The sequence below is a fragment of the Micromonospora sp. NBC_00617 genome (assembly GCF_045161355.1).
GTDB lineage: Bacteria > Actinomycetota > Actinomycetes > Mycobacteriales > Micromonosporaceae > Micromonospora.
This window is the reverse complement of sequence record NZ_CP107751.1, coordinates 5,438,334-5,667,912: the sequence shown is the minus strand read 5'-3', so window position 1 is coordinate 5,667,912 and position 229,579 is coordinate 5,438,334. Positions and strand designations below refer to the sequence as shown.

General features: G+C 71.6%; 212 protein-coding genes, 4 tRNA genes, 4 pseudogenes and 1 riboswitch (1 of these 221 running past the window's edge). Of the genes and pseudogenes, 126 read left to right on the top strand and 94 right to left on the bottom strand.

The genetic code is table 11. The features are described from left to right. Positions 1-125 precede the first annotated feature (125 nt). A complete protein-coding gene (locus OG505_RS26110; RefSeq protein ID WP_405428459.1) occupies positions 126-866 on the bottom strand; it encodes an SDR family NAD(P)-dependent oxidoreductase in 741 nt (246 codons plus the stop codon). 280 nt (positions 867-1,146) lie between these two features. On the opposite strand from OG505_RS26110, the gene purB reads away from it, so the two are divergent. Next, positions 1,147-2,571 carry an adenylosuccinate lyase gene (purB, locus tag OG505_RS26105; protein WP_405428457.1) on the top strand — a complete coding sequence of 475 codons (1,425 nt, stop codon included), beginning with the start codon at positions 1,147-1,149 and terminating at the stop codon, positions 2,569-2,571. Positions 2,572-2,666: 95 nt separating this feature from the next. Here the strand turns inward: purB and OG505_RS26100 are convergent. Both OG505_RS26100 and OG505_RS26095 read right to left on the bottom strand, forming a co-directional pair. Beyond that, positions 2,667-3,231: pseudogene (locus OG505_RS26100) on the bottom strand (YbjQ family protein). Between the two features lie 23 nt (positions 3,232-3,254). Then, positions 3,255-3,938: a S1 family peptidase gene (locus tag OG505_RS26095; protein ID WP_405428455.1), complete on the bottom strand. Its 684-nt coding sequence runs from the start codon at positions 3,936-3,938 to the stop codon at positions 3,255-3,257. Positions 3,939-4,294: 356 nt separating this feature from the next. Here OG505_RS26095 and purS point away from each other — a divergent pair, with 356 nt between their 5' ends. The 4 genes from purS to OG505_RS26075 all read left to right on the top strand — a co-directional run bounded on the left by purS (position 4,295) and on the right by OG505_RS26075 (position 8,759). Further along, the gene (purS, locus tag OG505_RS26090; protein WP_007454310.1) at positions 4,295-4,558 is read left to right on the top strand and encodes a phosphoribosylformylglycinamidine synthase subunit PurS; all 264 of its coding nucleotides are present in this window, start codon (positions 4,295-4,297) and stop codon (positions 4,556-4,558) included. Continuing rightward, positions 4,555-5,238, top strand: coding sequence for a phosphoribosylformylglycinamidine synthase subunit PurQ (purQ, locus tag OG505_RS26085; RefSeq protein WP_405428453.1), 684 nt, complete (start codon positions 4,555-4,557; stop codon positions 5,236-5,238). Before purS ends, purQ begins: the two co-directional genes overlap by 4 nt. A gap of 106 nt (positions 5,239-5,344) precedes the next feature. Next, positions 5,345-7,999, top strand: coding sequence for a phosphoribosylformylglycinamidine synthase subunit PurL (gene purL / locus OG505_RS26080; protein ID WP_405428451.1), 2,655 nt, complete (start codon positions 5,345-5,347; stop codon positions 7,997-7,999). Positions 8,000-8,003: 4 nt separating this feature from the next. Then, positions 8,004-8,759, top strand: coding sequence for a 2-phosphosulfolactate phosphatase (locus tag OG505_RS26075; RefSeq protein ID WP_405434721.1), 756 nt, complete (start codon positions 8,004-8,006; stop codon positions 8,757-8,759). A 253-nt stretch (positions 8,760-9,012) separates the two neighbouring features. Here OG505_RS26075 and OG505_RS26070 read toward each other — a convergent pair whose 3' ends face one another. Further along, the gene (locus tag OG505_RS26070) at positions 9,013-11,052 is read right to left on the bottom strand and encodes a hypothetical protein (protein ID WP_405428449.1); all 2,040 of its coding nucleotides are present in this window, start codon (positions 11,050-11,052) and stop codon (positions 9,013-9,015) included. 190 nt (positions 11,053-11,242) lie between these two features. On the opposite strand from OG505_RS26070, the gene OG505_RS26065 reads away from it, so the two are divergent. The 5 genes from OG505_RS26065 to amcA all read left to right on the top strand — a co-directional run bounded on the left by OG505_RS26065 (position 11,243) and on the right by amcA (position 15,924). Next, positions 11,243-11,566 carry a sterol carrier family protein gene (locus OG505_RS26065; protein ID WP_354853900.1) on the top strand — a complete coding sequence of 108 codons (324 nt, stop codon included), beginning with the start codon at positions 11,243-11,245 and terminating at the stop codon, positions 11,564-11,566. Between the two features lie 168 nt (positions 11,567-11,734). After that, entirely contained in the window at positions 11,735-13,273 is a 1,539-nt protein-coding gene (purF, locus tag OG505_RS26060) for an amidophosphoribosyltransferase (protein WP_405428447.1), read from the top strand. Between the two features lie 61 nt (positions 13,274-13,334). Next, on the top strand, positions 13,335-14,489 hold the full coding sequence (gene purM, locus OG505_RS26055) for a phosphoribosylformylglycinamidine cyclo-ligase (RefSeq protein ID WP_405428445.1): 1,155 nt from the start codon (positions 13,335-13,337) through the stop codon (positions 14,487-14,489). Positions 14,490-14,615: 126 nt separating this feature from the next. Continuing rightward, positions 14,616-15,719, top strand: coding sequence for a cyclophane-forming radical SAM peptide maturase AmcB (gene amcB, locus OG505_RS26050; protein ID WP_405434719.1), 1,104 nt, complete (start codon positions 14,616-14,618; stop codon positions 15,717-15,719). Continuing rightward, positions 15,688-15,924, top strand: a complete 237-nt coding sequence (gene amcA, locus OG505_RS26045) for a multiple cyclophane-containing RiPP AmcA (RefSeq protein WP_405428443.1) — start codon at positions 15,688-15,690, stop codon at positions 15,922-15,924. The genes amcB and amcA overlap by 32 nt, the downstream gene beginning before the upstream one ends. A gap of 143 nt (positions 15,925-16,067) precedes the next feature. Here the strand turns inward: amcA and OG505_RS26040 are convergent, their stop codons facing one another. Beyond that, positions 16,068-16,283, bottom strand: coding sequence for a DUF3073 domain-containing protein (locus tag OG505_RS26040; protein WP_007454329.1), 216 nt, complete (start codon positions 16,281-16,283; stop codon positions 16,068-16,070). A gap of 307 nt (positions 16,284-16,590) precedes the next feature. Continuing rightward, positions 16,591-17,673: a Glu/Leu/Phe/Val dehydrogenase gene (locus OG505_RS26035; RefSeq protein WP_405428441.1), complete on the bottom strand. Its 1,083-nt coding sequence runs from the start codon at positions 17,671-17,673 to the stop codon at positions 16,591-16,593. Between the two features lie 195 nt (positions 17,674-17,868). On the opposite strand from OG505_RS26035, the gene OG505_RS26030 reads away from it, so the two are divergent. Both OG505_RS26030 and OG505_RS26025 read left to right on the top strand, forming a co-directional pair. Then, a complete protein-coding gene (locus OG505_RS26030; RefSeq protein WP_405428439.1) occupies positions 17,869-18,708 on the top strand; it encodes a hypothetical protein in 840 nt (279 codons plus the stop codon). Positions 18,709-18,958: 250 nt separating this feature from the next. Next, positions 18,959-19,168, top strand: coding sequence for a BldC family transcriptional regulator (locus OG505_RS26025; protein WP_007073996.1), 210 nt, complete (start codon positions 18,959-18,961; stop codon positions 19,166-19,168). Between the two features lie 70 nt (positions 19,169-19,238). On the opposite strand, the gene OG505_RS26020 is transcribed toward OG505_RS26025, so the two are convergent. Continuing rightward, entirely contained in the window at positions 19,239-19,628 is a 390-nt protein-coding gene (locus tag OG505_RS26020; protein WP_405428432.1) for a PPOX class F420-dependent oxidoreductase, read from the bottom strand. A 54-nt stretch (positions 19,629-19,682) separates the two neighbouring features. Between OG505_RS26020 and OG505_RS26015 the strand changes: the two genes are divergently transcribed. Further along, on the top strand, positions 19,683-20,462 hold the full coding sequence (locus OG505_RS26015) for a class I SAM-dependent methyltransferase (RefSeq protein ID WP_405428430.1): 780 nt from the start codon (positions 19,683-19,685) through the stop codon (positions 20,460-20,462). 42 nt (positions 20,463-20,504) lie between these two features. Here OG505_RS26015 and OG505_RS26010 read toward each other — a convergent pair whose 3' ends face one another. Continuing rightward, positions 20,505-20,807, bottom strand: a complete 303-nt coding sequence (locus tag OG505_RS26010) for a hypothetical protein (protein ID WP_405428428.1) — start codon at positions 20,805-20,807, stop codon at positions 20,505-20,507. A gap of 177 nt (positions 20,808-20,984) precedes the next feature. Here OG505_RS26010 and OG505_RS26005 point away from each other — a divergent pair, with 177 nt between their 5' ends. Together OG505_RS26005 and OG505_RS26000 are read left to right on the top strand one after the other, a co-directional pair. Continuing rightward, the gene (locus tag OG505_RS26005) at positions 20,985-21,842 is read left to right on the top strand and encodes a 3-hydroxyacyl-CoA dehydrogenase family protein (RefSeq protein ID WP_405428426.1); all 858 of its coding nucleotides are present in this window, start codon (positions 20,985-20,987) and stop codon (positions 21,840-21,842) included. A gap of 28 nt (positions 21,843-21,870) precedes the next feature. Further along, positions 21,871-22,614, top strand: coding sequence for an enoyl-CoA hydratase/isomerase family protein (locus OG505_RS26000; RefSeq protein WP_234583174.1), 744 nt, complete (start codon positions 21,871-21,873; stop codon positions 22,612-22,614). A gap of 66 nt (positions 22,615-22,680) precedes the next feature. On the opposite strand, the gene OG505_RS25995 is transcribed toward OG505_RS26000, so the two are convergent. Continuing rightward, positions 22,681-24,024: an ABC transporter substrate-binding protein gene (locus OG505_RS25995; RefSeq protein WP_405428424.1), complete on the bottom strand. Its 1,344-nt coding sequence runs from the start codon at positions 24,022-24,024 to the stop codon at positions 22,681-22,683. A 155-nt stretch (positions 24,025-24,179) separates the two neighbouring features. Between OG505_RS25995 and OG505_RS25990 the strand changes: the two genes are divergently transcribed. Beyond that, entirely contained in the window at positions 24,180-24,569 is a 390-nt protein-coding gene (locus tag OG505_RS25990; RefSeq protein ID WP_358097046.1) for a hypothetical protein, read from the top strand. A 51-nt stretch (positions 24,570-24,620) separates the two neighbouring features. Here OG505_RS25990 and OG505_RS25985 read toward each other — a convergent pair whose 3' ends face one another. After that, positions 24,621-25,082, bottom strand: a complete 462-nt coding sequence (locus tag OG505_RS25985; RefSeq protein ID WP_405428422.1) for a hypothetical protein — start codon at positions 25,080-25,082, stop codon at positions 24,621-24,623. A 126-nt stretch (positions 25,083-25,208) separates the two neighbouring features. On the opposite strand from OG505_RS25985, the gene OG505_RS25980 reads away from it, so the two are divergent. Next, the gene (locus OG505_RS25980) at positions 25,209-25,913 is read left to right on the top strand and encodes a DUF2786 domain-containing protein (protein WP_405428420.1); all 705 of its coding nucleotides are present in this window, start codon (positions 25,209-25,211) and stop codon (positions 25,911-25,913) included. Between the two features lie 31 nt (positions 25,914-25,944). Here OG505_RS25980 and OG505_RS25975 read toward each other — a convergent pair whose 3' ends face one another. Beyond that, positions 25,945-26,466 carry an SRPBCC family protein gene (locus OG505_RS25975; protein ID WP_405428418.1) on the bottom strand — a complete coding sequence of 174 codons (522 nt, stop codon included), beginning with the start codon at positions 26,464-26,466 and terminating at the stop codon, positions 25,945-25,947. 163 nt (positions 26,467-26,629) lie between these two features. Between OG505_RS25975 and OG505_RS25970 the strand changes: the two genes are divergently transcribed. Next, a complete protein-coding gene (locus OG505_RS25970) occupies positions 26,630-27,694 on the top strand; it encodes a hypothetical protein (RefSeq protein ID WP_405428416.1) in 1,065 nt (354 codons plus the stop codon). A 247-nt stretch (positions 27,695-27,941) separates the two neighbouring features. Here the strand turns inward: OG505_RS25970 and OG505_RS25965 are convergent. The 8 genes from OG505_RS25965 to OG505_RS25930 all read right to left on the bottom strand — a co-directional run bounded on the left by OG505_RS25965 (position 27,942) and on the right by OG505_RS25930 (position 33,531). Beyond that, positions 27,942-28,015 (bottom strand) — tRNA-Phe (locus OG505_RS25965). Positions 28,016-28,114: 99 nt separating this feature from the next. Beyond that, positions 28,115-28,188 (bottom strand) — tRNA-Asp (locus OG505_RS25960). A gap of 31 nt (positions 28,189-28,219) precedes the next feature. Further along, positions 28,220-28,292, bottom strand: a tRNA-Glu gene (locus OG505_RS25955). Between the two features lie 154 nt (positions 28,293-28,446). After that, positions 28,447-29,253 (bottom strand): polysaccharide deacetylase family protein, encoded by an 807-nt coding sequence (locus OG505_RS25950; protein WP_405428414.1) that lies wholly within the window; start codon positions 29,251-29,253, stop codon positions 28,447-28,449. A gap of 74 nt (positions 29,254-29,327) precedes the next feature. After that, on the bottom strand, positions 29,328-30,272 hold the full coding sequence (locus OG505_RS25945) for a MerR family transcriptional regulator (protein ID WP_405434717.1): 945 nt from the start codon (positions 30,270-30,272) through the stop codon (positions 29,328-29,330). Then, positions 30,262-30,882 carry an isopentenyl-diphosphate Delta-isomerase gene (gene idi / locus OG505_RS25940; RefSeq protein WP_405428412.1) on the bottom strand — a complete coding sequence of 207 codons (621 nt, stop codon included), beginning with the start codon at positions 30,880-30,882 and terminating at the stop codon, positions 30,262-30,264. The genes OG505_RS25945 and idi overlap by 11 nt, the downstream gene beginning before the upstream one ends. Further along, positions 30,879-32,360 (bottom strand): phytoene desaturase family protein, encoded by a 1,482-nt coding sequence (gene crtI / locus OG505_RS25935; RefSeq protein ID WP_405428410.1) that lies wholly within the window; start codon positions 32,358-32,360, stop codon positions 30,879-30,881. The genes idi and crtI overlap by 4 nt, the downstream gene beginning before the upstream one ends. Positions 32,361-32,388: 28 nt before the next feature. Then, positions 32,389-33,531: a polyprenyl synthetase family protein gene (locus OG505_RS25930; RefSeq protein WP_405428408.1), complete on the bottom strand. Its 1,143-nt coding sequence runs from the start codon at positions 33,529-33,531 to the stop codon at positions 32,389-32,391. A 64-nt stretch (positions 33,532-33,595) separates the two neighbouring features. On the opposite strand from OG505_RS25930, the gene OG505_RS25925 reads away from it, so the two are divergent. The 10 genes from OG505_RS25925 to OG505_RS25880 all read left to right on the top strand — a co-directional run bounded on the left by OG505_RS25925 (position 33,596) and on the right by OG505_RS25880 (position 50,501). After that, positions 33,596-34,519, top strand: coding sequence for a phytoene/squalene synthase family protein (locus OG505_RS25925; RefSeq protein ID WP_405428407.1), 924 nt, complete (start codon positions 33,596-33,598; stop codon positions 34,517-34,519). Next, positions 34,516-35,355, top strand: a complete 840-nt coding sequence (locus OG505_RS25920) for an FAD-binding domain-containing protein (protein ID WP_405428405.1) — start codon at positions 34,516-34,518, stop codon at positions 35,353-35,355. Before OG505_RS25925 ends, OG505_RS25920 begins: the two co-directional genes overlap by 4 nt. A 195-nt stretch (positions 35,356-35,550) precedes the next feature. Then, on the top strand, positions 35,551-37,026 hold the full coding sequence (locus OG505_RS25915) for a dihydrolipoyl dehydrogenase family protein (RefSeq protein WP_405428403.1): 1,476 nt from the start codon (positions 35,551-35,553) through the stop codon (positions 37,024-37,026). A 94-nt stretch (positions 37,027-37,120) separates the two neighbouring features. Continuing rightward, entirely contained in the window at positions 37,121-38,125 is a 1,005-nt protein-coding gene (locus OG505_RS25910) for a LacI family DNA-binding transcriptional regulator (RefSeq protein ID WP_405428401.1), read from the top strand. A gap of 344 nt (positions 38,126-38,469) precedes the next feature. After that, a complete protein-coding gene (locus tag OG505_RS25905; RefSeq protein ID WP_405428399.1) occupies positions 38,470-39,849 on the top strand; it encodes an ABC transporter substrate-binding protein in 1,380 nt (459 codons plus the stop codon). An 81-nt stretch (positions 39,850-39,930) separates the two neighbouring features. Next, positions 39,931-40,887, top strand: coding sequence for a carbohydrate ABC transporter permease (locus OG505_RS25900; RefSeq protein ID WP_405428397.1), 957 nt, complete (start codon positions 39,931-39,933; stop codon positions 40,885-40,887). An 11-nt stretch (positions 40,888-40,898) separates the two neighbouring features. Continuing rightward, the gene (locus OG505_RS25895; protein WP_405428395.1) at positions 40,899-41,786 is read left to right on the top strand and encodes a carbohydrate ABC transporter permease; all 888 of its coding nucleotides are present in this window, start codon (positions 40,899-40,901) and stop codon (positions 41,784-41,786) included. Between the two features lie 142 nt (positions 41,787-41,928). Beyond that, entirely contained in the window at positions 41,929-43,551 is a 1,623-nt protein-coding gene (locus OG505_RS25890; RefSeq protein WP_405428393.1) for a glycoside hydrolase family 13 protein, read from the top strand. 146 nt (positions 43,552-43,697) lie between these two features. Continuing rightward, the gene (locus OG505_RS25885; protein ID WP_405428391.1) at positions 43,698-46,604 is read left to right on the top strand and encodes a discoidin domain-containing protein; all 2,907 of its coding nucleotides are present in this window, start codon (positions 43,698-43,700) and stop codon (positions 46,602-46,604) included. Positions 46,605-46,790: 186 nt separating this feature from the next. Next, complete coding sequence (locus tag OG505_RS25880) at positions 46,791-50,501, top strand: discoidin domain-containing protein (protein WP_405428389.1); 3,711 nt, start codon at positions 46,791-46,793, stop codon at positions 50,499-50,501. Here OG505_RS25880 and OG505_RS25875 read toward each other — a convergent pair. Continuing rightward, positions 50,488-51,303 (bottom strand): crotonase/enoyl-CoA hydratase family protein, encoded by an 816-nt coding sequence (locus OG505_RS25875; protein ID WP_405428387.1) that lies wholly within the window; start codon positions 51,301-51,303, stop codon positions 50,488-50,490. The two genes, OG505_RS25880 and OG505_RS25875, sit on opposite strands and share 14 nt — an antisense overlap. A 203-nt stretch (positions 51,304-51,506) precedes the next feature. Between OG505_RS25875 and OG505_RS25870 the strand changes: the two genes are divergently transcribed. Further along, positions 51,507-52,358 (top strand): Rieske 2Fe-2S domain-containing protein, encoded by an 852-nt coding sequence (locus OG505_RS25870; protein WP_405428385.1) that lies wholly within the window; start codon positions 51,507-51,509, stop codon positions 52,356-52,358. Positions 52,359-52,636: 278 nt separating this feature from the next. Here OG505_RS25870 and OG505_RS25865 read toward each other — a convergent pair whose 3' ends face one another. The 12 genes and pseudogenes from OG505_RS25865 to OG505_RS25810 form a co-directional block, all read right to left on the bottom strand. Continuing rightward, a complete protein-coding gene (locus OG505_RS25865; RefSeq protein WP_405428383.1) occupies positions 52,637-53,977 on the bottom strand; it encodes a LysM peptidoglycan-binding domain-containing protein in 1,341 nt (446 codons plus the stop codon). 14 nt (positions 53,978-53,991) lie between these two features. Continuing rightward, positions 53,992-54,423: a pilus assembly protein TadG-related protein gene (locus OG505_RS25860; protein ID WP_405428381.1), complete on the bottom strand. Its 432-nt coding sequence runs from the start codon at positions 54,421-54,423 to the stop codon at positions 53,992-53,994. After that, positions 54,420-54,887: a TadE/TadG family type IV pilus assembly protein gene (locus OG505_RS25855; protein WP_405428378.1), complete on the bottom strand. Its 468-nt coding sequence runs from the start codon at positions 54,885-54,887 to the stop codon at positions 54,420-54,422. The genes OG505_RS25860 and OG505_RS25855 overlap by 4 nt, the downstream gene beginning before the upstream one ends. Then, the gene (locus tag OG505_RS25850; protein ID WP_405428376.1) at positions 54,884-55,327 is read right to left on the bottom strand and encodes a TadE/TadG family type IV pilus assembly protein; all 444 of its coding nucleotides are present in this window, start codon (positions 55,325-55,327) and stop codon (positions 54,884-54,886) included. The genes OG505_RS25855 and OG505_RS25850 overlap by 4 nt, the downstream gene beginning before the upstream one ends. A gap of 5 nt (positions 55,328-55,332) precedes the next feature. Then, positions 55,333-55,536, bottom strand: a complete 204-nt coding sequence (locus OG505_RS25845; RefSeq protein WP_234583202.1) for a hypothetical protein — start codon at positions 55,534-55,536, stop codon at positions 55,333-55,335. Between the two features lie 25 nt (positions 55,537-55,561). After that, entirely contained in the window at positions 55,562-56,431 is an 870-nt protein-coding gene (locus tag OG505_RS25840) for a type II secretion system F family protein (RefSeq protein ID WP_405434715.1), read from the bottom strand. Between the two features lie 37 nt (positions 56,432-56,468). Continuing rightward, positions 56,469-57,415: pseudogene (locus tag OG505_RS25835) on the bottom strand (type II secretion system F family protein). Next, positions 57,376-58,917 (bottom strand): CpaF family protein, encoded by a 1,542-nt coding sequence (locus OG505_RS25830; RefSeq protein ID WP_405428374.1) that lies wholly within the window; start codon positions 58,915-58,917, stop codon positions 57,376-57,378. Before OG505_RS25830 ends, OG505_RS25835 begins: the two are co-directional and overlap by 40 nt. Continuing rightward, positions 58,907-59,707, bottom strand: coding sequence for a ParA family protein (locus OG505_RS25825; RefSeq protein WP_405428372.1), 801 nt, complete (start codon positions 59,705-59,707; stop codon positions 58,907-58,909). Before OG505_RS25825 ends, OG505_RS25830 begins: the two co-directional genes overlap by 11 nt. A gap of 2 nt (positions 59,708-59,709) precedes the next feature. Further along, entirely contained in the window at positions 59,710-60,369 is a 660-nt protein-coding gene (locus OG505_RS25820) for an SAF domain-containing protein (protein WP_405428370.1), read from the bottom strand. Positions 60,370-60,415: 46 nt separating this feature from the next. Then, positions 60,416-61,366 carry a hypothetical protein gene (locus OG505_RS25815; RefSeq protein ID WP_405428368.1) on the bottom strand — a complete coding sequence of 317 codons (951 nt, stop codon included), beginning with the start codon at positions 61,364-61,366 and terminating at the stop codon, positions 60,416-60,418. Further along, a complete protein-coding gene (locus OG505_RS25810) occupies positions 61,360-61,896 on the bottom strand; it encodes a hypothetical protein (RefSeq protein ID WP_405434713.1) in 537 nt (178 codons plus the stop codon). Before OG505_RS25810 ends, OG505_RS25815 begins: the two co-directional genes overlap by 7 nt. A 692-nt stretch (positions 61,897-62,588) precedes the next feature. Between OG505_RS25810 and OG505_RS25805 the strand changes: the two genes are divergently transcribed. Beyond that, on the top strand, positions 62,589-63,296 hold the full coding sequence (locus OG505_RS25805) for a prepilin peptidase (protein WP_405434711.1): 708 nt from the start codon (positions 62,589-62,591) through the stop codon (positions 63,294-63,296). A gap of 120 nt (positions 63,297-63,416) precedes the next feature. Here OG505_RS25805 and OG505_RS25800 read toward each other — a convergent pair whose 3' ends face one another. Continuing rightward, positions 63,417-63,632 (bottom strand): hypothetical protein, encoded by a 216-nt coding sequence (locus OG505_RS25800; RefSeq protein ID WP_354853544.1) that lies wholly within the window; start codon positions 63,630-63,632, stop codon positions 63,417-63,419. A 376-nt stretch (positions 63,633-64,008) separates the two neighbouring features. Between OG505_RS25800 and OG505_RS25795 the strand changes: the two genes are divergently transcribed. Beyond that, positions 64,009-64,278, top strand: coding sequence for a hypothetical protein (locus tag OG505_RS25795; protein ID WP_405428366.1), 270 nt, complete (start codon positions 64,009-64,011; stop codon positions 64,276-64,278). A 7-nt stretch (positions 64,279-64,285) separates the two neighbouring features. Here the strand turns inward: OG505_RS25795 and OG505_RS25790 are convergent, their stop codons facing one another. After that, entirely contained in the window at positions 64,286-64,912 is a 627-nt protein-coding gene (locus OG505_RS25790; protein WP_405428364.1) for a phosphatase PAP2 family protein, read from the bottom strand. A gap of 171 nt (positions 64,913-65,083) precedes the next feature. Here OG505_RS25790 and OG505_RS25785 point away from each other — a divergent pair. The 3 genes and pseudogenes from OG505_RS25785 (at position 65,084) to OG505_RS25775 (ending at position 69,043) form a co-directional block, all read left to right on the top strand. Continuing rightward, positions 65,084-66,916, top strand: a pseudogene (locus OG505_RS25785) (glycosyl hydrolase family 65 protein). Positions 66,917-68,026: 1,110 nt separating this feature from the next. Continuing rightward, positions 68,027-68,578, top strand: a complete 552-nt coding sequence (locus OG505_RS25780; RefSeq protein ID WP_405428362.1) for a hypothetical protein — start codon at positions 68,027-68,029, stop codon at positions 68,576-68,578. A gap of 264 nt (positions 68,579-68,842) precedes the next feature. Next, a complete protein-coding gene (locus OG505_RS25775; protein ID WP_405428360.1) occupies positions 68,843-69,043 on the top strand; it encodes a hypothetical protein in 201 nt (66 codons plus the stop codon). Positions 69,044-69,537: 494 nt separating this feature from the next. Here the strand turns inward: OG505_RS25775 and OG505_RS25770 are convergent, their stop codons facing one another. Then, the gene (locus tag OG505_RS25770) at positions 69,538-70,002 is read right to left on the bottom strand and encodes a hypothetical protein (RefSeq protein ID WP_354853598.1); all 465 of its coding nucleotides are present in this window, start codon (positions 70,000-70,002) and stop codon (positions 69,538-69,540) included. A gap of 140 nt (positions 70,003-70,142) precedes the next feature. On the opposite strand from OG505_RS25770, the gene OG505_RS25765 reads away from it, so the two are divergent. Beyond that, complete coding sequence (locus tag OG505_RS25765; RefSeq protein ID WP_405428358.1) at positions 70,143-70,940, top strand: SAM-dependent methyltransferase; 798 nt, start codon at positions 70,143-70,145, stop codon at positions 70,938-70,940. Positions 70,941-71,033: 93 nt separating this feature from the next. On the opposite strand, the gene OG505_RS25760 is transcribed toward OG505_RS25765, so the two are convergent. The 4 genes from OG505_RS25760 to argS form a co-directional block, all read right to left on the bottom strand. Continuing rightward, positions 71,034-73,028 (bottom strand): ABC transporter permease subunit, encoded by a 1,995-nt coding sequence (locus tag OG505_RS25760; RefSeq protein WP_405428356.1) that lies wholly within the window; start codon positions 73,026-73,028, stop codon positions 71,034-71,036. A gap of 35 nt (positions 73,029-73,063) precedes the next feature. Continuing rightward, a complete protein-coding gene (locus OG505_RS25755) occupies positions 73,064-74,500 on the bottom strand; it encodes an extracellular solute-binding protein (RefSeq protein WP_405428354.1) in 1,437 nt (478 codons plus the stop codon). A 273-nt stretch (positions 74,501-74,773) separates the two neighbouring features. Further along, positions 74,774-75,544, bottom strand: a complete 771-nt coding sequence (locus tag OG505_RS25750; RefSeq protein WP_405428352.1) for an IclR family transcriptional regulator — start codon at positions 75,542-75,544, stop codon at positions 74,774-74,776. A gap of 130 nt (positions 75,545-75,674) precedes the next feature. Further along, positions 75,675-77,393 carry an arginine--tRNA ligase gene (gene argS / locus OG505_RS25745; RefSeq protein WP_405428350.1) on the bottom strand — a complete coding sequence of 573 codons (1,719 nt, stop codon included), beginning with the start codon at positions 77,391-77,393 and terminating at the stop codon, positions 75,675-75,677. Between the two features lie 335 nt (positions 77,394-77,728). Here argS and OG505_RS25740 point away from each other — a divergent pair, with 335 nt between their 5' ends. From OG505_RS25740 to OG505_RS25700, 9 genes are all read left to right on the top strand, one after another. Then, the gene (locus OG505_RS25740; RefSeq protein ID WP_405428349.1) at positions 77,729-78,280 is read left to right on the top strand and encodes an RNA polymerase sigma factor; all 552 of its coding nucleotides are present in this window, start codon (positions 77,729-77,731) and stop codon (positions 78,278-78,280) included. Beyond that, on the top strand, positions 78,277-79,083 hold the full coding sequence (locus OG505_RS25735) for a zf-HC2 domain-containing protein (RefSeq protein WP_405428347.1): 807 nt from the start codon (positions 78,277-78,279) through the stop codon (positions 79,081-79,083). The genes OG505_RS25740 and OG505_RS25735 overlap by 4 nt, the downstream gene beginning before the upstream one ends. A gap of 11 nt (positions 79,084-79,094) precedes the next feature. Next, positions 79,095-79,895 (top strand): ATP-binding cassette domain-containing protein, encoded by an 801-nt coding sequence (locus OG505_RS25730; protein WP_405428345.1) that lies wholly within the window; start codon positions 79,095-79,097, stop codon positions 79,893-79,895. Beyond that, a complete protein-coding gene (locus OG505_RS25725) occupies positions 79,892-81,214 on the top strand; it encodes a hypothetical protein (protein WP_405428343.1) in 1,323 nt (440 codons plus the stop codon). The genes OG505_RS25730 and OG505_RS25725 overlap by 4 nt, the downstream gene beginning before the upstream one ends. Next, positions 81,211-81,783 carry a hypothetical protein gene (locus OG505_RS25720; protein ID WP_405428341.1) on the top strand — a complete coding sequence of 191 codons (573 nt, stop codon included), beginning with the start codon at positions 81,211-81,213 and terminating at the stop codon, positions 81,781-81,783. The genes OG505_RS25725 and OG505_RS25720 overlap by 4 nt, the downstream gene beginning before the upstream one ends. 131 nt (positions 81,784-81,914) lie before the next feature. Then, positions 81,915-82,091 carry a hypothetical protein gene (locus OG505_RS25715; RefSeq protein WP_405428339.1) on the top strand — a complete coding sequence of 59 codons (177 nt, stop codon included), beginning with the start codon at positions 81,915-81,917 and terminating at the stop codon, positions 82,089-82,091. 160 nt (positions 82,092-82,251) lie between these two features. Further along, complete coding sequence (locus OG505_RS25710) at positions 82,252-83,145, top strand: acyltransferase family protein (RefSeq protein ID WP_405434709.1); 894 nt, start codon at positions 82,252-82,254, stop codon at positions 83,143-83,145. A gap of 557 nt (positions 83,146-83,702) precedes the next feature. Beyond that, the gene (locus tag OG505_RS25705; RefSeq protein WP_218105002.1) at positions 83,703-83,981 is read left to right on the top strand and encodes a type II toxin-antitoxin system Phd/YefM family antitoxin; all 279 of its coding nucleotides are present in this window, start codon (positions 83,703-83,705) and stop codon (positions 83,979-83,981) included. Next, the gene (locus OG505_RS25700) at positions 83,978-84,388 is read left to right on the top strand and encodes a type II toxin-antitoxin system VapC family toxin (protein WP_405428337.1); all 411 of its coding nucleotides are present in this window, start codon (positions 83,978-83,980) and stop codon (positions 84,386-84,388) included. Before OG505_RS25705 ends, OG505_RS25700 begins: the two co-directional genes overlap by 4 nt. Positions 84,389-84,503: 115 nt before the next feature. Here the strand turns inward: OG505_RS25700 and OG505_RS25695 are convergent. Continuing rightward, positions 84,504-84,575 (bottom strand) — tRNA-Lys (locus OG505_RS25695). Positions 84,576-84,780: 205 nt separating this feature from the next. Here OG505_RS25695 and OG505_RS25690 point away from each other — a divergent pair. Both OG505_RS25690 and OG505_RS25685 read left to right on the top strand, forming a co-directional pair. Continuing rightward, positions 84,781-85,083, top strand: coding sequence for a hypothetical protein (locus tag OG505_RS25690; protein WP_405428335.1), 303 nt, complete (start codon positions 84,781-84,783; stop codon positions 85,081-85,083). Between the two features lie 129 nt (positions 85,084-85,212). Further along, positions 85,213-86,295: an NAD-dependent epimerase/dehydratase family protein gene (locus tag OG505_RS25685; protein ID WP_405428333.1), complete on the top strand. Its 1,083-nt coding sequence runs from the start codon at positions 85,213-85,215 to the stop codon at positions 86,293-86,295. Positions 86,296-86,421: 126 nt separating this feature from the next. Here OG505_RS25685 and OG505_RS25680 read toward each other — a convergent pair whose 3' ends face one another. The 7 genes from OG505_RS25680 to OG505_RS25650 form a co-directional block, all read right to left on the bottom strand. Then, positions 86,422-87,618, bottom strand: a complete 1,197-nt coding sequence (locus OG505_RS25680) for a hypothetical protein (RefSeq protein ID WP_405434707.1) — start codon at positions 87,616-87,618, stop codon at positions 86,422-86,424. Between the two features lie 122 nt (positions 87,619-87,740). Further along, a complete protein-coding gene (locus OG505_RS25675; RefSeq protein WP_405428331.1) occupies positions 87,741-88,490 on the bottom strand; it encodes a ZIP family metal transporter in 750 nt (249 codons plus the stop codon). Between the two features lie 42 nt (positions 88,491-88,532). Further along, the gene (gene eis / locus OG505_RS25670; RefSeq protein ID WP_405428329.1) at positions 88,533-89,723 is read right to left on the bottom strand and encodes an enhanced intracellular survival protein Eis; all 1,191 of its coding nucleotides are present in this window, start codon (positions 89,721-89,723) and stop codon (positions 88,533-88,535) included. Positions 89,724-89,813: 90 nt separating this feature from the next. Continuing rightward, entirely contained in the window at positions 89,814-90,506 is a 693-nt protein-coding gene (locus OG505_RS25665; RefSeq protein WP_405428327.1) for a hypothetical protein, read from the bottom strand. Beyond that, positions 90,503-91,348, bottom strand: a complete 846-nt coding sequence (locus OG505_RS25660) for an ATP-binding cassette domain-containing protein (protein WP_405428325.1) — start codon at positions 91,346-91,348, stop codon at positions 90,503-90,505. Before OG505_RS25660 ends, OG505_RS25665 begins: the two co-directional genes overlap by 4 nt. Further along, positions 91,345-91,683: a PadR family transcriptional regulator gene (locus OG505_RS25655; RefSeq protein WP_234588553.1), complete on the bottom strand. Its 339-nt coding sequence runs from the start codon at positions 91,681-91,683 to the stop codon at positions 91,345-91,347. Before OG505_RS25655 ends, OG505_RS25660 begins: the two co-directional genes overlap by 4 nt. Positions 91,684-91,784: 101 nt before the next feature. Then, a complete protein-coding gene (locus OG505_RS25650) occupies positions 91,785-92,504 on the bottom strand; it encodes a protein phosphatase 2C domain-containing protein (protein ID WP_354853691.1) in 720 nt (239 codons plus the stop codon). Positions 92,505-92,566: 62 nt separating this feature from the next. On the opposite strand from OG505_RS25650, the gene OG505_RS25645 reads away from it, so the two are divergent. Next, on the top strand, positions 92,567-93,622 hold the full coding sequence (locus OG505_RS25645) for a LuxR C-terminal-related transcriptional regulator (protein ID WP_405428322.1): 1,056 nt from the start codon (positions 92,567-92,569) through the stop codon (positions 93,620-93,622). Between the two features lie 7 nt (positions 93,623-93,629). Here OG505_RS25645 and OG505_RS25640 read toward each other — a convergent pair whose 3' ends face one another. After that, a complete protein-coding gene (locus OG505_RS25640) occupies positions 93,630-94,190 on the bottom strand; it encodes a helix-turn-helix domain-containing protein (protein WP_405428320.1) in 561 nt (186 codons plus the stop codon). Between the two features lie 55 nt (positions 94,191-94,245). Between OG505_RS25640 and OG505_RS25635 the strand changes: the two genes are divergently transcribed. Continuing rightward, complete coding sequence (locus OG505_RS25635) at positions 94,246-95,487, top strand: benzoate/H(+) symporter BenE family transporter (protein WP_405428318.1); 1,242 nt, start codon at positions 94,246-94,248, stop codon at positions 95,485-95,487. Between the two features lie 8 nt (positions 95,488-95,495). Here OG505_RS25635 and OG505_RS25630 read toward each other — a convergent pair whose 3' ends face one another. The 4 genes from OG505_RS25630 to OG505_RS25615 all read right to left on the bottom strand — a co-directional run bounded on the left by OG505_RS25630 (position 95,496) and on the right by OG505_RS25615 (position 97,664). After that, positions 95,496-95,864 (bottom strand): hypothetical protein, encoded by a 369-nt coding sequence (locus OG505_RS25630; RefSeq protein WP_405428316.1) that lies wholly within the window; start codon positions 95,862-95,864, stop codon positions 95,496-95,498. A 309-nt stretch (positions 95,865-96,173) separates the two neighbouring features. After that, the gene (locus OG505_RS25625) at positions 96,174-96,425 is read right to left on the bottom strand and encodes a hypothetical protein (protein ID WP_405428314.1); all 252 of its coding nucleotides are present in this window, start codon (positions 96,423-96,425) and stop codon (positions 96,174-96,176) included. A gap of 81 nt (positions 96,426-96,506) precedes the next feature. Beyond that, positions 96,507-96,968, bottom strand: a complete 462-nt coding sequence (gene mscL, locus OG505_RS25620) for a large conductance mechanosensitive channel protein MscL (RefSeq protein WP_405428312.1) — start codon at positions 96,966-96,968, stop codon at positions 96,507-96,509. Positions 96,969-97,007: 39 nt separating this feature from the next. Next, complete coding sequence (locus OG505_RS25615; protein WP_405428309.1) at positions 97,008-97,664, bottom strand: FadR/GntR family transcriptional regulator; 657 nt, start codon at positions 97,662-97,664, stop codon at positions 97,008-97,010. A gap of 110 nt (positions 97,665-97,774) precedes the next feature. Between OG505_RS25615 and OG505_RS25610 the strand changes: the two genes are divergently transcribed. Continuing rightward, complete coding sequence (locus OG505_RS25610) at positions 97,775-99,052, top strand: MFS transporter (RefSeq protein WP_405428307.1); 1,278 nt, start codon at positions 97,775-97,777, stop codon at positions 99,050-99,052. A 13-nt stretch (positions 99,053-99,065) separates the two neighbouring features. Here OG505_RS25610 and OG505_RS25605 read toward each other — a convergent pair whose 3' ends face one another. Further along, a complete protein-coding gene (locus tag OG505_RS25605) occupies positions 99,066-99,422 on the bottom strand; it encodes an STAS domain-containing protein (RefSeq protein WP_007454464.1) in 357 nt (118 codons plus the stop codon). A 164-nt stretch (positions 99,423-99,586) separates the two neighbouring features. On the opposite strand from OG505_RS25605, the gene OG505_RS25600 reads away from it, so the two are divergent. Genes OG505_RS25600 through OG505_RS25575 form a run of 6 tightly spaced genes read left to right on the top strand, consistent with a single transcriptional unit; the run spans position 99,587 to position 105,176 of the window. Beyond that, complete coding sequence (locus tag OG505_RS25600) at positions 99,587-100,447, top strand: STAS domain-containing protein (protein WP_405428305.1); 861 nt, start codon at positions 99,587-99,589, stop codon at positions 100,445-100,447. Next, entirely contained in the window at positions 100,447-100,857 is a 411-nt protein-coding gene (locus OG505_RS25595) for an STAS domain-containing protein (protein ID WP_405428303.1), read from the top strand. Before OG505_RS25600 ends, OG505_RS25595 begins: the two co-directional genes overlap by 1 nt. Beyond that, entirely contained in the window at positions 100,854-101,273 is a 420-nt protein-coding gene (locus tag OG505_RS25590; protein WP_405428301.1) for an ATP-binding protein, read from the top strand. Before OG505_RS25595 ends, OG505_RS25590 begins: the two co-directional genes overlap by 4 nt. Then, positions 101,270-102,277 (top strand): SpoIIE family protein phosphatase, encoded by a 1,008-nt coding sequence (locus OG505_RS25585; RefSeq protein WP_405434705.1) that lies wholly within the window; start codon positions 101,270-101,272, stop codon positions 102,275-102,277. The genes OG505_RS25590 and OG505_RS25585 overlap by 4 nt, the downstream gene beginning before the upstream one ends. Then, the gene (locus OG505_RS25580) at positions 102,274-103,635 is read left to right on the top strand and encodes an ATP-binding protein (RefSeq protein WP_405428299.1); all 1,362 of its coding nucleotides are present in this window, start codon (positions 102,274-102,276) and stop codon (positions 103,633-103,635) included. The genes OG505_RS25585 and OG505_RS25580 overlap by 4 nt, the downstream gene beginning before the upstream one ends. 2 nt (positions 103,636-103,637) lie before the next feature. After that, entirely contained in the window at positions 103,638-105,176 is a 1,539-nt protein-coding gene (locus OG505_RS25575) for a SpoIIE family protein phosphatase (RefSeq protein ID WP_405434703.1), read from the top strand. A 49-nt stretch (positions 105,177-105,225) separates the two neighbouring features. On the opposite strand, the gene OG505_RS25570 is transcribed toward OG505_RS25575, so the two are convergent. After that, positions 105,226-106,041: a DUF6597 domain-containing transcriptional factor gene (locus tag OG505_RS25570; RefSeq protein ID WP_405428297.1), complete on the bottom strand. Its 816-nt coding sequence runs from the start codon at positions 106,039-106,041 to the stop codon at positions 105,226-105,228. A gap of 31 nt (positions 106,042-106,072) precedes the next feature. On the opposite strand from OG505_RS25570, the gene OG505_RS25565 reads away from it, so the two are divergent. The 4 genes from OG505_RS25565 to OG505_RS25550 all read left to right on the top strand — a co-directional run bounded on the left by OG505_RS25565 (position 106,073) and on the right by OG505_RS25550 (position 109,569). Then, a complete protein-coding gene (locus OG505_RS25565; RefSeq protein WP_405428295.1) occupies positions 106,073-106,651 on the top strand; it encodes a TIGR03086 family metal-binding protein in 579 nt (192 codons plus the stop codon). 163 nt (positions 106,652-106,814) lie between these two features. Beyond that, on the top strand, positions 106,815-107,351 hold the full coding sequence (locus OG505_RS25560) for a PadR family transcriptional regulator (protein ID WP_405428293.1): 537 nt from the start codon (positions 106,815-106,817) through the stop codon (positions 107,349-107,351). Then, positions 107,348-108,049 carry an ABC transporter ATP-binding protein gene (locus tag OG505_RS25555; RefSeq protein WP_405428291.1) on the top strand — a complete coding sequence of 234 codons (702 nt, stop codon included), beginning with the start codon at positions 107,348-107,350 and terminating at the stop codon, positions 108,047-108,049. Before OG505_RS25560 ends, OG505_RS25555 begins: the two co-directional genes overlap by 4 nt. Beyond that, positions 108,046-109,569, top strand: coding sequence for an FtsX-like permease family protein (locus tag OG505_RS25550; protein ID WP_405428289.1), 1,524 nt, complete (start codon positions 108,046-108,048; stop codon positions 109,567-109,569). The genes OG505_RS25555 and OG505_RS25550 overlap by 4 nt, the downstream gene beginning before the upstream one ends. A 25-nt stretch (positions 109,570-109,594) precedes the next feature. Here the strand turns inward: OG505_RS25550 and OG505_RS25545 are convergent, their stop codons facing one another. After that, positions 109,595-109,765, bottom strand: coding sequence for a hypothetical protein (locus tag OG505_RS25545; RefSeq protein ID WP_405428287.1), 171 nt, complete (start codon positions 109,763-109,765; stop codon positions 109,595-109,597). Between the two features lie 104 nt (positions 109,766-109,869). Beyond that, a complete protein-coding gene (locus tag OG505_RS25540; protein ID WP_405428285.1) occupies positions 109,870-111,966 on the bottom strand; it encodes a S9 family peptidase in 2,097 nt (698 codons plus the stop codon). A 96-nt stretch (positions 111,967-112,062) separates the two neighbouring features. Here OG505_RS25540 and OG505_RS25535 point away from each other — a divergent pair, with 96 nt between their 5' ends. Further along, positions 112,063-113,421: an FAD-binding oxidoreductase gene (locus tag OG505_RS25535; protein ID WP_405428283.1), complete on the top strand. Its 1,359-nt coding sequence runs from the start codon at positions 112,063-112,065 to the stop codon at positions 113,419-113,421. Positions 113,422-113,541: 120 nt separating this feature from the next. On the opposite strand, the gene OG505_RS25530 is transcribed toward OG505_RS25535, so the two are convergent. Further along, positions 113,542-115,611, bottom strand: coding sequence for a SpoIIE family protein phosphatase (locus OG505_RS25530; protein WP_405428281.1), 2,070 nt, complete (start codon positions 115,609-115,611; stop codon positions 113,542-113,544). 322 nt (positions 115,612-115,933) lie between these two features. Between OG505_RS25530 and OG505_RS25525 the strand changes: the two genes are divergently transcribed. Both OG505_RS25525 and OG505_RS25520 read left to right on the top strand, forming a co-directional pair. After that, positions 115,934-120,301: a HAMP domain-containing protein gene (locus OG505_RS25525; protein ID WP_405434702.1), complete on the top strand. Its 4,368-nt coding sequence runs from the start codon at positions 115,934-115,936 to the stop codon at positions 120,299-120,301. Further along, positions 120,298-120,852 (top strand): two-component system response regulator, encoded by a 555-nt coding sequence (locus tag OG505_RS25520; RefSeq protein ID WP_405428279.1) that lies wholly within the window; start codon positions 120,298-120,300, stop codon positions 120,850-120,852. The genes OG505_RS25525 and OG505_RS25520 overlap by 4 nt, the downstream gene beginning before the upstream one ends. A gap of 10 nt (positions 120,853-120,862) precedes the next feature. On the opposite strand, the gene OG505_RS25515 is transcribed toward OG505_RS25520, so the two are convergent. After that, positions 120,863-121,360, bottom strand: coding sequence for a GbsR/MarR family transcriptional regulator (locus tag OG505_RS25515; protein WP_405428277.1), 498 nt, complete (start codon positions 121,358-121,360; stop codon positions 120,863-120,865). Positions 121,361-121,452: 92 nt separating this feature from the next. Between OG505_RS25515 and OG505_RS25510 the strand changes: the two genes are divergently transcribed. Next, positions 121,453-122,349: an ATP-binding cassette domain-containing protein gene (locus OG505_RS25510; RefSeq protein ID WP_405428275.1), complete on the top strand. Its 897-nt coding sequence runs from the start codon at positions 121,453-121,455 to the stop codon at positions 122,347-122,349. Further along, the gene (locus OG505_RS25505; RefSeq protein WP_405428273.1) at positions 122,346-123,959 is read left to right on the top strand and encodes an ABC transporter permease; all 1,614 of its coding nucleotides are present in this window, start codon (positions 122,346-122,348) and stop codon (positions 123,957-123,959) included. The genes OG505_RS25510 and OG505_RS25505 overlap by 4 nt, the downstream gene beginning before the upstream one ends. A gap of 114 nt (positions 123,960-124,073) precedes the next feature. Here OG505_RS25505 and OG505_RS25500 read toward each other — a convergent pair whose 3' ends face one another. Beyond that, positions 124,074-124,409: an STAS domain-containing protein gene (locus tag OG505_RS25500; protein ID WP_007454492.1), complete on the bottom strand. Its 336-nt coding sequence runs from the start codon at positions 124,407-124,409 to the stop codon at positions 124,074-124,076. 164 nt (positions 124,410-124,573) lie between these two features. On the opposite strand from OG505_RS25500, the gene hemL reads away from it, so the two are divergent. The 6 genes from hemL to ccsB are packed head-to-tail and all read left to right on the top strand — an operon-like array spanning position 124,574 to position 130,623. Then, positions 124,574-125,914, top strand: coding sequence for a glutamate-1-semialdehyde 2,1-aminomutase (gene hemL, locus OG505_RS25495; protein ID WP_405428271.1), 1,341 nt, complete (start codon positions 124,574-124,576; stop codon positions 125,912-125,914). A 3-nt stretch (positions 125,915-125,917) separates the two neighbouring features. Further along, positions 125,918-126,565: a histidine phosphatase family protein gene (locus OG505_RS25490; protein WP_405428269.1), complete on the top strand. Its 648-nt coding sequence runs from the start codon at positions 125,918-125,920 to the stop codon at positions 126,563-126,565. Continuing rightward, positions 126,565-127,134: a TlpA family protein disulfide reductase gene (locus OG505_RS25485; RefSeq protein WP_405428267.1), complete on the top strand. Its 570-nt coding sequence runs from the start codon at positions 126,565-126,567 to the stop codon at positions 127,132-127,134. The genes OG505_RS25490 and OG505_RS25485 overlap by 1 nt, the downstream gene beginning before the upstream one ends. Further along, complete coding sequence (locus tag OG505_RS25480; RefSeq protein WP_405428265.1) at positions 127,134-127,991, top strand: cytochrome c biogenesis CcdA family protein; 858 nt, start codon at positions 127,134-127,136, stop codon at positions 127,989-127,991. Before OG505_RS25485 ends, OG505_RS25480 begins: the two co-directional genes overlap by 1 nt. Beyond that, complete coding sequence (locus OG505_RS25475; protein ID WP_405428259.1) at positions 127,991-129,646, top strand: cytochrome c biogenesis protein ResB; 1,656 nt, start codon at positions 127,991-127,993, stop codon at positions 129,644-129,646. The genes OG505_RS25480 and OG505_RS25475 overlap by 1 nt, the downstream gene beginning before the upstream one ends. Beyond that, a complete protein-coding gene (gene ccsB, locus OG505_RS25470) occupies positions 129,646-130,623 on the top strand; it encodes a c-type cytochrome biogenesis protein CcsB (protein WP_405428257.1) in 978 nt (325 codons plus the stop codon). Before OG505_RS25475 ends, ccsB begins: the two co-directional genes overlap by 1 nt. Here ccsB and OG505_RS25465 read toward each other — a convergent pair. Both OG505_RS25465 and OG505_RS25460 read right to left on the bottom strand, forming a co-directional pair. Then, complete coding sequence (locus OG505_RS25465) at positions 130,589-130,873, bottom strand: hypothetical protein (RefSeq protein ID WP_405428256.1); 285 nt, start codon at positions 130,871-130,873, stop codon at positions 130,589-130,591. The two genes, ccsB and OG505_RS25465, sit on opposite strands and share 35 nt — an antisense overlap. A gap of 128 nt (positions 130,874-131,001) precedes the next feature. After that, on the bottom strand, positions 131,002-131,478 hold the full coding sequence (locus tag OG505_RS25460; protein WP_405428255.1) for a MarR family winged helix-turn-helix transcriptional regulator: 477 nt from the start codon (positions 131,476-131,478) through the stop codon (positions 131,002-131,004). Positions 131,479-131,552: 74 nt separating this feature from the next. Here OG505_RS25460 and OG505_RS25455 point away from each other — a divergent pair, with 74 nt between their 5' ends. Then, the gene (locus OG505_RS25455) at positions 131,553-132,107 is read left to right on the top strand and encodes a carboxymuconolactone decarboxylase family protein (protein ID WP_405428253.1); all 555 of its coding nucleotides are present in this window, start codon (positions 131,553-131,555) and stop codon (positions 132,105-132,107) included. 47 nt (positions 132,108-132,154) lie between these two features. Here OG505_RS25455 and OG505_RS25450 read toward each other — a convergent pair whose 3' ends face one another. After that, positions 132,155-133,030, bottom strand: coding sequence for an alpha/beta fold hydrolase (locus tag OG505_RS25450; RefSeq protein WP_405428251.1), 876 nt, complete (start codon positions 133,028-133,030; stop codon positions 132,155-132,157). 345 nt (positions 133,031-133,375) lie between these two features. Between OG505_RS25450 and OG505_RS25445 the strand changes: the two genes are divergently transcribed. The 4 genes from OG505_RS25445 to mqnP all read left to right on the top strand — a co-directional run bounded on the left by OG505_RS25445 (position 133,376) and on the right by mqnP (position 136,815). After that, on the top strand, positions 133,376-134,182 hold the full coding sequence (locus OG505_RS25445) for a Scr1 family TA system antitoxin-like transcriptional regulator (RefSeq protein WP_405428249.1): 807 nt from the start codon (positions 133,376-133,378) through the stop codon (positions 134,180-134,182). Further along, positions 134,173-134,361 carry a DUF397 domain-containing protein gene (locus tag OG505_RS25440; RefSeq protein ID WP_405428247.1) on the top strand — a complete coding sequence of 63 codons (189 nt, stop codon included), beginning with the start codon at positions 134,173-134,175 and terminating at the stop codon, positions 134,359-134,361. Before OG505_RS25445 ends, OG505_RS25440 begins: the two co-directional genes overlap by 10 nt. 82 nt (positions 134,362-134,443) lie before the next feature. Continuing rightward, positions 134,444-135,904 (top strand): menaquinone biosynthesis decarboxylase, encoded by a 1,461-nt coding sequence (locus OG505_RS25435; protein WP_405428245.1) that lies wholly within the window; start codon positions 134,444-134,446, stop codon positions 135,902-135,904. Continuing rightward, the gene (gene mqnP, locus OG505_RS25430) at positions 135,904-136,815 is read left to right on the top strand and encodes a menaquinone biosynthesis prenyltransferase MqnP (protein ID WP_405428243.1); all 912 of its coding nucleotides are present in this window, start codon (positions 135,904-135,906) and stop codon (positions 136,813-136,815) included. The genes OG505_RS25435 and mqnP overlap by 1 nt, the downstream gene beginning before the upstream one ends. A 2-nt stretch (positions 136,816-136,817) precedes the next feature. Here the strand turns inward: mqnP and OG505_RS25425 are convergent, their stop codons facing one another. Then, the gene (locus OG505_RS25425) at positions 136,818-137,780 is read right to left on the bottom strand and encodes a terpene synthase family protein (protein ID WP_405428241.1); all 963 of its coding nucleotides are present in this window, start codon (positions 137,778-137,780) and stop codon (positions 136,818-136,820) included. Positions 137,781-137,940: 160 nt separating this feature from the next. Between OG505_RS25425 and OG505_RS25420 the strand changes: the two genes are divergently transcribed. Further along, a complete protein-coding gene (locus tag OG505_RS25420; RefSeq protein WP_357573568.1) occupies positions 137,941-138,570 on the top strand; it encodes a UbiX family flavin prenyltransferase in 630 nt (209 codons plus the stop codon). 100 nt (positions 138,571-138,670) lie between these two features. Here OG505_RS25420 and OG505_RS25415 read toward each other — a convergent pair whose 3' ends face one another. Then, positions 138,671-138,937: a BldC family transcriptional regulator gene (locus OG505_RS25415; RefSeq protein WP_007454516.1), complete on the bottom strand. Its 267-nt coding sequence runs from the start codon at positions 138,935-138,937 to the stop codon at positions 138,671-138,673. 269 nt (positions 138,938-139,206) lie between these two features. Here OG505_RS25415 and OG505_RS25410 point away from each other — a divergent pair, with 269 nt between their 5' ends. Genes OG505_RS25410 through OG505_RS25400 form a run of 3 tightly spaced genes read left to right on the top strand, consistent with a single transcriptional unit; the run spans position 139,207 to position 141,675 of the window. After that, positions 139,207-139,665: an Lrp/AsnC family transcriptional regulator gene (locus tag OG505_RS25410; protein ID WP_405428237.1), complete on the top strand. Its 459-nt coding sequence runs from the start codon at positions 139,207-139,209 to the stop codon at positions 139,663-139,665. A 56-nt stretch (positions 139,666-139,721) separates the two neighbouring features. Continuing rightward, complete coding sequence (locus tag OG505_RS25405; protein ID WP_405428235.1) at positions 139,722-140,552, top strand: SDR family NAD(P)-dependent oxidoreductase; 831 nt, start codon at positions 139,722-139,724, stop codon at positions 140,550-140,552. 31 nt (positions 140,553-140,583) lie between these two features. After that, complete coding sequence (locus OG505_RS25400; RefSeq protein ID WP_405428233.1) at positions 140,584-141,675, top strand: PLP-dependent cysteine synthase family protein; 1,092 nt, start codon at positions 140,584-140,586, stop codon at positions 141,673-141,675. 84 nt (positions 141,676-141,759) lie between these two features. Here the strand turns inward: OG505_RS25400 and OG505_RS25395 are convergent, their stop codons facing one another. The 3 genes from OG505_RS25395 to OG505_RS25385 form a co-directional block, all read right to left on the bottom strand. Further along, the gene (locus tag OG505_RS25395) at positions 141,760-142,380 is read right to left on the bottom strand and encodes a putative glycolipid-binding domain-containing protein (RefSeq protein WP_405434700.1); all 621 of its coding nucleotides are present in this window, start codon (positions 142,378-142,380) and stop codon (positions 141,760-141,762) included. Positions 142,381-142,489: 109 nt separating this feature from the next. After that, on the bottom strand, positions 142,490-144,514 hold the full coding sequence (locus OG505_RS25390; RefSeq protein ID WP_405428231.1) for a DEAD/DEAH box helicase: 2,025 nt from the start codon (positions 144,512-144,514) through the stop codon (positions 142,490-142,492). 259 nt (positions 144,515-144,773) lie between these two features. Further along, positions 144,774-145,256 carry a hypothetical protein gene (locus OG505_RS25385; RefSeq protein ID WP_405428230.1) on the bottom strand — a complete coding sequence of 161 codons (483 nt, stop codon included), beginning with the start codon at positions 145,254-145,256 and terminating at the stop codon, positions 144,774-144,776. 49 nt (positions 145,257-145,305) lie between these two features. Between OG505_RS25385 and OG505_RS25380 the strand changes: the two genes are divergently transcribed. Then, a complete protein-coding gene (locus tag OG505_RS25380) occupies positions 145,306-145,953 on the top strand; it encodes a hypothetical protein (protein ID WP_405428228.1) in 648 nt (215 codons plus the stop codon). A 9-nt stretch (positions 145,954-145,962) separates the two neighbouring features. Next, positions 145,963-146,115: a hypothetical protein gene (locus OG505_RS25375; protein ID WP_405428226.1), complete on the top strand. Its 153-nt coding sequence runs from the start codon at positions 145,963-145,965 to the stop codon at positions 146,113-146,115. A 552-nt stretch (positions 146,116-146,667) separates the two neighbouring features. Here the strand turns inward: OG505_RS25375 and OG505_RS25370 are convergent. Further along, the gene (locus tag OG505_RS25370) at positions 146,668-148,218 is read right to left on the bottom strand and encodes a C40 family peptidase (protein WP_405428224.1); all 1,551 of its coding nucleotides are present in this window, start codon (positions 148,216-148,218) and stop codon (positions 146,668-146,670) included. A gap of 237 nt (positions 148,219-148,455) precedes the next feature. On the opposite strand from OG505_RS25370, the gene mqnE reads away from it, so the two are divergent. From mqnE to OG505_RS25355, 3 genes are all read left to right on the top strand, one after another. Further along, positions 148,456-149,625, top strand: coding sequence for an aminofutalosine synthase MqnE (mqnE, locus tag OG505_RS25365; RefSeq protein ID WP_354853815.1), 1,170 nt, complete (start codon positions 148,456-148,458; stop codon positions 149,623-149,625). A 23-nt stretch (positions 149,626-149,648) separates the two neighbouring features. After that, entirely contained in the window at positions 149,649-150,086 is a 438-nt protein-coding gene (locus OG505_RS25360; protein ID WP_405428222.1) for a hypothetical protein, read from the top strand. A gap of 62 nt (positions 150,087-150,148) precedes the next feature. After that, positions 150,149-150,427: a DUF4229 domain-containing protein gene (locus OG505_RS25355; RefSeq protein ID WP_405428220.1), complete on the top strand. Its 279-nt coding sequence runs from the start codon at positions 150,149-150,151 to the stop codon at positions 150,425-150,427. Positions 150,428-150,536: 109 nt separating this feature from the next. Here the strand turns inward: OG505_RS25355 and OG505_RS25350 are convergent, their stop codons facing one another. Further along, a complete protein-coding gene (locus OG505_RS25350; protein WP_405428218.1) occupies positions 150,537-151,874 on the bottom strand; it encodes a C39 family peptidase in 1,338 nt (445 codons plus the stop codon). Positions 151,875-152,086: 212 nt separating this feature from the next. On the opposite strand from OG505_RS25350, the pseudogene OG505_RS25345 reads away from it, so the two are divergent. From OG505_RS25345 to OG505_RS25330, 4 genes and pseudogenes are all read left to right on the top strand, one after another. Further along, positions 152,087-153,963, top strand: a pseudogene (locus OG505_RS25345) (M14 family zinc carboxypeptidase). A 176-nt stretch (positions 153,964-154,139) separates the two neighbouring features. Continuing rightward, a riboswitch (cobalamin riboswitch) is annotated at positions 154,140-154,204 on the top strand. 110 nt (positions 154,205-154,314) lie between these two features. Beyond that, positions 154,315-155,244: an ABC transporter substrate-binding protein gene (locus OG505_RS25340; protein ID WP_405428216.1), complete on the top strand. Its 930-nt coding sequence runs from the start codon at positions 154,315-154,317 to the stop codon at positions 155,242-155,244. Between the two features lie 256 nt (positions 155,245-155,500). Then, the gene (locus tag OG505_RS25335; RefSeq protein ID WP_405434699.1) at positions 155,501-156,535 is read left to right on the top strand and encodes a FecCD family ABC transporter permease; all 1,035 of its coding nucleotides are present in this window, start codon (positions 155,501-155,503) and stop codon (positions 156,533-156,535) included. Between the two features lie 47 nt (positions 156,536-156,582). Further along, positions 156,583-157,362 (top strand): ABC transporter ATP-binding protein, encoded by a 780-nt coding sequence (locus tag OG505_RS25330; protein WP_405434697.1) that lies wholly within the window; start codon positions 156,583-156,585, stop codon positions 157,360-157,362. Here the strand turns inward: OG505_RS25330 and OG505_RS25325 are convergent. The 5 genes from OG505_RS25325 to OG505_RS25305 all read right to left on the bottom strand — a co-directional run bounded on the left by OG505_RS25325 (position 157,359) and on the right by OG505_RS25305 (position 160,887). Continuing rightward, positions 157,359-158,132 (bottom strand): VOC family protein, encoded by a 774-nt coding sequence (locus tag OG505_RS25325; RefSeq protein WP_405428214.1) that lies wholly within the window; start codon positions 158,130-158,132, stop codon positions 157,359-157,361. The two genes, OG505_RS25330 and OG505_RS25325, sit on opposite strands and share 4 nt — an antisense overlap. A gap of 94 nt (positions 158,133-158,226) precedes the next feature. Further along, positions 158,227-158,964: an ABC transporter permease gene (locus tag OG505_RS25320; RefSeq protein ID WP_405428212.1), complete on the bottom strand. Its 738-nt coding sequence runs from the start codon at positions 158,962-158,964 to the stop codon at positions 158,227-158,229. A gap of 11 nt (positions 158,965-158,975) precedes the next feature. Next, positions 158,976-159,929 (bottom strand): ABC transporter ATP-binding protein, encoded by a 954-nt coding sequence (locus tag OG505_RS25315; RefSeq protein ID WP_405428210.1) that lies wholly within the window; start codon positions 159,927-159,929, stop codon positions 158,976-158,978. After that, a complete protein-coding gene (locus OG505_RS25310; protein ID WP_405428208.1) occupies positions 159,926-160,252 on the bottom strand; it encodes a transcriptional regulator in 327 nt (108 codons plus the stop codon). Before OG505_RS25310 ends, OG505_RS25315 begins: the two co-directional genes overlap by 4 nt. Then, complete coding sequence (locus OG505_RS25305; RefSeq protein ID WP_405428206.1) at positions 160,249-160,887, bottom strand: transporter; 639 nt, start codon at positions 160,885-160,887, stop codon at positions 160,249-160,251. The genes OG505_RS25310 and OG505_RS25305 overlap by 4 nt, the downstream gene beginning before the upstream one ends. Before the next feature lie 192 nt (positions 160,888-161,079). Between OG505_RS25305 and OG505_RS25300 the strand changes: the two genes are divergently transcribed. Further along, positions 161,080-161,691, top strand: coding sequence for a hypothetical protein (locus tag OG505_RS25300; RefSeq protein ID WP_405428204.1), 612 nt, complete (start codon positions 161,080-161,082; stop codon positions 161,689-161,691). A gap of 71 nt (positions 161,692-161,762) precedes the next feature. Here the strand turns inward: OG505_RS25300 and OG505_RS25295 are convergent, their stop codons facing one another. Next, the gene (locus tag OG505_RS25295) at positions 161,763-164,033 is read right to left on the bottom strand and encodes a HelD family protein (RefSeq protein WP_405428202.1); all 2,271 of its coding nucleotides are present in this window, start codon (positions 164,031-164,033) and stop codon (positions 161,763-161,765) included. Between the two features lie 549 nt (positions 164,034-164,582). Next, on the bottom strand, positions 164,583-165,833 hold the full coding sequence (locus tag OG505_RS25290; RefSeq protein WP_405428200.1) for a DUF222 domain-containing protein: 1,251 nt from the start codon (positions 165,831-165,833) through the stop codon (positions 164,583-164,585). A gap of 284 nt (positions 165,834-166,117) precedes the next feature. On the opposite strand from OG505_RS25290, the gene OG505_RS25285 reads away from it, so the two are divergent. Genes OG505_RS25285 through OG505_RS25275 form a run of 3 tightly spaced genes read left to right on the top strand, consistent with a single transcriptional unit; the run spans position 166,118 to position 169,069 of the window. Then, the gene (locus OG505_RS25285; RefSeq protein ID WP_405428198.1) at positions 166,118-166,696 is read left to right on the top strand and encodes a winged helix-turn-helix domain-containing protein; all 579 of its coding nucleotides are present in this window, start codon (positions 166,118-166,120) and stop codon (positions 166,694-166,696) included. A gap of 43 nt (positions 166,697-166,739) precedes the next feature. Continuing rightward, positions 166,740-168,266, top strand: a complete 1,527-nt coding sequence (locus OG505_RS25280) for an MFS transporter (protein ID WP_405428196.1) — start codon at positions 166,740-166,742, stop codon at positions 168,264-168,266. Then, a complete protein-coding gene (locus OG505_RS25275; protein WP_405428194.1) occupies positions 168,218-169,069 on the top strand; it encodes a menaquinone biosynthetic enzyme MqnA/MqnD family protein in 852 nt (283 codons plus the stop codon). The genes OG505_RS25280 and OG505_RS25275 overlap by 49 nt, the downstream gene beginning before the upstream one ends. A 44-nt stretch (positions 169,070-169,113) precedes the next feature. On the opposite strand, the gene OG505_RS25270 is transcribed toward OG505_RS25275, so the two are convergent. After that, positions 169,114-170,076 (bottom strand): hypothetical protein, encoded by a 963-nt coding sequence (locus OG505_RS25270; protein WP_405428192.1) that lies wholly within the window; start codon positions 170,074-170,076, stop codon positions 169,114-169,116. Continuing rightward, positions 170,076-171,065, bottom strand: a complete 990-nt coding sequence (locus OG505_RS25265) for a serine hydrolase (RefSeq protein ID WP_405428190.1) — start codon at positions 171,063-171,065, stop codon at positions 170,076-170,078. The genes OG505_RS25270 and OG505_RS25265 overlap by 1 nt, the downstream gene beginning before the upstream one ends. Before the next feature lie 369 nt (positions 171,066-171,434). Here OG505_RS25265 and paaA point away from each other — a divergent pair, with 369 nt between their 5' ends. From paaA to OG505_RS25140, 25 genes are all read left to right on the top strand, one after another. Beyond that, positions 171,435-172,514: a 1,2-phenylacetyl-CoA epoxidase subunit PaaA gene (gene paaA, locus OG505_RS25260; RefSeq protein WP_405428188.1), complete on the top strand. Its 1,080-nt coding sequence runs from the start codon at positions 171,435-171,437 to the stop codon at positions 172,512-172,514. Next, a complete protein-coding gene (gene paaB, locus OG505_RS25255; RefSeq protein ID WP_405428186.1) occupies positions 172,511-172,798 on the top strand; it encodes a 1,2-phenylacetyl-CoA epoxidase subunit PaaB in 288 nt (95 codons plus the stop codon). Before paaA ends, paaB begins: the two co-directional genes overlap by 4 nt. Next, a complete protein-coding gene (paaC, locus tag OG505_RS25250; protein ID WP_405428184.1) occupies positions 172,795-173,520 on the top strand; it encodes a 1,2-phenylacetyl-CoA epoxidase subunit PaaC in 726 nt (241 codons plus the stop codon). Before paaB ends, paaC begins: the two co-directional genes overlap by 4 nt. Further along, positions 173,514-173,990, top strand: coding sequence for a 1,2-phenylacetyl-CoA epoxidase subunit PaaD (gene paaD / locus OG505_RS25245; protein WP_405428182.1), 477 nt, complete (start codon positions 173,514-173,516; stop codon positions 173,988-173,990). Before paaC ends, paaD begins: the two co-directional genes overlap by 7 nt. Further along, positions 173,987-175,096 carry a 1,2-phenylacetyl-CoA epoxidase subunit PaaE gene (paaE, locus tag OG505_RS25240; RefSeq protein ID WP_405428180.1) on the top strand — a complete coding sequence of 370 codons (1,110 nt, stop codon included), beginning with the start codon at positions 173,987-173,989 and terminating at the stop codon, positions 175,094-175,096. The genes paaD and paaE overlap by 4 nt, the downstream gene beginning before the upstream one ends. A 325-nt stretch (positions 175,097-175,421) precedes the next feature. Then, positions 175,422-176,612, top strand: a complete 1,191-nt coding sequence (gene mqnC / locus OG505_RS25235) for a cyclic dehypoxanthinyl futalosine synthase (RefSeq protein WP_405428178.1) — start codon at positions 175,422-175,424, stop codon at positions 176,610-176,612. A 440-nt stretch (positions 176,613-177,052) separates the two neighbouring features. Continuing rightward, positions 177,053-178,321 carry an LPXTG cell wall anchor domain-containing protein gene (locus OG505_RS25230; RefSeq protein WP_405428176.1) on the top strand — a complete coding sequence of 423 codons (1,269 nt, stop codon included), beginning with the start codon at positions 177,053-177,055 and terminating at the stop codon, positions 178,319-178,321. Between the two features lie 177 nt (positions 178,322-178,498). After that, positions 178,499-179,209 (top strand): demethylmenaquinone methyltransferase, encoded by a 711-nt coding sequence (locus OG505_RS25225; protein WP_405428174.1) that lies wholly within the window; start codon positions 178,499-178,501, stop codon positions 179,207-179,209. 69 nt (positions 179,210-179,278) lie between these two features. Further along, complete coding sequence (locus OG505_RS25220; protein ID WP_357573548.1) at positions 179,279-179,503, top strand: hypothetical protein; 225 nt, start codon at positions 179,279-179,281, stop codon at positions 179,501-179,503. A gap of 139 nt (positions 179,504-179,642) precedes the next feature. Then, positions 179,643-180,920, top strand: coding sequence for a geranylgeranyl reductase family protein (locus tag OG505_RS25215; protein WP_405428172.1), 1,278 nt, complete (start codon positions 179,643-179,645; stop codon positions 180,918-180,920). A gap of 135 nt (positions 180,921-181,055) precedes the next feature. Further along, positions 181,056-181,421, top strand: a complete 366-nt coding sequence (locus tag OG505_RS25210) for an NADH-quinone oxidoreductase subunit A (protein WP_007454588.1) — start codon at positions 181,056-181,058, stop codon at positions 181,419-181,421. 14 nt (positions 181,422-181,435) lie between these two features. After that, the gene (locus OG505_RS25205) at positions 181,436-182,113 is read left to right on the top strand and encodes an NADH-quinone oxidoreductase subunit B family protein (RefSeq protein ID WP_354853890.1); all 678 of its coding nucleotides are present in this window, start codon (positions 181,436-181,438) and stop codon (positions 182,111-182,113) included. Then, entirely contained in the window at positions 182,110-182,847 is a 738-nt protein-coding gene (locus OG505_RS25200) for an NADH-quinone oxidoreductase subunit C (protein WP_405428169.1), read from the top strand. Before OG505_RS25205 ends, OG505_RS25200 begins: the two co-directional genes overlap by 4 nt. A gap of 112 nt (positions 182,848-182,959) precedes the next feature. Beyond that, complete coding sequence (locus OG505_RS25195) at positions 182,960-184,285, top strand: NADH-quinone oxidoreductase subunit D (RefSeq protein WP_405428167.1); 1,326 nt, start codon at positions 182,960-182,962, stop codon at positions 184,283-184,285. A gap of 52 nt (positions 184,286-184,337) precedes the next feature. Beyond that, a complete protein-coding gene (nuoE, locus tag OG505_RS25190) occupies positions 184,338-185,498 on the top strand; it encodes an NADH-quinone oxidoreductase subunit NuoE (RefSeq protein WP_405428165.1) in 1,161 nt (386 codons plus the stop codon). Beyond that, positions 185,495-186,811: an NADH-quinone oxidoreductase subunit NuoF gene (gene nuoF, locus OG505_RS25185; protein WP_405428163.1), complete on the top strand. Its 1,317-nt coding sequence runs from the start codon at positions 185,495-185,497 to the stop codon at positions 186,809-186,811. Before nuoE ends, nuoF begins: the two co-directional genes overlap by 4 nt. Further along, positions 186,811-189,318 carry an NADH-quinone oxidoreductase subunit G gene (locus OG505_RS25180; protein ID WP_405428161.1) on the top strand — a complete coding sequence of 836 codons (2,508 nt, stop codon included), beginning with the start codon at positions 186,811-186,813 and terminating at the stop codon, positions 189,316-189,318. The genes nuoF and OG505_RS25180 overlap by 1 nt, the downstream gene beginning before the upstream one ends. A gap of 61 nt (positions 189,319-189,379) precedes the next feature. After that, on the top strand, positions 189,380-190,732 hold the full coding sequence (nuoH, locus tag OG505_RS25175; protein ID WP_405428159.1) for an NADH-quinone oxidoreductase subunit NuoH: 1,353 nt from the start codon (positions 189,380-189,382) through the stop codon (positions 190,730-190,732). A gap of 1 nt (position 190,733) precedes the next feature. Beyond that, positions 190,734-191,375 (top strand): NADH-quinone oxidoreductase subunit NuoI, encoded by a 642-nt coding sequence (gene nuoI / locus OG505_RS25170; protein ID WP_007454597.1) that lies wholly within the window; start codon positions 190,734-190,736, stop codon positions 191,373-191,375. Continuing rightward, positions 191,372-192,142: an NADH-quinone oxidoreductase subunit J gene (locus OG505_RS25165; protein WP_405428157.1), complete on the top strand. Its 771-nt coding sequence runs from the start codon at positions 191,372-191,374 to the stop codon at positions 192,140-192,142. The genes nuoI and OG505_RS25165 overlap by 4 nt, the downstream gene beginning before the upstream one ends. Continuing rightward, positions 192,139-192,438: an NADH-quinone oxidoreductase subunit NuoK gene (gene nuoK, locus OG505_RS25160; protein WP_030334139.1), complete on the top strand. Its 300-nt coding sequence runs from the start codon at positions 192,139-192,141 to the stop codon at positions 192,436-192,438. The genes OG505_RS25165 and nuoK overlap by 4 nt, the downstream gene beginning before the upstream one ends. 11 nt (positions 192,439-192,449) lie before the next feature. Then, a complete protein-coding gene (gene nuoL / locus OG505_RS25155) occupies positions 192,450-194,375 on the top strand; it encodes an NADH-quinone oxidoreductase subunit L (protein ID WP_405428155.1) in 1,926 nt (641 codons plus the stop codon). 64 nt (positions 194,376-194,439) lie between these two features. Continuing rightward, positions 194,440-195,975: an NADH-quinone oxidoreductase subunit M gene (locus OG505_RS25150; protein WP_405428153.1), complete on the top strand. Its 1,536-nt coding sequence runs from the start codon at positions 194,440-194,442 to the stop codon at positions 195,973-195,975. A 55-nt stretch (positions 195,976-196,030) separates the two neighbouring features. Continuing rightward, complete coding sequence (gene nuoN, locus OG505_RS25145; RefSeq protein ID WP_405428151.1) at positions 196,031-197,584, top strand: NADH-quinone oxidoreductase subunit NuoN; 1,554 nt, start codon at positions 196,031-196,033, stop codon at positions 197,582-197,584. Positions 197,585-197,674: 90 nt separating this feature from the next. Next, on the top strand, positions 197,675-198,760 hold the full coding sequence (locus OG505_RS25140) for a polyprenyl synthetase family protein (RefSeq protein WP_405428149.1): 1,086 nt from the start codon (positions 197,675-197,677) through the stop codon (positions 198,758-198,760). A 100-nt stretch (positions 198,761-198,860) separates the two neighbouring features. Here the strand turns inward: OG505_RS25140 and OG505_RS25135 are convergent, their stop codons facing one another. Next, on the bottom strand, positions 198,861-200,060 hold the full coding sequence (locus tag OG505_RS25135; RefSeq protein ID WP_405428147.1) for an MFS transporter: 1,200 nt from the start codon (positions 200,058-200,060) through the stop codon (positions 198,861-198,863). A 154-nt stretch (positions 200,061-200,214) separates the two neighbouring features. On the opposite strand from OG505_RS25135, the gene OG505_RS25130 reads away from it, so the two are divergent. After that, positions 200,215-200,997 carry an IclR family transcriptional regulator gene (locus OG505_RS25130; protein WP_405428145.1) on the top strand — a complete coding sequence of 261 codons (783 nt, stop codon included), beginning with the start codon at positions 200,215-200,217 and terminating at the stop codon, positions 200,995-200,997. A gap of 124 nt (positions 200,998-201,121) precedes the next feature. Here the strand turns inward: OG505_RS25130 and OG505_RS25125 are convergent, their stop codons facing one another. Then, positions 201,122-203,248 (bottom strand): PhoX family protein, encoded by a 2,127-nt coding sequence (locus tag OG505_RS25125; RefSeq protein ID WP_405428143.1) that lies wholly within the window; start codon positions 203,246-203,248, stop codon positions 201,122-201,124. Positions 203,249-203,463: 215 nt separating this feature from the next. Here OG505_RS25125 and OG505_RS25120 point away from each other — a divergent pair, with 215 nt between their 5' ends. After that, entirely contained in the window at positions 203,464-203,979 is a 516-nt protein-coding gene (locus OG505_RS25120) for a sigma-70 family RNA polymerase sigma factor (protein WP_405434696.1), read from the top strand. Continuing rightward, complete coding sequence (locus OG505_RS25115) at positions 203,976-204,695, top strand: anti-sigma factor family protein (RefSeq protein ID WP_405428141.1); 720 nt, start codon at positions 203,976-203,978, stop codon at positions 204,693-204,695. The genes OG505_RS25120 and OG505_RS25115 overlap by 4 nt, the downstream gene beginning before the upstream one ends. Before the next feature lie 163 nt (positions 204,696-204,858). On the opposite strand, the gene rarD is transcribed toward OG505_RS25115, so the two are convergent. The 4 genes from rarD to eccE all read right to left on the bottom strand — a co-directional run bounded on the left by rarD (position 204,859) and on the right by eccE (position 208,765). Continuing rightward, positions 204,859-205,776, bottom strand: coding sequence for an EamA family transporter RarD (gene rarD / locus OG505_RS25110; RefSeq protein ID WP_405428139.1), 918 nt, complete (start codon positions 205,774-205,776; stop codon positions 204,859-204,861). Next, complete coding sequence (locus tag OG505_RS25105; protein ID WP_405428137.1) at positions 205,773-206,270, bottom strand: GNAT family N-acetyltransferase; 498 nt, start codon at positions 206,268-206,270, stop codon at positions 205,773-205,775. The genes rarD and OG505_RS25105 overlap by 4 nt, the downstream gene beginning before the upstream one ends. 119 nt (positions 206,271-206,389) lie before the next feature. Next, a complete protein-coding gene (locus tag OG505_RS25100; protein ID WP_405428135.1) occupies positions 206,390-206,776 on the bottom strand; it encodes a phage holin family protein in 387 nt (128 codons plus the stop codon). Between the two features lie 111 nt (positions 206,777-206,887). Continuing rightward, on the bottom strand, positions 206,888-208,765 hold the full coding sequence (gene eccE, locus OG505_RS25095; RefSeq protein ID WP_405434694.1) for a type VII secretion protein EccE: 1,878 nt from the start codon (positions 208,763-208,765) through the stop codon (positions 206,888-206,890). Positions 208,766-209,187: 422 nt separating this feature from the next. On the opposite strand from eccE, the gene OG505_RS25090 reads away from it, so the two are divergent. Both OG505_RS25090 and OG505_RS25085 read left to right on the top strand, forming a co-directional pair. Next, a complete protein-coding gene (locus OG505_RS25090) occupies positions 209,188-209,508 on the top strand; it encodes a WXG100 family type VII secretion target (protein ID WP_234584564.1) in 321 nt (106 codons plus the stop codon). A gap of 20 nt (positions 209,509-209,528) precedes the next feature. After that, positions 209,529-209,822, top strand: coding sequence for a WXG100 family type VII secretion target (locus OG505_RS25085; protein ID WP_405428133.1), 294 nt, complete (start codon positions 209,529-209,531; stop codon positions 209,820-209,822). 85 nt (positions 209,823-209,907) lie between these two features. Here OG505_RS25085 and mycP read toward each other — a convergent pair whose 3' ends face one another. Beyond that, entirely contained in the window at positions 209,908-211,131 is a 1,224-nt protein-coding gene (gene mycP / locus OG505_RS25080; protein ID WP_405428131.1) for a type VII secretion-associated serine protease mycosin, read from the bottom strand. Positions 211,132-211,283: 152 nt separating this feature from the next. On the opposite strand from mycP, the gene OG505_RS25075 reads away from it, so the two are divergent. Together OG505_RS25075 and OG505_RS25070 are read left to right on the top strand one after the other, a co-directional pair. Further along, entirely contained in the window at positions 211,284-214,349 is a 3,066-nt protein-coding gene (locus tag OG505_RS25075) for an SseB family protein (protein ID WP_405428129.1), read from the top strand. Next, the gene (locus tag OG505_RS25070; protein WP_405428127.1) at positions 214,346-214,711 is read left to right on the top strand and encodes a hypothetical protein; all 366 of its coding nucleotides are present in this window, start codon (positions 214,346-214,348) and stop codon (positions 214,709-214,711) included. Before OG505_RS25075 ends, OG505_RS25070 begins: the two co-directional genes overlap by 4 nt. 4 nt (positions 214,712-214,715) lie before the next feature. Here OG505_RS25070 and OG505_RS25065 read toward each other — a convergent pair whose 3' ends face one another. The 5 genes from OG505_RS25065 to acs form a co-directional block, all read right to left on the bottom strand. Further along, complete coding sequence (locus OG505_RS25065; RefSeq protein WP_405428125.1) at positions 214,716-215,648, bottom strand: alpha/beta fold hydrolase; 933 nt, start codon at positions 215,646-215,648, stop codon at positions 214,716-214,718. Between the two features lie 65 nt (positions 215,649-215,713). Further along, positions 215,714-216,115 carry a hypothetical protein gene (locus tag OG505_RS25060; RefSeq protein ID WP_405428123.1) on the bottom strand — a complete coding sequence of 134 codons (402 nt, stop codon included), beginning with the start codon at positions 216,113-216,115 and terminating at the stop codon, positions 215,714-215,716. 203 nt (positions 216,116-216,318) lie between these two features. After that, the gene (locus OG505_RS25055; protein ID WP_405434692.1) at positions 216,319-218,745 is read right to left on the bottom strand and encodes an immune inhibitor A domain-containing protein; all 2,427 of its coding nucleotides are present in this window, start codon (positions 218,743-218,745) and stop codon (positions 216,319-216,321) included. 333 nt (positions 218,746-219,078) lie between these two features. Then, on the bottom strand, positions 219,079-221,787 hold the full coding sequence (locus tag OG505_RS25050; RefSeq protein WP_405428121.1) for an immune inhibitor A domain-containing protein: 2,709 nt from the start codon (positions 221,785-221,787) through the stop codon (positions 219,079-219,081). 327 nt (positions 221,788-222,114) lie between these two features. Then, the gene (gene acs / locus OG505_RS25045) at positions 222,115-224,079 is read right to left on the bottom strand and encodes an acetate--CoA ligase (protein ID WP_405428119.1); all 1,965 of its coding nucleotides are present in this window, start codon (positions 224,077-224,079) and stop codon (positions 222,115-222,117) included. Between the two features lie 455 nt (positions 224,080-224,534). Between acs and OG505_RS25040 the strand changes: the two genes are divergently transcribed. Further along, positions 224,535-225,281: an oxidoreductase gene (locus OG505_RS25040; protein ID WP_405428117.1), complete on the top strand. Its 747-nt coding sequence runs from the start codon at positions 224,535-224,537 to the stop codon at positions 225,279-225,281. A 77-nt stretch (positions 225,282-225,358) separates the two neighbouring features. Here the strand turns inward: OG505_RS25040 and OG505_RS25035 are convergent, their stop codons facing one another. The 4 genes from OG505_RS25035 to OG505_RS25020 form a co-directional block, all read right to left on the bottom strand. Beyond that, positions 225,359-226,165 (bottom strand): HAD family hydrolase, encoded by an 807-nt coding sequence (locus OG505_RS25035; RefSeq protein ID WP_405428115.1) that lies wholly within the window; start codon positions 226,163-226,165, stop codon positions 225,359-225,361. Between the two features lie 602 nt (positions 226,166-226,767). Further along, a complete protein-coding gene (locus tag OG505_RS25030) occupies positions 226,768-227,964 on the bottom strand; it encodes a low temperature requirement protein A (RefSeq protein ID WP_405428113.1) in 1,197 nt (398 codons plus the stop codon). Positions 227,965-228,183: 219 nt separating this feature from the next. After that, positions 228,184-228,378 (bottom strand): integrase core domain-containing protein, encoded by a 195-nt coding sequence (locus tag OG505_RS25025; RefSeq protein WP_405434690.1) that lies wholly within the window; start codon positions 228,376-228,378, stop codon positions 228,184-228,186. A 22-nt stretch (positions 228,379-228,400) separates the two neighbouring features. Then, positions 228,401-229,009 carry a DUF4240 domain-containing protein gene (locus OG505_RS25020; protein ID WP_405434689.1) on the bottom strand — a complete coding sequence of 203 codons (609 nt, stop codon included), beginning with the start codon at positions 229,007-229,009 and terminating at the stop codon, positions 228,401-228,403. 121 nt (positions 229,010-229,130) lie between these two features. Between OG505_RS25020 and OG505_RS25015 the strand changes: the two genes are divergently transcribed. Beyond that, on the top strand, positions 229,131-229,579 hold the 5' portion of the coding sequence (locus OG505_RS25015; RefSeq protein ID WP_405428111.1) for an RNA polymerase sigma factor. Its footprint extends 103 nt past the window's final position; 449 of the gene's 552 nt are visible here — the first part of the coding sequence; its start codon is at positions 229,131-229,133; the stop codon falls past the right edge of the window.

Below are 229,579 nucleotides of genomic sequence, written 5' to 3'. Positions count from 1 at the left end.
CGAATGCCGAGGGGTCGTCCACCCAGGGGAAATGCCCAGCCCGAGGCTGTTGGCCGCTGCGCCCGGGGTCCCGGCCGATGTCCACCGCCACGCCGCTCGCCCGGGACCCGCAACCGGTGACCGGGTCAGGCGGTGGCACCGCCGTCGATGGCGATCGCCGCGCCGGTGATGTGCCGGCCGCCCTCGCCCACGAGGTGGCTGACCGTCGCCGCCACGTCGGCGGGCGTTCCGTACCGGCCGAGGGCGATGTGCGACCGCTGCGCGTCGGCGCCGGCGCTCTCCGACGGGTTCATGTCGGTGTCGGTGGAACCGGGAAGGATCACGTTGACGGTGATCCCGCGCGGGCCGAGTTCACGGGCGAGGGCCCGGGTCAGGCCGTTGACCGCGCTCTTGGTCATGGCGTAGACGCTGACCCCCGGGTCCGGGACGCGGCTGGCGAAGCTGCTGCCGATGTTGACGATCCGCCCGCCGTCACCCATGTGGCGTACCGCCGCCTGGGTCGCCAGGAACGCCCCGCGTACGTGCACGGCGATGGCCAGGTCGAGGTAGTCGAGGCTGACCTTGTCGATCGGCCCGGCCGAGAACACGCCGGCATTGTTGACCAGGATGTCCAGCCGCCCCAGTTCGGCGACCGTCCGCTCGACCGCCCCGGCCACCGCCGTACCGTCGGCGCTGTCGGCCCGGATCGCCAGGCCGGTGCGGCCGTACGACTCGATGTCGGCGACCACGGCCTTCGCGCTGTCTTCCGCCTGGCGGTAGGTGAACGCGACGTGGGCTCCGTCTTCGGCCAGCCGGCGTGCGACGGTGGCGCCGATACCGCGGCTTCCGCCGGTGACGAGGGCGACCCTGTTGGTAAGTCGGGACACGCTTCCCCAATCCTGTCTGTCGACTCAGGAGAATGATCACCCTATCCGGCGGTCCGTGCAGCCTGGACCGGTGCCAGGTCAGCCGAGCCCGTGCCGTGCTGACGACCGTCTCTCCTGCTGACGGTCCGCAACGCCCGCGGCAAGCAGACGAAGACCCTCGTGGTGAGTGCGGCCGTGCACGACATCCCGCGGGTGTGACCTGACCGAACCCGTCTCGCCGACCGGCCGGTAGGCCGGGTTGGCTGGGGCTGCGACCGGCGCGTACGCGACAATGAGGTACGTGACGACGATCCCCAACGTGCTCGCCAACCGGTACGCCTCACCCGAGTTGGTCGCCCTCTGGTCGCCCGAGGAGAAGGTCCGGATGGAGCGGCGGCTCTGGCTCGCCGTGCTCCGTGCCCAGCGCGACCTCGGCGTGCCCGTCCCGGACGGCGTGATCGAGGCGTACGAGCGGGTGCTCGACCAGGTCGACCTCGCCTCGATCGCGGAGCGGGAGCGGGTCACCCGGCACGACGTCAAGGCCCGCATCGAGGAGTTCAGCGCGCTCGCCGGGCACGAGCACGTGCACAAGGGGATGACCTCCCGGGATCTCACCGAGAACGTCGAGCAGCTCCAGGTGCGCGCCTCGTTGGAGCTGATCCGGGACCGGGTGGTGGCCACCCTGGCCCGGCTGGCCTGGCTGGCGTACGAGCACTCCGAGCTGGTCATGACCGGCCGCTCGCACAACGTGGCCGCGCAGGCCACCACGCTGGGCAAGCGCTTCGCGTCGGCGGCGGAGGAGCTGCTCATCGCGTACGAGCGGCTGGAGGACCTGATCGCCCGCTACCCGCTGCGCGGGATCAAGGGGCCGGTCGGCACGGCAGCCGACCAGCTCGACCTCTTCGACGGTGACGCCGACAGGGTGGCCGAGCTGGAGCGACGCGTCGCCGAGCACCTGGGCTTCGCGCGGGTGCTGGACAGCGTCGGGCAGGTCTACCCGCGCTCGTTGGACTTCGACGTGCTGTCGGCGCTGGCGCAGACCGCCGCCGCGCCGTCGTCGCTGGCTACCACGATCCGGCTGATGGTCGGTCAGGAGCTGGTCACCGAGGGCTTCAAGCCGGGTCAGGTCGGCTCCAGCGCGATGCCGCACAAGATGAACACCCGTTCGTCGGAGCGGGTGAACGGCTTCGCCGTGATCATCCGGGGTTACCTGTCGATGGTCGGCGAGCTGGCCGGTGACCAGTGGAACGAGGGGGACGTGTCCTGCTCGGTGGTCCGCCGGGTGGCCCTGCCGGACGCGTTCTTCGCCGCCGACGGGCTGTTCCAGACCTTCCTGACCGTGCTCGACGAGTTCGGCGCGTACCCGGCGGTGATCAACCGGGAGTTGGAGCGGTTCCTGCCCTTCCTGGCGACCACCAAGATCCTGGTGGCGGCGGTCCGGCGCGGCGTAGGCCGGGAGGTCGCGCACGAGGTGATCAAGGAGCACGCGGTCGCCGTGGCGCTGGCCATGCGCGAGAAGGGCGCCCCGGAGAACGACCTGTTCGACCGTCTGGCCGCCGACGGTCGCCTGGGCCTGTCCCGAGCCGACATCGACACCCTGGTCGGAGACCGCACCGCCTTCGTAGGAGCGGCAAAAACCCAGGTGGAAGCGGTAACCCGCCGCATCACCAAGGTGGTGGAAACCCACCCGGAAGCCGCAACCTACACCCCACCCCCCATCCTGTAATCGCGCCCCAGCGCCCGTTGATCATGAAGTTATTGCCCTGCGCGCCGGCGTGTCGCGGCAATAACTTCATGATCAACCGGGTGGCGAGGGCCGGGTTATTCGCCGGTGGGGGTTTCTGCGGCTGTTCCTAGGTTGGGGCCGCTCGCCGGTTCGGCGATGCCGCCGAGAGACTCGGCGAAGGCCGGGTCGGTGGCGGTCTCCGCCGCCACCGCCGGCTGGTCGGTCGGCATGACCTGGGGCATCGTGGGTACGGCGATGACGGCCGTGCCGTACGCGCAGATCTCCATCCACAGCTCGCCGCAGTCCCGGCTGTCGAAGCGCATGCCGATCACCGCGTTCGCGCCGATCCGCAGGGCCTCCTCGCCGAGGCGGGTCACCGAGTCGGTACGCCATCGGGTCAGGTTGTCCGGCGCCATCGGGTCGTACGCGCCACCGCGCAGGTTCTTGACACCCTCGCGGTACGGGTTGCGCGTCCTGGCCATCGATGACACCACCTCACCGAGAATCTGGCGGATCTCGTAGCCGGGCAGTTGCTCTGTCGTCACGACCAGCACGGTTCCGATGCTGTCAGGAGTTCGCGCGACCCGATCGGGTGCCGTGTTCACCTGATCGGATGCTGCAAAACGACGCGGCGCGGACGGTCGGCACGCCGCCGACCATCCGCGCCGCGCGGGCGCTAACGGTCAGACACCGGCCACCGAGGTGATCCAGGCCCGGTTGTACGCGACACTGCCGTAGTTCTGGATGGTGGAGCCGTCGGCCGTGGAGGCCACCCCGACCTGCTGGCCGTTGTAGAACTGCGGCCCGCCCGAGTCGCCCCGCCAGGCGTTGCCGTTGATCCGGGTGCTGCGGATCGCCTGCCCGCCGTACGCGTCCGTGACGTTGGTGCTGGTCACCTGGACGGTGGCGGTCTTGAGCTGGCTGGACGCGGAGCAGCCGCTGTAGCAGGTCATGCCCCACCCGTAGATCGAGTTGGTCGAGCCGACGGGCGGGTTGCTGCTGGCCAGGGACACCGCCGAGGTGCTGACGGTGCTGGAGAGCCGCATGAGGGCCAGGTCGTTACGGGTGTAGGTGGCGCTGACGGTACGGGTGACCCCGCCCGAGTCGCGGTAGACGCTGCCGACCCGGACCGACATCGTGCCGCTGATGCAGTGTCGGGCGGTGAGCACCCACTGCGCGGCGATCACGCTGCCCGAGCAGGTGAACGAGCCGTTGCTCAGCACGGCGGCGGCCCAGGGGGCGGACGAAACGGTGCCGCCGCCGATGATGGGTTGGGGGCCGGCCGGGGCGGCGGACGCGCCGGACGCGGCGGCGAGGGCGCCGACCAGCGCGGTGCTGATCAGGGCGAGCAGGGGACGAACGCGCATCGGTGGACTCCTTGGAGGGGCTGGGGCCCGGGGTCGCCGGGTGCCCGGTGGCGACAGCGGGAGGTCCCCGCCGCCGCTTGCATCGAGCTATGTCGATGAACTCTAGGGCCGACGGGCATCGTTTTCAAGAATCTTATCGAGATCAACCAATGTAACGATTCGGCTACCCAGCGCGCCGTATATGCCCTGCTGGGGCCGCCTGTCTCGCCTCGTCGGCCGCCCCCGCCGCCGGTTATGTGGATCACTGCCTGAACTGCGCCCGGCCGGTGCGTCCGCGACGGTATCTGCCAGGTACGCTGGCTGCGCTCGCCCGTTGTGGGTCGGCACCCAACTGCGTACACAGTCAGGAGTGCCTAGTGCCTCGCGTCGTCGTCGACGTCATGCTCAAGCCCGAGATCCTCGATCCGCAGGGCCAGGCCGTCGCAAACGCGCTGCCCCGGCTCGGCGTCAGCGACGTCGCCTCAGTGCGGATCGGCCGGCGCATCGAGATCGACTTCACCGGTGAACCGGATCTGGACCGGGCCCGGGAGATCGCCGACAAGCTGCTCGCCAACCCGGTCATCGAGGACTTCACCGTCCGCCTGGTCGAGACCGACGAGACCGCGGACGCCCGCTCGTGACCGCCCGGGTCGGTGTGGTCACCTTCCCCGGCTCGCTCGACGACGGGGATGCGGCCCGCGCCGTCCGGATCGCCGGCGCCGAGCCGGTCCGGCTCTGGCACGGCGATGAGGATCTGCACGGTGTGGACGCGGTCGTGCTGCCCGGCGGCTTCTCCTACGGTGACTACCTGCGCTGCGGCGCCATCGCCCGGTTCGCCCCGGTGATGGAGACGCTCGTGGACGCCGCCCGGGGTGGCCTGCCGGTGCTCGGCATCTGCAACGGCTTCCAGATCCTCTGCGAGGCGCACCTGCTGCCCGGCGCGCTCACCCGCAACCAGCACCTGCACTTTCGTAACCGGGACCAGGTCCTGCGCATCGAGTCGGCCGGCACGGCGTGGACCAACGCGTTCCAGCCCGGCCAGGAGATCCTCATCCCGGTGAAGAACGGCGAGGGCTGCTACGTCGCCGACACCGCGACGCTGGACCAGCTCGAAGCCGAGGGGCGGGTCGTCGCCCGGTACGTCGGCGGCAACCCCAACGGGTCGCTGCGCGACATCGCGGCCATCACGAACTCCGCCGGCAACGTCGTCGGCATCATGCCGCACCCCGAGCACGCGGTGGAGGCGCTCACCGGCCCCTCGCTGGACGGCCTGGGCTTCTTCACCTCGGTCCTCAAGCACCTGGTGGGGACGCCAGCGTGAGCGCGAGGAGTGAGCCGGTCCTGCGAGCCCCGCAGTCGCGAACGAAGGGCGGGGCCGTGAACGCGAGGAGTCGGTCAGGCGGGCACGAGCGCAGCGAGGAGAGGTCATGACCACCCATCCGGACCCGGTACGGGACACTCCGGAGGCGTACTCCGCCCCGGCGCAGCCGACCGAGCCGCTGGCGCAGCCCGCCGCCCCGTCCCAGCCGGCGACCGCCGACTGGACCGACGGGGTGGACACCGTGCCGCGCGCCGGTGGTACGCCGGGCGAGCTTCAGCCGTACACCGAGCTGGGTCTGCGCGACGACGAGTACGACCGGATCCGGCAGATCCTCGGCCGCCGGCCCACACAGTCCGAGCTGGCCATGTATTCGATCATGTGGAGTGAGCACTGCTCCTACAAGTCGAGCAAGGTGCACCTGCGGCAGTTCGGTGAGAAGGCCCCGCACAGCGACCGGCTGCTCGCCGGTATCGGTGAGAACGCCGGTGTGGTGCAGATCTCCGCCGACCTGGCCGTGACCTTCAAGGTCGAGTCGCACAATCACCCGAGCTTCGTCGAGCCGTACCAGGGCGCGGCGACCGGCGTCGGCGGCATCGTCCGGGACATCCTCGCCATGGGCGCCCGCCCGATCGCCGTGATGGACCCGCTGCGCTTCGGTGCGGCGGACCACCCGGACACCGCCCGGGTGCTCACCGGCGTCGTCGCCGGTGTGGGTGGCTACGGCAACTGCCTCGGCCTGCCCAACATCGGTGGTGAGCTGGTCTTCGACCCCTCCTACCAGGGCAACCCGCTGCTCAACGCGCTCTGCCTGGGCGTGCTGCCGGTCGACCGGCTGCAGAACAAGGCGGCCGCCGGCCCCGGCAACGTGGTCGTGCTGATGGGCGCCAAGACCGGCCGGGACGGCATCGGCGGCGTGTCCGTGTTGGCCAGCGCCGCCTTCGACGAGGGCAGCGAGGCCCGTCGCCCGGCCGTGCAGGTCGGTGACCCGTTCACCGAGAAGCTGCTGATCGAGGCGTGCCTGGAGCTGTACGACGGCCAGCTGGTCGTCGGCATCCAGGACCTCGGTGGCGCCGGCCTGACCTGCGCGCTCACCGAGACCGCCGCCGCTGCCGGTACCGGCATGCGGGTCTGGCTGGAGCGGGTGCCGCTGCGGGAGCCTTCGATGGACCCGCACGAGATCCTGGCCAGCGAGTCGCAGGAGCGGATGCTGCTGGTCGTCGAGCCGGACAAGCTCGACGCGGTGCTCAAGACCTGTGAGAAGTGGGGCGTCCTCGGCACCGCGATCGGCGAGGTCACCGCACCCGAGCCGGACGGCCGCCCCGGTCGACTGTTGATCACGTGGCAGGACCACCTGGTCGTCGACGTACCGCCGGGTTCGCTTGTCGACGACGGCCCGGTGTACGCCCGGCCGATGCGGGAGCCGGCGGACCTGATCCTGCTCCAGGCCGACCGGGCCGAAACGCTGCCCCGACCGGCCGACCCGGATGCGCTGCGGGAGACCGTGCTGCGCATGATCGCGTCGCCCAACCTGGCCGACAAGACCTGGGTCACCGAGCAGTACGACCGCTACGTGCTGGGCAACACCGTGCTCGCCCAGCCGGAGGACGGCGGCGTGATCCGCATCGACGAGCGGACCGGGCTCGGCGTGGCGCTGTCGGTGGACGGCAACGGCCGGTACGCCCGACTGGACCCGTACAACGGGACCAAGCTGGCCCTCGCCGAGGCGTACCGGAACGTGGCGGTGACCGGCGCGAAGCCGATCGCCGTCACCGACTGCCTCAACTTCGGCTCGCCGGAGGACCCGGGCGTGATGTGGCAGTTCGCCGAGGCCGTTCGCGGCCTGGCGGACGGCTGCCTGGAGCTGGGCATCCCGGTCACCGGCGGCAACGTCAGCTTCTACAACCAGACCGGCGCGGCGCCCATCCACCCGACCCCGGTGGTCGGTGTGCTGGGTGTGCTGGACAACGTGGCCGACCGGGTGCCGATGGGCTTCGTCCCGCGTCCGGGCGGCGACCACGACCAGCTCTACCTGCTCGGTGAGACAAATGTCGAGCTGTCCGGCTCGGAGTGGGCCTGGGTGACGCACGAGCACCTCGGCGGCATCCCGCCGCAGGTCGACCTGCTCCGTGAGAAGGCGCTGGCCGACCTGCTGGCCGAGGCGGCCCGGGTGGGTCACCTCAGCTCGGCGCACGACCTCTCCGACGGCGGCCTCGCCCAGAGCCTGGTCGAGTCCTGCCTGCGCCGTGGCGTCGGCGCCCGGATCGCCGTGCCGGAGCAGTTCGCCGACGGTTCGATGCCGTTCGTGTACCTGTTCAGCGAGTCCGCGACGCGGGCGCTGGTGTCGGTGCCGCGGGGACACGACAAGGCGTTCGCCGCGCTCTGCGCCGAGCGGGGGGTGCCGTTCGAGCTGATCGGCGTCACCGACCCGACCGGCGGCGCGTTGGAGGTGCACGGCCAGTTCCGGATCGGTCTGGACGAGCTGCGCGCCGCGCACACCGAGACGCTGCCGCGCCTCTTCGGCGGCGTTGCGGCCGTCGACGTGCCCGCGCCGGCCGCCGGCGTGGCGGGCGCTGTCGAGGCCGTGCCGCTGCCGGGTGCGCCGGCCGAGCCGGTGGACGCGTCGGAGGTGCTCTCCGAGCCGATCGCCTCGGCCGGTCCGTCCCCGCAGACCGGAGCTGTCGACCCGGTCGGGTCGGAGCAGCCGGGCGAATCGTCCGAGTCTGACCCCGGTGCCGCCGAGCCGTCGCCTGACGAGCGCTGAGGCGTTGACGGCGGCCGTCTACGGCCAGCCCGGGTCAGGTGCCCGCTTCGACTGGGGCCTGACCGGGGCGGCCGAACTCGGCCGGGTCTGCGCGGCGCTGGTGGTGGTGGACGTCCTCTCGTTCACCACCGCCGTCGAGGTGGCGGTCGCCCGGGGCATGCGGGTGCACCCGTTTCCGTGGGGCGAGCAGGCCGCCGACTACGCGGTGCGGGTCGGCGCTGTCGCGGCGGTGGGCCGTCGTCGGGTGACAGCCGACCATCCGTGGTCGCTGTCGCCCGCCGCGCTGAGCACCGCGCCCGTCGTGGCGGACCTGGTGCTGCCCTCACCGAACGGCTCCGCGATCAGCGCGGCCGCCAGCGCCACCGGGCAGCCGGTGGTCGCGGCGTGCCTGCGGAACGCCCGCGCCGTCGGGCGTTGGCTGCGCCGCCAGGGGTACGGGACGACGGACGCCCCCATCGGCGTCATCGCCTCGGGTGAGCGGTGGCCGGACGGGTCGCTACGACCGTCGGTCGAGGACCAGCTCGGCGCGGCGAGCGTGTTGGACGCCCTGTCCGGTGTGCCGGGTGGCCTCTCCGTGGAGGCGGCCATGGCGCTCGCCGCGCTGGCCAGCACTCCGGACGTGCCCGCGGCGGTGCGCGGCAGCGTGTCCGGTCGGGAGTTGACCGAGAGCGGCTTCGGCGCCGACGTCGACATCGCGGTCCGGGTGGGCGTGTCGGACGTCGTACCGGTCCTTCGCCAGGGCGTGTTCTCCGCCGCCTGACCGTCGCGGGTCGCCGGCCCGCTCGCGCCGCGCCCACATCCGCGCCCCGCCGCGCCCGCGCCCGTCCGGCCGTCGGGTGCCGGGCATGATCAACTCGGTATCCGGGAAATCGGTGTGTCGAGGTACGGCGGACCGCCCGCTCTCCGGGAAGGCGAGTTGATCAGCCGGAGGACCGGGCGACCAGCGCCCGCACCGGAACGACCGCCCGGAGATCCGGGCGGCCGTTTGCCGTCGTGCGGTGCCGTGGTGCTGGTCAGTCGTCCAGCCAGTCGAGGCGTCGGCCACCCCGCTCGGTGGGCGGCGGCCCGTCCGGCCGGGCCCGGCCGCCCTGCTGCTGGCCGTAACCGGCCTGGTCGTAGCCCCGGTCGTCGTAGCCGCCGCGTTGCTGCGGGGCGTCCTGGCCGTAGCCGCCCTGGTCGTACCCGCCGGCCTGCTGCTGGTCGTAGCCGCCCTGGTCGTAGCCCCGGTCGTCGTAGCCGCCGCGTTGCTGCGGGGCGTCCTGGCCGTAGCCGCCCTGGTCGTACCCGCCGGCCTGCTGCTGGCCGTAGCCGCCCTGGTCGTACGCGCTGGTCTGCTGGCCGTAGCCGCCAGCCGGCTCCGCCGACCGACCGCCGCCGTACGGGGCCGCCGGATCGGGCTGGTCGTAGCCCGGAGCCTGCTCCGGCTGGTAGACGCCGGTGGCGTACGGGTCGGCCGGAGCCGGGTACTGGGTGCTGTCACCGGTGTACCGGCCGGTCGGCTCGTCGAAACGCTCGCCGTAGCCCGCCCCGCCGGCGGGAGCGGGCGGGTAACCCGCGCCACCGGCCGGGGCCGTGTAGTCACGGCTGCCGTAGCCGCCACCGGAGGACGGCGCGCTGCCGTAGCCGCCACCCGGGGCCGCAGCGCCGCCGTAGCCCGCGCCAGAGCCGGGTGCCGCGCCGTAGGCGTCGCCCGCCGGGCCGGCGCCGTAGCCGCCCTCCGGCCTTGCGGCCGTGCCGTAGCCGCCGCCCGAGGAGGGCGCGTTGCCGTAGCCACCACCGGCGCCGTAGCCGCCCGGGGCCGGCTCGTCGCCGTAGCCGGCGCCACCCCAGCCCTGCTGGCCTGCCGCGCCGTAGGGCTGCGCTGGCGCTCCGTACGGGTCCGGCGGGACGTCGTCGACCACCGGGCGGTGCATCATCGTCGGCGCCTCGCTCAGCGCCGCGCCGCCGACCATGGTGGGGTCGGGACCGCCACCGGCGCGGTTGACCACCCGGGTCTGGTCGTCAGCCCCGTGGAAGGCGCCCCGGGCCGCCGGCACGGCGCCAGCCGCCCCGGCCGCACCGGCGGTCGCCGGCTCGTCATCGTCGTCGCCGTTCTCGCGGCGCTTCATCCAGAGCAGCACGATCGTGCCGACGCCGGCCGCGACCAGCAGGCCGCCGAGCAGGATGATCAGGTACGACCCGAAGCCGCCGCCGTCGTCCTCCTTGGCGGCGTTCGCCGGGGCGCCCGGGCTGGCCGCCTCGGACGGCTGCTCCTCGCCATCCTCCTCGGTCGTCTCCTCGGTGGGGAGGGCCTCGGCGGTGGCGGACGGCGTGGCGCTGGGCGTCACCTCGACCTTGATCTCCAGGCTGATCCGCTGGCCGGTGATGGACTGCCCGGCGTTGGCGTTGAAGCTCTTGATCGCGTTGATGTTGTTGGCCGACGCGCCCACGTCGATCCGACCCGGGGTGATGGGGCTCTGGGTGCTGCCGCTGAAGTGGAAGTTGCCGCTGCCGTCGCTGATCGTGTCGTAGCGGTGACCGCCGGTGTCCTGGAGGATCACGATCGCGTTCGGCACCGCGTCGCCGTTCGCCTTCACGACCACCTTGCCGGAGACCGACTTCACCGTCTGGTTCTGCGGTGGCGAGGGCGGGGCGGCCTTGCCTTTGACGGTCAGCGAAACCGTGGCGGTGGCCGGGCCCGAAGCGGCCTCGACCGCCACCGTGATGGTCGCGGTCGCGTCGCCGGCGTTGTCGTTGGCCGCGATCCGGACCAGCACCGAGCCTTTCGGGTTGCCCAGGCCGCCGCCGGAGAGTTTGACATCGCCACAGCCACTGGCGCAGCTGACGCCGGACGGCAGGCCGGAGAGACTGACCTTCGCCGACTCGTCCTCGTTACCCCCGGTGATGCGCACGGTGATCGTGGCGTCGCTGCCGGCGTTCACGGTGACCGAGCCGGGGGAGACCTGGACCTCCGCGGCCATTGCTGGTGTGGCGGGGACGGCGAGCAGAGCGCCGGCAACCAGCGCCACGACCACACCGGCCCGCTGCTTCCAGGCACGTCGGTGTGTTGACACGTCCACCGCCTTCCGGGCTGACTTCCCTTGACCGGCGGGGCGCCGGGCCGGGGATCATCACGGTACGAATACGCCGTCGGCCACTATGCCTTGTCTGACTGGATCGGCGCGACCCAGGGTTAGCGTCGGCTGCTTCACCTGTGCGTCGTATCGTCCCGTCGTGTCCTCTCCGCACAGTAAGTCCGCCGCCGTGGCGGCGGCTTTGTCGGCGCTTGACGAGGGGCGTACGCCCGAACGGCCGGTACTCCGGGAGGCGGTCCGGTCCTTGTTGGCCGTCCTCGCGGAGCGCGCCCCCGGCCGATCGGTGGAGGTGCGCGTCCCACCATACGGCGCGATCCAGTGCGTTCCCGGTCCTCGACACACCAGGGGAAACCCGCCGAACGTGGTCGAGATGTCGCCGCAGACCTGGTTGGGGCTGGCCACCGGCCGGATCGCGTGGGCCGAGGCGGTCACCGATGGTCGCGTTCAGGTGAGTGGCATTCGGGCGGACCTCTCGGCGTATCTGCCCCTCTAGCTGCGCGGATGTCCGGGTGAGCGTGACTATCCGCAGGGAAATCGTGACTATCTGTATTGACGGCGACTCGCGTACACTGTCAGGCGACGACAGTGGTCCCGGCCGAGGAGTGTGGATCCGCACCGTGATCCCCGCCCGGCCGGTCCAGACCAGCATGAGGGAGCGGTAGTGCCCCGAGGCGACGGCCGGCTGAGCCACGACCTTGACCCCCAACGACCGGGCCCCCAGGACGCCTGCGGCGTCTTCGGTGTCTGGGCCCCCGGTGAAGAGGTCGCCAATCTGACCTACTTCGGCCTCTACGCCCTTCAGCATCGGGGCCAGGAGGCCGCGGGCATCGCGGTGAGCGATGGCTCGGGCGTGGTGGTCTACAAGGATCTCGGCCTGGTGGCCCAGGTCTTCGACGAGCCCACCCTGGCCAGCCTGCGCGGCCACCTGGCGATCGGGCACGCCCGATACTCCACGACCGGCGCCTCCAACTGGGAGAACGCCCAGCCGACCATCCGGTCGACCAGTTCCGGCACGACGATCGCGTTGGCCCACAACGGCAACCTGGTCAACACCGCCGAGCTGGAGAAGGAGGTCGCCGAGCGCGGCCTGGTCGCGGACGGCACCACCAACGACACCTCGCTGGTGACCATGCTGCTGGCCAGCCATCCGGACCTGTCGGTCGAGGCGGCCGCGCTCGAGGTGCTGCCGCAGCTGCGCGGGGCGTTCAGCTTCGTCTTCATGGACGAGTCGACGCTGTACGCGGCCCGCGACGCGCACGGCGTGCGCCCGCTGGTGCTCGGCCGGCTGGAGCGTGGCTGGGTGGTGGCGAGCGAGACCGCCGCGCTGGACATCGTCGGCGCCAGCGTGGTGCGCGAGGTCGAGCCCGGTGAGCTGATCGCGATCGACGAGGAGGGGCTGCGCTCCACCCGGTTCGCCTCGCCGGAGCCGAAGGGCTGCCTCTTCGAGTACGTCTACATCGCCCGCCCGGACGCGAGCATCGCCGGGCGCAACGTGCACGCGGCGCGGGTGCAGATCGGTCGGCAGTTGGCCAAGGAGCACCCGGTGGAGGCCGATCTGGTCATCCCGGTGCCCGAGTCCGGCACGCCGGCTGCGATCGGTTACGCGGAGGCGTCCGGCATCACCTACGGCGCGGGCCTGATGAAGAACCCGTACGTGGGCCGCACCTTCATCCAGCCGTCGCAGACCCTGCGCCAGCTGGGCATCCGACTCAAGCTCAACCCGCTGCGGCAGAACGTCCGCGGCAAGCGGCTGGTGGTCGTGGACGACTCGATCGTGCGCGGCAACACGCAGCGGGCCATCGTGCGGATGCTGCGCGAGGCGGGGGCGCTGGAGGTGCACGTTCGGATCTCCTCCCCGCCGGTCAGTTGGCCGTGCTTCTACGGCATCGACTTCGCCACTCGGGCGGAGCTGCTGGCCAACGGGTTGGACAACGATGGCATCCGGCGTTCCATCGGCGCCGACACGCTGGGCTACGTCTCGCTTCCTGGCTTGATCGCCGCGACCGAGCAGCCGAAGACCCGGCTGTGTCGGGCGTGTTTCGATGGGGAGTACCCGATCGAGTTGCCGGCCGGCAACCTGATCGGCAAGCACGTCCTCGAAGGGGTGGGCCGCCGGGTCGCCAACGCGACGCCGGAAGCCCCGGACAGCTTCGGCCCGCTCGTCGCCACTCCGGGCGGCGTGACCGCAAACCGCCCGTAGCACCAACCGGCGCGGCCCGGCCACCGCCGGCGCGGCACCGAGAACCACAAAGGGGAGAACCGTGACGCACGTGTCCGAGCGCAGCGGCGCAGGAAGCAGCCCGACCGGCGCTGGCGGCGACCACCAGCCGTGGACGGGCGGTGCCGGCCGTCAGGCCCGTAAACGCTCGGTCTCGTACGCCGACGCCGGGGTCTCCATCGACGCGGGTGACCGTGCGGTGGAGCTGCTCAAGTCGAAGGTGCGCCAGACCCGTCGCCCCGAGGTGCTGGGTGACCTGGGCGGCTTCGCCGGCCTGTTCCGGCTGGACACGAAGAAGTACAAGAGCCCGATCCTGGCGTCCTCGACCGACGGCGTGGGCACCAAGCTGGTGATCGCCCAGCAGATGGACATCCACGACACGGTCGGCATCGACCTGGTCGCGATGGTCGTCGACGACCTGGTGGCCTGCGGCGCCGAGCCGCTGTTCCTGCTCGACTACATCGCCACCGGCGAGGTCGTTCCGGACAAGGTGGCTGAGATCGGCGCGGGCATCGCCGACGGCTGCCGGTACGCGGGCTGTGCGCTGCTGGGCGGGGAGACCGCTGAGCACCCCGGTGTGCTGCGCCCGGACGAGTACGACATCTCCGCCACCGGCGTGGGCGTGGTCGAGGAAGCCGACATCCTCAGCCCCGAGCGGGTCGAGGTGGGCGACGTGGTGATCGCCATGCGCTCCTCCGGCCTGCACTCCAACGGTTACTCCCTGGTCCGGCACGTGCTGCTGGGCGCGGCCCGGATGCGTCTGGACATCGTGATCGACGACTTCGGTCGGCAGCGGACCCTGGGTGAGGAGCTGCTCACCCCGACCAAGATCTACGCCAAGGACTGCCTCAAGCTGATCGCCGAGGCCGAGGTGCGGACGCTGTCCCACATCACCGGCGGCGGCATCCCCGGCAACCTGGTCCGGGTGCTGCCGGAGCACGTCGACGCGGTGGTCAACCGGTCCACCTGGAAGCCGCAGCCGATCTTCGACCTGATCCAGTCGAAGGGCCGGATCGACGACCACGACATGGAGTCGACCTTCAACATGGGTGTCGGCATGTTCGCGATCGTCTCGGCCGAGGACGCCGACCGTGCGCTGGCCACTCTGACCGGCCGTGGGGTCGAGGCCTGGCAGGCCGGCGAGATCATCGAGGGCACCGGCAACGTGCAGATGGTCGGTCAGCACACTCGCGGGTAACAACGCTCCGATGAACGTACGGGCACCTGATCAGGGCTTCACCCGAGTGGCCAGTGCCGCCTAGCCTGAAGGGCTCAGGCTGGGCGGAGGAGGGTGATGGCTGCTGCGGGACTGTCGTTCAGCGGGATGCGCGGTCTGGCCGCGGTCCCGTCGTACGTCGTCATGCAGCCGACGACCCTCTGCAATCTCGACTGTGTGTACTGCTACCTGCCGTTTCGGGCCGCTGACCGACGGATGTCGGTGCCGGTGGCCGAGGCGGTGGCTGCGGCGGTCAACCCGTGGGCGGCGGCTGGTCGCTTCTCCGTCGTGTGGCACGGCGGCGAGCCGCTGGCCGCCGGTCGGGAGCACCTGGCCGACCTGATCGCGCCCTTCGGGCCCGAGGTCGAGCACCACGTGCAGACGAACGCCACGCTGATCGACGACGAGTGGTGCGCCTTCTTCGCCCGGCACGAGGTGCGGGTGAGTGTGAGCGTGGACGGGCCCGCCGAGCGCAATGGCGACCGGGTCAACCGTGGCGGTCAGCCGGCGTACGACCGGATTTTGCGCGGTGTGGCGGCGCTGCGCCGACACGGGCTGCCCTTCTCGGCGCTGGCCGTGGTGTCCCGGCCGGCGCCGGGGCTCGCCGCCGAGCTGTACGACTACTTCCTCGGGCTGGGCTGCGACGTGCTGGGCATCAACATCGAGGAGACCGAGGGGGTCAACACCCGCGACAACAGCCATGACGCGGCGGCGGTGACGGCGTTCTGGGCCGAGTTGGTGTCGGCCTGGCGCAGGGAGCCCCGGATCCACCTGCGTGAGGTCGAGTGGTCGCTGCGGTACGCGGCGGCGGTGCTCGACGGCGCGGCGGACGGCGTGTTGCCCCGTCGGCTGGACCCGATCCCGACCATCGGGCACGACGGCTCGGTGACCGTGCTCTCCCCGGAGCTGGCCGGCTTCACCGACCCGCACTACGGCGACTTCAGCAGCGGGAACGTGCTGGCCACCCCGCTGGCCCGGATCCTGACGGACGCGGCGTCGACGCCCTGGGTGGGCGAGTTCCTGACGGGCGTGGAGGCGTGCCGGGCGTCGTGCTCGTACTTCGGCTTCTGTGGCGGCGGTCATGCGGCCAACCGCTACTTCGAGCTGGGACGTTTTGACGGTACGGAGACCGAGCACTGCCGCAACAGCAAGATCCGCCTATTGGAGGGAGTGTTGGAGCATGCCCGAGACCACCAGTCACCGGCGGCCTGAGCGCGAAGCGGACGACGCCCCGGACCGAGTAACCGAACGGGTGCGGGAGGCCGCCCCCGGGCTCGTCGCGCTGCTTCAGGAGGCCGAGGACGCGCGGCGGCTGCGGGCGGAGGTGTCGGGCGGGGACGGCGTCAGCGCGGTCTGCGCCTGGAACCACTTCGAGAACATCCCGACCTTCTACAACTGGAACAACCGCCCGCGCTGAGGTCGACCGTGATCAGGGGCCTGTCGGCCGGCCGGAGTGACCTCCGGCCAGGGCAGGCCCCTGATGATCGGCACCGGTTTCGCTCCCGATGGGCACATGCGTGAGCACGCGGGGGTTACCGCGTGCTCAGCTGCGTCGAGAGGTCAGCGGGTCGGTCGGACCCAGGGATCCGGGTCGTCGTCCGCGTGATTCTCATCATCGTCGTCGACGAACTCCTTAGAGTCGTCGTCGAAGTGGTGCTCAGACTTACCAGCACCCGCCAGTTCGCGCTGCAAGGCGGTGAGGTCGGTGTTCGGGGAGTGGTACTTCAACTCCCGCGCCACCTTCGTCTGCTTGGCCTTAGCACGGCCGCGCCCCATGGCTCGACCCCCTCGCACAGAATGCGGGGCAGCCCGAAGGCGGGCCCCGATGACGTCAGGCATCTCTCGTAGCTCTTACGGTACATGGGGATGCCATCGTTCGGCACCTCGGGTTACCGTCGGCCGGCTCTGCGCGTCGCGTTGATCCGGCCGTCACCCAGTGTACCTGGTAAGGAGCGGAACGAGGAGCACCCGTGACACCGGACAAAACACGCCAAACTTGACCCGGGCTCAGCTTACCGAGTCGGACCGGCGCGGGAGGCCCGGAGGCGGATCCTGGTCGATCCGCCTCCGGCTCCGGAAGGGGTCAGCGCAGGTGGATCGTGCGCAGTCGACCGACCTCGACCATCCGCCGCTCGGCCAGCCGGTCCGCGGCGACCGCCGGCGGCACGCCCTCGGCGTCCGCCAGGTGCAGGATCTCGCGGGTGGTGTCGTAGATCCGGGTGGCCCGCAGCTTCGCCCGCTCGAAGTTGAAGCCCTCGATCTCGTCGGCCACCTGGATCACGCCGCCGGCGTTGACCACGTAGTCCGGGGTGTAGAGGATGCCCCGGTCGGCCAGCAGCTTCTCGATGCCCGGGTGCGCGAGCTGGTTGTTCGCCGCCCCGGTCACCACCCTCGCGCGCAGTGCCGGCACCGAGTCGTCGTTCAACGCGCCGCCCAGCGCGCACGGGGCGTACACGTCGATGTCCGCCGCGACCAGCGCGGTGGCGTCGTCCACCAGGCTGACCTGCGGGTGGTTCGCGCGCACCCAGGCCAGGGCCTTCGGGTTGACGTCGGTGGCAACCACCTCCGCACCGTCCTCCAGCAGGTGCCCGGTCAGGTACTTGCCGACCTTGCCGAGGCCCGCCACGCCGACGCGCCGGCCACCCAGGCTCGGCGTGCCCCAGACGTGCTCGGCGGCGGCCCGCATCCCCTGGAAGACACCCCAGGCGGTCAGGATCGAGGAGTCGCCGGCGCCGCCGTGCTCCACGCTGCGGCCGGTAACGTACCGGGTCTCGCGAGCGATGATGTCCATGTCGGCCACGTAGGTGCCGACGTCGCAGGCGGTGTAGTAGCGGCCGGCCAGCGACTCCACGAAGCGGCCGTACGCGCGCAGCAGCGCCTCGCTCTTGATCTGCTCGGGGTCGCCCCAGATGACGGCCTTGCCGCCGCCGAGGTCCAGCCCGGCGAGAGCGTTCTTGTACGCCATTCCGCGGGACAGGTCGAGCACGTCGGCGAGCGCTTCGTCCTCGCTGTCGTAGGGATAGAAGCGGGTGCCGCCGAGCGCGGGCCCCAGCGCGGTGGAGTAGATCCCGATGATCGCCTTGAGGCCGCTCTGCTTGTCCTGGCAGAAGACGACCTGTTCGTGACCGGTCGATATCGGGTCGTCGGTGCTCGCGAATACGCCCATGACTGGCTCCTGAAGGTGGTGTGCGTTCCTTGTGGGACGCGGACCTGGTGGACCCCGGCGGGGGTGCTGCCGGTGCGGTCGAGCCTAGTATCGGCTGCCGTGGGGCCGCCCGACGTGCCGGCGTCATCCCACGTTGCGGCGCGCGTGGTCCGGTCGCTGGGCCCGTACGGGTGCGGTTCGTGGGAGGATCGCGCGGTGCCGTCGCTCTTCGCTTCTTACCTGCGCGTGTACGAGCCGCTGACCGCCTTCGACCGGGACCGGCAGAGCTACTGGCGCCGCTACGTCTCGGAAGGGCGGGCGGTCGCCCCGGTCGAGGGCCCCGGCCGCCAGCGGACGGCGGTGATCGAAGCGCTGGGCGCGGGCTGGACCAGGCTGCCGGACCTGCCCGAGGAGGCGTACGTCCTGGAGACGGACGACGGCCTGCTGGTCTGCCCCTGGAACCTGCGCATCCGGGTCGCCGAGGCGGCGCTCAACGCCCGGGACGGGGTGCCCTCGGTGCTCGCCGACGCGTTCGTGCCGCCGGTGCTCGCCGGGCAGGCCAGGGCGGTCGTCGACGACTGGCGCAGCGGTGCCCGGGTGCTGGAGCACGGTGTGCCCCGGGTGCACGAGCAGATCGCCACCTGGGGTGTGCCGCTGCGGTGGTTCGTGCTCTTCGAGCCGGCGGAACGGGACCTGGTCACCGAACCGGGCCGGCGGGCGCTGCGCTACCGGACGGAGATCTCCAAGGCCCGTCGCCGATCGTCGCGGGCGCTGTCGGTGCTGCGTAAGTCGGTGGGCGAGGCGCCGATCACCGAGGCGGTGGAGGAGGCGGCCCGCTGGCTGGAGGAGTTCCACCCGCGCTCGGTGGTGGAGCTGGACTACGGCGGCCTGGTCGCCCTGCTCTCCGACGAGACCCTCGCCGCGGACGACTCTCCGGAGCTGGTCGCCGGTGGCCTCGCCGGGCTGTCGCGCGGCGAGGCCGAGGAGGCGTCCGCCGCGTACGACAAGTTGGTTGCCCGGTGGCGTGCCGTGCAGCTGCTGGAACGGTGCAACTGAGGCATTTCGCCCTAGGAGCGTCCCCAAGGCGAGGCGCGCTCGTAGTTGACGCATCACGAACCGTGATCATGAGTCCGAATAAGGTAGTTTCTGCCGTGTAAAAGTCGTAAAAATCGGGCATGGTTCATCCGTCCGTCTAGGGACCTTCATCCGTTCGGCCCATGTCGGACATCGGGGACTAGCCGGACCATGGGAGACGCGTCGGCCGGCGGGACCCCGGCCGATGTCTATACATGTGGAGGAGTGACCGATGGCATCGCGAACGCACGAACCAGAGCCGCTACTCACACCGGCCGAGGTGGCGTCGATGTTCCGTGTCGACCCGAAGACGGTGACCCGGTGGGCGAAGGCGGGCAAGCTCAGTGCCATCCGCACCCTGGGTGGCCACCGTCGATACCGCGAGTCGGAGGTCAGGGCGCTGCTACAGGGTCAGATCCCGCAGCAGCGGCAGGGCGACTGAGCCGGCACGAGTTTTTTTTTCCGACAAAGGGCGGTGGATCTCGATCCACCGCCCTTTGTCGTGCCCAGCCTCAGCGTTGCCCCTCGGTCAGCGTGACCCGGATGCCGACGGTGCCGCCCTCGCCGCGGCGCAGCCGGCTGCCGAGCAGGCTGAGGCGGCCGATCAGCCGGTACTTGTGCTTGAGCAGGTCGCGGACCCGGCCCGTGTCGCGGCCACCGTAGAGGGTCGCGTGGGCGGGCACCTCCGCCCCGTGTGGCCGGCCCCGGACGTCGCACGGGGCCACGGTCACCTCGCCGTTGTGCCGGATCCGCTTCACCTTCCCCGAGTCGGCCCGGGTCCAGACGGCCAACGCGTCTCCGTCGCGGACCGCCCAGACCGGGGTCGGCACCGCCCGACCGTCCTTACGGAAGGTCGTGAGCAGGAGGTACTTCTCGGTCGACAGCCGGTCCAGCGTGGTCACGCCGCCAGGATACGGCCGCTGCGGGCCACTGAGTGGCCGGATACCGTGAACCTCATGACGGGGGAGCCTCTAATCGGTGACGTGGTCGGCGAACTGCTGCGGGACGCGCTCGCCGTGGCCACCGGGGTCGGGCCCCGGCCCATGGTCGGCGGGCGGCTGCCCCGGCCGGTCATCGAGATCATCGAACGGGACGACGGCCTGATCAACGGCGCTCCGGCCGCGCACTACCTCGACGGGCCAGCCGACTGGCAGCCGTACGACCACCGGGCCGTCGACCGGGCCCGGGGCGAGACGCTGGACGTCGGCACCGGGGCCGGACGGATCGCGCTGCTGCTCCAGGAGCGCGGCGTACCGGTCACCGGACTGGACACGTCGGCGGGCGCGCTCGCGGTCAGCGGGCGTCGCGGCGTACGGCGGCTGGTGCACGGCACGGTGGACACGCACGTCGCCGACGGCCAGCGGTACGACACGTTCCTGCTGCTCGGCAACAACCTCGGACTGTTCGAGGGGCGGGAGCGGGCGCCAGGGTTCCTGGCCGCGCTCGCCGCGCTGGCCCGACCGGGAGCGCAGATCATCGCGCACGGCACCAACCCGTACGGCACCCGCGACCCGCTGCACACCGGCTATCACGAGCGCAACCGCCGCCGGGGCCGGCTCGCTGGCCAGCTGCGACTACGGCTGCGTTACCGGGAGCTGGGCACCGAGTGGTTCGACTATCTGGTCTGCTCGCCGGACGAGTTCGCCGAGCTGGTGCACGGCAGTGACTGGCGGCTGACCGATGTGGACGACCGCGACGCCCCCTACTACCTGGCGACCCTGCGCCTCGCCGGCTGACCGGCGAAGGGCCCCTCGTCGACGAGGGGCCCTTCGTGCAGATCAGACCTGAACGGTCGGGGGCAGCTGCTCGGGCGGGAGGCCACCATCGCCGTCGACCACCTCGTCGGGGGTGCCGTCCTCGTCGATGTCGACCATGGTGATGTCCACCTTGCCGTCACCGTCGGTGTCGAACTGGAACAGGTCGGCCTTGCCGTCGCCGTCGGTGTCCACCACCCACACGTCGGTCTTGCCGTCGTTGTTGGTGTCGGCGCGCAGCAGGTCGACCCGCTCGTCGCCCCGAGTCTCCACGGTCTCGGAGTTGCTGCTCTCCCCGGTGGTGACGCTCTCCGGTGCCTGGCTCATCTCGATGCGGTCCTTCCCTTGGGTTGACGGGCCGTACGTACCCGATCGCGCGCTCCCCACGCATGGACGCGGTCGGCGTGCTGTTTAGGGTCGCACCATGAGCGAGCGGAGCGGGCCGAGCACCCGGGCCGGCGTGGCGGGGACCCCGCGCGCCACCGGGGCGGACAGGGAGGCGTGATGAACGATCGTTTCGTGGTCGTCGGTGCGGGCACGATGGGGCTCGGCATCGCGTACGTGGCGGCCGGAGCCGGGCACGCCGTCGAGCTGGTCGAGGTGGACGCGGCCCGGGGCGCGACCGCGCTGACCCGGCTCGCCGACCTGTGGGAGCGGGCGGTGCAGCGTGGCAAGCTGACCGCCAACGAGGCCGCCGCGAACCGGGAGAGGGTGACGCTGCGCCCGAGCCTCGCCGAGGTCGCCCCCGCTCCGGGGGTGCTCGTGGAGGCGGTGCCGGAGCGGCTCGACCTCAAGCGGACGGTGCTGCGGGACGCCGCGGCGCTGAGCCCGGCCCTGCTCGCGAGCAACACGTCGAGCATCGCCATCGGCGAGTTGGCCGCCGGCCTGGACGCGCCCGAGCGCTTCCTCGGCCTGCACTTCTTCAACCCGGTCTGGGCGATGGCGCTGCTGGAGATCGTGGTCGGCCCGGCGACCGCCGAGGAGACCACCGCGGCGGCCGTCGCGCTCGCCGGCCGGCTCGGCAAGGACCCCGTCGTCGTACGCGACCTGCCCGGCTTCGCCACCTCCCGGCTCGGGGTCACCCTCGGGCTGGAGGCGATCCGGATGGTCGCCGATCAGGTGGCCAGCCCGGCCGACATCGACAAGGCGATGGTGCTGGGCTACCGGCACCCGATCGGGCCGCTGGAACTCACCGACCTGGTCGGCCTGGACGTGCGGCTGGACATCGCCCGGACCCTCCAGGCGGCGTACGGGGACCGCTTCGCGCCGCCGGAGCTGCTGGTGGAGATGGTGGCCGCCGGCCGGCTGGGCAAGAAGTCCGGGCACGGCTTCTACCACTGGGACGGCGGGGTCAAGCGGTGAGCGCGGTGGCGAACGGAGGGTGGGCATGGTGAGCGGTCTGCGGATCGAGGAGCTGCCGGATCGGCTCGTGGTGACGCTGGCCCGGCCGGAGAAGCGCAACGCCATCGACGCCGATCTGATCGCCGAGCTGCACCAGGTCTGCGCCGAGCTGGAGGCGCACCCCCGACTGCTCCTGTTGACCGGCGGCGCGGAGGGCATCTTCGCCGGTGGCGCCGACATCGGTCAGCTCCGCGAACGAGGCCGTACGGACGCGCTGGCCGCGATCAACTCGGCGGCCTTCGCCCGGATCAGGGCGCTGCCGATGCCGAGCGTGGCCGCCGTCGACGGCCCGGCGTTGGGCGGTGGCGCCGAGCTGGCGTACGCCTGCGATCTGCGGGTGTGCACGGCGCGGGCGGTCTTCGGCCAGCCGGAGGTGCGGTTGGGCATTCTGGCCGGCGCCGGCGCGACCCACCGGCTGCCCGCCCTGATCGGCGAGGGCCGGGCCAAGGAGCTGCTGTTCACGGGCCGGCGGGTGGACGCCGCCGAGGCGCTGCGCATCGGTCTGGTGAACCGGGTGGTGGACGAGCCCGGCGAGCTGCTGACGGTGGCGCACGGGCTACTGGACGAGATGGCGCAGGGCTCCCCGCTGGCGTTGCGGCTCACCAAGCTGGCGGTGGACGCGCCCGCCGCCGCACATCCGCAGCTCGACCTGGTCAGCCAGGCGGTGCTCTTCGAGGACGAGGAGAAGCACCGCCGGATGACCGAGTTCCTGGAGCGCCGCCGGGCCCGCTGAGGCGCGAACGACGGACGGCCGCACCGGCTCGGAAGCCGGTGCGGCCGTCGCGGTCCGCGGTGGTGCTCAGTGCCGGATCTGCACCCCGGTGTCGGCGAGGGCCCGGATCACCTCGGCCGACTCACCGAAACCGATGATGAGCACGGCGTCCGCGCCGAATTCCTTGATCTCCTTCGCGCCGCCGGTGAAGTCCACCGGTGCCGCCGAGGCGTCGGCCGGCGGGTCGTACGTGAGCAGCTTGAGTCGGTCGCCGGCGATGCCGGCCTTCTCCAGCTCGTCACGGACGGTGGCCTGGAGGCCCTCACCGTAGGAGTCCTTGCGGGCGACGATGACGATCTTCTGCGACCCGTCGCGGAGGACCACGTCGGCCAGCGCCCGACCCTGCAGGCTGTCCGGCGGGGCGGTGCGGAAGTAGAGGCCCTTGTCCTCGATGTCGGTCAGGCTGGCGTCGGTGTTGGACGGCGAGAAGAGAATCTTGCCGGCCCGGACGACGTCCGGCAGCACCTCTCGGGAGATTCCCGACGCGCCGGCGCCGATGATGATGCTGACCCCGTCCGCCACATGCTTGGCGACGGTCGCCTTGGCCACCGTCGTGCTGGTGCCGTCGTCGCCGTCCTTCCACGTCACCGGCTTGCCCAGCGCGCCGCCCGCGGCGTTGATCTCCCGGATCGCCAGCGCCGCGCCGGCCGCCATCGGCGGGTAGGCGATCGACAGGTCACCGGTCTTCGGCAGCAGGCCACCCACGATCAGCGGCTGCTGGTCGTCGGCATCACCGGGGCGGGCCTTCTTCGCCTTCGGCGGGGCCTTGGTGCTCGCCGCCGACTCGGCGCCCGCGCCGACGAACTCGGTCTTGCCGTCGTTGATCTGCTGGCCGTCGAAGGTCAGCGTGGCGTAGCTCGCGGTGGCCGGCTCACCCTTGTCGGTGAAGCCGGCGCGGGTCAGCGAGACGCTGCGGTACTCGATGTCCTGCCCGGCCCGGGCCAACGTGAGGCAACTGGCCGGGTCTTCGCAGCGCTGACCGTTGTTGGTCACCCCGACGATCTGCTTGGCGATGGCGGCCGGGTCGGTGCTGCCAGCCAGTTGGGCGGCGAGCACACCGATCACCACAGCGTCGTACGTCTCGGCGGCGTAGAGGTAGTCCGTCAGCGCCGGATTGACGGACCGTAGCCGGCTCTTGAAGTCGTCGGGCAGCGGGGTGAGCGGCGTGGTCCCCTTCATCCCGTCGACGAGATCAGCGCGTTCCTTCAACTCCGCTGGGTAGGAGTTGAGCATGTTGCCGTCCGTGCCGTAGAGGCGCACCTGTTGGGCGCTTCCCTCCTCGGCCTTGTCATCCCCGCAAGCGCTCGTGGCGAGCAGGATCGTCGCGCAGGCGGCCAGTGTGGCCACCCGCGAGCGGCGTGATACGAGCATGGTCGTCCTTCCTCCGGCGAAGGTCCGCTGCGCACATTAGCGTGCCCGGGCCGGCGGCGGGACCGTGGAGGTGGCGAAATGCGCAGGTCGCTCGCGTTGAACACGCAGAGTGACGGAAAAGGCGGGCCTTGACCCTCCGTCCTACTGTGCGCTGGGTGACGGACCTACCACAGCAGACGTTCGACGACGCGACCGCCGTGCTCCGCTCGGCGCTGGCCGGCGATGGGGAAGCGGTGACAGGTGCGTTCGACGCCGTCGTCGACCGGGCCGGCCTGCCCGGCGCGTACGGGGTCGCCTGGTGCCTGGCGGCGACGATGGTCGGTGACGCCGCGCCGAGCACCGGATGCGCACTGGACTTCCCGGGCATCGAGCAGGCGGACTACGACACCCGCTGGGTGGCCCGCTTCGTGAGCGCGTACGCCAACCGGGACGTGCCGACCGGGGAGGCCCTGTTCGGTGCCGCCGCGGCCGACGGGCTGCTCTCCGACTGCCTGCTCACGCTCGCCGGCTCGACGATCGCCACCCTGCGCAGCCGCGCCGGCTGATCGCGCTCCCGGGGCGCGGCTCCCGTCGGATGCCGCGCCCGCACGGGACGCTCAGAAGGCGTGGTACGCGACCAGCGGCTCGTACTCGTAGCGGACGGTTTCGAAGCGGACCCGGAAGTTGACCCCGTCCCGGACGTCGGTCGCCACGGTGACCCAGCCGGAGTTGGCGGGCAGGTAGGTCCAGTAGTTGCAGTTGCCGGTCTTGTCGATGAAGATCACGCAGGCGTCGGTGCCGTACGCGCTGGCGTTGCGTACGTTGATGTCGCGGCACCGGGTTGTGGTGCGGTACGGGCCGGCCTGGCCGCCGTAGCCGCCGGTCTGGAAGAAGGAGCGAACCGCCCCGCCGTAACACGTGGCGAGCGGAGCGAAGAGGTTCGGCCCCGAGGTGAAGTCGGTGGAGTCGGCGGTCTGCGCGGTCGGTGCGGCGGCCGGAGCGGCCTGGGCGGGTGCGCCGGTGGCGAGCAGGGCGGCGGCCGTGGCGACGGCGAGCAGGCGGGCGGTAGGGGATGACATGCGTGCCTCCGGAAACGGTTGATTGACCGTCCGTATAGGACGGTCGAGCTGATCGTGACGATGATACTGATCGATCAATGCGACCGTGGTCCCAGATCGTCCGCCGTGTGTGATAGCTCTGGGTGCATGTCCGAGGCCATGCTCAGCAAGGTGCGCAAGCTGCTCGCCCAGGCCGAGGACCCGGCCTGCACACCCGCCGAGTCGGCGGCCTTCACCGCCAAGGCGACCGAGTTGATCGCCCGCTACGGCGTCGACAGGGCGTTGCTCGCCGTCCGGGACCCGACCACCGACCCGGTCGGCGACCGGGTGCTCGACATCGTCGCCCCGTACGCCCGGGACAAGGTGGGCCTGCTCGCCGCGGTCGCGGAGCCGCTGCGCTGCCGCTGCGTCCGTCGCCGGCAGGGCAACGGGTTCGCGGTGCACCTGTTCGGCTTCGTCAGCGACCTGGAACGGGTGGACCTGCTCTTCACCTCACTGCTCGTGCAGGCCGCACACGGCCTGGCCGCCACGGAGGTGCCCGCGGACGACCATCCGGCCGCCTTCCGGCGGTCCTGGCTCGCCGGCTTCGCGGAGGTGATCGGCGGTCGGCTCTGGGCGGCCGAGACGGCGGCGGCCGGCGAGTCGGGCGGCCCGTCGGTGGCGCTGGTGCTGGCCGACCGCTCCGACCGGGTGCAGCGACGGCTCACCGAGGAGTACCCGCGACTGCGGACCGCGCCGGCACGCCGGCTCGGCGGCACGGGCTTCGGCTCCGGTGCGGAGGCCGGAAACCGCGCACACCTGGGCGGTCGGGGCCTGGACGGCAGCCGGGTCGGTCGACAACTCGACCGGTGACTGCTCAGGCGGTGTGCTGGCCGCTGACTGCTCAGGCCGTGTGCTGGCCGCGTGACACGGTGGCGAGATAGCGGGTGAGCAACTCGTGCCACCCCGCCGTCAACGCCTTGCGGTACCCCTCGGCCGCCTCACCGTGCCGGTCGAAGTGCCGGTGCTCCAGCTCGACCCGCGTTCGTTCGGGCCCGTCGGGAAGAAACAGCACCTCGACCTCGCTCGCCTTCGCCGGGTCTGGCACCGGCACCCGGTCCGGGCCGAGCTGCCAGGCAAAGACCAGCCGCCGGGGCGGATCCCAGGTGAGCACTCGTCCCCAGTCGGCGCGGAAGCCGTACGGGCCGATCTCGTAGAGCATGCCGCCGGCCCGTGGCTCCATGCCCAGCTCGGCGAGGGCCTCCGGACCGGACCACGTGTACTCGGTGACCCACCAGTCGGTCAGCTCATCGGTGAAGACCGCGAACGCCCGCTCGGCGGAACCCGGGACGAGGAGGCTGCACCGTAAGGAGAACCGCTCCAGGTCCTGCCGGATGCCGGCCGGATCAGCCATCCCCTGTCCCATAGGCCCGGACCATACCGGCTCATGCCTCGGTGTGCAGCTTCGCGAGGTGCCCGGTTCCAGACAGTGGGTTGCCGAGCCGTCACGGACGGGATGCCCCGCCGGAAAGCGGGTAACCGCGCCGAACGGCCCGGACGACCGGGTCGGCGTACGGGGGCGGGAGAGCATGAGCGAGAACGCGCAGCAGCGGAATCCGGACCGGGACGTCGACGCCGGGGACCCGGACGTCCTGCTCGACATCCCGAAGGTGTCGGTCGACTCGATCCGACTGGTCGTGGACGGGCTGGACGCCGACATCTCGCTGCGCGCCCGGCTGGCCAACCTGCTCCAGCTCGACGCCGGCGTACGGGTCCACCTGCAGGGCGTCGAGCTGGACATCGACGGGGTGCACGCCGAGGCGCAGTTACGGGTACGGCTGGAGCAGCTGGTGACACTCCTGGGCCGGGCCCTCGACACGATCGACAACAACCCGCAGATCATCGAATCGCTGGCCCGGGCGGGCAGCGGCGCGCTCGACGACGTCAACCGCGGTACGCAGCAGTTGGCCGCCGGCGCCGCCGAGGTCACCGCCTTGGCGCAGCACTCCGGCGTACGCGACGAGCTGGCCCGGCAGGCTGGTGTGCCAGGCGAGCTGGGCGACCAGACGCGAACACGACCCGCCCGCCCGGCCGGGTCTCGCCCGACGGAAGGTCAGCGGCCGGAGTCCCGGCTGGAGGGCCGGTGGCCGGTGGATCGGGCCTCCGCGCAGGCGCACCCGACCTCCGCGGGGCAGGGGTCGGAGGGGCAGCGGCCGCCCGAGGGCCAGGACCGGCAGCAACCAGGGGGAGACCGGTCCGCTGCGACTGCATCGGCGACCGGGAAACCCGCCGATCAGCCGGGTGGCTCGCCGACCCCCGGTCCTGGGGAGTCCCGGGCTTCCCGCGGCGGGAGTCAGGGCGGCCAGGACGGCAGTGGTGGCATGCCCAGCGGCCAGGGCGCCGGCGGGCAAGCCGCTGGCGGTCAGGGTGGCGGCGGTCAGGCCGGCGGCGGTCAGAGTGGTGGCGGTGGTGGCCAGGGTGGTGGTGGCCAGGGTGGTGGTGGTGTTTCGAGTGGGGCGCATGCCGCAGCTCAGAGCGCGGCGCAACTCGCCGAGCAGGCGGGAGAGACCCTGCGGCAGGCCGGGCGCAGCGTGTGGGAGGCGATCCAGGGCGGGATGGCCCAGCACCGTCAACAGGGCCGCCGCGACCAGTGACCACCGCCCAGCGCGGCCGACGCGGTTGATCGACTCGGGTTCGGCGATATCGCGGTATCCCGGGCGCTGCGATACCCCGATTTCGCCGAAAGCGAGTCGACCAAGGGTCAGGCCGGGCGATCAAGGGGCAGGCCGGGCGATCGCGGGACCAGGCGGGGGCGATCAAGGGGTCAGGCCGCGGCGGGAAGGCAGAACGCCGACCGCGTCTCCGCTGATCGGCGCTCCTGTAGCCCGGCGAAAGGCTATGTGGCCAGGGGCGGGGTCGAACCGCCGACCTTCCGATTTTCAGTCGGACGCTCGTACCAACTGAGCTACCTGGCCGTGTTGCTCGGCTCATGCTACCCGCCAACGGGATGAACCGCTGGCAAGGTCACCTGCTCCGACACGCAGAACGCCGCGCGAGGCGCGGCGTCAGCGCTGCGGTCCTGACGGGACTTGAACCCGCGACCTCCGCCTTGACAGGGCGGCGAGCACTCCAACTGCTCCACAGGACCTAGCTTGTGTTGCTCCGGCTTGCGCCGGTCGTGCCCCCAACGGGATTCGAACCCGTGCTACCGCCTTGAAAGGGCGGCGTCCTGGGCCGCTAGACGATGAGGGCGGCCCCGCCATCATTGCACATTCGCAACTTCAAGCGGACTTGCTCCCATCCGGCCCCGCCGGAGGCTTGGAAAGCATACGTGATGCCGGGCTGGTCGACAAAACCGGTATCGCCTGAGCCGTTGTGCACCGCATAACCGCAGGTCAGAGCCAATCTAGCGGAGTCGGGTGATGCCGAAGCGGTGCTTCAGGTCGGCGATCAGGTGCGGGCAGGCGGCGAGCGTCGCGGCCCGGTTTCCGCCCCCGTCGTGCAGCAGCACGATGGAGCCGGGACGTGCCGCGTTGTGGATCCGCTTGGCGATCGTGGCGGCGGTCGGCTTGTCCCAGTCCTGCGGGTCGACTGCCCAGTGCAGTGGGTGCATGCCGAGTTCCTTCGCCACGGCCAGGACTTCCGGCGTCCACCGGCCACCGGGTTGCCGGTAGAAGGGCACCGGTGTGCCCGGGGAGGCCGCCTGGATGGCCTTGTTGGTGCGGAGCAGGTCGGCCCTGATGTCTGCCACCGGTCGGCGGGCAAGGTCGAGGTCGTGCCGCCAACTGTGGTTGCAGAGCTGATGCCCCTCGCGGACGATCCGCCGGATCAGCTCCGGGTGCCGCTGGGCTTCGAGGCCGACGACGCAGAAGGTGGCCGTTACGTGGGCCGATCGCAGTTGATCGAGCACCTTCGGGGTCCAGGCCGGGCTGGGCCCGTCGTCGAAGGTCAACGCCACGGGGCGTACGCCGGTGGTGCGCCGCAGCCCGGCTGGGAGCTTCGGCGGCAGCGGTCGCAGGGGCGGCTTCGGTGGCTTGGCTTGGGTGGGGGTCGGCGACGGTGTGGGCGTCGTCGGTGTGGGCGGGGCGCTCGGGGTGGTCGACTCGACGGGTGGCGACCCGCCAGCGGCGTGGACGGTGCTGTCTGGCTGAGCGCAACCGGACAAGACCAGCACCACCGCGAGCACGGACGCCAGGGCGGCGCGGGCTTGCATCTGTTCGCTCCCGGGGGTCGGGGCAGGCGGACGTCTCGACGGTAGTGGAAGCGGGTGGGGGACCGACAGGCCGGTCACGCTTCCCGCGACCGGTCCAGCGAGTCACGGACCGCCATCGCGAGCGAGACCGCCTCGGCCAGGTCGACCGGCCGGACCACCCCGGCGGGCAGGGTGTCGGCCCGCCAGCCGGGGCCGGCGGCGAGGATCAGCAGCGGGCGGCGGGGCGCGGCGAGCAGCGCGCTGAGCTGGGCCGGGTCGGCCGTGGCCCGGGTGTGTGACCAGAGCACCACGGCGGCCGGACCGGTGCGGTTGACCGCCTCGACGAGGGCGGCCACCGGCACCCGGGCGCCCAGCATCCGGTAGCTCACCCCGGCCTCGGCGAGCGCGGCGGCCAACGCTTCCAGGGGGAGGGTGTGCTGCTCCTCGTCGGCGCAGGAGAGCAGGATCCGGGCGGGGCCGCTGGGCGCGTTGGCCTGGCTGGCTGCCGCGAATGCCTCCGACACGCATCGGGAGACCAGGTGTTCGACCTCGATCAGGCCGGAGGTGGCGGCGTGCCGGTCACCGATGCCGGCGAGCACGGGGCGCAGCAGGGTCTCCCAGGTGGCGACGACGCCGCTGGCGGCGATCGTGTGCGCGATGGTCTCGTTGATCGCCGCGGCGTCCAGGCGCATGGAGGCGCGGGCCAGGCCCCGGGCGGCCGGGCCGGCGCGGCGCACCGGGATGGTGCCGCCACCGTCGCGGCCGGGCGGGCGGATCCGGCTGCGGGTGACGGTGTCCGCGGGCGTCCGGTCCGGTGCCTGCCGCGCCCACCGGGCCGCCTCGGCAGGGCTCACGCCCTCGGCGGTCAACCGCCGCATGGTTTCGAGGCGGGCCAGGTCGGCGGGGGTGTACCGGCGGTGGTGGCCGGGCAGGTGCTCGCTGGGCCCGAGCCCGTAGCGCTGGTGCCAGGTGCGCAGCGTGGTGACCGCGACCCCCAGCCGTCGCGCGACGGCGCCCGCGCTCAGCGCCTCATCGGCCACCCGACCGCTCCGCCGCGTCATCCGCCGACGATCCGGCCGGGGTCGTGGTCGAGCCGGGGGCGCCCGACGGGGCGCCCGAGGGGCGCAGCAGTCGGTTCACCACCCCGCCCAGCCAGGGTGCGTACGACCGGGGGTCGCGGTCGAGTTCGGCCTCCAGGGCGGCCGGGTCGGCCCAGCGCAGCTCGGCCACCTCGTCCGGGTCGGGTCGCAGCGGGGCGGCGGGCAGGAACTCGCCGCGAAGCACGTGGTCGTACTCGAACTCGACGCGACCGGAGGTCGGGTCCTCGGCGTAGTAGACGTAGACGCCCACCTCGGTCAGCTCGACCGGGCCGGTGCCCAACTCCTCCTTCAGCCGCCGGTTGGCCGCCTCGGTCAGCGATTCGCCGGGTCGCGGATGGCCGCAGCAGGAGTTGGCCCAGCGCAGCGGGAAGCGGGTCTTGACGGCGGCCCGTCGTTGCAGCAGCACCTGGCCGTCCGGGTCGATCAGCAGCACCGAGAAGGCCCGGTGCAGTTGCCCCGGTGGCTGGTGGGCGGCGGCGACGGTGGTGTCGCCGCGGGCCTGCCCGGCGTCGTCGACCAGCTCGACGAGGTGGTCCTCGCGGCTCTTCATCGGCCTTCTCCGGTGATCCGGCCGGCGGCCAGTTTGCCGGAGATCAGCACCATCGGTACGCCCACGCCGGGCTGGGTGCCGGAGCCGACGAAGACCACGTTCGACAGGTCGCGGTGCAGGTTCGACGGGCGGAACGGCCCGGTCTGGAAGAGGGTGTGCGCGGCGGCGAACGGGGTGCCGGCGGCCATCCCCTGCTCCGCCCACTCGGCGGGGGTGATCGCCTGCAGCACCTCGACGCCGGCGCCGAAGCCGACGTACCCGCGCTCCTCCAGCGTGCTGATCAGCTGGTCGCCGTAGCGCCTGGTCAGGTCGCCACGCCACTCGAACGGCGCCCGGTCGAGGTTGGGCACCGGCGCGAGCACGTAGTAGGTGTGCCGGTCCGGTGGGGCCACCGACGGGTCGGTCCGGCTGGGGTTGGTCACCAGCAGCGACGGATCGGTCATCAGCTCGCCCCTGCGGATGACCTCATCGAAGGTGCCCTTCCACGCGCGGCCGAAGTGGATGTTGTGGTGGGCGATCTTCGCATATCCCTGTCGCGAACCGACGTGCAGGACGACGCAGGAGGGTGAGTAGGTGAGGCGTCGCGCGGGAGCGGCGGGGAGCAGGTCCCGGTAGGCGACCGGTAGGTCCGGGTTGAGCACCACGACGTCCGCCGGCACGAGCTCGCCGTCGGCGGTGAGCACGCCGGTGGCCCGGCCGTTCGCGGTCTGCACCTGGGTCACCGTCGTGTCGTACCGGACCTGCACGCCGTGCTTCTCGGCCGCGCCGGCCATCGCCCGGGAGACCGCGTGGATGCCCCCGCGGGGGAAGTAGACGCCGGCCACCGAGTCGAGGTACGCGATGACCGCGTAGATGGCCAGCGCGTCGTGCGGGGCGAGCCCGGCGTACATCGCCTGGAAGGAGAAGATCCGCTGGGTACGCGGATCCCGGAAGAACTGGTTGATCTTTGTCTGGAGGCGGCGGAAGGCCCCGCCGGCGAGCAGTTTGAGCAGGTTGCCGGTGATGAGGTCGGTGGGCGCGTCCAGGTTGCGCTCGATGAAGTCGGCCCGCTCCAACCGCCACAGCTCCCGGGCGTAGTCGACGAAGCGCAGGTAACCGTCGGCCTCCCGGGGCCCGCAGACCCGGGAGATCTCGGCTGCCATCCGGGTGGTGTCGGTGAGCACGTCGAGGGTCGAGCCGTCCGGGTAGTACGCCCGGTAGGCCGGGTCGAGCGGGGTCAGGTCGAGCCAGTCGCGCAGCTCCTCGCCGACCGCCCCGAGCGCCTCGGCGATGAGGTCGGGCATGGTGAGCACGGTCGGGCCGGTGTCGAACTCGTATCCGTCCACGGAGAGTCGGCCCGCGCGCCCGCCGGGGACCGGCTCGCGCTCCAGCACCGTCACCTGTCGCCCGCTGCCGGCCAGGTGCAGCGCGCAGGCCAGCCCACCCAGCCCGGCGCCGACGACCACCACCCGGTCCGTCCGTCCCGTCACCGTCCGCACGTGACCACCTCCTCAAGAGAATCGCTCATCAGGCTCGCCGGCTGGTGGCGGCGGCGGCCAACCCGGTCAGCGCGGTACGCGCCGTGCGGTCCACGGGCGCGCTGTCGAGCGCGGCCAGGGCGTCGCCCACCCGCTCGGCGATCATCCGCTCCACCCGGGCCACCGCGCCGGTCTCGGCGACCAGGTCGGCGAGCCGGTCGATCGGCTGCCCGTCGGCCTGCTCCAGGGCTCGGAGCTGGCCGGGCGTGGCCAGTTGCCGCGCCAGCATGAGCAGCGTGGTCGGCTTGCCGGTGCGCAGGTCGTCGCCGGCCGGCTTGCCGGTCGCCGCCGGGTCGCCGTAGACGCCGAGCAGGTCGTCGCGGAGCTGGAAGGCCTCGCCGACGGCCAGGCCGTAGCGGGTGTACGCGGCGACCAGCGCGGTGTCGGTGGTCACCCCGGCCAGGAAGGCGCCGAAGAGCAGCGGTCTCTGCACCGTGTAGCTGGCGGTCTTGTAGCGGGCCACGCGCAGCGCCCGGTCGACCGACCAGTTGGTCGGGTCGTTCTCGCCGAGCACGTCCAGGTACTGCCCGGCGACGGTCTCGACGCGCATCTGGTCGTAGCAGCGGCGGACCTCGAACAGGCGGGCCGGGGTGATGGTGGCGCGAGCGAGCAGCTTGTCGGCCCAGACCATGCAGAGGTCGCCGATGAGCACGGCGGCCGCCTCGCCGAACCGGGCGGGGTCGCCCCGGTGGCCGGCGGCGACGTGCTGCGCGGCGAGCGCGACGTGTGCGGTGGGCCGGCCGCGGCGGGTGGTGGAGGCGTCCATCACGTCGTCGTGCACCAGCGCGAAGGTGTGCAGCAGTTCGAGGGCGGCCAGCGCGGGCAGGACCGGTGGGAGGGGCTCGGTGCCGCCGACCGCCCCGCGCCAGCCCCAGTAGGCGAACGTGGAGCGGATCCGCTTGCCGCCGGCCAGCACGGCCTCGCGCGCGGCGGACGCGAAGCCGCCCATGGCCGCGTCGATCTCGGTGAGTGCGTCGACCTCGGCGGTGAGGAAGGTGGAGAGGGTCTCGTCGACCGCCGTGATCAGGTCCTGGGTGTACGCGGCCAGGACGGCGCGGACCGGATCGTCCCTGTCGCCCGGCCCGGTCGGCGCCATACGGGTCGTGTTGCCCGCTACTGCGTCGTTGGCCATGTCAGCGAGCGTACCCTAGGGTACGAGTTGCGTCGATTGGTGCGTCGATAATTGAGGAGGGCCGGTGGACACGGATCTCACCGCTGCCTATGAGCGCTGTCGTGAGCTGCACAAACGTCACGGGCGTACCTACTATCTCGCCACCCGGTTGCTTCCCGCGTGGAAACGACGACATGTCCACGCCCTCTACGGATTCACGCGGTACGCCGACGAGATCGTCGACCGCACCGAGGACCTGCCACCGGCCGAGCGGGCCGCCCGGCTCGACGACTGGGCCGGTCGGTTCGTGGCCGGTCTGCACGGTGTGCCGGTCGACGACCCCCTGCTGCCGGCCGTGCTGCACACGATCGCCATCTTCGATCTCGACCGGGACGACTTTGCGTCGTTTCTGAAGAGCATGGCGATGGACCTGACCGTCACCTCGTACGCGACGTACGACCACCTGCTCGACTACATGGAGGGCTCGGCGGCGGTCATCGGCACCATGATGCTGCCGATCCTGGGCAGCACCGATCCGGCGGCCGCCCGTGAGCCGGCGCGACAGCTCGGCTTCGCCTTCCAGCTCACCAACTTCATCCGCGACGTCGCCGAGGACCTCGACCGGGGTCGCACCTACCTGCCCGACGAGGATCTGGCGAAGTTCGGCGTCACCCGCGAAGACCTGGCCGAGGCCAGCGCCCGCGGGCGCGGAACGCCCCGGACGCGCGAGCTGATCGAGTACGAGGTGACCCGGGCCCAGGCGCACTACGCCGCCGCCGCGCCCGGCATCACCATGCTCGCGCCGGCGTCGCAGGCGTGCATGCGCACCGCGTACGCGCTCTACGGCGGCATCCTCGACGAAGTGGCCGCGCAGGACTACGACGTCTTCACCCGCCGGGCCCTGGTGCCGCAGCGGCGGCGGATGGCGGTCGCCGCCCGCGCTCTGCTCACCTCGACGGGTACCCCGGTCACGATCCCCGGGCCGACGGTCCAGCCGGTGGCCCGGTGACGGCGGGCACCGCGGTCGTGCTCTTCACCCGCGACCTGCGGGTGCACGACCACCCGGCGCCGCCGGTCGGGGAGTCGCCGGGCGCGGCCACCGGCGGCGAGCGGCTGGCCCGACAGCGGCTCACCGACTGGCTGCCCGAGCTGGGCCGGTACGACGACCAGCACGACGACATGGCCGGCGACGACACCTCCCGACTCAGCCCGTACCTGCGCTTCGGCTGCGTGTCCCCACTGTCGGTGGCCAACCGTGCCGGCGCCCGGTCCGGACCCTTTGTTCGGCAGGTCTGCTGGCGCGACTCCTACTACCAGGTCACCGCCGCGTTTCCGGAGATCGCGACGGCCGCCTACCGGCGGGGCGCCACCGAAGAGTGGCGCTACGACGACGACGCCCTGTCGGCCTGGGCCGAGGGGCGGACCGGAATGCCGATCGTGGACGCCGGGATGCGGCAGATGCGGGCGCAGGGTTGGCAGCACAACCGGGCGCGGCTGATCACCGCCGGCTACCTGACCAAGCACCTGGGGCAGGACTGGCGGGCCGGTCTCGCGGTCTTCTTCCGCTGGCTGCTCGACGGGGACGTGGCCAACAACTCGGGCAACTGGCAGTGGGTCGCCGGCACCGGCAACGACACCAAGCCGTACCGGGGATTCAATCCGGTCCGGCAGGCCGAGCGGTACGACCCGGCCGGCGACTACGTGCGGCGCTGGGTGCCGGAGCTGTCACAGGTGTCGGGCAAGGCCATCCACCAGCCGTGGAAGCTGCCCGACGACCTCCGCCGCACGGTGGACTACCCGCCGCCGCTGTCCGTACCCGGCACCGATCCGGTCTGGCTGCGGTGAGGCGGTGCGTCAGAGCACCGAGTGCAGGGCCTCGGCCCGGCATCTCGGCGCCCTGCGGCGAGCAGGTCGTGGAAGCGGTCCCGGACGGGGTCGAAGCGTGCCGGCATCGGATCACCGTAGGTGGTGGGACGGGGTGACAGTGCCGACTTCCGGACCCCGGTGGTCGGGGTGCGGCCGCTGGGGGATGCTGGTCCGATGGCGGAGCCGGAGCTGGTGGATGTGGTCGTGGTGGGGCTCGGGGTCGGCGGCGAGGAGGTGGCCGGGCGGCTCGCCGAGGCCGGCCTCACCGTTGTCGGCGTCGAACGGGACCTCGTCGGTGGCGAGTGTCCGTACTGGGGCTGCATCCCGAGCAAGATGATGATCCGGGCCGCGAACGCGCTGGCCGAGGCGCGTCGCGTCGACGGGCTCGCGGGCACGGCACAGGTCCGGCCGGACTGGGCGCCGGTGGCGAAGCGGATCCGCGAGGAGGCCACCGACAGCTGGGACGACAAGGTCGCGGTCGAGCGGTTCACCGGCAAGGGCGGCCGGTTCGTCCGGGGCAGTGGCCGGCTCGACGGCCCGGGTCGGGTCCGGGTCGGTGACCAGGTGTTCCAGGCCCGGCACGGCGTCGTCCTGGGCACCGGCACTCGGCCCTCGGTGCCGCCGATCGACGGGCTGGCCGATACGCCGTACTGGACCAACCACCAGGCGATCGAGGTCGAGCGCCTGCCTGAGTCGCTGCTGGTGCTCGGCGGGGGCGCGATCGGGCTGGAGCTGGCCCAGGTCTTCGCGCGCTTCGGCGTCCGCGTCACGGTGGTGGAGGCGCTGGACCGGGTGCTGGCCGTCGAGGAGCCGGAGGCGTCCGAGGTGGCCGCCGCCGCGCTGCGCGCCGACGGCGTCGAGATCCACACCGGCGTACGGGCCGAACGGGTCGAGCACGATGGTGACCGTTTCACGCTGCGCAGCGGCGGTGGAGCGGAGTTCACCGCGGAGCGGCTGCTCGTGGTGACCGGCCGTCGGGCGTACCTGGAGGAGTTGGGGCTCGACACGGTCGGTGTGGACGCCACCCAGCGTTACCTGCCGGTGGATGACCGGCTGCACGTCACCGACGGCATCTGGGCGGTGGGCGACCTGACCGGCGAGGGGGCGTTCACCCACATCGCCATGTACCAGGCGGGGATCGTCGTGGCCGATCTGCTGGCCCACGCCCGGGAGGCGACGGCGGGGGCCGACGCCAGCGGAACCGCCAGCGTCGTCGGCGGCGCGATGGGCGCTTCCAGTTCGTTGGCCGCCAGCGGGTCGAGCGGGTCGGCCGGCACCGTGCCGCGCGCCGACTACCGCGCGCTGCCCCGGGTGACCTTCACCGATCCCGAGGTCGGGGCCGTCGGGCTGACCGAGCAGCAGGCCCGCGAGCGCGGCATCAACGTGCAGGTCGGGTTCACCAAGCTGGGCAGCTCGACCCGTGGCTGGATTCACCAGGTCGGTGACGAGGGTTTCATCAAGCTCATCGCGGACGCCGACCAGGGCGTGCTGATCGGCGCGACGTCGGTCGGCCCGGCCGGTGGTGAGGTGCTGTCCGCGCTGGTGGTGGCGGTGCACGCGGCCGTGCCGGTGAGCCAACTGCGGCACATGATCTACGCGTACCCGACCTTCCACCGCGCCATCGAGGACGCGCTGCGCAACCTGTCCTGACGGCGCTGGAGGGGACAAGCCACAACAACGTGACAGCAAAATTCGGCCATTCTGCTGTTCAATTCTTTCATCCTGGTGACGTACGATTGCGACCGTGACCAAGCGGTTGACTGAAGTTGCCAAGAAGGCGGGCGTCAGCGAGGCCACCGTCAGCCGGGTGCTCAACGGCCGGGACGGGGTCTCCGAGACGACCCGGACGGCGGTGCTGACCGCGCTGGACGTGCTCGGCTACGAGCGGCCGACCAAGCTGCGGGGCGAGCGGGCCCGGCTGGTCGGCCTGGTGCTGCCCGAGCTGCAGAACCCGATCTTCCCGGCGCTCGCCGAGGTGGTCACCGGGACCCTCGCCCAGCGGGGCTACACCCCGGCGCTCTGCGCCCGCACCATCGGCGGCGTGTCCGAAATGGACTACGTGGAGATGCTCCTCGACCACCAGGTCTCTGGCGTGATCTTCGCGGGTGGCTCGTACGCGCTCGCCGACGCCCGGCACGACCACTACCGGCGGCTGACCGACCGGGGCCTTCCCGTGGTCCTGGTCAACGCCGGTGTGGACGAGTTGGGCTTTCCCCGGGTCTCCACCGACGACGCGGTGGCGGTGGAGCAGGCGTACGGGCACCTGCGTTCGCTCGGCCACGAGCGGATCGGGATGGTGCTCGGCCCCGAGGGGCACGTGCCGTCGCGCCGCAAGCTGGACGCCATGGTCCGGGCCGCGGGTTGGGGCGACGTCGAGCGGGAGTGCGTCGAGCGGTCCAGCTTTTCGATGGAGGGCGCGCGGGTCGCCGCGACGAAACTGGTCGAGCGCGGCGTCACCGGCATCATCTGCGCGAGCGACGTGCTGGCCCTGGGCACCATCCGGGCGGCCCGGCGCCTGGGTCGCGCGGTGCCGACGGACATCTCGGTGGTGGGCTTCGACGACTCCGCGTTCATGACCTGCACCGACCCGCCGCTGACCACCGTGCGGCAGCCGATCGAGACGATGGGGCAGGCCGCGGTGGACCTGCTGGTCACCCAGATCGAGGGTGTCGGCGTCCTGCAGGACGAGCTGCTGTTCGAGCCGGAGCTGGTGGTGCGCGGCTCCACGGCGCCCGCGCCCGGCCGCTGAGCGTGCCCCTGCCGTACTAGACCGACCGCCTGCCGGCCGTCGACCGCTTCGCGCGGTCGGCGGCCGGTTTTTCGTGGTCGCCCGCGGCGGGCGGCCACTGCCGGATCGCCGTCGGGCCAGACCGACCGGAAAGCCGTCAAACCCGACGCAAAACACGCCATTGTCGGTGTCTGCCGTAAGTATGTCGCTTCTTTTCACAACCCCGTCGATGCCTTGCTGAAATGAGTCGCCCTCGTTACAGTGACTCCACTCACACCTGGCTCCGACGCAGCTACAGGGCGTCAGGTCGCATCACCGCAGATCAGCGAAGCCTTGGAGACACCCGTTCCCGAAGGGATGGACAGATGTCCGTACCGCGATACCGAAGGGCTGCGGCGCTGGCGCTCGTGGCCGGCCTGGGGTTCAGCCTCACGGCATGCTCCACGAAGAGCGATGACGAGGGCACGACCGCCGGCGGCAAGGTCACCATCACCGTCGACTGCCAGCCGGTCGGCGCACAGAAAGAGCTGTTGAAGAACTGGAACGACGACGTCGTCGAGTTCCAGAAGCAGAACCCGGACATCGTCGTCAAGAGCGTGAGCGTCGGCGAGCAGTGCAACAACCCGCCGGACTTCACCGCCCGCCTCGCCGGCGGCACGGTGACCGACGTGTTCTACGGGTACATGACCGATCTCCAGCAGGTGCTCGACTCCGGTCAGGCGATGGACATCACCGGTGTCGTCAACAAGGACACCATCCCCACCTGGGACGGCGTCGACCCGGCGCTCAAGGAGGCCTTCACCGACGGCGGCAAGCTGTACGCCGTCCCGGTGAAGAACTACTCGATGGGTCTGGTCTACAACAAGGTCCTGTTCCAGAAGGCCGGGCTCGACGTCAACAACCCGCCCAAGACCTGGGCCGACGTCCGGGCCGCCGCCAAGAAGATCTCCGCCCTCGGCAACGGCATCGCCGGCTACTCCGAGTACAGCGCCGGCAACACCGGCGGCTGGCACTTCACCTCGCTGCTCTACTCGCAGGGCGGCCAGGTGCTGACCCCGGACGGCAAGAAGGCCGACTTCAACAACGCGATGGGCAAGCAGGTCCTGCAGAACATCAAGGACATGCGGTACGGCGACAACAGCATGGGCTCCCGCCAGCTGCTCCAGTGGGGTGACCTGCTGACCAACGCCGGCGCGGGCAAGGTCGGCATGTTCATCGGCGCGCCGGACGCCACCCAGGCGATCGTCAGCCAGTTCCAGGGCAAGTTCCAGGACTGGGCGATGGCCCCGCTGCCCGGCCAGGACGGTCCGGCGAAGGGCACGCTCGGCGGCGGCGAGGGCTACTTCTTCAAGAAGGACCTCTCCCCGGAGCAGGTCAAGGCCGGTCTGAAGTGGATCGCCTACCAGAAGCTCACGCCGGGCAAGGGTCAGTTCGACTACGTCCGGGCCAAGCCGCAGAACTACCCGGTGGGTCTGCCCCAGCCGCTGCTGTTCGCCAACGGCAGCGAGGCGCAGAAGCAGGAACTCGAACTGCGCAAGGCCAACGCGAACGTCGACACCGCGAACTTCGCGATCTTCGAGGCGACCCCGGTGCCGATCAAGGGTGAGCCGCGCAACGCGCAGGCGATCTACGCGGTCCTCGACGCCGCGATGTCCGGGGTGCTAACGAACCCGAACGCGAACATCGACGCGCTGCTCAAGACGGCCGAAGAGAAGGTCAACCAGCTCCTGGCCGCCGAGAGCTGACCGGCAGGTGTGGGGGCCGGCCCGTCGGCCCCCACACCCGGCGCCGCACCGTCCGCGTCACTGACTTCCGCAGGAGTTGCCTTGGCGATCACCGCCGTCCCCCAGGCCCCCAGGAAACCGGGTCGCCCGATGTCGCCGTACGCGACAGGGCCGCAGCGTACGAGCCTCGGCCGCAAGGTACGGGACAACCTCACCGGGCACGCGTTCCTGATCGGCGCCGTGCTCTGCTTCGTGGTCTTCTCCTGGTACCCGATGGTCCGCGGCATCGTCATGAGCTTCCAGCGGACCAGGCGCGGCGAAACGACCTGGGTGGGCTGGGACAACTACTCCCGCCTCATCGCCGACCCCAGCTTCTGGCCCGCCTGGAAGAACACGCTGTACTTCACGGTGCTCGCGCTGGTGCTCGGGTACGCGGTGCCGTTCTTCGTGGCGATCCTGCTCAACGAGTTCCGCCACGCCAAGGGATACCTGCGGGTCCTGGTCTACCTGCCGGTCATGCTGCCGCCGGCCTCGGCGCTGTTCCTCTTCAAGTTCTACGCGTACGACCCCAGTGAGGCGGGGCTGTTCAACGCGGTCCTCACGGCGCTGCACCTGCCCACGTCGCAGTGGATGCAGTCGCCGGAGATGACGATGCCGGCAATGGTGATCGCGTCCACCTGGATGAACATGGGCGGCGCGGTCCTGATCTACCTGGCGTCGTTGCAGAACATTCCCGGTGAGCTGTACGAGGCGGCGGAGCTCGACGGCGCCGGGATCTGGCGGCGGATCCGCCACGTGACGATCCCGCAGACCCGGCTGATCCTCGGGCTCCTGGCGATGCTGCAGATCGTCGCCACGATGCAGCTCTTCATCGAGCCACTGATCCTCGCCAACGGCGCGGGCGCGCAGGATTCCGCGACCTCGGTGGCGTACCTCATCTACCAGCACGGGTTCTTCCAGAACGACCTCAACGGCGCCGCCGCGCTGGGCGTGATCATGCTCGTGGTGCTGGCCGGCTTCTCCGCCGTTTACGTGCGACTGACTGCGAAACAGGACTAGGACGGCGCCCAATGGCACAGGATTCCGGTACCCGGACCCTCATCTCCCACTCCCAGCTGAGCCGGGGGCGCGGCAAGGTCATCTACTGGACGCTGCTCGTGGTCGTCGTCGCGGGCTTCACGCTCGTCTTTCTCGGGCCCCTCTACTGGATGGTCACCGGCGCGCTCAAGTCCGGCCAGGAGATCGCGCAGACCCCGCCGTCGCTGTTTCCGAAGGACCCGCAGCCGCAGAACTACATCGACGCGTGGAACAACCTGGCCCTCGCCAAGCTGCTGTTCAACACGTTCTACTACGCCATCGGGGCGGTGCTGTTCCAACTCGTCCTCGACAGCGCCGCCGCGTACTCCCTGTCGAAGCTCCGGCCGATCTTCGGCAACGCGATCCTCGCCCTGATGCTGGGCACCCTGATGATCCCGGCGATGGTCCTCATCGTTCCGCAGTACGTGACGGTGCTCGACCTGCCGATCCTGCACATCAATCTGCTCGACTCGCCGTTCGCGATCTGGCTGCCGATGGTCGCGAACGCCTTCAACATCTTCCTGTTGAAGCGGTTCTTCGACTCGATCCCCGAGGAGCTGATGGCCGCCGCCCTGATGGACGGGGCGTCGTCGCTGCGCACGCTCTGGTCGATCATCCTGCCGCTGGCGCGTCCCATCCTCGGCGTCGTCTCGATCTTCGCCGTGACCGCGGTCTGGAAGGACTTCCTCTGGCCGAAGCTGGTCATGCCGTCGCCCGAGACCCGGACGGTCAGTGTCGGCATCTACACCTTCGCGGGTGGTACGCCGATGAACGTGGTGATCGCCGCGTCGGTCATCGCCGCCATCCCGACTGTCATCATCTTCCTGATCTTCCAACGGAACATCATGTCCGGTCTGACCACGGGCGGCATCAAGGGATAGCGCCCGACCGCATCCACCCGCGCGGCGAACACCGACAGTTCGTCCCGACACATATCTCCCTCCGGCGAACCCGCCGACGTACTGACGCAGAAAGCAGGTGCTCGTGTCCACAGCTGACAGAAGTCCGTGGTGGCGTGGAGCCGTGATCTACCAGGTGTATCCCCGGAGCTTCGCCGACGGCAACGGCGACGGCATCGGTGACATCGCCGGCATCCGGTCCCGGCTGAACCACCTGTCCGCGCTCGGCGTCGACGCGATCTGGTTCAGCCCCTGGTATCCGTCGCCGATGGCCGACGCCGGGTACGACGTGTCCGACTACCGCGACATCGATCCGGTCTTCGGCACGCTCGCCGAGGTGGAGGCGCTGATTGCGGAGGCGCACGACCTCGGCATCCGGACGATCGTCGACGTGGTGCCCAACCACTGCTCCGACGCGCACCCGTGGTTCCAGGCCGCGCTGGCCGGCGGCCCGGGAGCGCCCGAGCGGGACCTGTTCTGGTTCCGTCCCGGCCGGGGCCCGAACGGTGACCAGCGGCCCACCGACTGGGTCGGCGAGTTCGGCGGCGAGACCTGGACCCGCACCACCAACCCGGACGGCACGCCCGGTGACTGGTACCTGCACCTGTTCGCGCCGCAGCAGCCGGACTTCAACTGGGAGCACCCCCGGGTGCGGGCCGAATTCGAGGACATCCTGCGGTTCTGGTTCGACCGGGGCGTCGACGGCATCCGGATCGACTCCGCCGGTCTGCTGGTGAAGGACGGGACGCTGCCCGAGGTCGAGTCGGACCGGCCGCACCCGTTCCACGACCTCGACGGTGTGCACGACATCTACCGGGGCTGGCGTCGGGTCGCCGACGAGTACGTCGATCGCGCGCTGATCGGTGAGGTGTGGCTGCCGGACCGGCAGCGGTTCGCCAACTACCTGCGCCCCGACGAGCTGCACGCGGCGTTCAACTTCGACTTTCTCGGCTGCGCGTGGGACGCCTCGGCGCTGCGCGAGAGCATCGACGGGACGCTCAGCGCGCACGCGCCGGTCAACGCGCCGGCCACCTGGGTGCTCTCCAACCACGACGTGACCCGGCACGTCACCCGCTACGGTCGGGCGGACACCACGTTCAGCTTCGCGGCCAAGCGCGAGGGGATCCCCACCGACCTGGAGCTGGGCACCCGCCGGGCGCGGGCCGCCGCGCTGCTGTCGCTGTCGCTGCCCGGCGCCGCCTACGTCTATCAGGGCGAGGAGCTGGGGCTCTGGGAGGTCGAGGACATCCCGTACGCGCTGCGGCAGGACCCGATGTGGGAGCGCTCCGGTCGGATCGACCCCGGTCGCGACGGCTGCCGCGTGCCGCTGCCCTGGGCCGGTGACGAGCCGCCGTTCGGGTTCAGCCCCGACGGCGCGGCGGCGCCCTGGCTGCCCCAGCCGGCCGACTGGAAGGACCGCACGGCGCTGGCGCAGACCGGCGACGCGGCCTCGATGCTGGAGCTGTACCGGGCGGCGATCCACCTCCGGCGGGCCGAGGCGGCGCTCGGCGACGGTGAGCTGACGTGGCTGCCCGCCCCGGACGGGGTGCTGGCGTTCAGCCGTGGCGGTGGCTTCCGCTGCCTGGTCAACCTCACCGACGGGGCGGTGCCGCTGCCCGCCGACGGGGAGTTGCTGCTGGCCAGTGGCCCTCTCGACGACGGTCTGCTGCCGTCGGACACGGCCGTCTGGCTGCGTACCCCCGAAGAGGTGGACGGACCGCGCGCGGACGCCGCCGCCCTGACCTGATCCGACCGACGTGGTGCCGGTGGTCCCGTCCCGACCGCCGGCGCCGCACCACCCGCGCACCGCGCCCGAGAAAGGAGTACGGGGGACCGCTACGCCGCACCGACACGGGGGACCTGGCCTGCCTGACGAAAGGGAGAGCGCAGCTCATGGCCAACCACACCACCGCCACCCCGCACCATCTCCGACACCCGGCGCGCGTCGGGCTGGCCGCGATCGCCGCCACCCTGCTCGCCGCCACCTCGCTGACCGCCCTCGCGGTCACCGGCAGTGCCACCCCGGCCTCGGCGGCGGGGTTGTCCCCCTTCGACATCTCCGGCCGTGGGGCCACCGTCCCGTTTCTCGAACAGGAGGCCGAGAAGGCCGCCCACAACGGCACGAAGATCGGCCCGGACCGGCGCTACGGCACGCTGCCGTCGGAGGCGTCCGGCCGCGAGGCGGTCACCCTCGACGCCGTCGGCGAGTACGTCGAGTTCACGCTCACCGCCCCGGCCAACGCGGTCACCTTCCGGCACAGCCTGCCGGACAGCCCTTCCGGCACCGGCCGGGACGCCGCCCTCGACCTGCGGGCCAACGGCACGCTGCTGAAGTCGGTGCCGGTGACGTCGAGGTACGGCTGGTACTACGGCGGTTACCCGTTCAACAACAACCCGGGCGACACGAACCCGCACCACTTCTACGACGAGACCCGGACGATGTTCGGCACCACCTACCCGGCCGGTACGAAGATCCGGTTGCAGGTCTCCTCGACCGCCCAGTCGCCATCCTTCACGATCGACCTGGCGGACTTCGAGCTGGTCGCCCCGGCGATCACCAAACCCTCCGGTGTCATCGACGTGGTCACCGACTTCGGCGCCGACCCGAGCGGCGCGACCGATTCGACCGCGAAGTTCCAGGCGGCGGTCGACGCCGGTAAGGCCCAGGGCCGCGCCGTCTGGATCCCGACCGGCACGTTCACCCTCTGGGACCACGTGGTGGTCGACGGGGTGACCCTGCGCGGCGCGGGCCCGTGGTATTCGGTGCTCGGCGGCCGGCACCCCACCGACCGCAAGCGGGCCGCCGGCATCTACGGCAAGTACGTCCCCGGCGGCGGCTACACGGGGGAGATCCGGGCGCACGAGGCCGGCGGGCCGAGCCGCAACGTCACGCTGCGGGACTTCGCCATCATCGGCGACATCCGCGAACGGGTGGACGAGGACCAGGTCAACGCCCTGGGCGGGGCGATGACCAACTCGGTGGTGGACAACCTGTGGCTGGAGAACACCAAGGTCGGCGCCTGGATGGACGGCCCGATGGACAACTTCACCATCCGCAACAGCCGCATCCTGGACCAGACCGCGGACGGGGTGAACTTCCACACCGGCGTCACCAACTCGACGGTGACGAACACGTTCGTGCGCAACACCGGCGACGACGCCCTGGCGATGTGGGCGCAGAGCGTCCCGAACGTCAACAACTCGTTCACCCACAACACCATCGGCGTGACGCTGCTGGCGAACCACCTGGTCAGCTACGGCGGTCGGGACATCAAGATCACCGACAACGTGACTGCCGACTCGCTGACCAACGGCGGTGGCATCCACGTCGCCAACCGCTACCCGGGCGTGCAGGGTGACACCGCGGTCCGAGGCACCTGGACGATCGCCCGGAACACGCTGATCCGCAACGGCAACTCGGACTACAACTGGAACTTCGGCGTCGGGGCGATCTGGTTCTCCGCCCTCAACGAGGCGTTCCAGCAGGCCACCATCAACATCACCGACACCGACATCCTGGACAGCTCATACGCCGCGCTGCACTGGATCGAGGGCCAGACCAGCGGGATCAACCTCACCAACGTACGGATCGACGGGGCCGGCACGTACGCGCTCCAGGTGCAGGCACCCAGCCAGGTGTCGTTCACCAACGTGCGGGCCACCAACATCGCGCAGAGCAACCCGATGCACAACTGCGTGGGCGGCGGCTTCCAGATCACCCAGAGCGCCGGCAACTCGGGCTGGTACACGTCGACCCCGTACTGCGGCCCGTGGCCGGAGCCGCAGTGGGGTGGCGGCCCCAGCACCCCGCCGACCACCGGCCCCACCACCCCGCCACCCACCACCGCGCCCCCGACCACGCCGCCCCCGACCACGCCGCCGCCCACCGGCGGGAACCTGGCGCTGAACCGGTCGACGACCGCGACCAGCACCAACCAGAGCTACACGGCGGGCAACGCCGTCGACGGCAATGCGGCCACCTACTGGGAGAGCGCCAACAACGCCTTCCCGCAGTCGCTGACGGTGGATCTGGGCTCGGCCCGCCCGGTCGACCGGGTGGTGCTCAAGCTGCCCGCCGGCTGGGAACAGCGGACCGAGACGCTGTCGGTGCTCGGCTCCACCGACGGCTCGTCGTACGCCACCCTGGCGTCGTCCGCCGGTCGGGTCTTCGCCCCGGGCACGGGCAACACCGTGTCGATCGGGCTGCCCTCCGGTGACCGCCGCTACATCCGGGTCACCGTCACCGGCAACACGGGCTGGCCGGCCGCCCAGCTCAGCGAGGTCGAGGTGTACGGCGGCACCGCCACCACGCCGCCGCCGACCACCGCAGCACCGACGACGGCCCCACCGACCACCGCCCCGCCGACCACGCCCCCGCCCAGTGGCAACCTCGCCGCCGGACGGTCGATCACCGAGACCAGCCACTCCGACGTGTACGCCGCGCCCAACGCGGTGGACGGCAACGCCAACACCTACTGGGAGAGCGCCAACAACGCCTTCCCGCAGTCGCTGACGGTGGACCTGGGCGCCACCCGTTCGGTGTCCCGGGTCGTGCTGAAGCTGCCGCCGTCGTCCGCGTGGCAGACCCGTACGCAGACGCTGTCGGTGCTCGGCTCCACCACCGGCTCGTCGTTCACCACCCTGAAGGCGTCCGCCGGCTACACCTTCAACCCGGTCAGCGGCAACACGGTCACCGTGACCTTCCCGGCGACCAGCCAGCGGTATCTGCGGCTGACCGTCACCGGCAACACCGGCTGGCCCGCCGGCCAGCTCAGCGAGTTCGAGGTCTACTCCAGCTAGGCCGACGGCCCCCGCCCGAGCGGGGCGGGGGCCACCGGTCGGGAGCCCGGCGCAGCGCGGCGCCGGCCCACCCGCACCCGTCCCGCACCGCACCGTCCCCCACCTGTCGCGGCACGACGGGCGTACCCCTGCACCCGTCACCGGGCAACGCACCCCACACCACCCCCGAAAGAGGTGTAGCCACCGATGTCCAGAAACGGCACCACCCGAGGCACCCCGCGAACCGGCTCGCCCGGTTCCGCCCACCGAACCGGCCGATCGCCGGCCGGTCGGCGGCTGCTCGCCGGCGCGCTCGCCGGACTGCTCCTCGCCGCCGTTCCCGCCGTCACCCCCGCGACCGCGGCACCGGCAGCGACGCCCGCTCCCGCCCCGGCGGGCTCAGCCCGTGCGGCCCTGCTCGCCGGGCTCTCGGCCACCATGAGCGCCAGCAGCTACAACCAGAACTACGTGGCGGGCAACGCCAACGACGGCAACGCCTCGACCTACTGGGAGAGCGCCAACAACGCGTTTCCGCAGTGGATCCAGGCCGACCTGGGCGCCACCGTCAACGTGGACCGGGTGGTGCTCAAACTGCCGCCCTCGTCGGACTGGCAAACCCGCACCCAGACCCTGTCGGTGCTCGGCTCCACCAACGGCTCGACCTTCAGCACCCTGAAGTCGTCCGCCGACTACACCTTCAACCCGAGCAGCGGCAACACCGCGACCGTCAGCTTCACCGCCACCAGCACCCGTTACGTACGGGTGCAGGTCACCGGCAACACCGGCTGGCCGGCCGCGCAGTTCTCCGAGGTGGAGGTGTACGACGCCAGCGGCAGCACCGACACCCAGGCACCGAGCGCGCCCGGCAACCTGGCGTACACCCAGCCCGCCAGCGGGCAGATTCGGCTCACCTGGTCGGCGTCGAGCGACAACGTCGGGGTGACCGGGTACGACGTCTACGCCAACGGCGCGCTGCGCGGCAGCGTCAGCGGCTCGACGCTGACGTACACCGACAGCCAGGCGGACAGCGCCACGGTCTCGTACTACGTGCGGGCCAAGGACGCGGCCGGCAACCAGTCGTCGAACAGCAACACGGTGACCCGCACGGGAACCGGCAACCCGCCCACCGGGACCAACCTGGCGGTCGGCAAGCCGATCACCGCGTCCGGGTACGTGCACACGTTCGTGGCGACCAACGCCAACGACAACAACGTGGCCACCTACTGGGAGGGCAACGGCAACCCGAGCACGCTGACCGTGCAGCTCGGTGCGAACGCCAGCCTCAGCCAGGTCGTGCTGAAGCTCAACCCGGACTCCGCCTGGGGGACGCGTACCCAGAACATCACCGTCCTCGGTCGCGACCAGGGCTCGTCGAGCTTCACCACCCTGGTCGGCGCGACGAACTACACCTTCAACCCGGGCAGCGGCAACACGGTGACCATCCCGGTCTCCGCGACCGCCGCCGACGTACGGCTCTCGATCGCCTCGAACACCGGCGCCCCGGCCGGCCAGGTGGCCGAGTTCCAGGTCTTCGGCACTGCCGCACCGAACCCGGACCTCACCGTGACCGGCATGTCGTTCAGCCCGTCAGCGCCCGTGGAGACCAGCACCATCACGCTCTCCGCGACCGTGCGGAACGCCGGCTCGGCGGCCTCCGCCGCGACCAACGTCAACTTCTACCTGGGCTCCACCCGGGTCGGCACCGCGTCGGTCGGTGGCCTCGCGGCCGGCGCGTCGACCACCGTCAGCGCCAGCATCGGCACCCGTGACGCGGGCAGCTACCCGCTCAGCGCGAAGGTCGACGAGTCGAACACCGTCGTCGAGACCGACGACACCAACAACAGCTACACCAACCCCAGCCCGCTGGTGGTCAGCGCGGTCGCCAGCTCCGACCTGGTCGCCTCCGCGGTCGACTGGTCGCCGGGCAACCCGCCGCCGGGCAGCACGGTCACCTTCTCCGTGTCGCTCCGCAACGCCGGCAACCAGGCGTCCGCGTCCGGCGCGCACGGCATCACGCTGACCGTGCTCAACGAGTCCGGCACTGCCGTGCGTACCCTGACCGGCTCGTACTCCGGTGTGATCAACCCCGGTGCGACGGTCGGCCCGATCAACCTCGGCACCTGGACCGCCGCCAACGGCAGGTACACCGTCCGGGTGGTGCTCGCCGCCGACGGCAACGAGCTGCCGGTGAAGCAGACCAACAACACCAGCGACCGGCCGCTCTTCGTGGGTCGCGGCGCCAACCTCGGCTACGACATGTACGAGGCCGAGGACGGCACCACCGGCGGCGGCGCCGGGCAGGTCGGGCCGAACCGGGACATCGGCAACCTCGGCGGCGAGGCGTCCGGACGTCGGGCGGTCACCCTGAACAGCACCGGCGCGTACGTCGAGTGGACCACCCGGGCGGCGACCAACACCCTGGTCACCCGCTTCTCCATTCCCGACGCGCCCGGAGGTGGGGGCATCGACTCGACGCTGAACATCTACGTCAACGGCACCCTGCACAAGCCGATCAACCTGACCTCCAAGCACATCTGGCTGTACGGCGCGGAGGCCAGCCCGAGTGACTCGCCCAGCGCCGGCCCGCCTCGCCACCTGTACGACGAGGCGAACGTGATGCTGAACTCGACCATCCCGGCCGGCAGCAAGATCCGTTTGCAGAAGGACCCGGCCAACACCACCACGTACGCGATCGACTTCATCAACCTGGAGCTGGTCGCACCGCGCGCCAACCCGGACCCGGCCCGCTACCGGGTGCCGAGCGGCTTCAGCCACCAGGACGTCCAGAACGCGCTCGACGCGGTCCGGATGGACACCACCGGCAACCTGCTCGGCGTCTACCTGCCGGCCGGCACGTACGAGACCGCGCAGAAGTTCCAGGTGTACGGCAAGCCGATTTCGGTGGTGGGCGCGGGCATGTGGTACACCCGCTTCCAGACGCCGACCGGTCAGCAGAACACCGACGCGGGCTTCCGGGTGGAGTCCTCGGCCAGCGGGTCGTCCTTCTCCCACCTGGCCTTCTTCGGCAACTACACCAACCGGATCGACGGGCCGGGCAAGGTCTGGGGTGAGCTGAAGGACGTCGACAACATGACCCTCGACAGCGTCTGGGTCGAGCACACCGTCTGCGCGTACTGGGGTGTGAGCGTCAGCGGGTTGACCATCAAGAACAGCCGCTTCCGGGACACCTTCGCCGACGGGGTGAACCTGACCAACGGCAGCACCAACAACCTGGTCACCAACACCGAGGGGCGGTCGAACGGCGACGACGCGTTCGCCCTCTTCTCGGCCACCGACCAGGGCGCGTCGACCGGCAACAACGGCAACGTGTTCGAGAACCTCTCGGCCACGCTGACCTGGCGGGCGGCCGGGCTGGCGGTCTACGGCGGCTACAACAACATCTTCCGCAACCTCTACATCGCGGACATATTGACGTACTCCGGGATCACCATCAGCTCGCTGGACTTCGGTTACCCGTTCATCGGGTTCGGGGCCAGCCCACCGACCCAGTTCCAGAACATCTCGATCATCAGAGCGGGCGGGCACTTCTGGGGCTCGCAGACGTTCCCCGCGATCTGGGTGTTCTCCGCCTCGAAGGAGTTCCGCGGCATCCGGGTGTCCGACGTGGACATCGTCGATCCGACGTACTCGGGAATCATGTTCCAGACCAAGTACAACGGATCGCAGCCGGAGAACCCGATCACCGACACGGTCTTCACCAACATCTCGATCAGCGGTGCCCGCAAGAGCGGTGACGCGTACGACGCGAAGTCGGGCTTCGCGGTCTGGGCCAACGAGCTGCCCGAACCCGGTCAGGGCCCGGCGGTCGGCTCGGTCACGTTCAACAACCTGCGGCTGACCAACAACTACCAGGACATCCGCAACACCACGACAACCTTCACCATCAACCGCAACTGACCTGGCGCGGAGCCGGCGCCGTCGGGAGGGTTCCCCCTTCCGGCGGCGTCGTGCCGTGCCGGCCCTCGCCCGCGGCGAACCGGGCCGCGCCGGCCGCCGCGTCGGTGGCCAGCGAATCCATCCCGTACGCCAGCTCGGTCGCCAGCGCCTCCGCCTCGGGTCGACCGGCGCCGGCCAGCACGGCCGCCCGGTCGTTGCGCAGGCAGGTCTGGGGATGACGGGCGATCGCCGCGGCCAGCTCCTCGGCCGCCGTCCGCGCCTGCCCCGGCGGCACCACCCGGTTGACCAACCCCATGGTGTACGCCTCGTCGGCGGGCACCGCCCGCCCGGTGAGGATCAGGTCCATCGCGCGGCTCTCCCCGATCAACCGGGGCAGCCGGACCGTCCCGCCGTCGATCAGCGGCACTCCCCAGCGACGGCAGAACACCCCGAGCGTGGCGTCGGACTCGGCGACCCGCAGGTCGCACCAGAGCGCCAGCTCCAGGCCGCCGGCCACCGCGTACCCGGAGATCGCCGCGATCACCGGCTTGCTCAGCGCCATGCGGGTCGGACCCATCGGGCCGTCTCCCTCCGGCTCGACCCGATTGCCGCTGGGCGTGCCGATCGCCTTGAGGTCGGCGCCGGAGCAGAACGTGCCACCGGCACCCCAGAGCACGGCCACCGACGCGTCCGGGTCGGCCTCGAAAGCCCGAAAGGCGTCCGCCAGAGCCCGCGCGGTTGCCCCGTCCACAGCGTTCCGAGCCTCGGGACGATCCACGATCACCGTGCTGACTGCCCCGACCCGCTCCACCCGCACACCCATCCCACCAGCATCCCCCGCACCCCCGCCCTCCCGCCCTCCGCACCCCGCCCCCGCCCCGTCGATCTTGCACTTTCGGTTGTCGGATCGCGTCTTATGTCCCGGTTTATCGGAGCAGAAAGTGCAAGATCGGCGCGTGCGGGGGACGCGGCAGGTTTGTCGCCGGTGGTCGGTTTGTGATGGCGATCGCCGGGAAGTCGGTACTTGTGCGAGCGCTATTGACGAAAGTTGAGCAGGCATCCGGTCTGGACCGGACGGGCGACCGTCTGCAGCGGGTGGTTCTCGGCACGCTGCGACCGCGGCGGCTGCGGGACCTGCTGCACGGCGTGACGTTGGGGCATCCGCTGCATCCGGCGATGGTGCAGGTGCCGGTCGGCGCGTGGATCAGCGCCGCCGTGCTGGACCTGATGCCGGGGCAGCGCCAGCCAGCCACCGTGCTGGTCGGTCTGGGCACCGTCAGCGCGCTGCCGGCGGCGGTCGCCGGTCTGAACGACTGGGCGGCGCTCTCCCGGGACCAGCGTCGGGTCGGCCTGGTGCACGCCGCCGCGAACACCGTCGGCGTGGGTCTCTACGCCGGCTCGCTGGCGGCGCGGCTGTCCGGGCGGCACGGCGTCGGTCGGGCGCTCGGCTTCCTCGGCCTCTCCGCCGTGAGCCTCGGCGCGTACATCGGTGGCCACCTGGCGTACAAGCAGGGCGCCCAGGTCAACCAGAGCGTGTCCGAGCTGCACCGGATGAGCGCCGGCTGGCACTCACTGGCCGACATGGCCACCCTGCCGCAGCGCACACTGATCACCCGGGAGGTCGACGACATCTCGGTGATCCTCTACCGCCACGGTGACGAGGTCACCGTGATGCTGGAGCGCTGCCCGCACCAGAGCGGACCGCTCGGCGAGGGCGAGGTCCAGGAGATCGACGGCCATGCCTGTGTGGTCTGTCCGTGGCACGGCAGCGCTTTCCGGCTCAACGGCGGCGAGGTCGTGCAGGGGCCCTCCGGCAACGACCAGCAGATCCTGCCCACCCGGATCCAGGACGGCGTCCTGCAGACCCGCCTGCCCTGATCACTGTCCGCCGAGTACGACCGCCGAGGCTCGGCCCCGGTCCGGACGGCGCTGACCACCAGCCGGGCTCGCTGTGTACGGCGGGCAGGCCGCCATGCGCGGTGGTGGCGTGTCCGCGCGGTGGGAGCGGTGTCGCCCTCAGCGGACATACCTCAGAGTCATATCTATGACTCTGAGGTATGTCGCTCTTCGGACCATCCGCCGGCCGCTGACTCGTAGCTCGTGAAGGCCCCCGGTCCGGTCAGCCCACGTCGTCGCAGAACAGGCTGCCGTGGCGCTCAGATTCGTCGATGCCGACCGCCCGATGGCTCGCCCGGTTCGGCGCTCCAGCCTTCGTCCCAACCGGCCGCCCCGGTAGGGGCTTTCTCCACGGCCGGCCCGCCGGTTGGCGGCACCGTGCCCCCGGTGGCCGCTGCCACTCGGCTGGCGGCCCAGGCGGCACCGCTACCGACGGCACCGTGCGGCTTCCGGCCGGTTGCACCGTCGGTCCAAGCCGTCGTGCCACCGCGCCAACCGCCGCTGCGCGAACCACCGGCGTCGCGGTCCGCGCCGCCGCCCCGACCTGAGCTGGGGCGGCGGCGTGCGCGGGCGGCCGCGGCCATCCGGGGGGCGGCACCGGCGGTGGCGGGGCGGCGGCGCAGCCCGAGAACCGCGCCGATCTGTGCGCCCACGATGCTCGCCACGGCCAGCACGGCGGAGACCGCGAGGGGTCGGTTCACCCGGTCGGTGGTTCCGGCCCGAGCCGCGCCAACGGTCATCGGGGGTACCTGACCTGTCGACTCCGTACCGCCGGGGGCTGCCTGTTCCGCCCGCTCCGGCGCGGTCCGCTCGGGCGCCGGTCGCGAAGCCGGCGGCTTGGGCGCGGCGGGCCGGCCGACGAGTTTGCCGGTGGCGTGCGGGCGGGCACCCTGGTCGGCGGCCTCCGTCGGCAGCCGGAGCAGTTGGCCGGGGCGAATCCGATCCGGGTCGTCCAGCCGGTTCAGCTTGGCGAGCTGTCGATAGTCGCCGAACTCGTCGAGGTACCGCTCGGCCACCTCGCCGAGGTAGTCGCCCCGCGCCACGCGATACACCGGCGCTGCCTGGTCACCAGCGCTCGGCCCGCCGGGCGCGACCAGTCCGAGCGGCCCGTTCCCGGCCATCCCGAGCGGCCCACCTTCGGGCAGTCGAGCGGCGCTGGTCGAAGCGCTCGACTGGGCGTACGCCGGACCGGTGTAGACCGCCGCGGCGCTGGCTGCGGCCGGGCTGGCCGCGAGGATCAGCGCGACCGAACCCACCAGCGCGGCGGCGGCTTTCTGCTGGCGGCTCATCCCCGGCAACTTCGGCGCCGGCCTGCGCAGAATCTGCGCACCCAGCTCGACCACCACGGAGAAGGCGAACGTGGCCCAGCCGAACCAACCGGCCAGCGCCAGGGCCCGCAGGAAGAGCTGCCCGTCGTCGCGACTGGTCAGGACGGTGCCCACTTCGGCGAGGGTGGGCAGATGGTCGGGCAGGGGATTGCCCGCGAAGGCGAACAGCGCGACCGGCGCACCCGCCACCAGAGCACAGAGCACGACGAGCGCGCCGACGCCGGTGAGGACGCGTCCCGTCCGCCGTACGACGGACCGACCCGATGCGGACATGGCGGCCTTCCTTCCTACGGTCCTGCGGTGATGGCCCGCGCGGTCGCCTCGCCGGTGACGGTGACCCGGTCGGCGAAGCCGAACAGCCCGAGCATCGAGCGGCGGTAGGTGATCGTGACGCGTACCCGGACGACGGTCTCCCCGGCGATCTGCGGGAAGCTCACGGTGTGGCCGGTGGTGCCGGCGGCGGAGAGGTAATTGGCGACCGCGACGCGGGCCTGCGGCTGGTCGATCCGCGTCGGCCCACCCTCGATCGCGGTGGCCCGGTCGATGGCCTGCCCGCCCGCGCGGGCCGCCTCGGCGGCCAGGTTGTCGGCGCGTTGCAGCGTGCGGAGCTGGCCGGCGCCGTCGAACGAGAGCCCCACGATGGCCAGTACGCCGACCATCGCCACCGCCAGGAAGATGCTGACCCGGCCGTGGTCGCCGCAGCGCGTACGGACGGTCATCGCCGGCTCCGGTAACGGTCCAGGGGTGAGGTGAAGCTGGCCTCGATGCGGTTTTCGCTGGGCATGCCGGGCACGGCCGAGAGGCGCAGATCCCGGAAGGACACCCGGCAGGCGACCGTGACGGTGACCGTCGCATCCTGGCCGAGCGCGCTGCGGTAGGCCTTGTCGAAGCTGGTGGCGTCCTTTCCGACCGTGCCGCTGAACGTCAGGGTCGGAGTGCCGGTGCAACTCAGCCCTCGCCAGTCCAGCTGTTGCTGAGCCGCCTTGCGCGCTTCCTTGCGGGCGTCGGCCGAATTTCGGGAGATCGAGGCGGCGCGGGCCGCGTCGTGTGCGGCGGCGTCGATGGCCTCCGCCGCGACAGCGCTGCGACCGGCCACGCCGGCCAGCACCATCAGCGCGATGAACGCGGGTGCGAGCACCGCCACCTCGATGGAGACCGAGCCTCGCTCGGCGGGCCGGTTCACGGCGCTGTCACCCGCTCCACCGTCCCGTGCGCGGTCTGCTGGACCGCGAAGTCCACGCCGGGCACCACCGACAGGGACCGACCGGTCACCGTGCAGGTCACCTCGACGTCGGTGGTCACGCAGGTCGGGCCGGTCCGCTCCCAGCCCAGCAACCAGCCGCCGGTGGCAGACAGGAACCGGGTGGCGCTGGCCTTCCCGGCGCCTTCGCGGGCGTTGTAGAGCCGCTGGGCGTTGACCCCGCTCTGCGCGGCGTTCAACGCCGTGGAGCGGGCCAGGAAGACGGCCGAGACCTGGAGCGAGGCGAACAGGAGCACCAGGATCAGCGGCATCACCACGGCCAGCTCCACCGGGTTGGCGCCCCGCTCCCGGTCGCCGGCCACGAGGCGACACCGGGCGGCGAGAACCGCCCGGCGCCACCTTCCGAACGCGGCTCGGCGCATGCCGGCTACTTCGGGTTCGTGTGGCTCGGGATGGCCTTCATCCAGTCGTTGGCCTTGCCGAGGGCCAGGCCGGTGACGATGGTCGCCACGAAGACCAGACCGAAGATGATCACAGCGGTCGGTACCGGGCTGTCGCCGCGCTCGCCGTCGCGCCGCAGCTCGGCGAAGCGCGTCGTCACCACGACGTGCAGGTAGGTGAGGATGGACATGGCGTACTCCTTCTCGGGGGTCGGATCAGACACGGGCGATGAACGGATAGACGACGAAGCCGAGCAGCACGAAGACGAGAAGTGCGCCCGGGATGTCGAGGCGGCTCGTCACGCCCTCGGCGCGGGCCAGGTTGTCGGTGCGGATCTGGTCGCGCAGCGAATCGGCTCGGCTGCGCAGCGTCTCGTGCACCTGCGCACCCTCGCTGCCGGAGGAGCGCATGATCGCGCCGACGTCGCCCAGCTCCGGGATGCCGATCTTGTCGGCGAGGTCGCGCAGCTCGTCCCAGGGCGCGTGCATCTGCATCTGGGCGATCCGTAGGGACTCCTGGAGCCGGTCGAACACCCAGCCGTCACAGACCGCGGCGGCCCGCTCCAGCGACTGCACCGGCCCGTGCGCGGCGGAGAGCTGCAAAGCCACCAGATCCAGGTACGTGCAGACGGCCTGGCGGAACTCGTCGCGGGCGGCGTCCGCCTTGGCCAGCACCGACCGGTGCGCCAGCAGCGCGGCGATCAGCGCCATGCCGAGGCCACCCAGCACCGGTACGACAAGCGGCAGCGAGACACCGAGCACGAACAGCGCCACCCCGAGCAGCGTCGGCGTGGCCAGTCCGATGAGCGCGGACAGCAGCACCGACAGGGCGTACTGCTCGGGGGTCTGGCCGATCAGGGCCAGCTGCCGGTGCGGTGGTCGCAACCAGCGGGACAGCCCGGTCAGCCAGTCCAGTCGGCGGGAGGCGGGAGCGGCCACCCGCCCGGTGCCCGGCGGCTGGTGCAGGCGACGCAGCGCCGGCCCGAGCGCGGGGGTGGCCGGCACCAGCTCCCGGATCACCAGGAACAGGCCCAACCCGATCGCCGCTCCACCCGACACGGCGACGGCGAGAAGCCAGTTGACGATCACCGCGGGCCCCTTGCGGGGACGGTGGCACTCGCGCTCACGCGATCACCTCCTGGGGGTCGGGCGCCGGCAGGAACCGGGCCGGCCGCTGCGGTTGGCTCATCGACCGCACCCAGGCCAGCAGCCCGATGAAGGCGGCACCGAGAGCGGCCATCACCACCTGACCCGTCGGTGTGCCGTACGGCTTGATGTATTCGGTGTTGACCAGCCCGTACGCCAGGGTCGCGAGCGTCATCCCGGTCAGGAAGCGGACCGCGAACCGGGGCTGGGTGCGCTTGGCCTCGATCTCCCGGCGGGTCGCCACCTCCGCGGCCGCCGCGCCGGCGATCGAGCCCAGCACGTCGCCCAGCCGCTCACCCCGGTCGGTGAGGTGCAGGATCAGCGCCGCCACGACCTGGTCGCACACCGGGTCGCCGATCTCGTCGGCGAACGCCAGCAGCGCGGAACGGGCCAGCCAGCCGGCCTGCAACCGGGCGGCGAGCAGCCGTACCTCGTCCTCGATGCCGGGTGGCACGCTGCCGATCGTGCTGATGATCGCCTGTTGGAGGCCCTGCCCCGTACCGGAGACGTCCTTGAGCCGGCGGGTCCACTCGCCGACCGCCTCGATCCGGGCGATCGCCCGCTGCTCGGCCTTGCCCACGGCGAACAGCCACGGCGTGCCGGGCACCGCCACCGCCACCAGCAGGCCCACCACCGGCAGCCCGGTCAGCAGGAACGCCAACGCCCCGGCGACCACCGCGGTGAGCAACAGCGCCTGGTAGGCCCGCCGCTCGGCCGGTGTGACGCCGGAGCCACGCCAGAGGCGGCTCAGGCCGGGCCCCGCTCCCGGGCCGGGCCCGGCGGGCCGACGGCTGCCCACCAGCGCGACGACCGCCAGCAGCAGCCCGGCCACACAGGCGGCCCCGGAGACCACCGCGATCAACTCCAGGCTGTTCCCCATCAGGTCACCGCCGGGCCAGTCGGGTCTGTCGGGGACGCCGCCAGGCACCTGTACCGGCCTCGATCCAGCGGGTCAGCAGGCGGACGTCGTACCCCACCCGCAGCAGCTGGTCGCGGACCCGTTCCGGGAGGTGCCGGGGGACGGCGCGGCCGTCCGGCCCGGGACCGAAGACGGTGGTGGTGGTGATCCGGCCGGCCTCACCGGCCCCGATCACCTCCTCCACGTGCGAGACGAACCGGTGCTTACGGCCGCCGATCGCGCTCTCGTCCTCGACGGTGACGTAGACGATCAGATCGAGGGCGTTGGCGGCCATCCGGCGGGCCTGGTCGACGGTCATCTCCCGGCCGTGCGCCAGCGCCAGCTCGACGATCCGTTCACCCACGCCGGCCGCCGTACGGGCGTGAATGGTGCACATCGAACCCCGGCTGGTGGTCATCGCCTGGAGCATCGGCACGATCTCCCGGGACCGGACCTCGCCCACGATGATCCGCAGCACGCCCATCCGCAGCGAGAGCGGGATCAGGTCGGCGATCGTCACCTCACCCGCCGGCCGGCCGTCGAAGCCGCGCTCGCCGTGCCCCTCCCGCGCCTCGAAGCTCATCACCGCCCGGTGCCGCTCCCGGCGACGGGCCGGCAACAACTCCCGGCTCTCCTCCAGCAGCACGTACGGCTCGTCGGGCGGGATCTCGTTCATGAGCGCCCGGATGATCGTGGTCTTCCCGGCGCCGGCCAGCCCGGCGACCATGATGTTCAACCCGGCGCGCATCGCCGCACGCAGGAAGTCGCGCAGCAGCGGGTCGATCATCTCGTCCAGGTCACCCCGGGCGCCGGCCACGTCGTCCAGGCTCACGTCCAGGGTGTTGTGCTTGCGGATCACCGCGTACGGCCGGTGGCTGACCAGGAACACCGCGGCCAGTCGGCTGCCGTCGGGCAGTTGCAGGTCCAGGGTCGGCTTCACGGTGGACAGGGACCGCTCGGTCGCGCCGGCCCGCCGCGCCGCGGCCTGGAGGATCTCCACCAGCTCGGCGTCGCTGTCGGCGATCGGCTCGGCCCAGTCCACCCCACCGCCGTGCCGGGTGATGCGCACCACGTCGCAGCCGAGGATGTGCACCTCCTCGATGGTGTCGTCGACCAGCAGGGTCTGTAGCCGGCCCAGCCCCACCAGCTCGGCGGTCACCTGGTCGAGCAGCAGGCGCTCCTCGCCGGCGGCCATCGGTGTTCCGGCGCGACGGACCGCGTCCGCGTACTCGGCGACCACCGTGACGGCCAGCCGGGCCCGCTCGGTGTCCTCCTCGTCGACCGTGAACTCCCGGCCGCGCTGCCACAGGGTGAGCCGTTCGGTGAGTTCCCGGCGCAGCTCCCGGACCACCTGGAAATCCATCCGGGGTCGGGGTGCCACCTCCGGCGGCGGCGTGGCCGTGGGCATCGGCTGCGGTATCGCCGCCGACTGGTGGTGCCGGCCGTTCGGCAGGGCCAGCGGCGGCGCGGTGGACGTCGCGGCCGGCGGCTGCTGACGTGGGTCGGTGGAGACGGGCTCAAACCGCATCCGGCACCCCCTGCTGCACCGGCCAGGCCAGCCGTGCCCGCCGGCGTTCCAGCAGCGCACCGACCGGCACCTCCAGCGCGGCGGCCGCGCGCAGCAGCGGCCGCCCGGACCGTACGGTCCCACCGAGGGCCAGCACCCCGGCGGTACGCGGGTCGTGCGGCAGTCGGGCGATCACCGGCAGTTTCAGGCCACGACTGATCTCCGCGCGCCCGTGCCCGTCGCCGACCAGCAGCAGCCGCAGGGTGCCCGGCGGCACCCGGTGTTCGGCGAAGTCCCGCTCGATCGCGGTGACCACCGCCCGCGTGCCGGACAGGTCGGGCAGGTGGGCCCGGGTCACCAGCAGCACCACCGACGCGGCCCGCAGCAGTGGCCACGGTGGGCCGGTGACGTGCAGCCGGCCGCAGTCGACGAGCACGTCGTAGCCGGGGGCGCCCCGGTCCAGGGCGTTGAAGTAGTCGGCGAAGCGCTGCCAGAGCGGGATGACGCTGCCGGCCTGCGCCGGGTCGACCAACCCGGGCAGCAGCAGCCGTTCCCGGCGCGGCGCGTCCAGGTCGACCAGCTGGGACCAGAACGTGGTCTCCAGGTTGCCGTCGCGCAGCTCCCCGACGGCCAGCTCGCCGATGCCGCGCGGCCCGTCCAGCTGACCACCGAGGTAGCCGGCGAGGATCGACCCGCCGGCCGGGTCGCACTCGGCCAGGACCAGCCGGCGGTGCCAGGTCAGGGCACAGGCCAACGCCGAGGTGGTCACGCCGGGCGAACCCTTCGCGGACGCCAACGCGATGATCGCCATGCTCAGGCCGCCTCGGTCAGCACGACCGCGATCCGCTCCTGGGCGGCCAGCGCCACCACGGCGGGTACGTCCCGGACGAGCAGCGCCAGGTACAGCACCTTCTCGTCGTCCGTCGGGCTGACCATGTCGATGACGGTGGCCGCGAACCGGGTGCCCGCCCCGGCCGCCGCCCCGGTGGCGTTCTCGTCCGGGGTGCTGACCAGCAGCACCTTGTCGCCGGGGTGCAGTTGCCGGGCCGGCACCTGGGCGGTCTTCAGGCCGAGCGCGATCTGCTGCTGACCCGGGCCGAGCAGCGGGTCGTCGGTGACCTGCCCGAGGGTGAGCAGGGTGCCGGGCACCAGCGCCACGGCGGCACGCTTGCCGACCACCTCGTTCAGCCGGCCCGCGGGCACCGGGTGCAACCCCTGGCCGCCGGCGACCTGCACGGTGATCAGATCGGCGGCGCTGACCTCCCGACCGACCTCCACCGGTCGGGCCACCGCGAGGTAGCTGCCGGTGGCCCGGACCGAGGTGACCGCGAATGCCGCACCCAGCCCACCGAGGGCGATCAGGAGTACGGCGAGACCCAGCAGCCCTGGGCGGACGCGGCGCTGCCGGACCACCTTGGGCGGGCTGACCGGCGCGTCCACCGGCCCGGTCGCGTTACGCGTAGCCAGACTCACCGTTCGATCTCCATTCCCGACTGTGGGGCTCGCAGAACCGGCTCACTCACCTGGTCACCACCTGGAGTTCCTTGATCTGGACCGGCACGGTGCCGCTGGTCCGGGTCTGTGGGATCGGGTCACCCTCGTCGCCGTCGTCGGTCCACCAGCGCACCGTCCAGTACGTGGTGGCGCCCACCCGGTAGGTGCCGGCCTTCGGGTAGCCGTGGTCGTAGCCGCAGTCCGGGGAGGTGCGACCGGCGCGCTTGCCCTTCGGGTCGTACGGGGTGCCGGCCCTGGTGCAGGTGACGGTGTCGCCGTTGCCCATGTTCCAGACGATCCGGTCGACCTTGGCCTCGATGGAGACGGTTAGCCCGCGGTCGGACGCGGAGGCGCGCAGCGGCCCGAAGTAGCTGGCGCTCGGGGTGGCCCACATCCACACCGGCAGGCCGACCAGGCCGGGGCCGATGTCCTTGCGGGGCGCCACCTTGAGCCGTGCCGGCAGCAGCTTGATCGACGCGAGGGCTCGACGGGCCAGCTCCTCCGGGTCCGGCGGAGCGCCGAAGCCGGGCGGCGGCCCGTCACGCAGCACCGTGTCCTGTGCGCCGAGATCGCCCCCGTTGCAGGTCTGCACGTACCACTGCTGACCCTCGGGCGCTGGCTTCTGCGGCGAGGCGAGCTTGTAATAGCACCCGTCACCGTTGTTGAACCAGCCCAGCAGGTCGTAGTAGCAGGGGATCGTCCGCCCGCCCCACTGGCAGACCCCGCCGCCCCCGCCGCCGCCGGAGTCGCCCCCGCCGCCGTTGTCGCCCCCGCCGCCGGGGCCGCCCGGCGTGCCGGGCTCGTCGTCCCAGACGTTGCAGTCCGGTTGGCCGGGCGGACATCCGGCCCCCGGGTCGGCGCGTCGGGCGGCGGTGGCCGGCAGGGTCGCGCCGACCACCAGCAGCAGCGCCAGACCGGCGCCCGCGAGCATCCGTCGGGCCGCGCCGACCTGGGCTCTCCGCCCCCGGGTCAGCACGGCTGGTCCGGGTACGCCGAGCCCGAGCTGATCAGCCAGCGACCGTCGGGATAGCGGGTGGCGGTGGCGGTGGCCAGATGTTTGCCGCCACCGCTGCCCGGGACGACGCGCTGGTCCTTGGTGTAGACCAGCCGGTAGCCGGTCGCGTCCAGGCAGTCCTGGATCTCCACGGTGGCCGGATCTGAGTCCAGGCTGACGGCGGTCACGCTGGGATCGGACGCCAGCGTTCCGGTACGCATCGCGCCGTGCTCCTTTGCGTCGCGAATGGACAATTGCACCCGAGTCAGCAGCGGATCAGCGAGAAACCGGGACAGTTCCGGCGCGTGTGGGTCGCTGCGCCGACTCGCCGTCCGCGACGCTGCGAGATAACCGGCGTACGCCTCGAGCGCCGCCTTTTCGGCAGCGTCCCGTTCGGCGCCCGAATCTGCCCGCACTCCGTCGCCCCGCGCCGTCGCCGGCGGATCGACCGCCTCCTGCCCGCTGCCGCAGGCGGTGACCGGCACCGCCGCCACGACCGCGAGCAGGCAGATCGCCGCTCGCCTGAGCTGCCGTCCGCGCACCGTCGAGCCCTCCTTGTGATCGCCCGACGTGGCGACGAGGCGCCGCCGCCGGGCATGCGGAAGCGCGCCCGGATCAGTGTCTCCGGAGCTGTTCATTGCGCTTCTGCATTCACCGTTACGGATCTTCTACAAATGCAGGTCCCGTATCTTCCGGTTGTTGCTGTGAGGCTTGCGTCACACCCAAGGGGCGAGCATAGGCTGACGGTCGCCGATGCAACAGAGGCAAGTCAAGCGAACACTCTCAGTGATGATGGGTGGTGGTGGCGGGTGCCCGTGCCGCACTCCGGACGGCGACTGGTCGAGGGGTCGTCGACGGCCTGGCCTCGTTGGCGCGGGTTGATCCGCCGTGACCCCTGGGCCCCTTGCGGAAGCGGGACATCCCGCCCGCATCCCGGCATCCAACCCGCACCTCGGGCCACGCCGCGACGCGTGTCGACTGGTCCGATCCGAGGGGGGAGCCACCGGTGGCGGACGTCCCTTTCCGCGCTATCCGCTACACCCGAGCGAACGTTCAGTCACGATCCGTGTTCACCTTTCGAGTCGGTCGCCCGACGTTCGGCGGGCTCGACGTGGCGCTGACGGCCGAACCAACCAGCCAACCGTCCGAGTCGGCCGGCTCCCCGGCCACCGCCGCAGGTGCTGGCCGTCTCCGGCTCGTCGCCGTGTGGCCAGGTCTGCTCGTCACCCCCCTGCTGCGGCTGGCCGTCGTGCGTCACGCCGTACCCTCGGGTGCCCCCAGTCGGACCGGCTGCGACGCCTGCGGGGGCGTGATCAGCCTGACCAGGCCGTGGCCCGCGCTCGGCCCGGCGGGCCGGTGCGGCAGGTGCCGCGCCCGGATCGGGCCGCCGCCTGGCACGATCGAGGTGGCCGCGCTCGCGGCCGTCGCGCTGCTCGTGCTCGTCGGCCCGCCACTCGGAGCGCTACCGGCGCTGGCCTGGTGGCTGGGCTGGACGCTGCCGGCGGTCGTCGTCGACCTTGCCGTGCACCGGCTGCCCGACCGACTCACCCTGCCCGCCGCGGGCGGGACCTGGCTGCTGCTGGGGGCGGCGGCGCTCGCCGGCGCCGGGGCAGGTCCGTGGCTGCGAGCCGTCGCCGCCGGTACGGGACTGGCGCTGTTCTTCGCGGCCAGCACGCTACTGCTCGGTCGCCGCGGCTTCGGGCTGGGCGATGCCAAGCTGGCGTTGGGCGTGGGCGCGCTGCTCGGCTGGTACGGCTGGCCCGTCCTCGTGCTCGGGCTACTGCTCACGTTCGGCTTGTCCGCGCTGGTGAGCCTGGGACTGCTGGCCGCCCGACGGGTCCGGTGGAGCACCCACCTGCCGTTCGGCCCGTTCCTGCTCCTCGGCACGGTGGGCGCTCTGTTGGTCACCTGACCACCTGCCCCTGAGGGGTGCTCAATGTAAGGGGCGGGCTGCCATCGTGAAGGCCGTATCCGACCTGTTCCGCTGGTGGCGTCGGTAGCTTGGCCGGGCAGGTCGCGGCATGCTGCCCGGTCAGCCCGGCGTGTCGTCCTCGGTCGGGCGCGGCTGGCGGTACTTCTTGATCCACGCCTCGACATCCTCGGCCAACCAGACCTTCGTACCCCGAAGCTCCTGGTATGGCTTCGGGAAGGTCGGGTACCGGGCGAGCTGCTGGAACCGCTGCCGCGAGACGCCCAGGCGCTCCGCGATCTCGTACGGCCCCATGAGCTGACCTGGCCCTCGGTCCATAGCCCGAACGTAAGGCGACGCACTCTTTCCTTTCGGCTATTGCCAGTTGACTAATGCGATCGGGGCGACGACCGTAGGTACGTGACTCGACGCGTCCCTTATGCGGAGTATCTGGCGGCGGTAGCCATGACTCTGGCCCGCAGGCATAGGCCGGTGTGGTCGTGGATCAAGTGGCGGAACGTCTGCAAGTGCGGGAACGAGCTGCCGTGTCGCACCAGGCACAAGATTCCCATCAACCGGGGCCACTGGCCGGGTGAGAGCTGATGACCGCGCACGGGCCGGTTCTGCCGCTCTGGCTATGCGACGCCTGTGAACGTCCCTGGCCCTGCGGGGCTCCCGCCGACGCCGTGTACCGCCGGTTCCTCGGGTGGCTGGCGTGAAGCCGGGAGATGTCGTGCTCATTGGGGCGGCTTGCTCGGTGCAGTTCACCGACGACCGGGCGCTGATGCTGCGCGTGGTGTCCGTTGGCGAGGTCGACCCCTACCACGACTGGATCTGGCTCACCGGGTACGTGCTGGAGGCGAAGGGGTTGGCTACGTCCAGGCGCGAGTTGTACGTCATGAAGGCCGGGGTATGCATCCAACGGCGAACCCCGGTGTGTGGTCAGCCGAGGCTGCCCGGTTCGCGCAAGACCGTTGTTAGGTAACTCGTGGTTATGGGCGGGGCCGGCCGGCCAGGTCGGCGACCGGGCGTCGGGCATCGGCGCGGCGGCGCAGCGCCTCGGCGGTCGGGCGGGCCAGAAGCGGGGTCGCGACCATGGCGACCAGGGCGCCGAGCAGCAGACCGGCGGCCACGTCGTGCGGGTAGTGCAACCCCACGAAGACCCGGGAGAAGGCGGCCAGCACGGCCAGCGGCAGCGCGACAAGTCCGAGCCGTCGGGAGAGCAGCAGTGTGGTGACCGCCAGCGCGCCGGCAATTGTGGCGTGGTTGCTGGGGAACGACCAGTCACCACGTGGTGGGCAGGCGCCGGCGACTATCGCCCGGGCCACCGTCCGGCACGGTCGGTCCTCGTCCACCACGGTCTTGATCCATTCGCTGCTCGCGTACGCGAGGAGGGTCGGCAGCGGCGCGACCAGGGCGAGTGCCCGGTCGTGCGGGCCGCCGACCAGGCGGCGTACCGCGGCCGCCACGAGCAGCGCGCCGAGCAGCAGGATCACCCCCTCGGTGGCGTGCCCGACGAACCACTGCACCGGGGCCGGGGTGCCGGCGGCCGCGTCGACGATGTCGCGGTACCACTCGGCGCTGATCTGTGGAACGTCCGTGCTGCCGTTGTCGGCCATGAATCACCTCACTAGACGTTCATACCTCGTTCATCTCGGGGGCACCCTAGGAACGCGGCAGGGGGCAGCACAGGAGTCGAAGGTCGAGCCGGCCGCACGACTTTCGTCCAGGGATCGCACAGGCGCGTCTGCTTGGCTGGTGAGAGTTCTTCGGCACCCACAGGAGGTTTCGTGCGCACCAGTTCGGCCACCGACCAACCGCCGCCCGCCGCTGCGACGGCGGAGGACGAGAGCTGGCGGATCCGGCGTACGGCTGCCGACCTGGACCGGCTGGGCGAGACCGAGTCGATCTTTGCCTTGAGCAACGGGTGGGTCGGCTGGCGTGGCGTTCTGGACGAGGGTGCGCCGTGCGGGATGCCGGGCAGTTACGTAAACGGGTTCCACGAGCGGCGGAAACTGAGCTACCCCGAGGAGGGGTACCGTTTCCGCAGGCCAGTGACACAGCGGTAAGCGCGCCGAACGCCGCGCTGATCCGGCTCTGGGTCGACGACGAGCCGTTGGACCTGCGGACGGGGACGCTGCGCGGTCACGAGCGGGTGCTTGACCTGCGGGCGGGCGTGCTGCGTCGGGAGACGGAGTGGATCTCGCCGGGCGGGCGGAGGGTGCTGGTGCGCAGCGTCCGGCTGGTGTCTCTGCCGCGCCGCCCGGTCGCCGCCGTCCGCTACGAGGTCGAGCCGCTGGACGGCCCCGCCGAGCTGCGGGTCTGCTCGGACCTGCTGGCCAACGAGCGGGTGCCGGAAAGCTCCGACGACCCGCGTGCGGCGGAGGTGCTCACCGACCCGCTGACCGCCGAGGCGTACCGCGCGACGGGCCTCGACGGGGTGCTTGTGCACCGCACCGAGCGCAGCGGGCAGCGCGTGGCGGTGGCGGTCAGCCACCTGGTGGACGCGCCGGACACGGTGACCACCACAAGCGACGGCACCCCGGACCGGGTACGGCTGACAGTTGCCGGCCGGCTGCACCCGGGTGAGCGGTTGCGGCTGACGAAGTTCGCCGCGTACGAGTGCGCGCCTGTCGACGGGATGCCCGCCGACGAGGTGGCTGACCTGGTCGCCGCCGAGGCGGACGCCGCCCGCGCCGACGGCTTCGACGCCCTGCTGGCCGACCAGCGGGCCAGCCTGGACGCGGCCTGGCAGGTCGCCGACGTGCGGCTCGACGGCGACCGGGAGCTCCAGCAGGCGGTCCGGTTCGCGATGTTCCACCTCATCCAGGCGGGTCGCCCGGACGGCGACCGGACGATCTCGGCCAAGGGGCTGACCGGCAACGGCTATGACGGGCACGTGCTCTGGGACACCGAGACGTACGTGCTGCCGGTGCTCACGTACCTCGCGCCGGCGGTGGCCCGCTCCGCGTTGACCTGGCGACACGCGCACCTGCCCGAGGCTCGTGAAGCTGTACCGCAAGCAGGTGGTCAAGCAGGCCGACCTGGTGCTGGCCATGCAGCTGCACCCGGGGGAGTTCACCGCCGAGGAGAAGGCCCGCAACCTGGCCTACTACGAGGCCCGCACGGTCCGCGACTCGTCGCTGTCGGCCGCGCCGCAGGCGGTGCTGGCCGCCGAGGTCGGGCACCTCGATCTGGCGTACGACCTGTTCGCCGAGTCCGTCTCGCAGGACCTGGCGGACCTGGGGGACAAGACCGCCGACGGACTGCACCTGGCGTCCCTGGCCGGGGCGTGGCTGGCGCTGGTGCAGGGCTTCGGCGGCCTGCGCGACGACACCGGAGTGCTCTCCTTCGACCCCCGGCTGCCCCGGCGGATCGACCGGCTGGCCTTCAGCCTGCGGTGGCGGGGACACCGGCTGCGGGTCACGTTGACCCCCGCCGAGGCCCGCTACGAGCTGCCCGACGCCGCCCACGACGCCGAGGTCGAGCTGTGGCACCACGGTGAGCACCTGCGGGTCACCGGCGACGTGCCGGTCACCCGGCCGATGCCCCCGGTGCCCGACCCCGGGCCCGAGCCGCCGTCACCACCGGGCCGCCGCCCCACCCGCCGCTCGGCCGACTGACCGGCCGAGGCCAGCTCAGGTCGCCCTCGCCAGCAGGCGCTCAGGCGTAACGCACCTGCTGACGTCGCCGGAGTGGCGTCCGGCGGTAGCGGCCGAACATGAGCGATCGTGTCCGCCATGATCGACGTGCTGTCCACCGCCGCGGCGGTGGTAACACCACTGCTACCGGTCACCACCGCGCTGAATCGCCGGCGGGTTCACCTCGCCGCCAGCCCGGGTCCTCGCCCGCGATGATGACCGTCGCGGACGCACGACTCGAGCGACTTCGCTCGGCCATCGCCGAGCACCCTGGCACCTAAGCCATACTCGATGGGCTCGCCTGCGGCCCACCCATGAGATCCTGGCCGCGAACTTTCGCGAGTTCAACAGACTCATCGACGGTCCTGAAGCCGACTGGCAGCTCGCACTGGATCGTCTCCAACACAGGAGCCCACGACGCTGCTCGGAAGGCGTTCTTCAACGAGTTCGACCGACTGCTGCACAACGTGGTCGCCGCGATCGGCACCCGGATCGACCACACCCGCGTCGTCGCCCGTCACTACGAGGGCAGCCCGTTTCATCACGAGTTCGCCCGAAGAATCGGCGAAGTAGCCGTTCTACCCGCAGCCAGGTTCGTGAAGGACCTGCGCAACTACATGCTCCACCAGAGCCTGCCCGCCCCCTACAGCCAGGTGAATCTGTCTTCCCAGCAGGTGACGTACCAACTGCTGATCAGCGTCCCGGCGCTTCTGAGGTCCTCCGCATGGTCCGCGACAAGCCGCGCCTACCTGGCCAACCACGAGAGCACCCTGCCGATCAGGAACCGCTCGATGAGTACACCGCAGCGATCACGGCCTTTACGAGTGGATGTTCACCCAGTGCATGCGGCTCGACGTCGCCGACATCGAGACCCCTAACGCGCTGATCGACGAGTACCACGACGTTCTGACCGGGCGGCCGGAGTAGTTTGACCTAACAGTGGATAAGCTGCCTTCTCCCGCAAGAGCGCGCCAGGACCGTTCCTGAACGGCCCGGCGCGCTGGGTGCCGCTCTAGTCCTCACGCTCCGGATTCTCGGTGACGCTCGCCAGGCGCAGCAGCTGGCGTCGTAGATGGCTAGTACGGTGCTGGTATGGTGCGCGCGCGATCGATGCAGGAGGCTCAGCTTTTCGTAGAGTTGCATGCCTGCGCTTGCGGCGGGGGACAGGTTGTAGCTGACCACGAACTGCAGCGCAGCGACGGTGAAGTAATAGCCCGATTCGTAGGGGTTTGTTCAGCGTGTGGTGAGCAGCAGGACTTCGAGGTTGTCGTGCCGTTCAAGCAAGTGCTGCCGCCCGCATTCGGCGGTCCGGGGCCTTCGGCGTTGCTGGATCCAGGTGAGTTCCTGTGGGCCAGTGATCAGTCTGCCGCCCGGGTGCCGGTCGACGTATCGCACCTCGATCAGGGTGAGCGATCGGCAGCGGCGGTGGCGTTGCGATACGCTATGTCCGCCCTCGACGAGGTCATCAAGTTCATCGCGGTCGGTTCTGGCCGAGTGCCCGCCGAGGCGTTCATCACTGAGCTCGGCCGAGCGATGTACCAGGCTGATCCGGAGCGGTTCACTCTGACGGAGCTTCGGGAGCGGCTCGTTTCTTACCAGACTGGCCTCGCAGATCTGCAGCGGGCGACTCCTGCAAGGAGTTAGCGGCTCGGGCCATGCTCGGGCTACGGGCCAGGATTGGGTGGGCGTGTCGACTGCGCTGCTCTATTGGCGTTGCCGAGGCGTAGCGGGTCGGCGAAGGCTAGCCGGGCTGCCTGATTCGCGGTAGCCATGAAGCCTGCGGCGACGTTCCCGCTTTCCGGAGCGCCTCGTAGAGCCCGGCGGTGGTGACCCGAGCGATGTCAGAAGGGCTGAAGATGTCGGGGGGAGGCATTCGGGACGCCGCGCCGGTGACTATCACGTCATGGTGTGCGGCTGCTGTACAAACCGGTCGCAGCCACGATCTACGCCGCCGCGTTCTGGTCGGTCAGCACCGAGATACCGAAGGACCCGGACCTGATCATCAGTAACGTCATGACCGGGCTCATGCTGTTCGTCATGGCGCTGGTCGCGCTGCCCGCGCTGATGCGCCTCATCGCACCTGCCGTCGAAGCCGTCGCTGCCGGCTGAAGCGGCTCCGGCGGTGCCGCTGGCGTCGCGGCAGTCGGCCAGATCGCGCAGGGCGCGGTTCAGCTCAGTTCCTCCCGCAGCCGCAGCAAAAGCGGCGGTGACGGTGGCCAGGGACCGGGCAGCAACTCACCTCCAGGAGCCGCGCCGAGCGGCGGCGGCATGCCACCCGCCACCGCGGGAGCCGGGGCGGGCGGGGGCGGCGCGGCAGCAGGCGGGGCGGGCGGGGGCGGGGCGGCAGCAGGAGGGGCGGCCGGGGGCGGCGCGGCAGCAGGGGCAGGCGCAGGAGCCGCGGCAGCCGGACCAGCCGGGCTGGCAGTCGCGGCAGGGGTAGTAGCCGTGCAAGCCACCCAAGGCGCCGTCAAGAAGCTGGGAGGCACCGCCGCCGCCGGGGCAACCGGACCGTCCGGCGCACCCCCAGAGTGATATGGCTGGTGCGTCGTACGTCCTGTGGCCTCTCGCCCATCCGTTGTAGGCGCGGGTCTGCCGTTTGGCGCTCAGGTCGGCGCGGGTCCGCCCGCCATGCGCTCGCGGACGGCCTCCAGCGCCTCGAAGGCGTACGCCCAGTTGTGGCACTTGAAGCTGCGCAGGCCGTCGATGGCGGTGTGGCAGTCGGCGCAGCGCACCCCGGGGATGGCCTCCGGCACCTCGGTGTTGACGTACCGGTGTTCGCCGAGGATGACCGTGGCGATCATGTTCTTGTCGTGCAGTCCGGTGAGTGCCGACGAGACGATGTCGTACCAGGTGATCCGCCGGCCGCACTTCGGGCAGTCCGGTTCGTCGCCGCTGACCCACAGCGGGGCGCCGATGCTGCGTGCCGGCATCCCCAGCAGCTTCTCCAGACGCCGGACGTCCGACTCCGGTGTGGTCCACCGGTGCCGGCCGGGCAGCGACGCGGGCGAGTCGTACACGGCGCGGAACAGGTCGTGGTCGACCCGCACGGTTTCCCGCTGACCGGTCATCGCGTCCCCCCTCGGTGCTTCGGTGCCCCACCGTGGTCGGCCCTGACCAGGGGTGCAGCCGGATCAACGACACGAGGGGTCAGCGGGTCGTCGCCCCGGCTGCTAGACATCGATATCTGACCGCGGCGAAGGGACCCCTCGTGACCGACCAGCCGGCACCCGACACCACCGACGTCACCGCCCGACCCAATGTCGCCCGGATGTACGACTACTTCCTGGGTGGCAGCAACAACTTCGCCGCCGACCGCGCCGCCGCCGAGCGGGTGTTGGAGATCTTCCCGGGCACCGGGCTCGCCGCCCAGACCAATCGGCACTTCCTGCGCCGAGCCGTCCGGTACGCCGCTGGGCAGGGCGTCCACCAGTTCCTGGACATCGGGGCGGGTCTGCCCACCCAGGGGACCGTGCACGAGGTGGTACGGGCCGTGGCGCCGGACGCCCGGGTGGTCTACGTCGACTACGACGAGGTGGCCGTCACGTACGCCCGGCGGTTGTTGACGGACGTGCCCGGCACGGCCGTCGTGCAGGGCGACCTGCGGCGGCCGGACGACCTGCTGGACCACCCGCAGGTGCGGGCCACGCTCGACCTGGACCGCCCGGTGGCCGTGCTGCTGCTCGCGGTGCTGCACTTCGTGCCGGACGACGACGACCCGTGGGCTGCGGTCGCCCGGCTGCGTGACGCCACCGTGCCCGGCAGCCACCTGGTGCTGTCGCACCTGACGCTGGACGGCGTTCCGCCGGAGGTGGCCGAGCGCGGGCAGGCCGTCTACCGCGCCAGCAGCGCCCCGCTGGTGCCTCGCACCCACGCCGAGACGCTGCGCTTCTTCGACGGGTACGACCTGGTGGAGCCCGGCCTGGTCGAGACCACCCGGTGGCGGCCGGACAGCGAGCCGGAGGCCGGGGACTCGCACGGCTACGCCGGGGTCGGTGTCCGCCGCTGACGCGCTTTCGCCTCCAGTGCCGGGCCTCGGGTGGTACGACGGATCCAGCGCCACCCAGACCCGCCACGCGGCGGGTCCGGCGTCCGCGTGCGGTCAGCCCTTCACCGCGCCCGCGGTGAGCCCCTCGGTGAGGAAGCGCTGCCCGAGGGCGTACATGATCACCACGGGGATGCTGACGAGCAGCGACGCCGCGGCGAGTTGTCCCTGCGGTACGACGTCCCCGGCGATCATCGACTGCATCCCCACCGGCAGCGTCTTGTACTCGTCCTTTGTGATGAACACGAAGGCGAAGAGGAACTCGTTCCAGGCATTGGTCAGGGTGAAGAGCGCGACCGCCAGCAGCCCGGGCTTGGCCAGGGGCAGCACCACCCGGCCGAACGCCTGGATGCGGCTGCAACCGTCGACGAGCGCGGCCTCCTCCAGCTCGACGGGGATGGAGGAGAAGTACCCGACCAGCAGCCAGGTGGCGAACGGCAGCGTGAACGTCGGGTACGTGACCACCAGCGACCACAACGAGTCGGTGAGGCGCGCGCCGATGAGCATCTGGTAGAGCGGGATGAACAGCAGCGCGCCCGGCATCACGTAGGTGAGCAGGACCGTGACGGTGAAGCCCTGCGCCCCGCGGAACCGCAGCCGGGCCAGCGCGTATCCCGCGAGGGCGGCGCAGACCAGCGCCACCGCCGTGGACGCCGCGGACACCAGCAGGGTGTTGAGGTACCAGCGCCCGAACGGCTGGTTGGCGAAGAGCGCGCTGAACTGCTCCGTGGTCCAGGGTGTCGGCCACAGGTCGTCCGTCCGCATGACGACCTGGCCCTCGGACTTGAAGGCCGTGACGCCGATCCAGTACAGCGGACCCAGCACGAAGAAGAGCAGCCCGGCCAGCGTGACACCGGATCCGAGGCTCGACACCGTCGAGGATGCCCGGCGACCGCCCCGCGACTGGAGGGTCGAGACCACCCGGCCGACCGCCGCCGCGATCAGCAGGATCACCCCGAGGACCACCGCCGCCTTCCAGAAGATCTCCGGCGACGCCCAGGCCAGCAGACCGGTCACCACCGCGGTGACGACCCACGGCAGGGCTCTGCGCGCCGCCGGGGTCCACCGCGTACCGACCCACCGCGCCGCGCGGCGCGACCGGGGCAGTTTCGCCCCCGAGTCCTGGCGCAACAGCCGCACCAGGACGAACACCAGGCCGCCGATGACCGGCAGCATGACGAGCGTGACGGCGGCGCCCGCGCCGTACTGCAACTGCAGAATCGCCTTCGAGTACGCGACGAGCACGTACGGCGCGGTCACGTCACCCGGGCCGCCCTGGGTCAGCAGCCAGACGAGGTCGAAGTTGTTGAACGTCCAGATCGACGACAGGGTCACCGTCACGGTGATCACGTGACGCAGTCCGGGCAGCGTCACGTTGACGAACCGCTGCAACGACGAGGCCCCGTCGATCGTCGCCGCCTCGTACAGGTCCGCCGGGATGGCCTTCAACCCCGCCAGGAAACACACGGTGAAGAACGGCACGCCCTTCCAGACGTTGACGAGGATCACCGACGGCATGGCCAGATCCGGGTCGGACAGCCAGCCCGCCGGCCAGCTGTCGACGAGGTGCGCGCTGACCAGCAGCGGCCCGATCCCGGTGGTGGTGAGCAGCGTGTTGACGCTGCCGAAGATCGGGTCGAGCAGCGCGCGCCAACTGAACGCCGTGACCACCGTCGGCACCACCCACGGCACCAGGAGCAACCCCGCCAGCACCGCTCGCCCGCGGCGCCGGTGGTGCAGCAGCAGGGCCGCGGCCAGGCCGAGCACGACCTTGAAGATCTCGGCGTACGCGGTGAAGACGAACGAGTTCACCACGCCCGTGTGGAACTGGTCGTCGCCGACGAGGTGGAGGTAGTTGTCCAGGCCGACGAACACGGTGTCCTGCCCGTGCCGTTCGGTGGTGCTGGTGACGATCGACCGGGCGATCGGCACGAGGACGAGACCGCCGACCAGCACGGCCATCGGCGCGAGGAACAGTGCGGCCAGTCGCCAGTCACGACCCAGCCGACGCTGGGTCGCGGTGAGGGAGCCGGATCCCGGCGGCGAGGACACCCTCGCCGCCGGGACCCGCGCGGGACGGACCGACCTCACTGCGGCAGCCCCTGCTGGTTGAAGATCTGCACCATCTTCGCGTGGGCGGCCTTCACGGCCTGCGCGGGCGCGGTGCCCTGCACGATCTGCTGCATCATGTCGGTGAGGACGTAGGCCGCGCCGACGGCCTGCTGGCCCGCGCTGGCCTTCTGCGGGAAGGTCAGGCCGTTCTTCGTGTTCAACGGCAGCTTCAGTTCGGTGATCTTGCGCAGCATGGGGAACGCCGGGTCGCCGCTGGTGAAGAACGGGTCGGCGTCCCAGACCTTCTCCCAGGCGGGCATCACCAGGCCGGGCGCCTCCTTCGCCACGCCGAGCAGCGCGGGCGCGCTGACCAGGTACTGCGCCAGGAGCTTGGCGAGCTGAGGGTTCTTGGCGCCCTTGAAGACGACGAAGCCCTGCGACTGGCCGAGCAGCAGGGGATTGTTGGTCGCCGGCCCGATGCAGTCGGAGAACACGTGGGTGTTGGCGTACACCGGGTTCTTCTTGGTCCGGGAGTCCGCGTAGACGCTGAACTGGTTGCGGGTGTAGCCCAGGATCCCGGCGAGCCAGTTCTCGTTGTTGCTGGTGTCGGTCCAGCTCGCGATCCCCGGCGGGAGCATCGGCTTGTACTTGGGATTGGTGTAGATGTCGCCGAGGAAGGTCGCCGCCTGCACCGTCTCCGGTGAGTCGAACGTGACCTTCCGGCCGTCGTTGGAGGCGATCGACCCGCCGTACGCGTTGATCAGCGCCTCGATCATGCCGTTGGCGTCGCCCGACCGGTTCACCGTCATGCCCCAGCCGAACCGGCGTTTGCCCGGATCGGAGATCTCCAGGCAGACGTCCCGCAGCTCCTCCCAGCTGTAGATGTCCTTGGGGGAGATGCCCTTGTCCTGCATCCAGTCCTTGCGCAGGAACGATCCGATCCCGATGAAGTGGTACGGGATCGCGAACCACCTGCCGTCGAAGACGCAGAAGTTCTTGGCCTCGGCGCAGGGTTCGCCGTACGTGGCCGTCAGCGCCTGGACGACGTCCGTCACGTCCTCCAGGTCGCCCAGCGCCTGGAACTGCGCGACGAACCGTGAGTCGGTCATGAACGCCAGGTCGCGCGCCACTCCGCCCTTGACCTCGGCGTCGATCTTGGCCACCACGTCACCGGCGTCGGCCTGGACCAGACTGTTCTCGATCTTCGTGCCGGTGGTGTCGGCGAATTTCTTGATCGAGCTGTCGAGGGCCTCGTTCGCCGCCGTCGAGTACAGCTTCTGGGACAGCATCCCCATCGAGGAGCCCTTCATCGACGACGCGGCGTCGATCAGCTCCGGTGGAACGTCCGGTTGCACCTTGCTGGGCGATTCGGAGCTGCCCCCACACGCGGCCAGGCCGGTCGCGCCGAGCACTCCCACCCCCACCCCCAGAAAGCCGCGCCGAGACCACGCCGAATTTTCCTCCATGGACATTCGCCTCCTTCATTTCCCGCGCACGGCTGCACGCCGAAGGCTCACCTGGCGGACACCGCGATGGTTGTGTTCCAGTTGGGTTTCTGTGAGGCGATCGGCGACCGGGCCGAGATGGTGGTGCTGACGTTCCAGTTCGGTCGGGTCACGGGACCACCGCCGTTCGAGATTTCGAACTAAGTTCGATATACCGGAGCGAGTGGTCGCGACGCTAGAGCAGCGCACTAAGTTATGTCAATGTCTCGATGTTGTTTCGAGCCGAAAGCGGGAGGTCGGCTATCGAGACTGGGCCCGGTAGCCCATGCGAGCCGACAGCGCGGCAGCGCCCTCCCGAACCAGCCCGGTCCACTCCACCTGCACCTGAGGCGTCCAGCGGATGATCGGCGCGGACAGGCTCATCGCCGCGATGACGGCACCGGAGTGGTCCCGGATCGCCGCCGCGACGCAGCGCATCGCGCTGTCCGATTCGCCGACGTCGACCGCGACACCCTCCGTGCGGACGCGTTCGAGATGCGCACGGAGAAGGTCCGGATCGGTGATGCTGGTCGGCGTCATCCCCGGCAGCGAATCCTTCGACAGGACGGCGTCCAGGTCCGCCTCATCGAGGGCCGACAGCAGTACCTTGCCGACCGCCGTGCAGTGCGCCGGCAGCCGCAGCCCGACACCGGACACCATCCGAACGGGGTGCGTGCTGTCGAATTTGACGAGGTAGATGACATCGGCGCCGTCGAGCACCGCCACATGGACCGCCTCGTCACACCTGGCAGCCACGTCCCGCACGACGCCCTGCGCCTCGCGTACCAGATCAAGCCGGCCCGCGAACGCCGCGCCCAACTGGAACAGCGGCATGCCGAGCCGATACTGCACCGGCTGGCCCGGTACGGAGATCAGATACGAGCGAGCCTCGAGCGTGACGAGCAGCTCGTGGACTGTGGTGCGGGGCAGGTCGAGTCGCTCCATCACCTGACGGGCCGACAGTTGGGGACAATCCAGGAACAGTTCGAGGACGTCAAGCGCGCGGATGACTGCCGGTACCACACGGGGCATGTCGAAAAGTCCCTTCGCAGTGCCGGACTCGTGTCAACGATCTCCACACGGACCAGCACTCGAAGAGGATAACTACGTCAACTCCGAGCGCGCCATGAACGTGACCGGGCAGTACGGGGGGCGGGCGTGCTCACAGGCGTTCAGAGGTCCGGATGCCGAGCAGCTGCAGGCCCTGTCCGAGCACCCGGGCGGTCAGGTCGCAGAGCACCAGCCGGCTGTCCCGGACCGGCTCCTCGGCCCGCAGCACCGGGCACCGTTCGTAGAACGCGCTGAACGCCGCGGCCAGCCGGTACAGGTAGCTGGCGAGGTGATGGAACTCGAGGTTCTCCGCCACCTCGCCGACCACCCGGCCGAAGCCGACCAGCTCGAAGGCCAGTGCCCGCTCCGCCGGCTCGACCAGCGAGACGGCCGCGTTCGGCCGGGCCGCCACTCCGGCCCGCCGAAAGATCGACTGGACCCGGGAGTACGCGTACTGGAGGTAGGGCGCGGTGTTGCCGTCCAGGGACAGCATCCGCTCCCAGTCGAGCACGTAATCCCGATGCCGGTCGTTGGACAGGTCGGCGTACTTGACCGCGCCTATGCCGACCGCCCGGCCCACCTCGGCCGCCTCCGCCTCGCCCAGTTCCGGATTCCGGTCTCGGGCCAGCGCGGTGGCCCGAGCGATCGCCTCCTCCAGCAGCCCGACCAGCTTCACCGACCCGCCGGCCCGGCTGCGCAGCATCCGCCCGTCCGACCCGAGGATCGAACCGAACCCGACATGCTCGGCCCGGGCCGGCGGTGCCAGCCAGCCGGCCTGTGCGGCGACGGCGTACACCAACTCGAAGTGCCGCCGTTGCGGCAGCCCGACCACGTAGAGCAGCCGGGTCGCGCCCAGCGCGCCGGTCCGCTGCCGGATCGCCGCCAAATCGGTGGCCGCGTAGCCGTACCCGCCGTCGGACTTGCGGACGATCAGCGGCAGCGGCTCGCCGTCCCGGCCCACCGAGCCGGGCGGGAACACGCAGGCCGCCCCGTCGCTCTCCCGCAGCAGACCGAGCCGCTCCAACTCCTCGACCACCGGGGCGAGCAGGTCGTTGTAGCTGCTCTCGCCGCGGAAGTCCCGCTCGGTGAGGGTCACGTCGAGCCTGTCGTACACGGTCATGAAGTACCGCTCGGACTGCTCCACCAGCAGCCGCCACAGCCGCAGCGTCACCTCGTCGCCGCCCTGCAGGGCCACCACCCGCAGCCGGGACCGCTCGGCGAACGCTTCGTCGGCGTCGAACTTGGCCCGAGCCGCCTTGTAGAACGAGTCCAGGTCCCCCATGGACAGCTCGTGTGCGGCCTCGGCCTCGCCCAGATCGGCCAGATGCTCGATCAGCATGCCGAAGGGCGTGCCCCAGTCGCCCAGGTGATTGGCCCGCAGTACCCGGTGCCCCAGCCACTCGAGCAGCCGGGCCGCCGCGTCGCCGATGACCGTCGAGCGCAGGTGGCCGACGTGCATCTCCTTCGCCACGTTCGGCGCCGAGTAGTCGATGACCACGGTCTCCGGTTCGGCGGCCACCGGCACACCCAGCCGCGGGTCGCGGGCGAGCCCGGACACCAGCTTGGCCAGGGCCGGGTTGGCGACCGTCAGGTTGAGAAATCCCGGCCCGGACACCTCGGCGACACTGCAGACGTCGGCCAGGTCAGCGTGTTCCAGCACCTCGGCGGCGACGGCACGCGGCGGCCGGCCGAGCCGCCGGGCCAGCGCGAGCGCCGCGTCGGACTGGAAGTCCGCGCGCGGTGACCGCCGCACGACCGGGTTCACCGGTACGCCGGCCACCGTCGCGAACGCCGGCGCCAGCCGGTCGGTCAGCAGCTTTTCCAGATCCATGGGTACGCCGATCTCGCTCGGATCCGCCGCTCGCGGATCACCGGAAGGGGATGCGGCGGCGGACCGAGGACGATCGGTGGGACCGGCGGCTCGATCCGCCGGTCGCAGGTGAGGAATGCTCAGCGCGGGCGGTCGCAGGACCGCCGGCGTCGCAGCGCGCCGAACAGGACGTCAGGGGACGCCGTCGGGAACGCGTGCGAGCTGGACATGGCGTCAACCTAATCAGCCGACCCGGGGGCTGTGCAACGCCATTGGCGTCCGACCGGGCCGACGTTGGTGACGGCGTTCACACCGATACGGGACCCGATCACGAGGAGGTCGTCGTCTTACCTCATGTGAGACGAAGTCTGGACGCAACCGACGAGCAGGAACTCGTACGCCGTGTGGCCCGTGGTGACCGGCGGGCCTTCGACGAGCTCTACCGGCGTACCGCACCCTGGCTGGAGGTGCGGCTGCGGCGTCGGTGCGCCGACCCGGACGTGGTCGCCGACGTCCTGCAGGAGACCTACCTGACGGTGTGGCGGGCGGCCGGCAGCTTCGCCGGCGACCAGGTCAGCGGCAGCGCCGTCGGCTGGTTGTGGACCATCGCCGCGCACCGCCTGGTCGACGCGTTCCGGCGTCGCTCCCGGCAGGCCCGGATGCCGCAGGTGCACCCGGTCGAGACGGTCGTGCCCGCCGCCGAGGACGAGGTGCTCGCCGGCCGGGTCGGGCAGGAACTCGAACAGGCCCTCGCCGTGCTGCCGCCCGAGGTCCGCGCGGTGCTGCGCGCCACCGTCCTCGACGGCTTCACCGTCCGCGAGACGTCAGTGCTGCTGGGCGTGCCCGAGAACACCGTCAAGTCCCGGATCCGCCGCGCCCGGATCGTCCTGCGGGAGGCCCTGTCATGACCACGCATCCGACCCTGAACGAGATCGACCGCTACGCCGACGGCGACCCCGGCCTCGACGAGGCGACCGTCTGGTCGATCGAGGTGCACCTGGAGGGCTGCGCGGACTGCCGCGCCCGCCTGGCCGGCAGCACCACGGCCGAGTCGCGCGCCCTGGTCGCCGAGGTCGCGGCAGCCGTCGACCGTGGGATCGCCGCCGGCCCAGCCCCACGATCCAGGAGCTTCTTCCGTACGCCGCTGCGCCAGCGCTGGTTCGTGACGGCGCTGCTGCCGTGGGTCGCCATGACCGCCGGCGTGCTCGGCAGCGCGGCCCTGCTCACGTACTTCCTGTCCGAGTTGCCGTCGATCGTGTTGCTGCTCGCGCCCCTGGCGCCGCTGCCCGGGGTCGCGGCCGCCTGGAGCAGACGCGTCGACCCGGCCTGGGAGCTGATCGTCGGCACCCCCTCGGCCGGGCTGACGATGCTGCTGCGCCGTACCGCCGTGGTGCTCGTCCTGGTCATCCCGGTGCTCGCCGCGTTCGCCGCCCTCGGCGCCAGCCGGGCGAACCCCGCGCTGATGCTGCTGCCGTGCCTGGCCTTCACCGCCGCCACGCTGCTGCTCGGCTCCCTCGTCGGCGTCCAACGCGCCGCGATCGGCCTGATGGCGGCCTGGGCCGCCGCCGTGGTCGCGCCCAGCCTCGCCACCGCCGAACTGCCGGTGCTCCTGCAACCGGCGGCCACCGGCGGGTGGGCCGTCGTCACGGTCGTACTGGCTGCCCTGACCCTCCTGCGCGCCAACAGCTTCCGGCGCCTCACCTCGTTCTGAAGGGAACCACCATGCGAGCGGTGAGTACGGCCGAAACGGCCGCCACCATCCACCCCTGGGCAATTCACGCCGAAGCGCTGAAGGTGCGGGCCGGGCGTCACCTGGCCGTCGACGGGCTCGACCTGAGCCTGGCCACCGGCGTGCACGGTCTGCTGGGGCGCAACGGCGCGGGCAAGACGACGTTGATGCGTGCCCTCGCCACGGTGCTCAAGCCGGCCGGAGGTCGACTCACCCTGCTCGGCAGTCCGGTCGACGGCCGCGCCGACCTGCGCCAGGCCCGGCGTGCGCTGGGCTACCTGCCGCAGCACTTCGGCCACTACCCGCGGTTCACCGTGCGCGAGTTCGTGTCGTACCTGGCCTGGTTGAAGGAGATGCCGAAGCCCGACATCCCGGCTGCAACCCAGCGCGCGATCGACCGCGTCGGGCTCAGTGCCAAGGCCGACGCCCGCCTCCGGACACTCTCCGGCGGGATGCTGCGCCGGGCCGGCGTCGCCCAGGCCATCGTCAACGATCCGCGGGTGCTGCTGCTGGACGAGCCGACCGTCGGCCTCGACCCCGAGCAGCGCCTCGACCTGCGCGAGTTGCTGCGCGATTTGGGTACGGACGCCTGCGTACTGGTCTCCACCCACCTCGTCGAGGACGTGGTCGCCGCCTGCACCGAGGTCGTGCTGATCAACGAGGGTCGGCTGGTGTGGCAGGGCACACCAGCCGCGTTGGCCGCGCAGGGCGACGAACACCACCCGGGCGACAGCCCCGCCGAACGCGGCTATTCGGCTCTGCTCCGCCGCCACCTCGCGGAGGCCGCCCGATGAGCGTCCTCGGGATCGAACTGCGGCGCTCCGCCGCGGCCGGCGCCGCCCTGATCACGTTGACGGTCGGCGTCGCCGCCCTTTACACCGCCCCGGGACGCTGGTCGGAGGGCTGGATGTCCCTCGCGCTGACCGTGAAGGAATACATGATCCTGCTGTGGCCGATCGCCCTGGCCGCCGGAGCGTGGCAGGGCCGCCGCGAGCACCGGGCCAAGGTCGGCGAACTGTTCGCCACCACACCCCGGTCCCGTGCTCGCCGGATGCTGCCGGTCCTCGTCGCGATGGGGGCGTCGGTCGGGCTCGCCTTCCTGTTCGTGGTCGGCGCGGGCGGCATGCGGATCGCCTCGACCGCCGCCTACTTCCCGCCGGACGTCGTCGCCATCACGCTGGTCGGCGCGCTCTGCCTCGTCGCGGCGGCCTGGCTCGGCCTGGGCATCGGGCGGCTGCTGCCCACTCTGGTGACCGCTCCCGTGCTCGCCGTGGCCGGTGTGCTGCTGGTCTTCTTCACCGCGATCATGCGACCGGACTGGGTGGGCGCCATTCTGTCGCCCGCCTACGGCAGCAGCCCGTTCTACCCGTTCCAGACCATCGACCCACGGGTGACCGCCGTGCTCGCCCTCTTCATGGGCGGGCTCGCGCTGACCGGCGTACTCCTGCTGGTCGCCGGTGGCCGACGAGCCTCGGTGGCCGCCGCGCTGCCGGTGCTGCTCGGCTTCGGCGTCGCAGCGGCGATCGTCCCCCGCGACGAGGCCGCGCTCGTCGCACCGGTCGACCCCGTCGCCCGCGAACTCGTCTGCACCGACGACGCGCCGAAGGTCTGCGTCACCCGCGTCAACGCGAACGTGCTGGACGCGCTGACCCCACTCGCCCGCCAGGGCCTGGCCGTCCTCGCGCAAATGCCGGACGCCCCCACGCAGGCGCACGAGGACAGGCGGGCCTACCTCATCGAGGACGCGCCCGTCCGCGACGCGGACATCGTCACGATCGACGTCCGGATCGACGACCACGGCGGCCTGGCCCACGCCGACGCCGTGGTCCCCGAGATGGTCTTCGGCCTGGGCACCGGGTACGGCAACCTGGAATGCGAGCGCAACGGCGCGGTCGAACGGGCAGCCGCCTACCACCTGCTCGGCCGCGAGCCGGTCTCCGACGTCGGCGTGATCCCCGAGATGATCGAGGAAGAACCGCAGCTCAACGCCGAGGCGGTCACCCTGTGGCAGGGCCTGCAGAAGCTACCCGCACCGGAGGCGATGTCCCGCGTGACTGCGGTACGCGACGCGATCCTGGCCTGCCAGGACCCGACCGGACTGCTGTCGCGATGACCCTGCACCTGCGCGCACGACGCGTACCCCTGGCGCTGGCCGCCTCCGTCGGCGCCGCAGCCCTGATCTGGGCGCTGTGGCTGGCCCTCGCGAAGGAACGCGACGCCATCCTCCTGCTCGTCGTGCTGACGGTCATGCTGATGGTGGCGGTCCTGTCGACCACGCTGGCCGCCCCGGACGAAGACCTGGAACGCACGGCCGCACTGCACTGGCCGTGGCGCCGAGCTGTGCATCTGCTGGCCGCGCTGGCGCTCGTACTCGTCGTGCTGCTCGCCACCCAGCTCACCGGCGCCCGTTTCGGCCCCGCCGCGCTCGTGGTCCGCGATTCCGCCGGCCTGCTGGGCCTGACCGCCCTCTGCGCGGCGGTCGTGGGCGCGGCCCGCGCCTGGTTCCTCCCCATGGGCTGGGCGGTCGTCGCCGCCATGTTTCCCCAGCCGAGCACGTGGGGCGCGCTCGCCACCTGGCAGGGGCAACCCCACACCAGCCGGCCGGCGGCGGCGGTCGCGGCCGTCCTGGCAGTCACGGGCCTGGTGACGTACGCCTTCGGTGGAGCCGCCCGACGGGAGTGACGGCGGAGTCGACTTCAAGGCTGGTCGCGGCCCGGCCCCTCTGTCAGGGCAGATGGAAGCCTGGCATTATGCCTGGAGCGCCAGCCGACCCTCGGTCAGGCCGATGCCCCCTCAAAAGGTGCCAGATCACGATGAACCCTCCCAAAGAACGCATGCCTCGGGTCGAATCACTGACCGGGTTGCGCTGGTTCGCCGCGTTCGCCGTGTTCCTGTTCCACGCGAACCAGATCATCAAGCTGCCCGCCGTCTACGGCATCAAGGTTGGCGACTTCTTCCGGTTCGGCGACGCCGGGGTCACGTTCTTCTAGTTCTCTCGGGCTTCGTGCTGACCTGGTCGTTCTCTCCGGCAGTGGGCACCGGGACGTCTACTGGCGCCGGTTCACCCGAGTGTGGCCCGCGCTCGTGGTCAGCACCATCATCGCCTGGGTCAGCTTCGACCAGGTCTGACACGACAGCTGGAAGCGCACTCTGCTGAGCCTGTCGCTGACCGAGTCGTGGTTTCGCCCGGCGGACTTCCTCGTCGCCAACCCGGTGGCCTGGTCGGTCTCCTGCGAGGCCTTCTTCTACCTGCTCTTCCCGTTCGTCATCCGGCCACTGCTGCGGCTGCGGCTGCCGGCGCTCGCGATCATCGCGGCGGCCGGCCTGTTGATTGAGTGGGCCTACTGGTTCTTCGTGCAGGATCTGATCGACCCGAAGCAGTACTGGATCCAGCTCTCCTGGTACCTCCGCTTCCCACCGATCCGATTCATCGAATTCCTGCTGGGAATGATCGCCGCCGCCGCGCTGCTCCGCGGATGGCGGCCGAAACTCAATCTGTGGCTCGCCCTGTCAACGGTGCCCGCATCGGTGCTGCTGCTGTGGGCGGGTGCCCGGCAGGGCTGGTGGGGTGCGCACTGGTCGCAGCAGGGTCTGGTGCCCGCCTGCGTACTGGTGGTGCTCGCGGCAGCGATCCGCGACATCTCCGGGCGGCCCTCGATCTTCCGGAGCAAACCACTTGTCGCCCTGGGCGCCTGGTCCTACGCCTTCTACCTGGTCCACCTGTCGGTCATCCACTGGCTGATGGGCCCGGTGACGCCCAGCTCCGCGGGTTGGTCGAACCTCAAGGTCCTCCTGATCTGGGCGGTGATGGGCATCGCGCTAACCTGGGCCTGCTACCGCTGGGTCGAACACCCGGTGGAGAGGTTCCTGCGCAATCTCTACCCGCGCCGCGTGCCGCCCGCGCCACCCGCGCCGCAGGAGCCGCAGGAGTTGGCTGCGGCGTCTGAGGAGCGCACCGAAGTCGTCCTGACCGGGCACGGGGTTCTGAGTCAGGAATTCGAACCCGGCGTCTATCGGAGCACCGGGAGTTACGAGGTCCGTTGATCCGGCACGGGGTTGGGTACATCCGGTTCGGCTGCTCGGGCTGACCTGGGCGGATGCCGGCCGTGGTTGCGCCGCTACGTGCTTGCGCCGCTACGTCCCAAGGCCCTCGCGGCCGGCTTCGTAGCCCTCGTCAGCTATTCCACCGGGTACGGCCCGCGCTGGCAGGCAGCTGGACACTTGGCATGGGAGTGGGTCAATGAGCGAGTGACCCTATTGGCCCTGGTGACTCCTTTAGCGGGCACGCACCGGACACGGCAGGGACTGCCGCGCGCTTCGGGCTGCTGGCATGATTCGCGCCGTGGGCCTTATTTGTGGCTACTTCTCGGCTGCTTCCGATGATGCTGCCGCCGCAGTGGCCGATGTTCTCTGGGGTCCGCGCGACTCCTCAGGTCGTGCTGAGGTGACCGAGGTCCAACGGCGCGGTGCCGGCTGGTGGCTCGGGCGCGCCTGCCTGGTAGCCGCGCTGCTCGTACCCGTCAAGTTCTGGCCGGCGAACGGGCAGCCCGGATGGGGCCACAAACTGGCTCCGTAGAACATCTTGTTCTACACTCGTGTCCATGGAACGCATCGGTGTCCGGGAGCTGAACCAGAACACGAGCCAGGTGTTGGCTCGGGTGAGTGGCGGCGAGACCGTCGAAATCACCGATCGCGGACACCCGATCGCCCGGCTTGTTCCGGTGGGCGACGACAGGTCGGTGCTGGCCAAGTTGGTAGCGGCAGGGCGAGCCGTCGCCCCCACCGGCGGCGGCTCTGTGCCACTTCCACCTAAGCTCGGTGACGAAAATGTGGACGTGGCTGCCTCGCTCGCTGCGATGCGTGACGAGGAGCGCTGGTGATCTATCTCGATTCAGCTGCCGTCGTCAAGCTGGTTCGGCAGGAGATGTGCAGCGCCGACCTTGTCTCGTGGCTCAACAAGCATGACGACGTGCCGCTGGTCTCTTCCGCTCTCGTTGAGGTGGAGGTGCCCGGAGCGCTGCGCCGATCAGCTCCGCAGGCGTTGATCGGAGTGCCGGCTGCCGTCGGACGGCTGTTCCGATTGGAGATCGACAGCACGATCCGTGCGACCGCAGCCGCGTTCGCCGAGCCGACGCTCCGCAGCCTCGACGCCATCCACCTGGCCACCGCCCAAGTGCTGACCAACGAGTCCGGCACAGCACTCACCGCCTTCGTCACCTACGACCGGCGGCTACTCGAATGCGCCCAGGAAGCAGGACTACCCGTGGCAAGCCCTGGCCAGAACTGACCCGCGAATCCACCACCCTCGCAAATCCGGCCGCCGTACGGCAGCGCGGCCACGACATCGGCCGTGCGCTGCACTTCTGCGACCTTGCACCCCTTGATTTGGGGATCCGTTTCGGTGGGCCGCCAGGGACTCGAACCCTGAACCTATGGATTAAAAGTCCACAGCTCTGCCATTGAGCTAGCGGCCCGCGCGCTCAGGTTACCTGACAGTCAGCGTCGTTGACTCTCGGCTTCCAGTCGGCCGTCGATGCCTGGTGAGCCCAGGTGATCAACACCAGGTCGGCGATGTGGCGGTGTCCGGGGCGACGGATACCGCCACGTCGGGGAGGTGGAGTGGATCACGCCGACCGCACGCCGCGCATGGCGGGGGACGGCTGGGGAATGGGGACGGGCATGAGCGCGAGCGGCAGCCCGGCGGTGGCGGCTTCCGGGGAGGAGATCGGGCCGGACGGCGTACGTCAGCCGGGCGGCAGGGTGCATGCCTGGCTGCCCGGCCAGAACCAGACCGTCTGCGGGCTGGCGCTCAGCCGGACCCGGCTGCGCCGCTTTCCGCACGTGCGCTTCGACTACCTGGGTACCGACGTGCTCACCGAGGCGGACGCGGTGGGCTGGATCGGCCCGCGTTGCCTGGCGGCCACCCTCGGTCGCCCTGGCAAGGAGAAGCACGGCTGGGTCCGCGACTCGCCGCGCCCTTGATCGACTCGGGTTCAGGGAAGTCGGGCTGTCCCGCCCACGCCGATACCCCGAGATGCAGGAAGCCGATTTTGATCAAGGGCGCGGCGCGCGGGGCGGTTGACCGGCTGCTGGACGGGTACGGGGTCGGGCATGCGGATCGTGGTGGTGGGGGCGAGCGGCAACGTCGGTACGGCGCTGCTGCGACGGCTGCGCCGGGAGCGCGGCGTGGAGCTGGCCGGGGTGGCTCGCCGACTGCCCGGCCCGGATGCCGGTACGCCGTACGACCAGGTGGAGTGGCACTCCTGCGACATCGGTGCGCCGGGCGCGGCGGGCCAGCTCGCCGAGGTGTTCGCGGGAGCGGACGCGGTGGTGCACCTGGCCTGGCAGATCCAACCCAGTCACGACCAGCGGGTGCTGCGCCGGACGAACGTCGACGGCAGCCGGGCGGTGTTCGAGGCGGTGGCGCGGGCCGGGGTGCCCACCCTGGTGTACGCCTCGTCGGTCGGCACGTACGCGCCCGGCCCGAAGGACCACCCGATCAGCGAGCGGTGGCCAGCCACCGGGGTCCCCGGCTCGTCGTACAGCGAGCACAAGGCCGAGGTCGAGGCGCTGCTGGACGGGCTGGAGCGAGAGCACCCGACGCTGCGGGTGGTTCGGCTGCGGCCCGGTCTGATCTTCCAGCGGGACGCCGGTACGGAGATCACCCGCTATTTTCTCGGCCCGCTGGCACCGGTGCGACTGCTGCGCTTCGGCCGGATACCGCTGGTGCCGACCAACCGACGGCTGCGGATGCAGGCGGTCCACGCCGACGATGTGGCTGACGCGTACGCCAGGGCGGTTCTGGGTGATGCGCGCGGCGCGTTCAACGTCGCTGCGGACCCGGTGCTGACCCCGGAGCTGGTGGCTCGGCACTTCCACGGCTGGACGGTGCCGGTCGCCGCTCCGGTGCTGCGGGTGGCGGCGACCCTGACCTGGCGGGCGCGGTTGCAGCCGGTGGACGCGGGCTGGGTCGAGTTGGGCCTGAACGCGCCGCTGATGTCCAGCGAACGGGCCGAGACCGAGCTGGGTTGGGTACCCAAGATCGATGCTCTGACCGCGCTCAAGGAGCTGTTCGCCGGCATGGCCGGTGGCGAGCACACGGCCAGCCCGCCGCTCTCCGCGGCGCGCACCCTGCCCGGCCGCCCCGCCGGCCTCCTGCGCGCCCACCCGCCAGGCGAAAAGAACCCCTACTGACGCGGTGATCAAGAGCTTTGGGTCAGAAAACCCGGCCTCGGTGACCCGAACCTCTTGATCACCTCCGGCAGGCCGGCAGGCCGGCAGCCGGCAGGCGATCAGGCCGCAGGCACCACCAACCGGGGGTCAGGCGGGCTTGGGGCCGATCACCTCGGGGTTGCGGGCGCCCAGGAAGAAGATGCCGCGGTAGCCGGGGGTCTCGAACTTGCCGCTGGGATTGCGGCGCAGCGTCGAGTTTTCGATCTTCATCGTGCCGGTGCGGTTGTTGCTGACGAAGAAGATCGCGCCGCCGCCCTCGTTGGCCTTGTTGTTCTCGATGATCGTGCCGGCGATCCGTACGGTGAACTCATTGCCGTCGCAGTAGATCGCGCCGCCGCTGCCGCCGCCGGGCGTACCCGACTTGGCCGGGTTGGCGCCGCTGCCGATCGCCTCGTTGTTCCGCAGCAGGCTGTTGAGCACCACCCAGGACACGCCGATGCTGCTCAGCGCCCCTCCGTTCGAGCAGGAACCGCCGTCGAAGGTGCTGCTCACGACGTACACCGGCTTGTTGTCGTACTGGCTGAGCACCCGGACGGCCGCGCCACCCAGGTCGGGGCCGGTGCGGTCGCAGCGGTTGTCGACGAAGCGTGAGTTGACCACCTTGAGCCGCCCGCCGCGGACGAAGATCGCGCCCCCGCCGCCGCCCTCGGTCCGGTCGCCGGTGGAGTTGCCGTCGGCGAAGGTCAGGTTCTGCACGGTGAGCTGCGGGTGGTCCTGGTTCTGGCAGTGCGAGGTGGTGAAGCCCTGGGCCTCGTCGCAGGTGTTCATGTAGAGGATGCGGCGCTGCCCCTGGCCGCTCAGCGTCACCCTGCCGCCGCCGTCCAGCACGATCTTCGGCCCGTTGGCGTTGCGGACCTTCGCGGTGGCGGCCATCTTGATCGTCACCGGGGCCGGTCCACAGTTGAACGTGATGACGCCCCCGGCGGCCACAGCCTTCACCACCGCCGCCGAGGTGCAGCTCGCCGGCGTGCCGGTGCCGATGGTGCGGGTCGGCTTCGACGTGTCCACCGCGCGCGCCTCGGTCGGCACGGTGGCGTGGCCGTTCGGGTTGCCAGCCGCGAGCGCCTTGGCGGCCGAGGTGGTCGGCTTCGGGCTCGCGCTGGCCCCGGGGCCGCCGAGACCGTCCCGGCCCGCCGGTGCGACACCCTGGTCGCCCGTCGAGGGGGTGTCCGGCGTGGCCTGCGGGGTGGCCGACGCGCCGGCCGGAGCCGGATCGGTGGACCCGCAGGCGGGCAGGGTCACGGTGGCGACACCGAGGACGAGCAGAGCGGCAAGCGACGTCATGCGCACCGGATGATGCTAGGAGCCCCGACGGCGTCGCGACGAATCCGCCGTGCCGGCTTAATGCGCCGCTAAGCCACGTCGCGTGGCGCGACAGCCGAGCCGGCCCCGAAGACCCGGCGCGTTCAGGCGTGGGACAGGGCGAACGCGGTCAGGAAGCCGGCGACCGTGATGAGGCCGACCAACAGGTGGGCGCTCTCGAACGCCTCCGGGACCATCGTGTCGGTGATCATGGCGAGGATCGCGCCGGCGGCCAGCGCGGTGATGGCGGCCAGCACCTCCGGCGGTGCGCCGCCCAGCAGGGTGTTGCCGAGCAGCGCGGCCACACCGCTGATCAGCGCGATCCCGGTCCACAGCAGGAAGACGTACCGCCGGGTGCGACCCGCCTGACGCATGCCGGCCGCGCTGGACAGCCCCTCCGGGACGTTGCTGAGGAACACCGCCGCCACGGTGACCAGGCTGACCGCGCCGCCGCTGAGCAGGCTGGCGCCGATCACGACCGATTCCGGTACGCCGTCCAGCAGCGCCCCGACCGCGATCGCCGACCCCGAGCCGGGCTGCTCGCCCTCGGAGGGCTGCTGGTCGCCCGAGCGCTTGCGGTTTCGCGCGCCGTGTCGGGCGAGGCCCACATTGGCCAGGGTGTAGACGACCGCGCCACCGGCCGCGCCGAGCACGGTGGGCAGCATCCCGCCCTGCTCGTGGGCCACCGCGATCAGCTCGTACGAGACGGCGGAGAGCAGCACCCCCGCGCCGAACGCCATGATCGACGCGGTGATCCGCTGCGGCACCCGGGCGAAGAAGCCGACCACCGCCCCGATCAGCAGGGCCGACCCGGCCAGCAATCCCCAACCACCCGCCTGCAACCACTCCGGCATTCCGGGGACCGTACCCGCCGGACCGAGGTCGGCAAACCGCGCTCAGAAGTCGGCGAAGAGGTACGGCACCCGGCGCCCGAAGATGTCGCGCAGCTCGGTGGCGGCGTCGGCCGGCACGTCGCCGAGCCCTCGCAACGGCAGCTCGGCCGGGTCCAGCACCCCGTACGCCAGGGCGGACAGCCCGGCCGCCGTCAGCGTGGCCGTCGGCGTGCGGCCGTCGTCGTCGGAGACCAGTTCCAGCGCGCCGGTCGTACCGTCGAGCAGATGGGTGCCGGCCAGCCACCGGTCCCCGGTCAGTTCGATCCGGACCCGGCCCGGGCCGGCGGGCAGCCCGTGCAGCGCGTCCAGCGACAGCAGCCGGGCCATCGGTGCCGACGAGCCCGGCCGGCCCGCCCGCGCCTCGACGTGCACGTCCAGGTCGGTCAGCCACAGCTCCGGCAACTCGTCCGGCGGGACCTGGACGGTGACGCGCCCGACCTGGTCGACGTGCCGGGCGAAGAACTGCAACAGCAGCGTACGGGCGAGGGGGTCGACGACCAGCAGCTCGTTGCCGATCAGCGTGCCGCCGTGGTCGTCGATCCGATACGTGACAGCGCCGGTGACCTCACCGGCCACCCGGGCGGTGACCAGCCAGTACTCGTCCCGGTCACGCAGGCCGGCCGCCCGGTGGTCCGGGAACACCGAGAAGCCGTGCCGGGTCTGCAGGCAGCGCTCGGTGAACGCCCGCCACGCGGGATAACCGGCGGCGATCCGCTCCCAGCCCACCTCGCCGGGCAGCTCGGCGCGTACGAGTGAGCCCAGGTCGGCCGGGGAGAAGGCGACCGTACGCGGCTTGGGCAGCCCCACGTAGCCGAAGCGCGCGTAGAAGCTGGGCCGGAACGGGTAGAGCGCGCTGAGCACGTGCCCCTCGTCGCGCATCTCGTCGAGGAGCTGGTGCAGGAGCCTGCGGACGTGCCCCTGCCGGCGGGCCAGCGGATGGGTGGCCACCCCGGCGACACCGGCCATCGGCAGCACCACCCCGCGCAGGTTCTGCCGCATGCCGATGGCCGAGACGGCGGCCAGCGTGGTGCCGTCCTCCTCGACGATCAGCGTCCGGTTGCCCTCGTTGTAGGGCAGGTAGTCGCGGAACTCCTCCACCCGGGCGGCACTGAGCGGCGATGCCTCGAAGGCGTACGCGGCCAGCGGGAAACTCGTGGTGAGACGTTCGTCGGCGGTCACCCGTCGGATGGTCATCCGCCCATCTCAACCCGCCGGCCAGGTGACAGCAACCGGATTGGCCCGATCCGTGGGCGACCGCGGCCCGACCCGCTGTGCCGCCGCCCGTCAGCCGACGGGCAGGTGCCGCAGGTGTCGACGGCGGCGCAGCCGGACGGTGGCCACGGAGGCCACACCGAGGGCGAGCAGAGTGGTGACGACGATGCCGTGCAGCACTCCCCGGGCGAGGTAACCGTCGTCGGTGTGGTCCACCGACCAGGTGGCGATCTCCCGGCTCGACCAGAACGGCGTCAACTTCGCCCCCGATCCGGCCGGGTCGATAAGCATCTGCACCGTCACCACGGTGAGCAGCAGGAGCGTCCCCTCAAGTTCGCGGGGCAACAGCGCGCCGATCAGCATCCCGAACGGCGCGGCCACCCCGACGGAGCAGAGCAGCGCCGCGGCCAGACCGCCGTACCGCAGATCGGCGCCGTCGATCATGGGGAGCAGGAAGAACGGCACGGAGATGACCAGGCCGACCGCCCACAGGCCGAGCATCCGACCCAGATAGAGGTGATGCGGCCGGTAGCCGGCCAGCCGCAGCCTCGGCTCCAGCTCCCGCGCGGCGGTGGTGGCGAACAGCGCGGCGGTGCTTACCGCCCAGCCCACGCCGAGCAGCAGCGAGCGGACCGACTGCCCGAGGTAGGCGTCCCGTCGGATCAGGTAGAAGGTCAACGGCATCAACAACAACAGCAGGAGTACGCCTCGGCGCCGCAGCAGTTCCCGCAGGGTCATCTCGGCGACGGTGACGAGCCGGTTCACGGGTGGCCTCCCTGGACGCCGGGCGCGACCCGCCCGGACTGGTGTGCCGGGGTCAGGTCGAGCACGGTGTCCACCCGGTCGAGTTGGTTGAGCAGGTGGGTCACCACGACGATCGCCGTGCCCGCGTCGCGCAGCGCGCTGAGCTGGTCCCAGAAGTTGACGTAGGTGCCCTGGTCGAAGCCCTGGTACGGCTCGTCGAGCAGCAGCACGTCCGGGTTGCTGAGCGCGGACATCGTCAGGTTGAGCTTCTGACGGGTACCGCCGGAGAGATGCCGGGCCTGCACGGCGCCGCCCGCCTCCCAGCCAAGCTGTCGGGCCGCCGCCCGGCCGGCGCGACGGGCCGGCCCTCTGGCGACGCCCTGGCCGGCGCCGACCAGGACGAAGTGCTCGTCGGGCAGCAGGAAGTCGGCGGTGCCACCGGACTGGGGGCAGTAGCCGAGCCGCCCGGAGACCGTCACCTCGCCGCTGTCGGGTGAGATCAGCCCGGCGCAGATCCGCAGGAAGGTGCTCTTGCCGCAGCCGTTCGCGCCGACGACTGCGGCGATCTGTCCGGCCCGGACGGTAAGTGTCGCGTCGCGCAGCACGGTCTGTCGGCCGTACCGTTTGGTGATGCCCCTCGCGTGCAGCCGCACCGGCCCGGGCCGTGGCCCGGGGGCGGTACCGATGCTCTCGACGATCGCGTTCGCGTAGTGCTGGGGCGGGCCGAAGACGACCCAGGGGTCCCCGCCCCCCTCGCGCAGGTGTGTGGCGGCCTCGGCGACCACGTGCCGGGCGGCGTCCGCCGCGACCCGGCGCTGGTGCAGTTCGGCCGTGAGCGCGCGTAGCCAGTCGTCGGAGTTCACCGGGCGACCCCCTTCGTGACGATGTCGTTCACCGGCCGGACGAAGGTGAGCCAGGCGGCGCCGCCCTGGCGCAGCGCGGTGTGCCCGTCGTCGGTGAGCCGGTAGTACTTGCGGGCCGGCCCGGCGGTGCCCTCCCGCCACTGCGCGGTCACCAGTCCGGTCTTCTGCAGGCGCAGCAGGACGGGATAGAGCGTGCCGCCCTGGATCGGCCCGACGCCCGCCGCGTCGAGCGCCTGGGCGAGCTGGTAGCCGTAGGACTCGCGTTCGGCCAGCAGGGCCAGTACGCAGATGTCGAGCACCCCCCGCAGCCACTGCCCGCGCCGGTCCGATTCCACCCGCCGGACACTAGCGGTGTCAGCTAGATGGCACAACTATCTAGTGGCTCCGGCGGAACCCGCGCGGCCGGTCCCGGGGACCGCCGAGCAGCCCGCGTGGGTCAGCGGGTCGTGACGTCGGAGACGACGACGGTGACGTTGTCCGGGGCGCCGGCGTGGTGGGCGAGTTTCACCAACTGCTCGCCGCACTGCTGGCGGTCGGCGTACATGCCCAGCGTCGTCGCGATGGCCTCGTCCTCGACGTAGTCGGAGAGCCCGTCGCTGCACAGCAGCAGCCGGTCGCCGGGGACCACGGTGAGCACGCCGACGGCCGGCGGGGTGTCGGCGCCCTGCACGGCCCGGGTCACCAGGGACCGCTGCGGGTGGTGCCGGGCCTGCTCGGGGGAGAGCGTGCCCTGGTCGACCAGCGCCTGCACGAACGTGTCGTCCCGGGTGAGCTGGGTCAGCTCCCCGTCGCGCAGCAGGTAGCAGCGGGAGTCGCCGACCTGGGCCAGCACCAGCGTCTCGCCGGCCAGCAGCGCGGCGGTGAGCGTGGTGCCCATCCCCTCGCGGGCCGGGTCGACGGTGATCGCGGCGTGGATGCGCTGGTTGGCGGTGCTGACCACGGCACGGAGGGCGTCGGCGGCCCCGTCCGGGTCGGTGGGCGGGGCCAGCTCGTCCAGGATCCGGATCACGATCTCGCTCGCCACCTCGCCCGCGGGCAGCCCGCCCATGCCGTCGGCGACGGCGATCAGGCGGTCACCGGCGAGGGCGGAGTCCTCGTTGTTGGTGCGGACCAGGCCGATGTCGTTGAGGATGACCGAGCGGAGGATCAGCGTCATGGTGTCAGCTTGCCAAGAACACCCTGCCTTCGTCTCTACGCACTACTGCGTAGGGTTGAGAAATGATGCCGGTGTCCATGGTCGGACGCGCCGGCGAGCTCGCCGAGCTCGACCGGGCATGGTCCGCCGTGACGGCCGTACGCCGCTCGGCGCCCGCCGTCGCGGTGCTCACCGGAGCGGCGGGGGTGGGCAAGAGTCTGCTGGTAGCGGCCGCCGTGGACGCCTTCGCGCCGCGTCCCGCGCTGGTCCTCTCCGGTGCCGCTCGGGTGCACGGCCCGGCCCCGTACGACTGGCTGGCGGCGGTGCTCACCGGTCGGGACACCAGCCGGCTCGGCCTGCCGTCGGACGCGCTGGCCTGGTTGGCCCAGCAGCCCACCGCACCCCGCGAGCGGTACGCGCCGGGCACCCTGCTCCGCCTCGCCGTGCGGACCGTCCAGTTGCTGGTCGGCGCCGGCCCGGCCGTGCTGGTGGTGGACGATCTGCACGCGCTCGACCCGGCCAGCGTCAACCTGGTCGGCGAGTTGGCCACCGTCGCCGCCCTGCCCGCCCTGCTGGTGGTGGCCAGTCGACCGCCGGCCGACGCGGTGGCGCCGGACCTCACCCGCCGCGCGCTGGCCCGCCTCAGCGGCGTGCGCGGCGCCGTCCGCCAACATCTTGGCCCGCTGCGCCCGGCCGAGGTCGCCGAGGTGCTGACCCAGGTGTACGCGGGCAGCACCCCGTCCGGCCGGCTGGTCACCTCCCTCTGGCGGTGCACCGGCGGCAACCCGTACGCGCTGACCGAACTGCTGGCCGCGCACGCGTCGGAGGGGCCGGAGGCGTTGCTGCGGCGGCTGCCCGGCCCGCGTCAGCCGACCGCGCCGCCTGCTCCGGCGTCGGCGGCCGATCCGGTCGTCGACGTGCCGCTCGATCCGGAGTTGACCGCTCGCGAGGTCGAGGTGCTGGGCTGCCTGGTCGCCGGGATGTCCAACAAGCAGGTGGCGAAGGCGCTCGGCATCTCGGTGCGTACGGTCACCGTGCACGTGTCGAACCTGCTGCGCAAGACCGGCTCGGCGTCGCGTACCGAGGTGGCGCTCTGGGCGGTCCGGCACCGACTGCCGGTGCCCGCCCCGGTGGACTGAGTCGGGTTCAGCGGCGCGGATAGCGCAACAGCAGGCTCGCGGCGACCTCGTCGTCGCCCACTGCCGCGTAGCTGTGCGGCACGTCGGAGACCCAGCGCAGGTGACCGCCGGCCGGGGCGGTCAGCGGCGCGTCGGCCGGGCCGGCCCGCAGTACGCCGGCGAACACGGTGACGTGTTCGGTGACGCCCGGTTGATGGGCGGGGGAGATCTGCACGATGCCGGGCGCGACGCGCATCCGGTACAGCTCGTAGGTCGCGTCGGTGTCGTCGAACACCTCCAGCAGGGTGGCGGTGACCGCCCTGCCGTGCACGGTGGGCTCGGCGGCCGGCTCGGCCAGCAGCGCGGTGAGCGGCACGCCGAGCTGCGCGGTGACCGCCCAGAGGGTCTCCAGCGTCGGGTTGCGGGTGCCGTTCTCCAGGCCGGAGAGGGTGGCTTTTCCGACGCTGGCGAGCCGCGCCAGTGTGGACAGCGAGATCCCCCGCTCCTCCCGCAGGGCACGGACCCGCCGGCCGACGACGGCGGGCTCCACGTCGAGGCCCGGACGGCTGGCTGGTGGTGGCTGCGGCACCCGGCTATCGTGCTACACGCTGTCGTTCCGTAAACGGAACGCTTGGGGGGTCGGGATGGCGGGACGGGCGCAACCGGTGCTGGCCGGCGTCGTGACCGCGCTGGTGGGCTTCGCCAGCTCGTTCACCGTAGTGCTGGCCGGGCTCCGCGCGGCGGGTGCGTCGGACGCGCAGGCCGCCTCCGGCCTGCTCGCTCTCTGCGTGGCGTGCGGGCTCGCCGCCGCCTGGCTGGGCTGGCGGCACCGGATCCCGATGAGCGTGGCCTGGTCGACGCCGGGCGCGGCGCTGTTGGTGGCGACCGGGCCGCCGACGGGCGGTTGGCCGGTAGCGGTGGGCGCCTTCCTCGTCTCCGGGGCGCTGATCGTCGTGGCCGGGCTCTTCCCACCGCTGGGCCGGGCGGTGGCCGCGATCCCCAAGCCGGTGGCCGGCGCGATGCTCGCCGGAGTGCTGCTGCCCCTGTGCACCGCCCCGGTCCGCGCGCTCGTCGAGCTGCCCCGGGTGGCCGGCCCGGTGGTGCTCGGCTGGCTGCTGCTGCACCGGTTCGCCCGCCGCTGGGCCGTGCCCGGCGCGCTGCTGGTGGCGGTGGTGGCGATCGCGCTGACCGCGCCGCCGGCCGGGCTGAGCGGCGCCCCGCTGACCCCGTCGCTCGTCCTGACCGCGCCCGCCTGGAACGCGTCCGCTCTGGTCGGGCTCGCCCTCCCGCTGTTCCTGGTCACGATGGCGGCGCAGAACGTGCCCGGCATGGCGGTGCTGGTCGGCTACGGCTACCGGCCGCCGTTCGGGGCGGCGCTGCGGGCCACGGGTCTGGCCAGCCTGCTGGCCGCCCCGGCCGGCGGGCACGCGGTGAACCTCGCGGCGATCACCGCCGCGCTGGCTGCCGGCCCCGACGCCCATCCGGATCCGGAGCGTCGGTGGGTCGCCTCGGTCACCGCCGGGCTCGGCCTGGCCCTGCTCGGGCTGGGTGCCGGCGTGGCCACGGCCCTGGTCGCGGTCGCGCCGCCGATCCTCATCGAGGCGGTCGCCGGCCTGGCCCTGCTGGGTGCGCTCGCCACCGCGCTCGCCGCCGCGGTGACCGACCCGGCGACCAGGGAGGCCGCCGTGGTCACCTTCGTGGTGACCGCCTCCGGGGTGACGCTGATCGGCGTGGGCGGTGCGTTCTGGGGGCTGGTCGCCGGCTGCCTGATGCTGCTGCTCTTCCACCGCCGCCCAGCCGCGCCCGTCCCGCCCTCCCCGGGCAGATCAACACCGGATCAGCGAAGTGCTGCAATCCCCGCCGACCGGACGCCGCAACATCACTGACCCGGCGGTCACTCCTCGGGCGGCAGGTCGGCCACGCCGACCGTGAGGCGTACCCGGCCCTCCGCGACGGCGGCGATCCGGTCGGCCGGCACGTAGACGGCGCCGACGGCCGAGTCGGTGGACACCTTCAGGTAGCCGGTGTGCAGCAGCCGTGCCGCCAGGTCGGCCGGAACGTCCGGCTCCTCGACCGCCGTCGCCTCGATCAGCTCGTCCAGGCTGCTGCCCGGGTCGGCGGTCGGTGTCTGCACGGTCACCGCGTTGGGGTCGCCCCGCTGGACGAGGTCCACGGTGCCGACCTCGGTGCCGGCGGAGTCGATCACCGGCATCCCGGTGGTGATCCGCGAGATGGTCGCCTGCTGCTCGTCCTGCTGGTCCATCCCTCAGCGGTTCCCGGGGTGGCGCGCCACTAAACGCCGTCGGCGCCCAGCCCGCGAGCCCGCCCGCCACGGGCCGGCCCGCTCGTCCGCCAGCGCGCGGGTTCGTCGGCCTGCTGGTGGCTGCCGCGGAGGCGAGAGGTCCGGAGAGCGTTATGACTCTGCGGCATGTTTATGCCTCAGAGTCATAACCGTCGAAGGCATACCGCCTCCGAGACTCTGCGCAACGGTGGCGGGCGACAGACCCCGATGCGAGCGGTCCACCGCGCACCCGCGCCACCCGCGCACCGCTCGGAGCGCACGCCCGCCCGCTCAGCTGTTCGGGAGCGTCCAGCTGCCCGGTGGGCGCGGGGACAGTTCCCGCCAGGTGTCCGAGCCGTCGAGCAGCGCCCGGACCGTCTCGTCGGCCTCGTCCGCGCTGCCGTACTCGTAGAACCGGGAAATGCCCTCGGCGCCGCCGGCCCGCTGCTCGACGTGCCAGCGGTCGGCGTCCACCCGCAGGAAGACGTCCCGCCGGGCCAGCCGCCCCCATTTCCCGTTCCACCAGTGCTTTCGCTGCTCCATGGCGGGACTCTATCGAACACACGTACGAGAAGGTGCGGCCCCTGCGGGATTCCCGCAGGGGCCGATGTGCATCCGTTCGGGTCAGCGCGGCGCCGGCGGTTCGGTGCGGCGGCCCAGCACGTCGTCCAGCGCCCCGCGCTGCTGGCCGGGGGTGGTGTGGCCGGCGGAGACGAGCGCGTCCCGGATCTCGGTGAGCAGCTTGACCTCCTCGCTGGGCGCGGAGGGCGGCGGCTCCTCGCCCCGCTTGCGCCGCTCGGCCAGCTTGTTCATCGGGTAGACCACGAAGAAGTAGAGCACCGCCGCGGTGAGCAGGAAGGTGATCACCGCGTTGATGAACGCGGCCCAGTCCACGTAGTTGCCCTCGCTGAGCTTCCACCTCCCGGCCGACAGGCCACTGCCGCCGCCGAGAGCCTTGATCAGTGGTTCGAGGAACGACTTGGTGAGCTGGGTGACCACGCCCGTGAAGGCGGCGCCGATGACGATACCGACCGCCAGATCGACGACGTTGCCGCGCATGATGAAATCTTTGAAGCCCTTGAGCATCCGTACTCCCGAGGTGTCCGGTTTTCCGTCCGGCACAACCTATGCCCCGGGGGCGGGCTCCAGAAAAGCGCCGGCTTCGATCGCCGCCCGGCCCGCGTCGCCGGCCCGGATCGCCTCGACCAGCCGGGTGTGGTCGACGTAGCGCTCGGGCGTGAGCGCGCCTCCCATCGCCTGGGCGACGGTGCTGCGCAGGGCCGCGCCGACCGAGGCGTACAGCTCGGCGAGCATGGTGTTGTGCGCGGCGGCGACCACCGCGACGTGCAGGGCCGCGTCGGCCTCGACGAACGCGTCGACCCGGCCGCCGCGCCAGGCGGCCTCGCGCTCGGCGAGCGCGCCGTCGAGCGCCACCAGGTCCTCCGGTGTACGCCTCAACGCGGCGAGCCGGGCGGCCTCCACCTCGAACGCGCGCCGAACCTCGATGACCTCGGTCATCCGGTCGTCGCCCAGCCGGCGGGCCACCACCGGCGCCAGCTCGTCGGTGGACACCACGTACGTGCCGGAGCCCTGCCGGCACTCCAGCACCCCGGCGTGCACGAGGGCGCGGACGGCCTCGCGGACCGTGTTGCGCCCGACGCCCAGCGCGGCGACCAGCTGTGGCTCGGTGGGGATGCGCCCGCCGATCGGCCACTCGCCGCCCAGGATCCGGGCCCGGAGCTGCTCGATGGTCTGCCGGACGCGGTGGCCGCGGGGCGGCACGGTGGGCTGGTCGCGAGGCGGCGTCGGCGGCGCGGAGGGGGAATCGACCGACGGTGGCACTGGTTACATCACCGGCCCTAAATTCATCCCATGATTGTAGGTTAGAGGTCATGACCCCGCCACCCATCGCCGCTCCGGCCCCGCCCGCTCCCGCCGCCGTCGACACCCGCCCGACGCGCGACTCCGCGGGCCGGCGGCCGCACCCGGCGACCGGTGGCGCGCTCGTGCTGGTCGGGATGCTGCTGGTCGCGCTCAACCTGCGCGCCGCCGTCACCAGCCTCGGCGCCCTGCTCGACGAGATCCGCGACGGGCTGGGGCTCTCCGGCACCATGGCCGGTCTGGTCACCACCCTGCCGACAATCGCGTTCGCCGGCCTCGGCGCGCTCACCCCGTGGCTGGTCCGCCGGGTGGCGCCGGCCCGGGTGCTGGTGGTCGCCATGATCGCCCTGACCGCCGGTCAGGTGCTCCGGGTGGCCACCGACTCGGCCTGGATCTTCGTGTTCACCAGCGCGCTGGCCCTGGCCGGCATCGCGGTCGCGAACATCCTGCTGCCGATGCTCGTCAAGCAGCATTTCGGCCACCGGACCGGCCTCGTCACCGGGGCGTACACCATGGCGTTGACAGTGGGCACCACGGTGGCCGCGGCCAGCGCGGTGCCGATCGCGCACGCCTTCGGCTCCTGGCGGGCCGGGCTGGGCGTCTGGGCCGTGCTGGCCGCGGTGGCCGTACTCCCGTGGGTGCCGCTGGCGCTGCGGACCCGGGCGGGCGCGCGGCGCGCGACCCCGACGGCGCCCGTCGCCGCGCCGACGCGGGTCCGGCCGGCGCGGACCCGGCTGGGCTGGGCCATGGCGGTCTACTTCGGGGCGCAGTCGCTCAGCGGGTACGCGATCATGGGCTGGCTGGCCCAGCTCTTCCGCGATGCCGGCTACCGGCCGGAGTCGGCCGGGCTGCTGCTCGCCGGGGTGACCGCGCTCGGCGTGCCGATCGCGCTGCTGATGCCCACCCTCGCCGGTCGGCTCGCCACCCTGCGTCCGCTGGTGCTCGGCCTGACCGCCGCCTCGGCGCTGGCCTACCTGGGGCTGGCACTGGCCCCGCACGGCGCCGCGCTGCTCTGGGTGGCCCTGCTGGCGATCGGCCAGGGCGCGTTCCCGATGATCCTCACCACGATCGGCCTGCGCGCGCGCACCGCCGAGGGAACCGTCGCGCTCTCCGCGTTCGCGCAGAGCACCGGGTACGTGATCGCCGCCCTCGGCCCGCTGATGGTCGGCATCCTCTACGAGGTCACCGGCGGCTGGACGGCGCCGATCGGGTTCCTGCTGGCCGCACTCGCCGTCCAGACGACTGCGGGCATGGCGATCGCCCGTCCCCGTTACGTCGAGGACGAGTAGGTCGCAACAGCGATCAGGAGGACGCCGGGGTGGGTTCGCCGGCGACGGCCTCATCCACCGTCGGGTAGGTGTGCAGCACCTCGACGAGCCCGCTCACCTCAAGGATGCGCAGCACCCCGCGCTGCGGAGCGGCCAACCGCACCACACCGCCGGCCTCGTCACAGCTGTTCTTGGCGCGAACGAACACGGACAGGCCGGTCGAGTCGCAGAACGAGACGTCCGCCAGGTCGAACACCAGCCGGTTGCGGCCCTTGTCGAGCAGGTCGGTGATCTGATCCTGCAACTGCGGTGCGGTTGCCATGTCCAGCTCGCCCGCGACCGACACGACGACCACGTCGCCGCGTTGTTCCGTGTGCACCGTCAGGGACATTCGCCAGACCTCCTGTTATCGGGGAAACGGTATCCCACGACCGTGATCCGACGCAGGACGGGAGGCGGCATCCGGTGGCCATCATCATTCCATTGCTACGGAGCAAGTAGTTGCGCAGACCCCGGTGATAGAGTCCGCCCGGTCCAGGTCGAGGGGGTGTCACGATGGCGTTGAACGCCGAGGAAAGTGGTCGGCTCGCCGCGCTGCTGGGCGGACATGCCGAGCAGGTCACGCAGCGGTGGACCGATATCGTTGCCGGTTCGCTGCGGGGTCGGCTGAGTCACGCCGAGCTGCGCCGGCAGGTCGAGGATCTGCACCGTGCCATCGTCGGCGCCGGTGAGCAGGGCACGATCGACCTGTCCGCCGAGCACGCCGCGGAACTGCGCGCCACGCTGTCCGAGCTGTCCCGGGGCAGGGCCCGACAGGGCTTCTCCGCCACCGAGACGACGATCAGCGTCTTCGCGCTCAAGGACGTGCTGGCCGACCTGGTGCAGGAGTCCGGCGCCGCCAACGCGCTGCACGACTACGTCGCCTTCTCCAAGCTGGTCGACGAGCTGGGGCTGTTCACCTTCGAGAGCTTCGTGCGCACCCGCGAGAGCCTGATCGCCGACCAGGCCGAGCAGCTGCTCGAACTCTCCACGCCGGTGGTCAAGCTCTGGGAGGGCGTGGTCGCCGTCCCGCTGGTCGGCACCCTGGACTCGGCCCGTGCCCAGGTGGTCATGGAGCGGCTGCTGCAGACCCTGGTCGACACCGGCTCCCCGTACGCGATCATCGACATCACCGGCGTCCCCGCCGTGGACACCCAGGTCGCCCAGCACATCCTGAAGACCGTGGTGGCCGCCCGGCTGATGGGCGCCGACTGCATCATCTCCGGCATCCGTCCGCAGATCGCGCAGACGATCGTGGCGCTCGGCATCGAGTTCGGCGACATCGCCACCAAGGCGAGCCTGGCCGACGCGCTGCGGCACGTGCTGCGGCTCACCGGGGTGGAGACCGCCCGTCGCCAACCACGCCGGGACGTCTGATGGAGCGCGTACCGATCCTCAAGATCGGTGACATCCTGCTCGTCTCGATCCAGCTCGACATGTCCGACCAGACGGCCGTCCAGCTCCAGGAGGACCTCGCCGAGCGGATCGTGGCCACCGGCTGCCACGGCGTCATCATCGACATCACGGCGCTGGACATCGTCGACTCGTTCGTCGGGCGGATGCTCTCCACCATCGCGTCGATCTCGAAGGTCCTCGACGCGGAGACGGTGGTGGTCGGCATGCGACCCGCCGTCGCCATCACCCTTGTCGAACTGGGGCTGTCGCTGAACGGCATCCGTACCGCGCTGAACGTCGAACGCGGCATGGAGCTGATCGCGGCGGCCCGCGCCGACGAGCTCGACCACCAGCTCGACGACGATCCGGACGCCGAGACGGCCACGTCGTGACCGCGGGCGTCGACCTGGGCCAGCCGCAGGCGCAGTCGGTCCGCAGCGATGAGGACGTGGTCCGCGTCCGGCAACTGGTCCGCACGGTGGCGGTCGCCGTCAAGCTGTCGCTCGTCGATCAGACCAAGGTGGTCACCGCGGCGAGCGAGCTGGCCCGCAACACCCTGGTGTACGGCGGCGGCGGCACCGTGGAGGTGACGACCGTGGAGAACGGTCGCCGCAAGGGCGTCCGGATCGTCTTCGCCGACTCCGGCCCCGGCATCGCCGACCTCGACCTGGCCCTGACCGACGGCTACACCACCGGCGGCGGCCTCGGCCTCGGGCTCAGTGGGTCCCGCCGACTGGTCGACGAGTTCGAGATCGACACGTCGGCGGAGACCGGCACGCGCATCACGGTCACCAAGTGGTCGCGGTGAACGGGGACCCGGTCACCGACAGCGGCATCTGGTTCCGGGTGGAGGCCGGCAGCACCGCCAGCGCCGTACGACGCGCCGCGGAACGCCTCGGCGAGCAGATCGAGATGGGTGCGGCGCGCATCGCCGATCTGGCCATCGTCGCCGCCGAGTTGACCAGCAACCTCGTCAAGCACGCCGACAACGGTGTCCTGCTGCTCCGGCCGGTCCGCCGCGCCGGGCAGGCCGGCGTGGAGCTGGTGGCCATCGACTCCGGGCCCGGCGTGGCCGACCTCGCCGTCTCGTCCCGCGACGGGCACTCCACCACCGGCACGCTCGGGATCGGCCTGGGCGCCATCGCGCGACAGGCGAGCTGGTTCGACGGATACTCCCTGCCCGGTCAGGGCACCGTCCTCGCCGTGCAGGTCTGGCCGGCCGAACCGGCCCAACCGTCCTGGGCCGGCGCCCTCACCCGGCCGATCACCGGCGAGACGGTCAGCGGCGACGGGTACGCCGTCCGGCTCGCCGACGGCCGGCACCAGGTGCTGGTCAGCGACGGGCTGGGGCACGGGCCGCTGGCCGCCGCCGCCACCGAGGCCGCGCTCGCGGCCTTCCGCGACGCCCCGGCCAGCCCACCGGCAGCGGTGGTCAGTCACCTGCACCGGAGCATGTCGCACACCCGCGGCGCCGCGCTCGCGGTCGCCGAGCTGACGGCCGGCGTGCTGCACTACGCCGGGCTGGGCAACATCGCCGGCGTGATCGTCGAGGGCGACGGCCAGCGCCGGGGACTGGTGTCGCTGCCCGGCATCGCCGGGCACCAGCGACCGACGGTCCGGGGCTACGACTACCCGTTCGGGCCGGGCGCCCGGCTGGTGATGCACAGCGACGGCGTGGTCGACCGCTGGCGGTTGACCGACTACCCGGGTCTCGCCGAACGGTCCCCGCTCGTGATGGCGGCGACCCTGCTGCGCGACGCCGGTGTGCGGCGCGACGACGCCTGCGTTCTGGTCGCGAGGTCCTGGACATGAGCGCGGAGCCGGCCGCGCCGCCGCTGCTGCAGATGGCGCTGCGGGTCGAGCAGGACATCTTCGCCATCCGCCAGCGTGGCCGCGAGGTGGCCAACGTGGTGGGCCTCGAACACCAGGACCAGGTCCGGATCGCCACCGCGCTCAGCGAGGTCGCCCGGGATCTGCTGCGCGTGACCGGCGGCGCGGACGTCGCGTTCCACATCGACGCGGGATCGGACGGCCGGTTTCACCTCCGCGCCGACCTGGCCCCGGTGGCCCCGCTGCCCAACGGCCGGTACGAGCCGCAGTCGGGCGCGGTGTCCCGACTGGTCGACACACTCAGCGTGTTGACCGTCGAGGGGGTTACGGTCGTACGGATGTCCCGAAGAGTCCCGGCCAACGCGCCGACGCCGACTCCGGAGCGGCTGGCCGAGTTCCGTGCGGAGCTGGGCCGCACCGCCCCGGCCAGCGCGCTGGATGAGCTGACCGTGCAGAACAGCCAGCTCATCGCGGCACTCGACGAGGTACGCAGCCAGCGCGACGAGCTGGCTGTGCTGAACGAGGAGCTGGCCGAGACCAACCGCGGTGTGCTGGCGCTCTACAACCAGCTCACCGAGGAGCTGGAGGAGACCAACCGGGGCGTCGTCGCCCTCTACGCCGAGCTGGACGAGAAGTCGGCGCAACTGCGGGCCGCGAGCGAGTCGAAGAGCCGCTTCCTGGCGAACGTGAGCCACGAGCTGCGCGCCCCCGTCACCGCGATCATCGGGTTGGGGCGGCTGCTCGCCGACTCCTCCTCCGACCCGCTCACCGCCGAGCAGGCCCGCCAGGTGGGCCTCATCCGCTCGTCGGCGGAGGACCTGCTCGGGCTGGTCAACGAACTGCTGGACCTCGCCAAGGCCGAGTCGGGCCGTATCGAGCCGGACTGGGCGGACGTGGATCTGCGCCCGGTCTTCGGTCAGCTGCGCGGCACCATGCGGGCGCTGGCCACCCGGCCGGGAGTGGAGCTCACCGTGGAGGAGCCGACCGCGCCGGCCGTGCTCCGCACCGACGAGGTGCTGCTCGGCCAGGTGCTGCGCAACCTGCTGCACAACGGGTTGAAGTTCACCGAGCGCGGCGAGGTGCGGCTGCGCGCCTGGCGTCGGGACGACCGGTGGAACTTCCAGGTCAGTGACACCGGGCCGGGCATCGCGCCCGAGCTGCACGATCGGATCTTCGAGGAGTTCTACCAGGTGCCGGGCGCGACAAGGGTCGGCGGCACCGGCCTCGGCCTGCCGTACGCCCGGCGGCTGGTGACCCTGCTCGGGGGCACCCTGGAGCTGGCCAGCGAGCCGGGCCGGGGCAGCACGTTCACCGTCTCCCTGCCCACAGGCGGAGCGTGACGGTGGACGGCGGCCCGGCGATCGTCCTGGTGGTCGATGACAGTCGTACCAAGCGCTACCTGCTGGTCAGCTGGCTGACCCGAGCCGGGTACACAGTCCTCGAAGCAGAGAACGGCGCCGAGGCGCTGGCCCGGGTCGACACGGACCGGATCGACCTGGTGGTGCTCGACGTCCGGCTGCCCGACCTGAGCGGCTACGAGGTCTGCGAACGGATCAAGGCGGCACACCCGGTGTTGCCGGTGATCCACGTCTCCGCGCACGCCGTGGACGTCGCCGACCGGGCCCAGGGGCTCACCCGCGGTGCGGACGCCTACCTGGCCGAGCCGATCGAGCCGGAGGAGCTGATCGCCACCAGCCGGGCGGTCCTGCGCTACTACCAGGCCCGCAAGCGTGCCGAACTGCTCGCCGAGCGGCTGCTCGGCCTCGCCGACACCACCGTCGCGGTGCACGCCGCGTCGACCTTCGCACGGCTGCTGGAGGTCGCGGCGGAGGGGGCCGCGCAGATCTTCAAGAGCCCCGCCGCCGTGATCGCCGAGACGTTCGACGGTGACTGCCTCGCCGGCATCTGCCCCGGCCCCGGCGCCGATGCCGCCATCGTGCCGTGGGTCGTCGACGACACCGGGGTGCCCACCGGCGCCACGGTCAAGGTGGAGGCCCCGGCGAACTGGGAGCTGCTCACCTGGCCGGCGGACGACTCGGTGACGGTGGCCGCGGCTCGACTGCGCGAGGATCGGGCACCGCTGTACGTGGTGGTCCCCACCGCCACCCAGACCGCCCGGACGCCGGTGCTCGTGCAGCTCGCCCAGGCCGTGGCCGCGGCGGTCGAGGCCCAGCGTTCCTTCGACGAGGAGCACCGGATCGCCGTCACGCTTCAGCGCAGCCTGCTCCCGCGCAGCCTGCCCAGGGTGGCCGGACTCGATTTCGCGGTGCGCTACGAGCCCGCCAGCGCGCAGACCGAGGTGGGCGGTGACTTCTACGAGCTGGTGATGCTCGACGGGCACCTCCTGCTGGCGATCGGCGACGTGGCGGGCCACTCCCTGCACGCGGCCACCGTGATGGCCGAGCTGCGGCACGCGGTGCGGGCGTACGCCGTCGAGGGGCACCAGCCCGGCGAGATCCTGCACCGGGTCAACGAGCTGATGCGGACCCTGCTGCCGAACGAGCTGGCCACGCTCTGCGTCCTGCTGCTGCACCCGCCGACCGGGCGGGTCCGGCTGGCCAGCGCCGGCCACCTGCCACCGCTGCTCCACCAGGACGGCACTGTCGAGTTCGTGCAGCACTCGGCGCCACTGCTCGGCGTTCGCGCGCCCCGCCCGGCCGACCTGGAGTTCGTCCTGCCGGCCGGCGCCACGCTGGTGTTCTACACCGACGGGTTGATCGAGCGCCGGGACGCCACCATCGACGAGGGGCTGGCCGCGCTCGCCGCGGTGGCCGCCACCGTGGACGAGAACCTGGACGAGTTCTGCGCCCGCCTGCTGGTGGAACTGGCCCCATCCAAGATCCAGGACGACGTCGCCGTGGTCGTCCTGCGCCGTCGCTGAGCGCGGCGGCACCGTAAGGGCTGCCCGGTGCTCGTTGGTGCGGTGCGGCTCAGTGCACCGAGCGGGCGTACGCGGCGGGTGACACTCCGGCGACGGCGGTGAAGTCGCGGACCAGGTGGGCCTGGTCGCTGTAGCCGAGGGTGGCGGCGAGGCCCGCCCAGTCGAGCGGAGCTCCGGCGGCCCGCTCGACGGCCTCCTGGAGGCGGTAGCGCCGGATCACCCACTTCGGGCCGACCCCCACGTACTCGGTGAAGAGCCGTTGCAGCCGGCGGACCGGAACGTCGTGCCGCGCGGCGAAGTCGTCGACGCGCAGCACCGTCCGGTCGGTCCGGATGGACTCGGCCAGCCGGACGGCCTCCGCCGCGGCCGGGTCCGGGTCGGGCGCCCACGCGGTGAGCGCCGCGTCGAGCGCGCGACAGCGGTCGCTGTCGCTGCCCGCGCAGACGGGAGGGGCGGGACGGGTCAGTCGGCCGGCGGGCAGTGCCAGTCGACGTCCGGTCAACTCGGCCACCGACCGACGCCAGAACGGGTGGAAGCCACCGGGGCGGAACTGGATCCCGCAGACCCGGCCGGTGCCGGTGAGGGTGATCCGGAACAGGTCGCGGCCCACCCCGGCCACCTCGCCAGCCTCCGCCGCGTCGCCGTCGCGGTCACTGGCGGCGTCGCTGCGGAACACGACGTTCACCGCCGGGTGCGGCACGATCCGTTGCTCGAACGGCGCGCTCAACGTCCAGTCGATCAACCAGTAGTGCTCGACCCATCCGCGCAGCGGTTCGGCCGGCAGGTGCCGCCGGAAGCGGACCTCGCGCAGCAACCGCGCCGGGTCGAGAATGCCCCGGCTGTCGCCGCGCGGTAGCTGTCGCATTTCTTCAAGACCACCCTCATACGCTGGCCATATGGCCACTCAGACTAGCGATCTGCTGGCGGCTGCCGCGCCGCGAACCGTCGCCGTGGTACGCGGCATCGCCGACGACCAGCTCGACCTGTCCACCCCGTGCCGCGACTACGTGGTCCGTGATCTGCTCAACCACCTGTTCGAGGTGGTGGTGAACTTCCAGCACCTGGCCGAGAAGAGGCCGGTGGAGTGGGCCGAGAAACCCGATCACCTGGACGACGGCTGGCGGGACCGGTTCGCGGTCGAGACCGACCGCCTGATCGCCGCCTGGTCGGACCCGTCCACGCTGGAGGGCGTCTCGCCGGGCATGGGCCTGCCGCAGACCGTCGTCGGCGGCATGGCGCTGCTGGACCTGACCGTGCACGGCTGGGATCTCGCCGTGGCGACCGGCCAGCCCTACCAGCCGGCCCCGGAGGCGGTGACCGAGCTGCACGCCCTGGTCGAGCAGTTGGGCCCGACCGCCCGCAAGATGGGCGTCTTCGCCGACCCCACCCCGACCCCACCCACCTCCGCAGCGGCCGACCTGGACCACCTCCTGACCCAGACCGGCCGTACCCCCACCTGGCCCCAAACCCCCTGACCCCCCACCCCCCTTTCGCCCCGGTGATCAGGAGGTTTGCGTCATCAGCGGGGCCAGATCTGGCCCAAACCTCTTGATCACCGGGGATCAAGGTCGGGAGAAGTCGGGGAGGGGGAGGCGTGGGTGGTTGACGTGGGTATTCGCTGGGTGAATAGTGGGCCGGGTGTCCACGCCGCACGTGCTGCTCGGGTTGCTCGCTGGGGGCAGCCGGCACGGATATGAGCTCAAGCGTGCGCATGACCAGCGGTTGCCGCGGGCTCGGCCGCTGGCCTTCGGGCAGGTCTACGCCACCCTCGGCCGGCTGGAACGGGACGGCCTGGTGGCCACCGCGGGTCAGGACCGCGCCTCCGGACCGGACCGCACGGCGTACGAACTGACCGACGAAGGCCGGTCCACGCTGGACCACTGGCTGTCCACGGTGGAACCACCGATGCCGTACGTGGCCAGCACGCTCTTCGCCAAGGTCGTGGTGGCGCTGCTGGTCGCCGACGTCGACCGGGCCCGGTCGTACCTGGTGGCCCAGCGCGCGGCGCACACCGCACGGCTGCGGGAGCTGACGGCGGTCAAGACCGACCCGGCCGCCACCCTCAACGACGTGGTCGCGGCCGACTTCGCGATCGCCCATCTCGACGCGGACCTGCGGTGGCTGCACACCACCCTGGGCCGGGTCGCCGACTGGCACCGGGAGGTGCACGCGTGACGCAACTCCAGGCTCGCGGCGTGGTTCGGGCGTACGGTCCGACGCCCGCCCTGCGCGGTGTGACGCTCGACGTGGCCGAGGGCGAGATCGTCGCGGTCACCGGCCCGAGCGGCTGCGGCAAGTCGACCCTGCTGCACTGCCTGGCCGGGATCCTCCGGCCCGACGCGGGCGAGGTCACCTGGCGCGGCCACCGGATCGACACCTGGTCGGAGGCGGCCCGGTCCCGGCTGCGGCGCACCGAGTTCGGCGTGCTGTTCCAGTTCGGGCAGTTGGTCGCCGAGCTGACCGCGGCCGAGAACGTGGCCCTGCCCCTGCTCCTCGCCGGCACGGGGCGGCGAGAGGCACGGACGGCGGCCCTCACCTGGCTGGAACGGTTCGGGGTGGCCGACCTGGCCGACCTCCGGCCGGGTGAGATGTCCGGCGGTCAGCAGCAGCGGTGCGCCACGGCCCGGGCACTCGTCACCGAACCGTGGGTGCTCTTCGCCGACGAGCCGACCGGCGCGCTGGACACGCTCACCGGCGAGCAGGTGCTCACCCAACTGGTTCGGCTCGCCCGCGAGCAGCGCACGTCCGTCGTGCTGGTCACCCACGAGCCCCGGATCGCCGCATACGCCGATCGGGAGATCGTGCTGCGCGACGGCCTGGTGGACCACAGCGGCCTGGGGCTCGACGTGCCGTTGGCGGGCGGCTCCCGGTGAGGCCGGCGACGCTGGTGCGGCTCGCGCTGGCCGGTAACCGGACCGACACGGCGCGGGTGGTGCTGACCGCGCTCAGTGCCCTGCTGGCGGCGCTGGCCGGGCTGGCGGCGCTCACCGTGCTGGCCATTCAGAAACCGGCCGGTGACGCCTGGGCGGAGTCCGAGCAGTACCGCAACGCGCTGCTGCGTGAGCCGGGGCTGCGCGGGGGGACGGCGTTCGCGTTGCTGATGCTGGCCGTCCCGGTGCTGGCGCTGGCCGGCCAGTGCGCCCGGCTCGGAGCGCCGGCCCGGGACCGGCGACTCGCCGCGCTCCGGTTGGCCGGCGCCACCCCCGGTCAGGTCACCCGTCTGGCGGTGCTGGAGACCGGCCTGGCCAGCCTGCTCGGCACCCTCGCCGGGCTGGGCGTCTACCTGGCCGGCCGTGAGCTGCTGCACCGGCCGGACGAGCAGGGTCGGCTGGCCCTGCCCACCGACGTGCTGCCGTCGGCCGGCGCGCTGGTCGCGGTGGTGCTGGGTCTGCCGGTGGTCGCGGCGCTGGCCACCGCCCTGATGTTGCGGACGGTCACCACCAGCCCGCTCGGGGTCAGTCGCAAGGCCGCCCGCGAGCGGGGTCCACGCCCTTGGGCCGGGCTGCTGATCGGCGTGGGCCTGGCCTCCTTCGTCGGCGTACGCCCGGTGGTGTACCGGTTCGACGGGAACGAGGTAGTGCTGGGCTGGCTGGTGCCGCTGCTGTTCCTGGTGGGTGGGCTCACCGCGATGATCGGGGTGGTCATCGGCACCGGCTGGATCTCACACACCTGCGGACGGTTGCTGCACCGGCACGCTCGCGGTGCGTCGGCGCTGCTCGCGGCGGGCCGGCTGATGGCCGACCCGTGGGCGGGCAGCCGGACGTTCGCCGCGTTGCTGGCCGCCGTGATCTTCGGTGCCGGCGCGGCGGCGCAGCGCGCCTACTTCGTCGCGCGGGACGAGGTGGAACGGGAGCAGAACCGGCTCGCCGGGGTGGACGCGGGCAGCAACCCCTTCTACCTGTCGACGATGGATCTGGTCGACGCCGCAGTGGCCGTGGCGGTGCTGATCGCGGCGGGTGGCCTGATCGTCGCGCTGGTCGAGGGGATCGTCGCCCGCCGACGCGCCTACGCCGCGCTGGTCGCCACCGGCGTGCCCCGCAGCACGTTGAGCGGCTCGGTGGCCTGGCAGGCGCTCACCCCGGCCGTGCCGGCGATCCTGCTGGCGCTCACCGTGGGCTTGCTGCTCGGCCGGGGGCTCTTCCAGAACATCTCCACGAACGGGTCGTCGACGACGGTGTGCGACGCCACGGCCGCGCTCTGCGACGATCCGGCCACCCGCGACCAGTACACGCGCATCGTGCAGACCGCCGGGGTGGAAAGGGCGATCGGCGTACCCCTGGAACAGCTGGCCTGGCTCGGCGCCGGCGCCCTGGCGGCGGTGCTGGTGACGGTCGGCGTCGGCCTGCTCTTCCTTCGGGTGAGCACGGCGGTGGACGAGCTGCGGACGGCCTGAGCGATGAGGCGTGGTCGGCCGCCGGTCAGGTCGGGGCGTGGAACAGGCCGGCCGACCAGGAGATCAGCAGGCCGACAACAGCGGAGCAGCAGCAGACGACCAGGGCGGCGGCCACCACCCCCAGGATCATCCACGCGGACATGCGCCGGGCCGCGCCCGGCGGCGCGTCGGCGCCCGCATCGGCCTCGTCGCTCACCCCGGGAAGTCTAGGCGGGCATGATCGCGCGGTTTCCTGGATGTGGTGGCCTCGACGGTTGAGTGAGGCCACCACATCCAGGGATCAAGCGCGATCAGGGAGCGTCAGGCGCGACCGAGCCGGTCCAGGATCCAGGCGTTGATGAACGCCTCCTCGCGCCAGGCGTCATAGCGGCCGCTCGGACCACCGTGCCCGGCACCCATCTCGGTCTTGAGCAGGTAGTCGCCCTGCGGCGCGGTCGCCCGCAGCCGTGCGATCCACTTCGCCGGCTCGGAGTAGAGCACCCGCGTGTCGTTGAGGCTGGTCACCGCGAGGATCGCCGGGTAGTCCACCGCCGCGACGTTCTCGTACGGCGTGTACGACTTCATGTACGCGTAGACCTCGGGGTCATCGAGGGGGTTGCCCCACTCCTCCCACTCGGTGACGGTGAGCGGCAGCGACGGGTCGAGGATCGACGTGAGCGCGTCCACGAACGGCACCTGCGCCACGATCCCGGCGAACGCGTCCGGCGCGAGGTTGGCGACCGCGCCCATCAGCAGGCCGCCGGCCGAGGCGCCCCGGGCGACCAGTCGGTCGCTGGCCGTCCAGCCGGCCTTGACGAGGTGCCGGGCGCAGGCGACGAAGTCGGTGAAGGTGTTCTTCTTGGCCAGCAGCTTGCCCTGGTCGTACCAACGCCGACCCAGCTCGCCGCCGCCGCGGGTGTGCGCCACCGCGAAGACCACGCCCCGGTCCAGCAGGGACAGGCGGGCCACCGAGAACCACGGGTCCATGCTGGCCTCGTACGAGCCGTAGCCGTACAGCTCGCACGGCGCCGAGCCGTCCTGGGGCGTACCGACCCGGCAGACCAGCGAGATCGGCACCCGGGTGCCGTCGTCGGCGAGCGCCCAGTCGCGGTGCTGCTCGTACTCGGCCGGGTCGTACGGCCGCCCGTCCGGCCCGGGCAGCACGGGCTTCTGCTTGCGCAGCACCATCTGCCGGGTGACCAGGTCGAAGTCGTACACCGAGTCGGGGGTGACCAGCGAGGAGTAGCGCAGCCGGATCTGCCCCGTGCGGTACTCCGGGTTGGCGTCCAACCCCACGCTGTAGAGCGGCTCGGGGAAGTCGATGTCGTACGAGTCGTCGCTGCCGACCGGCAGCACCCGCAGGCCGGTGAGCCCGTCGGTGCGCAGCGACACCACCAGGTGGTTCGCGAACGCGTCGACCGCCTCCAGGCGGGTGCCGGGGGTGTGCTCGATCAGCGGCACCCAGTCGCCCGGGACGTCCGCCGAGGTGAACGCCAGCGCGAAGTCCTCCGCGCCGTCGTTGTGCAGGATCAGGAAACGGTGGCCGTGGTGCTCCACGGCGTACTCGACGCCCTGCCGGCGGGGCGCGATCACGGCCGGCGCACCTGTCGGGTTGCCGGCCGGGATCACCAGCACCTCGCTGGTGATCTTGCTGTGGATGTCGACGAGGATGAACTTCTCCGATCGGGTCAGCTCGACGCCCACCCAGAACCGCTCGTCGTCCTCCTGGTGGACCACCACGTCGTCGGCGGCGGCTGAGCCGATGGTGTGCCGCCAGACCCGGTTCGGCCGCCAGGCGTCGTCGACCGTCACGTAGAACAGCACCGACGCGTCGGCCGACCAGGCGGTGCCGTAGAACGTGCCGGGCACCTCGTCCGGCAGCAGCTCGCCGGTGCTCAGGTCCTTCACGCGCAGGGTGAACCGTTCGTCACCGGAGAAGTCGGTCGAGTACGCCAGCCAGCGCCCGTCCGGGCTGACGTCGAACGCGCCCAGCGAGAAGAAGTCGTGCCCCTCGGCCAGCAGGTTGCCGTCGAGCAGCACCTCCTCGCCGTCGAGCGGGGCGCCGTCCGCGCTGGCCGGCGGGTCGGTCTCGCCGTCACGGACCGCGCGCCGGCAGTGCACCCCGTACTGCTGGCCCTCGATCGTCCGGGTGTAGTACCAGTGCCCGCCCTTGCGGGTGGGCACGGACAGGTCCGTCTCCCGGGTCCGCTGACGGGTCTCCTCGAACAGTTCCCCGCGCAGGGCGGCCAGGTGCGCTGTGCGCTCCTCGGTGTACGCGTTCTCGGCGGTCAGGTAGGCGATCGTCTCCGGGTCGTCCTTGGCGGCGAGCCAGGCGTACTCGTCGACGACGGTGTCGCCGTGGTGGGTGCGCTCGGTGGGCACCCGCTTCGCCGCGGGCGGGGCAGTCTCGGTGGTCACGGCGGCCACGTTACCGGCCGGCTCACCCCGCGCGCCGGACCCGCGGCATCCCGAAGGCCATCACCACGGCTTTCGAACACATGTACGATAGCCGGCATGGCGGCAGCAGCGAGTTCCCTCGGTCGGTCCGGCGCCCTCGAGATCACCCAGCGGCTGACGGCGATCTGCGGTCCGCCGTTCGCCCGACTCGCCGGCCCGGCCGACGAGGTCGCCGGGCGTCCGGCCCGCTGGGTGGCGGTGCCCGGTGGCCCGCACGCCGCGGCCGAGGTGCTGCGGCTGGCCGCAGTGCACGACCTGGCGGTGGTGCCCCGAGGCGCCGGCACGAAGATCGACTGGGGTGCCACCCCCACGCAGCTCGACATCATGCTCGACACCGGCCGGCTGGCGGGCATCGGCCACGAGCCGGTCGGCGCGTCGGTCGCCGAGGTGGGTGCGGGCACCCCGCTGCGGGCGGTGCAGGCCACTCTGGAGCGCACCGGGCAGCGGCTCGCGATGGACGCCCCGTCGCCGGGCGCGACGCTGGGCGGGGTGCTCGCAGCCGGCGAGGCCGGGCCGCTCCGGCACCGCCACGGCAGCCCGTGCGACCAACTCCTCGGCGTCCGCTACCTGGGTGCCGACGGTGAATTGGTCAGCGCCGGCGGTGGCACACCGGGGCTCGACCTGGCCCGTCTGCTCTGCGGCTCGCAGGGCGCCCTCGGCGTGCTGGTCTCGGCGAGCCTGCGGGTGCAGCCGATGCCGGCCAGCCGGCTCTGGGTGTCCCGTCCGGTGTGGACGCCGCTGGAGGTCCACGACCTGGTCCGGGCGATTCTCGCCGCCCGACTCGAGCCGGCGGCCATCGAGCTGGACCTGCCCGGCGGGCCGCCCCGGCCGCGCACCGCCTACCCGCCCGGCCACCCCGCCGCCACCGCCCGCGAGCGCCACCCGTCGATGTCCGGTCGGTCCAGCGCCCCGTCCCGGGCGGGCAGCCTGGTCGTGCTGCTGGAGGGTGGCCCGGCCGAGGTCACCGAGCGCGCTGAGCGGCTGGTCGGGCTGCTGCACGGCGAGGCGACGGTCGCCCACTCCGCCCCGCCGTGGTGGCGGCGTTACCCGTTCGCGCCCGGCGACACGGCGCTGCGCCTGGAGGTGCCGATCAGCGATCTCCACGCCGCCGTCTACGCGCTGCGGGACGCGGCCGGCGCTCCCGTGCCGGTGCGGGGCTCGGCCGGGCTGGGCGTGGTGCACGCCGCCCTGCCCGGCGCGGTGGCACCCGATCGGGTGGCATCCATCCTGGCCGCGGTCCGTGGCGTGCTGCTGGCCCGACAGGGTCGCTGCGTGGTCGTCTCCGCCCCCGCGGCGGTGCGCCAGGCCGTCGACCTGTGGGGCGAGCTGGCCGGCCTGGCTCGGCTGCAGGCCGCCAAGGAGCATCTCGACCCGGAGCACCGTCTCGCCCCCGGCCGCCTCCCCGGCGGCCTGTGATCCGGCGGCCGGTGGCCCGGCGGCCTCTGATCCGGCGCCTTTGATCCGGCGGTCTGTGGCCCGGCGGTCTGTGGCCCGGCGGCCGGCAGGTCGGCGGTGTCGGGATCGGGCGTGTCGGCGTCAGGCCGCGTCGTTGCGCAGCACCAGCACGGCGATGTCGTCCCGGGGCGGCTCGACCGAGAAGTTGATCGCGGCGGCGCGTAGGCGGGCGGCGACCACGTCCGCCGAGTAGCCGGCCAACGGCGCTGCCGCGTCCCGCAGCCGGTCGGTGCCGAACAGCTCCCGGCCGCGCCGCCGCTCGGTGACCCCGTCGGTGTAGAAGATCAGCGAGTCACCGGGGGCGAGTGTGACCTCCGCCGTCGGCGAGGTGATCGTGTCGAGCAGGCCCAGCGCCGTGCCGCCGGTGCCGACGAACCGGGCGCCGCCTCCGCCGGCCAGCAGCACCGGTCGGTCGTGCCCCGCCAGGTGCAGGGAGAGGTCCAGGCGGTCACGGTCACCCACCCCGACCGCCGCCAGGGCCAGCGTGCAGTACCGGCCGCCACCCCGCTCGACAAGCGTCTCGTTGAGCCGGGCCAGCACCTCCGGCAGCGGCTTGCCGTCGCCGACCAGCACCCGGATCACGTCGCGGACCAGTCCGGTGACCGCCGCCGCCTGGACGCCCTTGCCTGAGACGTCCCCGATCACCACGAGCCAGCGCCCGTCGGGCAGCGGCACCACGTCGTAGAAGTCGCCACCCACCTCGGCGTCGTCGCCGGTCGGCACGTACTCGGCGGCGAACCCGATGCCGTCCACCACGGGCAGGACGGGCGGCAGCAGGGAGTGCTGGAGCGTCTGTGCGACCCGTCGACGCTCGGCGTGGATGCGGGCGTTCTCGATCGCCAGCGCGGCCCGCCGGGCCACGTCCTCCAGCACCGCCACCTCGTCCGGGTCGTGCCGGTGCCGTTGGTGCCGGCCCACCGCCAGGGTGCCGAGCCGTTGGCCGCGGGCGATCAGCGGGACCGCGAAACCCTCCATCGGCCCGCCCAGCGGGATCTGCGCCGCGCTGCGGGACGCCTCGCGCAGCCGAGCCTGGATGGAGTCCGGGCCGGTCTCGGCCAGCACCTTGTGCAGCTGCGGCAGCATCGTCTCGTCGGCGTGGCTGGCCGCCGCCAGCCGCAGCCGGCCCCACTCATCGGTGGTGTGCACCGCGCACCACTGGCCGAGGCGGGGCACCACCAACTGCGGGATCAGCGCCATGGTCAGCTCGACGTCCAGCGACTGGGCCAGCAGTTCGCTCGCCTCGGCCAGGAACGTCAGCCACGCCTGCCGGCGTACGTCCGCCCGGCGCAGCCGGTCGTTCTCCAGGTGCAGCGACAGGCGCTCGGCGGTGAGCACCGCCAGCGGCCGGGCGTACGCCGACGGCGCGGCGTCCAGCTCCAGCTCTCCGGCGTACGGACGGTGCACCGTCAGCGGCACCCGGAGCAGCTCGCTGTCGGGGCGGGGCTGCCGGCCGAAACGGGCCAACAACTGTCGGCCCTGACCGTCGCCCCGGTCCAGTCGGATCGCGCCGCCGGCCGCGCCGACCATCTCGGCGACCCGGCTGAGCAGGCTGGCGGCGAAGTCGGGCAGCGGGTCGTCCGCGTGAACGTCGGGGGTGGTCTGCATGAGTTCGCTCATCGCGCCGGCGCTCGGCGCCGAGCTGCCGACGGCTTCGGGGTCGCCCGCCGTCGACGTGCCGCCGGAGCTGGCCCCGGCCGTCGGCTCGGCCCCGGGCCGGTCCAACCGGAACCAGACGCCCTTGCCGGTCGGCAGGTACGTGGTGCCCCAGCGGCTGGCGAAGTGGTCGACGAGCAGCAGCCCGCGACCGCGTACGGAGACCTCGTTGATCTCGGTCGCGTCGTTGCGGGTGCCGACGGTCAGCTCGTCGTTGCCCGAGCTGGGCGCGAAGTCGGAGACGGTCACGGAGAGCCCGACGTCGTCCGCTACGACCTCGATGTCCAGTTCGGTGCCGGCGTGCTCGACGGCGTTGGTGGTCAGCTCGGTGGTGAGCAGCAGCGCCTCGTTGACCAGGTCGTCCAGGTGCGCCTCGGCGAGGACGGAGCGGACGACCGCGCGGGCGGCGGCGGGCGTACGGCGGTCGGCGGGCAGGCGGACATGCCGGACGGCCCCGCTTCCGGCCCCGGCCGTCGCGGCCCCCGCCTCGGCTGACACCCCCGTATCCTCCACCGTCCCCCCGCCGGGTGCCAAGCCGATGCGCGATCGGCGGGGCGGACGCCGGTCGGCGGAGTGCGGCGGGTCGCGTGGCGGCGGGCACGACGGCGTCCCGCCAACTCAGGGGTCGGCCTCGAGAACCTGGCGTGATCAGCGCCACTCGGCGAGGTCTGTGCCGGGTTGGGTATCGCCGGGGGATATCGCCGAGGCCATCAGGGTCGACCGGCGGGTCGCGCACCCTGGCACTACGGCTCGCGCGGGCACAATATGGGGTGCCGGTGTGTCCGTACGGGCACGGGCCCCCCGAGCTGAGCGAGGAATGATGACCACGGCGAAGCAGTCGGTCGCGGATCCGTCCGCGCCCGACCACGAGGCGCTCCTCGGTGAGTTGACCGAGGCGCTGCGACGGATCGGTCGCGGCGACCTGAAGGTCCGGCTGCCCCGCCGTGCCGGCAAGGCCGGCGAGGTGGCGGACGCCTTCAACGAGGTGGTCTCGCTCCAGGAGCGGCAGTACCTGGACCTGCGGCGGATCAGCCGGATCGTCGGTCGGGACGGCCGGCTCACCGAGCGACTCGACGACGAGGGGCTGGACGGCTCCTGGGCGGAGGGGCAGCGGGCGATCAACTCGCTGATCGACGACCTGGGCCGGCCCACCACCGAGATCGCCCGGGTGATCGTGGCGGTCGCGGACGGCGACCTGTCCCAGCACATGGCGTTGGAGATCGACGGTCGGCCGCTGCGCGGTGAGTACCTGCGCATCGGGCGCACCGTGAACACGATGGTCGACCAGCTGTCGTCGTTCTCCAACGAGGTGACCCGGGTGGCCCGTGAGGTGGGCACCGAGGGCAAGCTGGGCGGCCAGGCCGACGTCCGGGGCGTCGCCGGCACCTGGAAGGACCTCACCGACTCGGTGAACACCATGGCGTCGAACCTGACCGGCCAGGTGCGGTCGATCTCGCAGGTGGCGACGGCGGTGGCCAAGGGCGATCTGTCGCAGAAGATCACGGTCGGCGCGCGTGGTGAGGTCGCCGAGTTGGCCGCCACGATGAACTACCTCACCGACACGCTGCGGCTCTTCGCCGAGCAGGTGACCCGGGTGGCCCGCGAGGTGGGCACCGAGGGCAAGCTGGGCGGCCAGGCCGAGGTGCCGAACGTGGCCGGCACCTGGAAGGACCTGACCGACAGCGTCAACTCGATGGCGTCGAACCTGACCGCCCAGGTGCGCAACATCGCGCAGGTCTCCACGGCGGTCGCGCGCGGTGATCTCTCCCAGAAGATCACCGTGGCGGCGCAGGGCGAGATTCTGGAGCTGAAGGACACCGTCAACACGATGGTGGACCAGTTGTCGTCGTTCGCCGACGAGGTGACCCGGGTCGCGCGTGAGGTGGGCATCGAGGGCAAGCTGGGCGGCCAGGCCCAGGTACGCGGGGTCTCCGGCACCTGGCGCGACCTCACCGAGAACGTCAACCAGCTCGCCGGCAACCTGACCAGCCAGGTCCGCAACATCTCCCAGGTCTCCACCGCGGTGGCGAAGGGCGACCTGTCGCAGAAGATCACCGTTGACGCCCAGGGCGAGATCCTGGAGCTGAAGAACACCGTCAACACCATGGTCGACCAGTTGTCGTCGTTCGCCGACGAGGTGACCCGGGTCGCCCGTGAGGTGGGCACCGAGGGCAACCTGGGCGGTCAGGCGCAGGTGAAGGGCGTCTCCGGCACGTGGCGGGATCTGACCGACAACGTGAACTCGATGGCGTCGAACCTGACCAGCCAGGTGCGCAACATCGCCTCGGTGACCACGGCGGTGGCCAAGGGTGACCTGTCGCAGAAGATCACGGTGGACGCGCGGGGCGAGATTCTGGAGCTGAAGTCGACGGTCAACACGATGGTGGATCAGCTCTCGTCGTTCGCCGACGAGGTGACGCGGGTCGCGCGTGAGGTGGGCACCGAGGGCAAGCTCGGTGGTCAGGCGCAGGTGCGCGGGGTCGCCGGCACGTGGCGGGATCTGACCGACAACGTGAACTCGATGGCGTCGAACCTGACCGCCCAGGTGCGCAACATCGCCCAGGTCTCCACGGCGGTGGCCAAGGGCGACCTGTCGCAGAAGATCACGGTGGACGCCCGGGGCGAGATTCTGGAGCTGAAGTCGACGGTCAACACGATGGTGGATCAGCTCTCGTCGTTCGCCGACGAGGTGACCCGGGTCGCGCGTGAGGTGGGCACCGAGGGCAAGCTCGGTGGTCAGGCGCAGGTGAAGGGCGTCAGTGGCACGTGGCGGGATCTGACCGACAACGTCAACTCGATGGCGTCGAACCTGACCAGCCAGGTCCGCAACATCGCCTCGGTGACCACGGCCGTGGCGAAGGGTGACCTGAGCCAGAAGATCACCGTGGACGCGCAGGGCGAGATCCTGGAGCTGAAGTCGACGGTCAACACGATGGTGGATCAGCTCTCGTCGTTCGCCGACGAGGTGACCCGGGTGGCCCGCGAGGTCGGCATCGAGGGCAAGCTGGGCGGTCAGGCGCAGGTCAAGGGCGTCTCCGGCACCTGGCGCGACCTCACCGAGAACGTCAACCAGCTCGCCTCGACGCTGACCACCCAGCTGCGGGCCATCGCCCAGGTGTCCACGTCGGTGACCCGGGGTGACCTGACCCAGCGGATCGCGGTCAAGGCGCAGGGCGAGGTCGCGGAGCTGAAGGACAACATCAACCAGATGATCGTCACCCTCCGGGAGACGACCAAGAAGAACGCCGAGCAGGGCTGGCTGGACTCCAACCTGGCCCGCATCGGTGGCCTGTTGCAGGGCCAGCGGGACCTGGGCGAGGTCTGCCGCATGATCATGATGGAGGTGACCCCGCTGGTCGACGCCCAGCTCGGCGCCTTCTTCCTGGCCGACGACACCGACGGCAGCATGCGGCTGCGGTTGACCTCGTCGTACGGGTACGTGGCACGCGGGCACGACGTCACCTTCGGACCGGGTGAGGGGTTGGTCGGCCAGACCGCCCTGTCCCGCCGGACGATCCGGGTCAGCGCCTCCCCGAACAGCCGCCTCACGCTGCGCTCCGGCCTGGCCGAGACACCCCCGTCCGACCTGGTGGTGCTCCCCGTGCTGTTCGAGGGGGAGCTGCTCGGGGTGATCGAGTTCGCCAGCGTGGCCGCGTTCTCCGAGCTGCACCTGTCGTTCCTGGAGCGGCTGGTGCTCACCATCGGCATCGCGGTCAACACCATTCAGGCCAACCGGCGTACGGAGGAGCTGCTGGCCCAGTCGCAGCGACTCGCGCACGAGTTGCAGGAGCAGTCGGCGGAGTTGCAGCGCACCAACGCCGAGCTGGAGGAGAAGGCCACCCTGCTCTCCGAGCAGAAGGGCAACATCGAGACCAAGAACCGGGAGATCGAGCTGGCCCGGCTCGGCCTGGAGGAGAAGGCGCAGCAGCTCACCCGGGCCTCGGCGTACAAGTCGGAGTTCCTGGCCAACATGAGCCACGAGCTGCGTACGCCGCTGAACTCGCTGCTGTTGCTGGCCCGGCTGCTGGCCGAGAATTCGGAGCAGAACCTCAACCCGAAGCAGATCGAGTTCGCCCGGACCATCCACAGTGCCGGCTCGGACCTGCTCTCCCTGATCGACGACATCCTGGACCTGTCCAAGATCGAGGCCGGCCGGATGGACGTCGAGCCCACCGAGATCCGCTTCGCGGAGATCCGTGGCTACGTCGAGCAGGCGTTCGCGCCGCAGGCCGAGGAGAAGAACCTGGACTTCCAGGTACGGGTCAGCAAGGATCTGCCGCCGGCGTTGGTCACCGACGCGCAGCGGTTGCAGCAGATCCTGCGCAACCTGCTCTCCAACGCGGTGAAGTTCACCGACAACGGCGCGGTGACGTTGCGGATCGCCCCGGCGGCCGAGAACGCGGTCTTCGACGTGCCGGCGCTGACCAACGCCCAGCAGGTGATCGCGTTCACGGTGATCGACACCGGCATCGGCATCTCCGACGACAAGCTGTCGATCATCTTCGAGGCGTTCCAGCAGGCGGACGGCACGACCAGCCGCCGCTACGGCGGCACCGGCCTGGGGCTGTCGATCAGCCGTGACCTGGCCCGGCTGATCGGCGGCACCATCACTGTGTCGTCGGCGCCCGGGCAGGGTTCGACGTTCACGTTGTTCGTGCCGCAGGTGCTCGCTCCGGACGCGGTGGTCGCGCCCCAGGCGCCGTCACCGCAGCGTGCCGGCCTGCCGTCATCGCTGCTGATGCCGCCGCTGGAGCTGCTGCCGGCGCGGCCGGAGGTGCCTGCCACCGGTCAGTTGGACGGCGCCACCGTGCTGATCGTCGACGACGACGTCCGCAACGTCTTCGCTCTGACCAGCGCGTTGGAGCTGCACGGCATGACCGTGCTGTACTCGGACAACGGGGCGGACGGCGTCCGCCTGCTGGCCGAGCACCCGGAGGTGGACATCGTGCTGATGGACGCCATGATGCCGGACCAGGACGGATACGAGACGACCCGCCAGATCCGCCGTAACCACCGGTTCGCCGACCTTCCGGTCGTCTTCCTGACCGCGAAGGCGATGCCGGGTGACCGCGAGTCCGCGCTCGCGGCCGGGGGAAGCGACTACATCACCAAGCCGGTCGACCTGGACGACCTGATCGAGCTGATGTCGTCCTGGATCAGCGGCGGCCGGACCGAGGAGACTTCGTGACCCAGATGGCCAAGGCGCTGCTCGTGGACGACCGCCGCGAGAATTTGATGGCCCTGGAGGCGATCCTTCAGGGCCTGCCGGTTCAGTCGGTGGCCGTGGAGAGCGGTGAGGCGGCGCTCAAGCAGCTGCTGGTGGACGACTTCGCGGTGATCCTGTTGGACGCGCAGATGCCGGACATGGACGGCTTCGAGACGGCCAGCCACATCAAGCGGCGGGAGCGGACCCGGCACGTGCCGATCATCTTCCTCACCGCCGCCGACCGGGACGCCCAGCTCGCGCTCCGCGGCTACCAGGTGGGTGCGGTGGACTACCTGACCAAGCCGTTCGACCCGTGGGTGCTGCGGGCCAAGGTGTCGGTCTTCGTCGAGCTGTGGGTGAAGACCCGGCAGTTGGCCGCCCAGTCGGACCTGGTGCGGGAGCGCGACACGCAGTGGCGGCGGCTCACCGACGCGGTCGACGAGGCGACCACCCTGCTCCGCTCCGACGACGAGGAGTCGCGGGGCCGGGCGGTGGAGCTGCTTGAGCAGGCCCGCTGGGGCAGCTCCGCCTGACCCGGGCCGGTCAGCCCTCGCCCAGGCGCAGATGGCCGGTCTGGGCCCGGCGGATCCGCCAGCGCTCGCCCAGCGAGTCGATCTCCTCCTGCACAAAGATGAAGAAGTCGCGCATCTCGGCCACCCGTTCGCCGGCCGGCGTCTGCGGACCGTTGAGGGCGTCCACCCCGGCGCTGGCCGCGTCGATGAACGTCTTGTAGATCGCGGTCTTGGTGATGGTTCCCTCGTACCAGGGGTCGTCCGGCATCCGGTAGCGATCGCGGCGCGACCGGGGGACGGGCTCGCGGATCAGCATGCCGAACTGGGTGAGATAGCGGACCCCGCCGCTGACCGCCGCCGCGCTGACGCCGAGCCGCTCGCCGATCTCGGCGGCCGTCAGGGGGTCGTCGGCGCTCATCACGGTGAACAACACCCGGGCGGCCATCCGTGGGAAGCCGACCTCGGCGAACGTGAGGGCCATCCGTTCGACGAAGAGGTGCACCGGGTCGTGGCCGTCGTCGGCTGCCATGGCGGTCCCTCCCTGCGCGGTTCGTGGGCACCGATGGTGCCCCGACCCTCACTGTCTTCACAACTTTGTGAAACGAGTGTAGCTTCCGATATATGGAAACTCCGATTGAGGTGTCCGGCCTGGTCAAGACCTTCGGCCGGACCCGGGCGCTGGACGGTCTGGACCTGACCGTCCGCGCCGGCGAGGTGCACGGCTTCCTCGGCCCGAACGGCGCCGGCAAGTCGACCGCCATCCGGGCCCTGCTCGGCCTGCTGCGGACGGACGCGGGGGACGTCCGACTGCTCGGCGGCGACCCGTGGCGCGACGCGGTGGCCCTGCACCGCCGGCTGGCGTACGTGCCGGGCGACGTGACGCTCTGGCCCAACCTCTCCGGCGGCGAGGTCATCGACCTGCTCGGCCGGATGCGCGGCGGCCTCGACCCGGCCCGCCGAGCCGAACTGCTCGACTCCTTCGAGCTGGACCCCCGCAAGAAGGGCCGGGCGTACTCCAAGGGCAACCGGCAGAAGGTCGGCCTGGTGGCCGCCCTCGCGTCGGATGTCGAACTGCTCATCCTGGACGAGCCGACCTCCGGCCTGGACCCGCTCATGGAGGAGGTCTTCCAGCAGTGGGTGCGCCGGGCCAGAGCCGACGGTCGCACCGTGCTGCTCTCCAGCCACATCCTGGCCGAGGTGGAGGCGCTCTGTGACCGGGTGACGATCATCCGCAACGGGCGGGACGTGGAAACCGGCACCCTGAGCGAGCTGCGGCACCTGCGCCGTACCTCGATCGAGGCCGAAGTGACCGGCCCGGTGGACGGGCTGGGTCAGCTCGGCGGCGTACACGACCTGCGGGTGGATGGGCAGCGGGTGCGCTTCGACGTGGAGGACGCCGCGCTGGACGCCGCGCTGCGCCGGCTCACCGAGATCGGCGTACGCAGCCTGACCAGCCAACCGCCGACGCTGGAGGAGCTGTTCCTGCGGCACTACCAGGCCGAGCAGGTGCGGTCATGAGCGCCTTCACCGGCACCCGGCACCTGGTGCGGCTGATCCTGCGGCGGGACCGGGTCGTGCTGCCGATCTGGATCCTCCTGCTGGCCGTGCTGCCGGCCAGCTACGCCGGCACGTACGCCGAGCTGTACCAGACCGCCGCCGAGCGGGCCGCGTACCTGGCCAGCACGGCGAGCAACCCGTCGATCGTCGCGTTGCTCGGCCCGGTGTTCGGCGACAGCGTCGGCGCGCTCACCGTCCAGCGGGCCGGCATGCTGGTGTTGGTCGCCGCGCTGGCCAGCCTGCTGACGGTGGTGCGACACACCCGCACCGAGGAGGAGGCCGGCCGGCGGGAGCTGCTCGGCGCGACGGTCCTCGGCCGGTACGCCGGTCTGACCGCGGCGCTGCTGGTGACGTACGCCGCGAATGTGCTTCTCGGCCTGCTCATCGCCGGCGGTCTGGTCGCCGCGGGTCTGCCCGGCGCGGGTTCGCTGCTCTTCGGTGCCGGGTTGGCGCTCACCGGCGTCGCTTTCGCCACGGTCGGCGGTCTGGCCGCGCAGCTCACCGAGAGCGCCGGCGGGGCGCGCGGCATCGGCCTCGGGGTGCTCGGGTTGGCCTTCGTGTTGCGGCTGGCGGGCGATGCCGGAGGGTCCGGCGGCACCGGTGGAAAGGCCGAATGGCTGAGCTGGGTCTCGCCGCTGGGCTGGGCGCCCCGGAGTCGGGCCTTCGCCGGTGAGCGCTGGTGGGTGCTGCTGCTGCCGGTGCTGTTCGCCGTGGTGGTCGCGCTCGTCGCGTACCCCGTCTCGGTGCGCCGGGACCTCGGCGCGGGGGTGCTGCCCCCGCGGCTCGGCCCGGCCACCGCGGGTCCGCGGCTGGCCGGCCCGTTCGGGCTGGCCTGGCGGCTGCACCGGGGGCAGTTGCTCGGCTGGACGGTCGGCTTCGGGCTGCTCGGGCTGGTGCTGGGCGGCGCGGCGGACGCGGCCGGCGACGCGGTGCAGGGCAACCAGCAGGTCGCCGACATCCTGGCCCGGCTGGGCGGCACGTCGGCCCTGGCCGAGGCGTACCTCGGGAGCACCTTGAGCCTGACCGCGCTGGCCGCCGCCGGGTACGGCATCCAGGCCGCGCTGCGGGCGCGGGCCGAGGAGACCGCCGGGCGGGCCGAACCGCTGCTCGCCACGGCGGTCAGCCGGTCCCGCTGGCTGGCGGCGCACCTGCTCTTCGCGCTGCTCGGCCCGGTGGTGGTGCTGGCCGTGGCGGGGCTCGCGACCGGGCTGTCGTACGGCCTCAGCGTGGGCGACGTTGGTGGTGAGCTGCCCCGGCTGCTCGGCGCGGGGCTGGCCCAGGTGCCGGCGGCGTGGGTGCTCGCCGGGCTCGCCGCGCTGCTGGTGGGCTGGCTGCCCCGGTTCTCCTCAGCGGCCTGGGCCGTGCTCGCCGGCTGCCTGCTGCTCGGTCAGATCGGCGCGGTGCTGAAGCTGAGCCAGTGGGCGCTGGACGTCTCCCCGTTCACGCACACCCCCCAGGTCCTCGGCCAAACCTGGACCGCCACCCCGCTGGCCGCCTTGACGGTGATCGCAGCGGCCCTGCTAGCCCTGGCGACAAGAACCTTCCAAACCCGAGACATCCCCACCCAGTGACCTGCCCCGGCGTCGCCCGGACGCGGTGATCAAGAGGTTTGCGTCAGCAGGAGCGCGATTTTTGACGCAAACCTCTTGATCAACAGAGCGAGGCGGGGCACCGGGCGGGGTCGGTCAGCCGGTGGGTTGGTCGTTGCGGATCATCAGGGCGCTGCGCAGGCCGGTGATGTCCAGGACGCGGATCAGGAAGTCGCCGACGTGGGTGAGCATCAGCAGGCTCTGCGCGTGACTGGCCTTGCGGCTGAGCACCACGAGCGTGCCCAGGCCCTGCGAGTCGCAGAAGGTGACGCCGCCGAGGTCGAGCACGATCCGCGGGGGCGGGTCGGCCAGCACCTCGTTGACGACGGTGCTGAGCTGGGCGGCCGTGAGCATGTCGATCTCACCGGCCAGGCGCAGCACTGCTTCGTCGCCCGTCCGGTGTAGCGTGATGGACAGTTCGGCACGATCCACCCGGTCAGCCTAGCGCGATCCAGCTGACCCGGCCTGTCGAGGCCGCGAGCCGCCGGCCGACCCGTGTCGGGGCTGGTGACGGGTGCCGGCAGCGGGTGAGCCTGGTAACCCCGGCCCGGGGTGGCTGCTGGTTGACCGTCCGTCGCTGACACAATGGCGGCATCGTGACCGACATCGTTTCCGCCGGAAGAGGCCGTTACCCGGCCGACGCGCCGGCTTCCGAGGCCCTGTTCGACCGCGCCCGCGCCATCGTGCCGGGCGGGGTCAACTCCCCCGTGCGCGCCTTCCAGGCGGTCGGCGGCACCCCGCGTTTCATGGTCCGTGGCGAGGGCCCCTGGCTGTACGACGCCGACGGTCGCCGCTACGTCGACCTGGTCTGCTCGTGGGGTCCGCTGATCCTCGGGCACGCCCACCCGGAGGTGGTGGAGGCCGTGCAGGCCGCCGCCGCCCGGGGCACCAGCTTCGGCACGCCCACCCCGGGTGAGGTGGAGCTGGCCGCCGAGATCGTCGACCGGACGCCGGTGGAGCAGGTGCGCCTGGTCAACTCCGGCACCGAGGCCACCATGTCGGCGATCCGGCTGGCTCGCGGCTTCACCGGCCGCTCCAAGATCGTCAAGTTCGCCGGCTGCTACCACGGCCATGTCGACGCGCTGCTCGCCTCCGCCGGCTCCGGCGTGGCGACCCTGGGCCTGCCCGACTCGCCAGGCGTGACCGGCGCGGCGGCCAGCGAGACGATCGTCCTGCCGTACAACGACATCCGGGCCGTCGAGGAGGCGTTCGCCGCCGAGGGCCAGCACATCGCCGCGGTGATCACCGAGGCGGCCGCCGGCAACATGGGCGTGGTCGCGCCCCGCGACGGCTTCAACCAGCAACTCGCCCGGATCGCGCACGCGCACGGCGCCCTGCTCGTGGTGGACGAGGTGATGACCGGGTTCCGGGTCTCCCGCGCCGGGTGGCACGGCCTCGACGCCTCCGACGCCGACCTGTGGACGTACGGCAAGGTCATGGGTGGTGGCCTGCCCGCCGCGGCCTTCGGCGGGCGCGCGGACATCATGGCGCGTCTCGCGCCGGCCGGCCCGGTCTACCAGGCCGGCACGCTCTCCGGTAACCCGCTGGCCTGCGCCGCCGGCCTGGCCACCCTCCGGCTGGCCGACGACGCGCTGTACCGCAAGCTCGACGACACGGCCGCCGTCGTTGGCAAGCTCGCGTCCGACGCGCTGGCCGCCGCCGGGGTGCCGCACCGACTGTCGTACGCGGGCAGCATGTTCTCGATCTTCTTCACCGATGCCGATGTCGTCGACTACGACAGTGCCCGCACCCAGCAGGTGCCGGCGTTCAAGGCGTTCTTCCACGCGATGCTCGCCGCCGGCGTCTACCTGCCGCCGAGCGCGTTCGAGTCGTGGTTCGTGTCGGCGGCGCTCGACGACGCCGCTCTGGAGCACATCGCCGCAGCGCTGCCGACGGCGGCGAACGCGGCGGCGGCGGCTGGTCACGGAGGGTCGTAAACGGTGAGCAAGACGGTGGTCCACGTGCTCCGGCACGGCGAGGTGCACAACCCCGACCAGATCCTGTACGGGCGGCTGCCCGGTTTCCGCCTGTCCGAGCTGGGCGTGCAGATGGCCAAGGCCGCCGCGCAGGGGCTGGCCGATCGGGAGGTCGTGCACGTGGTGGCCAGTCCGCTGGAGCGCGCCCAGCAGACCGCCGAGCCGATCGCCGCCCAGTTCGGGCTGCCGGTCGGGGTGGACGAGCGGCTGATCGAGAGCGCCAACTGGTTCGAGGGCAAGAAGGTCTCCCCGGGTGACGGGTCGTTCCGCGACCCGCGCAACTGGTGGGTGCTGCGCGACCCGGTGACGCCGTCCTGGGGTGAGGCGTACCGGGTGATCGCCGAGCGGATGTTCGCCGCCGTGCACGCCGCCCGGGTCGCCGCCGAGGGCCGCGAGGCGGTGCTGGTGTCGCACCAGCTCCCGATCTGGACGCTGCGCCGCTACGTCGAGCGCAAGCGGCTGTGGCACGACCCGCGCAAGCGGCAGTGCGGGCTGGCGAGCCTCACCTCGTTCCACTTCGACGGCGCGAAGGTGGTGGGCATCGGCTACAGCGAGCCGGCCGCGCACCTCATCGCCCTCTCCGCGGCAGCCCGGACGGCCAAGGGGGCCTGATGACCGCCCGGAGGTGGACCGCGGGTCTGCTCGCCGCCGTCGCGGCCGGCACGGTGCTGGCCGGCTGCTCCTCCGGGGGCAGCGAGGAGAAGAGCTGCACCAGCGACGGCCTCACCGTCACCTGTGCCGAGGACCAGCGGTCGAAGACCCCGAAGATGAGCGGCGAACTGCTCACCGGCGGCCAGTACGACATCTCCCAGGCGCGCGGCCAGGTGGTGGTCGTCAACTTCTGGGGTTCCTGGTGCCCGCCCTGCCGAGCGGAAGCCGACGATCTGGAGGCCACCTACCAGGCCACCAAGGCGTCCGGGGTGACCTTCCTGGGGGTCAACGTGCAGGACAGCAAGGACAAGGCGATCGCCTTCGAGCAGGGGCGGGTCACCTACCCGAGCATCTTCGACCCGGCCAGCCGTCAGGCGCTTAATTTCGACATCCCGCCCAACGCCACACCGGCGACAGTGGTCCTCGACCGCGACGGCCGGATCGCCGTGGTGATCCGTCGCGCCGTGACCAAGGACGAGCTGAGGCCCATCGTCGAGCGGGTCGCGGCCGAGAAGCCGGCGTCGAACTGATGGGCGAGACCTTCCAGGAGCTGGCCCTGAGTGGGCCGCTTGTGCTCGCCATCGGCGCGGCGGCGCTCGCCGGGCTGATCAGCTTCCTCTCCCCGTGCGTACTTCCCCTCGTTCCCGGCTACCTCTCGTACGTCACCGGCCTCGCCGGCGCCGACCTCGAAGGCAGTGCAAGGAAGGGCACCTTGTTAACGCCTGCGGTAGAGGAAGGGGCCCTTCCTAACGCCTCTGCCGACGGTGGTGGAGGTGTCGCCGTACGCGAGCGGACCGCGACGGTCGCCGTCAAGGGCCGGGTGCTCGCCGGGACGTTGCTCTTCATCGCCGGCTTCACGGTCGTCTTCGTCGCCACCGCGATCCTGTTCGCCGGCATCGGTCGGGTCTTCTTCGAGTACGAGCGGCAGCTGGAGATCGTCGTCGGCGCGCTGATCATCGTGTTCGGCCTGGGCTACCTGGGGCTGATTCCCGCTCTGCAACGTGAGTTCCGCATCTCCCGGCTGCCGTCGGCCGGCCTGCTCGGCGCACCCGTGTTCGGCGCGGTCTTCGCGCTCAGTTGGGTGCCGTGCACCGGTCCGACCCTCGGCGCGGTGCTGATGATGGCCACCGCAACCGGGCAAACGAGCCGTGCGGTGGTGCTCGCCGTGGCGTACTGCCTCGGGTTGGGGATACCGTTCGTCGTCTTCGGGCTGGGCTTCCAACGCCTGCTCGGGGTCTTCCGCGCCATCCGGCGCAACAGCCGCTGGGTCACCCGGGTCGGCGGCGCCCTGCTCATCCTGATCGGCCTGGCGCTGGTCACCGGCGGATGGCAGAGCTTCGTGATCTGGTTGCAGACCACCGTCGGGGTGGGCGAGGTGAGCATCTGATGACGGTCGTCGACGACCGACCCGAGACCGTGGCTCCGGCGCCCCGGCGCCGGCCCAATCGGCTGCTGGCCCTGCTGCGCAACTCGTGGCGGCAGCTCACCAGCATGCGTACGGCGCTGATCCTGCTCTTCCTGCTGGCCATCGCCGCGATCCCCGGTTCGGTGCTGCCGCAGCGGGGGATCAGCCCGGAGAAGGTCAACCAGTACTTCGTCGACCACCCGGACTGGGCCCCTCGACTGGACCGGATCGGCGCGTTCGAGGTCTTCGGTTCGGTCTGGTTCTCCGCGATCTACCTGCTGCTGTTCACGTCGCTGATCGGGTGCATCACGCCCCGGCTGCGCGATCACTTCCGGGCGCTGCGGTCCCGGCCGCCGGTCGCGCCGAAGCGGATGGCGCGGCTGCCGCAGCACGCCGTACTGCCCGCCCCGGCCGGTGGCGTGGCCGCCGTCGCCGAGGTGCTGCGCAAGCGACGCTGGCGGGTCGAGGTCCGCGGCGACGAGGTCTCCGCCGAGAAGGGCTACCTCAAGGAGACCGGCAACCTGCTGTTCCACACCTCGCTGATCGCGGTGCTGATCGGTGTCGCGCTCGGCTCGTGGTACGGGTGGAGCGGCAACCGCCTGCTGGTGGCGGGCGCGGACAACTCGTTCTGCAACACCCGCCAGCAGTTCGCCGAGGCCAAGCTCGGCCCCCGCGTCGACAGCGCGGACCTGCCCCGCTTCTGCCTGCGGTTGGACGACTTCCAGGCCCGGTTCCTGCCGTCCGGTCAGCCGGAGTTCTTCAACGCCCGGGTGACCGTCGACGGGCCGGACGAGCCGACCCGCAGCGCCGACTTCTCGGTGAACTCGCCGCTGCGATTGAAGGACGCGAGCGTCTACCTGCTCGGCCACGGGTACGCCCCGGTGATCCGCTACACCGACCGGTTCGGCAACAGTCAGCTCAGCGACGACCCGTTCCTGACCACCGGTGACATGGGTCTGACCAGCGAGGGGCTGGCGGCCTTCCCGGACGCGAACGTCGACCCGGCCACCGGCAAGCGGACACCGGGCGAGCAGATGGCGTTCACCGGTATCTACCTGCCGACCGCGCCGCAGCAGCCGCCGTTCGTCCGCTCCGAGTACCCCACCGAGCGAAACCCGGTGCTGAACCTGGTCGCCTACCGGGGCAACCTCGGCCGGGACGCCGGCATCCCCGGCTCGATCTACCAGCTCGACCAGCGGCAGGTGCGCAACGGCAAGGTCAAGGAGATCGGCAGCAAGCTGCTGCGCCAGGGCGAGAAGTGGACGCTTGACGACGGCACGACAGTCGAGTTCCTGGGCACCGAGCGGTACGTCACGCTCTCCGTCCGGCACGATCCCGGCTCGACTCCGCTGCTGGTGAGCTGCGGTGCCCTGCTGATCGGTCTGATGGGCTCGCTGTTCGGTCGCCGTCGTCGGGTGTTCTTCCGGGTGGCGCCGGCCGACCCGGCGAATGGATCTCCGACGGCCGGTAGTAGCTTGATGGAGGCCGGTGGGTTGCCGCGCACCGACTATCCAGGGTTCGCCGATGAGTTCGCCCAGCTCGTCACCGCCGTGCGCGGTGCCGACGGGGCTGCCGAGCAGGCCGACACCGACGCTGACTCCAGCGGCCGGGCCGGTGTGCGAGAAGGGACCGAGTGATGTCCGCGCTCTCCGACAATCTGGTGACCTTCGCGATCCTGACGTACCTGATCGCGATGATCAGTCACGCCGTCGAGTACGCGCTGGGCAACGCGCGTACCCGGGTCGTCGTGGCGTCGCCCGTCCGCGAGCTGGTGGGGGCGGGGGTCGGCGGTGGTGGTGGCGTCATCGCGGAGCCGCCCGCGCCGGTTCAGCCGACGGCCGACGGCGCGGCGGGTCGGGCGCGGATCGCCGGGCTGGTCGCGGTGGCTGCCACCGCGCTGGCCGCCGTGCTGCACCTCGCGGCGCTGGTGACGCGCGGTCTGGCCGCCGACCGGATGCCCTGGGGCAACATGTACGAGTTCGTGCTCACGGTGACGTTCATCGGGGTCGCGGCCTGGCTGGTGGTGCTCTGGAAGCGGCCGTCGCTGCGCAAGCTCGGGCTGTTCCTGACCCTGGTGATGGTGCTGCTGGTGGCCACCGCCGAGCTGGTCCTGTACGTGCCGATCGTGCCGCTGGTGCCGGCCCTGAACTCGTACTGGTTCGTCATCCACGTCTCGACGATCGTCTTCGCGTCCGGCATCTTCCTGCTCGGTGCGGTGCCGGCGGTCGGCTTCCTGATGCGCAACGGGTACGAGCAGGGCAAGCGGAGCTTCCCGTACACCCTGGCGAAGCGGCTGCCGGGCGCGGTCAGTCTGGAACGGCTGACCTTCACGCTGCACGCGTTCGCGTTCCCGATCTTCACGTTCGCGGTCATCGCCGGCGCGATCTGGGCCGAGGCGGCCTGGGGTCGGCCGTGGGGCTGGGACCCGAAGGAGACCTGGGCGTTCATCTCCTGGGTCGTCTACGCCGGCTACCTGCACGCTCGGGCCACACCCAGCGTGAAGCGCAACGTGGCCACCTGGATCGCGGTGCTCGGCTTCCTCACCATGCTGATGAACCTGTTCGGCGTGAACATCTTCTTCACCGGCCTGCACTCGTACGGCGGGCTGAGCTGACCCCGGTCGACGACGCGCGGGCCGGCCACGGGCTGCGACCCCGACCCGACCGGCGCCCCTGATCCTTAAGGCGCAAGGCCCGCTCGACCTGCATGGTGACCTGATAGGACACCTCGGGCAGGTCGGCCAGCTCGATCCGTTCGCCCCGCAGCGCCACCTGCGCGTGCAGCTCCCGGGCGATGGTGTCGCGCAGCTCGACCAGCAGGGGCGACAACCCGTCCGGGTCGCCGACGACGTACGCGTCCGACATGCCCCCAGCCTGCACCGGGGTCCGGCCGTTCGGCCAGGATCGGTGAGATGTGTCCGCAGGGCTTGACGCACTGCGCTGTGGTGGCGTTCGGCGCCCGGGTGGCGCCACGTCGACGAGCTGGACCAGGGTCAGCCGCCGAACCAGCCCGGCACGTCGAGGCGGAACCAGTTGGCCGAGGCCATTGTGCGCAGGTCGTCCTCCAGGGCGGCGACGCGCTCCTCGCCCAGGGCCTCGGCCCACTGCCCGCGCAGCCGGTCGAAGGTCTCCGCCGAGCGGCGTAGCCCGTCGGCGCCGTGTTCCGTCACCCGGACCAGCCGGCGGCGGGCGTCGGAGGGATCGTCGACCCGTTCCAGGTAGCCGACGGCGACCAGCCGGTCGACCGTCTTGCCGGCCGCTTGCTTGGAGATGCCCAGCCGTTGGCCCAGCTCGGTGGCGGTGGTGCCGTGCACCCCGACGGCCTGCAACACGAAGCCGTGCAACGGGCGCAGCTCGGGGTGCCCCTGCCGGGCCAGTTCGGCGTGCAGGTCGTCGATCAGGGTGCGGAAACCGGCCAGCAGCAACAGCGGGAGCTGGAAGCCGGGCCGGGCGGGATCAGAGGTTGCCACGTTCGACAACCACGTTTACTATTTCGTCAACCACGTTGACCATCTTACGGCGTACGCCGTGGAAGCAGGTAACCATGTCCGTCTTCACCGCCCACACCGCCGAGACCGCGCCCACCGCCGCCCGCCGGACCGTCGAGGGCGTGCACGGCCGGTTCGGCTGGCTGCCCACCCCGGTGGCGCTGATGGCCGAGTCGCCACAGCTGCTCAGCGGCTTCCTCACCGTCAGCGCGGGCTTCGAACAGACCAGCCTCGCGCCCATGGAGCGGGAGGTGGTCATCCTGACCGTCTCCACCTCCCACGAGTGCCACGTCTGCGTGGCCCTGCACACCGGCAAGATCACTGAGATCGGTGCGAGCACCGCGCTGATCACCGCGCTGCGCGCCGGCACGGAACTGCCCGAGCCGCGACTGGAGGCGCTGCGCCAGTTCACGCTGGCCGTGCTCAAGCACCATGGCGCGGTGCCCGACGAGGAGCTGAAAGCCTTCCTGGCCGCTGGCTACCAGCCCCGGCAGGCGCTGGACGTGGTGCTGGGCGTCGGGGCGTACACCATGTCCGCCTTCGCCAATCGGCTCACCCGCGCGCCGCTCGACCCGCCGCTGGCCGCCCACGCCTGGACGCCCGCCGCCTGACCGTTGTATCTCCCACCGCCCGTAGGGTTGACCAGCGGCTGCGGCGCTCAGCCCGCGCCGAGGAAGTCGCGCAGCAGGGCCAGCATCTCGTCCGGGCGTTCCTCGTACAGCCAGTGCCCGCAGTCGTCGACCACTTCGCCGCGGACCGTGTCGGCGTACCGGCGGACCTGCTCGGCGACCTGTCCACCGAGGCTGGCCGACGCGCCGACGGCCAGCACCGGCATCGTCAGCTTCGTGGCCCGGTACGCCGCGTTGTCGGCGATGTCCTGATCGAACGCCCGGAAGTAGGCGAAGCTGGCTCGCAGGTGCGCCGGATCGCGCAGGTGGCTGGCGAACTCCTCGATGTCCGGCGCGGCGATGCTGCCCTTGCGCACCATCAGCGCGTCGGTGAACCGGTCCACCCAGAGCGACTCCCGCCCGCTGACCAGGTCCTCCGGGAGTCCGTTGCCGAGGGAGAAGAAGCCGAAGTTCCACACCCCCGGCCCGGCCTGGGTGAGCGCGGGGAAGGTGTAGATGCTCTCGTCGGGGATCGGGGCCTCGCTGAGCACCAGCCGGCTCACCCGCTGCGGATGGGCGGCGGCGTACGCGTACGCCACCATGGTCCCCAGGTCGTGCCCGACCAGCCGGAGGTCGCCGACCAGGCCGAGCTGGTCGAGCAGGCCGTGCAGGTCGGCGGCGACGGTCTTCTTGTCGTACCCGCCGGCCGGGGCGTCACTGTCCCCGAAGCCGCGCAGGTCGGGCGCGACCACGTCGAAGGAACGTCCCAGCTCGGGCAGCAGGTGCCGCCACATGTGCCAACACTGCGGATAGCCGTGCAGCAGCACCAGTGGCGGGCCGCTGCCGCCCCGTACGTAGTTCATGGTGATCTGGCCGACCCGCGCCCGTTGCTCGGTGAACCCCGCCGGAACCCGCTCGCCGCTCATTGCCGCCCCCGTCCGCCGGCTGCCCGGCTACCCGCTCAACCGCCCGCCATGCATCAGGGCGCGGGTCGTCACCGTTGATTGCCGCCCCGACTCGCCGCCAGCCGGGCAGGCCGTTGATCCACTCGGTTTCCTTGAAGTCGGGGCATCCAGGCCGCAGGGATACCGCGACTTCAAGGAACCCGAGTGGATCTTGCTCCGCGACCCGCCGGAGGGGGCGGAACGGCCGGGTCGCACCTCGTGTTACCCCGATATGGGCGTTGAAGGGTGACGCGGCGTCGGGCACTGACTACCGTGCGGCAGATGGGTCGCATGTGACCCGATGTTCACGGCGGAAGGTGGTGCGCAGTGACCTCAGTGGTGTCCACGGCGACGCTGATCCAGGAGCAGCTCCGCCGGTCGCGGCTCGCGGCCGGGCTGAGCCAGGAGGAGTACGGAAAGAAGGCGCACTATTCACCGTCCATGGTGTCCTCGGTCGAGCTGGGCCACACGGTGCCCAACGAGGCGTACCTGAAGCGGGCCGACGAGGTGCTCGACACGGGCGGCCTGCTGACCTCGCTCCGAGATCTGGGTCGGCGCGACAGGGAGCCGGTGTGGTTCCGCCCCTGGCTGGAGGTCGAGCGGGTCGCCACCCAGTTGCGCTGCTTCGGGGCGACGATGATCCCCGGGCTGTTGCAGACCGCCGACTACGCCCGTGCGGTGTTCCAGCTCGACCTGGGTCTCACCGCCGAACGGGTGGAGGAGTTGGTGGCCGCCCGGCTGGAGCGGCAGGCGATCCTCGACCGGGAGCATCCGCCGCAGCTCGTCGCAGTGATCGACGAGGCCGCGTTGCAGCGCTTCGCGGAGGGCTGCGCCGGGGTGTTGGCGGGTCAGCTGCGGCACCTGGTGGCGTGCGCCCGCCGCCCGCACATCCGGGTGCACGTGCTGCCACAGCAGGTCGGGCTGCACGCCGGCCTCTTCGGGCCGTTCATCCTGGGCCGCACCGCCGACGGCAGTTGGCTCGGCTTCCTCGACAACCAGACCGGCGGCACCGCCGTGGACGACATCTTCGAGGTGGCGACCCTGCTCGGAAGGTGGGAGAGTCTGCGCAGTGACGCGCTGCCCCGGCAGCAGTCCATCGACCTGCTCGAGGAGATCGTGAAGCCATGGATCTGACCGGAGCCCGCTGGCGCAAGTCCACCCGGAGCGGCAACGACGCCGGCGCGTGCGTCGAGGTCGCCGACAACCTGCCCGGCCGGGTGCACGTCCGCGATTCCAAGGACCGCGACGGCGGCCTGTTGACCTTCACGCCGGCCGCGTGGCGGGCCTTCGTCGAGTCTGCCCGCACCCACTGACCCGGCGCTGACCACTGGCCATCGCGGGCGTCACACCACCCGCCGTGGGCCGCATGGCACCCGGTGCGGGAGACTGGCAACCATGGCGGCTCGTGGCTTCCCGTACACCGATCTCAAGGACTTTCTCGCGGCGCTGGAGCGCGCGGGGGAGCTGCGTCGGGTCGACGTCCCCGTCGACCCGACCCTGGAGATCAGCGAGGTGGTCACCCGCACCGTGCGCGCCGGTGGGCCGGCGCTGCTCTTCGAGCACCCCACCCGGGGCGAGATGCCGGTGGCGATCAACCTGTTCGGCACCGAGAAGCGGATGGCGATGGCCCTCGGCGTCGACTCGCTGGACGAGATCGGCGCCCGGATCGGCGCGCTGATCAAGCCGGAGCTGCCGGTCGGCTGGTCCGGCATCCGCGAGGGCCTCGGCAAGGTCATGCAGCTCAAGTCGGTGCCGCCGCGCAAGGTCAAGACCGCGCCCTGCCAGGAGGTCGTCTACTCCGGCGACGACGTCGACCTGGGCCGGCTGCCCGGCCTCCAGGTGTGGCCCGGCGACGGCGGGATCTTCCACAACTACGGGCTGACCCACACCAAGCACCCGGAGACCGGCAAGCGCAACCTGGGCCTCTACCGGCTCCAGCAGCACGGCCGCAACACCCTCGGCATGCACTGGCAGATCCACAAGGACTCGACCGCGCACCACGCGGTCGCCGAGCGGCTCGGCCAGCGTCTGCCGGTCGCGATCGCGATCGGTTGCGACCCCGTCGTCTCGTACGCGGCCAGCGCGCCGCTGCCCGGCGACATCGACGAATACCTGTTCGCCGGGTTCCTGCGGGGCGAGCGGGTGGAGATGGTCGACTGCCTCACCGTCCCGTTGCAGGTGCCGGCGCACGCGCAGATCGTCCTGGAGGGCTACCTGGAGCCCGGCGAGCGGCTGCCCGAAGGCCCGTTCGGCGACCACACCGGCTACTACACGCCGGTCGAGCCGTTCCCGGTCCTGCACATCGAGACAATGACCATGCAGCGCGACCCGGTCTACCACTCGATCGTCACCTCGAAGCCGCCCCAGGAGGACCACGGCCTCGGCAAGGCCACCGAGCGGATCTTCCAACCGCTGCTCAAGCTGATGATCCCGGACATCGTCGACTACGACCTGCCGGCCGCCGGGGTGTTCCACAACTGCGCGATCGTCTCCATCCGCAAGCGCTACCCGAAGCACGCGCAGAAGGTGATGAACGCGATCTGGGGCGCGCACCTCATGTCGCTCACCAAGCTGATCGTGATCGTCGACGAGGACTGCGACGTGCACGACTACAACGAGGTCGCCTTCCGCGCGTTCGGCAACGTCGACTACGCCCGGGACCTGCTGCTGACCGAGGGGCCGGTGGACCACCTCGACCACTCGTCGTACCAGCAGTTCTGGGGCGGCAAGGCCGGCGTCGACGCGACCCGCAAGCTGCCCACCGAGGGCTACACCCGCGGTTGGCCGGAGGAGATGACCATGGCCCCGGAAGTCGCGGCCCTGGTCGACAAGCGCTGGAAGGAGTACGGGATCTGATGGCCGTCCTCGACGCACCGGTGGAGAAGCCGGGCCGGGTCAAGTCCTTCCTCAGGCTCGTCGCGATCGAGCACTCGGTGTTCGCGTTGCCGTTCGCCTACCTGTCGGCGCTGACCGCCATGCAGGTCAACGGCGGGCACGTGCGGTGGCTCGACCTGCTGCTGATCACCGTGGCGATGGTCGGCGCGCGGACGTTCGCGATGGCCGCCAACCGGATCCTCGACCGGCGCATCGACGCCCGGAACCCGCGTACCGCCGGACGGGAACTGGTCACCGGTGCCGTGAGCGTGCGGACGGCCTGGACCGGCGCGGCCGTCGCGCTGGTGGTGTTCCTCGTCGCCGCCGCGCTGCTCAACCCCCTCTGCCTGGTGCTGGCGCCGCTCGCCGTGGTGCCGCTTGTCGTCTACCCGTACGGCAAGCGGTTCACCAACTGGCCGCACGCCATCCTCGCGATCGCCCAGGCGGTCGGCCCGGTCGGCGCCTGGCTCGCGGTCACCGGCACCCTGGACGGCTCCTGGCCGGCCTGGCTGCTCGGCGCGGCGGTCGGCCTGTGGATCGGCGGCTTCGACCTGATCTACGCCTGCCAGGACTCCGAAATCGACCAGGAGATCGGCGTGCACAGCGTGCCCGCCCGGTACGGTCGGCGCTTCGCCCTGCACGCCTCCACCGTGGCGCACGTCGTGACGTTCGCGCTGTTCATCTGGTTCGGCGCGCTGGTCAGCTTCGGCTGGCTCTGGTGGATCGGGCTGGCGTTGACCGCTGTCGCGTTCGGCTACCAGCACCTGGTGGTCAGCCCGACCGACCTCAGCAAGGTCAACCGGGCGTTCTTCACCGCCAACGGGTTCGTCGGCATCGCGCTGTTCGTGTTCGCCCTGCTCGACCTGGTGATCCGCCTCGACCTGCGCCCCTAGGGCTAGGCGTTGGTCGGGTAGCGGGCGCTCTCCAGCGTCCAGTCGATGGTGCCGCGCACCGCGTACGCGACCCCGTCGAGATGGTCGGTGACCGCCTCGTCCAACGCCGGCCCGAACGACGGCACGGCGGCGCGGAGCGCCACGAACTGTCGCATCGACTCCCGCCAGCGCTCGGCCACCCGGTCGACCGCCTCCGCCGACGACACGCCCTGCTCGGTCTGCGTGGCCAGGACCAGGTTGTGCCCGCCCGAGGTGGCCCGGTCCCGATCCAGCGAGGCCACGTCGTTGTACCAGGAGAGCAGGTCGTTGCCGGTGCGCGCGATCTGCCGCAGCAGCGGGTGGTGGTAGACCGGGTCGGGCAGCGGTCGGCCGCTGACGAACTCCACCAGCGGGTACGACACCTCCGCCGCCGAGGTTTCCCGGCGCAACTCGACGTACTCGCCGACGCTGGGGCGGCGGCCGGCCTCCTTGTTGACCGCCTCCCGCCAGGTGCCGTCGAGGTGCCGGGCCACCGCGTCGGCGAAACGCAGTCGCCACCGCGCCGGCATCCGGCGGCGCGGCTCCCGCCAGGCCAGCACCAGCAGCCGCCGCAGCGGACCGGTCAGGCCACCGTGCCGGAGCCGGGGGCCGTCGTGCAGCAGTGCCAGCGTTCCGTCGCGCAGCGCCCGGATCTGCGCCGGATCGAGCCGGTTCGGCCCGTCACACGCGTCGTCGACGAGGAAGAACCAGGTGAAGAGGGCGGTCAGCACCCGCAGGTCGGCTTCGCCGGCGGCCGGGTAGAGCCGCCCCGCGTACCGGGCGAAGCCGCCCCGGGCCAGCCGGTGCAGCGCGGCGTCGTCCAGCGGCAGACCCAGCTCGGGCAGCAGACCGAGCAGCCACTGCTGGACCCGGTCCGCATGCGGCGAGAGCCGGGCAGGAATCGGGCACTCAGCGCGCAGCGCCCAGAGGACCTCGCCGGTCGTCACCCTGCCTCCCGCGCGATCTGCTTCCGGCGCGAATCGCCACCGGCAGCATGTCAGGTCGGCGGGACAAGCAGATACCCGCCCGGACATCTCGGACGGCTCGCGTCGACCGGATCCCGGGGGTGCCCACCGGCGTGCGACGTCGACCAGGCAGGCTGAGGGCATGCGGGAACCATGGGTGGTCGGGGTCTCCGGAGCCTCCGGCACGCCGTACGCGGCGGCCGTCGTCGGCGGGCTCCTCGACGCGGGCGAGCCGGTGGACCTCATCGTGTCCCGGGCGGCCCGGCTCACCGTGCTCGACGAGACCGGCCGGTCGTTCCGCGACGCGCACTGGGCCGAGGACCTCGCCGCCTGGCTCGGCCGGGACCTGACCGACGCGGACGTACGGCACTGGCCGGCGGGTGACCTGGCGGCCGGGCCCAGCAGCGGCTCCTACCGGGTCCGCGGAATGGCCGTGGTGCCCGCGAGCACGGCGGCCTGCGCGGGCATCGCGATCGGGCTCTCCAAGGACCTGCTGCAACGCGCCGCCGAGGTCAATCTCAAGGAGCGTCGGCCGGTGGTCGTGGTGCCCCGGGAGACGCCGGTGACCCGCAGTCACCTGGAGCATCTCATCGCGTTGCACGACGCCGGCGCGGTGGTGCTGCCGGCCAGCCCCGGCTTCTATGGCGCGGGCGCGGCGGCCAGCGCGCAGCAACTGGTCGACTTCGTGGCCGGCAAGGTGCTGGACGCGCTCGGCGTGCCACACACCCTGTTCCGCCGCTGGTCCGGCCAGCTTGGCGCGGCCCGGGGCTGAGCCATCGGCTCAGACCGTTCGGCCGTGACGCCCGACGGATTGTCGCAGTGGGACGCGGACCGGACTGGTGTCCGGTCCGCCTGACGTTGTCCGCACCAGTTCAGTACATGCCGGCGTTGGCCGGACCCGGCCCGGTGGAGGCAGCCGGACCCACGTTGCGTGGCTTTCCGACCTCGTCCACCTCGTCCAGCATGCCCTCCCCCTCAAGCAGGGCCCGCACCTCGGATTCCCGAAACCGGCGATGCCCGCCTGGAGTCCGGATGCTTCCTATCCGGCCGGCCGCCGCCCATCTCGTCACAGTTTTCGGGTCCACCCGAAACAGCGCGGCGACCTCACCCGGTGTCAGCAGGCGATCTCCAGTGTCCACAGCCCCCTCCTCGCGTCGACGAAGCCCCTGGCTGAACACACTGCCCCCGGCTGGTGCGAGCCCAGAGCCGTCATGAGGGACGTATGGCAATTACAGCACCAGGGACCTGGCCTGTCCGCCAAACGCGAAAAATGCACTGACTGGGAAGTTAGTAAATGGTACTGGTGCAACCCCTACCTAGACCGTCAGTTTGTGAACGGTTACTCACTGTTCTGACCAACGGATGCCGAAGGCATCACGTTACGCCCAACCCGTTAAGGTCACTCTCCGTGGACGCCATCGACCTGAGCCTCGTCGACCTGCTGCGGGGCAACGCCCGCCTCTCGTACGCCGAGCTTGCCCGACAGGTGGGCCTCTCCGCCCCCGCCGTGCACGAACGCGTCGGCAAGCTGGAGAGCAGCGGCGTGGTCCGGGGCTACCGCGCGGACGTGGAACCCGAGGCGATCGGGCTGGGTGTCACGGCGCTCATCGGCATCGTCGAGGACTCCGGCGCGGACTCCGACGACATGCTGGAGTCGCTGCGGGTGCTGCCCGAGATCGACTCCTGCTACTTCATGGCCGGCGTCGAGTCGTTCCTGCTCAAGGCCCGGGTCGGCACGATCGCCGAGCTGGAGCAGCTCATCGTGCGGCTGAACCGGACCCCCGGGGTCGCCTCCACGCGCACCGCCATCGCCCTCTCCACCAAGTGGGAGAACCGCCCCCAGCCGGTCGGTCGGCAGCCCGCCTGACCCTGCTGCGCCGCGTACCCCTGGAGTCGTCCGGCGCACGGCGGTAGCGTGCGCCGATGACCTCGCCGGGACGCGGCGCGGCCGTGGTGACCGGGGCCGCCGGCGGCCTGGGCCGCGCCGTCGCCGCCGCGCTGCACGCCGACGGCTGGTCGGTGCTGCTCACCGACCTCGACCCGGCCGCGGCAGCGGCCGCCGCCGTGCCGTTCGGTGGCTGGTCGGCCGCACTGGACGTCCGCGACGAGGCCGCGTGCGCCGAGATCGCGGCGACCGCCGCGAGTCGAGACGGCCTCGGCCTCTGGGTCAACAACGCCGGCATCCTGGTCACCGGCCCCTCCTGGCAGCACGACGGGCCGACCCGCCGCCGGGTGCTCGACGTCAACGCGCTCGGCGCCATGAACGGCACACTCGCCGCGCTGGCGGTCATGCGCGACCAGGGCCACGGCCACGTCCTGAACATCGTCTCGCTGGCCGGGCTCATCGCCGCACCCGGCGAGACGGTGTACGCCGCCAGCAAGCACGCACTGCTGGCGTTCAGCCTCGGTACCCTGTCCGACCTGCGGACGGCCGGGTACCGGCGAGTGCACGTCTCCTGCCTCTGCCCGGACGGCATCTGGACCCCGATGCTGCACGACCGGCTGGACGACCCGGGCGCGCTGGCCTCGTTCACCGGGTCGATGTTGACCTCGCAGCGGGTGGCCGCCCGGGCCGCCCGGCTGGCCCGCCGGCCCCGCCCGGTGGTCAGCCTGCCCCGCTGGCGAGGCGCCCAGGTCCGGCTGCTGGACGCCCTGCCCCGACTCGCCGTCGCACTGAGTCCTCTCGTCCAGGCCGTCGGCCGGGCCGGGCAACGCCGACAGTCACGCCGGTCGACGCCTCCGGACCGCGGCTGAACGCTGCCGGCCTGCTTGCTAGGTTTCCCGCGTGACTCATCTCGACCGGTGCGACGAGGCCAGCCGCAGCTGGGTGACCGAGGCGATCGCCGCCGTCGAGGCGGACGCCAACCGCTCGGCCGACACCCACCTGCTGCCGTTCCCGCTGCCCCGGGCCTGGGGAATCGACCTCTACCTCAAGGACGAGTCGTCCCACCCGACCGGCTCGCTGAAGCACCGGCTGGCCCGTTCGCTGTTCCTCTACGGCCTCTGCAACGGCTGGATCGGGCCGCGCACCACGATCGTCGAGGCGTCCTCGGGCTCCACGGCGGTCTCCGAGGCGTACTTCGCCCGGATGCTCGGGCTGCCGTTCATCGCCGTGATGCCCGCCTCCACCTCGCCCGAGAAGATCACGCAGATCGAGTTCCAGGGCGGCCGCTGCCATCTGGTGGACGACCCGGCGGGCGTCGTGGTCGAGGCCCGCTGGCTGGCCGAGGACTCCGGCGGCCACTTCATGGACCAGTTCACGTACGCCGAGCGGGCCACCGACTGGCGGGGTAACAACAACATCGCCGAGTCGATCTACGCGCAGCTGGGGCTGGAACGCCACCCGATTCCGGCGTGGGTCGTCGTGGGCGCCGGCACCGGTGGCACCAGCGCGACCATCGGCCGGTACGCCCGCTACCGCCGCCTGGCCACCAAGCTCTGTGTCGTCGACCCGGAGAACTCCGCCTTCTATCCGGCCTGGCTGGCCGCCGACTGGTCGGTACGCACCGGCCGGGGCTCCCGCATCGAGGGGATCGGTCGGCCCACCGTCGAGGCGTCCTTCCTGCCGTCGGTCGTGGACCGGATGGTCCAGGTGCCGGACGCCGCCTCGCTGGCCGCGATGCGCGCCGGCTCGGCGGTGCTCGGCCGCCGGGTGGGCGGCTCCACCGGCACCAACCTGTGGGGTGCGTTCGGCCTGATCGCCGAGATGCTCGCCGAGGGCCGGACCGGCTCGGTGGTCAGCCTGATCTGCGACGCCGGTGACCGCTACGCCGACACGTACTACTCCGACGACTGGCTGGCCGCCCAGGGCCTCGATCTGGCACCCCATGCCGCCACCATCGAGCGCTTCCTGACAAGCGGCGCCTGGCCCGCCTGAGCAGCGCTTCCCTGCCCGCAGGTCGCGCGGGCTCCGGCCTGCGCGCGGGCCCGGCTTCGGCGGCGGCCCGTCAGATCGGCTCGGTCACCGTGGGTCGATGCGCTCCGCCAGGCCGGGGTAGCGCACCACGTAGCCGTCGGCGTCCAGGTCGATGTCCGCCGTGAAGGTGCCGCTGGCGAACCGGACCCGCCCCGGCCCGAGCCCGGTGTAGATCTGCTCGGCCGGCACCACCTCCAGGCCGGGCAGCAGCACCCACGCGACGGTGATCCGGCGCGGCATGTCGGCCGGCCCGCTGGTCAGCCCGAGCCGGCGCACCGGGACGGCGTTGAACAGCGGCGAGCCGCTCAGGTCGACGTCGAGCGCCTCGGCCAGACGATCCGGGTCGTCGGTGCCCGGCAGGCCGGACCGGGGATGCCCGGCCCTGGTCAGCGCCGCGTCCAGGTCGCCCTGCTCGGCCGTGGTCACCCGCCACCGGGACGCGGCCCGCTCCAACGTCACCCGGCGCAGCCAGCCCGACCCCTCGGCCTCGACCTCGACGCGGGCGGTGCTCCAGTCGGGCGCCGTGCTCAGCCGGTAGCGGGCGGTGAACGGAATCGGGTCCACGGCGAGCAGCGTGCCCCGCGCCGCCAACCCGTCGCCGTCGGTGAACAGAGCCTGCTCACTGCCGGCGGTGTCCGTCCGGGACCAGAAGATCGACTTCGCCATGGTCGCCATGAGCCGGACGTTACGCGACCGGACCGACATCGGCCACGGCATGCGAGAACGCCGCCGCGAAGCGTGCGCTCCGCGACGGCGTTCCGGTGGATCAGTGGGATCAGTGGGTACGCGCCGGCGGCCGGCCGCCGAAACCGCGACGGTCGTCGCGCGGCCGGTCGTCCCGACCGCGGCCCTCGGAGCGGTAACCACCCCGGCTGTCCCGGTCGGCGAAACGCCGCTCACCGGTCGGCCGGTCACCCCGGTCACCCCGGTCACCCCGGTCAGCCTGCGGCCGGTCGCCGAAGCGCCGCTCGCCGGTGGGCCGGTCGCCTCGGCCGTCCCGGTCGCCGAACTGCGGCCGGTCGCCGTAGCGCCGCTCGCCGGTGGGCCGGTCGCCGTACTGCCGGTCGCCGGTCGGTCGGTCGCCGTAGCGGCGCTCGCCCTGCGGACGGTCCCCGTACTGCCGGTCGCCGGTGGGTCGGTCGCCGTAGCGGCGCTCGCCGGTGGGCCGGTCGCCGTACTGCCGGTCACCCCGGTCAGCCTGCGGCCGGTCGCCGAAGCGCCGCTCGCCGGTGGGCCGGTCGCCTCGGCCGTCCCGGTCGCCGAACTGCGGCCGGTCGCCGAAGCGCCGCTCGCCGGTGGGCCGGTCGCCGTAACCGCGGCTGTCCCGATCGGCGTAGCGGCGTTCGCCGGTGGGCCGGTCGCCGTACTGCCGGTCGCCGGTGGGCCGGTCGCCGTAGCGGCGCTCGCCCTGCGGACGGTCGCCGTAGCGCCGCTCGCCGGTCGGCCGGTCGCCGAAGCGCCGCGGGCCCCCGGAACGGTCGTCGAAGCGGCGTGCGCCGCCGGAGCGGTCACCGAAGCCGCGAGGCTCCGCCTCCACGCGAACCGGGACGCCGCTGGGCTCGCGGGCACCGATCAGCTCGGCCAGCACCGGGTCGCCGACCCGGACGCGGGTCTCGGCCGGCGCCACGCCGGCCTTCTCCAGCATGGCGAGGGTGGTGCGACGCTGCTTGGGCAGCACCAGCGTGGCGACCGCACCGGACTCGCCGGCCCGGGCGGTGCGGCCAGCGCGGTGCAGGTAGTCCTTCGGGTCCTTCGGAGGGTCGACGTGCAGCACCAGGGTGACCCCGTCGACGTGGATGCCCCGGGCCGCCACATCCGTGGCGACCAGGACGTTCATCCGGCCCTCACGGAACTCGGCCAGGGTCTTGGTCCGCATTCGCTGGGTCTTGCCCCCGTGCAGCCCACCGGCCCGTACGCCGACCGCCGCGAGCTGCTCGACGAGCCGGTCCACACCCAGCTGGGTGCGGGCGAAGACCATGGTCCGCCCGTCCCGAGCGGCGATCGACGCGGCCACCGGGAACTTCTCGTGCGGCGGGATCAGGAGCATGTGGTGATCCATGGTGGACACCGACGCGGTGGACGGCGCGGTGGAGTGGGTCACCGGGTCGTTCATGAACCGCTTGACCAGCGCGTCGACGTCACCGTCGAGGGTGGCCGAGAAGAGTAGCCGCTGACCATTGGCCGGCGTCTTCGCCAGCAGTTCGGTCACCTCGGGCAGGAAGCCCATGTCGGCCATCTGGTCGGCCTCGTCGAGCACCGTCACCTCGACGTCGTCGAGCTGGCAGATGCCCCGCTCGATCAGGTCGCCGAGTCGACCCGGGGTCGCCACGATGATCTCCACGCCGCGCCGGAGCGCGTCGATCTGGCGGTCGTACGGAACGCCGCCGACGGCGGTCTTCAGGAACACGTTGAGCGCCTTGCCCAGCGGCAGGAGCGCGTCGTTGACCTGCATGGCCAACTCACGAGTCGGAACCAGGACCAGGGCGCGCGGACGCATCGGCCGGGCCGGGCGACCGGCGGCGACCCGGGCCAGCAGCGGCAGGCCGAAGGCGAGCGTCTTGCCCGACCCGGTCTGCCCACGGCCCAGCACATCCCGGCCGGCGAGGGCGTCCGGAACGGTGGCCCGCTGAATCTCGAACGGGGCGGTGATGCCCTGGCGGGCCAGGGCACGAACCAGCGGCTCGGGCAGGCCCAGGCCGGCGAAGTCGATCGGCTCGACGGTCTCGGACGGATTGTGCTCGGTCGAGACCGGCTCGGCCGCGAGGACGCTGGGCGCCTCCGGGGCAGCGTCGATCGCCACCGGGGCGGAATCGAAAACGGACGAAACGGTGCTGGAGTCAGCAGAGGTGGTCAACAAATGCCTTTCGAGCGGGGCGCATCTTCGCGATGGCCTGCCGCGGCTGTGCCGCCGGATCGCCCGCAAGATCGCCCAAGGGCGCGCACCACGCGCGCCGGGTCAGTGATCTCGACCAGTGTACGGCGGTTCGGCGAAGTCGCCAGCCGGTTGACCGACGGTAGTGGGCGGACTCACGAACCCGCGAACCCGCCCGGTCGCCGGATCAGCCGTTGAGCACGCCGCCCACCAGGCCGTCCAGAGCATCGTTCGCGAGCAGGACGACCAGCACGCTGATCCCCACCAGCAGCCCCAACGCGGCGATCAGAACGATCACCACCCGGGTGTTTCGCGATCGCTCGGTCGGCGTGTCCGACCAACCCTGAGCGAGGATGTGCCCGGTCAGCGAGCCGGAATTCTCCACCGCCGCGTTGGCCGGCAGGGCGACCGTGGCGAACCCCGGCCCCTCACCGCCGCCGTAGACGGTGCCCGCCAGGTCGGTGCCGCCGTCGCGCCTTCCGGCGTGTGGGCCGACCGGCGCGTCCCGTCGGGCGGGGCCTCCCGGCGGCGTGGTCGTCCGGTAGCCCGTACCACCGGTCGCCGGCGTGCCGGCGGTGGACGGTGGCCAACTCGGCAGCGCGGGCGCGGGCACCGCCGGTGGGGCCGAGACCGGAGCCTCGGCCCGGACGCCGCCCGGGGCCGACGACACGGCCTCCGACGTTGGTGCCGCCGACGACACGGCACCCGACGTCCATGCATTGCTCGGGGCCGACGACGTGGCCTCGGACGTCCATGCGTTGCTCGGGGCCGACGACGTGGCCTCGGACGTCCATGCGTTGCTCGGGACCGGCCAGGCGGCATCCGACGTCTGTGCGCTGCTCGGGGCCGACGGTGCGGCATCCGGCGACGGCTGTGCCCCGGTCGGGGCAGGGTGCGAGGCGCTGACGGTTCGCGGTGCGGCGTCGGTCACGGACGGCCAGGCGGCCGGCGGCGCGGAGACCGAGGCGGTGGCCCGTACGCCCGGCGTGCCGATCGTCGCCGGGGGCGGCGGGAACGGTGGTGCCGGCATCGGACCGGGCGGCGGCGGTGGCGCGGGCACCGGCGGGCCGGGCGGCGGCGTCGGAGGCCCAGGGACGGGTGGTGTCGGCGGGCCCGGCATGGGCGGCAGCGGCGAGGGCGGCGGCACCGGTGGTCCTGGCACGGGCGGCACCGGGGACGGTGGCGGCGTGGGGAAGGGGCCCGGCGTCGGCGACGGACCGGGCGGGTACGGACCCGGACTCGGCGCGGGCTCCGGGTCACCCGGGCCGGGTGGCGTCGGTTCCGGGGTCGACGGCTCGGGAGGCTGCACCGGCTCCGGAGGCTGTGCCGGCTCCGGTGGTTCGGGATTGACCGGCCCGGACCGGTAGACGGCGGACGTGCTGGCCCGGGAGTCCGGCGTGCCCTCGCTGCCGGCCACGACCCGGCTGCTGCCCGGCACCGTGGCGCTGGCCCGCGCCGGAGCGGTCGAGGCGGCCCGCTGGCCGGGCAGCGGGACACCTACCGGGCTGGCCGAGCCGGTCGCCCGGTAGGTGGTCGCGCTGGCCGGAGCGTTCGCCGGGAGATCACCGGGCAGCGCTCCGACGGTCGCGACGCTCGCGCGCGCCCGCACCGGGGCCGCGACGGTCGAGCCAGGGGCAGCGTCATTCGGCGCCGGCTGTTCAGCGCCCGCCTCGCGGGGCTGAGCGGTGGCAGCGTGGTCGGCGGGAGCGTCGTCAGTACCAGCGTCGTTCGCGGCGTCGTCCTCTGGCGCGGCGGCCTTCGCGTCGTCCGCGGCCCTTGCGTCGTCGTCCGCGGCCTCCGCGTCGTCCGCGGCCTTCGCGTCGTCGGGGGCGGCCTTCGCGTGGGGCGCGGGGGCCTTCGCGTCGTCGGCGGCAGCCTTTGCGTCGGGCGCGGGGACCTTTCCGTCGAGCGGGCCGGCCTCCGTCAGCGCGGATTCGACACTCTCCGCCGGATCTCTCTGCTCGGCCATCTCCGCCCTCCGCGCCACGCTCGCACCCGGCCCGTGACATCGGACCGGATGTGCCTGCTTGTCACCGTGCCACAGATCGCCCCGGGCGGACAGCCGGAGCCCGTGTGGCGACTCAGCCGGCGGTGCTCGGGCTGTTCGTCGGGCCGTCGCTGGACGTCCCGCTCCGGCTGATGGACGGTGTGGCGGCCGCGGAGGCCGACGCGCTGGCCGGCGTCGTGGTGGGTGGCGGCGGCAGGGTCGTCGGCGTGTTGGTCGGGCTGCCCGTCGGCGTCGGCGTGTTGCCGCCGGTCGGCTTCGGGGTCGGGGTGCCGGTGGGCGTCGGGGTGGCCGATCCGGTCGGCTTGGTGGTCGGCTTGGTGGTCGGCGTCGGCGTCGGCTTCGTGGTGGGCGGGGTGGGCTTGGTGGGCGGGGTCGGCTTGGTGGTGGCGGGCGGCGGAAGGGGCACGTTCGGAGTCGGCACCGCGCCGATCACCCGGGTCGCGGCGTAGAGCCGGGACCAGCCGACCACCGAGATCTTGACCACGTCGCCGGTCGTAGGCGCCTGCACCATCTTGCCGTTGCCGATGTACATGCCGACGTGGTGGATCGTGGTCCAGCTGCTGCCGGAGGCGAAGAAGAGCAGGTCGCCGGGGAGCAGTGCGCTCTGCGGCACGGTGCGGGAACGGGTGGCGGCGTACTGGTCGCGGGAGACCCGGGGCAGGTCGAAGTAGTCGGCGCCCGGGGACCGGTACGCCGCCCACATCAGACCCGAGCAGTCGAACTCGTCCGGCCCCTCCTCCGACCACTTGTACGGGTCGCCGAGCTGGGCGAGCGCGTACCGGACGGCGGCCAGCGCCCGCGGGTGCGCGGACATCCCGCTGCTGCTCTGGCCGACGACGTAGCCCGCGCCCAGTTGCTGCTCGGTGGCCTCCTGCTGACGCTCGATCTCGATCAGCTGCGCGGCGTTGTCCCTGCGCAGATTGAGCAGGCTGGCCTCGGCGGTGCGCAGCGTCTTCTCGCCGGTGGCGAACTCGGCCTCGGCGGCGTCGACGGCGGCCTTGGCCGTGGTGTGCGCCTGGTAGGCGGCCTGCTCGTTGGCGCGGGCCCGGGACAGCTCGCCGGCCACGGCGGTGGTGGCGCCCTCGACCTTCTCGCCCCGGTTGATCCGCTGGAGCCGGCTCAACCCCTGGATGTCGTCGGCGAAGTCAACGGGCGGCAGGGCGGCGGCTGCCTTGACCGCGTCCGAGGCGGCCGCGTCGGCTGCCTGCTGGGCGCGGAGGAGGGCGTCCTGCGTGGTCGCCAGCACCTTGCCGGCGGCGGCGAGCTGGGCCTGCGCGTCGGTGCGTTTCTGCCGGGTCAGCAGGAGTTGGTCGCCGAGCAGGCCGACCTGGCTCTCGGCGGCGGCGATCTGGGCGGCCAGCGGGCCGGCGCCGATGTTGACCACCGGCGGGGCGGGGATGCCGGCGACGGGCGGGCTGCCAGGCAACTGCGGCGCCCCGATCGACGGCGGGCGGGCGCCGGTGTCCGGCACCGTCGGGGGCACGGCGGGCTCGGCGTACGCGGGAGTGGCCAGCACAGCGGCGGCGATCGCGCCGAGCAGGGCTGCCCAGAGCTTCGGTCGCAGCACCGGCGAGATCAGCGGGCTCCGTCGTCGCTGCCGTCGCCCGCGCCCGCTGTCGACCATTCCACTCCCCGTCCGGTGCTCGGCGCCGCGCTCGGTGGGCGCGGCCGTCGGGACGGTACCAGTGTGTGAGTTCCGCCCCACCTTGTCTTACCGCACGCCGGCAGTGATGTCGATGCATCGGTGGGTTACGGGAGGCTGAGAGTCCGGTGAAGTGGGTCGCTGCCGCCGACCGTGCCGCCGGGGCCACCGGAACGCCGACGTACCCTCGGGAGGGACCGCAGGTGGAAGGGGCATGCCATGGACGCCGGACTCAAGCGTGAGCTCGAAGCGAAGGTGTACGCCGGTGAGCGGCTGAGCCGCGAGGACGGCATCGCCCTCTACGACAGCGACGACCTGACCTGGTTGGGGCGGCTGGCGCACCACAAGCGCACCGAGCTCAACGGCGAACGGGTGATGTTCAACGTCAACCGGCACCTCAACCTGACCAACGTCTGCTCGGCGTCCTGTGCGTACTGCTCGTTCCAGCGCAAGCCGGGCGAGAAGGACGCGTACACGATGCGCATCGACGAGGCTGTCCGCAAGGCCAAGGAGATGGAGGACGAGCAGCTCACCGAGCTGCACATCGTCAACGGTCTGCACCCGACGCTGCCGTGGCGCTACTACCCGAAGGTGCTGCGCGAGCTGAAGGCGGCGCTGCCGAACGTCAAGCTCAAGTGCTTCACGGCGACCGAGGTCCAGTGGTTCGAGAAGATCAGCGGCCTGAGCGCCGACGAGATCCTCGACGAGCTGATGGACGCCGGCCTGGAGTCGCTGACCGGCGGTGGCGCGGAGATCTTCGACTGGGAGGTCCGGCAGCACATCGTCGACCACGCCTGCCACTGGGAGGACTGGTCGCGTATTCACGCCCTGGCACACCGCAAGGGCATGAAGACCCCGGCGACCATGCTGTACGGCCACATCGAGGAGCCCCGGCACCGCGTCGACCACGTACTGCGGCTGCGCGAGCTGCAGGACGAGACCGGCGGCTTCGCGGTCTTCATCCCGCTGCGCTACCAGCACGACTTCGTGGACTCGGCGGACGGCAAGATCCGTAACCGGATCCAGGCGCGCACCACGATGGCCTCGCCGGCCGAGTCGCTGAAGACGTTCGCCGTGTCCCGGCTGCTCTTCGACAACGTGCCGCACCTGAAGAACTTCTGGGTGATGCACGGTCTCTCGGTGGCCCAGCTCTCGCTGAACTTCGGTGTGGACGACCTGGACGGCTCGGTGGTCGAATACAAGATCACGCACGATGCCGACTCGTACGGCACCCCGAACACCATGCACCGCGACGACCTGCTGCACCTGATCTGGGATGCCGGGTTCCAGCCGGTCGAGCGGGACACCCGCTACAACGTGGTCCGGGAGTACGACAAGGCGCCGTCGCTGGCCGAGCGCCGCGCCGAGCCGCAGCAGGTCTGGGCCTGAGGCACCACGTACCCTCGCAGTCGATGACCGAGCAGCGCGGATCCGAGCAGCAGAGTGGGTTTCCCCGGCGGGACGCCGAGGGACGTGTGCGTACCCTGGGCGACCTGCTCGGGGTGTGCCTGGCCGGCCTGGTCATCGGCGTGTTGGCGCTCGTGCTGTTCGAGTGGGCGTTCGCCTCGTTCGGCGCTGGCGACTTTGGCCACACCAACGGTTGGCTGGCGGTGATCCTGCCGGCCTGGCTGTTCTGGGACGACTTCCGGGCCTGGAGTTTCGGCGCGGCCCGGGTGGTGGCGGCTTTCGTCGCGGCGGCGGTCGCGCTGCTCGTGGGGCTGCTGGTCGCCGGGCTGGCCGCCGGGTTCCCGCCGTTGCTGTCCGGCGCGTTGGGGGCGGTGGCGTTCACCGTGGCGTACGCGCTGGTCTGGTTCCCCGGCGTCCGTTGGCTGGCCCGCCGGACCGGCTGACCCGACCAGGTTGACTCTTCCGCCGGCACCGGCGGCTGACGGAGAGAACGGAAGTGGTGCAGGTGAGCGCGGCGGTCAAGTACACGCTGGGCCGGATCGGGCTGTTCGTCGCCGTGCTGGCGGGTCTCTGGCTGGTCGACATGAACGTCTTCCTGAAGCTGATGCTGGCGCTGGTCTTCTCCGCCGCGCTCTCCTTCTTCCTGTTGCGCGGCTGGCGCGACGAGATGGCCGAGGAGATGGCCAGTGCCGCCGAACACCGCCGCACCGAGAAGGAACGCCTCCGCGCGGCCCTGGCCGGCGATGACGACCGGCCCGACGAGGCTGAGCGCCGGCAGCCGTAGGGCCGGAACGCCGCCCCACCGCCGTGATCAAGAGGTTTGCGTCACCAGGACGGCTTCCGGTGACGCAAACCTCTTGATCAACCGCGTTCAGCGCAACCGGCGTCTGGGCCTACCAGTTGGTGGAGCCGGGGACCTTGGGCCAGGGCTTCGAGGTGGGCTTGATGAGGTACGCGATGCCGCCCGAGCCGCCGGAGACTCCGCCGCTGGCGTTGGTGCGCTTGGTTCGCAGCCAGATCTGCTCGAACTGCGCCCGCTTGTAGACGTTGCGCACGACGTCGTTGCTGGACGAGGCGGGGTCGTTCACGATCACGTCGCCGTCGGCCGTGAAGCCGACCACCACGAACAGGTGCCCGGAGGTGCCGTAGTTCGCCCCGTCCAGCTCGCTGGCGAGGAAGGACTGGCTGGTCACGACGGGGATGCCGGCGGCGATGAAGCGCTCCAGCTCGTCCAGCGAGTGCAGCCGGGTCACCCGCCCCTCCAGTCCGGGGTAGCTGGCCGCGTACGCGGTGTTGAACGGCCAGTTGCCGGCACCGTCGTACGCGTAGTCGAAGGTCATCCGGGCGGCGTGGTTGACGGTCGGGTCGGGATAGGTCGGGTCCACCCAGGAGGTGTCGGCCTCCGACGGCTTGCGCCCCCAGAACTCGACGACCATCTCGGTGGAGGTGGGTGAGCACCACGCCTCGCCGCCGCCGTCGTACTCCGGGTAGTGCCCGGAGTGCACGTTCTGCGAGTAGCGCGGCACCGGCAGCTCGACACCCCAGGCGATGTGCCCGGCGCTCGGCGGCACGGTGAACCGGTCCGGCACGGTGGAGCTCATCGCGCCGAGCATCCGCACCACCGGCGCGGCGGTCTGCCCGGGTGCCCGGTAGAGGGTCAGCCGCAGCTGGTACGACCGCAGCAGCACTCCGGCGTCGGCGTCGTCGATGCTGAAGGTGTCGGTCCAGATCGTCGACCAGGGGTCACCCTGCTTGTTGACGCTGGTCCGCTTGATGTCGGTGTCGCCGGAGGCCCAGCGGCCCATGACGTACCACGGGGTCTGGCCGCCGCTGGTGTAGCTGCCCTGCATCTCCACCTGGATCCAGGTGCCGGCGGGGGTCTCCGCGTTCCAGGAGGTGATCAGCTCGGTCGCGTCGAAGCCGATCCGGGTCACCGGCGAGGTCCAGGTGCCGTACTCCCAGGCGCGGGTGATGCCGGTGTGCGGGTCGGCGTATTCGATGGTGCCGGCCGGGCGGGCCAGGGTGACGCCCGCCCGCGCACCGGGCACGACGCGAGTGCCGTCCCGGCTGCCCCGGTGCCAGTCGGCGGGGCCGGACCAGTCCTGGAAGGTGATCTGCTCGTCGTGGGTGGGGGCAGGCGGCCGGGCCGCCGTCGCGGGGGTCGCGGTGGCGAGCAGGGTGAGCGCGCTGACGCCGGCGAGGGCGGCCGCGTGCAGGCGGGAGGAGGCCATGGGTGCTCCGCGGTGTCGAGTGGGGGCATCGTCGCTGGTCAGTTTTCCGCTTGGAGGGAAGTTTCGCCAGATGTTCAGCGACGGAAAATCTTTGCCGCAGCGATGGTCAACCTGGGATGGAGAAGGTAGCGATCAATATTGATATGACCATGTGACTGATGGTGAAGTGTGCTTCACCGAGCGGGACATCCCGCCCTCCGAGGAGGTAGTCCATGACCCCGGGCAGACCCCACCCTCTCCGTCGCCTCCTGGTGCTCGCCGTCGTCACCGGGCTGGGAATCGTCACCGTCGCCGCCGGACCGGTCGCCGCCCAACCGGCACCGGATCGCACTGCCGAGCCGGCCGCCGCCGGCTACCGGGTGCTCGGGCCCCGGACCCTCGCCGACCGCAACGCGGTGGCCCGCACCGGGGCCGCCATCGACTACTCCGAACACGGCGTCCTGTACGTCTCGGCCACCGCCGGCGAGGCCGCCGCCATCGGCAAGCTCGGCTTCCGGCTGGAACCGCTCGCCCGCCACCGAACGCCGAACGCGGCGCCGGTGAGATGGGCACGCTGACGTTCCCGCCCGCCGACTCCAACTACCACGACTACGCGGAACTGACCGCCGTCGTGAACCAGGTCGTCGCCGACCACCCGGCCATCGCCCGCAAGATCAGCATTGGTACGTCGTACGAGGGCCGCGACCTGATGGCCGTGAAGATCTCCGACAACGTCGGCACCGACGAGAACGAACCGGAGATCCTGTTCAACGCCCAACAGCACGCCCGTGAGCACCTGACCGTCGAGATGGCGATCTACCTGCTCAACCTCTTCACCGACAGCTACGGCAGCGACTCCCGGATCACCAACATCGTCAACAGCCGGGAGATCTGGATCGTGCCGACGGTCAACCCGGACGGCAGCGAGTACGACATCGCCACCGGCTCCTACCGGTCCTGGCGCAAGAACCGCCAGCCCAACAGCGGCTCGTCCAACGTCGGCACCGACCTCAACCGCAACTGGGGCTACAACTGGGGCTGCTGCGGCGGCTCCTCCGGGTCGACGTCGTCGGAGACCTACCGCGGCCCGTCGGCGTTCTCCGCGCCCGAGACGCAGGCGCTGCGCAACTTCGTCAACAGCCGCGTCGTCGGCGGCGCCCAGCAGATCAAGGCCAACATCGACTTTCACACCTACTCGGAGCTGGTGCTCTGGCCGTACGGCTACACGACCGCGAACACCGCCACCGGGATGAGCGCCGACCAGTACAACACCTTCGCCACCATCGGCCAGCAGATGGCGGCCACCAACAACTACACCCCGGAACAGTCCAGCGACCTGTACATCACCGACGGGGACAGCCTCGACTGGATGTGGGCCACCCACAACATCTGGGCGTACACCTTCGAGATGTACCCCGGCTCGTCCGGCGGCGGCGGCTTCTACCCGCCCGACGAGGTGATCACCGCGCAGACCACGCGCAACCGGGAGGCGGTGCTGCTGCTCAGCGAGTACGCCGACTGCCCGTACCGGGCCATCGGCAAGCAGTCGCAGTACTGCGGCGGTGGCGGCGGCACCACGGTCTGGTCGGACACCTTCGAGACCGCCACCGGCTGGACCACCAACCCGGCCGGCACCGACACCGCCACCCTCGGAGCCTGGGAACGGGGTGCCGCCCAGGCCACCACGTCCTCCGGCGCCAAGCAGCTCACCCCGTACGCCGGATCCAACGACCTGGTCACCGGGCGGCTCGCCGGCTCGGCGGCGGGTGACTACGACCTCGACGGTGGGGTGACCAGCGCCCGGTCCCCGGCGGTGACCCTGCCGTCCGCCGGCACGCTGACCCTCTCGCTGGCCTGGTACCTGGCACACGGCTCGAACGCCTCGTCGGCCGACTACCTGCGGGTGAGCGTGGTGCACAGCGGCGGCACCACGGCCCTGCTCACCCAGGCCGGCGCGGCCGCCAACCGCAACGGGACCTGGGCGGTGGCGAACCTCAACCTCACCCCGTACGCCGGCCAGTCCGTCCGGATCCTCGTCGAGGCTGCGGACGCCTCCGACGCCAGCCTGGTGGAGGCGGCTGTGGACAACGTCACCATCACGGCCTCCTGATCGGGTGGGGCCCCGCTCCGCCCCCGGCGGGGCCCCACCACCCGCTCCGAGACTCCAGATTCGGGACATATGCCGCCCCTGCGACCGCGAGTCGATCGACGAGTGCTGATCAACACTTGATCGATTCGGCACGCCCCGGCGGTGCGCTACGGTCTTATCGACCACTCCGCAGCGAAGCCGGTGCGAAACCGGCGCTGTCCCGCAACTGTGATGCCCCGCCCGACGGCGGGGACGAGCCAGGTCGCCTGCGGAGGGGTCGCGACACGCGCTCTCGAGGAAGGGCGCCTCGTGGGCGGGCGTACTAAGTCCTGTCGGCGAAGCACCACACTCCTCGACCGACAGGAGGCCCCCATGTTCAGACGTACCCCTCGGCTCCTCGCCGCGACCCTCGCGGTCGCCGCGCTCGCCCTCGGCGCCTGCGCCGAGAAGACCGACGACAAGCCGAGCGCGGGCACCGCCGCCGCCAGCTACCCGGTGACGGTCGGCGCGCTCACCCTCGACAAGCGTCCCGAGAAGATCATTTCGCTCTCGCCCAGCGCCACCGAGATGCTCTTCGCGATCGGTGCCGGCCCGCAGGTGAGCGCGGTCGACGACCAGTCCAACTACCCGGCCGACGCGCCCAAGACCGACCTGTCCGGCTTCCAGCCCAACGCCGAGGCGATCGCCGGCAAGAACCCCGACCTGGTGGTGCTCTCCAACGACATCAACAAGATCGTCGACCAGCTCGGCAAGCTGAAGATCCCGGTGTACCTGACCCCCGCCGCCACCACGCTGGACGACTCGTACCGGCAGATCACCGAGCTGGGCACCCTGACCGGGCACGCCGACCAGGCCGCCGACGTCGCCGGCCGGATGAAGGACGACATCGCCAAGCTGGTCAAGGACCTGCCGCAGCGCGCCGAGAAGCTCACCTACTACCACGAGCTGGGCCCGGAGCTGTACACCGCGACCAGCAAGACCTTCATCGGCTCGCTCTACAGCCAGGTCGGCCTCGCCAACATCGCCGACCCGGCCGACGCGGACGGCAAGAACGGCGGCTACCCGCAGCTCTCCCAGGAGTTCATCGTCAAGGCCGACCCGGACTTCGTCTTCCTGGCCGACTCCAAGTGCTGCCAGCAGAACAGCGATTCGGTCAAGGCCCGCAGCGGCTGGGGCGGCCTCACCGCCGTGAAGAACAACCAGGTGATCACGCTGGACGACGACGTCGCCTCCCGGTGGGGCCCGCGGGTCGTGGACCTGCTCCGGGTGATCATCGACGCGGTCGCCAAGGTGCCCGCGTGATGACGACCCGTCGGTGACCGGGACGCCGATGGCCGCCCCGCCACCCACCACCCCGCCGGCCGGGACGCCCTCCTCGTCCCGGCCCGGCGGGCTGCCGCCCGTCGCTGGGCTACCGTCTGCCGGCCAGCCCGGCGGACCGCCGTCTGCCGGCCAGCCCGCTGGGCTGCCGTCTGCCGGCGGGCTGCCGACCGGCGCCCGGCGCCCGGCGCTGCCCTCGGCCGTGGCGCTGCCCTCGGCCGGGACACGGCCCGCCGGGGTGCGTAAACGCTGGGTGGTCGCCGGCGTCCTCGCGGTGCTCGTCGCGCTCCTCGCCGGGGTGTCGCTCGGGCCGGTCAGCCTGCCGCCGGGCAGCGTCGCCGCCGAGTTGCTCAACCTGATCCCCGGGGTGCACCTCGACAGTGGGCTGACCGAGCGGGAGATCGCCATTGTCACCGAACTGCGGCTGCCCCGGGTCGTGCTGGGCCTCCTCGTCGGCGGTCTGCTCGCTCTGGCCGGCGGCTGCTACCAGGGTGTGTTCCGCAATCCACTGGCCGACCCGTACCTGCTCGGCGTCGCCGCCGGCGCGGGCCTCGCGGTCACCGCGGTGATCGCCCTCGGCGGCGCCGGCCGGCAGGGCGCGATCTCCGGGCTGCCGTTGACCATTCCGCTGGCCGCGTTCGTCGGCTCGCTGCTCGCCGTGACGATGACCTACCTGCTCGGCGCGGCCGGCGGGCGGAGCAGGTCCCCGGCGATGCTGATCCTGGCCGGCGTCGCGGTCTCCGCGTTCCTCTCCGCCGGGCAGACGTACCTGCTCCAGCGGCACTCCGACAGCATCCAGCCGGTCTACTCCTGGCTGCTCGGCCGGCTGGCCACCGCCGGCTGGCACGACGTGCTGCTGGTGCTGCCGTACGCCGCCCTGACCACCGTGGTGGTGCTGCTGCACCGCCGCGAGCTGGACGTCCTCGCGGTCGGCGACGACGAGGCGAGGAGCCTCGGCCTGCACCCGCAGCGCTCCCGCTACCTGCTGATCGCCGCCGCGTCGCTGGGCACCGCCGCGGCGGTCTCCGCGACGGGGCTCATCGGCTTCGTCGGCATCATCGTGCCGCACACCGTGCGGCTGCTCGCCGGGTCGAGCTACCGGGTGATCCTGCCGCTGTCACTGCTGTTCGGGGCCGCTTTCCTGGCCCTGACCGACGTGGTGGCCCGTACCGCCGCCGCCCCGGCCGAGGTGCCCATCGGCGTGGTCACCGCACTGCTCGGCGGCCCGTTCTTCGTCCTCGTGCTGCGCACCGCCCGACGGGTGCTCACGTGAGCACCGAGCCCGGACCGGCGGGCGTGTCCGCTCCCGCGCAGGCCGGCGTGCCGGCCGTCGAGGTGCGGGGGTTGCACGTCAGTCTGGACGGCACGCCGATCCTCACCGGCGTCGACCTCACCGTCGCGGCCGGCGAGTGGGTCACCGTGATCGGTCCGAACGGCGCCGGCAAATCCACCCTGCTGCGCGCCGTCGGCGGCCTGCTGCCCGCGCCGGAGGCCATCACCCTGTTCGGTACGCCGAGCACCGCGCTGCGCCGTCGCGACCGCGCCCGGGTGGTGGCGACGGTGACGCAGTCCCCGGTGGTGCCGCCCGGCATGTCGGTGCTGGACTACGTGCTGCTCGGCCGCACCCCCTACATCCCGCCGCTGGGTCGGGAGTCGACCGCGGACGTCGCCGCCGTGCACGAGGTGCTGGACCGCCTGGACCTCACCGGCTTTCACCGCCGCGAGCTGGCGACCCTCTCCGGGGGAGAACGACAGCGGGTCTTCCTCGCCCGCGCGCTCGCCCAGGGCGCGACGCTGCTGCTGCTCGACGAGCCGACCAGCGCGCTGGACATCGGTCACCAGCAGGAGGTTCTGGAGCTGGTCGACCAGCTGCGTCGCGCGCACGGTCTGACGGTGCTCGCCACCATGCACGATCTCTCCCTGGCCGGGGAGTACGCGGACCGGATGGTGATGTTGGCCGACGGTCAGGTGGTGGCGACCGGGACGCCGCACGAGGTGCTGACCGAGCACCTTCTCGCCACCCACTACCGGGCCAGTGTCCGGGTGGTCCCCGGCACCAACGGCCCTCTGGTGGTCCCCATCCGTCCCCGCCCGGCCTAACTCCCGGCGTCGCCCAGGTCGATGACCGAGAAGAGTGCTCCCTGGGGATCGCGGAGGGCGGCGAACCGGCCGGTCGGGATGTCGCGGGGTGGCACGAGGATGGTTCCGCCGAGTTCGGCGGCGCGGGCGGCGGCAGCGTCCGCGTCGGTCACCGCGAAGTACACCGTCCAGTACGCCGGGAGGTCGGCCGGGAAGTCGTCGGCGAGCGGCGGCATCATTCCGGCGACGATCCGCGCGCCGAGCCGCCACCCGGTGTACGTCATGCCGCCGACCGGCTGCTCGTCCGGCTGCCACCCGAACACCAGCTCGTAGAAGACCTTCGCCCCGTCCGGGTCGGGGGTGACCAGTTCGTTCCAGCTCATCGCGCCGGGCACGTTGAACGCCTCAGCGCCGGGCATCGCCAATGGCTGCCAGACGCTGAACGTGGCGCCCGCCGGGTCGGCGAACACCGCCATCCGGCCCCGGTCGAAGACCTCGAACGGCGGCACCACGACCTGCCCACCGGCGCGTTCGACCCGGCCGGCGGCCAGTTCCGCGTCGTCGGTGGCGACGTACGTCGACCAGATCGGCACCTGGTCGGGGATGGCCGGCGGGCCGACACCGGCCACCGGCTGGCCGTCGAGCAGGAAGACGGTGTAGCCGCCGGCCTCGGGCTCCGGTGTCACCCGTCCGGTCCAGCCGAACAGTTCGGGGTAGAAGCGCCGCGCGTCGGTCAGGTCCGGGGTGGCCAGGTCGGCCCAGCACGGCGTACCCGGCGGGACGGTGCTCACGTCAAGACCCCTCTCGGCCGGCGGCCACGGGCGGCCCCCCTGCCGGAATCCTGGCACCGTCCCGCCGTGGCAGGGGGCGGAAACGAACGAATCGTCAGCTGAACCGGCGACCCTCGTCCCGTCGGTACGCCCAGGCAGCGAGGGAGGCGAGCAGCACGACCCAGACGCCGAACATGATCAGCGCCAGCGGCTCGACCGGGTAGTCGCCGACCGCCGACCACATGAGTTCGGCCGCGCCCCGGGTGGGCAGGAACGGTGCGATCGTCTCGATGAACCCGGGCGCGTCTCCCGGGGCGGAGAGCAGCCCGCCGCCGAACGCGAGCGGCAGGAAGACGACCTGTGCCACCACGATCGCCGCCTTGCTGGGCAGCGAGTAGCCGATGGCGAGCCCCATCAGCGTGAACGGCACCGAGATGACGGCCACCGTGACGGCGGTCAGCAGGAACGCCAGCGGGGTGACCCGGGCCGGGGTCAGCGTCGCGCCGATCACCACGACCGGGATCAGCGAGAGGTACGTCAGCACGAGGCCGGCCAGCACCCGGCCCGCGAAGCGGGGCCCCGGTCCGGTCGGCAGAGTCCGCGTGTACGGGTTCCACGGCTGGTCGCGGTCCTCGGCGACGCCGATGCCGTACTGGAAGATGTTGGCGCTCATCACCGAGAAGGTGACCATCGACGCGGTGGCGAAGGTGGCGCCGACCGCGTCGTCACCGGTGAACGGCACCACGAAGAAGATCATGGCGGCGGCGGGGAAGAAAGCGCTGCCGACGACGGCCACCGGGATCCGGATGATCTCCAGAAGTTGGTAGCGGGCGTGGACCAGGGCGAGTTGCACGGTGCGCCTCCTCAGCGGGTGGTGGGTCGGCCGCCGGCAGCGGCGGGGGCGGGGTCTTCGGGGGTGGGCTGCGCGGCGACGTGGGCCTGCTCCTGACTGCCCGTCCCGCTGGTGATGGCGAGGAACGCCTCCTCCAGCGAGGTGGGCCGCACCTCCAGGTCGGTGAACGCCGCTCGGGAGCCGACCAGCGCCCGGACCAGCTCGTCGGCGTCGGTGGTGAGCAGGTGCAGGCGTCCGTCGACCCGTTCGGCGCGTACGACGCCGGGCAGTTCGGGCAGCTCGTCGGCGACCAGGCTGACCCGGCGTACGCCGACGATGCCGCGGACGGCCTCGACGGTGTCGTCGGCGAGCACCCGGCCCTGCCCGATCACCACCACGCGGTGGGCGAGCGCCTCCACCTCCTCCAGGTAGTGGCTGCTCAGCAGGACGGTTCCGCCGTCGTCGTGGAACGCGCGGATCGCGTCCCACAGGGTGTGTCGGGCCTCGACGTCCAGGCCGGTGGTCGGCTCGTCGAGCAGCACGAGCCGGGGCCGGCCGACAAATGCCAGCGCCACGGCCAGCCGGCGACGCTGGCCGCCGGAGAGCCCGCCGGTCTGCCGCCGGGCGAGGTCGCCGAGGCCGAAGCGGTCGAGCAGCTCACCCCGGGGCACCGGGTCGGGGTAGTGCGCGGAGACGAAGTCGACGACCTCGCCGACGCGCAGCGTGCCCGGCAGGCCGGTCTCCTGCGGGGTGACGCCGATCTGCCGCCGGGACGCCGGGTCGCGGGGGTCGCGGCCGAACAACTCGACCCGACCCGAACTGGGTCGACGCAGACCGACCAGCAGATTCATCAGGGTGCTCTTGCCGGCGCCGTTGGGACCGAGCAGGCCGACGAGCTCGCCGGCCCGGACCTCCAAATCGACGCGGTCGAGGGCGAGGACGTCGCCGTACCGGCGGCTGGCCTGGTCGGCGCGGGCGAGGGTCATGACTGCTCCTTCGACGGGGTGGGGCCGAGCTGGGAGGGATCGAGCAGGGTGCGGATGGCTTCGGTGTACTCCTCGAACGCCAGCCGGCCCCGCCGGCTGAGCCGGATCAGGGTGGCCGGGGTACGTCCACGATGGGTCTTGCTGATCTCGACGTACCCGGCGTCCTCCAGCTTTCGCAGGTGGACGGAGAGGTTGCCGGCGGTCATCGCGAGCAGTTCCTGGAGTCGTGGAAAGGTGATCCGGTCTCCGTCGCCGAGCGCGGAGAGCGCGGCGACGACCCGCAGCCGCGCCTGGGCGTGGATGACCGGGTCGAGCTCGGTCATGACCGGCGTCGCTGTCGCAGCCGGGCGATGGTTCCGGCGATCAGGATCCCGGCCCCGCCGGCCACCGAGATGACAAGGGCGTGCCAACCCGGCCCGGCGATCACGCCGACCACGTTGATCACGCTGATCCAGACGCCCAGTCGGAAGAGGTCCCGGTCCAGCCAGATCGCGCCGCCCGCCATGTGCAACGCCCCGGTCAGCCCCACGGCGGCAGCGGACCAGAGCAGCGCCGTCAGATCGTGCGGCAGGTGTTCCGAGACCCGGCCGACCGCCGCGTACGCGCTCACCGAGCCCAGTGCCCAGGTCCACCCGTACCAGCGGCCGCGCTGGGCCGAGTCCCCGGTCACCTGGCCGTACGCCCGCGCGCCGGCCACCGCCTGGATCGCGCCGGCGGCCACCAGCAGGGTGAAGAGCGTGGCCAGGGGCAGCCAGTCGGGCAACCGGACCAGCACCCGTCCATCCGGGGAGTAGCGCAGGAAGAACAGTCCGAAGCCGACCAGCCAGGCCACGCCCCACGGCCAGTAGAGCAGCCGGGCGTCGGGTTCCAGTCGGGAGACCGTGGCCGCCTGCTGGTCACGGATCAGCCGGAGTGCGGTCGCCGCGTCGGAGGGAGGGAGGTCATCGTCGGGCTCCATGCAAAGTACTTTACGGCGCAAAGCCGAGCCCGTGTGTCCCGCTCGACTGCCGGGTTGCCGACGGCTGCGCCACGTGCCGGCGGGGAGCCGACCCGCGCGCCAGAAGGCGGCACCGCCCGGGCCACGCGAACCGGTGATCGACCCAGCCGGCACGGGACGGTGCCGGCGGCGACACGGACCGATACTGAGCCGATGGTCGACATCAACTACCGGGAGGCTCTGACTCACCTGGTCGAGCCGGGCGAACAGGTCCTCGCCGTCGCCAGGGCGCAGATCGCCCAGGGTGTCCTGCCGCCAGACCCGCCGGCCGCACCGCAGACAGCGCCCTCCTGCGCGGGTGGTGTCGTGACCGGCGCCGGGGTGCTGATGAACCTGATCTCCCCGCTGATCTCCTTTCCGGCGGGAGACCGGATCGTCGACCGCGTGGCCTACGGGGTCGCGGGTCGGGGAGCGCCCGGCTCGTGCGCCTCCACGCTGCAACACGCCCGGCGGCCGGTGCCCCCGGCGACCACCACCAGGGACACCATCCTCGCCGTCACCGACGGGCGGCTGCTCGTGTGCGTGTCCGGGCCGATGAAGCTCTGGTCGAGCCGCGCCGACGACGAGCGGGCCGCCGCCGAGACCAGGATCGTCTGGTCGGCCGCACGGACCACCGTCGCCGCTGCTCGCGTGGGTTGGCATCGGCTCAACCCGAAGCGGCTGCGGATCGAGTTCACCGACGGCTCGTGGCTGGCGTTCACGGTGCCGATCGCCGAGCCCGGCAAGCCACTGCGCGAGATCGCCGCCGCACTCACCGGCCGCTGACCCGCCCGACCCGCCCCGAGCACCGGCGAGCTGGCCGTGGTCCGCGCCAACGCCGCCGGGCACAGCGCGGTCTACAGCGGCGCCGGCTCCAGTGGTGCGGCCTGTGACGGCGTCTGCGGCGGCGCGGGCAGCAGTGGCGCGGGCAGCGGTTCGCGGTGCAGCACCGAGAGGCGGGACACCGCCCGGGTGAGCACCACGTACAGCCGGTGCAGCCCGCGTGGTTCGGCCGCGACTATCGCGGCCGGCTCGACCACCACCACGTGGTCGTACTCCAGGCCCTTGACCAGCGTCGCGGGCACCACGGTGACCCGCTCCGCGGCGGCGACGTCGTCGGCGGTCGCGGTGGCGACGCCCGTGGCGGCCAGCGCCGCGCGCAGCTCGTCGACCGCGTCGTCCGCGGCGATCACACCCACCGAACCGTCGTGCGCGAGCGCCGCGCGCACCTCGGCCACCGTCGCGGCGGTCAGATCGGCCACGGTACGCACATCCAGGCCGCCGTCGTGACGCAGCGACTCGGCCGGCGGTACGTCCACCGCCAGCGCCGGCAGCAGCAGGTTGGCGAACGCGACCACCGCCGCGGGCACCCGGAAGCCCACCGTCAACGGCACCACCACGGCGTCCGGCTTGCCCAGGTGGGTCAGGGACTCCCGCCAGTCGGTCGCCGCCCACGGCGCGGTGCCCTGCGCGAGGTCACCGAGCAGGGTGACCGAGCCGTGCTCACTGCGGCGGGCGATGGCCCGACACTGCATGGGGGAGAGGTCCTGAGCCTCGTCCACCACCACATGCCCGAATCCGGAGGGGCGCTCCAGCAGCCCGGCAGCCTCGTCGACCAGCACCGCGTCGGCGGCGGTCCAGCGGGCGGCCTTCGGCGTACGGGCCGGCTTCGCCCAGACCAGCAGCGCCTGCTCGGCGTCGCTGAGCAACCCGTCCGCAGCGGTGGCGAGTCGGGTCGGGTCGGAGAGCAGCCCGTGGACCAGCCCTTCCGGGGTGAGCGCCGGCCAGACTGCGTCCAGGAAGTCCACCACCGGCCGGCACCGGCTCATCCGGCGCAGCCACGCGTCGCTGGGCGACTCCGCTCGCCGTGCCTCGGCCTGCCGTTGCAGGAGACTCACCACGCGCGCCCGGACCCGCTCCCGGCCGGTGCCGTACGGCAGCCCCTCCCGACGGGTCTCCTCGACGATCCGGTGCAGCGGCTCCAGCCCGATCCGCCACCGGAACGAACCGTCCGACACGGTGATCGAGTCGGTCGGTGTACCGATCTGTGCCTGCACCGCGCGCCGCAGGACGCTCGCCATCCGCGCGTCGTGCTTGAGCGCGGCCACGGCCGGCGCCTCCACCGCCCGCACCGGCACCCGCGAGATCAGCTCCTCCACGGTGGCCTGCTCGACCTCGACCTCACCGAGCGCCGGCAGCACCGCCGCGATGTACGACAGGAACGCCCTGTTCGGGCCCACGATCAGCACTCCGGCCCGCCGCAGCCGCTCCCGGTGCAGATACAGCAGGTACGCGGCCCGATGCAGGCCGACCGCCGTCTTGCCGGTGCCTGGCGCCCCCTGCACGCAGATCGAGTCGGCCAGGTCGGCCCGAACCAGCTCGTCCTGCTCCGGCTGAATCGTGGCGACGATGTCGCGCATCGGCCCGACGCGCGGTCGTTCGATCTCGGAGGTGAGAATCCGACTGGCCGTGCCCAGTTCCTCGCCCCGGTCCAGCCGCTCATCCTCGAAACTGGTCAAGACCCCGTTGCTGAACCCGAACCGCCGTCGGACCGCCACTCCCTGTGAATCGCGCGCGCTGGCTCGGTAGAACGACCGGGAGACCGGCGCCCGCCAGTCCAGCACCAGCGGCTCGCCGTGCTCGTCGGTGACATGCCGCCGCCCCACGTGATACCGCCGACCGTGATGGCTGCCGCTGCCGCTGCCGCTGCCGCTGCCGCTGCTGCTGCCTCCGGTGCCTCCGCCTCCCTCGCCTTCGCCTTCGCCTTCGCCGGCGCTGGTGGTGGCGGCGCTGGTGGTGGCGGCGCTGCTTGTGCTGCCGGCGTTGGTCGTGGTGGCGCTGGTCGTGAGTCCGCTGGCCGTCCTCTCGTCGCTCGGGGTTTCACCGAAGTCGAGGCGGCCGAAGAACAGCGGCGTAGTGGGGTCGTCGGCCAGTTCGGCCACGCGGCGGGCCAGCGTACGGCCGAGCATCTCCGCCGCGTACGGGTCGCCGGCCACCTGGTCACCGGTCGAGAAGAGAGCTTCGGCCCGCTCCCGCATCCGGCGGAGCGCCGCGCGCGAGGTGGCCAGATGGGCGCGTTCGGCGACCAGATCCGTTTCGGGGTGGGTGTCCAGGTCAGGTGCGGGCATGCTGACGTCCCATCGTTCACATCTGCTGCGCGCTCGCGTGTCCGGTGGCGGATGGCCGCCCGCCCGGCGCGGTGACGTCCGTTCCGGTGCAGCTCACCTCGGCCGTCAAGCGGGCTGCAACCCTACGCCCTTCCGAAGACCCCTTCCACCGAATTACCGACCGGACCACCCGTTCGCGCTGGCGTGGCGCATGACGACGTAGCGCCGGGCGCGCACTGCGAGGCAAGATCATCGCGTGCGGTTGCCCTGGAGTGGCGGGCGCGGTATGCCGCAGTTGGGCCTGAGGCCGGTGCTGGGTGGCCCGGCCGGAGCGGGACCAGCCTGGGTCGGCAGGCCCGCGGGCCCGCAGGCCCGCAGGCGGGCAGGGCAGGGCAGGGCAGGGCAGGCCAAGCTGGGCGGTGGTCGGCCGGGCCGACCTGGGTCAAGTCGGATGGGCTCGCCGGTGCGTCGGGGGTGGCCGGGGTAGGCGTGGACGATCGGCCCGCCGACCCGGCCGCCGTTGCTGGTCGCTGGGCGCGGCCGGTTCGCGATGAATGGGCCTCGCGGCGCTCAGCAGCGCCGGTGGTAGAGGTTGCGCCGCGGGGTGCGGAGCGGATCCATCCAGGCGGGCGGGAGGAATTCGGGCCTGTCGTCCGCTGCGATGCGGACGGTCCAGTCGCCCTGGTGAAGGAGTCGGTGATGGTGTCCGCAGAGCAGGACCGCGTTGCCCAGCGTCGTCGTGCCGCCATCGGCCCAGTGGCGGACGTGGTGGCCGTCGCACCAACGGGATGGCCGGTCGCAGCCGGGGAAGGCGCAGCCACCGTCGCGCAGCACCAACGCGCGCCGCAGTGGGCCGGTGAAGAGCCGGCGCTGACGCCCGACGTCCAGGATCTGGCTGTTGCCGCCCAATACGGCCGGGAGGACTGCGGAGTCGCAGGCCAGGCGGCGGACCGCGCCCGGGGTGAGGCGCACCCCGGTTTCCAGGGTGCCTGCGCGTACGCCGTTGACCAGGGCGTCCAGTGACATGGTGACCACCAGTTGCGGCCGGTCTCCACCGTTGTCGGGCAGGTCACCGGTGCGCAGTGCCAGCCGGCAGATCTCACCGAGTGCGTCCGCCCGGCGTTGACCGGGACTGCGCTCGTCGTGTTCACCGGCCGGGGCGCAGAGCGGATCGATCGCCTCGCGCAGCAGGCTCGCGGTTTCGGTGTCGAGGGTGCCGCTGAGGCGTACCTGACCATCCTGCTGGCCGGAGAGGGTGACGTGCCGGCGGGCCTCGGCTCGCTCGGTGGCCCGCTTGAGAGCTGCCAGCTCTGCCTGGTCTGCCAGGTCGGGCGCGACGTGCGCGAGGACGCGCTCCCCGAGGCGGCTCAGGGTGGCCGGGTCGAACCGATCGGCCCACGTGATCAGCAGCTCGGTGGCTTTGTCGGCCACCTCCGGCCCGGCCTCGACGGGCAGGGCGGCGATGGTTTCCGCCAGCACCCGGCCCTGCTCCACGGTGATGCTGCCGGTGTGCACGGCATCGCGGACCGCTGGTGGCGCGGCGTCGAGGGTGGCCGCGAGCTGAACGAGCTGGCGGGCGGATCGGCTGGAGAGCCGGAGGCGATCCCGCAGCCAGACCGAGGTGGACGAGGCGCCTTCGGCAACGGCCAGACCTCGGGCGTCCAGCTCGCGCACCAGGCCGAGCTGGACGGCGGCCAATCGCTGCCCCACCTTGTGGGCTGCGTCGAGCGATGCGAGCAGTTCGTTGTCGGAGAGGGCCCACGCCGCAGCCTCGACGCAGTCGTCGACGGCACCGCTCGCCTGTGCCAACGCCCCCAACATGAAGACACGATAGAACAGATGTACGACAACTTCGCGCCGCCGGATGACGGTCCGGCTCGGCCTCGCCAACTCGCCAGTTCGGGGTACGCAACTCCCGGCGGTCCTCGGTGACGCGAAGGAAGGCCGCCACTGGCGTCGACGCAGCCGGCGACCCCAAGTTCGATCCCCGGCGCAGGCCCATGCCGCGATCATCCGACAGTCGGCTGACCGCCGAGGAGGCGTCCGACGTGGGTGGGATGCGAGGGGTGATGGCGGGTCGGGTGGGTGGCCGGGATCATGGAGGCATGACCGAGGCCCGTCCCGAGCCGCTTCGGATGGTCAGCGACCCGCAGGTGATGCGGGCGCTGGCGCATCCGGCCCGGATCGCGATCATGGAGTATCTCCATAGCCAAGTCGGTGGCGGCACCGCCACCGAGTGTGCGGAGATCGTCAGGCTGTCACCGAGCGCGACCAGTTATCACCTGCGGGCGTTGGCGAAGTTCGGCTTGGTGGAGCAGGCGCCGAGCCGAGGGGACGCCCGGGAACGGGTGTGGCGCACGTCGAGCCCCAGCCTGCTGGTCGACGCGGGCCGCGAGGCCGGGCCCGAGGCGCGGGCCGCGGAACAGGCCCTGGTGGAGGCGCACGCGGTGCGCGCCATGGAGCGGACCCGGGACTGGTTGCGCCGCGCCGGGGATGAACCCCCTGAGTGGTACGACGCCGCGCTGTTCAACGAGGCGCTGCTCGTGCTCACGGCAGAGGAGTTGGCCGCCCTCAACGAAGCGGTCTTGGCGCTGCTGAGGCCGTACTACCCGCGGCACCGCAGGGATGTGCCACCGGACGCGCGTTCCGTCGCCGTTCAGTACCGGACGGTGCCGCTGGCATAGACGGGGGTTGTGTTGACCAGTTGTGAAGGATTATTTTCGAAGTATGTCCTTCACAACTGGTCCGCCGCGCTGGTCCGACGTGTGGCTCGCCGCCTCGGCTCGTGGAATCACGATCTGTGGCGACTTCCTCGCCGCCACCGCGCTCGCGCTGGCCCTGCAGGGTGCCGGAGCCGGCGGGCTCGCCGTGTCGGGGCTGCTGCTCGCGGCCACCCTGCCCCTGGTGGTGCTGGCACCGCTCGCCGGCCGGATCGCCGACCGGGTCGACAGCCGTACCCTGCTGGTGACCGTCGGGCTGGCCCAGGCCGCGATCTGCACGTTGCTCGCCGTCGTCGCCCACCCGGTTCTGGTGGTCGGGCTCGTCGCGCTGCTCGCCTGCGGGCTCGCGGTGACCCAGCCCTGCCTGGCCGCGCTGCTCCCGGCGATGGTCCGCCCGGCCGACCTGCCCCGCGCCAGTGCGATCAGTCAGACCGCTGTCTCCCTCGGCGCGCTCGGCGGCCCGGTGCTGGCTGGCCTGCTCGTGGGGCAGTTCGGCACCCGCGTACCGCTGCTGATCGACGCCGCGACCTATCTGGCGCTGGTGGCGGCCGGCCTGCTGCTGCGGACCCGGCGCGGTGGTCGCCGGACCGCCGCTGCCGGGGCGAGTGCTGCCGGGGCGGGAGCGCCGACCGCAGGCCCGCAGACCGAGGCCGGACCGACTGTGGCCGGGCCATCCGTGGCCGGGCTGCCTGCTGCGGGCGGTACGGCCGAGGGCTGGCGACTGCGGCTGGACCCGCTGATGCTCGTCATGGTGGCGAGCACGGCCGTGGTGATCGCGGCGGTCGGCGGCATCAACGTGATCGAGGTCTTCTTCATCCGGGAGACGCTGAACGGCTCTGCCACCACGTACGGCCTCGTGGGTGCCGCCTGGATGGCCGGGATGTTGTCCGGTGGCTGGCTGGCGGCGCGGCTCGCGCGCCGGCTGGACGACGACAGCGCGCTGGTTCGCGCGGTGCTGATCGCGCTCGCCGGGTGCAGCCTGATGGTGCTGCTGGCCGCGTTGGTGCCGACAGCGGGCGTGCTGGTGCCGCTCTGGCTGGTGGCCGGCGCGGCGAACGGCGCGGGGAACGTCTTCGCCAACCTTCTCATCGCTCGTCGGGTGCCGGGGGCGATGCACGCTCGTGCGTACGCCAGTTTTGGCGCGGCGGTGCAGGGCGGCTCGATGGCCGGCTATCTGCTCGGCGGTGCGCTGCTCACGCAAGGTTCGCCCCGGGCGTTGATCGCGGCGGCCGGCGCGGCCGGCCTCCTGGTGGTGCTGGTGTTCGTGCCGGTGGTCGCCAGAGTGGTACGCGGGTCGGTGCGCGAGCAGTCGGCCGCAGCGGGGCATGCCACGTCGGCTGGACCGGTGCTCCCGCAGTCGACCGGCCCCAACCGCGAGGGAACGACGGCGTCGGAGGGTCCGCGACCGGGTGGGGCGGATGCGGGGTTGGCCACTCCAGGCCGGCCCGTCGGGCCCGAGCCGGAGGCCGGGGATACGGTCGGGTCATGGCTGAGCGCGTCGCACGCCCGCGGGTCGGGCACATCCAGTTCCTGAACTGTCTGCCCATCTACTGGGGGCTGATGCGCTCGGGCACCCTCCTCGACGTCGACCTGCACAAGGACTCGCCGGATCGGCTGAGCGCCGCGCTGGTCGCCGGCGACCTCGACATCGGCCCCATCACGCTGATGGAGTACCTGAAGCACACCGACGAGCTGCTTCTCCTGCCGGACCTGGCGGTGGGCAGCGACGGGCCGGTGCTCTCGGTCAACATGGTCTCCACCCGTCCCCTCGCCGAGCTGGACGGAGCCCGGGTGGCGCTCGGTTCGACCTCGCGCACCGGGGTCATGCTGGCGCAGTTGTTGCTCGCCGAACGGTACGACGTGCGGCCCGACTACTTCCGCTGCCCTCCGGACCTGACCCAGATGCTGCTGGAAGCCGACGCCGGGGTGCTGATCGGGGACGTGGCGCTTCGCGCCTACCACGAGGCGCCGTTGCGGGGCCTCACCGTGACCGACCTCGGGCAGGCGTGGCGGGACTGGAGCGGGCTGCCGATGGTCTTCGCCGTCTGGGCGGTCCGCCGCGACTTCGCCGCCGCACACCCGGGCCTGGTGAAGGAGGTGCACGAGGCGTTCCTCCGCTCGCGCGACCTCTGCCTCGCGGAGCTGGACCAGGTCGCCGAGGCGGCAGCGCGCTGGGAGGCGTTCGACGCCGCGACGCTCGCCACGTACTTCCGGACCCTGGACTTCTCGCTCGGCGAGCGGCAGGTCGCCGGGCTGCGTGAGTTCGCCCGGCGGGTCGCCGCGCTCGGCGAGGTCCCGGCGCTGCCTGACGGTGGCCCGGAGTTTTTCGCCGGCTGAGCAGCCGGGCCGAGCCGGGCCGGGCGCACGCGGTCGGCGGGTGATCAGGTGCCGGGGCGCAGCAGCGCCTCGGTGATCTTCTCGCAGTTCTTCATGCCGTAGTCGTAGCCCAGGCCGATCGGGTACTTGACCATCACGCCCATCGTCCAGGTGTCGCCGATGGCCAGGCAGTTGATGTGCATCTCCTGCTCCGCGGTCCGGTCGATCCACCCGTTCTTGATGGCGATCTGCTTCTGCTCGGCGGCCGGGAACGCCTTGCGGATGCCGAAGTCACCGGCGCCGCGGACGAGCTTCATCTCGTTGAGCAGCCACTTGGTCCACTTCGGTCCGGCGGCGGTGCCGGTGGCGATGCAGTTGCCCAAGCGGGCGGCGTCGCGGGGGGAGAGGGCCGTACGGGACCACCCCTTGTCGGGGGCGACGCTGCTGTCGGTCAGCTTGCACATGGAGAGCAGCCGCTTGATCGAGGCGTCCCGGCCGACCGAGTTGTAGAACTGCTCGGCCCGGGTGTTGTCGCTGTCCCGGATGATCCGGGTGGCGTCGGCGAGCTTCGCGTCGCTCGGCGTCTGGCCGGCGTCGGCGGCGCGGCGCAGATAGTCGGCGACGATCCAGGATTTGATCATCGAGGCGGTGGTGCTGGTCTCGTTCATGTTCTTCGAACCGATGATCTTTCCGGTCCGGCGGTCGAGCACGCTCCAGGAGTACCAGCCCTGGATGTCGAGGTCGAGGTCCTTGGCCTGGAACGGCAGCGGCGCCAGGGCGGGGCTGGGGCTCGGCGACGGCGGGGACGGCTGACGGGCGCTGCGGTCGGTGGCCGCGCCGGTGGACCGGTCGCTGGTCGTCGCTCCGGAATCACCCCACGTGGCGACGGCGGTCGATTCGAACGGTGACCCGGGCAGGAGGCGGAGCGACACCAGCACCAACCCGATGAGGATGACCGCGACAGCGATCAGGCGCAGCGGCGAGGTCTCACCCGCACCGCGCCGGTCGGCCCGCCGGTTGCCGGCCATCAGAGCTTTCCGACCGGCTGCTGCGGCACCTTGAGCGCGGCGCCCGGCTGCGGGGTGACCAGTTGGGTGGTCACGCTGGCGCAGACCTGCGCGCCGTAGTCCAGGCCGCTCCTGATCGGATAGCGCAGCATGACCGCGAGACTCCATTTTTCGTTGACGGCGAGGCAGTTGACGTGCCAGTTGCCGTCGTAGCTGATCGGGGTCCATCCGTTCTTGATGCTGACCGGACCCTGCGCGGTGATCGACTTCGGCAGACCGTCGATGATGCCCCAGCGGCCACCACCGGACTCCGACTTCTGGTCCTTCTTCGCGGTGCTGCCGTGGACCTTGCTCATCTGATCCAGCACCCACTTGGTCCACGTCGGGCCGGCGGCCCTGCCATCGGCGATGCAGTCGCCGAGCCGGGCGGCGTCGCGAGGGGACATCCGGGTCTGACTCCAGTAGCCGGTGTACGGGTCCACGTTGCCGCGCTTGGTGTCGGTCAGTCCGCAGATCTTGATCGCCCGCTGGATCACCGCGTCGGGCGTGCTGCTCGTCGACGCCTTGTACGAACCGCCCGCGGCGGCGTGGACCTTGTTCGCCGCGGTGTCGTTGCTTTCGATGATGGCGAGCCGAGCCGCTTCCTTCAGCGCGGCGGTCGGCTGCTTCTTGGGGCCGAGTTGGCGCAGGTAGTCGGAGACGATCCACGCCTTGATCATCGACTCGGTCGTGCTGGTCGAGGCCATGTTCGGCGACCCGGAGATCTTGCCGGTCTGGCGGTCCAGCAGCGCCCACGAGAAGAACTCGCCCTTGAAGGCCACCGACACCCGGCCGGCGGCCAGCGTGGGCGGTGGCGGCGGGGTCGGCCTGGGCGCGGCGACGCTGGCGCCGCCACCGCCGCCGCCAGCGCTGTCGTCGGTGGAGAGCCGGGCGTACGCGGCGGGGACCAGAAGGGCGCCACCGAGAAGGACAGCCACGACGGCGAACACCATGGTCACGCGAGATCGCATGAGTTGGGTGAGCTCCAGATATCAGGGCCGGGGGACCGGCTTCGTTGTCCGGGACGACCGGTGCGTGCGCCAAGGCCGGGGGAGGTGGCCTCTGTGGAGACGGCGTGGGGGCAGCCGATCGTGTGACCGGCAGAAGTCTACGTCCGGACAGGCCGAGCGCCAGGGTTAGACACCAGGCAACGTGCCAAATCGGTGGAAAATCCCGCTGGTATGCGGCTTCTGGGGGGTTTCATCTTCTCCCCGTGACTCAAGTCATAGAAGCCGGCTCACGATGCGTAGCCAGGAACTGCCCATCGGTGACGGAACGCCATTCGGGTTTCCTGTTACACCCCCTGGTGCATTGGGGTGCAAGCTGTAACACTTGTCCGCATGTATGGCAACGACTTCTCCGCCCCTGGCGACGCACCGGACGACGCGCCCGGCGCTGGCCTGCTCGGCGAGGTCGAGGCCGCCGAGGCGGAGCTGCGGGCCGCCGCGGCGCGTGAGCGCCGCGGCGGCCCCGCGCCGGACGAGGACCTGGCCGCGTACTTCACCGAGGTGGTCGACGCGGAGCAGAAGATCGAGCCGCGCGACTGGATGCCCGAGGCGTACCGCCGGACGTTGATCCGGCAGATCGCCCAGCACGCCCACTCCGAGATCATCGGCATGCAGCCGGAGGGCAACTGGATCAGTCGGGCGCCCTCGCTCAAGCGCAAGGCGATCCTGCTGGCCAAGGTCCAGGACGAGGCGGGCCACGGGCTCTACCTCTACGCCGCCGCCGAGACCCTCGGCATCAGCCGCGACGAACTGGTCCAGCTGCTGCTCGACGGTAAGCAGAAGTACAGCTCGATCTTCAACTACCCCACGCTGACGTGGGCTGACGTGGGGGCGATCGGCTGGCTGGTGGACGGCGCGGCGATCGTCAACCAGGTGCCGCTGTGCCGGTGCTCCTACGGCCCGTACGCGCGGGCGATGATCCGGGTCTGCAAGGAGGAGTCGTTCCACCAGCGCCAGGGCTACGAGATCCTGCACACCCTGGCGCACGGCACCCCGGCGCAGCAGGCCATGGCCCAGGACGCGGTGGACCGCTGGTGGTACCCGTCGCTGGCCATGTTCGGCCCGCCGGACGGTGACTCCACCCACTCCGCCCAGTCGATGGCCTGGAAGATCAAGCGCTTCTCCAACGACGACCTGCGCCAACGCTTCGTCGACATGTGCGTCCAGCAGGCGGAGATCCTCGGGCTGCGCATCCCCGACGACGACCTGCGCTGGAACGAGGAACGGCAGGCGTACGACTACACCCAGCCCGACTACGACGAGCTGATGCAGGTCATCAAGGGCAACGGGCCGTGCAACCGGGAGCGGATGGCGCACCGCCGGGCCGCCCACGCCGACGGCGCATGGGTACGCGAGGCCGCCGCGGCGTACGCCGCCAAGCGAGCGGACAAGAGGGAGAAGGTGGCCGCGTGAGCAACGAGTACTCGCCTCTGTGGGAGGTCTTCGTGCGGGCGCGACGTGGGCTGTCGCACACCCACGTCGGCAGCCTGCACGCCCCGGACGCCGAGCTGGCCCTGCGCAACGCCCGCGACCTCTACACCCGCCGGCAGGAGGGCGTGTCGATCTGGGTGGTGCCGGCGGGCGCGATCACCGCGTCCAGCCCGGACGAGAAGGACGCCTTCTTCGACCCGGCCGCCGACAAGGTCTACCGCCATCCCACCTTCTACGAGGTGCCGGACGGGGTGGCACACCTGTGAACGGGCCGTTCGGCTTCGCCCTCGCCCTCGGCGACGACGCGCTGATCGCCGCGCAGCGGCTGGCCGAGTGGACGACCCGCGCGCCGGAGATGGAAGAGGACATCGCGCTCGCCAACATCGCCCTCGACCAGCTCGGCGCGGCCCGCCTGCTGTTGTCGTACGCGGGTGAGCTGGAGGCGGCAGGTCGGGACGAGGACGCGCTGGCGTACCTGCGTGACGACCGCGAGTTCCGCAACGTGCTGCTGGTCGAGCTGCCCAACGGCGACTTCGCGGTGACCATGGCGAAGCTGTTCTTCCTCGCGGCGTACCAGTTGCCGCTCTACACCGCGCTCGCGTCCTGCCCGGACGAGCGGCTGGCCGCCATCGGCGCGAAGGCGCGCAAGGAGTCGGCGTACCACCTGGACCACGGCGCGCTGTGGGTCAGGCGGCTCGGCGACGGCACCGAGGAGTCGCACCGCCGGATGCAGGAGGCCGTCGACCACGTCTGGCCGTACACCCACGAGCTGTTCGCCGCGGACCCGGCGGCGCCGGTCGACCCGGCGGGCCTGCGGGCGGCGTTCGACGAGACCGTCGGCCCGGTGCTGGCCGAGGCGACGCTCACCCGCCCGGAGCGCGGCTGGGCGCCGACGGGCGGGCGGGCGGGCGTGCACACCGAGCACCTGTCCTACCTGCTCGCCGAGATGCAGGTGCTGCACCGCGCCCATCCCGGGGCGAAGTGGTGAACCCCAGGGACGCGGCCGCGTCGGTGGTGGACCCGGAGATCCGGGTGATCACCATCGACGAGCTGGGCATCCTGCGGGCGGTCGAGGAGGACCCGACCAGTGGCCGGGTCACCGTCACCATCACCCCGACCTACACCGGCTGCCCGGCGATGGACGTGATCCGGGCCGACATCCAGCGGGCGCTCGCCGCCGCCGGCCACGCCGACGCGGAGGTCCGGACCATCTACAGCCCACCGTGGAGCACCGACTGGATCTCCGCGGGTGGGCGGGCCAAGCTCGCCGCCGCCGGGATCGCCCCGCCAGCCCCGGTGCCCGCCGCCGGTGTCGTGTCGTTGACCCTCGCGGTCCGTTGCCCGCAGTGCGGATCGCCGGAGACCGAGCAGGTCAGCCGGTTCGGCTCGACCGCCTGCAAGGCGCTGTGGCGTTGCCGTTCCTGCTCCGAACCCTTCGACCACCTGAAGGCGCTGTGACAGTCACCATCTCCCGACCGGTCCGCCGCCGGCCGGCCTTCCACCCGCTGCCCGTCGCCGCCGTCGACCGGCTCACCGACGACTCGGTCGCGGTCACCTTCGCCGTACCGCAGGAGTTGCGGGAGGCGTTCGCGTTCCGCGCCGGTCAGCACCTCACCGTGCGGCGGGTGACCGACGACGGCGACGACGTGCGCCGGTCGTACTCCATCTGCTCCACCCCCGACGACCTGGCCCGGCACGGCCGGCTGCGGATCGGGGTGCGGGAGATCCCCGGCGGCGCGTTCTCGGCGTTCGCCTGCGGCGCGCTGCGCCGCGGCGACACCGTCGAGGTGATGACGCCGCTGGGCACCTTCACCACGACGTTCGCGGCGGACCGGGCGCGGCACTACGGCGCGGTCGTCGCCGGGTCCGGCATCACCCCGGTGCTCGCGCTCGTCGGGACGGCCCTGGCCGTCGAGCCGGCCAGCACCTTCACCCTGGTGTACGGCAACCGCACGGCCAACCGGGTCATGTTCGCCGAGGAGTTGGCCGACCTGAAGGACCGCTACCCCACCCGGCTGCACCTGGTGCACGTGCTGTCCCGGGAGCAGGGTGAGTCGCCGCTGCTGTCCGGGCGGATCGACGCCGAACGGCTGGAGCGCCTGCTGGGCACCATCGTGCCGGGCGAGGCCATCGAGGAGTGGTTCCTCTGCGGCCCGTACGGCATGGTGGTCGACGCCCGGGACGTGCTGACCGCGCGCGGGCTGCCGGAGTCGGCGGTGCACACCGAACTGTTCCACGTCGACGCGCCACCGGAGCCGGTGGCCCGTCCCGTCGACCAGCCGGGCACCGGGACGGACGTCACCATCGTGCTGGACGGTCGGTCGTCGAGCTTCACGATGGGCCGCGAGGAGCGGGTGCTGGACGCCGCGCTGAAGGTGCGCGGCGAGCTGCCGTACGCCTGCAAGGGCGGGGTCTGCTCGACCTGCAAGGCGAAGGTCGTCGACGGGTCGGTGACGATGGCCCGCAACTACGCCCTGGAGCCCGACGAGCTGGCCGCCGGCTATGTGCTGACCTGCCAGTCCAGCCCGACCACCGACAGGCTCACGGTCGACTACGACGCCTGACGGCCCACCTGCGGACGGGGTGGCGTGCCGGATGGTTGACTGTCGATGCAAAGCCTGTCGAGCTGCCCCAGAGATGGGGCAGTCAGGACCGCCAACGGTGTGGCGGACCGGTGCTGGGGCCCCGCCGAGCGCGCGCCGCCCCACAGTTGGGGCAGCTCGACAGGCTCGCGGGGGCGGGTGTGGGTCGGGGCCGACGTCAAGGCGCCGACGCCGTCTTGACACCTCGGCCAGGTGCGGCGCGGGCCCGACCGCAGGTGTGCGGAGCGGATCACAGCCGTCAGCACCCGTCCGGGAGAGGGCGCGGGGCGGGCGTAGGCTCGGAGGCGTGACGGTGAGCCGGGAGATCGACGACATCCTGCAGCGTGGCGCGGACGGCGGGCGGATCACGCCTGAGGAGGCCCTGCTGCTCTACACCGAGGCGCCCTTCCACGCGCTGGGTGAGGCGGCGGACGCGGTGCGCCGGCGGCGCTACCCGGACAACGTCGTCACCTACCTGATCGATCGCAACATCAACTACACGAACGTCTGTGTGACGGCGTGCAAGTTCTGCGCGTTCTACCGGGCGCCGAAGCACGCCGAGGGGTGGACCCACCCGACCGAGGAGATCCTGCGTCGCTGCGGCGAGGCGGTCGAGCTGGGCGCGACCCAGGTGATGCTCCAGGGCGGCCACCACCCGGACTACGGCGTCGAGTACTACGAGGAGCTGTTCTCCTCGGTCAAGCAGGCGTACCCGCAGTTGGTCATCCACTCGATCGGGCCGAGCGAAATCCTGCACATGGCCAAGGTGTCCGGAGTGAGCCTGGACGAGGCCATCGCCCGGATCAAGGCCGCCGGTCTGGACTCGATCGCGGGCGCTGGCGCGGAGATGCTGCCGGAGCGCCCGCGCAAGGCCATCGCGCCGCTCAAGGAGTCGGGTGAGCGCTGGCTGGAGGTCATGGAGCTGGCCCACCGGCAGGGCATCGAGTCGACCGCCACCATGATGATGGGCACCGGTGAGACGCACGCCGAGCGGATCGAGCACCTGCGCATGATCCGCGACGTGCAGGACCGCACCCGCGGTTTCCGGTCGTTCATCCCGTGGACGTACCAGCCGGAGAACAACCACCTCAAGGGCCGCACCCAGGCGACCACGCTGGAGTACCTGCGCCTCGTCGCGGTGGCCCGGCTCTTCTTCGAGACCGTCCCGCACCTGCAGGCGTCCTGGCTGACCACCGGCAAGGACGTCGGGCAGTTGTCGCTGCACATGGGCGTGGACGACCTCGGCTCGATCATGCTGGAGGAGAACGTCATCTCCTCGGCCGGCGCCCGGCACCGCTCCAACCTGCACGAGCTGATCGGCATGATCCGCTCCGCCGACCGGATTCCGGCCCAGCGGGACACCCTCTACAACCGTTTGGCGGTGCACCACACGCCGGCCGACGACCCGATTGACGAGCGGGTGGTCTCGCACTTCTCCTCCATCGCGCTGCCCGGCGGCGGCGCGGGCCGCTCGCTGCCGCTGGTCGAGGTCAACTGAGGTTGATCCCGCCCCGGCCGTTCGGCTGACCGGGGGTCATGCTCCCGCCCGGCTGCGGCGGCGGTACGGGTGGTCCCCGCCGCCGCACCGTCAGGCTGCCCGCCACGGGGGTGGTGGAGATGATCGTCGACGGCTACCGTCCCGCCTCATATCCGTCGTCACCACGGGTGGCACGGATCGCTGGAATCGGCCCGACCGCCCGGGTGACGGTGATCTGATGGGCTGGTCAGGGGACTTGTCCTCCATCGGCCCATGAGGGTCGTTCATATAACGCACGGCGGTACGGGCGGGATGGGTGACCATTCCGCCCGTACCGTTTGCCGGGTCCAGACCGGACGGCTGAAATTTGTCGCCCGCGCTGGCGCGGAAGATCGACCTTCGATAACGTCCGCTCGTTCCCGCAACCATTCATTTCTCCTTCCCTACCCCCCGGGGGACTGATGACAGCGTTCCACCGCTCGGCTCTGGCGCGTGCCGGTGTCGTGGCCCTGCTGGCGGCCGGTGGCGTGGCCACCGTTGCCGCCCCGGCGCAGGCCGCCGACCAGGCCGACCTGGCCCTGGTGCCCCTCAGCTACGAGCTGGCCCAGGGCGTCAAGGCGGCCAAGGCGAAGCCGTTCAAGTTTCAGGTCGACAACACCCGCAGCACTGTCGACGCCAAGGACGTCCGGGTCACCGTGGAGACGAAGGGCCTGAAGAACCGCAAGGTCGGCGTGCTCACCCCGGTCGGGTGCGACGTCACCGGAACGACCTTCACCTGCCTGCTCGGCGATCTGGCGGCCGGCACCACCGAGGACTTCGGCATCCCGATCTTCTCGACCGGCGGTCGCGGTGACGCCGGCACGCTGGTGGTCACCATCAGCTCGGCCACCGCCGACCCCAACCCACGCGACAACAAGGTGCGGCACGACATCACCGTGGCCAAGCCCGGTTACGACCTGACCTCCTGGGTGCAGGATGTCTACGCCGACGTGACGGTGGACGGCGACGAGGCCGGCGAGTCCGGTCTCAAGCCGGTCAAGCTCGGCGAGACCGCGCCGCTCGACTGGGCGGTCTACAACGACGGCAGCCGCAAGGCGACCGGCGTGGCGTACGGCATCACCCTGCCGGCGGGCGTCACCTTCGCCAAGCTGCCGGACGGCTGCGTCGAGCAGCCGCTGGGTGGGTTCGCGAACGCGTACTGCGAGGACACCGGCGTGGTGCTGAAGCCGGGGCAGTTCTACACCGCCGACGTGCGGGTGAAGGTCGGCGCGGACGTCACCGAGCCGGTGCTCCGGCCCGGTTTCCTCTGGGCCGCCGGCCTGCAGGCCGCCGAGGGTAGCCCCGAGGAGCAGCCGAAGGTGGCATCCAGCGCGCAGCGCCGGGCGTTCACCGAGACCGACGAGGTGGACAACACCGCGCAGTTCGACGTCTTCGTCGACCTGAGCGCGCAGCCGACCCCGACCGCCACGCCGACCCCGACGGCCAACCCGACGGCCACCCCGACGGCGCCTCCGACGCCGGGCGGCACGACGACGCCGGGCACGACCACGTCGCCGACCACCGGTGGCGGTGGTTCCGGTGGCGGTGGTCTGCCGGTGACCGGTGTGCAGGTCGGCCTGATCGGCGGCATCGGCGGTCTGATCCTGCTCGCGGGCGGGGCGCTGCTGGTGCTCTCCCGCCGTCGCAAGGTCGTCCTGGTCGCCCCGGGCGACGAGACCTCGACCGACTGACGTAGGCACGATCTGACGTAGGCACGACGTGAGGGCGGGGTGGGCGACCACCCCGCCCTTTCGCATGCCGGGCCAGGCGGTCGTCCGCCGCTGGCGGGCGAGTCGACGCTTCCGGTTGCCGTGGGGTACGCGGACCCAGCGGCCGAGGGCTTGGGCGTGGCTGGCAGAGTGGGGCGGGTGAGCCGTACACCGCAGGGCCAGCGCGCCAGTCTGGACAAGCAGCCGCACGAGGTCGCCGCGATGTTCGACGGCGTGGCGGAGCGTTACGACCTGACCAACACGGTGCTCTCCTTCGGCCAGGACCGCTCCTGGCGTCGGTCCACCCGGGCGGCGCTCGGGTTGCGACCGGGTGAGCGGGTGCTGGACGTGGGCGCGGGCACCGGCGTCTCGACCCAGGAGTTGGCGCAGTCCGGGGCGTACGCGGTGGGCGCGGATCTGTCGCTGGGCATGCTGTACGCGGGCAAGCGGGTCCGTCCCGAGGTGCCGCTGCTGGCCGGGGACGCGCTGCGACTGCCGTTCGCCGACGCGAGCTTCGACGCGGTGACCATCTCGTTCGCGCTGCGCAACGTCAACGACACCGACGCGGCCCTGCGCGAGCTGGCCCGGGTCACCCGGCCGGGTGGACGGCTGGTGGTGTGCGAGTTCAGCACCCCGGTCAACCCGGCCTTCCGGACGGTCTACCTGTCGTACCTGATGCGGTCGCTGCCGGTGGTCGCCCGCGCGGTGTCGAGCAACCCCGAGGCGTACGTCTACCTGGCCGAGTCGGTCCGGGCCTGGCCGGACCAGGCCGCGCTGGCCGGGCGGGTCGCCGCGGCCGGGTGGGGTCGGGTGGCGTGGCGCAACCTGACCGGCGGCGTGGTCGCGCTGCACCGGGGCATCCGCGAGTAGCGCGGAGACGCGGAGACGCGTTTCAGGAATATCCAACTTTAGTCCACTTTGCCCCGTACGCTCGTCCGCATGACCGGAGCAGACCCGGCGGACCCGGTGGCCGCCACCGACGACGACGCGGCCGAACTCATCGCGCAGCTGCGCGCGCTGGCCGGCGCGGATCCGGCGGACGTGCGGCAGGTGGTCGCCGAGGTGCTGGCCGCGCTGGACCGGGCGGCCGGCGGCGCGCTGCGGGAGCATCTGCCGGAGGCGATCCGGGTCGACGCGGGCTTGGACGCCTCCCGATCGGCCTGACACTCACCTGCTGTGGACGGTCGCCGGCTGTCACATCGTCGAGTTAGGTACCCCTGATCCTGCGCTGGTATGACGCCGGTCATACACTCGTCCCGTCTGGCTTGTGAAGCATTTCACGAGCGTGCGGGAGGAGGCGCGAATGACCGCGGTGGAACATGACGCCGACGTCATCGTCGTTGGCGCCGGTCCCGGTGGATCGGCGACTGCGTACCACCTGGCCCGGCACGGCGTACGGGTGTTGGTGTTGGAGAAGACCGAGTTCCCCCGGGAAAAGGTCTGCGGCGACGGGCTGACCCCGCGCGCGGTGCGTCAGCTCATCCGGATGGGCGTGGACACCTCGCCCGAGGCCGGCTGGCTGCACAACCGCGGCCTGCGGGTGATCGGCGGCGGCGTACGGCTGGAACTGGACTGGCCCGAGCTGGCCAGCTTCCCCAACTACGGCCTGGTCCGCACCCGACTGGACTTCGACGACCTGCTCGCCCAGCGGGCGGTCGCGGCCGGCGCCAAACTGCGGACCAACGTCAACGTGCTGGGCCCGGTGGTCGACGGCGACGGCCGGGTGACCGGCGTCGAGGCGGAGGTGGGGCCCGGCAAGGAGCCCGCCACCTTCCACGCCCCGCTGGTCGTGGCGGCCGACGGGGTCTCCGGTCGGTTCCCGCTCGCGCTCGGGCTGGCCAAGCGGGAGGACCGGCCGATCGGCGTGGCCGTCCGCCGCTACTACCACTCCCCGGTCAAGCACGACGACGACTACCTGGAGTCGTGGCTGGAGCTGCGCAGCAAGGACAGCGGCGACAACCTGCTGCCCGGGTACGGCTGGATCTTCGGGCTCGGTGACGGGCGGGTCAACGTCGGCCTCGGCGTGCTCAACTCGTCGTCCGCGTTCGGCAAGACCAACTACCGCCGGCTGCTCACCGACTGGCTCGCCAACACCCCCGCCGAGTGGGGCATGACCGACGAGGCCAACGCCGACGGTCCGATCCTCGGCGCCGCGCTGCCGATGGGCTTCAACCGGGTGCCGCACTACACCCGCGGCGTCCTGCTCGTCGGTGACTCCGGCGGGATGGTCAACCCGTTCAACGGCGAGGGCATCGCGTACGCCATGGAGTCCGGCGAGCTGGCCGCGGAGGTGGCGGTGCAGGCCCTCGCGCGTCCCGCCGGGCCGGAGCGGGAGCGGGCGCTACTGGCGTACCCGAACGAGCTGAAGGCCCGGCTCGGTGGCTACTACCGGCTGGGCGGCATCTTCGTGAAGCTGATCGGCCGCCCGGAGATCATGCGGATCGCCACCAAGCACGGCATGCCCCACCCGACGCTGATGCGCTTCGTCCTCAAGTTGCTGGCCAATCTGACCGACCCTCGAGGCGGGGACGCGATGGATCGGGTCATCAACGCGCTGACGAAGGCCGCGCCAGCGGTCTAGACAGGACAGCATCGGTGCTGGTCACGGCCCCGACGCCGACAAAGATCGACCCCCGCCGGCAGCCACCGCGAGGGACGTGAATAGTGTGATTTTCGTCAAGCACTGAGGGCAGGGAAGGACGAGCAGGAGAAAACGATGTCGCTCTCGCCTTACGCACCGATCATCGGGCTGTTCGCCCTCGCCGCGGCGTTCTCGCTGTTCTCTGTCGGCGCCGCCCGCTTCGCTGGTCCCCGTCGATACAACAAGGCCAAACTCGAGGCTTACGAGTGCGGCATCGAGCCCAGCCCCCAGCCGGTCGGCGGCGGGCGGTTCCCGATCAAGTTCTACCTGACGGCGATGCTCTTCATCGTCTTCGACATCGAGATCATCTTCCTCTACCCCTGGGCGGTCTCGTTCGACGCTCTGCCGATCTTCGGCTTCGTGGAGATGGTCCTGTTCATCGTCGCGGTCTTCGTCGCGTACGCCTATGTGTGGCGGCGCGGCGGCCTGGACTGGGACTGAGGAAGGAACGTCAGATGGGCATCGAGGAGAAGCTCCCCGCCGGCGTCCTGCTCACCTCGGTGGAGAAGCTGGTCAACTGGTCCCGGAAGTCGTCCGTGTGGGGCGCCACCTTCGGCCTGGCCTGCTGCGCCATCGAGATGATGGCCGCCGGTGGTCCGCACTACGACATGGGCCGCTGGGGCATGGAGGTCTTCCGGGCCTCGCCCCGGCAGGCCGACCTGATGATCGTGGCCGGCCGGGTGAGCCAGAAGATGGCACCGGTGCTGCGCCAGATCTACGACCAGATGGCCGAGCCGCGCTGGGTGCTCTCCATGGGCGTCTGCGCCAGCAGCGGCGGCATGTTCAACAACTACGCGATCGTGCAGGGCGTCGACCACGTCGTGCCGGTCGACATGTACCTGCCGGGCTGCCCGCCCCGCCCGGAGATGCTCATCGACGCGATCCTCAAGCTCCGCGAGAAGATCATGTACGAGCCGCTGGGCCCGAACGGTCGCAAGATGCTGGCCGCCCGCCAGGAGCGCGGCGACGTTCCGGTCGTGCCGTACGGCTCCATGCCGTCTTCGTACCGCAACGACAAGGCCCGGCGGGCCGAGTGGACGCAGGCGGTCCGCGAGGGGCGCGAGGAGCAGTTGCGGATCGAGAACTGGATGAACGCCCAGAACCACCTTCACGCGCACAGGGGCCCGAAGTGACCGCACCGAACGACAAGACCAACGACGGGGGTGTGCCGGTGCCGGTCACCCCGGCCGGCGCCAGCGGCACCGCCCCGGCCGAATACCCGCCGTCCAGCCCGGCGGGGCGCGGCATGTTCGGCAACCAGGGCACGGGTGACGTGTCCGGCTACGGCGGCCTGGTCCGCCAGCGCCAGCCCATCGAGGAGGCGTCCCGCCCGTACGGGGGCTACTTCGACGAGGTCCGCGACGCCCTCGAAGAGGCGTACCCGGCCTTCGGCGACGCGATCGAGAAGGTGGTCGTCGACCGGGGTGAGTTGACCCTGCACGTCCGCCCGGAGCGGATCGCCGAGGTCTGCCAGGTGCTGCGGGACGACCTGGCGCTGCGCTTCGAGCTGTGCTCCTCGGTGTCCGGGGTGGACTACCTCGGCGCCGACGAGCGCCGGCTGCACGTGGTCTACCTGCTCACCTCGATGACCTACCGGCGTCGGGTCCGGCTGGAGGCCGCGGTCTCCGTCGAAGCGCCGCACCTGCCCAGCGTCACCGCCATCTACCCGACGGCGGACTGGCAGGAGCGGGAGGCGTACGACATGTTCGGCATCGTCTTCGACGGCCACCCCAACCTGACCCGGATTCTCATGCCGGACGACTGGGAAGGCCACCCGCAGCGCAAGGACTACCCGCTCGGTGGCGTGCCTGTCGAGTACAAGGGCGCCGAGATCCCGCCGCCGGACCGCAGGAGGTCGTACCAGTGAGCGCGAGGAGTGCAGGGGGTCGGCGCCCCATCCGCCCGCGCGAGGAGCGAGCGGAGCGAGCCCCGCAGTCGCGGGCCGGGACCAGCCGAGTCGCGAACGGAGGGCTAGCACTGTGACCACGTCGAACTACGCGACCGAACGCGAGACCACCGAGGGTCGGGTCTTCACCGTCACCGGTGGGGACTGGGACACGGTCGTCTCGGGCACCGACCCGATCAACGACGAGCGGATCGTCGTCAACATGGGCCCGCAGCACCCGTCCACGCACGGCGTGCTCCGGCTGATCCTGGAGTTGGAGGGCGAGACGGTCCGCGAGTGCCGCTCCGTCGTCGGCTACCTGCACACCGGCATCGAGAAGAACCTTGAGTACCGCAACTGGGTCCAGGGTTCGACGTTCGTGACCCGGATGGACTACCTCGCTCCGATCTTCAACGAGACGGCGTACGCGCTCGCGGTCGAGAAGCTGCTCGGCATCACCGACGACGTCACCGAGCGCGCCACCACCATCCGCGTGCTGATGATGGAGCTCAACCGGATCTCGTCGCACCTGGTCTGGCTGGCCACCACCGGCATGGAGCTGGGCGCCATCTCGATCATGCTGTACGGCTTCCGCGAGCGGGAGTACATCCTCGACATCTTCGAGACCATCACCGGCCTGCGGATGAACCACGCGTACGTCCGGCCGGGCGGTGTCGCGCAGGACGTGCCGGACGAGGCGATCGTCAAGATCCGCGAGTTCCTGAAGATGATGCCGAAGAAGCTCAAGGAGTACGAGGACCTGCTCTCCGGTCAGCCCATCTGGCTCGAACGGACGAAGAACGTCGCGGTGCTGGACGTGACCGGCTGCGTGGCGCTCGGCATCACCGGTCCGGTGCTGCGCTCGGCCGGGCTCGCCTGGGACCTGCGCAAGACCATGCCGTATTGCGGCTACGAGACGTACGAGTTCGACGTGCCGACCCACCCCGACGGCGACGTGTGGGGCCGCTACCAGGTGCGTCTCGCCGAGATCCGCGAGTCGATGAAGCTGGTCGAGCAGGCGTTGGACCGGTTGCGGCCGGGCCCGGTGATGGTCGCCGACCGCAAGATCGCGTGGCCCGCGCAGCTCGCCATCGGCGTCGACGGCATGGGCAACTCGCTGGAGCACGTCGCGAAGATCATGGGTCAGTCAATGGAATCGCTGATCCACCACTTCAAGCTGGTGACCGAGGGCTTCCGGGTTCCGCCCGGCCAGGTGTACGTCGGCATCGAGTCGCCGCGCGGCGAGTTGGGCGTGCACGCGGTCTCCGACGGCGGCACCCGGCCGTACCGGGTGCACTACCGGGAGCCGAGCTTCGTCAACCTCCAGGCCCTCCCGGCGATGGCCGAGGGTGGCCTCATCGCCGACGTGATCGCCGGCGGCGCCTCGCTGGACCCGGTCATGGGAGGTTGTGACCGGTGAGTGCGAGGAGTGAGCTTGCGAGCCCCGCAGTCGCGAACGGAAGGCGACGCTGATGAGTGTTTTCACCGAAGAGACGCGGGAGCGGGCACGCGAGATCATCGCCCGTTACCCGGCGGACCGGTCCCGCTCGGCGCTGCTGCCGCTGCTGCACCTGGTCCAGGCGGAGGAGGGGTACGTCTCCCCGGCCGGGGTCACGTTCTGCGCCGAGGTGCTCGGGCTGAACAAGGCCCAGGTCGGCGCCGTGGCCACCTTCTACACGATGTACAAGCGCAAGCCCACCGGTGACTTCCTGGTCAGCGTCTGCACCAACACGATGTGCAACGTGCTGGGCGGCCAGGAGGTCTACGACACCCTCGTCGAGCATCTGGGTGTCGGGCACGACGAGACGACCGCCGACGGCACGATCACGCTGGAGCACGCCGAGTGCCTGGCGGCCTGCGACTACGGCCCGGTGATGACCGTTAACTACGACTTCTTCGACCGGGTGGATTCCTCCACGGCCGTCGGCGTGGTCGACGAGCTGCGCGCCGGTGGCCGGCCGATGCCGACGCGCGGCGCGCGGCTCTGCACGCTCAAGGAGATGGCGGTGCAGCTCGCCGGTTTCGCCGACGAACGCGACGGTGCGGTCGCCGACGGCGGGCCGGGCGAGCCGACCCTGCGCGGTCTGCGGCTGGCGCAGGAGCACAACGTCTCGGTGCCGGGCTTCGACCCGAACACCCCGATCCGCAGCAAGGCCGAGGCCGACAAGGCCGCCGCCGAGGCGAAGGCGAAGGCGGAGGCCGCCAAGCCAGCGCCCGCCGAGGCCAGCGCGGCACCGGTCAAGGGTGGCGACGGGGCGTCCGCCCCGACCGGGGTCGCCGAGCAGGCGTTGCCGGAGGCCGCCACCGGCAGCACCGCACCTGACGTCAAGGCACCGGACGACAAGTCGCCGCAGGTGCGTACCGCCGAGACCCGGCAGCCGGACGCGGGCACGGCGGTGCCGGACGCTCCTGGCACCAAGGTTCCGGTGGACGGCACCGGCACGGCGCCCGAAGCTGGCGGTGCACGGTCGGCCGAGGCCGCCGGCGCGGCGGCCAACCCGCCGGCCGGCGACGGCAAGCCCGCCGGCGACGAGGCCGGGGCGCAGGAGCGCAACCTCACCGAAGCGAAGACCGGGACGGACGCCGACGGCGCCGAATCGGCGGACGCGAGCGAAACGGGGGCCCAGAAGTGACCACTCCCCGCCCGGAGACGCTGGCCAAGCTGACGCCGGTGCTGACCAAGCGCTGGCTGTCGCCGGACGCCTGGCGGATCGGCACGTACGAGCAGCTCGACGGCTACGCCGCGCTGCGCAAGGCGCTCAAGGCCCACCCGGACGACCTGATCCAGCTGATCAAGGACTCCGGGCTGCGCGGTCGGGGTGGCGCCGGCTTCCCCACCGGCCTCAAGTGGGGCTTCATTCCGCAGGGCGACGGTAAGCCGCACTACCTGGTGGTCAACGCCGACGAGGGCGAGCCGGGCACCTGCAAGGACCTGCCGCTGATGACCCACGACCCGCACGCGCTGGTCGAGGGCGTGATCATCGCGTCGTACGCGATTCGGGCCAGCCGCGCGTACATCTACATCCGGGGCGAGGCGGTGCACGCCGCGCGCCGGCTGCGCAACGCGGTCCAGGAGGCGTACGACAAGGGCTACCTCGGCCGCAACATCCTGCGCAGCGGCTACGACCTGGAGTTGGTGGTGCACTCCGGCGCCGGGGCGTACATCTGCGGCGAGGAGACGGCCCTGCTGGACTCGCTGGAGGGGTTCCGGGGTCAGCCCCGGCTGCGCCCACCGTTCCCGGCCACCCACGGCCTGTACGCGAGCCCGACGGTGGTCAACAACGTCGGCACCATCGCCAGCGTGCCGCCGATCGTGCTCGGTGGGGCCGACTGGTGGAAGTCCATGGGCACCGAGAAGTCCTCCGGGCCGATGATCTATTCGCTGTCCGGCCGGATCGTCAACCCGGGCCAGTACGAGTGCTCGATGGGCGTCACGCTGCGCGAGCTGCTGGAGCTGGCCGGTGGCATGCAGCCCGGGCACAACCTGCGGTTCTGGACCCCGGGCGGATCGTCGACCCCGCTGCTCGCGGCCGAGCACCTGGACGTGCCGCTGGACTTCGAGGGGGTGGCGGCGGCCGGCTCGATCCTCGGCACCACGGCCACCCAGATCTTCTCCGACCAGGACTGCCCGGTCTACGCGACGTACCGGTGGCTGGAGTTCTACCACCACGAGTCGTGCGGCAAGTGCACCCCGTGCCGGGAGGGCAACTACTGGATGGTCCGGGTCTACCGGCGGATCCTCTCGGGTCAGGGCACCCACGAGGACCTGGACACCCTTCTGGACACCTGCGACAACATCCTCGGCCGCTCGTTCTGCGGCCTCGGTGACGGCGCGACCAGCTCGGTGACCTCGTCGCTGAAGTACTTCAAGCAGGACTACCTCGACTACATCGAGGGACGTACCGCGCCGAAGCTGTCGGACAAGCAGCTGGTGGGAGCCCACTAATGACGGACGTAGCCAAGCAGACCGAGACTGTCACGCTCACCATCGACGGCGTCGAGGTCACCGCCCCCAAGGGGACGCTGCTGATCCGGGTCGCCGAGCAGATGGGCACCGAGATTCCCCGGTTCTGCGACCACCCGCTGCTGGCCCCGGCCGGCGCGTGCCGGCAGTGCCTGGTCGAGGTGGAGGGGCAGCGCAAGCCGGTCGCCTCCTGCACCCAGACCGTCGCCGACGGCATGGTCGTGCGTACCCAGCTCACCTCCCCGGTGGCCAAGAAGGCGCAGGAGGGGGTGATGGAGCTGCTGCTGCTCAACCACCCGCTGGACTGCCCGATGTGTGACAAGGGCGGCGAGTGCCCGCTGCAGAACCAGGCGATGTCCACCGGCCGCACCGACTCGCGCTTTCACGAGCACAAGCGGGAGTACGAGAAGCCGATGGCGATCAGCAGCCAGGTGCTGCTGGACCGCGAGCGCTGCGTGCTCTGCCAGCGGTGCACCCGGTTCTCCGAGGAGATCGCCGGCGACAAGTTCATCGACCTGATGGGCCGGTCGTCCGCCGAGGAAATCAACATCTACCGGGACGACGCGTACGGCGAAGAGGGCGACGCCGGGGACGTCCCGTTCAACTCCTACTTCTCTGGCAACACCGTGCAGATCTGCCCGGTGGGCGCGCTGACCGGTGCCCAGTACCGCTTCCGGGCCCGCCCGTTCGACCTGGTCTCCAGCCCGAGTGTCTGCGAGCACTGCTCGGCCGGCTGTGGGCAGCGCACCGACTGGCGGCGCGGCAAGGTGCTGCGCCGGCTGGCCGGCGACGAGCCGGCGGTCAACGAGGAGTGGAACTGCGACAAGGGCCGCTGGGGTTTCCAGTACACCCGCGCCGCCGACCGCCTGACCAACCCGCTGGTCCGCGACGAGCGCACCGGTGAGCTGCGGGAGGCGTCCTGGAGTGAGGCGCTGACCCGGGCCGCCGAGGGGCTGCACGCGGCCCGCGAGGGCGGCCAGGGCACGGCGGTGCTCACCGGCGGTCGGCTGACCGTCGAGGACGCCTACGCGTACGCCAAGTTCGCCCGCGTCGCGCTGAACACCAACGACATCGACTTCCGGGCCCGGCCGGTCTCCCGCGAGGAGGCCGACTTCCTGGCCAGCTCGGTCGCCGGGGTCACCGACGTCACCTACACCGACGTGGAGAACGCGCCGGCGGTGGTGCTGGTCGGCCTGGAGCCGGAGGAGGAGTGCCCGATCCTCTTCCTGCGGCTGCGCAAGGCGTACCTGAAGAAGACCCTGACGGTGTACGCGCTGGCGCCGTTCGCCACCCGCGGCCTGGAGAAGCTCGGCGCCAAGCTGGCCCGGGTCGTGCCGGGCGAGGAGGCCAGCGTGCTCGCCGAGCACGCCACGGTCACCGAGGCGCTCAGCGCCCCGGGCGCGATCCTCCTCGTCGGTGAGCGGCTGGCCGGTGTGCCGGGTGGGCTCTCCGCCGCGGCGGACGTGGCTCGCCGTACCGGCGCGAAGCTGGCCTGGGTGCCGCGGCGCGCGGGTGACCGCGGCGCGGTCGACGCCGGCTGCCTGCCCAACCTGCTCCCCGGTGGTCGACTGGTCACCGAGCCGGCGGCGCGGGCCGAGCTGGGCGAGGCGTGGGACATCCCGGCCGGGGTGATCCCGAGCCAGGCCGGTCGGGACACCGACGGCATCCTGGCGGCGGCGGCCAACGGGCAGCTCGGTGCGCTGGTGGTCGGCGGTGTCGACCCGGCCGACCTGGCCGACCCGCGGCTGGCCGAGACCGCTCTGGACGCGGTGCCGTTCCTGGTCAGCCTGGAACTGCGCGCGAGCGCGGTGACCCGGCGGGCCGACGTGGTGCTGCCGGTGGCCCCGGTGGTCGAGAAGGCCGGCAGCTTCCTGGACTGGGAGGGTCGGCTGCGTCCGTTCGAGGCGGTGCTGAACACGGCAGCGATGACCGACGGCCGGGTGCTCGACGCGCTGGCCGCCCTGCTCGACGTGCGGCTCGGCACCGCCGACGTGCCGAGTGTGCGTCGCGAGCTGGGTTCGCTGCCGGCCACGCGCACGTCCCGGCCGTCCGCTCCGTCGGTGTCGCCGGGGACGGTGCCGCACCCGCGTGCCGGGGAGGCCGTGCTGGCGACCTGGCACCAGCTGGTCGACCTCGGCACCCTGACCGACGGCGACGAGCACCTCGCCGGCACCGCCCGCCCGCCGGTCGTCCGGCTGGGCAAGGGCACCGCCGAGGCACTCGGTGTGGCCGACGGCGACGCGGTCACGGTTGGTACCGACCGCGGCGCGCTGACCCTGCCGGCGGAGCTGACCGAGATGCCGGACGGCGTCGTCTGGCTGCCGACCAACTCACCCGGTTCGACCGTGCGGCGCAGCCTCGGGGCGACGTCCGGCACGGTCGTCCGGATCTCCGTTCCCGCACCGAGCGCGACCGTTCCGGCCGGGCGGGTCGCGGCGGACGAGGCCGGTCTCCCGGGTCCGCTCCTCAACACTGGCGGTAACCCGTGAGTGCGAGGAGTGAACGAGCGCAGCGAGTGAGCAACGCAGTCGCGAACGAAAGGTGGGCACAGTGACTCCGTCACTCCTGGCCCAGGATCCGACGCTGGCCGACTTCGGTCGGGATCCGTGGTGGCTGGTCCTTGGCAAGATCGTCTTCGCGTTCGCCTTCGGTCTGCTGGCCACCCTGCTCGGTGTCTGGTTCGAGCGGCGCGTGGTCGGCTACATGCAGGTGCGGCCCGGCCCCAACCAGGTCGGCCCGTTCGGCTTGCTGCAGACCCTCGCCGACGGCCTCAAGATGGCCTTCAAGGAGGACATCCTGCCGAAGGCGGCCGACAAGGTCGTCTACTTCTTCGCCCCGACGATCTCGGTGATCTGCGCGGTCACCGCGCTGTCGGTGGTGCCGTTCGGCCCGATGGTGAGCATCGCCGGTCACCACACGCCGTTGCAGGTCACCGACGTGCCGGTGGCGGTGCTGCTGCTGCTGGCCTGCTCCTCGATGGGCGTCTACGGCATCGTGCTGGGCGGGTGGGCCTCCGGCTCGACGTACCCGCTGCTCGGCGGCCTGCGGTCGAGCGCCCAGATGATCTCCTATGAGGTCGCCATGGGGCTCTCCATCGTGGCCGTCTTCATGACCGCCGGCACGATGAGCACCAGCGGGATCGTCGCCGCGCAGGGCGACGCCACCCGGCTGACCCTCTTCGGCACCGAGATCCCGGCCCCGGGTTGGTACGCGATCCTGCTGCTGCCGAGCTTCGTCATCTTCTTCATCGCCACCGTCGGTGAGACCAACCGGGCGCCGTTCGACCTGCCCGAGGCCGAGTCCGAGCTGGTCGCCGGCTTCATGACGGAGTACAGCTCGCTGAAGTTCGCGCTCTTCATGCTCAGCGAGTACGTCGCGATGGTGACCATGTCCGCGGTCACCACCACGCTGTTCCTCGGCGGCTGGCGGGCGCCGTGGCCGATCACCCTCTGGGAGGGCGCCAACTCCGGTTGGTGGCCGATGCTCTGGTTCTTCGGCAAGGTGATCGCGCTGGTCTTCGTCTTCGTGTGGCTGCGCGGCACGCTGCCTCGGCTGCGCTACGACCAGTTCATGCGCTTCGGGTGGAAGGTGCTGCTGCCGATCAACCTGGTGTGGATCCTGGTCCTGTCGGGCCTGCGCTCGATCGAGGACTGGGACTCGCGCAGCAAGCTCATCGCGGTCGGCATCCCGGCCGGTGTGCTGCTGATCGCCACCCTGTTCTGGCCGAGTCGTCGCCCGCAGCCCAAGCCGACCGTGCAGGAGCAGGTGGACAGCCGGCCGTACGGAAGCTTCCCGCTGCCACCGATGGATCTACAGGTACCACCGAGCCCGCGTATCACGCGCGTGGTCGCCGAGCGGGAGCCGGCCAACATCGTCGCCGGCTCGGACTCCAGGGAGGTGTGACGTGGGCGCGATCACCGGAACGTTCAAGGGATTCGGTGTCACCTTCTCGCACATGTTCAGGAAGGTCGTCACCACCGACTACCCGTTCAAGCCGCCGGTGTCGGCGCCGCGCTACCACGGGCGGCACATCCTCAACCGGCACCCGGACGGCCTGGAGAAGTGCATCGGCTGCGAGCTGTGCGCCTGGGCCTGCCCCGCGGACGCGATCTACGTCGAGGGCGGCGACAACACCGACGAGCAGCGCTTCTCGCCGGGTGAGCGGTACGCCAGCACCTACCAGATCAACTACGCGCGGTGCATCTTCTGTGGGCTGTGCATCGAGGCCTGCCCGACCCGCTCGCTGACCATGAGCAACGAGTACGAGCTGGCCCGGGACAACCGGCAGGACCTGATCTTCACCAAGGAGCAGCTGCTCGCACCGCTGCTCGAGGGCATGGAGCAGCCGCCGCACCCGATGCGGCTGGGTGACAGCGAGAAGGACTACTACGTCGGCGCGCTGGACAACCCGGGCACTTCCGCCGGTGCCGAGACGTCCCCGATGGGCCCCGGCCGCTACCAGGTCGAGGAGCACCCCGGCGTGACGTTCCCGGGTGCCGAGCAGGCCGCCCAGCGCGCGGCGGCCGGCAAGGGAGAGGGAGCATGACCACGTCTACGGTGCTGGCCGCGGCGGGCGGGGTGTCCGGCGGTGAGGAGGTCACCTTCTGGATCCTCGCGCCGCTCGCGCTCATCGGCGCGATCGGGATGGTGGCCGCCCGCAATGCCGTGCACTCGGCGCTCTGGCTGGTGCTCACGATGCTCTGCCTGGGCGTGTTCTACGTGCTCCAGGCCGGGCCGTTCATCGGCATGGTGCAGATCATCGTCTACACCGGCGCGATCATGATGATCTTCCTGTTCGTGCTGATGCTGGTCGGCCGGGACTCCTCCGACTCGTTGATCGAGACACTGCGCGGCCAGCGCGTCGCGGCGATCGTGCTGGGGCTGGGCTTCGCCGGTCTGGTGGGCGGTGCCCTCTCCCGGGCGCTGGAGGGCACCACGGCGGTCGGCCTGGAGCAGGCCAACGCCGAGGGCAACGTGCAGGGCATCGCCCGGCTGCTCTTCACCAAGTACGTCTTCGCGTTCGAGCTGACCTCGGCGCTGTTGATCACCGCTGCGGTCGGCGCCATGGTGCTCGCGCACGTCGAGCGGCGCAAGCAGGACAAGATCGACCAGCCGTCGACCATGAAGGCCCGCTTCGCGCCGGGCAACTACCCCGGCCCCAAGCCGGGCCCCGGCGTCTTCGCGACCTCCTCCTCGGTGGCCACCCCGGCGCGGCTGCCGGACGGCCGGCTCACCGAGCGGAGCACGCCGGACATCCTGCCGGTGCGCGAGCTGACCGCGCAGGAGACCACGCTGAAGGGGACGGACCGATGACGCCCGACTACTACCTGGTGTTGGCCGCGGTGCTGTTCACCATCGGCGCCGCCGGGGTGCTCGTCCGGCGCAACGCGCTCGTGCTGTTCATGTGTGTCGAGCTGATGCTCAACGCGGCCAACCTGACGCTGGTCACCTTCAGCCGGATCAACGGTGACCTCAACGGCCAGATCATGGCGTTCTTCGTGATGGTGGTGGCCGCAGCCGAGGTCGTGGTCGGCCTTGCGATCATCATGTCCATCTTCCGGACCCGGCGCTCGGCGAGTGTCGACGACGCCAACCTGCTCAAGTACTAAGGGGCAAGCAAGTGGAAGAGACTGTGCAGTACGCAGAGGCCACGGGCTTGCTCGGCAGCGTCTGGCTGCTGGTGGCGATCCCGCTGGTCAGCGCGGCCGTCCTGCTGCTGCTCGGCCGGCGGGCCGACCGCTGGGGGCACTGGTTGGGCGTCGCGGCCATCGGCGCCGCGTTCGTGCTCGGGCTGGCGTCCTTCTTCCAGCTGCGCGGCCTGGAGAACAAGTCGGTCGAGCTGAGCCTCTGGGACTTCATCGCGGTCGGTGACCTGCGGGTCGACTTCGGCCTGCTGTTCGACCCGCTGGCCGCGGTCTTCGTCCTCCTGATCACCGGCGTCGGTTTCCTGATCCACCTGTACGCCGTCGAGTACATGGCGCACGACGCGGGTCGCCGCCGGTTCTTCGCGTACTTCAACCTGTTCGTCGCGGCCATGCTGCTGCTGGTGCTCGGCAACAACTACGTGATGCTGTACTTCGGCTGGGAGGGCGTCGGTCTGGCGTCGTACCTGCTGATCTCCTTCTGGTACGGGCGGCCGAGCGCCGCCACGGCCGGCAAGAAGGCGTTCCTGATGAACCGGGTCGGCGACGCCGGCCTCGCCATCGGCATCTTCATCATGTTCGCGACCCTGGGCACCACCCAGTACGACGAGGTGTTCAACGGTGTCGGCGCGATGACCGGCACCACCGTGCTGGTGCTCGGCCTGCTGCTGCTGCTCGGTGCGGCCGGCAAGTCCGGCCAGTTCCCGCTCCAGGCGTGGCTGCCGGACGCGATGGAGGGCCCCACCCCGGTGTCGGCGCTCATCCACGCCGCCACCATGGTCACCGCCGGTGTCTACCTGATCGCCCGGTCCAACCCGATCTTCTCCGCCAACTCGACGCTCCAGCTCGTGGTGGTCAGCGTCGGCGCGCTCACCCTGTTGATGGGCTGCATCATCGGTGCGGCGAAGGACGACATCAAGCGGGTGCTGGCCTGGTCGACGGTGAGCCAGATCGGCTACATGTTCCTCGGTGTCGGCCTGGGCGGTGGCGCGTACGCGCTGGCCATCGTGCACCTGCTGGCGCACGGCTTCTTCAAGGCCAACATGTTCCTGGGCGCAGGCTCCGTCATGCACGGGATGAAGGACCAGGTGGACATCCGCCGCTTCGGTGGGCTGTCGACGTACATGAAGGTCACCTGGCTGACGTTCATGATGGGCTGGCTTGCCATCATCGGCATGTTCCCGTTCTCCGGCTTCTTCTCGAAGGAGCCGATCATCGTGGCCGCCTTCGAGCGGGAAGACTGGACCGCCTGGCTCTTCGGTGGGGCGGCGCTGCTCGGCGCCGGACTGACCGCGTTCTACATGACGCGGCTGTTCGTGCTCACCTTCCACGGCCCGAAGCGGTGGACCGAGGACATCGAGCACCCGCACGAGTCGCCGAGGCTGATGACCATCCCGCTGATCCTGCTGGCGGTCGGTTCGGTCGGCGCCGGCTTCCTGCTCTCCACGTCCGTTCCGGACTGGCTGACGGCGACCGCCGGGCTGGGCGGCGAGCACGCGGAGCACGAGGCGGTCCTCGCGCACGGCGTGATCACCGCGCTCTCGCTGCTGGTGACGGTGCTCGGCGCCGGGCTGGCCTGGTTCCTGTTCCGGGCCGGTACGGCCACCGCGCCGCAACCGGCCGGGGTGCTGGTCACCGCCGCCCGACGCAACCTCTACACCGACGCGGTCAACGAGGCGGTCTTCGAGAAGCCGGGCATCTTCCTCACCCGGGCGCTGGTCTTCCTCGACAACCGGGGCATCGACGGGCTGGTCAACGGTCTCGCCGCTGGCGTCGGCGGCGGTTCGGGCCGGCTCCGGCGGCTGCAGACCGGTTTCGTCCGCTCGTACGCCACCTCGATCCTTGCCGGTGCGCTGCTGGTGATGGCGGCGTTCCTGGCGGTGCAGGCGGGGTGGTTGGCGTGATCGACCTGAATACGCCCGCCCCCGCCGGCGGACCACGCATCCACGACGGAGGTAAGGCCGCATAATGTCCAACTTCCCCTTCCTCTCGGTGCTCACCGTGGCGCCGCTGGTGGGCGCCCTGGTGGTGGCCTTCCTGCCGCGCCACCGGCCGGAGCTGGCCAAGCAGGTGGCGTTCGTCTGGTCGCTGCTGGTGCTGGTGCTCTCGGTGGTGATGTGGGTCAGCTTCAACGCGGGCGGTGACCGGTTCCAGTTCCGGGAGTCGTACACCTGGATCCCGAACTGGGGCGTCAGCTTCACCTTCGCCGCCGACGGCATCGCGCTGGTGATGCTCATGCTGATCGCGGTGCTGGTGCCGCTGGTGATCCTGGCCTCCTGGCACGACGCGGAGTCCTCCAAGCGGTCCATTCCGGTCTACTTCGCGCTGCTGCTGATCCTCGAGAGCACGATGATCGGCGTCTTCGCCGCCGCCGACGTCTTCCTGTTCTACGTGTTCTTCGAGGTCATGCTGGTGCCGATGTACTTCCTGATCGGCAGCTACGGCGGCCACCAGCGGCAGTACGCGGCGGTGAAGTTCTTCCTCTACTCGCTGGTCGGCGGCCTGTTCATGCTGGCCGCGGTGATCGGCCTCTGGGTGGTCGGCGGGAAGACCTTCGACTGGCAGGCGTTGTCGCAGGTGGACATCAGCACCGGCACCGAACGGTGGCTGTTCCTCGGCTTCTTCCTCGCGTTCGCCATCAAGGCCCCGTTCTTCCCGTTCCACACCTGGCTGCCGGACGCCGGTGGCGCCGCCCCGGCGGGCGCCGCCGCGCTGCTGGTCGGTGTGCTGGACAAGGTCGGCACGTTCGGGATCCTGCGCTACTGCCTGCCGCTGTTCCCGGAGGCGTCGAAGTGGTTCGCGCCGTGGGCGCTGGCGCTGGGCGTGATCGGCATCATCTACGCGGCGCTGCTGGCGGTCGGCCAGAACGACCTCAAGCGGCTCGTGTCGTACACGTCGATCGCGCACTTCGGGTTCATCGGGGTGGGCATCTTCGCCTTCACCACGCAGGCCGGCACGGGCGCGGTGCTCTACATGCTCAACCACGGTCTGGCCACCGGCCTGCTGTTCCTGGTGGTCGGCATGCTGATCTCCCGGCGCGGCTCGTCGTTGATCAGTGACTTCGGCGGCGCCGGCAAGCTGGTCCCGGTGCTCGCCGGTCTGCTGTTCTTCGCCGGTCTCGCCTCGCTCGCGCTGCCCGGCACCGCGCCGTTCATCTCCGAGTTCCTGGTGCTGATCGGCACCTTCACGGTGAACAAGCCGGTCGCGGTCATCGCCACGGTCGGCATCATCCTGGCGGCGGCGTACGTGCTGTGGATGGTGCAGCGCACCACGCAGGGCACGCTCAATCCGGCGCTGACCGAGGTCGACGGGATGCGGCGGGACCTCAACCTGCGCGAGAAGGTCGTGGTTGCCCCCCTGGTCGCGCTGATCGTGCTGCTCGGCTTCTACCCCAAGCCGGTCACTGATGTGATCAACCCGGCCGTCCAGGCGACCATGGACGACATCGGCAGAAGCGACCCGGCCCCGTCCGTGGGCGGCACCGTCCAGGAGGCGCACCGGTGAGCGCGAGGAGTGCAGCGAAGCGGAGCCCCGCAGTCGCGAACGGAAGGCTGGCCCAGTGACCGAGTTGAAATTGCCGTCGCTCGACTACGCGGCACTCGCCCCGATCATGATCATGCTGGGCACCGCGTTGCTCGGTGTGCTGGTCGAGGCGTTCGTGCCGCGGCGCGCGCGGCACGTCGTGCAGCTGACGCTCGCGCTGCTGGCCGTCCTCGCCGCGCTGACCATGGTGGTCCTCAACGCCGACGACCGGCTCGTCACGGCCGGTCAGGCCATCGCGGTGGACGGGCCGACGCTCTTCCTCCAGGGCGCCATCCTGGTGCTGGCCGCGATGGCGCTGCTGCTGATCGGTGACCGTACCGTCGAGCGGGGCGGCGCGTTCGTCGCCCACGCCGCGGTGACCGCCGAGTCCGCCGACGACCGGAAGCAGGCCGAGGGGCGCAACGGGCTCACCGAGGTCTACCCGCTCGTCACGTTCGCGATCGGCGGCATGCTGATCTTCGTGGCGGCGAACGACCTGCTGACCATGTTCATCGCGCTGGAGGTCTTCTCCCTGCCGCTCTACCTGCTCTGCGCGCTGGCCCGCCGCCGGCGTCTGCTGAGCCAGGAGGCGGCGATGAAGTACTTCCTGCTCGGCGCGTACGCCTCGGCGTTCTTCCTGTTCGGGGTGGCCCTGATCTACGGCTTCACCGCCGGTGTTCCCGGCCGTACGGCCGGGGTTGACTTCGCCACCATCAACGCGGCGGTGACCGAGTCGCCGGCCAGCCCGGTGCTGCTCTTCGCCGGCATGGCGCTGCTCGCCATCGGTCTGCTCTTCAAGGCCGCCGCGGCCCCGTTCCACGTGTGGACGCCGGACGTCTACCAGGGTGCGCCGACCCCGGTCACCGGCTTCATGGCCGCCTGCACCAAGGTCGCGGCGTTCGGCGCGCTGCTGCGCGTCTTCCACGTCGCGTTCGAGGGCGGGGGCTGGGACTTCACGCCGGTGCTCGGTGCGGTGGCGGTGCTGACCATGCTGGTCGGCGCGGTGCTGGCGGTCACCCAGACGGACATCAAGCGGCTGCTCGCGTACTCCTCGATCGCCAACGCCGGCTACCTGCTGGTCGGTGTGCTGGCGCCGAGTCGCGACGGGCTCTCCGGCACCATGTTCTACCTGGTCGCGTACGGCTTCTCGGTGCTGGCCGCGTTCGCGGTGGTGACCCTGGTGCGCGACGCCGACGGTGAGGCCACCCACCTGTCCCGCTGGGCCGGGCTGGGGCGGCGCTCGCCGTTCTACGCCGGGCTGTTCACGTTCATCCTGCTGGCGTTCGCCGGTATCCCGTTGACCAGCGGCTTCACCAGCAAGTTCGCGGTCTTCGGGCCGGCGCTGGCCGGCGGTCAGGCCTGGCTCGTCATCGCGGGTGTGCTGACCAGCATGGTGTTGGCGTTCCCGTACCTGCGGGTTGTGGTGATGATGTGGCTGTCCGAGCCGGGCGAGTCCACGCCGACGGTCACCGTGCCGGGCGGCCTCACGTCCGCCGCGCTGATGGTCGGTGTGCTGGCCACCCTGGCGCTGGGTGTCGCCCCTGGTCCGTTGCTCGACCTGGCTACCGGAGCCGCAGAATTCGTGCGGTGAGACGTACCTCGGACACCGGGGGTCGGCGCGCGAACGCGTGCCGGCCCCCGCTGCGTATCCCCGACCCGGAGCAGGTCGAACGGGTGTGGCATGGTTGATGGCGTGGTGATTCCGGCTGGCGAGCGTTCAGGTGCCACCGGTTCCGGCGGTCGTCGGGGTCGGGCGAGCACGAGTCAGTTCGGCGCGCTCGGCCTTCATCTTGCCGATCCCCGCGTCGAGGCGTCCGTGCTGGGGCTGCTGGACGCGGTCGAGGTCGAGCTGCGCGCCAGTGTGGCCAGCGCCGACCCGTTCGTCACGGAGGCGGCTCGGCACCTCCTGGAGGCCGGCGGGAAGCGGTTCCGGCCGCTGCTGGTGGCGCTCGGCGCGCAGTTCGGCGATCCGTCGAGCGCGCAGGTGGTCCCGGCGGCCGTGGTGATGGAGCTCACCCACCTGGCCACCCTCTACCACGACGACGTGATGGACGAGGCCGCCGTGCGGCGGGGCGCACCGAGCGCCAACTCGCGCTGGACCAACTCGGTCGCCATCCTGGTCGGCGACTACCTCTTCGCCCGCGCTGCGGACATCGCGGCCGATCTGGGCCCCGAGGCCGTCCGGTTGCAGGCGCGCACCTTCGCCCGCTTGGTGCACGGTCAGATCGCGGAGACGGTGGGTCCGCGCGCCGGGCAGGACCCGGTCGCGCACTACCTGAGCGTGATCGCCGAGAAGACCGGCTCGCTGATCGCCACGTCGGTCCGGTTCGGCGGCATGTTCGGTGGCGCCCCCGCCGAGCAGGTCGAGGCCCTCGCCGGCTACGGCGAGACGATCGGCGTCGCGTTCCAGCTCACCGACGACCTGCTGGACATCGCGTCCGAGTCGGTGCAGTCGGGCAAGACGCCCGGCACGGACCTGCGCGAGGGCGTCCCGACGCTGCCGGTGCTCTACGCCCGGGCGGCCGACGACTCCGACGCCGCGTCGGTGCGGCTACGGGAGATCCTGGCGACCGGCCCGTTGACCGACGACGCGCTGCACGCCGAGGCCCTGGGGCTGCTCCGGGAGAGCCCGGCGCTCAAGCGCGCCCGGGAGACCGTACGCAGCTACGCCGAGGACGCCCGCGCGCGCCTGACCCCGCTGCCCGCGAGCCCGTCCCGCCAGGCGCTGGAGTCGCTCTGCGACTACATCGCCGACCGCACCAGCTAACCCCCAACTGGTCCCCCCACCGGCCCCCGGCCGGCCGTCACTCGGTTGATCATGAAGTTATTGCCTCGACGCGCCGTCTGATCGGGCAACAACTTCATGATCAACGGTGGGCTGGGGGTGCGGCGGCGGTTAGGAGGCGGCTGCCCAGCAGCATGAGGGCGGCGGCGAGCAGCATCGCCACCGCCGCCGTGACCCACATGGTCGGGTAGCCGAAGTGGGCGGCGAGTGGGCCGAGGCTCAGCGGGCCGAGGCAGCCGCCCGCGTACACCCCGGTCTGTGTGATCGAGGTGGCGGCGGCCGGAGCCTGCGGGTGCAGCCGAACCACCGCGAAGTTCACCAGGCCGGGCCACGCCCAGCCCAGGCCGAAGCCGAGCACCACGCCGGCCACCAACGGCGCCGGGCCGGCCACCGCGAGCAGACCGAGCCCGGTCGCCCCGACCACCAGCATCGCGGCGATGAGCGCGACGTGACCGCTGGCTCGGCGGTCGGCCAGTCCGCCGGCACCCACCCGGGCGGCCACGCAGACCGCGCTGCCCAGGGTCAGGGTGAGGCCGGCGAGGCCCGGCGACAGACCCCGGGCGGCGGCCGAGTCCACCAGGAAGGTGCCCAGCGCGTTGGCCGCGCCCGCCGCCAACGTCGCCGCCGCGCCGATCACCACCAGGGCCGTCGTGGCCCGGCCCGCGCGCGCCGAGTCGGCCCGTCGGTCCCGGCCGGACCGCTGCCGGGGTACGGCCGGCAGCGTCGTCAGCGCCGCGACCGCTGCGGCCACGAACGCCCACCGCCACCCGGCGGTGAGCGCGATGGTGGGCACCGCCGCGCCGGCCAGCAGGGTGGAGACCGGAATGGCCGCCTGCTTGACACCGAACGACAGCCCCTGCCGGTTCGGTGGCACGTGCTGGGCCAGTGCGGCGTTGCTGGCCAGTTGACCGAGGGCGTTCGCGGCGGCGCTGAGCGCCAGCAGGGCGAGCAGCACCTCGTACGAGCGGGCGAACACCGCCACGGCCAGCATCGACCCGGAGGCCAGCACGATGCCGCTGCGGGCCACCACGGTCGGCCCGTACCGCTCGACGAGCCGGCCGGAGGGCACCGAGGCCAGCGCGCTCACGCCGAAATAGACGGACACCGCCAGGCCCAGCCCGGCCGGGGAGAAGCCGAGGTCGGCTCCCATCTGCACGGCGAGGCCGCCGAGAAGGAAGACGGGCAGTACGCAGGCCACGGTGGTGGCCACGGCACCGGCACTGGCCCGGATCGGGCGGGTCCGGGTGCGGTCTTCAGCGGGGGTGAGGGTGGTGTTGGTCATCGTCCGGCAAACCTACGCGAGTCAGGCCCGGACCACTCCTGGTGACCAGTGACCTACGAGGAGTGGATGGTGATCTGGCATCCTCGACCCGAACAGGCATTTCGCACCCGGCCTGTTTTTCATATGGTGTAAGTCCCCGGCGGCGGAGGTGGTTGTGCGCGACCCCTTGGCAGAACCTTCGGACCTGATCCGCAGCGTGTCCCGAGCCCTGCGGGTGCTCGAGTCGGTCGGTCGCGCCCCGAAGGGCCTGACCGTCAAGCAGATCGCCCGACGGTGCGAGCTGACCGTGGCCACCACCTACCACCTGGTCCGCACCCTCGCGTACGAGGGCTACGTGATTCGTCGGGAGGACGGCACGTACATCGTGGGGCTGGAGGTGGCCGACCGTTACCGCGAGCTGGTGACCGCGTTCCGGGGCCCGCCGGTGGTCGGTGAGACGTTGCGCCGGGCCGCCGTGGAAACCGGCTACAGCCACTACCTGGGCCGCTTCGTCGGCGGTCAGGTCGCCGTCACGGCGGTGGCCGAGGGGCACCGCTCGCCCTACCTGGAAGACCTGGTCCCCGGCTTCGACGAGGGGGCGCACGCGACAGCCCTCGGCAAGTCCCTGCTCGCCACCCTCACCACCGAGCAGCGTTTCCGCTACCTGCGCGAGTACGGCATGCGCCCGTTCACCACCGCGACGCTGACCACCACCGAGGCATTCGAGGCCGACCTGGCCGCCGGCGACCGGCGCGGCATGCAGCTGGAGCTGGGGCAGTTCCGCCAGGGTGTGGCCTGCGCGGCGGTGCTCGTCACGCCGGACAAGGACATGGAACGTCGGGTCGTGCTGGCCTGCGCCCTGCCGGCGAGCGAGATGATGACGTCCGCGCGGGTCGTCCGGGCCAAGCTGCTCACCGTCGCCCGCACGGTCGCCGACGGCATCGCCGCCGACCACTGACCCGCCGGACGCCGAGAGGCCCTCTCCCGGGCTGGGAGAGGGCCTCTCGGGGCGGTCCAGCGCCGAACCGCCTGAGGGGAACGTCAGCGGCCGGCACGGGGCCCCGCTGGCTCCGGGAGCACCGTCAGCTGCCCACCGGGCCGCCATCGAGGCGCCAGGTGACCACCACGCCCGGCTTGGCGTAGTCGCCGTCCGGCCAGTTCGAGGCCGGGTTCTCCACCGACGCGCCGGTGATCTCACCCGGGTGCTGCACCGCGACGAACACCGAGCGGTTGTCGCCGGTGATGAACGGGCCGCAGGTCTCCGCGCCGAGCGGCACGGTCAGGAACTGCTTGAGGTGACCCTCCTCCGGACCCTCGACGGCGGTGGCGAAGAGGCCGTCGTTGCTGCCCAGCGCGTTGCCGTCGGTGGAGATCCACAGGTTGCCGGTGGCGTCGAAGGCGACGTTGTCCGGGCAGGAGATCGGGGAGACCTTGGTCTTGTCGTACCCGGCGAAGAAGGTCGACGGGTCGGTCGGGTCGCCACAGACGATCGGCAGCGACCAGGCGAAGGTCTCCGAGGTGTTGTCGTTGCGGTCCTCGACCAGCTCCAGGATCTGCCCGTGCTTGTTGGCGTTGCGCGGGTTGGCCTCGTCGGCCGCCGCCTTGCCGGCCTTGCCGCGGTCGGTGTTGTTGGTCAGCGCCACGTAGACCTTGCCGGTGAGCAGGCTCGGCTCGACGTCCTCGGGGCGGTCCATCTTGGTCGCGCCGACCTTGTCGCCGGCGAGCCGGGTGAAGGTCAGCACGTCCGCGGCGGTCATCCCGTCGACGAACGAACGGTTGCCGCTGACCAGCTTGATCCAGCGACCACGACCGTTGAACGCGCCGTCGGCGGGGAGGGTGCCCGAACCGTCGATCTCGCCCGCGCTGGTCTGGTCGAGCTGCGCGACGTAGAGCGTGCCGGACTCCAGCAGGGTGAGGTTGTGCTTGCGGGCCGCCCAGGAGTTGCCCTTGAGGAACTTCTTGTCCGAGACGAACTTGTAGAGGTAGTCGAACCGCTCGTCGTCGCCCATGTACGCGACCACGTGTCCGTCCTTGGCGACGATGACGTTCGCGCCCTCGTGCTTGAAGCGGCCCATCGCCGTGTGCTTGCGCGGGCGGCTCTCCGGGTCGAACGGGTCGATCTCGACGATCCAGCCGAACCGGTGCGCCTCGTTGGGGTGCTTGGCCAGGTCGAAGCGCTCGTCGGCGCGCTCCCACTTACGGCTGCCGCTGGGGTAGCGGGACGCGGTGGTGATGCCGTAGCGGTCCAGCTTCGGCTTGAGGTCGGCCGGAGCGGCGTCCGCGCCGACGAAGTACTGGTTGAAGTTCTCCTCGCCGGAGAGCACCGTCCCCCACGGCGTCACGCCCCCGGAGCAGTTGTTCAGCGTGCCGACGACCGTACGACCCTTGGGGTCGGCGGCGGTCTTGAGCCAGGCCGAGCCGGCGGCCGGGCCGGTCAGGTCGAACTTGGTGCTGAGCGCGGTGACCCGCCGGTTGTACGGCCGGCGACCGTTGTCCACGGGCTTCCACTGCCCGGTGCCGGCGACCCGCTCCAACTCCACCACGGACATGCCGTGCGCGGCCATCGCCGTGCGCAGCTGCTCCACGGAGAGCCCGTCCAGGCCGGGGAAGCCGGGAAACATCAGGTCCTCGTTGGTGTACTCGTGGTTGACCACGAGCAGCGCCCGCCTGCCCTGCTCGTCCAGCGGCAGCACCCCGACGAAGTCGTTGTTGTAGCCGAACTGCTTCGACTGGGCGGCGGCGGTCTGGTGGTGCAGGTTGAACTCCGGCGCGCCCGGCAGCACCGGGTCGCCCCACTTGATCACCACGGCGTGGTCGTAGCCGTTCGGCACGACCAGGGTGTCCAGCTTGTTCGGCGGGATCGGCTTGAAGGTCAGCGCGCCGCTGCCGACGCCCGTGGTGGGACGGCCGAAGCCGAAGCCCTCCGGCACGTTTGGGGTGGCGGGGGCCGCGGCGGCGGGGGCCGCGCCGGCCAGCGCGCCGGCCGCCGCGCCACCGAAGCCGAGGACCAGGGCGCCGACCGCGCCGGCCCGGACGACGCCGCGCCGGGAGACCTCCGCGTTCACCACGTCGCCGAAGTACGCGTTGTCCGACGTGTTCGGGACGGGATGGTCACAGGCGTTGCCGCAGCGGTACAGACAGGTCATGGCGTCACGGGTGCCATGACGGTTGCCGGTCAACAAAGGGAGCAGCCGGGGACGGTCGCTCATTTCAGTGGCCTCCAGAAAAGTCGGTGGCACGACAGGCGGCGTACCAGCCGGACGCTAGGAGGACGTGGTGAGCGGTCGTCGGCCGCAATGTGAACCAGGCGTGAACACCTGCGTGGGGACCAGCGGTCTGACCTCGGTCTGAACCGTTCGGCGTGACCGCACGTATTCCCGAGCGGACACACCGCCGGACGCGCGCCGGAAGTGAGGAGACCGCCATCAGCGACCATGACGCCCAACTGCTGCGGGCGCTGCACGACGAGCACGCGGAGGCGCTGTACGCACACGCCCTGCGGCTGGTCAACGGCGACCGGCAGCGGGCCGAGGACCTGGTGCAGGAGACGCTGCTGCGAGCCTGGCGGCACCCCGAGTCCCTCGACCCGCGACGCGGCTCCGTACGCGCCTGGCTGTTCACCACCGCCCGTAACCTGGCCATCGACGCCTGGCGGCGACGGTCCACCCGGGTCGGCGAGGTGTTCACCGACGAGCTGCCCGAGCCGCCCGAGGTAATCGACGAGGCGGAGCGCGCGGTGGAGGCGTGGACCGTCGCCGAGGCGTTGAACCGGCTCAGCCCCACCCACCGCGAAGTGCTCGTCGAATGCTTCTACCAGGGGCGGTCGGTGGCCGAGGCGGCGTCGAGGCTGGGTGTGCCGCCGGGCACGGTGAAGTCGCGCACCCATTACGCCCTGCGCTCACTACGGTTGGTCCTGGCCGAGATGGGGGTGACGGGATGACTCGGTGCGAGTTCGCGCACGACGACGGCGCGTACGTGCTGGGTGCCCTGGCCCCCGCCGAGCGGGCGGCCTACGAGCGGCACCTCACCGGTTGCGCCTCCTGCCGGGACGCGGTTGCCGAGATCGCCGTCCTGCCCGGACTGCTCGGTCGCCTCGACCCGGCGGGCCTGGAGCAGTTCCTGCCGCCGCCCTCCCCGCCCCGGGTGCCCGCGCTGCTCGACGAGGCCCGGAGCCGCCGGCGCCGCGAGCGCGCGGCGACCCGTCGGCGGTACGCCCTCACGACGCTGGCCGCCGCCGCGCTCGCCCTCGTGGTGGGTGTCGGCACGGCCGCGGTGCTGCCCCGACCGGTCGCCCCACCGGGCACCCCGGGCGCACAGGGCACCCGCCCCGGCCCGCAGGTGTCGATGGTCCCCATGCGGCCGGTGGCCACCGCCGGGCCGGTGCACGCCGAGATCGGGCTGGCCGGCAGCAAGTGGGGCACCGAGGTGACCATGCACTGCGGGTACGACGCGCGGACGAGTTACGGCAAGGCGTACCCGTTCCGGCTGGTGGCCCACGGCCCGAACGGCAGCAGCGAGCAGATCGGCTCCTGGCTGGCCGCCCCCGGCGACGACCTCAACTTCACCGGTGTCACCCGCTTCACCGACGCCGAGCTGGTCAGCGTGGAACTCCAACGATCCGACGGCACCCCCCTGCTGACGTACGCGGTCCCGTAACCCCGCGTGCCCGCGCCGCCCCATCCCGCCCGCCCCCCGCCCGCCCGCGATCTTGCACTTCTTGTTGTCCCATAACGGGTGTAAGCCCACAAATTGACGACAGAAACTGCAAGATCGCGTGGCAGGGCGGGTCGGGGGCAGGGCGGGGGAGGGCTGGGGTGGGTTAGGGGGTTGGGACGGGGGTTGGGAGGCGAGGGGTGCTTCTGGACTGGCGGGCCTGGCGAATGGCGTCGGCGGTGAAGACCACCAGGGCCAGCCAGACCAGTGCGAAGCCGGCGAGGCGGGCCGGCGGCATCGGCTCGTGGAAGATCAGCACGCCGCAGGCGAGCTGGAGGATCGGCGCCAGGTACTGGATCATGCCGAGGCCGGTCAGTGGCAGCCGGTTGGCGGCCCCGGCGAAGAGCAGCAGCGGGATCGCGGTGGCCGCGCCGGCCAGCACCAGCAGCACCGTGTGCCCGGCCGAGACGTGCCCGAAGGTCAACCCGCCATCTCGGCTCAACCAGGCGAGGTAGCCCAGCGCGGGTAGCGCCAGCACCGCCGACTCGACGAAGAGCCCCTCGGCGGCGGGCAACCCGAGCTGCTTCTTGATCAGGCCGTAGCCGGCGAAGCTGAACGCCAGGGTCAGCGCCAGCCAGGGCAGCCGGCCGTAGTCGACGGCGAGCACCGCGACGGCCGACGCGCCGATGCCCAGCGCCACCCACTGCGCCGGGCGCAGTCGTTCCCGCAGCACCGTCACCCCGAGCAGCACCACCACGAGGGGGTTGATGAAATAGCCGAGCGCGGTCTCCACCACCCGGTTGGAGCTGACTCCGTAGATGTAGATGCCCCAGTTGACGGCGATGAGCGCGGACGCGGCGACGATCCCGGCGACCGTCCGGCGGCGGCGTAGCAGCGCCCGTAGGAAGCCGATGTTGCGCAGCGCGCCGAGCAGCAGGGCCACGAAGAGCACCGACCAGACGATCCGGTGGGCCAGGATCTCCAGCGGGCCGGTGGGTCGCAGCAGCTTGAAGTAGAGCGGGAAGAAACCCCAGAGCAGGTACGCGCCGATGCCGTAGAGGTATCCCAGCCGGAGTGGCGTCACGCCTCCACCGTAAGGGGTGAACCTCCGCTTTGTTCCTTTCCGGTGATCGGGGTCACCGGTGGCCGGCGGTCGAGCTGCATCCACCGCTGCGGAACGTCCAACGGGGTGAAGCCGACCCGCGCGTACACCTCGTGCGCGTCGAGGGTGGCCAGCAGGATCCGGCGTACGCCCAGCTCGGCCAGGTGGTCGCGGACCGCGCCGGCCAGCCAACCGCCCAGCCCGAGGCCCCGGGAGGCTCGGTCGACGTACACGTCGCAGAGCCAGGCGAAGGTGGCGCCGTCGGTGACCACCCGGGCCACCGCCACCTGGCCGCCGTCCCCGGGTCGGTAGACGCCGAAGGGGAGTGACCCGGCGAACGCCCGCACGACCGTCTCCCGGTCACGCCCCAGCGCCCAGTACGCGTCGGTGGACAGCCAGTGGTGTATCCGGTCCAGGTCGAGTCGGGCCGGATCGGTGCTGATCAGGTGGCCGTCGGCGCGGGTCAGCGAGAACACGTCTGCGAGGCTAGCCAACCCGACCGGCTCGCCGGCCCGCCAATTCCCGGACTCTGGTCACCGGACCGCCCGGCCCATCGGGAGCCGGGCGGTCCGGGTCGGTGGTGGTCGGTCGCCGGTCAGTCCCGGTCGAGAACGGCGCCGAGGATCCAGGTCACGATGCTCACGAACAGGGCGCCGAGCACGGCGGCCGGCCAGAAGCCGTCCACCGAGAACGGCAGGCCGGCCTGGTCGGCGATCCAGCTGGTGAGCAGGAACAGCAGTCCGTTCACCACCAGCGCGATGAGACCCAGGGTGAGCAGGTAGAAGCCGCAGCCGACGGTCTTGATGATCGGCTGGAGCACCGCGTTGACGACGCCGAAGATCACCGCGACCAGGATCAGCGTGGTGACCGTCTCCACGGCCGAGGTCGACTCCAGGTCGATGCCCGGAATGAGCAGTGTGGCCAACCAGAAGGCCAGCGCCGTGGTGGCCAGCCGAATCAGCAACCCTTTCAGAAAACCCATGGCGGGGATCGTGCCATGGACCACCCACCGGCGTAACCCACCGGTTGACCATCAAGGACGACGCGGCCCAGGGAGGGTCGGGCCGCAGCTCGGGTCGGCGCCCCCGCCGGCTCAGCCGCGCGCCGGCCGACCGATCAGCTGGGCCTCGATCGGGGTGGGGGAGAGCAGCGCCCACCGCAGGGCTCGGCGGTTCACCACCGCCACCATGTCGTCCCGGATCCGGGTGAGCCAGTCGGCCGACCCACCCAGCCCCAGCGCCGTGCCGGCCAGCGCGGCCTCGGCCGCGTGCAGCGGCTGCAGCACCGCCAGGTCAGCACGGCTCAACGCGTCCACATCGGCCGGGGTCAGCTCGTCGCGCACCACGAGGGTGGCCCGCCACGCGGGACCGGGCTCGGTTTCGGCCGGCATCGGCCCGGCGTCGACCACCAGCAGCAACGGCTGGAGCGCGGTGCCCACCGAGTCGGCGACCGGTCGGCCCGGCGGGATCAGCGGGATCGTTCCGCCCGGAGCGCCCACACCTCGCACGAACGGCTCCCAGGCACGGGGCCGCGCCGTCTGCACCACCACCAGCGCGCCCAGGGCCATCGCCCGCAGCGCCATCAACTGCGCGGCGCGCACCCCGCCCACCAGCATCACCCGGGTGCTCTCCGGCCGGAACAGCCGTACGGTGATCGCACCGCCGTGCCGGTTGGTGCCGACCATCATCCCGGCCTCGCCCAGGGTCAGCTCCCAGTCGTCCAGCGCCACCGCCGATTGCCCCCCGACGCTGGTGAGCGCCACCGGCAGCGTGCCAGCCAGCCCGCTCAGGTGCGCGCCGTCGAGTCTGCGCAGCGTCCCGCCGACGCCGTCGACCAGTCGGCCCAGCGCGTCGACGGCCACGGTCAGCTCGGCGGTCGACGCGGCGGCCAGGCGTACGGCCATCTCGGTCGGCGCGGCCCCGGTGCCGTCAGCCGCCGGTGGCCCCACGCAGAGCGACACCGTCGTCGCGGTCGCCGGCAGCGCGAGCAGCCGGGGCACCAGCCGTCGCGCGGCGGGTGCGCCGGTCTGCGGCCAGTCGACCAGCCGGAACGTGGCCTGGACGAGTGCGCCCGAGCGGAGCAGCGGCCACGACTCCCGCACCGGCTGGCCGTCGTGGTGGGCCAGCTCGCCCAGCACGCGTAGTGCCGCCGGCACGCCGAGCGGCCGGGCGGTCAGCGGCCCGAGTCGGCGGACGATCCGGCGTACCGTGCCGGCGAGCGCCGGACGCAGGGCCTCCTGCGTCCACCCGTCCGCCCGCAGCACCCGGACCGCCAGCACCGCCCGCTCCCGCCCGGCGAGCCGCCCGTCGGTGAGCTGCCGGTACGACGTGCCGACGGTGCCACCCGCCGTCGGGACGGGTGCCGGCGTCCCGCTGAGAAGCAGTTGGATCCGCAGCGGCGGGACGTCCGGACCGGGCGTCGGCAGCAGCGCGGCCGGCGCGGGGATCGCCCGGGACGCGTCGCCGAGCAGGTCGCCGGGATCGCCGAGCTCCAGAAGCGCCACCATGCCGCCGGTGTCCTCCAGCACCGCCGCCGGCCCGCCGGACAGCTCCGTCGAGTGGACCACGGCACCGGGTGCGACCAGGGCGAGCAACCCGGCCGGGTCGGCCTGCTGACCCAGCACGCGGCGCCGGGTCACATGCCCGGCGGCGGTGCCCAGCCACTCGAAGAGCCACCGGCCGCGGACCCGCACGCCGGCGACCGCCACCAGGAGCGTCGCCACCAGCAGCGCGGCGACGGTGAGCGGCGTGCCCCGACCCAGCGCGGCGAGGACGACCGCGACGGCGACCTGCCCGGTGACCAGTTGACCCGCGCGGATCCCCGCGCCACCTCGGCTGAACGCGGCCCACCGACCGCGAGATCGTCGACCGGGTACGCCATCCCTGGCTGCCCTTGGCCCGGGAACGCCGAGCGCGGCCGGCGCGGAGCTGACGGCTACGGTCGCGGTCGCTCCGGTGTCGACACCCGGCACGGCGTCGACAGAGGTGGGTGTTCCGACGACGGTGGGGGCGCCCGACCCGGCTGTCGAGGCGCCGGCGGCCGGGACCGGGCCCCATCCGGGCCGGCTCGCCGGCTGCGGGCCTCCGGCGGTGATCGGCGACACCGCGCCTCCTCGACCAGTTGGGACGTGCCGGGCGGCCGACCGCCCCGGGACTGCCCGTCACGCGCCGCGACGTGGCTGCGGCACATCGTAAGCGACCGATGGCTGCCGTGGTTGTCCACAGGGGAGGCGCGCGGGGTAGCAGAACGGCTACCGGGCCGCTACCGTCAGCCACGAAGTTCATCGCTGACCCGCGTCCAGCCATGCTCGTCGACCGGGCCACGCGATCGGTGCGCTCTGACGGTGGGCGCACAGCCGGCCAGGCACGACCGAGGAGACGAGGTGATGTTCGGGTGTCCCAGACCCAGGCAGAAGCGGCGGTGATGCGGCAGACCGCCGCGAAGTTCGAGCAGGTGGACCAGTCGTTGCAGTCCATGCTGACCGGCCTGCTGGCCGAGCTGGAGGTGTTGCAGCAGGCCTGGCGCGGTGCCGGTGGGCGGTCGTTCGAGCAGGTCAAGCGGCAGTGGTCACAGGATCAGGCCGCGTTGCACCGGGCCCTGCGGGAGACCGCCGGGGCCATCCGCACCGCCGGCCGACAGTACGACGTCTCGGACGACGAGGCGGCCAGCCGGGTGGCCGGCACCAACCGCGGCGGCATCCAGCTGCCGCTCTGACCTGCCGGGAGGGAGTTCCGATGGACCACGGTGTGCTGGTCGTCAACTTCGCCGCGCTGCAACAGGCCGGCGTGGACATTCAACGGGCGCTGAACACGCTCGACTCGCAGCTCGGTCAGCTCGAACGCGACGCCGCGCCGCTGGTGTCGGCCTGGGCGGGTGACGCCCAACAGGCGTATGAGCAGCGCCAGGCGCGGTGGCGGTCCGCCTCGCAGGACCTGCAGGCCATGCTGCGCGCAATCAAGGTGGCGGTGGACGACTCCGCGGCCGACTATCTGGACACGGAGAAGAAGAACACCGGGCTGTTCCAGTGACGTCGGTGGGCCGGGAGCGCTGACCATGCCCGCGTCGGCGCCCCGGCCGCCCTCCGACGAGGGCCACCGAGGCGACCCGGTCGGGTCACGCTGGCTCGGCCGGTCGCCAACGCCGACGCGCGCCGCGGGGCAGCACGAGGGCGAGCAACACCACGGCGACCGCCGTCAGGCCGATCGCCGCGCCGGCCACCAGAGCCCGGTCCCGGGCGGTCGCGCGGCGGGCCTGCCGGGCGAGCACCGCCGGGTCGGGCCGGTCGTCGGCGAGTACGGCAACCGGCCGAGGGGCGGTCGGCCGGCCGTCACCGGTCTCGGTGACCGCCCGGTAGGGGTTCAGCACGCCGGCGCCGTACCCGCCGCCGTGTCCCGGGCCGGGCGCCGGATCGACGGTGGCGACGATCCGCTCCACCACCTCGGCGGCGGTCAACTCGGGTCGGTACGCGCGCAGCAACGCCGCCGTGGCGGCCACGAACGGCACCGCGTAACTGGTGCCCTCGACCTGCTGGTGGCCCTGCACGGGCGCGGCGACCAGCACCGCGCTGCCCGGGGCGACCAGATCGACGTACGAGCCGGTCTGGGAGAAGGTCGCCCGTGCCCCGTCCGCCCCGATCGCGCCCACCCCGAGCACCCCGTCGTACGCGGCGGGGAACGGGCGCGGGTCGCCGCTGTCGTGCAGGTTGCCCACGGCGGCCACCAGCACCACGTCCCGATCGACGGCGTACCGCACGGCGGAGCGGACCTCCGGGTCGTCGGCGTACAACACCACGGAGAGGTTCACCACGTCGGCGTCGTGGTCGACGGCCCAGCGGATGGCGCGGGCGAACTCGTCGGCGCTGACCGTGCGCCCCGACTCCCGGCCCTGCACCACCTGCTGCTCACTCACCCGTACCGGCAGGATCCGGGCGGCCGGGGCCAGGCCGTGGAAGGCGACACCGGGCCGGGGCGCCGCCGCGATGATGCTCGCCACGCCGGTGCCGTGCCCGGCGCAGTCCCGGCGGCCGTCCCCACCCGGGTCGAGCAGGTCGGTGCCGGCCAGCACCCGTCCGGCCAGCTGGGGATGCGCCCGGTCGACTCCGGAGTCGACCACCGCGACAGTCACACCGGCACCCGTGGTCAGCGGCGCGAGCCGCGTGGGGTCGTACCGCTGCTGGGGCCAGGGTGTGGCCTCGACCGGCCGGACGGGCGCCAGTGGCGCCGCACAGGCCGGGGCCACCCGAAGCCCGGCGCTGGCGGCGACGGCCGGACCGGTCGCAGCGGTCAGCAGAGCAGCCGCCAGACCTGCCAGGACAGGGCGCGCGATCGACCGGGACATCGACAGCCTCCGTATCGTGTCGGCTCCGGAACGGGATGTTATCGCCTCGACGCCGCGTCGGCGGACCGCCGCCGGCCAGCCATTGTGATCTTGATACCACCTTGTAGGTTGTACGCGATACCTGTGGCCTGTTCTCGGAAGGAGAGGTGGCCGTGACCGAATGGGAGCCGGCCACGGAGGCCGAGGTGGCGATGCGGGACGCGCTGCGCGCCAACGACCAGGAGCTTTACTTCCGCCTCCTGTCCCGCACCGATCTGCTGTTGCCGGTCTCCACGCCAGCGCCGTCCGGCCAGTCGTCCGCCGGCTGGGGCACCTGGACCACCGGCGGCCGGACCCACGTGCTGGCCTTCACCTCCGCCGCGGCGATGCGGGCCTGCCTCGGTGAACACGCCGGCACCAACCGGCGCGTGCCGTTCACCGACCTCGCCCTCGGTTGGCCCAACCACGAGTGGTGGCTCGCGGTCAACCCCGGGTTGCCGGTCGAGGGCTACCTGCCCGCCTGGTTCGTGTCCCAGCTCTCCCGTGGGGACGTCCGACTGCCGGGCCGCGCCATGGGCGCCCGCGCCCGGCTGGAGCGGGCCGAGACGCTGGCCCGATCGCGAGCCGGTACGACCGGCCGGGACGGCTTGCCCGCCACCGGATTCGTGCCGCCCACGCCGCCCACGTCGGACCCGACCCTGTCCGGACGACCCGCGCCGAGGAACGCGGTGCCGCCGGTGGGTACACCCTCGGCATCGGCCACCCCGACCCGGGCGCCCGGCCCGGGTGAGCTGTCGCGCCGGTCCGGCCCGGAGGATCTGCCCGCCGCCGGTCAGCGGCAGCCGACCGCCCCGCCCCGACCGGCCCGCCCCGGCGTCGGCCCCGTGCCGGGCGCGAGCCGTACCGGCGCATCCCGGTACGTGCCGCTGGCCTCCACCGATCGCGCCCAGGTCGCCCCGGCCGACCAGCCGGGTCCACGCGCCGGCCGGCCGTCCGCGAGCCGCCCAGCCAGCGCCGGCGACGGCCCGGCCGCCGGCGACGGCAACACCCAGGGTGCTCAGCGTTCCTTCTTCGAGCCGACGTCCGGTCGAGCGTCCGGCCCTGTCTCCGGGGACGGTCGGTCGGGCGACCGCGCGGTGCCCCCGTCCCGGTTCGGGCGGGGCAGCCAGCCCTTCCCGCGTCGCCGTCCCGCAGACGCGCCGGGCGGCGACAGCGCGGCCTCGGCCTTCCCGATGCCGACACCGGACGCCACCCGACCGTTGCGGCCACCGGCCGGCGACCTGGGCGCGTCCCAGGTGGTACGAGCGTCGGCGACCGACGACGAGGCCACCCAACCTCTGCCGCCGCGCCGGCCCAACCCGTTGGCCGAGGAACCCACCCATGCGTTCCGGGTGCCCGGTCCAGCCGCGGGTGAGCCGTCACCGACCCGCGTCGGAGGGCCCGTTCCCACGGCGGACGAGACCCAGGCGATCCCGCGTGGCCGACCCGGTGACCGGCAGCGCTTCGAGCCGGTGGAGGAACTACCGCCGTCGGTCGCGGAGCCGGTCTCCGGCCCACCCGCCCCGCGTCGCGGCTTCACGCCCATCGTCATCGAGGGCACCATCATCGAGTCCCGGGATCTCCTCGACCCGACCGAGGTCGCTCCCGCGTTCGACGCGACACGGCGACCCGGCCCGACCACCGCCGCCCCGCCACCGTTCGGCCCGGCCGTGCCCGGCCCGGCCGTGCCCGGCCCGGCCGTGCCCGGCCCGGCCGTGCCCGGCCCGGCCGTGCCCGGCCCGGCCGTGCCCGGCCCGGCCGTGCCCGGCCCGGCCGTGCCCGGCCCGGCCGTGCCCGGCCACGCTGTTCCCGGCGCCTCGATGTCCGGCCCCTCCGTTCCCGGGCCCGGCGCTGCGGCCCCGGATCCGTTCGGCGTGCCCTCGTCGTTCGCGCCCGCCTTGTCCGGCACGGCTCCGTTCGAACCGGCCGACACCGGCACGGGTCGGCCCGATCCCACCGAGACCGCCGCCGGCCTGTTCGGCACGGACAGCACCGGCGCCGACCCGCTCGGTTCTGCCGGCGCTGGCCTGAGCGGCGCTGGCCTGAGCGGCGCTGGCCTGAGCGGTGGCGGCCTGGGCGGCGCTGGCGGCTCGACCGGCGTGGACGCCGGTTGGTCCTCGCCCCGATCCCCGGTGGGCTACGAGCCGGAGGCGGTACGCCCCGACACCGACGACGAACGCCCGGTCGTGGACGACCAGCGTGCGATGGTCGACGAGCCGGCGTCGGTGCAGTTCGAGCCGGCCAACACGGTCGAGGAGGACCTGCTCGGCGCGGCCGGCGCGGGCAGCACGGACACCTTCCTGTCCACCCTGCTGTTGGCCCGGGTCCTGCTCCCCGCGGCGGCGGACTCGGTGCGCGGCAGCCGTCCCGGCGACCCGGGCTTCGTCTGGCGTACCGCCCAGCTCGACGGCGAGACGTACGTGGTGGTCTACACGTCCCCGGAGCGCCTCGCCGATCACGTCGAGGGTGCCGTCGACACGGTCCGGGTGAAGTTCGCCCAACTGATCCGGCGCTGGCCCGACGAGGACTGGTCGTTCGCCGTCAACCCGGGCACGCCCGTCGGCGCGAAGCTGCCCGGCGACCAGATCGTCGCGTTGGCCAACTGGGCCGCCGAGGTGGGGCTCGGCGACGATCTGGAGGTCGACCCGGAGGAGCCGGCGGTCGAGGCGGAACCCACGGCCCGCCCCCGGTACGCCCCGGCGGCGGTCGACCCGGCCCGCCCGACCGTGATGCAGAAGGCGATCGCGCCGAGTCAGCTCGCGTACTACCTGGAGCGGGGGTACGACCGGGTCTCCGGTTTCGTGCACCGGGCCGGCGAGTTGGCCCACCTGACCACGCCGACCGAGCTGCACGACGCGCTGGGCCTGAGCTACCCGGGGTCACCGTTCGTACGCGACGCTGAGGAGATTTACGTGCTGCGCTGGCCGGCGCACCGGCCCAGCCTCTACCGGATCCCGTACGGCGGCCAGAACGAGCCGGCGATGCGGGCCATGGAGGGCTGGGTCATCGAACGCCCGCCGTTCCGGGGCAACGGCTTCGCCCCGGGTGAGAGCAGCGACGTGGTGGCGGAGTTCAAGGTGGACAGCGCCCGCCTCCCGCACGGCGCGCAGCTCTGGCGCATCGGCGGGGACGGCACCGAACGGGTGATCGCGGTGCTCGACACGGACGCGGTCATCTGGCGACGGGTTCCGGAGGCGTGATGCGCGACGGCTACGTGGCCCGCTGGCGGGGCCGGGAGTACCAGGCGAGCCCGGACGGCGACGACATCCGGCTCTACCAGCCGGAGCCGGGTGAGGGCTTCGAGGAGGTCCGTCCGGGCCGGTACGTGCGGGTGCTGCCGGCGAGCGAGATCGAGGACCTGGCGTACGTGCGGACCACCTGCACGTGGCAGGGGCAACCGTTCATCGTACTCGGGAAACACGACGCCTGGCTGCGCGTGGAGTACACCGGCGGTCGCTGGCCGGTGGCCGAGGCGATGCGGCTGGAGGTCTTCGACTTCGGCGTCTACCAGGGCTGGGCGCCGGCCGCCGAGGTCACCGACCTGCGCGAGAAGCGGGTGTGACAGATCAGGACTTGGCCCATCGCAGGATCTCGCCGAGCACCACTTCGGGAGCTTCCAGGTGGGGGAAGTGCCCCACCCCGTCGAGCAGGCGCCACTCGTACGGTGCCACGACGTACCGGCCGGACCCCAGGGCGGTTCGCGGCAGGGCGGCGACGTCCCGTGCGCCGTGCAGTTGCAGGGTCGGGGTGACCAGCGGCTTCTGCATGAGGCGGACGAACCGGTAGCCGTGCAGCCGCAGCACGGAACGGAAGGCCCAGCGGTAGCCTTCCAGCGCGCAGAAGGCGGCCTGTGGGATGCGCATCGCCTCCCGGCACCGCTCGGCGTACGCCTCGAAGCCCGAGCTGGCCGCCCAGCGCGGCCCGGCCCAGCGGCGCAGGATCTCCCCGACGGCCGCCCCGCCGTCCCTGGTGAGCACATGCTCGTAGCGGGGGAGCTGGAACTTCAACGCCGGGGTGGAGGCGGCGAACTGCCCCCGAGGGTCGGCGAAGATGGCGGCGCGCAACCGCAGCGGGTGGGGTGCACCCAGGACCACCAGCCGTCGGACCAGCGAAGGGTGGAACGACGCCACCGTCCAGGCCACCATCCCACCGACGCCGCTGCCGACAAGCGTCGCCGACCGTTCACCGAGGGCACGGATCAGGCCGGCGATGTCGGCGGCGAGGGTGTAGCCGTCGTACCCCCGGGGTGGTTTGTCGCTGGCGCCGTAACCGCGCAGGTCCACGGCGACCGCGCGGAAGCCGGCGTCGGCGATCGCCGGGAGCATCTGGTGCCACGCCCACCAGTGCTCGGGGAAGCCGTGCAGGAAGAGCACCATCGGCCCGGTGCCGGCCTCGACCACGTGGAACCGGGTGCCGTTGGCGCCGACGAAACGGTGCGTCCACGGCCCCTCGGTGAGGACGCAGGACTCGTCGACGGCTCCACCGCGCTGGTCGGTCATGGTTGACAGCCTAGGACCCCGTCGGCGGGCAGCCGTTTCGCCGGCCCGGGGGCGTCGGACGGCGGTCAGCCGACCGGGCTGATGTCGACGATGCTGGCCGGGGTGCCCGGGCCGCAGTCGGCGGTCGGGTCGGCCGGGCCGATGGTCACCAGGACGGTCGTGCCGACGGCGAAGGTGCCCTTGCCGGTGCCGTGCAGCGCGTACTGCCGGCCGTCGTCGGTGACCAGGCCGTAGCAGGGGCCGTCGCCGCCCCGGTTGATCCGTCCGGCCAGCACGTTGGCCTTGCGGGCGTCGGTCGGCTTGCGCGGCGGCCCGGTCGGCGGGCGCAGGGTGGGCAGCGGGACGCGCGAGCGCGACGGGCGGCCGGAGGCGGACGACGGCGTCGGATCGGTAGGTCCGGTCGGCGCGGCGGCGGACGACGGTGTGCCGGCCGAGGGGGCGTCGGACGGGGTCTGCTCAAAGGACACGCCGTCTCCTTCGTTCCGCGTTCCGGCGCAGCCGGTGAGCGCCAGCAGGACAACCAGAACGGCGCCGGTCAGGGTGGTGCGGGTTCGCGGTTGCACGGGTGATCGGACGCGCGGGGCGCGATCGGGGTTCCCGGAAAGGGCGATGCCCGGGCAGGTGACCTGCCCGGGCATCGCCGTGGTGCGGGTGTCGCCTGATCCGAGGATCAGTTGAAGCGGACGGTGGTGTTGATGCCGTCCTGCGACAGAACCTTGATCTTCCGGCCGGTCGCCGGGAGCTTGACGCCGTGGTTCGGCAGCTCCGGGTACCAGTACTGCTGGGTGTCGTCGAACAGCGGCTGCGCGGCCTGACCGCGGACGTAGTTCGCCTGGCTGTTGATGTGCAGCGTGAACGAGTCGGCCTTCTTCAGGCTGAACGGCGCGTCGTAGACCTGGACGCGGGCCCGCCAGGGGGCACCGGTCAGGTTGTACAGCGGCTCCGGGTGCGCGTCGATGATCAGGTTCCGACCCTCACCCGGGTGCGCGAACGTGTCGTTGTCCGCCCAACGGGTGTTGTGGTAGGAGATCAGCAGACCCTCCTGGTACGCGTAGTGGTCCACGTAGTCCGGGCGGGTGTTCGCGTAGCCGAAGTAGTACGGGCCGGTCTTGAGGTACTTGTCGTACGAGGTGTACGACCGGGTACCGGCGATGTAGTAGTTGTCGAACAAGCGGGCGTAGGTGGCCGCCACGATCTCGAACTTCCCGGCGAAGGTCCAGCCATTGGCACCGTTCTCGGCACCGTCGGTGAACACGGTCTGGCCGTCGGCGGTCACGGTGATCGCGTCACCGTAGAAGCCGCCCTTGGACAGGCCGCCGTCGGTCTGGTAGCGCAGCCGGAACTGCACGACCTTGCCCGCCACGGAGTTCATCGGGATGTTGACGTCGACCCACTTGCCGTTGCTGGAGCCGTCCAGGGCGAAGCGCCCGGGGGAGATCTCCTTCAGCGGGTTGCCGTTGACGGTGCCGGGCATGGTCGCCCAGGTCTTGCCACCGTCGGTCGACGCCTCGAAGAACAGGTAGTCGAACCCGCTCTCGATGTTGTAGCGGCCCTTCATGGCCAGGGCGGCCGACGACTTCCCGGTGAGGTCCAACGTCCGGGTCATCGTGCTGTTGAGGTCGTCCTCGTTGCCGGTGAAGAACTGCTTGCTGCCCTCGAACGGCGCGCCGTTCGAGAAGGTGTACTCGCGGTCCGGGAGCACGACCACCGCAGCCTGCGCCTCCGGCGAGTTGTACTCCTGCGGGCCGAGAACCAGCGTCTTCTTCTGCCCGATACCGATCGTCTCGTAGTCGAGCCAGCCGAGCTGGAACTTGTTCCACGCGCCGAGGTCGCCACCGCGCTCGCCGATGCCGCCGTCGTTCTTGGCGCCGAGCCGGCTCTGGGCCATCAGGGTCCAGTGCTCGTTGTTGTTGTCGCCACCACTGACGACGTTGTAGTCGTCCGGCAGACCGAGGTCGTGGCCGTACTCGTGGTAGAAGACGCTGCGGCCACCGTTCTCCGGCTGGATGGTGTAGTCACCGATCCAGACGCCGGTGTCGCCGATCTCGGTGCCGCCGCCGGGGAAGGTCTCCGGGCCGGTGTTGCCCTGGTCCGAGGCGTAGGCGTACCAGCGGTGGCTCCAGATGGCGTCCTCACCCTGGATCGGGTCACCGTCGGCCTGGTCGCCGCCGGAGTGGACGATCTGGAAGTGGTCGATGTAGCCGTCCGGCTCGTTGAAGTTGCCGTTGTTGTTGTAGTCGTACCGGTCGTACTGGTCCATCGACTTGACGTCGGCGGCGATCTGCGCGTCGGTGCGACCGGCGGCCTTCTGGTCGGCGACCCACTGGTTCGCGGCGTCGCGGACCAGGTCCCAGGTGTTGCTGCAGACGCTGCTGTCGCAGACGTTCGGGTCACCGGTCGGGTCGTCGTCGGCCTTCGGGTCGTCGGAACGACCGTAGCGGGCCTCGTTGTACTTGACCTTGACCCAGTCGGTGACCTCGCCCTGGACGCTGTAGCGACCCGAGGACTGGGCCTCGTAGTACTGCTTCAGCGACTCGTCACCGGGGTTGGTGCCGAAGTAGAGCTGCCGGTAGTGGTCGGCGTTGTAGTCCGGCTGCCAGACGGTGGAGTTGTCCACCGCCCGGTTCGGCGCCGGGATCTCGTTGTGCAGCGGCCCGTCGAACTTGGTCGGCCCCGCGGTGTTGGGGTCGATGTTCTTGTCCGGGAAGTCCGGGTGCCGCTCGTTGCCGAACTCGGCGAGGATCACGAAGATCTTGTCGGTCCGCTGACGGGAGAGCTCGACGTACTGGTCTTCCGTCTGGGCCGTGCCCGCCCCGGTGGTGCGGGCGGCGGCTCCGTCGGCCTGGATCTTACCGACCTTGACGACGGTGCTGCCGTTGATCTTCTCTGCCTTGGCCTTGCCCTTGAGGACCTCGTTGAGGCCCTCCTGGCGCAGCGCTCGCCGCTTTTCCTCCAGCGGGTTCGGCAGGTCGTGGTCGGCAAGGGCGGGCTCGGCGACCGACGGGGCCGCCGTCGGCAGCTTCGGCTGCGGCGCGGCACTGGCGGACGGTCCGAACGCCAGCCCCGTCGCCGTCAGCGAAAGCCCGAGCAGACCCACTGCGACTTTGCGCACGTGGTACCTCCGGTGTGAGGGAACCGGCCCAACGGGGGTACGGGCCGGCGATAGATCGATCCCACTAGTGGGACCAATGGTGAACATAGACACTGCCGGGACGCGTGGGAAGATGCGCGCGTCGATTTGTTGCAAGATTTTGTTGGGAACGCTTTTCACCGTCACACCCCTGCGCTTCATCTGCGCTCGAACCGGGGCGGACTGGCCGGCAACGCTCGCAGCGATGCATTTCGATCAATAAGATCAGGCGAAACGACAGTGGGGCCGGTGGCGTTCCCGCCACCGGCCCCACCATCAGTTGCCGAACCCGCTAAACCGTCACTTCTTCGCCGGGGTGACGAAGATCGTGGCGGACGAGTTGTCCTTCGCGGCCTTACGGATCGTCAACGACACGCCGTTCTGCACGCCCGCGTCGCCCGGGTTGCCGGTGCCGAGCACGATCGCGCCGCCGCCCAGCGTCACGCCGTAGAACTCCCGCGCCGGGCTGCCGTCCGGGTTGGTCACCCGGGTGGTGTACGGCGCGTTGCCACGCGACGGCACCACCACGGAGGCGTCGTTGTCCCGCGCGTACGGTGCCCCGTTGCGCATCTCGATGCCCGGGTACCAGCCCTTGGCGTCGGTGAAGCTCGTCACCGGCGCCTGCGCCTTGAACTTCGTGCAGTACGCGCTGTACGGCTCGCCCGCCGCCTCCAGGCACTCCGTGAAGGGGTACGTCTTCTGGAGCGTGAACGCCGCGTTGGCCGACTGTGGACGGCTGGGCAGGTTGTCCGTCACCGACGGGTCCTTCTCGGCCGCGGTGCCGGTACGTCGGTACGGGTCGAAGTGCGAGTCCACGATGAGCAGACCGCCCTTCGCGCCGTAGCTGGGCAGGGCGGTCATCTGCCCGGTGACGTGGTTGACGTCGCCGAGCGCGGTGTCCCGATACCACACCAGCATGCCCGGCGCGTTGTACGAGATCCGGTCGACCTTCCACGCCTCGTGGGAGTAGATGGTGTCGTAGGCGTACTTCAGGCCCTTGTCGAAGCCGTCGAAGTTGCGCCACTCGGCCAGGTAGTACTGCGCGTGCACCTCGGTGCCGCCGGAGACCTTCCAGCCCGCGCCCGTGGTGTCCACGAAGGTGCCGCCGGTGGCCGTCCAGCCGTTGGCGCCGCCCTCGACGTCGTCGCTCCAGGTGGTGGCGCCGCCGCCGGTGACCGAGAAGTCGTCGACGAACCAGTTGCGCTCCTCGAACGCCGCGTCGGTGGCGAGACGCAGCCGCACCTGGACGGTCGTCCCGGCGTACGCCGACAGGTCGACGTAGTCGTGGCGCCAGCCGTCGGTGCTGCTGGTCAGGCCGTACTTCTTGCCGCCGAAGTCGTTCATCCGGCCGTTCGGGTCCGGGTAGTTGTCCGGCGTGGTGACCACGGCGCCACCCTCGGCGTACACCTTCTGCTCGGTCCAGGTCGTGCCGCCGTCGGTCGACAGCTCGACGAAGCCGAAGTCCCAGTCGTCCTCGATGATGTAGTTGTTCCACATCCAGAACTTGGCGTCGGCGGCGGCCGGCACGTCGACCGAGCGGCTCAGCTTGACGTCGGCCCAGCTCTGGTCGTTGTTGCTGTGCCACATCTTGGTGCCGCTGTGCGGCGTGGCCAGCGTGGTGATCTTGTTCGGCAGGTCGACCTTGATGCCGTCCTCGGAGTCGATCGGCGTACGCGAGGTCTGCCCGAGCTTGACCTCACGCGGGTTCGAGCCGGGGCGGATGGTCAGCGGGTCGGCCCAGCCGAGCACCCACTTGTCCCAGATGCCCATGTGCGTCGGCAGCGCCTGGAAGATCTCACCCGAGTGCGAGCCCGAGGCCATCAGGTCCCAGAAGTCCACGTCGGAGTCGGCGTTGCCGGAGGTGTCGTAGAGGTCCGGGAGGCCCAGGTCGTGGCCGAACTCGTGGGCGAAGACGCCGACGCCGGCGTCCTCCGGCTGCACGATGTAGTTCGACACCTTCAGATTGGTGCCCGGGATGTTGTAGCCACCCGGAACCGAGGAGGAGTGCGCCCAGACGGCGTACACGCCCTGGTCGCCGCCGCCGCGCGACTTGCCCTGGCCGGCGTGCACCAGCACCAGGTGGTCGATCACGCCGTCCGGCTCGAAGAGGTTGCCGTCACCGTCGCGGTCGGCCTGGTCCTCCTTGTCGTACTCGGCCCACGGGAAGTTCGGGTCCTTGGCGGCGAGCGCGTCGATCGCGTCGGCCGCCAGTTTGCCCGCGCCGGCCGGGTTGTCCGGGTGGCCGTTCATCGACTGCTGCCGGCCGGGGACCCAGTTGCCGTTCGCGTCCTTGGTGCAGCGGTTGGCCGCGTACCAGCCCTCGGAGTGCGGCACGGTGATCCACGGGCTGGCCTGCCCGTCGACCGTGTACGCGTTCTTGGACATCTCCAGGTACATGTTGTGCATCGTGCGACCGGAGAGGTCGATGCCCTTCTTGCCGTCCGGGCCCTTCAGGTCCGTGCGGACCCGCTCGGTGATGCCGTTCTTGGTGTACAGCATCTTGTTGTAGTGCGACGGCGAGAAGTCCGGCACCCACATCGAGTTGTTGTCCTCGTGCGGCAGCGTCGCCGGGTTCGGGATGTTGTTGTGCTTCGGCCCGTTCTGCACGGTGCCGGGGACACAGGTCCGATCCTCGAACACCGTCTTCGGGACCATCACGTCCGTGAAGTCGTCGTTCGCCTTGTCGTTGAACTCGACAAGCAGCGTCAGCAGCTTCGCCGTCTGCGTGGTCGGCGACTGCTTGATCTGCCGCGGGCTCTTGCCCGTCTTGATCGACTTGGCTTCGATCTGCGCGAGCTGGCGCGCGGTCACCGGGTTGCCCCGCGCGTGCTTCTGGTCGAACGCGCGCGCGGCGTCGACGGCGGGGGCGTAGACGCCACCCTTGCCCTTCACCTCACGGCCGGTGGTGTCCGTCTGTACCTCGGGCTCGGCGTAGTTGATGTAGTACTCGTCAGCCCCGATCACCGCCCGGGGGGTGGTGGACGGCTGCGCCGCCGCACTTCCACTCACGGTCAGTGAGGTGGCTGCGAGGGCGATGACGGGCAACGCGACGAGTAGTCGTCGACGCGACCCTGGATGGGAGTTTCTGTTCATGCCGCTCCGTTTCTCGGGCATGGGCGGAGGAAGCCGGCCGGCTCCGGGCGCGCAGGGACGCATCGAGGCCCACCGACTTCCGTGAAACTAAATGAGAAACACGCCGATCGGCGGGAACGTGATGGAGGCGTTATTCGTCCAACCTCCGCGGCCGGCGGCGCGCGGTGGTCGTACCTCCACAAAAGACGACGGTGGGTGACGGTCCGGACGGACCGTCACCCACCGATGGGGGTACGCCTGTCGTCAGTCCTCGTCGGACTTCGCGCCGCTCAGCCCCGAGGAGATCAGCTCCATCACCGAGGAGTCCTGCAGCGTGGTGACGTCGCCGAGCGACCGGTTCTCGGCCACGTCCCGCAGCAGGCGACGCATGATCTTGCCCGAACGGGTCTTCGGCAGCTCCGGCACCAGCATGATCTGCCGCGGCTTGGCGATCGGGCCGAGCGTCTTCGCCACGTGGTTGCGCAGGTCCGCGATGAGCTGCTCACCCGCCTCGCCGGCGATGTCCGTGCTGCCCCGCGGGATGGCGAACGCCACGATCGCCTGGCCGGTCGTCGGGTCGGTCGCCCCCACCACCGCCGCCTCGGCCACCGACGGGTGCGACACCAGCGCCGACTCGACCTCGGTGGTGGAGATGTTGTGCCCGGACACCAACATCACGTCGTCGACCCGACCGAGCAGCCAGATGTGCCCGTCGTCGTCCTTCTTCGCCCCGTCGCCGGCGAAGTACATGCCCTCGAACCGCGACCAGTACGTCTCGATGAACCGGTTGTCGTCACCCCAGATGGTGCGCAGCATCGACGGCCACGGCTCGCGCAGCACCAGGTAACCACCACCGCCGTTCGGCACCGGTTGGCCCTGGTCGTCCACCACGTCGGCCACGATGCCCGGCAGTGAGGTCATCGCCGAACCCGGCTTCGCCGCCGTCACCCCCGGCAGCGGGGAGATCATGATCGAGCCGGTCTCGGTCTGCCACCAGGTGTCCACAACGGGCAGCTCACCCCGGCCGACGTACTGCCTGTACCACATCCAGGCCTCGGGGTTGATCGGCTCACCGACGCTGCCCAGCAGGCGCAGCGAGGACAGGTCGAAGCCGGCGGGGATGTCCTCGCCCCACTTCATCATCGTGCGGATCAGGGTGGGCGCGGTGTACAGGACGCTCACCTTGTACCGGTCGACGATCTCCCAGAACCGGCCCCTGTGCGGGGTGTCCGGGGTGCCCTCGTACATCACCTGGGTGGCGCCGTTGGAGAGCGGGCCGTACACGATGTAGGAGTGGCCGGTCACCCAGCCGATGTCGGCCGTGCACCAGTAGACGTCCGTCTCCGGCTTCAGGTCGAACACCGCGTGCGTGGTGTACGACGTCTGGGTGAGGTAGCCGCCCGTGGTGTGCAGGATGCCCTTCGGCCGGGCCGTGGTGCCGCTCGTGTACAGGATGAACAGCGGGTGCTCCGCGTCGAACGGCTGCGCCGTGTGCTCGGCCGACGCCGTCTGGACCGTTTCGTGCCACCAGAGGTCCTTCTCCGACCAGGCCACCTCCTCGCCGGTGCGGCGAACCACCAGCACGTGCTCGATCGACGGGCAGCTCGCCACCGCCTCGTCCACGGTCGGCTTCAACGCCGACGGCTTGCCCCGCCGGTAACCACCGTCCGCAGTGATCACCACCTTGGCGCTGGCGTCCTGGATGCGGTTGCTCAACGATTCGGCGGAGAACCCACCGAAGACCACGCTGTGCGCCGCGCCGATCCGGGCGCAGGCCAGCATCGCGACCGCCGCCTCCGGGATCATCGGCAGGTAGATCGCCACCCGGTCGCCCGCCGTGACCCCCAGGTCGGTGAGCGCGTTCGCCGCCCGGCAGGTCAGCTCGTGCAGATCGGCGTACGTGAGAGTGCGGGTGTCACCCGGCTCGCCCTCCCAGTGGATCGCCACCTTGTCACCCCGGCCCGCCTCGACGTGCCGGTCCAGACAGTTGTACGCCACGTTGAGCTGCCCACCGACGAACCACTTAGCGAACGGCGGGTTCGACCAGTCGAGCACCTCGTCCCACTTCTTCGACCAGGCCAGCCGGTCGGCCTGCTTCGCCCAGAAGGCGAGCCGGTCGGCCTGCGCCTCGGCGTACGCGTCGACGGTGACGTTGGCGTGCGCGGCGAGTTCGGCCGGCGGGGGGAACTGGCGCGTCTCGTTCAGCAGATTGGCCAATGCCTCGCTCATGCCGTGACTCCTCGTCCTCGGGGTGACCTGCGTCTCGCTGGGCACGAGGGTAGTCGCGGGGTCCCCGGCCGGCGACCGCTGCCCACCCCGTCGCGCCGAGCGGCCCCCGCCACGCGCCCGACGGCCGGCGATGCCCGTCCCGGCGTGCCCGGCCCTGTCCGGCGTCGCCTGTCCCGGCGTGCCCGGCCCTGTCCGGCGTCGCCTGTCCCGGCGTGCCCGGCCCGGCGTGCCCGGCCCTGTCCGGCCTTGATCGACACGGGTTCGGCGATATCGCGGTGTCCGGGGCGGCGGGATACCCCGATATCGCCGATCTCGTGTTGACCTTGCCCGGCAGCGGCAGCGGCGGCGGGGCGGGGCCGGCCGGGTGGCCCGGGTCGCGTTGCGGTCGGGTGGCTCGGGTCGCGTTGCGGGCGGGTGCGGCCCGCCGGGCCGGGCCGGGTCGCTAGCGTGGCGAGGTGACCACCGACCCGCTCGCCCCGCTGCTCGCGCTCACCGACGTCGCTGCTGCCGTCGACCGGGCCCGTGAACGCTTCGACCAGGCGCTCGGGCACCGTGCGCTGCGCCGCAACGGTGGCCAGGTCGCGGCCGAGGTCAGCCTTCGGTCGGCGGTGGCCAGCGCCGCGCTCGAGGGTGCCGTCCACGAGCGTGAGGAGGTCCGGGCCGGCACCGTCACCGACCCGGTGCTCCAAGGGGCGCTGCGGGTCGCCGGGGCGCTGCCCGGCCTGAGCGAACTCTGGCCGAAGGCACCCCGGCAGGCACTCGCCCGGCTGCACGTCCTCGCCGCCCGCGACATCGTGGGGGAGGCCGAGCTGGGCCGACCGGTGCCCGACCCCGTGGTCGCCGCCCGCCTCGACGGGCTCGCCGCTCTGGTGGCCGGCGGCACGAAGGTCTCCCCGCTGGTGCTCGCCGCCGTCGTACACGGAGAGTTGCTGAACCTGCGTCCGTTCGCCGGGCCGTCCGGCGTGGTGGCGCGCGGCGCCGCCCGACTGGTGCTGCTCGCCAGTGGCCTCGACCCGCGCGGCCTGCTCGGCGTCGACGTCGGTCACCGGGAACGGGAGCCCGAGTACGTCGGCTCGGCCGGCGCGTTCGCCACCGGCACCCCGGACGGGCTGCGCTCCTGGCTACGGCACTACATGGCAGCCGTCGAGGTCGGCGCAGACCAGCTCACCACCATCGGCGACGAGATCCTCGCCGCCGCCTGAGTGGCACGATCCGCGGCTTGTCCGGGCTCCATGCCCTCGGCCGCGTCGATCATGAGGATCGGCCTGAGATCGGGCGGTCAGGCGGTGGTGGCGGCGGCGCGGGTGCGGCGGTGCCGCCCGTACCAGGCGATGCCGATGGCGACGCCCACGCCGACCCCCAGGGCTGCCGCGGCCACCGGAACGGCAGGCCGCTCCCGCCAGCGACGACCCAGCGGGATCGGATGCCGGAACTCCAGCACCGGCCAGGCGTTCTCCGAGGCCAGCTTGCGCAGCTGCCGGTCCGGGTTGACCACGCTCGGGTGACCCACGCACTCCAGCAGCGGACGATCGCTGTACGAGTCGGAGTAGGCGTACGAGTCGGCCAGGTCGTAGCCGCGCGCGGCGGCCAGCTCGCCAACCGCCTCGACCTTGCGCGGACCGGCCGCGTAGAACTCGACCTCGCCGCTGTACCGGCCGTCCTGCACCGCCATCCGGGTGGCGATCACGTCGGTCACCCCGAGCAGTTCGCCGATCGGCCGGACCATCTCCTCGCCGGACGCGGACACCAGCACCACGTCCCGCCCGGCTGCCTGGTGCTCCTCGATCAGGGCGGCAGCCTCGGCGTACACATAAGGATTGATCAGCTCGTGGAGTGTCTCCGCGACGATCTGGCGGACCTGTTCCACCTGCCAGCCCTTGCAGAGCGCAGCCAGGTAGTCCCGTGTTCGGGCCATGGTCTGCTCGTCGGTGCCGCCCAGCCGGAACATCAGCTGCGCGTACGCCGACTTGACCACGTCACGCCGGGTGATCAGCCCGTCCCGGTAGAACGGCCGACCAAACGCCAGGGCGCTCGACTTGGCGATGACGGTCTTGTCCAGATCGAAGAAAGCGGCACTTCGGCCCACGGCGCGAAAGTCTAGCCGGATGGTCTATCGTCGGCGGGTGCCCGGGGTCAGGCCACCCCTCGGACCTGCGGGCGGGTGCCTCCAACTCCGCTGGGCGTGACCGTGCTCACACTCCGCGAGGAGATTTTCGCGCTGAGTGGAGTGAACACCACTCGACGTGACGGGCCCGCTCAGGCAGACTTGTTCGCACGACGAGCTCTCACATCCCCGAAACAGACAGACCCTCGGCGGTTGCACCCCCCGTGACCGCTGAGTGGTTCGGCTCGACCCCCCCGGAGCCGAACCGTCGACGACCCCCGTCTCCCCCCGACGGGGGTCGTCCCTTTCTCCTGGAAGCGCTCCACCGCAGCTCACAGGTCGCTCGCTTTCCTGCCCGTCCAGGCCATCCTCAGACGGCGTTTCTGCGGGCGGAGGCAGCAGAGCCGTCGAACGCCTTTAGTGCGCGGGCGGTCTAGTCGTCCGGGTGTGGGTGTACCGGGTTGAGCGTCGTGGAGGCCTGCTCGTGGCCCATGACCCGCTGCACCAGGTGCGGGAGCACATCCCACCGGAGCCGTGCAGCGAGTGTTGTGAGCGAGACGTCCCCGTTCGATCCCTCGGCGGCCTCAACGGGCGGTGTGCGGCGGGGCGATTGGCCGCGGGACCAGCCGCCACGTAACCACGTTGGATAGGGCGATCGCGGCCAGCACCACCGCGGCGACCATGGCGACCACGACCGGCGGCAGCCTGAGCGCCGCCGGGGCCAGCGCGGCGAGCAGGAGCACACCAACAGGACGGGACGAGGAGACGCGGCTGAAGACCGCGTAGTCGAGCATGCTCCGCCCGAGCAGAAAGAGCGCGGGTCCACCGAAGATGACCGCGATCCAGGTCCACCGGGTGTGCCCGAAGGGGCGCGTAATGATCAGCGTGTCGCCCACGGCGCTGAGGCTGATACCGATCACCATGATCAGGTGCGCGTACGCCGCGAGTTCGCTAACGCGGGCAGGGGCCGAGGCCGAGGAGATGGCGGCGCGGAGCAGTACGCCTGCCCGGTAGTAGTAGAGCTGCCAGAGCAGCACCGTGATGACGAACGACACCAGCAACGCCATCGTCCGGTCCCGCTCGAAGCCGTACGGGCTGAACTGGATGCCCGATGCCAAAACCGCCTCGCCGAGCGCGATGATGAGCAGTTGGCGGCAGCGCTCGGTCAGATGCTCCTCCGAGATCGGCTGACCCCGGAGTCCCGCACGGCCGAGCCGCGGTGTCGGCAAGTCGAGAATCCCCCCGCCGTAGTCGATGACGATCGCCACGGTCCACAGGGCCAACCGCGGGCCGCCCTGGACGAAGGTCCCGGCAATCCAGGGCACCGCCGACATGGCTGTCCAGAAGAGGATCCGGATGTGGACAAGTCGCGGGTAACCGCCCTCGCCGCCGAATAGCATGAGCCAGAGTGGGCGGAGCACCTGGACGGTGACGTAGACCCAGGCGAAGATCACGCCGCGCTCGGTGAGAGCCGCCGCGGGCACCGCGGCCGACATCAGCAGGCTGGCGAGCATGGCCACGATGACCATGAGCTGGATGGTTGGGCGCTCCGGGTCGTACCTGTTGGTCGTCCACACCGTCCGATACCAGAGCCACCACATGGCCAGCATCAGCAACAGCGTCGCCCAGGAATTCGGCCAACTGAAATCCTCGACCAGCCGCTCGCTGAACCGGGTGAACGCGAAGACGAACACCACGTCGAAGAACAGCTCCACGAAGCCCACCTGCTGCGGATGCTGCCGGCTCGCCACAGCCTCGGCCGGCCCGTCTGACCTGGCCATACTGGATCACCCGCCTTCATCCCTGTTTGGCCAGTATTCTCCAGAATGTCCGTCAGGAGGGGTGCCTGGTCGAGGAAGCCGCCTAGCCGCGCGGCGACCCCGCCAACTTCGGAGAGCCGGCATCGGCGAGGCAGCAAGAAGGCAGCGCAAATCTCGGCCAGGGTCCGTCCCAGAAGTCAAGAGACGTCGGTTGTCGCCAGGTGATGTGCGACGGGTGGTCTAGGAGACTGAGGTAGCGATCCGCGGTCGCTGGGCCTTTGATGCTATGGACTGGCTGGGTGGTGGTGCGTCCACCGCAGCTTGAGCATCGGAGATGCTGGTGAACGCGTCGGCGGTGTCGAGGAAGTCGGGGCGCACGGTGCCGTGGAACCGTTCGACCTTGCCGTTCTGGTTCGGTGACGCGGGCGCGGTCAGCCGGTTCCATGGGAGCGCGCCACTACTCCAGCGCGAGTCGGGGGGCGCCGAACAGCTCGAAAAGCCTGGGCAGCCGCTTGCGCCACTCGGCTTCGTCGCTGAGGTCCCAGCGCTCGTCGGCTGGTTCCGGGCTCGGGGATGGCGCAGTGGTCGCAGACGGCGCTGATTCGACGGCAGCCCAGAAGGCCTCATCGTCGCCGGTCAGCCGCTCGTACGCCGTCTGCGCGGCGAACTGGAGGGCTTCGTCGCCGATCCACAGGTCGCGGCCTTCCGATGCGCTGATCTGCCGCACCGCGGGATGTTCGGCGAGCGAGTCGGGGTCGCGGGTGACTGACTCGAACGCCCCTCTGCCCAGGCCGACCAGCCCTGCCTGGAAATCGGAGAATCCGTCGTCGGACAGGAACCCGTACTCAATGATCCGGCACGCCGCGCAGAGATCCCAGGTGTCGGCCTGGTCCATCACCTCGTTGAGCATCTGGTCGAACGCCACGATGTGCGACAACGGGAGTCGCGTCAGCTCCGCGACCAGGGCCTCAGCGACCACATCCGGCTGACCGTCGCGGCGGGGTTGGTCCGCCGCTGCGCCGGCCGCAGCTCGTGCCCGCTCCACGATGCTCCAAAACTCCTCCACATCCACGGCCAGGAGTCTCCCCGATGGCTGTGACGGGTAAGGCGCGATCGACGGCGCGGTAATCGTCGGGCCCTCCGTGACACAAGCCAGGGTGAGAGTCGCCGAGGCAATGGGGGTTCGGGTGGGTCCACCTGAGGAACGCGACGAGGGCTGGTTCACCAGCCTCTACGCCGCTGAGTACGCGCACATCGTGAGGTACGGCCTGCGCCGGCTCGCCGATTCCGACGCGTCGGCGGAACTCGCTCAGGAGGTCTTCGTCGTGGCGTGGCGTCGTCGCGGCGAGGTGCCGGACCGCAGCCTGCCCTGGCTGTACGGGGTGGCCCGGCGCCTGCTGGCCAACCAGTGGCGGTCCCGACGCGCCGCACCGGACCTCCTGCCGATCGCCCACGGCGACCTGACGCGGGTGGCGGACACGTCCGGTGCCGACCGGACTGTGGGGGTCGCCGACGTGCGGGCCGCGCTGGCCACCCTCAACGACCTCGATCAGGAGATCCTGCGGCTCATCGGCTGGGAGGAGCTGACGGTGGCCGAGGCCGCCCGGGTCCTCGGATGCAGCCGCGCGACCGCTGC

Bases quoted from the DNA above. Each gene is read 5' to 3' on its own strand.
- OG505_RS26095 (WP_405428455.1), bottom strand. From the start codon at position 3,938: ATGCGCGTTCGTCCCCTGCTCGCCCTGATCAGCACCGCGCTGGTCGGC.
- purL (WP_405428451.1), top strand. From the start codon at position 5,345: ATGACCACCCATCCGGACCCGGTACGGGACACTCCGGAGGCGTACTCC.
- amcB (WP_405434719.1), top strand. From the start codon at position 14,616: ATGCGCGGTCTGGCCGCGGTCCCGTCGTACGTCGTCATGCAGCCGACG.
- amcA (WP_405428443.1), top strand. From the start codon at position 15,688: ATGCCCGAGACCACCAGTCACCGGCGGCCTGAGCGCGAAGCGGACGAC.
- OG505_RS26040 (WP_007454329.1), bottom strand. From the start codon at position 16,283: ATGGGGCGCGGCCGTGCTAAGGCCAAGCAGACGAAGGTGGCGCGGGAG.
- OG505_RS26035 (WP_405428441.1), bottom strand. From the start codon at position 17,673: ATGGGCGTATTCGCGAGCACCGACGACCCGATATCGACCGGTCACGAA.
- OG505_RS26025 (WP_007073996.1), top strand. From the start codon at position 18,959: ATGGCATCGCGAACGCACGAACCAGAGCCGCTACTCACACCGGCCGAG.
- OG505_RS26015 (WP_405428430.1), top strand. From the start codon at position 19,683: ATGACGGGGGAGCCTCTAATCGGTGACGTGGTCGGCGAACTGCTGCGG.
- OG505_RS26010 (WP_405428428.1), bottom strand. From the start codon at position 20,807: ATGAGCCAGGCACCGGAGAGCGTCACCACCGGGGAGAGCAGCAACTCC.
- OG505_RS26005 (WP_405428426.1), top strand. From the start codon at position 20,985: ATGAACGATCGTTTCGTGGTCGTCGGTGCGGGCACGATGGGGCTCGGC.
- OG505_RS25995 (WP_405428424.1), bottom strand. From the start codon at position 24,024: ATGCTCGTATCACGCCGCTCGCGGGTGGCCACACTGGCCGCCTGCGCG.
- OG505_RS25985 (WP_405428422.1), bottom strand. From the start codon at position 25,082: ATGTCATCCCCTACCGCCCGCCTGCTCGCCGTCGCCACGGCCGCCGCC.
- OG505_RS25980 (WP_405428420.1), top strand. From the start codon at position 25,209: ATGTCCGAGGCCATGCTCAGCAAGGTGCGCAAGCTGCTCGCCCAGGCC.
- OG505_RS25975 (WP_405428418.1), bottom strand. From the start codon at position 26,466: ATGGGACAGGGGATGGCTGATCCGGCCGGCATCCGGCAGGACCTGGAG.
- OG505_RS25970 (WP_405428416.1), top strand. From the start codon at position 26,630: ATGAGCGAGAACGCGCAGCAGCGGAATCCGGACCGGGACGTCGACGCC.
- OG505_RS25950 (WP_405428414.1), bottom strand. From the start codon at position 29,253: ATGCAAGCCCGCGCCGCCCTGGCGTCCGTGCTCGCGGTGGTGCTGGTC.
- idi (WP_405428412.1), bottom strand. From the start codon at position 30,882: ATGAAGAGCCGCGAGGACCACCTCGTCGAGCTGGTCGACGACGCCGGG.
- OG505_RS25930 (WP_405428408.1), bottom strand. From the start codon at position 33,531: ATGGCCAACGACGCAGTAGCGGGCAACACGACCCGTATGGCGCCGACC.
- OG505_RS25915 (WP_405428403.1), top strand. From the start codon at position 35,551: ATGGCGGAGCCGGAGCTGGTGGATGTGGTCGTGGTGGGGCTCGGGGTC.
- OG505_RS25905 (WP_405428399.1), top strand. From the start codon at position 38,470: ATGTCCGTACCGCGATACCGAAGGGCTGCGGCGCTGGCGCTCGTGGCC.
- OG505_RS25895 (WP_405428395.1), top strand. From the start codon at position 40,899: ATGGCACAGGATTCCGGTACCCGGACCCTCATCTCCCACTCCCAGCTG.
- OG505_RS25885 (WP_405428391.1), top strand. From the start codon at position 43,698: ATGGCCAACCACACCACCGCCACCCCGCACCATCTCCGACACCCGGCG.
- OG505_RS25880 (WP_405428389.1), top strand. From the start codon at position 46,791: ATGTCCAGAAACGGCACCACCCGAGGCACCCCGCGAACCGGCTCGCCC.
- OG505_RS25875 (WP_405428387.1), bottom strand. From the start codon at position 51,303: ATGGGTGTGCGGGTGGAGCGGGTCGGGGCAGTCAGCACGGTGATCGTG.
- OG505_RS25865 (WP_405428383.1), bottom strand. From the start codon at position 53,977: ATGTCCGCATCGGGTCGGTCCGTCGTACGGCGGACGGGACGCGTCCTC.
- OG505_RS25860 (WP_405428381.1), bottom strand. From the start codon at position 54,423: ATGACCGTCCGTACGCGCTGCGGCGACCACGGCCGGGTCAGCATCTTC.
- OG505_RS25850 (WP_405428376.1), bottom strand. From the start codon at position 55,327: ATGCGCCGAGCCGCGTTCGGAAGGTGGCGCCGGGCGGTTCTCGCCGCC.
- OG505_RS25845 (WP_234583202.1), bottom strand. From the start codon at position 55,536: ATGTCCATCCTCACCTACCTGCACGTCGTGGTGACGACGCGCTTCGCC.
- OG505_RS25830 (WP_405428374.1), bottom strand. From the start codon at position 58,917: ATGCGGTTTGAGCCCGTCTCCACCGACCCACGTCAGCAGCCGCCGGCC.
- OG505_RS25825 (WP_405428372.1), bottom strand. From the start codon at position 59,707: ATGGCGATCATCGCGTTGGCGTCCGCGAAGGGTTCGCCCGGCGTGACC.
- OG505_RS25800 (WP_354853544.1), bottom strand. From the start codon at position 63,632: ATGGACCGAGGGCCAGGTCAGCTCATGGGGCCGTACGAGATCGCGGAG.
- OG505_RS25790 (WP_405428364.1), bottom strand. From the start codon at position 64,912: ATGGCCGACAACGGCAGCACGGACGTTCCACAGATCAGCGCCGAGTGG.
- OG505_RS25780 (WP_405428362.1), top strand. From the start codon at position 68,027: ATGGTGCGCGCGCGATCGATGCAGGAGGCTCAGCTTTTCGTAGAGTTG.
- OG505_RS25770 (WP_354853598.1), bottom strand. From the start codon at position 70,002: ATGACCGGTCAGCGGGAAACCGTGCGGGTCGACCACGACCTGTTCCGC.
- OG505_RS25755 (WP_405428354.1), bottom strand. From the start codon at position 74,500: ATGTCCATGGAGGAAAATTCGGCGTGGTCTCGGCGCGGCTTTCTGGGG.
- OG505_RS25750 (WP_405428352.1), bottom strand. From the start codon at position 75,544: ATGCCCCGTGTGGTACCGGCAGTCATCCGCGCGCTTGACGTCCTCGAA.
- argS (WP_405428350.1), bottom strand. From the start codon at position 77,393: ATGGATCTGGAAAAGCTGCTGACCGACCGGCTGGCGCCGGCGTTCGCG.
- OG505_RS25735 (WP_405428347.1), top strand. From the start codon at position 78,277: ATGACCACGCATCCGACCCTGAACGAGATCGACCGCTACGCCGACGGC.
- OG505_RS25730 (WP_405428345.1), top strand. From the start codon at position 79,095: ATGCGAGCGGTGAGTACGGCCGAAACGGCCGCCACCATCCACCCCTGG.
- OG505_RS25725 (WP_405428343.1), top strand. From the start codon at position 79,892: ATGAGCGTCCTCGGGATCGAACTGCGGCGCTCCGCCGCGGCCGGCGCC.
- OG505_RS25720 (WP_405428341.1), top strand. From the start codon at position 81,211: ATGACCCTGCACCTGCGCGCACGACGCGTACCCCTGGCGCTGGCCGCC.
- OG505_RS25715 (WP_405428339.1), top strand. From the start codon at position 81,915: ATGAACCCTCCCAAAGAACGCATGCCTCGGGTCGAATCACTGACCGGG.
- OG505_RS25705 (WP_218105002.1), top strand. From the start codon at position 83,703: ATGGAACGCATCGGTGTCCGGGAGCTGAACCAGAACACGAGCCAGGTG.
- OG505_RS25690 (WP_405428335.1), top strand. From the start codon at position 84,781: ATGAGCGCGAGCGGCAGCCCGGCGGTGGCGGCTTCCGGGGAGGAGATC.
- OG505_RS25685 (WP_405428333.1), top strand. From the start codon at position 85,213: ATGCGGATCGTGGTGGTGGGGGCGAGCGGCAACGTCGGTACGGCGCTG.
- OG505_RS25680 (WP_405434707.1), bottom strand. From the start codon at position 87,618: ATGACGTCGCTTGCCGCTCTGCTCGTCCTCGGTGTCGCCACCGTGACC.
- OG505_RS25675 (WP_405428331.1), bottom strand. From the start codon at position 88,490: ATGCCGGAGTGGTTGCAGGCGGGTGGTTGGGGATTGCTGGCCGGGTCG.
- eis (WP_405428329.1), bottom strand. From the start codon at position 89,723: ATGACCATCCGACGGGTGACCGCCGACGAACGTCTCACCACGAGTTTC.
- OG505_RS25650 (WP_354853691.1), bottom strand. From the start codon at position 92,504: ATGACGCTGATCCTCCGCTCGGTCATCCTCAACGACATCGGCCTGGTC.
- OG505_RS25645 (WP_405428322.1), top strand. From the start codon at position 92,567: ATGATGCCGGTGTCCATGGTCGGACGCGCCGGCGAGCTCGCCGAGCTC.
- OG505_RS25635 (WP_405428318.1), top strand. From the start codon at position 94,246: ATGGCGGGACGGGCGCAACCGGTGCTGGCCGGCGTCGTGACCGCGCTG.
- OG505_RS25630 (WP_405428316.1), bottom strand. From the start codon at position 95,864: ATGGACCAGCAGGACGAGCAGCAGGCGACCATCTCGCGGATCACCACC.
- OG505_RS25625 (WP_405428314.1), bottom strand. From the start codon at position 96,425: ATGGAGCAGCGAAAGCACTGGTGGAACGGGAAATGGGGGCGGCTGGCC.
- mscL (WP_405428312.1), bottom strand. From the start codon at position 96,968: ATGCTCAAGGGCTTCAAAGATTTCATCATGCGCGGCAACGTCGTCGAT.
- OG505_RS25610 (WP_405428307.1), top strand. From the start codon at position 97,775: ATGACCCCGCCACCCATCGCCGCTCCGGCCCCGCCCGCTCCCGCCGCC.
- OG505_RS25605 (WP_007454464.1), bottom strand. From the start codon at position 99,422: ATGTCCCTGACGGTGCACACGGAACAACGCGGCGACGTGGTCGTCGTG.
- OG505_RS25600 (WP_405428305.1), top strand. From the start codon at position 99,587: ATGGCGTTGAACGCCGAGGAAAGTGGTCGGCTCGCCGCGCTGCTGGGC.
- OG505_RS25595 (WP_405428303.1), top strand. From the start codon at position 100,447: ATGGAGCGCGTACCGATCCTCAAGATCGGTGACATCCTGCTCGTCTCG.
- OG505_RS25580 (WP_405428299.1), top strand. From the start codon at position 102,274: ATGAGCGCGGAGCCGGCCGCGCCGCCGCTGCTGCAGATGGCGCTGCGG.
- OG505_RS25570 (WP_405428297.1), bottom strand. From the start codon at position 106,041: ATGCGACAGCTACCGCGCGGCGACAGCCGGGGCATTCTCGACCCGGCG.
- OG505_RS25565 (WP_405428295.1), top strand. From the start codon at position 106,073: ATGGCCACTCAGACTAGCGATCTGCTGGCGGCTGCCGCGCCGCGAACC.
- OG505_RS25535 (WP_405428283.1), top strand. From the start codon at position 112,063: ATGGCGGCAGCAGCGAGTTCCCTCGGTCGGTCCGGCGCCCTCGAGATC.
- OG505_RS25525 (WP_405434702.1), top strand. From the start codon at position 115,934: ATGACCACGGCGAAGCAGTCGGTCGCGGATCCGTCCGCGCCCGACCAC.
- OG505_RS25515 (WP_405428277.1), bottom strand. From the start codon at position 121,360: ATGGCAGCCGACGACGGCCACGACCCGGTGCACCTCTTCGTCGAACGG.
- OG505_RS25510 (WP_405428275.1), top strand. From the start codon at position 121,453: ATGGAAACTCCGATTGAGGTGTCCGGCCTGGTCAAGACCTTCGGCCGG.
- OG505_RS25505 (WP_405428273.1), top strand. From the start codon at position 122,346: ATGAGCGCCTTCACCGGCACCCGGCACCTGGTGCGGCTGATCCTGCGG.
- OG505_RS25485 (WP_405428267.1), top strand. From the start codon at position 126,565: ATGACCGCCCGGAGGTGGACCGCGGGTCTGCTCGCCGCCGTCGCGGCC.
- OG505_RS25480 (WP_405428265.1), top strand. From the start codon at position 127,134: ATGGGCGAGACCTTCCAGGAGCTGGCCCTGAGTGGGCCGCTTGTGCTC.
- OG505_RS25475 (WP_405428259.1), top strand. From the start codon at position 127,991: ATGACGGTCGTCGACGACCGACCCGAGACCGTGGCTCCGGCGCCCCGG.
- ccsB (WP_405428257.1), top strand. From the start codon at position 129,646: ATGTCCGCGCTCTCCGACAATCTGGTGACCTTCGCGATCCTGACGTAC.
- OG505_RS25465 (WP_405428256.1), bottom strand. From the start codon at position 130,873: ATGTCGGACGCGTACGTCGTCGGCGACCCGGACGGGTTGTCGCCCCTG.
- OG505_RS25455 (WP_405428253.1), top strand. From the start codon at position 131,553: ATGTCCGTCTTCACCGCCCACACCGCCGAGACCGCGCCCACCGCCGCC.
- OG505_RS25450 (WP_405428251.1), bottom strand. From the start codon at position 133,030: ATGAGCGGCGAGCGGGTTCCGGCGGGGTTCACCGAGCAACGGGCGCGG.
- OG505_RS25440 (WP_405428247.1), top strand. From the start codon at position 134,173: ATGGATCTGACCGGAGCCCGCTGGCGCAAGTCCACCCGGAGCGGCAAC.
- OG505_RS25435 (WP_405428245.1), top strand. From the start codon at position 134,444: ATGGCGGCTCGTGGCTTCCCGTACACCGATCTCAAGGACTTTCTCGCG.
- mqnP (WP_405428243.1), top strand. From the start codon at position 135,904: ATGGCCGTCCTCGACGCACCGGTGGAGAAGCCGGGCCGGGTCAAGTCC.
- OG505_RS25420 (WP_357573568.1), top strand. From the start codon at position 137,941: ATGCGGGAACCATGGGTGGTCGGGGTCTCCGGAGCCTCCGGCACGCCG.
- OG505_RS25405 (WP_405428235.1), top strand. From the start codon at position 139,722: ATGACCTCGCCGGGACGCGGCGCGGCCGTGGTGACCGGGGCCGCCGGC.
- OG505_RS25395 (WP_405434700.1), bottom strand. From the start codon at position 142,380: ATGGCGAAGTCGATCTTCTGGTCCCGGACGGACACCGCCGGCAGTGAG.
- OG505_RS25370 (WP_405428224.1), bottom strand. From the start codon at position 148,218: ATGGTCGACAGCGGGCGCGGGCGACGGCAGCGACGACGGAGCCCGCTG.
- mqnE (WP_354853815.1), top strand. From the start codon at position 148,456: ATGGACGCCGGACTCAAGCGTGAGCTCGAAGCGAAGGTGTACGCCGGT.
- OG505_RS25360 (WP_405428222.1), top strand. From the start codon at position 149,649: ATGACCGAGCAGCGCGGATCCGAGCAGCAGAGTGGGTTTCCCCGGCGG.
- OG505_RS25350 (WP_405428218.1), bottom strand. From the start codon at position 151,874: ATGGCCTCCTCCCGCCTGCACGCGGCCGCCCTCGCCGGCGTCAGCGCG.
- OG505_RS25340 (WP_405428216.1), top strand. From the start codon at position 154,315: ATGTTCAGACGTACCCCTCGGCTCCTCGCCGCGACCCTCGCGGTCGCC.
- OG505_RS25315 (WP_405428210.1), bottom strand. From the start codon at position 159,929: ATGACCCTCGCCCGCGCCGACCAGGCCAGCCGCCGGTACGGCGACGTC.
- OG505_RS25310 (WP_405428208.1), bottom strand. From the start codon at position 160,252: ATGACCGAGCTCGACCCGGTCATCCACGCCCAGGCGCGGCTGCGGGTC.
- OG505_RS25305 (WP_405428206.1), bottom strand. From the start codon at position 160,887: ATGGAGCCCGACGATGACCTCCCTCCCTCCGACGCGGCGACCGCACTC.
- OG505_RS25300 (WP_405428204.1), top strand. From the start codon at position 161,080: ATGGTCGACATCAACTACCGGGAGGCTCTGACTCACCTGGTCGAGCCG.
- OG505_RS25295 (WP_405428202.1), bottom strand. From the start codon at position 164,033: ATGCCCGCACCTGACCTGGACACCCACCCCGAAACGGATCTGGTCGCC.
- OG505_RS25290 (WP_405428200.1), bottom strand. From the start codon at position 165,833: ATGTTGGGGGCGTTGGCACAGGCGAGCGGTGCCGTCGACGACTGCGTC.
- OG505_RS25285 (WP_405428198.1), top strand. From the start codon at position 166,118: ATGACCGAGGCCCGTCCCGAGCCGCTTCGGATGGTCAGCGACCCGCAG.
- OG505_RS25280 (WP_405428196.1), top strand. From the start codon at position 166,740: ATGTCCTTCACAACTGGTCCGCCGCGCTGGTCCGACGTGTGGCTCGCC.
- OG505_RS25275 (WP_405428194.1), top strand. From the start codon at position 168,218: ATGGCTGAGCGCGTCGCACGCCCGCGGGTCGGGCACATCCAGTTCCTG.
- OG505_RS25270 (WP_405428192.1), bottom strand. From the start codon at position 170,076: ATGGCCGGCAACCGGCGGGCCGACCGGCGCGGTGCGGGTGAGACCTCG.
- OG505_RS25265 (WP_405428190.1), bottom strand. From the start codon at position 171,065: ATGCGATCTCGCGTGACCATGGTGTTCGCCGTCGTGGCTGTCCTTCTC.
- paaA (WP_405428188.1), top strand. From the start codon at position 171,435: ATGTATGGCAACGACTTCTCCGCCCCTGGCGACGCACCGGACGACGCG.
- OG505_RS25230 (WP_405428176.1), top strand. From the start codon at position 177,053: ATGACAGCGTTCCACCGCTCGGCTCTGGCGCGTGCCGGTGTCGTGGCC.
- OG505_RS25220 (WP_357573548.1), top strand. From the start codon at position 179,279: ATGACCGGAGCAGACCCGGCGGACCCGGTGGCCGCCACCGACGACGAC.
- OG505_RS25215 (WP_405428172.1), top strand. From the start codon at position 179,643: ATGACCGCGGTGGAACATGACGCCGACGTCATCGTCGTTGGCGCCGGT.
- OG505_RS25210 (WP_007454588.1), top strand. From the start codon at position 181,056: ATGTCGCTCTCGCCTTACGCACCGATCATCGGGCTGTTCGCCCTCGCC.
- OG505_RS25205 (WP_354853890.1), top strand. From the start codon at position 181,436: ATGGGCATCGAGGAGAAGCTCCCCGCCGGCGTCCTGCTCACCTCGGTG.
- nuoE (WP_405428165.1), top strand. From the start codon at position 184,338: ATGAGTGTTTTCACCGAAGAGACGCGGGAGCGGGCACGCGAGATCATC.
- OG505_RS25180 (WP_405428161.1), top strand. From the start codon at position 186,811: ATGACGGACGTAGCCAAGCAGACCGAGACTGTCACGCTCACCATCGAC.
- OG505_RS25165 (WP_405428157.1), top strand. From the start codon at position 191,372: ATGACCACGTCTACGGTGCTGGCCGCGGCGGGCGGGGTGTCCGGCGGT.
- nuoK (WP_030334139.1), top strand. From the start codon at position 192,139: ATGACGCCCGACTACTACCTGGTGTTGGCCGCGGTGCTGTTCACCATC.
- OG505_RS25150 (WP_405428153.1), top strand. From the start codon at position 194,440: ATGTCCAACTTCCCCTTCCTCTCGGTGCTCACCGTGGCGCCGCTGGTG.
- OG505_RS25140 (WP_405428149.1), top strand. From the start codon at position 197,675: ATGGTTGATGGCGTGGTGATTCCGGCTGGCGAGCGTTCAGGTGCCACC.
- OG505_RS25135 (WP_405428147.1), bottom strand. From the start codon at position 200,060: ATGACCAACACCACCCTCACCCCCGCTGAAGACCGCACCCGGACCCGC.
- OG505_RS25125 (WP_405428143.1), bottom strand. From the start codon at position 203,248: ATGAGCGACCGTCCCCGGCTGCTCCCTTTGTTGACCGGCAACCGTCAT.
- OG505_RS25115 (WP_405428141.1), top strand. From the start codon at position 203,976: ATGACTCGGTGCGAGTTCGCGCACGACGACGGCGCGTACGTGCTGGGT.
- OG505_RS25100 (WP_405428135.1), bottom strand. From the start codon at position 206,776: ATGGGTTTTCTGAAAGGGTTGCTGATTCGGCTGGCCACCACGGCGCTG.
- OG505_RS25085 (WP_405428133.1), top strand. From the start codon at position 209,529: ATGGACCACGGTGTGCTGGTCGTCAACTTCGCCGCGCTGCAACAGGCC.
- mycP (WP_405428131.1), bottom strand. From the start codon at position 211,131: ATGTCCCGGTCGATCGCGCGCCCTGTCCTGGCAGGTCTGGCGGCTGCT.
- OG505_RS25065 (WP_405428125.1), bottom strand. From the start codon at position 215,648: ATGACCGACCAGCGCGGTGGAGCCGTCGACGAGTCCTGCGTCCTCACC.
- acs (WP_405428119.1), bottom strand. From the start codon at position 224,079: ATGAGCGAGGCATTGGCCAATCTGCTGAACGAGACGCGCCAGTTCCCC.
- OG505_RS25030 (WP_405428113.1), bottom strand. From the start codon at position 227,964: ATGGCCAGGTCAGACGGGCCGGCCGAGGCTGTGGCGAGCCGGCAGCAT.